Annotated in this window: 212 protein-coding genes, 2 pseudogenes, 4 riboswitches and 1 other annotated feature (2 of these 219 only partly in view); of the genes and pseudogenes, 21 read left to right on the top strand and 193 right to left on the bottom strand. The window is 27.9% G+C overall.

What is annotated here, in order from left to right; all coding sequences use genetic code 11:
• Nucleotides 1-336, top strand: the end of a protein-coding gene (locus tag J2Z25_RS02460) for a S66 family peptidase (protein WP_008678579.1). It extends 528 nt beyond the left edge of the window; only the last 336 of its 864 coding nucleotides appear in the window; its start codon lies off the left edge, out of view; it ends in the stop codon at nucleotides 334-336.
• Nucleotides 337-443: 107 nt separating this feature from the next.
• Nucleotides 444-881, top strand: coding sequence for a GatB/YqeY domain-containing protein (locus J2Z25_RS02455; protein WP_209738068.1), 438 nt, complete (start codon nucleotides 444-446; stop codon nucleotides 879-881).
• A 37-nt stretch (nucleotides 882-918) separates the two neighbouring features.
• On the opposite strand, the gene J2Z25_RS02450 is transcribed toward J2Z25_RS02455, so the two are convergent.
• The 8 genes from J2Z25_RS02450 to J2Z25_RS02415 all read right to left on the bottom strand — a co-directional run bounded on the left by J2Z25_RS02450 (nucleotide 919) and on the right by J2Z25_RS02415 (nucleotide 8,999).
• Nucleotides 919-1,317, bottom strand: a complete 399-nt coding sequence (locus J2Z25_RS02450) for a PTS sugar transporter subunit IIA domain-containing protein (RefSeq protein ID WP_008678575.1) — start codon at nucleotides 1,315-1,317, stop codon at nucleotides 919-921.
• An 82-nt stretch (nucleotides 1,318-1,399) separates the two neighbouring features.
• On the bottom strand, nucleotides 1,400-2,275 hold the full coding sequence (locus tag J2Z25_RS02445; RefSeq protein WP_209738066.1) for a DMT family transporter: 876 nt from the start codon (nucleotides 2,273-2,275) through the stop codon (nucleotides 1,400-1,402).
• Nucleotides 2,276-2,369: 94 nt separating this feature from the next.
• Nucleotides 2,370-2,558, bottom strand: coding sequence for a hypothetical protein (locus J2Z25_RS02440; protein ID WP_008678572.1), 189 nt, complete (start codon nucleotides 2,556-2,558; stop codon nucleotides 2,370-2,372).
• Between the two features lie 151 nt (nucleotides 2,559-2,709).
• On the bottom strand, nucleotides 2,710-4,176 hold the full coding sequence (locus tag J2Z25_RS02435; protein ID WP_209738065.1) for a PH domain-containing protein: 1,467 nt from the start codon (nucleotides 4,174-4,176) through the stop codon (nucleotides 2,710-2,712).
• A complete protein-coding gene (locus tag J2Z25_RS02430) occupies nucleotides 4,160-4,708 on the bottom strand; it encodes a PH domain-containing protein (RefSeq protein WP_209738056.1) in 549 nt (182 codons plus the stop codon). Before J2Z25_RS02430 ends, J2Z25_RS02435 begins: the two co-directional genes overlap by 17 nt.
• A gap of 256 nt (nucleotides 4,709-4,964) precedes the next feature.
• Nucleotides 4,965-6,161: an acetate kinase gene (locus J2Z25_RS02425; protein ID WP_209738048.1), complete on the bottom strand. Its 1,197-nt coding sequence runs from the start codon at nucleotides 6,159-6,161 to the stop codon at nucleotides 4,965-4,967.
• Between the two features lie 139 nt (nucleotides 6,162-6,300).
• Nucleotides 6,301-7,575, bottom strand: coding sequence for a metallopeptidase TldD-related protein (locus J2Z25_RS02420; protein WP_209738046.1), 1,275 nt, complete (start codon nucleotides 7,573-7,575; stop codon nucleotides 6,301-6,303).
• An 11-nt stretch (nucleotides 7,576-7,586) separates the two neighbouring features.
• Nucleotides 7,587-8,999 (bottom strand): TldD/PmbA family protein, encoded by a 1,413-nt coding sequence (locus tag J2Z25_RS02415; RefSeq protein ID WP_209738045.1) that lies wholly within the window; start codon nucleotides 8,997-8,999, stop codon nucleotides 7,587-7,589.
• A gap of 203 nt (nucleotides 9,000-9,202) precedes the next feature.
• On the opposite strand from J2Z25_RS02415, the gene J2Z25_RS02410 reads away from it, so the two are divergent.
• Complete coding sequence (locus J2Z25_RS02410) at nucleotides 9,203-9,919, top strand: HAD family hydrolase (RefSeq protein WP_209738043.1); 717 nt, start codon at nucleotides 9,203-9,205, stop codon at nucleotides 9,917-9,919.
• A gap of 57 nt (nucleotides 9,920-9,976) precedes the next feature.
• Here J2Z25_RS02410 and metH read toward each other — a convergent pair whose 3' ends face one another.
• Nucleotides 9,977-13,627: a methionine synthase gene (metH, locus tag J2Z25_RS02405; protein ID WP_209738041.1), complete on the bottom strand. Its 3,651-nt coding sequence runs from the start codon at nucleotides 13,625-13,627 to the stop codon at nucleotides 9,977-9,979.
• A 101-nt stretch (nucleotides 13,628-13,728) separates the two neighbouring features.
• A riboswitch (SAM riboswitch) is annotated at nucleotides 13,729-13,826 on the bottom strand.
• 192 nt (nucleotides 13,827-14,018) lie between these two features.
• Between metH and aspD the strand changes: the two genes are divergently transcribed.
• A complete protein-coding gene (aspD, locus tag J2Z25_RS02400; RefSeq protein WP_209738039.1) occupies nucleotides 14,019-15,647 on the top strand; it encodes an aspartate 4-decarboxylase in 1,629 nt (542 codons plus the stop codon).
• A 141-nt stretch (nucleotides 15,648-15,788) separates the two neighbouring features.
• Here aspD and J2Z25_RS02395 read toward each other — a convergent pair whose 3' ends face one another.
• From J2Z25_RS02395 to J2Z25_RS02370, 6 genes and pseudogenes are all read right to left on the bottom strand, one after another.
• Nucleotides 15,789-16,454: a hypothetical protein gene (locus J2Z25_RS02395; RefSeq protein WP_209738038.1), complete on the bottom strand. Its 666-nt coding sequence runs from the start codon at nucleotides 16,452-16,454 to the stop codon at nucleotides 15,789-15,791.
• A gap of 191 nt (nucleotides 16,455-16,645) precedes the next feature.
• Nucleotides 16,646-18,442, bottom strand: coding sequence for a WG repeat-containing protein (locus J2Z25_RS02390; protein ID WP_245173031.1), 1,797 nt, complete (start codon nucleotides 18,440-18,442; stop codon nucleotides 16,646-16,648).
• A gap of 773 nt (nucleotides 18,443-19,215) precedes the next feature.
• Nucleotides 19,216-20,091, bottom strand: coding sequence for a PHP domain-containing protein (locus J2Z25_RS02385; protein WP_209738034.1), 876 nt, complete (start codon nucleotides 20,089-20,091; stop codon nucleotides 19,216-19,218).
• Nucleotides 20,092-20,297: 206 nt separating this feature from the next.
• Entirely contained in the window at nucleotides 20,298-20,528 is a 231-nt protein-coding gene (locus J2Z25_RS02380) for a hypothetical protein (protein ID WP_209738031.1), read from the bottom strand.
• A 359-nt stretch (nucleotides 20,529-20,887) separates the two neighbouring features.
• Nucleotides 20,888-21,061 (bottom strand): annotated as a pseudogene (locus J2Z25_RS02375) (AAA family ATPase); the annotation flags it as partial.
• A gap of 37 nt (nucleotides 21,062-21,098) precedes the next feature.
• Entirely contained in the window at nucleotides 21,099-21,836 is a 738-nt protein-coding gene (locus J2Z25_RS02370) for a class I SAM-dependent methyltransferase (protein WP_209738027.1), read from the bottom strand.
• Nucleotides 21,837-22,691: 855 nt separating this feature from the next.
• Between J2Z25_RS02370 and J2Z25_RS02365 the strand changes: the two genes are divergently transcribed.
• The gene (locus J2Z25_RS02365; RefSeq protein ID WP_209738026.1) at nucleotides 22,692-23,006 is read left to right on the top strand and encodes a hypothetical protein; all 315 of its coding nucleotides are present in this window, start codon (nucleotides 22,692-22,694) and stop codon (nucleotides 23,004-23,006) included.
• 82 nt (nucleotides 23,007-23,088) lie between these two features.
• On the opposite strand, the gene J2Z25_RS02360 is transcribed toward J2Z25_RS02365, so the two are convergent.
• The 5 genes from J2Z25_RS02360 to J2Z25_RS02340 form a co-directional block, all read right to left on the bottom strand.
• Nucleotides 23,089-23,238 (bottom strand): hypothetical protein, encoded by a 150-nt coding sequence (locus J2Z25_RS02360; protein ID WP_176494859.1) that lies wholly within the window; start codon nucleotides 23,236-23,238, stop codon nucleotides 23,089-23,091.
• A gap of 88 nt (nucleotides 23,239-23,326) precedes the next feature.
• On the bottom strand, nucleotides 23,327-23,755 hold the full coding sequence (locus J2Z25_RS02355; protein WP_209738024.1) for a GNAT family N-acetyltransferase: 429 nt from the start codon (nucleotides 23,753-23,755) through the stop codon (nucleotides 23,327-23,329).
• A 26-nt stretch (nucleotides 23,756-23,781) separates the two neighbouring features.
• The gene (locus tag J2Z25_RS02350) at nucleotides 23,782-23,979 is read right to left on the bottom strand and encodes a DUF4177 domain-containing protein (RefSeq protein WP_209738021.1); all 198 of its coding nucleotides are present in this window, start codon (nucleotides 23,977-23,979) and stop codon (nucleotides 23,782-23,784) included.
• Between the two features lie 357 nt (nucleotides 23,980-24,336).
• On the bottom strand, nucleotides 24,337-24,780 hold the full coding sequence (locus tag J2Z25_RS02345; RefSeq protein ID WP_097034470.1) for a hypothetical protein: 444 nt from the start codon (nucleotides 24,778-24,780) through the stop codon (nucleotides 24,337-24,339).
• A 531-nt stretch (nucleotides 24,781-25,311) separates the two neighbouring features.
• Entirely contained in the window at nucleotides 25,312-25,503 is a 192-nt protein-coding gene (locus tag J2Z25_RS02340; protein ID WP_209738019.1) for a hypothetical protein, read from the bottom strand.
• A gap of 522 nt (nucleotides 25,504-26,025) precedes the next feature.
• Between J2Z25_RS02340 and pdxS the strand changes: the two genes are divergently transcribed.
• Nucleotides 26,026-26,895, top strand: a complete 870-nt coding sequence (pdxS, locus tag J2Z25_RS02335) for a pyridoxal 5'-phosphate synthase lyase subunit PdxS (RefSeq protein ID WP_209738017.1) — start codon at nucleotides 26,026-26,028, stop codon at nucleotides 26,893-26,895.
• A complete protein-coding gene (pdxT, locus tag J2Z25_RS02330) occupies nucleotides 26,876-27,484 on the top strand; it encodes a pyridoxal 5'-phosphate synthase glutaminase subunit PdxT (RefSeq protein ID WP_195959537.1) in 609 nt (202 codons plus the stop codon). The genes pdxS and pdxT overlap by 20 nt, the downstream gene beginning before the upstream one ends.
• 299 nt (nucleotides 27,485-27,783) lie before the next feature.
• Here the strand turns inward: pdxT and J2Z25_RS18520 are convergent, their stop codons facing one another.
• The 8 genes from J2Z25_RS18520 to J2Z25_RS02295 all read right to left on the bottom strand — a co-directional run bounded on the left by J2Z25_RS18520 (nucleotide 27,784) and on the right by J2Z25_RS02295 (nucleotide 32,895).
• Nucleotides 27,784-28,233, bottom strand: a complete 450-nt coding sequence (locus J2Z25_RS18520; protein ID WP_342451331.1) for a GNAT family N-acetyltransferase — start codon at nucleotides 28,231-28,233, stop codon at nucleotides 27,784-27,786.
• A 452-nt stretch (nucleotides 28,234-28,685) separates the two neighbouring features.
• Nucleotides 28,686-29,156 (bottom strand): S8/S53 family peptidase, encoded by a 471-nt coding sequence (locus tag J2Z25_RS02320; RefSeq protein WP_209738015.1) that lies wholly within the window; start codon nucleotides 29,154-29,156, stop codon nucleotides 28,686-28,688.
• A 179-nt stretch (nucleotides 29,157-29,335) separates the two neighbouring features.
• A complete protein-coding gene (locus tag J2Z25_RS18720; RefSeq protein ID WP_280915419.1) occupies nucleotides 29,336-29,458 on the bottom strand; it encodes a hypothetical protein in 123 nt (40 codons plus the stop codon).
• A gap of 98 nt (nucleotides 29,459-29,556) precedes the next feature.
• Nucleotides 29,557-30,003, bottom strand: a complete 447-nt coding sequence (locus J2Z25_RS02315; protein WP_209738013.1) for a S8 family serine peptidase — start codon at nucleotides 30,001-30,003, stop codon at nucleotides 29,557-29,559.
• A gap of 150 nt (nucleotides 30,004-30,153) precedes the next feature.
• Complete coding sequence (locus J2Z25_RS02310) at nucleotides 30,154-30,828, bottom strand: peptidase MA family metallohydrolase (RefSeq protein ID WP_209738012.1); 675 nt, start codon at nucleotides 30,826-30,828, stop codon at nucleotides 30,154-30,156.
• Between the two features lies 1 nt (nucleotide 30,829).
• Nucleotides 30,830-31,357, bottom strand: coding sequence for a flavodoxin domain-containing protein (locus J2Z25_RS02305; RefSeq protein ID WP_209738010.1), 528 nt, complete (start codon nucleotides 31,355-31,357; stop codon nucleotides 30,830-30,832).
• Between the two features lie 279 nt (nucleotides 31,358-31,636).
• Entirely contained in the window at nucleotides 31,637-31,924 is a 288-nt protein-coding gene (locus J2Z25_RS02300) for a hypothetical protein (protein WP_209738008.1), read from the bottom strand.
• Between the two features lie 173 nt (nucleotides 31,925-32,097).
• Nucleotides 32,098-32,895, bottom strand: a complete 798-nt coding sequence (locus tag J2Z25_RS02295; protein WP_209738007.1) for a DUF368 domain-containing protein — start codon at nucleotides 32,893-32,895, stop codon at nucleotides 32,098-32,100.
• 452 nt (nucleotides 32,896-33,347) lie between these two features.
• Between J2Z25_RS02295 and J2Z25_RS02290 the strand changes: the two genes are divergently transcribed.
• A complete protein-coding gene (locus J2Z25_RS02290; protein WP_209738005.1) occupies nucleotides 33,348-35,069 on the top strand; it encodes an ABC transporter ATP-binding protein in 1,722 nt (573 codons plus the stop codon).
• Nucleotides 35,070-35,085: 16 nt separating this feature from the next.
• A complete protein-coding gene (locus J2Z25_RS02285; protein ID WP_209738003.1) occupies nucleotides 35,086-36,819 on the top strand; it encodes an ABC transporter ATP-binding protein in 1,734 nt (577 codons plus the stop codon).
• Nucleotides 36,820-36,878: 59 nt separating this feature from the next.
• Here the strand turns inward: J2Z25_RS02285 and J2Z25_RS19010 are convergent.
• From J2Z25_RS19010 to J2Z25_RS18715, 3 genes and pseudogenes are all read right to left on the bottom strand, one after another.
• A pseudogene (locus J2Z25_RS19010) lies at nucleotides 36,879-37,886 on the bottom strand (DNA glycosylase AlkZ-like family protein).
• A 46-nt stretch (nucleotides 37,887-37,932) separates the two neighbouring features.
• A complete protein-coding gene (locus J2Z25_RS18515) occupies nucleotides 37,933-38,151 on the bottom strand; it encodes a hypothetical protein (protein WP_245173030.1) in 219 nt (72 codons plus the stop codon).
• A gap of 108 nt (nucleotides 38,152-38,259) precedes the next feature.
• On the bottom strand, nucleotides 38,260-38,382 hold the full coding sequence (locus J2Z25_RS18715; RefSeq protein WP_280915415.1) for a hypothetical protein: 123 nt from the start codon (nucleotides 38,380-38,382) through the stop codon (nucleotides 38,260-38,262).
• Nucleotides 38,383-38,714: 332 nt separating this feature from the next.
• Between J2Z25_RS18715 and J2Z25_RS02275 the strand changes: the two genes are divergently transcribed.
• Nucleotides 38,715-40,061: an MATE family efflux transporter gene (locus J2Z25_RS02275; protein ID WP_209738001.1), complete on the top strand. Its 1,347-nt coding sequence runs from the start codon at nucleotides 38,715-38,717 to the stop codon at nucleotides 40,059-40,061.
• A 145-nt stretch (nucleotides 40,062-40,206) separates the two neighbouring features.
• Here J2Z25_RS02275 and J2Z25_RS02270 read toward each other — a convergent pair whose 3' ends face one another.
• The 4 genes from J2Z25_RS02270 to J2Z25_RS02255 all read right to left on the bottom strand — a co-directional run bounded on the left by J2Z25_RS02270 (nucleotide 40,207) and on the right by J2Z25_RS02255 (nucleotide 43,167).
• A complete protein-coding gene (locus tag J2Z25_RS02270; RefSeq protein WP_097032790.1) occupies nucleotides 40,207-40,653 on the bottom strand; it encodes a GNAT family N-acetyltransferase in 447 nt (148 codons plus the stop codon).
• Between the two features lie 70 nt (nucleotides 40,654-40,723).
• Nucleotides 40,724-41,068, bottom strand: a complete 345-nt coding sequence (locus tag J2Z25_RS02265) for a phenylpyruvate tautomerase MIF-related protein (protein ID WP_209737999.1) — start codon at nucleotides 41,066-41,068, stop codon at nucleotides 40,724-40,726.
• Between the two features lie 626 nt (nucleotides 41,069-41,694).
• Nucleotides 41,695-42,195, bottom strand: a complete 501-nt coding sequence (locus tag J2Z25_RS02260; RefSeq protein WP_008678516.1) for a PTS sugar transporter subunit IIA — start codon at nucleotides 42,193-42,195, stop codon at nucleotides 41,695-41,697.
• A gap of 45 nt (nucleotides 42,196-42,240) precedes the next feature.
• Nucleotides 42,241-43,167 (bottom strand): GNAT family N-acetyltransferase, encoded by a 927-nt coding sequence (locus J2Z25_RS02255; RefSeq protein WP_209737997.1) that lies wholly within the window; start codon nucleotides 43,165-43,167, stop codon nucleotides 42,241-42,243.
• Nucleotides 43,168-43,395: 228 nt separating this feature from the next.
• On the opposite strand from J2Z25_RS02255, the gene J2Z25_RS02250 reads away from it, so the two are divergent.
• Nucleotides 43,396-43,965 carry a protein kinase family protein gene (locus tag J2Z25_RS02250; protein ID WP_008678512.1) on the top strand — a complete coding sequence of 190 codons (570 nt, stop codon included), beginning with the start codon at nucleotides 43,396-43,398 and terminating at the stop codon, nucleotides 43,963-43,965.
• Nucleotides 43,966-44,158: 193 nt separating this feature from the next.
• Here J2Z25_RS02250 and J2Z25_RS02245 read toward each other — a convergent pair whose 3' ends face one another.
• The 3 genes from J2Z25_RS02245 to J2Z25_RS02235 form a co-directional block, all read right to left on the bottom strand.
• Nucleotides 44,159-45,364, bottom strand: coding sequence for a DUF5692 family protein (locus tag J2Z25_RS02245; RefSeq protein ID WP_209737995.1), 1,206 nt, complete (start codon nucleotides 45,362-45,364; stop codon nucleotides 44,159-44,161).
• Nucleotides 45,365-45,720: 356 nt separating this feature from the next.
• Complete coding sequence (locus J2Z25_RS02240) at nucleotides 45,721-45,990, bottom strand: hypothetical protein (RefSeq protein WP_209737993.1); 270 nt, start codon at nucleotides 45,988-45,990, stop codon at nucleotides 45,721-45,723.
• Nucleotide 45,991: 1 nt separating this feature from the next.
• The gene (locus tag J2Z25_RS02235) at nucleotides 45,992-46,198 is read right to left on the bottom strand and encodes a hypothetical protein (protein WP_209737991.1); all 207 of its coding nucleotides are present in this window, start codon (nucleotides 46,196-46,198) and stop codon (nucleotides 45,992-45,994) included.
• Between the two features lie 395 nt (nucleotides 46,199-46,593).
• Nucleotides 46,594-46,694: riboswitch (TPP riboswitch) on the top strand.
• 62 nt (nucleotides 46,695-46,756) lie between these two features.
• Here J2Z25_RS02235 and thiT point away from each other — a divergent pair.
• A complete protein-coding gene (gene thiT, locus J2Z25_RS02230) occupies nucleotides 46,757-47,401 on the top strand; it encodes an energy-coupled thiamine transporter ThiT (protein WP_008678504.1) in 645 nt (214 codons plus the stop codon).
• A gap of 206 nt (nucleotides 47,402-47,607) precedes the next feature.
• On the opposite strand, the gene pulA is transcribed toward thiT, so the two are convergent.
• A complete protein-coding gene (gene pulA, locus J2Z25_RS02225; protein ID WP_245173029.1) occupies nucleotides 47,608-50,559 on the bottom strand; it encodes a type I pullulanase in 2,952 nt (983 codons plus the stop codon).
• 194 nt (nucleotides 50,560-50,753) lie between these two features.
• A riboswitch (Fluoride riboswitch) is annotated at nucleotides 50,754-50,827 on the top strand.
• 48 nt (nucleotides 50,828-50,875) lie between these two features.
• Here pulA and J2Z25_RS02220 point away from each other — a divergent pair.
• On the top strand, nucleotides 50,876-52,066 hold the full coding sequence (locus J2Z25_RS02220) for a cation:proton antiporter domain-containing protein (RefSeq protein WP_209737989.1): 1,191 nt from the start codon (nucleotides 50,876-50,878) through the stop codon (nucleotides 52,064-52,066).
• 85 nt (nucleotides 52,067-52,151) lie between these two features.
• On the opposite strand, the gene J2Z25_RS02215 is transcribed toward J2Z25_RS02220, so the two are convergent.
• The gene (locus tag J2Z25_RS02215) at nucleotides 52,152-54,212 is read right to left on the bottom strand and encodes an ATP-binding protein (protein ID WP_209737987.1); all 2,061 of its coding nucleotides are present in this window, start codon (nucleotides 54,210-54,212) and stop codon (nucleotides 52,152-52,154) included.
• A 14-nt stretch (nucleotides 54,213-54,226) separates the two neighbouring features.
• Complete coding sequence (locus tag J2Z25_RS02210; RefSeq protein WP_209737985.1) at nucleotides 54,227-56,302, bottom strand: tetratricopeptide repeat-containing sensor histidine kinase; 2,076 nt, start codon at nucleotides 56,300-56,302, stop codon at nucleotides 54,227-54,229.
• 358 nt (nucleotides 56,303-56,660) lie between these two features.
• On the opposite strand from J2Z25_RS02210, the gene J2Z25_RS02205 reads away from it, so the two are divergent.
• Nucleotides 56,661-59,045 carry a family 10 glycosylhydrolase gene (locus J2Z25_RS02205; protein ID WP_209737983.1) on the top strand — a complete coding sequence of 795 codons (2,385 nt, stop codon included), beginning with the start codon at nucleotides 56,661-56,663 and terminating at the stop codon, nucleotides 59,043-59,045.
• Nucleotides 59,046-59,210: 165 nt separating this feature from the next.
• On the opposite strand, the gene J2Z25_RS02200 is transcribed toward J2Z25_RS02205, so the two are convergent.
• The 24 genes from J2Z25_RS02200 to J2Z25_RS02085 all read right to left on the bottom strand — a co-directional run bounded on the left by J2Z25_RS02200 (nucleotide 59,211) and on the right by J2Z25_RS02085 (nucleotide 91,381).
• Nucleotides 59,211-60,224: a sensor histidine kinase gene (locus J2Z25_RS02200; RefSeq protein ID WP_209737981.1), complete on the bottom strand. Its 1,014-nt coding sequence runs from the start codon at nucleotides 60,222-60,224 to the stop codon at nucleotides 59,211-59,213.
• On the bottom strand, nucleotides 60,221-60,892 hold the full coding sequence (locus J2Z25_RS02195; protein WP_209737979.1) for a response regulator transcription factor: 672 nt from the start codon (nucleotides 60,890-60,892) through the stop codon (nucleotides 60,221-60,223). Before J2Z25_RS02195 ends, J2Z25_RS02200 begins: the two co-directional genes overlap by 4 nt.
• A 160-nt stretch (nucleotides 60,893-61,052) precedes the next feature.
• Nucleotides 61,053-63,059, bottom strand: coding sequence for an ABC transporter permease (locus J2Z25_RS02190; RefSeq protein WP_209737977.1), 2,007 nt, complete (start codon nucleotides 63,057-63,059; stop codon nucleotides 61,053-61,055).
• Nucleotides 63,049-63,816: an ABC transporter ATP-binding protein gene (locus tag J2Z25_RS02185; RefSeq protein ID WP_209737975.1), complete on the bottom strand. Its 768-nt coding sequence runs from the start codon at nucleotides 63,814-63,816 to the stop codon at nucleotides 63,049-63,051. The genes J2Z25_RS02190 and J2Z25_RS02185 overlap by 11 nt, the downstream gene beginning before the upstream one ends.
• A gap of 192 nt (nucleotides 63,817-64,008) precedes the next feature.
• On the bottom strand, nucleotides 64,009-65,025 hold the full coding sequence (locus tag J2Z25_RS02180) for a flippase-like domain-containing protein (protein ID WP_209737973.1): 1,017 nt from the start codon (nucleotides 65,023-65,025) through the stop codon (nucleotides 64,009-64,011).
• A 461-nt stretch (nucleotides 65,026-65,486) separates the two neighbouring features.
• Nucleotides 65,487-68,045 carry a selenium-dependent xanthine dehydrogenase gene (gene xdh / locus J2Z25_RS02175; protein ID WP_209737971.1) on the bottom strand — a complete coding sequence of 853 codons (2,559 nt, stop codon included), beginning with the start codon at nucleotides 68,043-68,045 and terminating at the stop codon, nucleotides 65,487-65,489.
• A 79-nt stretch (nucleotides 68,046-68,124) separates the two neighbouring features.
• Entirely contained in the window at nucleotides 68,125-69,852 is a 1,728-nt protein-coding gene (locus J2Z25_RS02170) for a 4Fe-4S dicluster domain-containing protein (RefSeq protein ID WP_209737969.1), read from the bottom strand.
• Nucleotides 69,853-70,025: 173 nt separating this feature from the next.
• A complete protein-coding gene (gene ssnA / locus J2Z25_RS02165) occupies nucleotides 70,026-71,354 on the bottom strand; it encodes a putative aminohydrolase SsnA (protein ID WP_209737967.1) in 1,329 nt (442 codons plus the stop codon).
• A gap of 1,029 nt (nucleotides 71,355-72,383) precedes the next feature.
• Nucleotides 72,384-73,037, bottom strand: a complete 654-nt coding sequence (locus J2Z25_RS02160; RefSeq protein ID WP_209737965.1) for an HAD family hydrolase — start codon at nucleotides 73,035-73,037, stop codon at nucleotides 72,384-72,386.
• Between the two features lie 142 nt (nucleotides 73,038-73,179).
• A complete protein-coding gene (locus J2Z25_RS02155; protein ID WP_209737962.1) occupies nucleotides 73,180-74,463 on the bottom strand; it encodes a sigma-54 interaction domain-containing protein in 1,284 nt (427 codons plus the stop codon).
• Nucleotides 74,464-74,627: 164 nt separating this feature from the next.
• Nucleotides 74,628-75,848, bottom strand: coding sequence for a YgeY family selenium metabolism-linked hydrolase (locus J2Z25_RS02150; RefSeq protein ID WP_209737960.1), 1,221 nt, complete (start codon nucleotides 75,846-75,848; stop codon nucleotides 74,628-74,630).
• 196 nt (nucleotides 75,849-76,044) lie between these two features.
• Nucleotides 76,045-76,623, bottom strand: a complete 579-nt coding sequence (gene mocA / locus J2Z25_RS02145; protein ID WP_209737958.1) for a molybdenum cofactor cytidylyltransferase — start codon at nucleotides 76,621-76,623, stop codon at nucleotides 76,045-76,047.
• 85 nt (nucleotides 76,624-76,708) lie between these two features.
• Nucleotides 76,709-78,070 (bottom strand): 8-oxoguanine deaminase, encoded by a 1,362-nt coding sequence (locus J2Z25_RS02140; RefSeq protein ID WP_209737956.1) that lies wholly within the window; start codon nucleotides 78,068-78,070, stop codon nucleotides 76,709-76,711.
• A 54-nt stretch (nucleotides 78,071-78,124) separates the two neighbouring features.
• Nucleotides 78,125-78,598, bottom strand: coding sequence for a xanthine dehydrogenase subunit XdhC (gene xdhC, locus J2Z25_RS02135; protein WP_209737954.1), 474 nt, complete (start codon nucleotides 78,596-78,598; stop codon nucleotides 78,125-78,127).
• Nucleotides 78,591-79,472 carry a xanthine dehydrogenase FAD-binding subunit XdhB gene (gene xdhB, locus J2Z25_RS02130; RefSeq protein WP_209737952.1) on the bottom strand — a complete coding sequence of 294 codons (882 nt, stop codon included), beginning with the start codon at nucleotides 79,470-79,472 and terminating at the stop codon, nucleotides 78,591-78,593. The genes xdhC and xdhB overlap by 8 nt, the downstream gene beginning before the upstream one ends.
• A 12-nt stretch (nucleotides 79,473-79,484) precedes the next feature.
• A complete protein-coding gene (gene xdhA, locus J2Z25_RS02125; protein WP_209737950.1) occupies nucleotides 79,485-81,776 on the bottom strand; it encodes a xanthine dehydrogenase molybdenum-binding subunit XdhA in 2,292 nt (763 codons plus the stop codon).
• A gap of 147 nt (nucleotides 81,777-81,923) precedes the next feature.
• Nucleotides 81,924-83,684, bottom strand: coding sequence for a sigma-54 interaction domain-containing protein (locus J2Z25_RS02120; RefSeq protein ID WP_209737948.1), 1,761 nt, complete (start codon nucleotides 83,682-83,684; stop codon nucleotides 81,924-81,926).
• A gap of 188 nt (nucleotides 83,685-83,872) precedes the next feature.
• Nucleotides 83,873-85,228 (bottom strand): uracil-xanthine permease family protein, encoded by a 1,356-nt coding sequence (locus tag J2Z25_RS02115; protein WP_209737946.1) that lies wholly within the window; start codon nucleotides 85,226-85,228, stop codon nucleotides 83,873-83,875.
• Between the two features lie 311 nt (nucleotides 85,229-85,539).
• A complete protein-coding gene (locus J2Z25_RS02110) occupies nucleotides 85,540-86,895 on the bottom strand; it encodes a uracil-xanthine permease family protein (RefSeq protein WP_209737945.1) in 1,356 nt (451 codons plus the stop codon).
• 427 nt (nucleotides 86,896-87,322) lie between these two features.
• On the bottom strand, nucleotides 87,323-87,667 hold the full coding sequence (locus J2Z25_RS02105; RefSeq protein ID WP_209737943.1) for a hypothetical protein: 345 nt from the start codon (nucleotides 87,665-87,667) through the stop codon (nucleotides 87,323-87,325).
• Nucleotides 87,668-87,695: 28 nt separating this feature from the next.
• Nucleotides 87,696-87,920: a hypothetical protein gene (locus J2Z25_RS18510; protein ID WP_242959478.1), complete on the bottom strand. Its 225-nt coding sequence runs from the start codon at nucleotides 87,918-87,920 to the stop codon at nucleotides 87,696-87,698.
• 394 nt (nucleotides 87,921-88,314) lie between these two features.
• Nucleotides 88,315-90,321 (bottom strand): amylo-alpha-1,6-glucosidase, encoded by a 2,007-nt coding sequence (locus tag J2Z25_RS02095; RefSeq protein ID WP_209737941.1) that lies wholly within the window; start codon nucleotides 90,319-90,321, stop codon nucleotides 88,315-88,317.
• A 280-nt stretch (nucleotides 90,322-90,601) separates the two neighbouring features.
• A complete protein-coding gene (locus J2Z25_RS02090; RefSeq protein ID WP_008678459.1) occupies nucleotides 90,602-91,015 on the bottom strand; it encodes a hypothetical protein in 414 nt (137 codons plus the stop codon).
• 27 nt (nucleotides 91,016-91,042) lie between these two features.
• Entirely contained in the window at nucleotides 91,043-91,381 is a 339-nt protein-coding gene (locus J2Z25_RS02085) for an arsenate reductase family protein (RefSeq protein ID WP_209737939.1), read from the bottom strand.
• Between the two features lie 460 nt (nucleotides 91,382-91,841).
• On the opposite strand from J2Z25_RS02085, the gene J2Z25_RS02080 reads away from it, so the two are divergent.
• Nucleotides 91,842-92,867 carry a site-2 protease family protein gene (locus J2Z25_RS02080; protein ID WP_342451330.1) on the top strand — a complete coding sequence of 342 codons (1,026 nt, stop codon included), beginning with the start codon at nucleotides 91,842-91,844 and terminating at the stop codon, nucleotides 92,865-92,867.
• A 42-nt stretch (nucleotides 92,868-92,909) separates the two neighbouring features.
• Here the strand turns inward: J2Z25_RS02080 and J2Z25_RS02075 are convergent, their stop codons facing one another.
• From J2Z25_RS02075 to J2Z25_RS02065, 3 genes are all read right to left on the bottom strand, one after another.
• On the bottom strand, nucleotides 92,910-93,638 hold the full coding sequence (locus J2Z25_RS02075; RefSeq protein WP_209737935.1) for a flagellar motor protein MotB: 729 nt from the start codon (nucleotides 93,636-93,638) through the stop codon (nucleotides 92,910-92,912).
• On the bottom strand, nucleotides 93,639-94,421 hold the full coding sequence (locus J2Z25_RS02070; RefSeq protein WP_209737933.1) for a flagellar motor protein: 783 nt from the start codon (nucleotides 94,419-94,421) through the stop codon (nucleotides 93,639-93,641).
• A gap of 176 nt (nucleotides 94,422-94,597) precedes the next feature.
• Nucleotides 94,598-95,830, bottom strand: a complete 1,233-nt coding sequence (locus J2Z25_RS02065; RefSeq protein ID WP_209737931.1) for a DUF6398 domain-containing protein — start codon at nucleotides 95,828-95,830, stop codon at nucleotides 94,598-94,600.
• Nucleotides 95,831-96,162: 332 nt separating this feature from the next.
• Between J2Z25_RS02065 and J2Z25_RS02060 the strand changes: the two genes are divergently transcribed.
• Nucleotides 96,163-96,792 carry a GerMN domain-containing protein gene (locus J2Z25_RS02060; RefSeq protein ID WP_008678447.1) on the top strand — a complete coding sequence of 210 codons (630 nt, stop codon included), beginning with the start codon at nucleotides 96,163-96,165 and terminating at the stop codon, nucleotides 96,790-96,792.
• Between the two features lie 104 nt (nucleotides 96,793-96,896).
• On the opposite strand, the gene J2Z25_RS02055 is transcribed toward J2Z25_RS02060, so the two are convergent.
• From J2Z25_RS02055 to purB, 3 genes are all read right to left on the bottom strand, one after another.
• Entirely contained in the window at nucleotides 96,897-98,183 is a 1,287-nt protein-coding gene (locus J2Z25_RS02055; protein WP_209737930.1) for a hypothetical protein, read from the bottom strand.
• Nucleotides 98,184-98,433: 250 nt separating this feature from the next.
• On the bottom strand, nucleotides 98,434-98,601 hold the full coding sequence (locus J2Z25_RS02050; protein ID WP_209737928.1) for a DnaJ-like cysteine-rich domain-containing protein: 168 nt from the start codon (nucleotides 98,599-98,601) through the stop codon (nucleotides 98,434-98,436).
• Nucleotides 98,602-98,740: 139 nt separating this feature from the next.
• Nucleotides 98,741-100,171 carry an adenylosuccinate lyase gene (gene purB, locus J2Z25_RS02045; protein WP_209737925.1) on the bottom strand — a complete coding sequence of 477 codons (1,431 nt, stop codon included), beginning with the start codon at nucleotides 100,169-100,171 and terminating at the stop codon, nucleotides 98,741-98,743.
• A gap of 159 nt (nucleotides 100,172-100,330) precedes the next feature.
• On the opposite strand from purB, the gene J2Z25_RS02040 reads away from it, so the two are divergent.
• Entirely contained in the window at nucleotides 100,331-100,549 is a 219-nt protein-coding gene (locus J2Z25_RS02040) for a DUF378 domain-containing protein (RefSeq protein ID WP_209737923.1), read from the top strand.
• Nucleotides 100,550-100,783: 234 nt separating this feature from the next.
• On the opposite strand, the gene J2Z25_RS02035 is transcribed toward J2Z25_RS02040, so the two are convergent.
• The 37 genes from J2Z25_RS02035 to J2Z25_RS01855 all read right to left on the bottom strand — a co-directional run bounded on the left by J2Z25_RS02035 (nucleotide 100,784) and on the right by J2Z25_RS01855 (nucleotide 143,406).
• On the bottom strand, nucleotides 100,784-101,044 hold the full coding sequence (locus tag J2Z25_RS02035; RefSeq protein ID WP_008678438.1) for an HPr family phosphocarrier protein: 261 nt from the start codon (nucleotides 101,042-101,044) through the stop codon (nucleotides 100,784-100,786).
• A 191-nt stretch (nucleotides 101,045-101,235) separates the two neighbouring features.
• Nucleotides 101,236-101,496, bottom strand: a complete 261-nt coding sequence (locus J2Z25_RS02030; RefSeq protein ID WP_016206312.1) for a stage V sporulation protein S — start codon at nucleotides 101,494-101,496, stop codon at nucleotides 101,236-101,238.
• A gap of 332 nt (nucleotides 101,497-101,828) precedes the next feature.
• Nucleotides 101,829-103,370, bottom strand: a complete 1,542-nt coding sequence (gene rny, locus J2Z25_RS02025) for a ribonuclease Y (RefSeq protein ID WP_008678437.1) — start codon at nucleotides 103,368-103,370, stop codon at nucleotides 101,829-101,831.
• A 316-nt stretch (nucleotides 103,371-103,686) separates the two neighbouring features.
• On the bottom strand, nucleotides 103,687-104,727 hold the full coding sequence (recA, locus tag J2Z25_RS02020; protein WP_008678436.1) for a recombinase RecA: 1,041 nt from the start codon (nucleotides 104,725-104,727) through the stop codon (nucleotides 103,687-103,689).
• Nucleotides 104,728-104,902: 175 nt separating this feature from the next.
• A complete protein-coding gene (gene pgsA / locus J2Z25_RS02015; protein ID WP_008678435.1) occupies nucleotides 104,903-105,493 on the bottom strand; it encodes a CDP-diacylglycerol--glycerol-3-phosphate 3-phosphatidyltransferase in 591 nt (196 codons plus the stop codon).
• The gene (rimO, locus tag J2Z25_RS02010) at nucleotides 105,477-106,814 is read right to left on the bottom strand and encodes a 30S ribosomal protein S12 methylthiotransferase RimO (RefSeq protein ID WP_209737922.1); all 1,338 of its coding nucleotides are present in this window, start codon (nucleotides 106,812-106,814) and stop codon (nucleotides 105,477-105,479) included. Before rimO ends, pgsA begins: the two co-directional genes overlap by 17 nt.
• A gap of 86 nt (nucleotides 106,815-106,900) precedes the next feature.
• On the bottom strand, nucleotides 106,901-109,306 hold the full coding sequence (locus J2Z25_RS02005) for an FtsK/SpoIIIE family DNA translocase (RefSeq protein WP_209737920.1): 2,406 nt from the start codon (nucleotides 109,304-109,306) through the stop codon (nucleotides 106,901-106,903).
• A 173-nt stretch (nucleotides 109,307-109,479) separates the two neighbouring features.
• Entirely contained in the window at nucleotides 109,480-110,220 is a 741-nt protein-coding gene (locus tag J2Z25_RS02000; protein WP_008678431.1) for a ClpP family protease, read from the bottom strand.
• A 46-nt stretch (nucleotides 110,221-110,266) separates the two neighbouring features.
• Nucleotides 110,267-111,469 carry an aspartate kinase gene (gene dapG, locus J2Z25_RS01995; protein ID WP_209737918.1) on the bottom strand — a complete coding sequence of 401 codons (1,203 nt, stop codon included), beginning with the start codon at nucleotides 111,467-111,469 and terminating at the stop codon, nucleotides 110,267-110,269.
• Nucleotides 111,470-111,487: 18 nt separating this feature from the next.
• Nucleotides 111,488-111,814 (bottom strand): YlmC/YmxH family sporulation protein, encoded by a 327-nt coding sequence (locus tag J2Z25_RS01990; RefSeq protein ID WP_008678429.1) that lies wholly within the window; start codon nucleotides 111,812-111,814, stop codon nucleotides 111,488-111,490.
• A 76-nt stretch (nucleotides 111,815-111,890) separates the two neighbouring features.
• On the bottom strand, nucleotides 111,891-113,198 hold the full coding sequence (locus J2Z25_RS01985) for a M16 family metallopeptidase (RefSeq protein WP_209737916.1): 1,308 nt from the start codon (nucleotides 113,196-113,198) through the stop codon (nucleotides 111,891-111,893).
• A gap of 150 nt (nucleotides 113,199-113,348) precedes the next feature.
• A complete protein-coding gene (locus J2Z25_RS01980; RefSeq protein ID WP_209737914.1) occupies nucleotides 113,349-115,463 on the bottom strand; it encodes a polyribonucleotide nucleotidyltransferase in 2,115 nt (704 codons plus the stop codon).
• A gap of 80 nt (nucleotides 115,464-115,543) precedes the next feature.
• Nucleotides 115,544-115,807, bottom strand: coding sequence for a 30S ribosomal protein S15 (rpsO, locus tag J2Z25_RS01975; RefSeq protein ID WP_008678426.1), 264 nt, complete (start codon nucleotides 115,805-115,807; stop codon nucleotides 115,544-115,546).
• Between the two features lie 128 nt (nucleotides 115,808-115,935).
• Nucleotides 115,936-116,859 carry a bifunctional riboflavin kinase/FAD synthetase gene (locus tag J2Z25_RS01970; protein WP_209737912.1) on the bottom strand — a complete coding sequence of 308 codons (924 nt, stop codon included), beginning with the start codon at nucleotides 116,857-116,859 and terminating at the stop codon, nucleotides 115,936-115,938.
• An 11-nt stretch (nucleotides 116,860-116,870) separates the two neighbouring features.
• Nucleotides 116,871-117,749, bottom strand: a complete 879-nt coding sequence (gene truB / locus J2Z25_RS01965) for a tRNA pseudouridine(55) synthase TruB (RefSeq protein ID WP_209737910.1) — start codon at nucleotides 117,747-117,749, stop codon at nucleotides 116,871-116,873.
• Nucleotides 117,749-118,726 carry a DHH family phosphoesterase gene (locus J2Z25_RS01960; protein WP_209737908.1) on the bottom strand — a complete coding sequence of 326 codons (978 nt, stop codon included), beginning with the start codon at nucleotides 118,724-118,726 and terminating at the stop codon, nucleotides 117,749-117,751. Before J2Z25_RS01960 ends, truB begins: the two co-directional genes overlap by 1 nt.
• The gene (rbfA, locus tag J2Z25_RS01955; RefSeq protein WP_008678419.1) at nucleotides 118,726-119,076 is read right to left on the bottom strand and encodes a 30S ribosome-binding factor RbfA; all 351 of its coding nucleotides are present in this window, start codon (nucleotides 119,074-119,076) and stop codon (nucleotides 118,726-118,728) included. Before rbfA ends, J2Z25_RS01960 begins: the two co-directional genes overlap by 1 nt.
• Before the next feature lie 18 nt (nucleotides 119,077-119,094).
• The gene (gene infB, locus J2Z25_RS01950) at nucleotides 119,095-121,140 is read right to left on the bottom strand and encodes a translation initiation factor IF-2 (RefSeq protein WP_209737906.1); all 2,046 of its coding nucleotides are present in this window, start codon (nucleotides 121,138-121,140) and stop codon (nucleotides 119,095-119,097) included.
• A 15-nt stretch (nucleotides 121,141-121,155) separates the two neighbouring features.
• Nucleotides 121,156-121,470, bottom strand: coding sequence for a ribosomal L7Ae/L30e/S12e/Gadd45 family protein (locus J2Z25_RS01945; protein ID WP_097032755.1), 315 nt, complete (start codon nucleotides 121,468-121,470; stop codon nucleotides 121,156-121,158).
• Nucleotides 121,463-121,729: an RNase P modulator RnpM gene (gene rnpM / locus J2Z25_RS01940; RefSeq protein ID WP_008678413.1), complete on the bottom strand. Its 267-nt coding sequence runs from the start codon at nucleotides 121,727-121,729 to the stop codon at nucleotides 121,463-121,465. The genes J2Z25_RS01945 and rnpM overlap by 8 nt, the downstream gene beginning before the upstream one ends.
• A gap of 12 nt (nucleotides 121,730-121,741) precedes the next feature.
• Nucleotides 121,742-122,824 (bottom strand): transcription termination factor NusA, encoded by a 1,083-nt coding sequence (gene nusA, locus J2Z25_RS01935; protein WP_008678411.1) that lies wholly within the window; start codon nucleotides 122,822-122,824, stop codon nucleotides 121,742-121,744.
• A 16-nt stretch (nucleotides 122,825-122,840) separates the two neighbouring features.
• Nucleotides 122,841-123,299 carry a ribosome maturation factor RimP gene (rimP, locus tag J2Z25_RS01930; RefSeq protein WP_097032754.1) on the bottom strand — a complete coding sequence of 153 codons (459 nt, stop codon included), beginning with the start codon at nucleotides 123,297-123,299 and terminating at the stop codon, nucleotides 122,841-122,843.
• 265 nt (nucleotides 123,300-123,564) lie between these two features.
• Nucleotides 123,565-127,893 carry a PolC-type DNA polymerase III gene (locus tag J2Z25_RS01925; protein ID WP_209737904.1) on the bottom strand — a complete coding sequence of 1,443 codons (4,329 nt, stop codon included), beginning with the start codon at nucleotides 127,891-127,893 and terminating at the stop codon, nucleotides 123,565-123,567.
• 197 nt (nucleotides 127,894-128,090) lie between these two features.
• A complete protein-coding gene (gene ispG / locus J2Z25_RS01920) occupies nucleotides 128,091-129,179 on the bottom strand; it encodes a flavodoxin-dependent (E)-4-hydroxy-3-methylbut-2-enyl-diphosphate synthase (RefSeq protein ID WP_342451334.1) in 1,089 nt (362 codons plus the stop codon).
• Nucleotides 129,154-130,173, bottom strand: coding sequence for a M50 family metallopeptidase (locus J2Z25_RS01915; RefSeq protein WP_097032751.1), 1,020 nt, complete (start codon nucleotides 130,171-130,173; stop codon nucleotides 129,154-129,156). Before J2Z25_RS01915 ends, ispG begins: the two co-directional genes overlap by 26 nt.
• 13 nt (nucleotides 130,174-130,186) lie before the next feature.
• Nucleotides 130,187-131,347 (bottom strand): 1-deoxy-D-xylulose-5-phosphate reductoisomerase, encoded by a 1,161-nt coding sequence (gene dxr / locus J2Z25_RS01910; protein WP_008678404.1) that lies wholly within the window; start codon nucleotides 131,345-131,347, stop codon nucleotides 130,187-130,189.
• A gap of 23 nt (nucleotides 131,348-131,370) precedes the next feature.
• Complete coding sequence (locus J2Z25_RS01905; RefSeq protein ID WP_209737900.1) at nucleotides 131,371-132,327, bottom strand: AI-2E family transporter; 957 nt, start codon at nucleotides 132,325-132,327, stop codon at nucleotides 131,371-131,373.
• Nucleotides 132,328-132,704: 377 nt separating this feature from the next.
• Entirely contained in the window at nucleotides 132,705-133,499 is a 795-nt protein-coding gene (locus J2Z25_RS01900; protein ID WP_209737898.1) for a phosphatidate cytidylyltransferase, read from the bottom strand.
• A 17-nt stretch (nucleotides 133,500-133,516) separates the two neighbouring features.
• Entirely contained in the window at nucleotides 133,517-134,278 is a 762-nt protein-coding gene (locus J2Z25_RS01895) for an undecaprenyl pyrophosphate synthase (protein WP_209737895.1), read from the bottom strand.
• A 55-nt stretch (nucleotides 134,279-134,333) separates the two neighbouring features.
• Nucleotides 134,334-134,891 (bottom strand): ribosome recycling factor, encoded by a 558-nt coding sequence (gene frr / locus J2Z25_RS01890; RefSeq protein WP_008678400.1) that lies wholly within the window; start codon nucleotides 134,889-134,891, stop codon nucleotides 134,334-134,336.
• A 9-nt stretch (nucleotides 134,892-134,900) separates the two neighbouring features.
• The gene (gene pyrH / locus J2Z25_RS01885) at nucleotides 134,901-135,617 is read right to left on the bottom strand and encodes a UMP kinase (protein ID WP_008678399.1); all 717 of its coding nucleotides are present in this window, start codon (nucleotides 135,615-135,617) and stop codon (nucleotides 134,901-134,903) included.
• A 69-nt stretch (nucleotides 135,618-135,686) separates the two neighbouring features.
• Nucleotides 135,687-136,598 carry a translation elongation factor Ts gene (gene tsf / locus J2Z25_RS01880; protein ID WP_209737893.1) on the bottom strand — a complete coding sequence of 304 codons (912 nt, stop codon included), beginning with the start codon at nucleotides 136,596-136,598 and terminating at the stop codon, nucleotides 135,687-135,689.
• An 84-nt stretch (nucleotides 136,599-136,682) separates the two neighbouring features.
• Nucleotides 136,683-137,384: a 30S ribosomal protein S2 gene (rpsB, locus tag J2Z25_RS01875; RefSeq protein ID WP_008678397.1), complete on the bottom strand. Its 702-nt coding sequence runs from the start codon at nucleotides 137,382-137,384 to the stop codon at nucleotides 136,683-136,685.
• A 331-nt stretch (nucleotides 137,385-137,715) separates the two neighbouring features.
• On the bottom strand, nucleotides 137,716-138,492 hold the full coding sequence (gene codY, locus J2Z25_RS01870; protein ID WP_008678396.1) for a GTP-sensing pleiotropic transcriptional regulator CodY: 777 nt from the start codon (nucleotides 138,490-138,492) through the stop codon (nucleotides 137,716-137,718).
• A gap of 200 nt (nucleotides 138,493-138,692) precedes the next feature.
• Entirely contained in the window at nucleotides 138,693-140,783 is a 2,091-nt protein-coding gene (gene topA, locus J2Z25_RS01865; RefSeq protein ID WP_209737891.1) for a type I DNA topoisomerase, read from the bottom strand.
• A gap of 46 nt (nucleotides 140,784-140,829) precedes the next feature.
• Nucleotides 140,830-141,867 carry a DNA-processing protein DprA gene (gene dprA, locus J2Z25_RS01860; protein WP_209737889.1) on the bottom strand — a complete coding sequence of 346 codons (1,038 nt, stop codon included), beginning with the start codon at nucleotides 141,865-141,867 and terminating at the stop codon, nucleotides 140,830-140,832.
• Nucleotides 141,868-141,882: 15 nt separating this feature from the next.
• Nucleotides 141,883-143,406: a YifB family Mg chelatase-like AAA ATPase gene (locus tag J2Z25_RS01855; protein WP_209737887.1), complete on the bottom strand. Its 1,524-nt coding sequence runs from the start codon at nucleotides 143,404-143,406 to the stop codon at nucleotides 141,883-141,885.
• 148 nt (nucleotides 143,407-143,554) lie between these two features.
• Between J2Z25_RS01855 and J2Z25_RS01850 the strand changes: the two genes are divergently transcribed.
• On the top strand, nucleotides 143,555-143,926 hold the full coding sequence (locus J2Z25_RS01850; RefSeq protein WP_008678390.1) for a YraN family protein: 372 nt from the start codon (nucleotides 143,555-143,557) through the stop codon (nucleotides 143,924-143,926).
• 338 nt (nucleotides 143,927-144,264) lie between these two features.
• Here the strand turns inward: J2Z25_RS01850 and J2Z25_RS01845 are convergent, their stop codons facing one another.
• The 19 genes from J2Z25_RS01845 to pta all read right to left on the bottom strand — a co-directional run bounded on the left by J2Z25_RS01845 (nucleotide 144,265) and on the right by pta (nucleotide 161,503).
• Nucleotides 144,265-145,077, bottom strand: a complete 813-nt coding sequence (locus J2Z25_RS01845) for a ribonuclease HII (RefSeq protein ID WP_209737885.1) — start codon at nucleotides 145,075-145,077, stop codon at nucleotides 144,265-144,267.
• A gap of 4 nt (nucleotides 145,078-145,081) precedes the next feature.
• Nucleotides 145,082-145,951 carry a ribosome biogenesis GTPase YlqF gene (ylqF, locus tag J2Z25_RS01840; RefSeq protein WP_209737883.1) on the bottom strand — a complete coding sequence of 290 codons (870 nt, stop codon included), beginning with the start codon at nucleotides 145,949-145,951 and terminating at the stop codon, nucleotides 145,082-145,084.
• A gap of 147 nt (nucleotides 145,952-146,098) precedes the next feature.
• On the bottom strand, nucleotides 146,099-146,449 hold the full coding sequence (gene rplS / locus J2Z25_RS01835; protein WP_008678384.1) for a 50S ribosomal protein L19: 351 nt from the start codon (nucleotides 146,447-146,449) through the stop codon (nucleotides 146,099-146,101).
• 113 nt (nucleotides 146,450-146,562) lie between these two features.
• Complete coding sequence (trmD, locus tag J2Z25_RS01830; protein ID WP_008678382.1) at nucleotides 146,563-147,276, bottom strand: tRNA (guanosine(37)-N1)-methyltransferase TrmD; 714 nt, start codon at nucleotides 147,274-147,276, stop codon at nucleotides 146,563-146,565.
• Nucleotides 147,266-147,763: a ribosome maturation factor RimM gene (gene rimM / locus J2Z25_RS01825; RefSeq protein ID WP_008678380.1), complete on the bottom strand. Its 498-nt coding sequence runs from the start codon at nucleotides 147,761-147,763 to the stop codon at nucleotides 147,266-147,268. The genes trmD and rimM overlap by 11 nt, the downstream gene beginning before the upstream one ends.
• 219 nt (nucleotides 147,764-147,982) lie before the next feature.
• On the bottom strand, nucleotides 147,983-148,222 hold the full coding sequence (locus J2Z25_RS01820) for a KH domain-containing protein (RefSeq protein WP_008678378.1): 240 nt from the start codon (nucleotides 148,220-148,222) through the stop codon (nucleotides 147,983-147,985).
• Between the two features lie 44 nt (nucleotides 148,223-148,266).
• Nucleotides 148,267-148,512, bottom strand: a complete 246-nt coding sequence (rpsP, locus tag J2Z25_RS01815) for a 30S ribosomal protein S16 (RefSeq protein WP_008678375.1) — start codon at nucleotides 148,510-148,512, stop codon at nucleotides 148,267-148,269.
• Nucleotides 148,513-148,545: 33 nt separating this feature from the next.
• A complete protein-coding gene (gene ffh, locus J2Z25_RS01810; protein WP_209737881.1) occupies nucleotides 148,546-149,898 on the bottom strand; it encodes a signal recognition particle protein in 1,353 nt (450 codons plus the stop codon).
• 19 nt (nucleotides 149,899-149,917) lie between these two features.
• Entirely contained in the window at nucleotides 149,918-150,247 is a 330-nt protein-coding gene (locus J2Z25_RS01805; protein WP_008678372.1) for a putative DNA-binding protein, read from the bottom strand.
• Between the two features lie 223 nt (nucleotides 150,248-150,470).
• Nucleotides 150,471-151,388 (bottom strand): signal recognition particle-docking protein FtsY, encoded by a 918-nt coding sequence (ftsY, locus tag J2Z25_RS01800; protein WP_035285739.1) that lies wholly within the window; start codon nucleotides 151,386-151,388, stop codon nucleotides 150,471-150,473.
• 16 nt (nucleotides 151,389-151,404) lie between these two features.
• A complete protein-coding gene (gene smc / locus J2Z25_RS01795; RefSeq protein WP_209737880.1) occupies nucleotides 151,405-154,968 on the bottom strand; it encodes a chromosome segregation protein SMC in 3,564 nt (1,187 codons plus the stop codon).
• A 189-nt stretch (nucleotides 154,969-155,157) separates the two neighbouring features.
• The gene (locus J2Z25_RS01790) at nucleotides 155,158-156,192 is read right to left on the bottom strand and encodes an elongator complex protein 3 (protein WP_209737878.1); all 1,035 of its coding nucleotides are present in this window, start codon (nucleotides 156,190-156,192) and stop codon (nucleotides 155,158-155,160) included.
• The gene (gene rnc, locus J2Z25_RS01785) at nucleotides 156,185-156,883 is read right to left on the bottom strand and encodes a ribonuclease III (protein WP_209737876.1); all 699 of its coding nucleotides are present in this window, start codon (nucleotides 156,881-156,883) and stop codon (nucleotides 156,185-156,187) included. Before rnc ends, J2Z25_RS01790 begins: the two co-directional genes overlap by 8 nt.
• A gap of 131 nt (nucleotides 156,884-157,014) precedes the next feature.
• The gene (gene acpP, locus J2Z25_RS01780; RefSeq protein ID WP_008678360.1) at nucleotides 157,015-157,245 is read right to left on the bottom strand and encodes an acyl carrier protein; all 231 of its coding nucleotides are present in this window, start codon (nucleotides 157,243-157,245) and stop codon (nucleotides 157,015-157,017) included.
• 76 nt (nucleotides 157,246-157,321) lie between these two features.
• Entirely contained in the window at nucleotides 157,322-158,323 is a 1,002-nt protein-coding gene (gene plsX / locus J2Z25_RS01775; protein WP_008678358.1) for a phosphate acyltransferase PlsX, read from the bottom strand.
• Nucleotides 158,324-158,380: 57 nt separating this feature from the next.
• On the bottom strand, nucleotides 158,381-158,566 hold the full coding sequence (gene rpmF / locus J2Z25_RS01770; RefSeq protein WP_008678357.1) for a 50S ribosomal protein L32: 186 nt from the start codon (nucleotides 158,564-158,566) through the stop codon (nucleotides 158,381-158,383).
• A 2-nt stretch (nucleotides 158,567-158,568) separates the two neighbouring features.
• Nucleotides 158,569-159,078, bottom strand: coding sequence for a YceD family protein (locus tag J2Z25_RS01765; protein ID WP_008678355.1), 510 nt, complete (start codon nucleotides 159,076-159,078; stop codon nucleotides 158,569-158,571).
• A 200-nt stretch (nucleotides 159,079-159,278) separates the two neighbouring features.
• Complete coding sequence (locus tag J2Z25_RS01760; protein ID WP_008678353.1) at nucleotides 159,279-160,475, bottom strand: acetate kinase; 1,197 nt, start codon at nucleotides 160,473-160,475, stop codon at nucleotides 159,279-159,281.
• A 26-nt stretch (nucleotides 160,476-160,501) separates the two neighbouring features.
• Complete coding sequence (gene pta / locus J2Z25_RS01755; protein ID WP_209737874.1) at nucleotides 160,502-161,503, bottom strand: phosphate acetyltransferase; 1,002 nt, start codon at nucleotides 161,501-161,503, stop codon at nucleotides 160,502-160,504.
• A 209-nt stretch (nucleotides 161,504-161,712) separates the two neighbouring features.
• Here pta and J2Z25_RS01750 point away from each other — a divergent pair, with 209 nt between their 5' ends.
• Both J2Z25_RS01750 and ylbJ read left to right on the top strand, forming a co-directional pair.
• Complete coding sequence (locus tag J2Z25_RS01750; protein ID WP_209737872.1) at nucleotides 161,713-162,918, top strand: nucleotidyltransferase; 1,206 nt, start codon at nucleotides 161,713-161,715, stop codon at nucleotides 162,916-162,918.
• Between the two features lie 47 nt (nucleotides 162,919-162,965).
• On the top strand, nucleotides 162,966-164,156 hold the full coding sequence (ylbJ, locus tag J2Z25_RS01745; protein ID WP_209737870.1) for a sporulation integral membrane protein YlbJ: 1,191 nt from the start codon (nucleotides 162,966-162,968) through the stop codon (nucleotides 164,154-164,156).
• On the opposite strand, the gene J2Z25_RS01740 is transcribed toward ylbJ, so the two are convergent.
• The 6 genes from J2Z25_RS01740 to J2Z25_RS01715 form a co-directional block, all read right to left on the bottom strand.
• On the bottom strand, nucleotides 164,142-164,678 hold the full coding sequence (locus tag J2Z25_RS01740; RefSeq protein ID WP_008678346.1) for a hypothetical protein: 537 nt from the start codon (nucleotides 164,676-164,678) through the stop codon (nucleotides 164,142-164,144). The genes ylbJ and J2Z25_RS01740 overlap by 15 nt on opposite strands.
• Before the next feature lie 25 nt (nucleotides 164,679-164,703).
• Nucleotides 164,704-165,177 carry a pantetheine-phosphate adenylyltransferase gene (coaD, locus tag J2Z25_RS01735; protein ID WP_035285736.1) on the bottom strand — a complete coding sequence of 158 codons (474 nt, stop codon included), beginning with the start codon at nucleotides 165,175-165,177 and terminating at the stop codon, nucleotides 164,704-164,706.
• Nucleotides 165,178-165,194: 17 nt separating this feature from the next.
• Complete coding sequence (gene rsmD, locus J2Z25_RS01730; RefSeq protein ID WP_008678342.1) at nucleotides 165,195-165,749, bottom strand: 16S rRNA (guanine(966)-N(2))-methyltransferase RsmD; 555 nt, start codon at nucleotides 165,747-165,749, stop codon at nucleotides 165,195-165,197.
• Between the two features lie 64 nt (nucleotides 165,750-165,813).
• Nucleotides 165,814-167,844 (bottom strand): ATP-dependent DNA helicase RecG, encoded by a 2,031-nt coding sequence (gene recG / locus J2Z25_RS01725; RefSeq protein WP_209737868.1) that lies wholly within the window; start codon nucleotides 167,842-167,844, stop codon nucleotides 165,814-165,816.
• An 85-nt stretch (nucleotides 167,845-167,929) separates the two neighbouring features.
• Nucleotides 167,930-169,600, bottom strand: a complete 1,671-nt coding sequence (locus J2Z25_RS01720; protein ID WP_209737866.1) for a DAK2 domain-containing protein — start codon at nucleotides 169,598-169,600, stop codon at nucleotides 167,930-167,932.
• Between the two features lie 11 nt (nucleotides 169,601-169,611).
• Complete coding sequence (locus tag J2Z25_RS01715; protein ID WP_008678337.1) at nucleotides 169,612-169,959, bottom strand: Asp23/Gls24 family envelope stress response protein; 348 nt, start codon at nucleotides 169,957-169,959, stop codon at nucleotides 169,612-169,614.
• 238 nt (nucleotides 169,960-170,197) lie between these two features.
• Between J2Z25_RS01715 and rpmB the strand changes: the two genes are divergently transcribed.
• Entirely contained in the window at nucleotides 170,198-170,389 is a 192-nt protein-coding gene (rpmB, locus tag J2Z25_RS01710) for a 50S ribosomal protein L28 (RefSeq protein ID WP_008678335.1), read from the top strand.
• Nucleotides 170,390-170,650: 261 nt separating this feature from the next.
• Here rpmB and J2Z25_RS01705 read toward each other — a convergent pair whose 3' ends face one another.
• From J2Z25_RS01705 to adhE, 60 genes are all read right to left on the bottom strand, one after another.
• Entirely contained in the window at nucleotides 170,651-171,286 is a 636-nt protein-coding gene (locus tag J2Z25_RS01705) for a thiamine diphosphokinase (RefSeq protein ID WP_209737865.1), read from the bottom strand.
• Nucleotide 171,287: 1 nt separating this feature from the next.
• Entirely contained in the window at nucleotides 171,288-171,935 is a 648-nt protein-coding gene (gene rpe, locus J2Z25_RS01700) for a ribulose-phosphate 3-epimerase (protein ID WP_209737863.1), read from the bottom strand.
• Nucleotides 171,929-172,798 (bottom strand): ribosome small subunit-dependent GTPase A, encoded by an 870-nt coding sequence (rsgA, locus tag J2Z25_RS01695; protein WP_209737861.1) that lies wholly within the window; start codon nucleotides 172,796-172,798, stop codon nucleotides 171,929-171,931. The genes rpe and rsgA overlap by 7 nt, the downstream gene beginning before the upstream one ends.
• Before the next feature lie 107 nt (nucleotides 172,799-172,905).
• Complete coding sequence (gene pknB, locus J2Z25_RS01690; protein WP_209737859.1) at nucleotides 172,906-174,897, bottom strand: Stk1 family PASTA domain-containing Ser/Thr kinase; 1,992 nt, start codon at nucleotides 174,895-174,897, stop codon at nucleotides 172,906-172,908.
• Between the two features lies 1 nt (nucleotide 174,898).
• Nucleotides 174,899-175,618: a Stp1/IreP family PP2C-type Ser/Thr phosphatase gene (locus J2Z25_RS01685; protein ID WP_209737858.1), complete on the bottom strand. Its 720-nt coding sequence runs from the start codon at nucleotides 175,616-175,618 to the stop codon at nucleotides 174,899-174,901.
• A gap of 15 nt (nucleotides 175,619-175,633) precedes the next feature.
• On the bottom strand, nucleotides 175,634-176,665 hold the full coding sequence (rlmN, locus tag J2Z25_RS01680) for a dual-specificity RNA methyltransferase RlmN (RefSeq protein WP_111928138.1): 1,032 nt from the start codon (nucleotides 176,663-176,665) through the stop codon (nucleotides 175,634-175,636).
• Between the two features lie 8 nt (nucleotides 176,666-176,673).
• The gene (rsmB, locus tag J2Z25_RS01675; RefSeq protein WP_209737856.1) at nucleotides 176,674-177,993 is read right to left on the bottom strand and encodes a 16S rRNA (cytosine(967)-C(5))-methyltransferase RsmB; all 1,320 of its coding nucleotides are present in this window, start codon (nucleotides 177,991-177,993) and stop codon (nucleotides 176,674-176,676) included.
• 11 nt (nucleotides 177,994-178,004) lie between these two features.
• Nucleotides 178,005-178,703 (bottom strand): zinc metallopeptidase, encoded by a 699-nt coding sequence (locus J2Z25_RS01670; protein ID WP_209737854.1) that lies wholly within the window; start codon nucleotides 178,701-178,703, stop codon nucleotides 178,005-178,007.
• Between the two features lie 43 nt (nucleotides 178,704-178,746).
• Nucleotides 178,747-179,673, bottom strand: coding sequence for a methionyl-tRNA formyltransferase (fmt, locus tag J2Z25_RS01665; protein ID WP_209737852.1), 927 nt, complete (start codon nucleotides 179,671-179,673; stop codon nucleotides 178,747-178,749).
• 15 nt (nucleotides 179,674-179,688) lie between these two features.
• Nucleotides 179,689-180,132: a peptide deformylase gene (gene def / locus J2Z25_RS01660; protein WP_008678323.1), complete on the bottom strand. Its 444-nt coding sequence runs from the start codon at nucleotides 180,130-180,132 to the stop codon at nucleotides 179,689-179,691.
• An 11-nt stretch (nucleotides 180,133-180,143) separates the two neighbouring features.
• Nucleotides 180,144-182,342 (bottom strand): primosomal protein N', encoded by a 2,199-nt coding sequence (priA, locus tag J2Z25_RS01655; RefSeq protein ID WP_209738254.1) that lies wholly within the window; start codon nucleotides 182,340-182,342, stop codon nucleotides 180,144-180,146.
• A 55-nt stretch (nucleotides 182,343-182,397) separates the two neighbouring features.
• Nucleotides 182,398-183,597 carry a bifunctional phosphopantothenoylcysteine decarboxylase/phosphopantothenate--cysteine ligase CoaBC gene (coaBC, locus tag J2Z25_RS01650; protein WP_008678321.1) on the bottom strand — a complete coding sequence of 400 codons (1,200 nt, stop codon included), beginning with the start codon at nucleotides 183,595-183,597 and terminating at the stop codon, nucleotides 182,398-182,400.
• 2 nt (nucleotides 183,598-183,599) lie between these two features.
• Nucleotides 183,600-183,824, bottom strand: coding sequence for a DNA-directed RNA polymerase subunit omega (gene rpoZ / locus J2Z25_RS01645; protein WP_008678319.1), 225 nt, complete (start codon nucleotides 183,822-183,824; stop codon nucleotides 183,600-183,602).
• Nucleotides 183,805-184,443: a guanylate kinase gene (gene gmk / locus J2Z25_RS01640; RefSeq protein WP_008678317.1), complete on the bottom strand. Its 639-nt coding sequence runs from the start codon at nucleotides 184,441-184,443 to the stop codon at nucleotides 183,805-183,807. Before gmk ends, rpoZ begins: the two co-directional genes overlap by 20 nt.
• A complete protein-coding gene (gene remA / locus J2Z25_RS01635) occupies nucleotides 184,443-184,712 on the bottom strand; it encodes an extracellular matrix/biofilm regulator RemA (RefSeq protein ID WP_008678315.1) in 270 nt (89 codons plus the stop codon). Before remA ends, gmk begins: the two co-directional genes overlap by 1 nt.
• Nucleotides 184,713-184,726: 14 nt before the next feature.
• Complete coding sequence (locus J2Z25_RS01630) at nucleotides 184,727-185,608, bottom strand: YicC/YloC family endoribonuclease (protein WP_209737849.1); 882 nt, start codon at nucleotides 185,606-185,608, stop codon at nucleotides 184,727-184,729.
• 292 nt (nucleotides 185,609-185,900) lie between these two features.
• Nucleotides 185,901-187,268 carry an NCS2 family permease gene (locus J2Z25_RS01625; RefSeq protein WP_209737848.1) on the bottom strand — a complete coding sequence of 456 codons (1,368 nt, stop codon included), beginning with the start codon at nucleotides 187,266-187,268 and terminating at the stop codon, nucleotides 185,901-185,903.
• A 108-nt stretch (nucleotides 187,269-187,376) separates the two neighbouring features.
• A riboswitch (purine riboswitch) is annotated at nucleotides 187,377-187,478 on the bottom strand.
• 56 nt (nucleotides 187,479-187,534) lie between these two features.
• Complete coding sequence (locus J2Z25_RS01620; protein ID WP_142418903.1) at nucleotides 187,535-188,521, bottom strand: asparaginase; 987 nt, start codon at nucleotides 188,519-188,521, stop codon at nucleotides 187,535-187,537.
• Between the two features lie 214 nt (nucleotides 188,522-188,735).
• Nucleotides 188,736-189,131 (bottom strand): PBECR3 domain-containing polyvalent protein, encoded by a 396-nt coding sequence (locus J2Z25_RS01615; protein ID WP_008678308.1) that lies wholly within the window; start codon nucleotides 189,129-189,131, stop codon nucleotides 188,736-188,738.
• Nucleotides 189,132-189,285: 154 nt separating this feature from the next.
• On the bottom strand, nucleotides 189,286-190,764 hold the full coding sequence (gene spoIVA / locus J2Z25_RS01610) for a stage IV sporulation protein A (protein ID WP_008678307.1): 1,479 nt from the start codon (nucleotides 190,762-190,764) through the stop codon (nucleotides 189,286-189,288).
• Between the two features lie 176 nt (nucleotides 190,765-190,940).
• The gene (locus J2Z25_RS01605; RefSeq protein WP_209737846.1) at nucleotides 190,941-191,936 is read right to left on the bottom strand and encodes an NAD(P)H-dependent glycerol-3-phosphate dehydrogenase; all 996 of its coding nucleotides are present in this window, start codon (nucleotides 191,934-191,936) and stop codon (nucleotides 190,941-190,943) included.
• Between the two features lie 2 nt (nucleotides 191,937-191,938).
• The gene (der, locus tag J2Z25_RS01600; RefSeq protein WP_008678305.1) at nucleotides 191,939-193,255 is read right to left on the bottom strand and encodes a ribosome biogenesis GTPase Der; all 1,317 of its coding nucleotides are present in this window, start codon (nucleotides 193,253-193,255) and stop codon (nucleotides 191,939-191,941) included.
• Nucleotides 193,255-194,589 carry a DUF512 domain-containing protein gene (locus tag J2Z25_RS01595; protein ID WP_209737844.1) on the bottom strand — a complete coding sequence of 445 codons (1,335 nt, stop codon included), beginning with the start codon at nucleotides 194,587-194,589 and terminating at the stop codon, nucleotides 193,255-193,257. Before J2Z25_RS01595 ends, der begins: the two co-directional genes overlap by 1 nt.
• 243 nt (nucleotides 194,590-194,832) lie before the next feature.
• The gene (gene phoU, locus J2Z25_RS01590) at nucleotides 194,833-195,489 is read right to left on the bottom strand and encodes a phosphate signaling complex protein PhoU (protein WP_008678303.1); all 657 of its coding nucleotides are present in this window, start codon (nucleotides 195,487-195,489) and stop codon (nucleotides 194,833-194,835) included.
• Between the two features lie 23 nt (nucleotides 195,490-195,512).
• A complete protein-coding gene (pstB, locus tag J2Z25_RS01585) occupies nucleotides 195,513-196,262 on the bottom strand; it encodes a phosphate ABC transporter ATP-binding protein PstB (RefSeq protein WP_035285730.1) in 750 nt (249 codons plus the stop codon).
• A 42-nt stretch (nucleotides 196,263-196,304) separates the two neighbouring features.
• Entirely contained in the window at nucleotides 196,305-197,129 is an 825-nt protein-coding gene (pstA, locus tag J2Z25_RS01580) for a phosphate ABC transporter permease PstA (protein ID WP_035285143.1), read from the bottom strand.
• Between the two features lie 2 nt (nucleotides 197,130-197,131).
• On the bottom strand, nucleotides 197,132-198,019 hold the full coding sequence (pstC, locus tag J2Z25_RS01575; protein ID WP_097032729.1) for a phosphate ABC transporter permease subunit PstC: 888 nt from the start codon (nucleotides 198,017-198,019) through the stop codon (nucleotides 197,132-197,134).
• A gap of 60 nt (nucleotides 198,020-198,079) precedes the next feature.
• Nucleotides 198,080-198,928, bottom strand: a complete 849-nt coding sequence (locus J2Z25_RS01570; RefSeq protein WP_209737842.1) for a phosphate ABC transporter substrate-binding protein — start codon at nucleotides 198,926-198,928, stop codon at nucleotides 198,080-198,082.
• A gap of 193 nt (nucleotides 198,929-199,121) precedes the next feature.
• A complete protein-coding gene (locus J2Z25_RS01565) occupies nucleotides 199,122-200,828 on the bottom strand; it encodes a HAMP domain-containing sensor histidine kinase (RefSeq protein WP_209737840.1) in 1,707 nt (568 codons plus the stop codon).
• 3 nt (nucleotides 200,829-200,831) lie between these two features.
• On the bottom strand, nucleotides 200,832-201,530 hold the full coding sequence (locus tag J2Z25_RS01560) for a winged helix-turn-helix domain-containing protein (RefSeq protein ID WP_008678299.1): 699 nt from the start codon (nucleotides 201,528-201,530) through the stop codon (nucleotides 200,832-200,834).
• Nucleotides 201,531-201,541: 11 nt separating this feature from the next.
• The gene (gene pgeF / locus J2Z25_RS01555; protein WP_209737838.1) at nucleotides 201,542-202,279 is read right to left on the bottom strand and encodes a peptidoglycan editing factor PgeF; all 738 of its coding nucleotides are present in this window, start codon (nucleotides 202,277-202,279) and stop codon (nucleotides 201,542-201,544) included.
• Nucleotides 202,280-202,438: 159 nt separating this feature from the next.
• A complete protein-coding gene (gene nrdR / locus J2Z25_RS01550) occupies nucleotides 202,439-202,894 on the bottom strand; it encodes a transcriptional regulator NrdR (RefSeq protein ID WP_008678297.1) in 456 nt (151 codons plus the stop codon).
• Nucleotides 202,895-202,974: 80 nt separating this feature from the next.
• On the bottom strand, nucleotides 202,975-203,292 hold the full coding sequence (locus J2Z25_RS01545) for a YlmC/YmxH family sporulation protein (protein ID WP_008678296.1): 318 nt from the start codon (nucleotides 203,290-203,292) through the stop codon (nucleotides 202,975-202,977).
• Between the two features lie 128 nt (nucleotides 203,293-203,420).
• Complete coding sequence (gene sigG / locus J2Z25_RS01540; protein WP_035285139.1) at nucleotides 203,421-204,194, bottom strand: RNA polymerase sporulation sigma factor SigG; 774 nt, start codon at nucleotides 204,192-204,194, stop codon at nucleotides 203,421-203,423.
• An 81-nt stretch (nucleotides 204,195-204,275) separates the two neighbouring features.
• A complete protein-coding gene (gene sigE, locus J2Z25_RS01535; protein ID WP_008678294.1) occupies nucleotides 204,276-204,983 on the bottom strand; it encodes an RNA polymerase sporulation sigma factor SigE in 708 nt (235 codons plus the stop codon).
• 8 nt (nucleotides 204,984-204,991) lie between these two features.
• A complete protein-coding gene (gene spoIIGA / locus J2Z25_RS01530; RefSeq protein ID WP_209737826.1) occupies nucleotides 204,992-205,789 on the bottom strand; it encodes a sigma-E processing peptidase SpoIIGA in 798 nt (265 codons plus the stop codon).
• Nucleotides 205,790-206,009: 220 nt separating this feature from the next.
• Entirely contained in the window at nucleotides 206,010-207,131 is a 1,122-nt protein-coding gene (ftsZ, locus tag J2Z25_RS01525; protein WP_209737824.1) for a cell division protein FtsZ, read from the bottom strand.
• An 830-nt stretch (nucleotides 207,132-207,961) separates the two neighbouring features.
• A complete protein-coding gene (locus J2Z25_RS01520) occupies nucleotides 207,962-209,017 on the bottom strand; it encodes a type IV pilus twitching motility protein PilT (RefSeq protein WP_008678290.1) in 1,056 nt (351 codons plus the stop codon).
• Nucleotides 209,018-209,134: 117 nt separating this feature from the next.
• Entirely contained in the window at nucleotides 209,135-209,830 is a 696-nt protein-coding gene (sigK, locus tag J2Z25_RS01515; RefSeq protein WP_008678288.1) for an RNA polymerase sporulation sigma factor SigK, read from the bottom strand.
• 264 nt (nucleotides 209,831-210,094) lie between these two features.
• Nucleotides 210,095-211,708, bottom strand: a complete 1,614-nt coding sequence (locus J2Z25_RS01510) for a penicillin-binding transpeptidase domain-containing protein (protein WP_209737822.1) — start codon at nucleotides 211,706-211,708, stop codon at nucleotides 210,095-210,097.
• A gap of 63 nt (nucleotides 211,709-211,771) precedes the next feature.
• Nucleotides 211,772-212,389 (bottom strand): uridine kinase, encoded by a 618-nt coding sequence (udk, locus tag J2Z25_RS01505; RefSeq protein WP_195954175.1) that lies wholly within the window; start codon nucleotides 212,387-212,389, stop codon nucleotides 211,772-211,774.
• 21 nt (nucleotides 212,390-212,410) lie between these two features.
• On the bottom strand, nucleotides 212,411-213,646 hold the full coding sequence (locus tag J2Z25_RS01500) for a peptidase U32 family protein (RefSeq protein WP_209737820.1): 1,236 nt from the start codon (nucleotides 213,644-213,646) through the stop codon (nucleotides 212,411-212,413).
• A 4-nt stretch (nucleotides 213,647-213,650) separates the two neighbouring features.
• On the bottom strand, nucleotides 213,651-214,295 hold the full coding sequence (locus J2Z25_RS01495) for an O-methyltransferase (RefSeq protein WP_008678279.1): 645 nt from the start codon (nucleotides 214,293-214,295) through the stop codon (nucleotides 213,651-213,653).
• A gap of 48 nt (nucleotides 214,296-214,343) precedes the next feature.
• Entirely contained in the window at nucleotides 214,344-215,351 is a 1,008-nt protein-coding gene (mltG, locus tag J2Z25_RS01490) for an endolytic transglycosylase MltG (protein WP_209737818.1), read from the bottom strand.
• A 96-nt stretch (nucleotides 215,352-215,447) separates the two neighbouring features.
• Nucleotides 215,448-217,274, bottom strand: a complete 1,827-nt coding sequence (typA, locus tag J2Z25_RS01485) for a translational GTPase TypA (protein WP_209737816.1) — start codon at nucleotides 217,272-217,274, stop codon at nucleotides 215,448-215,450.
• A 151-nt stretch (nucleotides 217,275-217,425) separates the two neighbouring features.
• A complete protein-coding gene (locus tag J2Z25_RS01480; RefSeq protein ID WP_008678274.1) occupies nucleotides 217,426-219,093 on the bottom strand; it encodes a ribonuclease J in 1,668 nt (555 codons plus the stop codon).
• 84 nt (nucleotides 219,094-219,177) lie between these two features.
• Nucleotides 219,178-219,645 (bottom strand): Fur family transcriptional regulator, encoded by a 468-nt coding sequence (locus J2Z25_RS01475; RefSeq protein ID WP_035285135.1) that lies wholly within the window; start codon nucleotides 219,643-219,645, stop codon nucleotides 219,178-219,180.
• A gap of 51 nt (nucleotides 219,646-219,696) precedes the next feature.
• Entirely contained in the window at nucleotides 219,697-219,972 is a 276-nt protein-coding gene (locus J2Z25_RS01470) for a DUF1292 domain-containing protein (RefSeq protein WP_008678272.1), read from the bottom strand.
• Nucleotides 219,973-220,051: 79 nt separating this feature from the next.
• The gene (ruvX, locus tag J2Z25_RS01465) at nucleotides 220,052-220,468 is read right to left on the bottom strand and encodes a Holliday junction resolvase RuvX (RefSeq protein ID WP_008678271.1); all 417 of its coding nucleotides are present in this window, start codon (nucleotides 220,466-220,468) and stop codon (nucleotides 220,052-220,054) included.
• Nucleotides 220,469-220,515: 47 nt separating this feature from the next.
• On the bottom strand, nucleotides 220,516-220,773 hold the full coding sequence (locus J2Z25_RS01460) for an IreB family regulatory phosphoprotein (protein ID WP_008678270.1): 258 nt from the start codon (nucleotides 220,771-220,773) through the stop codon (nucleotides 220,516-220,518).
• A 159-nt stretch (nucleotides 220,774-220,932) separates the two neighbouring features.
• Nucleotides 220,933-223,572: an alanine--tRNA ligase gene (gene alaS, locus J2Z25_RS01455; RefSeq protein WP_209737804.1), complete on the bottom strand. Its 2,640-nt coding sequence runs from the start codon at nucleotides 223,570-223,572 to the stop codon at nucleotides 220,933-220,935.
• A 64-nt stretch (nucleotides 223,573-223,636) separates the two neighbouring features.
• Nucleotides 223,637-223,809, bottom strand: a binding site (T-box leader).
• Nucleotides 223,810-223,872: 63 nt separating this feature from the next.
• Nucleotides 223,873-224,904 carry an AI-2E family transporter gene (locus J2Z25_RS01450; RefSeq protein ID WP_209737802.1) on the bottom strand — a complete coding sequence of 344 codons (1,032 nt, stop codon included), beginning with the start codon at nucleotides 224,902-224,904 and terminating at the stop codon, nucleotides 223,873-223,875.
• Nucleotides 224,898-225,380 carry a PRC-barrel domain-containing protein gene (locus J2Z25_RS01445; RefSeq protein ID WP_209737800.1) on the bottom strand — a complete coding sequence of 161 codons (483 nt, stop codon included), beginning with the start codon at nucleotides 225,378-225,380 and terminating at the stop codon, nucleotides 224,898-224,900. The genes J2Z25_RS01450 and J2Z25_RS01445 overlap by 7 nt, the downstream gene beginning before the upstream one ends.
• A gap of 86 nt (nucleotides 225,381-225,466) precedes the next feature.
• Nucleotides 225,467-226,549 carry a tRNA 2-thiouridine(34) synthase MnmA gene (mnmA, locus tag J2Z25_RS01440; protein WP_245173026.1) on the bottom strand — a complete coding sequence of 361 codons (1,083 nt, stop codon included), beginning with the start codon at nucleotides 226,547-226,549 and terminating at the stop codon, nucleotides 225,467-225,469.
• 8 nt (nucleotides 226,550-226,557) lie between these two features.
• Nucleotides 226,558-226,989: a Fe-S cluster assembly scaffold protein NifU gene (nifU, locus tag J2Z25_RS01435; protein WP_008678265.1), complete on the bottom strand. Its 432-nt coding sequence runs from the start codon at nucleotides 226,987-226,989 to the stop codon at nucleotides 226,558-226,560.
• Entirely contained in the window at nucleotides 226,973-228,172 is a 1,200-nt protein-coding gene (nifS, locus tag J2Z25_RS01430; RefSeq protein ID WP_209737798.1) for a cysteine desulfurase NifS, read from the bottom strand. The genes nifU and nifS overlap by 17 nt, the downstream gene beginning before the upstream one ends.
• Nucleotides 228,173-228,174: 2 nt before the next feature.
• Nucleotides 228,175-228,627: an RrF2 family transcriptional regulator gene (locus J2Z25_RS01425; protein WP_008678262.1), complete on the bottom strand. Its 453-nt coding sequence runs from the start codon at nucleotides 228,625-228,627 to the stop codon at nucleotides 228,175-228,177.
• 102 nt (nucleotides 228,628-228,729) lie between these two features.
• Nucleotides 228,730-229,971, bottom strand: coding sequence for a replication-associated recombination protein A (locus J2Z25_RS01420; RefSeq protein WP_008678260.1), 1,242 nt, complete (start codon nucleotides 229,969-229,971; stop codon nucleotides 228,730-228,732).
• Nucleotides 229,972-229,998: 27 nt separating this feature from the next.
• Nucleotides 229,999-230,481 carry a hypothetical protein gene (locus J2Z25_RS01415; RefSeq protein ID WP_209737789.1) on the bottom strand — a complete coding sequence of 161 codons (483 nt, stop codon included), beginning with the start codon at nucleotides 230,479-230,481 and terminating at the stop codon, nucleotides 229,999-230,001.
• Between the two features lie 146 nt (nucleotides 230,482-230,627).
• Nucleotides 230,628-230,686: the 3' portion of a bifunctional acetaldehyde-CoA/alcohol dehydrogenase gene (gene adhE, locus J2Z25_RS01410; RefSeq protein ID WP_209737787.1), read on the bottom strand. Its footprint extends 2,566 nt past the window's final position; only the last 59 of its 2,625 coding nucleotides appear in the window; its start codon lies beyond the right edge, outside the window — the gene reads right to left on this strand; the stop codon is at nucleotides 230,628-230,630.

The raw sequence follows: 230,686 nt of genomic DNA, 5'->3' as shown, positions 1-230,686 counted from the left end.
GGAGGCAATATTAGATGCTTCTTAAAGTTAGCTGGGACAAAATTCATGCCAGATTTTAAAAATAAGATACTTTTTCTTGAAGCATTAAGTGGAGATATTAATAAAATAACAACTTTTCTAACTCAATATAAACAAATCGGAGCCTTTGATAATATAAATGGAATTTTATTAGGAACATTTACTGAATTAGAAAAGGATTCATCATCTCCTAAAATTGAAGATATACTTATAAAAATACTTGAAAATCCTATTATTCCTATAGCTAAAACAGATGAATTAGGCCATAGTTCAAATTCTAAATGCATAGGTATAGGAAAAAGTTTATACTTAGACTAGTCTTTGCTTATAATTAGATTTCTTGCAATAATATTCCTTAAAGTATATAATTTTAACAAGGATAAACAATATTGTTTATTATAAGTATTCCAGTGAGGTGAAATTATATGTTAAAAGAAGAATTAAAAAAGAATGAAATAGCTGCTATGAAAGCTAGGGATAAAGCTACTGTTAATGTTTTAAGATTAGTTAATTCAGAAATCAAAGCTTTTGAAGTTAATGAAAGAAAAGATATTTCAGATGAAGATGTTATAAAAATTATAGAAAAACAAATTAAACAACTTAAAGAAGCTCTTCAATATGCTATACAATTAAATGATAATGATAAGATTGAAGAAGGAAACTTTGCAATCAATTTATTAACTCCATATCTTCCAGCACAATTAAGCGAAGAAGAAGTTGAATCTATGCTTAAAGAAATAATTACAAACGGTAATTATGGCCCTAAAGACATTGGAAAAATAATGAAAGAAATAATGCCAAAAGTAAATGGTAAGTTTGATAGATCAAAAATTAATCCTATGGTAAAAAATATATTAGGATAAATAAAAACCTCTCGCTATGAGAGGTTTTTATTTATATTTAATTCAACATATGAACAAATGTATTTGGAAATTCATTTTTCAATGTTTCAACAAGTTTTACTGCATTACATTTATTGTACTGCCCAATCATTATTCCTTCCAAAACTATAGGTAAGTTTACTCCAGATAATATAGTAAATCTATCATAATCATATATAGAATTAATTAAGGATAACCTAAAATTACTTTCTAAAAATATATCACAAAATACTATAATATCTTTATAACAAGTTAACTCCGATAAAGCTAATTTAATTTTATTCTCTAATTCATAATTACTATCTTTATCTAGAAAGTCAATTGCCTTAACATTTGAATAAGTTTTATCAACTAGTTTACAAGCACTATATATGCCTGTTGCAAATTCACCATGCCCAATAATAATAAAACCTATCAATTAGTCACCACCAGTTTTATTAATACTTATATTAATATTATATGCTTTTTCATATAAGAGTTGTTTAAAACTAATAATTATTTTATTTACCTTCTGCCTTATCTAACTTTTGATTATAAATATACATATAATAAGATGAAGCAAAAATAATAAAATATCCAATAAAACTTAGTGTATCCGGTAATACTCCAAATACTAAAAAGCTTATCATGGCCGAAAATAAAATATTTGAGTAATCAAAAATAGATATTTCTTTTGCTGGAGCATATTTATATGCAATAGTTATACCAAATTGTCCTATACTTGCAAATAAGCCCGCCATTAATAAATAAAAAAATTGCTTAATACTCATAGGAGTATATACTGCAATCATAAAAGGAAAAATTACTACTAAAGAAAATAATGAAAAATAAAATACTATTGTATAATGTTTTTCTCTTCCTCCAAGTACTCTGAGACAAGTATAAGCCCCTGCTGCAAAAATTGCACCTAGTATTCCCATAAAAGCAGGAATCATATCTAAATTAAAACTAGGTTTTATTATAAATAATGTTCCGACAAAAGCTATAATAATTGCTATAAATTGTTTGAAATTTATCTTTTCACTTAAAAATAATGCTGAAAAAATAATTACAAAAAATGGGCTTAATTTATTTAACATATTTGCATCTGATAAAACTAGTTTATCAATTGAATAGAAATTCAAAACTATTCCTACTGTTCCTAAAGCTGATCTTAATAATAATACCTTCTGATTTTCCTTTTTTCCAAAAAAACTTTCTTTATTCTTTATTATAAAAAATAAAGCTACTATGCAAGATACTAAATTTCTAAAAAATGTTTTTTGAAATGAAGGTAAATCGCCTGCTAATTTTACAAAAGCAGACATTACTGCAAAACCAAAGGCGGAAAATACTAAGAATAAGATACCTTTAGTTCTATTACTTAAATTATTCATATGATAATCACTCCTTACCTATATAATACCATATTACTATTATATTATAAAAAATTTAACACCTCAGAGCATCATTCTCTAAGGTGTTCTATTACTACTTTATTTCATTAATAAATTCTTCTTCTGTTTCAGTTTCAATATATTTTCCGTTAGCATATCCAATTATAAGGCCATCTCTTCCGCCACATTCACCTATGCATCCTACTTCTACATTATCTTTTCCAAACTTTTCTTCTAACTTTTCTATATCTATTCCTGAACATACTGGACAAACTGATATCATTTTTTATCTCCTTTTAACTTTATTTATTTATTAATATAATTATATTAATAATCATTCTTATTTACAAACTTTAATTATTTAAATTAATTTTATTTATCTAATAAAATCTTTAACTTTCTTAATATTAATCGAATTTTTACAGTTTCCTATTTTATAAAATTAAATTTTCTTCAATAGTATTTAATAAAATCTTTTTCATATTTTTTATAAATACAATATCCCCAATTTTATTACTGTATATATCTAATTTATAATCACATACTGATTTTTTTCTTTGAAAAGGATTTTCTCTAATTTCTACAGATTGTAAATATTCTTGTTTAATTAATGTTGTAACTTTTTCGATGCCTCCACTACTAGCTACTAATAATTCTTTACTAATACCTAAAGATGTATTTTTATAGTTTAGGAATCCTAAAAATATATTAAGTAAAATTAAGATAAAAAATAATATTAATTTAATTATCAAATAAGATTTGGGAATTACAAAAAATAAAGGAATTATAACAAAAATAATTAATATAATAGTTCTTTTTATTATAAACCTACTTAGAACATCTTTAGTAGGCTTGTTAATTTCTCCATCAAATTCAAATGTAGGTAGTATTAAATTTAATGTTGAGTTTATAAACTCCCTATTAGCCACAGGATAAAGTATAGCCTGTTCGTTTTGCTCATCTCCATATCCTACTGTTACAACTTCTATTTGAAATATCTTAAATAATTGTTGTAATAAATTCTGCTTATATCTTATTGCATATATCTTATTTCTTGGAATTGAATATTCCTTTACTGTTAATAATCCATATTTAATTTTAATATCATTCTTATCATTAGTTAAAGTAAAATTGTAAAGTCTAATCATTTCAAATATCATAAATATAATACTTATAAATATATATATAAACATAAATAATAATATTACCATTCCAATAGACTTAACTAATCCAATAGAAAATAACCTTTCGATTTCAACATTTTCTACAATATTATTAGTGATAGAAAATTTAAAGGTTTCTTCTAGATTTTTTAGAAAATCACCTATAAAAAATATTCCACCAACTGCCCATAAAATCTTTGACTTACTTATAGAGTATAAAAATATTTCTTTAAATGATATAGTTTTACTAAATGCTTTATTTGTAAGAGATTCAATTTTCTCTAAGTCCTCATATGCACTTTTGATATTTATTCCATTTATAAAATTTCTAATTTTATAAGCTTCTTCTTTATTTATCTTTATTTTTATTTCTTGTCCAACTTCTTTTACAGCACCAGTATCAACTTTTAAAGTGCATATATTAAACATTCTATCAATAATATTTTTATTTATATCTATGGTATTTATTTTATTAAAAGGTATCTCTAGTTTCTTTTTATTTATTATTCCACTTTTATATATTAACTCATTATTATTAATATAGAACTCTATCATTATCCATTTTAATATAGAATTTATAACACATAGTAATATTAATATGAGAACCCCATATATTCCTCCTTCATCAAGGTTAGCAAAGCATAATACTATAAATACAAATAATCCTTTTATTGATTTAACAACTTCTTCAAAGATAAAACATATATGATTTTTTTTATATTCATTTAATTTCATCATAATTTTCTAAATCCTTATCTAATAAAATATTTACATTAGAATTATTTATTTCTTCACTAATTTTAGTTTTTATAGCCTCCTTTAAATATTCACTTATTTCCTCTGCTATTTTGCAATCAATATTTGGTATTTTATGTTGTCCACCAGCAGTGAAAATACTTATATCATATAGACCTAAAATTTTATTTATTGGCCCTTGGTTTAATTGAATATGTTGAATTCTTATTATTGGAATTATAACTTTTCTTACAAAATATATACCTTCACTAAATTCAATTTTATCATTTGTTATTTTATATCTCCATTGCTTGTATTCAATTGTTGGAGATATAAAAGAATTAATTAAAAGTATAATTATTATAATAAAAATAGACATATTAAAAATAAATCTTATTCTATTAAAATCATTTATTACCTTTGAAAGAAATATTTCACCTGCTATTAAAATTATGCTAATAATAAAAGTAGATATTAATCTTGCTATAATCCATGATTTTATAGCCTTTCTATTCAGCTTTTGATATTCCTGCATTATTGCTTCCCCCATTTATATAATAAAATTTCTCTAATTATTATACCATCTATATAAATTACTTTTAAATAAAATATGTAAATTTAACTATTTTGCAACTATTGTTATCATAAATACAAAACAAAAAACAGATCTTTATATAAACTTCATCACTATAATAAGAGTTTTTATTCCTTCAACTACATATTATAAAATTTTCATTTAAATAAGATCTGCTTTTATAAATTATATTTACTTTTTCAATTAAATTTAGCTACTATTTATTTATTAACTTAACCGTATCTCTAGCAATCATAAGCTCTTCGTTAGTTGGAATTTCATAAACTTTTACTTTTGAATCTTTAGTTGATATTTCTTGAATTTCACCTCTTACGGCATTCTTCTCATCATCGATATTAAATCCTAAGAATTCAAGTCCATTTAAGCATTCTTTTCTAGTTAAAGAGGAGTTTTCTCCTATACCAGCAGTAAATACTATAACATCTACTCCACCCATAATTCCTGCGTATGCTGCAATTTGAGCTCTAACTTTATAATGGAATATATCTAGTGCAAGCTTTGCTCTTTCATTTCCTTTATTAGCTGCCTCAATAACATCTCTAAAGTCTGAAGATACTCCTGAAATACCTAAAACTCCAGATTTTTTATTTAGTAATTCATCTATATCACTAATTTTATATCCATGTTGTTCTGAAAGGAAACTAATAACTGATGGATCTATACTTCCTGATCTAGTTCCCATCATTACGCCTGCTAAAGGTGTAAAGCCCATAGAAGTATCTATTGATTTTCCGCCCTTTACTGCTGCTAATGAACATCCGTTACCTAAGTGACATGTTATAATATTTAAATCCTTTATATCTTTTCCCATTGCATCTGCAACTTTTTGAGATACATATTTATGTGATGTACCATGAAATCCATATTTTCTTATACCATACTTTTCATAAAGTTCATACGGTAGTGGACATATATAAGCTTCCTTTGGCATAGTTTGATGGAATGCTGTATCAAATACTGCTACCATTGGTGTATTTGGCATAAGTTCCATGCAGGCTTCAATACCAATTATATTTGGTGGATTGTGAAGTGGGGCAAGTGATATACAATCTCTAATTGAGTCTAATACAGTATCATCTATTATAACTGAATGAGAATACTTTTCTCCTCCATGAACTACTCTGTGTCCAACAGCAGCAATTTCATCCATTGATTTAATAACACCATGATCTTTGTTAACCAAAGCTTCTAAAACTAATTTAATAGCTGCTTTATGATTTGGCATAGATTCTTTAATAATATATTTATCTTTTCCTTCAACTTTTTGAGTTAATATAGAACCCTCAATTCCTATTCTTTCTACTAATCCTTGTACTAAGGAATTTTCTGTTTCCATATCGATTAATTGATACTTTAAAGATGAGCTTCCGCAATTGATTACTAAAGTCTTCATAATAATTCTCCTTTGCATTCATTTGTTTCACTATTTATATAATACACTAAAAATCTATATATTCAAATTGATAGATTTTTCTATATATCTTAAATATCTTAGATAAATTTGAAAAGGGCTATATATTCAGCCCTTTCCTCTATTTTCCTGAAATTTCTACACTATTTAACTTTATAGCTAATGGCATTTTATAAGAATCTAAATTTTGAACTTCTTTGGATAAAATAAAATCACTTTGAAAATCCCTTATATTAGCAGATAGTGATCCTCCAGTTAAAGGAATTAAATTATCCCCATCTTTTAATAAGGCAAGTCTAATTTCTCCAAAAAAATCTCCTGTTAATGCATCCATCTGGAAATCTGAAAATTTTATAATATGAAGATCTCCATTATTGATCATATCATTAAATGAGATATTTCCTGCTGATATTATTGCACCATCGTATTCTCCAACTGGCTCTAAATTTAAATAGTTCATAAATCTAGAAGATCCATATATACTCTTTAATTCACAATTATCAATTAAAGTTCTATCTATTAATTTAACACCTTCATTACTAAACGGTACGCTAGATGTTAGTTTAATGTTTATTTTATCTCCTTTTATGTCATTTCCTTGAACACTACTATTTATTTTGAAATTTGAGTATCCTTGATAAATCATTGAGGCTTCAGAGTTCTCTAGATAATAACTTAATAATGTTTTTACTTCTTCACCTGATAAAATCACATTATAAGAACCTGTCTTCGGTGGATTTAAACTCTTTTCTCTATAGCCGGTATTTAAAATAGATTCTTTAACTTGTAAAGCTAATTCATCATCTTCTAAATCATTATATCTAAAGCTATTATATAACTCTACATCTTCTTTATCTATCCATTGAGTTACATATTCTCCATTAGTGCTATACTTTATATATTCTATATCAGTTCCGTTAGATCCTACTATTTTCTTCCTTACCTTTTCAACAAAAATTTCTGCTGAATTAATAAATCCTTTATCTATATTATTATTTTTAAAAAGTGCTTTTCTTAACTTAATAGCACTCTCTTCTAAAGTGCTTTCAGAAAGTTTGCTTTTAATTAAAATCTTTTCATTTTTACTTCCTCTAGGTAAATCATAATATTTATTTTTTACTAATGAGGCAATATAATATCCTTCTCCAATAGCTTTATCTATTTCTTCTTTAGTCATTGAAGGATATATAGTTAATGTAGTATCTCCTTTAAAATTTTCTCCATCTTCATTGAAATTATTAAATATTTTTACTGAATAATTCAATAAATGCTTTGATCTCTTCATATCAAGCGAATCTTTTATAAAGTAAAGTTCTACATCTTCAAATTCAGTTTCTGAAATTATATATTCTTCTATCTTATGTTTCTTCAATAATTCTTTAATTAAATCTATCATACAATTCACCTCTATCCTAGTCTAGCCTTACATTTTATATAAGGTCCACCTGCCGAAACTTTAACCCATTCCTTGTATCCTTTTCCACAGTATCCTGTACCACTAGTTCCAAACTCACTAGATATCATTGAAATAGATTTTAATAGATCTGGAACATAGCCTGTAATTATTATAGGCGAAAAGATATTTCCTGTTAATTTGCCATCCTTTATTTCTTTTCCTACATTTGCAATACATTGTATTCCCCAATTTTTCGGATCTTCCATTCCACTTTCTGCTGAATCTATTAAAAATCCATACTTTACTGATTTTATCATTTCTTCTACAGTACTATTCCCGTATTCAATATAAGTATTTGTCATTCTTGAATAAGCTTTTCTATCAAAACTTTGTCTTCTTCCATTACCAGTAGGCTTTTCATTTAAAGATAAAGCTGTTAAGCTATCATTTATTCCTGTTTTTAATACACCATCTTTAATTATTATAGTATCACTAGCCATATTTCCTTCATCATCAAAGAAATAAGATCCAGTTTCTTCTATAGATGCAGCTCCATCATGCATTGTAACTATATCTGATGCAACATATTCTTCCATAAAGTCTTTAGACTTTGCTCTGTCTTTTAAGAACATATCCATTTCTACACCATGTCCAAAAGCTTCATGTACTATTAATCCTGTTATATCTGGAGTGCATATAACATCATATTCTCCTGGAACTATCTTTTTTGCACTTAGTAGTTTCACTGTTTCATCAACAAGTTCATTTGCAACACCATTCATATCATTTAATAATTCTCCACCTTTAGCCCCTGAAAAAATTCTTGTTCCAATTTTATTTCCATTATCATCAGCAGCTATACAAAGGCACATCCCATTTCCCCACATTAAACTTTGTTCTAAGTCTTTCTTGGAAGATAAAAATATCTTATTGACGTTCATATATTCATAAAACACCCTAAAATCTACTACATTTTCACTTAATGATAATCCTTCATCCTTTATTTTTGATAGTGATTCTAATATGTTTTTATCAGTAATATCTTTAGGATGAAGTTTTATTTCTGTTCCTTTAGAGAATTTTACCTCATCTTCATCTATAACTTTATAAATATTTATATTATCATCAAGAGAATTTTTTGAATTCTTTTTTATTTCTTCGATTATGCTATTAAAATTTTCTTTATTAATATAATTAAAAGCATACTCTGAATAATTTACACCATTATAAACTTTTACAACAAAACCTCTTTCTATAAATGCCCCATCATTTATACTTACTGTATTTTTAGATACAATAAACTTCTTACCAAAAGAATCTGTTGCCAAAATTGATACATATTTAAATTCCTTTAGCAATTCTTCTAAAAGTTCATTTAAAATAGGTTTTATATCTTTCAAATATTTACTTATTTCTAATTTCATATTATAGCCTCCTTTTTCATTAAGTTTATCACTAATAAATATATCAGTCCATATTATGGAATAAAAATATTAGTATTAAATATAAATTAAATAAGCACATTTTTGTTTGAAAATACAATTCTTATATAACTTATATATTAATTAAAGGATTTATGAATTATTAAAAGAAGTAAATAATATATAACTTAATATGGGAGGCTTATATGTTTAAAAATTATATATTTGATTTGTATGGAACTTTGGTTAATATAAATACAAATGAAGATTCTCTGATACTTTGGGAAAAATTATCTCTATTCTATTCATATCAAGAGGCAAATTATTCTAGTAATGAATTAAAAGATAAATACATGCAATTAGTAAATACTAAATTAAAGTTAAATACAAATACAAATTATCCTGATTTCAATATAGAAGAAATATTTAAAGAATTATTCAATAAAAAGGGGATTTTCCCAAGTTCTGATACTATTAAAGATACAGCACAAATATTTAGAGTATTATCAGTAAATAAATTATCTCTTTATAATGGTGTTATTGAATTATTAGAGTCACTAAAATCTAAAAATAAAAATGTATATCTGCTATCTAATGCTCAAAAAGTTTTTACTCTTTACGAAATGAAGTTACTAGGCATAGATAAATATTTTGATGGAATACTGTTTTCTTCGGATTTTTGTGTATGCAAACCTGATAAGTTTTTTTATAATTCATTAATAGAAAAATATAATTTAAATCCAATGGAGAGTATAATGATTGGAAATGATTATACTTGTGATATACAAGGTGCAAAAGAAGTAAATTTAAATACCTTATATATTCATTCTAATTTGTCTCCCAATTTAGTTCATGAAATTGATAGTAATTACACAATATTAGATGGAGATTTCAATAAAGTTAAACCCTTAATATTAAAATAAAAAAGAAAACTTATAAAGTTTATTAATTCTTTATAAGTTTTCTTTTTTTGTAAGTAATTATATTAATATATTTGGTAATCTATTTTTTAATTCCTCTAGATCTGAATTATTTCTTTTAGCATAATCTTCTAATTGATTGTAATCTATTTTATAAACATCAAAATATTTAGCTTCACTATTTGCAAAATATAACCCACAAACTGATGATGGGGGATCCATCATATTACTTTCCGTAACTTTTACTCCAGTTGCTTCTTCTCCATTTAATAACTTAAATATCTTTCTTATTTCTTTTTGATCCTTTATTGATGGATAACCTACGGCTGGTCTTATTCCCCTATACTTCCCAGAAAGTAACTCATCATAATTTAAATTCTCATTACTTGAATATCCCCAATAGCTCTTTCTAACATCAAAATGCAATTTTTCTGCAAAAGCTTCTGCTAGCCTATCACATATAAAGCTTAAAAGTATAGAATTATAGTCATCTCCATTTTCTCTTAAGTTATTAGCATACTCTCTAGCCTCAGTTCCACTTGTTACTAAAAATGCACCAATATAATCATCAATTTCTAATCCCTCCGGAGCTATATAGTCGCTTAAAGAAAGGTTTATATTATTTTTATTTTTCTTTTGTTGTCTAAACATATTAAAAGTTTCTATTAAATTATTATCTTTATCAAAAATCCTTATATCATCTTCAGCAGAACTTGCTTTAAATAACCCAAATACTCCTTTTAGTTTCACTATTTTGCTATTTTCTAAATCATCCAATAATTTATTTGCATCATAATATATTTTGTTGGCTTCTTTACCATAGCTATTGTCTTCTAAAATTTGTGGAAATTTCATTTTCATTCCCCAAGCTGAAAAAAAGAAACTCCAATCTATAAAAGGCCTCAAATCTTTTATAGTATAATCATAAATTTCTTTCACACCTAAAAAATTAGGTTTTTTAATAAGAGTATTTTTCCAATCTATTTTTAATTTATTTTTTCTTGCTTCTTCTAATGAAATAAATTCAAGTTTTACTTTTTCATAATTTTCTCTTTGTAACCTGTAATCCTCTTTAGTTTTCTTTATAAATTTATTTTTTTCTTTTGATACTAATATCTTACAAATTTCAACAGTTTTAGATGCATCATATCCATATATTACTGGTCCACTATAATTAGGATCTATTTTTAATGCTGTATGAACTTTAGATGTAGTTGCACCACCAATTATAAGTGGAATATTTAAATTTCTTTTTTCCATTTCCTTTGCTACTGTTATCATTTCACTTAAGGATGGAGTTATCAATCCACTTAACCCAATTATATCAACATTTTCCTTAATTGCTTTATCTATTATTTCTTCGCACGGAACCATGACACCTAAATCTATAACTTCAAAGTTATTACAAGATAAAACAACTCCAACTATATTCTTTCCTATATCATGAACATCACCTTTTACAGTAGCTATTAATATTTTTCCATCCCGAGTAAACTCACCATCTTTTTCACTATTTATATACGGCGTTAGGTATGAAACTCCTTTTTTCATAACTCGTGCTGATTTTACTACTTGAGGCAAAAACATTTTTCCATCTCCAAAAAGTTCTCCTACTTTTTTCATACCATCCATTAAAGGGCCTTCTATTATATCTAAAGTCCTATCATATAAATTTAATGATTCTTTTAAATCTTCTTCTATATAATTAGTAATTCCTTTGACTATAGAGTATTCTAGTTTTTCTTTGCAAGTTAAGTTTCTCCAATCCTCTTTACTTTCTCCGCCTTCTCTTAAATCATTTTTATATAAAGTAGCAGCTTCTAAAAGTTTTTCACTTGCATCTTCAGAACTATTTAAAATAACATCTTCAACTAATTTAAGTAAATCTTTTGGAATATCGTCATATATCTGAATCATACTTGGATTCACAATCCCCATATCCATACCATTTTTTATAGCATGATATAAGAAAACTGAATGCATAGCTTCTCTTATTTTATTATTACCTCTAAAAGAAAATGATAAATTACTAACTCCACCTGAAACCTTAGAATATGGTAGATTTTCTTTTATCCATTTAGTTGCATTTATAAAATCTAAAGCATAGTTATTATGTTCTTCAATCCCTGTTGCTATTGCTAAAATATTCGGATCAAATATTATATCTTCTGGTGGAAAATTAACTTTATTCACTAAAAGATCATAAGCTCTTTTACATATACTTATCTTCTTTTCATAATTATCTGCTTGACCTTTTTCATCAAAAGCCATTACTACTACTGCTGCACCAAAATCTTTAATAATCTTTGCCTTCTTTAGAAAATCTTCTTCTCCATTTTTTAAAGAAATAGAATTCACTATATGCTTCCCTTGAATTACTTTAAGACCTTTTTCTATAACTTCCCATCTTGATGAATCAATCATTATAGGTTTAGCTGAAATATCAGGTTCTGAAGCTAAAAGTTTTAAAAAATAATCCATTTCTTTTTCACTATCTAAAAGCCCATCATCAAAATTTATATCTATTATTTGAGCACCATTTTCAACTTGCTCTTTAGCAATAGAAAGAGCTTCTTCATATTTCTTTTCCCTAATAAGTCGTGCAAATCTTAAAGATCCTGAAACATTCGTTCTTTCTCCAATATTAATAAAATTACTTTCTTTATTCACCTTGGTTATTTCTAATCCACTATATACACTTTCTATTTCAATTCCTTTTACAATTCTTGGTTTATAGTTTTTAGATATATTTGCAATTGCTTTTATATGTTCATAAGTAGTCCCACAGCATCCGCCTACTATATTTAGATATCCTTCTTTTAACATTTCTTCAATACACTTTGATGTTATTTCAGGTGACTCATCATAAAACCCTAATTCATTAGGCAATCCTGCATTTGGGTAAACTGATACAAATAGATCCTGGGTTTCTGATAACTCTTTTATAAATTGATTTAAATCTCTCGCTCCAAAAGAGCAGTTTAGTCCTATTGAAATGATATTTTCGTTTTTCATAGAAGCAGCAAAAGCTAAAAGATTTTGTCCAGATAAAATTCTTCCTGATTTATCTGATATTGTTCCAGATACCATTATAGGAAGGATTTTATTTTTCAACCTGAAAATATCATTTGCAGCCATAATAGCAGCTCTTGCATTTAAGGAATCAAAAATTGTTTCTATTAAAACTAAATCAATACCTCCATCAATTAAAGCACCTATTTGTTCTACATATGCATCTTTTAACTGGTCAAAAGATATATTTCTATATCCTGGGTCTTCAACATTTGGAGATAATGATGCCATTCTATTGGTTGGCCCTATAGATCCTGCTACATATCTTTTTTTACCATCCTTTTTAGAAAAATCATCACAAGCCATTTTAGCTAGCTTTGCACTTTTATAATTTAAATCATAAACTAAATTTTCAAGTCCAAAATCACTTTGTGATATTCTATTTGAATTTAATGTATTAGTTTCTATTATATCTGCACCTACATCTAAAAATCCTCGATGTATTTCATCAATTACTTCTGGCTTTGTTATACTCAATAAATCATTATTTCCCTTTTGATCTATAGGAAATTCTTTTAATAAATCTCCTCTATAATCAGCTTCTTTTAACATAAATGATTGAATATTAGTTCCCATTGCCCCATCTATTACTAAAATTCTTTTTTCTAAGTCTTTTACTATTTCAAAATCTCTCTTCATTATACAGCCCCCCTTTAATAACTCTAAATATTATATACACAACTAATATCAATAAAAAAATCCCTTCTAAAATAAGAAAGGATTATATACAAACTCTATTACTCTTATTTTTCAGAAAAATCTGTAGGATTTAGCACCACACTAGAAAGCAGGTTGCTGGGTTTCAAAGGGCCAGTCCCTCCACCACTCTTAATAAGATATTATTTTATATAATTATATAATCTTTATTATTTATTGTAAATATGTTTCAATAAATAATTACATTTAAGTTTAATTTTTATATAAATTGTTAGTATTAATTTTTTATATTATTAATTCATCTATATTAAAGGAATAATATTTTAATTCATAACAAAAAATAAGATAAAACTTTTATTTAAGGAGAAAAACTATGGACAAAAACTTACAGCGTGAAGAAATCGAAAAAATTTATGGTAAAATAAGTCCATTTGAATTTAAAAATAGGTTAATAGAACTAGCTAATGGTGAAAATGAAAAAACAGCCCGTATTCTTTTAGACGCTGGTAGGGGAAATCCAAATTGGACAGCATCTACTCCTAGAGAAGCTTTTTTTACATTTGGTCTTTTTGCTGTTGATGAAACTAAAAAAGATATTAATAATGGTGATTTAGCTGGAATGCCTAAAAAAAATGGTATTTATAATAGATTCATAGAATTTATAGATAAAAATAATATTTTACCAGGGACAGAATTACTAAAAAAAATAATTGAATATGGAATAAATGAAAAAAGCTTTAATGCTGATGATTACTTATATGAATTAACGGATGCAATTATTGGAGATAACTATCCTGTGCCAGATAGAATGCTGTATCATATTGAAGAAATAGTTCATGATTATTTAGTACAAGAAATGTGTTACAATAAGCCTCCAAGTGGTAAATTTAATATTTTTGCAGTAGAAGGAGCTACTGCAGCAATGTGTTATATATTTGATACTTTACGATCAAATATGCTTCTTAACCCTAAAGATAAAATAGCAATAATGGTACCAATTTTTACTCCTTATCTAGAAATACCTGTTTTACCTAGATATGATTTAGAAATAGTTCCTATAAAAGCTACTGAAACAACAACTGATGGTACACATACTTGGCAATATCCATTATATGAATTAGAGAAACTTAAAGATAATTCTATAAAAGCTTTATTTATAGTGAATCCAAGTAATCCACCTTCTGTTTCATTAAGCACTAAGTGCAGAAAAAACCTAGTTTCTATTATAAATGAATATAATAAAGATATAATGATAATTTCTGATGATGTTTATAGTACGTTCGTTCCTGAGTTTAGATCATTAATGGCCGATTTGCCTTATAACACTATAGGAGTTTATTCCTTTTCTAAATATTTTGGAGTTACAGGATGGAGATTAGGGACTATAGCTATTCATGAAAAAAATATATATGATAAACTTTTGAAAGAATTATCAAAAGATAAAAAGAAAATTTTAAATAGAAGATATGGTGATATGAAATTAAACCCAGAAACTATACCTTTCATTGATAGGATAGTTGCAGATAGCAGACAGGTCGCCTTAAACCATACAGCAGGCCTTTCTACACCCCAACAAGTGCAAATGGCATTTTTTTGTGCATTTGCATTATTAGATGATGAAAATATATATAAAAAACAAACTATAGAAATATGTCATAGACGTCAAAAATTACTATTTGATAGTCTTGGCCTAAGCTTAAGAAAAGATATAAATGATGCAGCTTATTATACGGAATTTGACTTATTAGAGTGGGCAAATTACAATTATGGTTCAGGATTTGCAAATTATCTTGAAAGCAGTTATAAACCAGTTGAGGTATTATATAGATTAGCTCAAGAATCATCCATTGTATTATTAAGTGGATCTGGCTTTCAAGGTCCAGAATGGTCTATAAGAATTTCTTTAGCAAATTTAAGAGATGAAGATTATACTATTATAGGAAAAACTCTACATGAAATTCTTGATGAATTTGTAAGTAGGTGGAAAGAAAGTATTAAGTAAAAAGTAGTAATATAAATAAAGCTAGACTTGAATAAGCCTAGCTTTTATCTCTATTTAGAAGTGGATTTATATTGTTGAAAGATGATAAATTGTAGCACTACCATAAAATATAGTAGTACTACAAAACCAAAATAAAGATAATTAGAAGTTATTATTAAAACAACAATTATTATTAAATTTTTTATTACATTTATTTGCAACTACTGTATTTGATCCTAGATATTTACATCCCTTATAAATAGTTTGAGATGAAAAATGAATAATATTACAATCACATAAATGATCTTTTATATAATTGCAATCATTTATAAAAAAGTGATTATATCTAGTAAAATATCTATTAAAGAAATTTTTATTATTAATAATAAAATTTTTACCATTTATATTACAATGCTGATTATATTTTCTTACTTGTCCTGGTATTTGAATTACCTTGTTTCGATTCTTACATTGAAGTTTTCCTGAACATTGCATAGGACGGTGCATTCCTTGTACTGAGTTCATTTCTTGAGTCACTTCGAAATTTTGGAATCCTTGAAAAGATTGCATCCCTTGTGATTTCATTAATTCTTGATTATATTGATTATTTTGAACACCTTGAAACATATCTATGTTTCTTGAATTATTTGGTTTCATTTGAGATGAATTTTGTAAATCAGGATTTATATTAGGTAATCTTTCTTCTATATTTACTATATATTCTTGATTATCATATTGTTCTTGATTATTACATGAACAATTTTCATTATTCATGCTCATTGTTTTAAAATAATCTTCATAACTGTAATTTGAATTATTATAGTTCATCTTAGTCCCCACTTTCTAAATATCTTTTGTTTATTTGATTATAATATATATTATTCTTTAGGTTTATATTGTTTCCTTAGTTTTTTTTATTTTATTTATCATCATTTACGAGTATATTATTTAAGATATTATCTAATTATAGTAATAAAAAAGCATATAAGAATTCTAAAATTCCAATATGCTTCTTATTCCTATCCATTAAACTTTTTATAAAAATCTCCTTGGCTATTTAAATAAGCCTCTATTTGAGTAAATGGTATTTTAAAAGTAATAACCCCAGCAGAATAAGGCCCTATTTTATATGGAGGATAATAAATATATAAATTATCTTTATCTATATAAAAGTCTTGACTCTCTGATATTCCTTTAAATGAACCAGGAAAAACATATTCATAACTAGGATCATTTTCTATAAATCCACTTATTATCTTATTTAAAATTGCTCTCCAATTTGTATCACTTTTAAATAAATCTTTTAGCTTATAAAATCTTCCTGTTAATAAGTCAATCGCACATGTTTTTCTTATTGGTGTTCCATTAACTGCTCCTAATGAATAATAGTATCCTAATAGATCTATTATTAATGAATTATCTTTGTAAAATAATATTTGAAAATTTCCGTAGTAATTATATGATAATACCTGATCCTCTATAATATTAGGCTCATTATCTATTACTTCTTCTTTTGCTGGTATATAAAATGATATTTTTCGTAATTTTGAATTAACTTCTTTTTCTATATTTTCATCATGTATCCCTTTCACTTGTGGAATATATATGAGATAATTAATATTAGGTTTATACTTATCAATTATTAATGAATATTTTTTGTCTAAAGGAAATTCTTTATTAGGCTGATAAATAAATTTATTATTTTTATCTAAATAATAAGGAGAGTAATCTATATTAGCATGTATAATTCCACCTTTAGCTCTAAGTTCACCACTTCCATAAACCATTGGTAGATTTTTTACTATTCTTCCATACCTATCTAAAAAAAATGTTTTTTTATCATCAGATCCATATGATAACCCATTTATATACATACCAATATTGAGATAAATAAATTTTGTTAAAAGAGTTCCTAGTGAATCTCCTATAGCATAAATACTTCTTGGAAATATACTATTATCTCCTATTGGTAAACCTAAAGCTATCTTCCCCTCACCTAAATGTTTTATATCACTATATATCTCACCATAAATCTGCCTTCCTAATTTGTCAATAACTCCATGTGTACAGATTATGTTGTTGTTACTTCTACTGACTACTGCTACCCCATCATTAAATCCTTTGGCATCACAATAAATCGGACTAATAACTATTTCTCCATCTCTATTTATATATCCATATGGGCCACCTAATAATATTGAAAATACCATTAAGTCTTCTCCATATGACCCAACATATTCAAAATTATAAGTATTACTAATATTACCTTGTGTATCTATTAATGCAAATTCCCTATCTTTGATCTTTATCAATCCAAAGCCATCATTAAAATCATTTGCATGCATATATTTAACTTCAGTAATTTCCTTTCCATCTAAATCAATATATCCATATTTAGAGCTTTTACCATTTATTTTAGTTACAACTGCATATCCATCGTTGTAGTTTCCTATATAATCGTAGACTACCTCCCTTAACTTATTTCCTTTTTCATCCAAAACCCCCATTTTAGATTTTTCAGTATAAATTGCCCTTCCTTCTTTATATGGATTTATATTATCAAATTGAGGATTTACATTGTAATTTCCCTTAATATCAATTATTCCAAACTTGTTATTTTCCTTAATTATTGCTAATCCAAATTCGTTAAAATCATATGCTCTTGTAAACTTAAACGGAATTATTACCTCACCATCTTTATTTATATAACCATACCTATCTCCATCGACAGTATTTTTAAGTGCAGGAAATAAATCAACTTCTCTTTTTTTAGTATTCTTCTTTTTACTTTGTTTATTATTTTTTCCCCTATTCATATAACCCCTCGAAAATTCATTAATAATGTATATTATATTTTTATATTTTTTATTCGATACACTATTATAGGTGTTTAAAATAAATATTTTAACAAAAAAAATTCTTATTAACCGTAAGACTTCCACCAAAAGGCATAAAATATATTAATTTAGTGTATTCTTTAATTTAAATATTTATATAATTTACTCACTTATATTTTTAATGAAATCCAATCTCTTATTTATGAATAAACATAAATTTACTTTTAACTATCTTCATAACTACTTTCTTTTATACTTCTTTTTGTAACCCATTTTTTCCAATAATTATCCAATATTATTCAAATTAATTTTACTTATTATTTATGTAGTACTTTTATCTAATTTAAACTATAAAATCACATAAGAATCTATACAAAACTTTACTAATCTTTTAAGATCAAATATAAAAACATTATATTATCAACGATTCAATGAAATACAATTTGCAAAGGTGTAATATTAAACAAATATTAATTTTAATAAGAGATGCAAAATGAATAAAAAGTCTACATTTATTACCTTCATAATTAATGTTATTTTTAAAAATCGTAAAAAATTTAAATAAGCATTTTACTTCCATTGATGTTTTAATTGATTATAGTTCATAACTAACCTCTTTTCATATCTTTAAATTTCATATGAAAAGAGATGCAGCTAGCTGATATAAATACGATTATTCGATAAAATCTACTATCAAACTATTATAGCTGCATCTAGTAACTACTTCGGATTATCATCATATTCGAAGCCTTCTATTTTAATATTTTATCTATTGAAACATCTTTCGGCTCAAATTTGAATTTTCCAATTTCTATATTAGGTTTTGTCTTTCCATGAAAATCGCTTCCGCAAGTTATTATTATATTATTTTTTAAAGCCTTATCATAAAAGTAATCTATTTGCCCTTTTGTATGATAACTACTAAAAACCTCTATACCATCTATTCCTTCTTTTATTAATTCATCTATTTCATCTAAGTTATCTCTTAAATTGTTACCTGGATGAGCAATTATAGCTTCACCACCATGTTTATGAACTAATTCAATTGACTCTTTTAAACTTATAAATTTTATCGGAACATAAGCTGGTTTTCCTTGTGCAAAATAATCCCAATAAAAATTAACATAAGGCATATCACTTCTGCTTCCACCTTGTAAATATGGCTCTAATATAGCAGAATTTCTATTTTCATTATCTTTTAATAGTATTTCAGCTATTAACTCACCAGTAACAACTCCATTTGATGATTTTTCAAGAACTTCCTCTTCACTTATATTTAAACCTGTATATTCTTTTATTAACCTTATCTTTTCTTTTGAAGCTTTTCTTTCTTGATTTAAAATATCTTCTTCAATATTATAGAAATCCTTTTCTTTATAATTTATATTGTATCCAAGTAAATGTAGGTTTATATCATTAAATGTACAATCTATTTCTATTCCTGGTATAACCTTTATATCTTTATCTCTACTATAATTTAAAGCTCTTTCCACAGCTTTTACTGAATTGTGATCACTTATAGAAATTATTTCAACATTATTTTTCATTGCTCTATCAACAATTTCTTCTGGAGTATATTCTCCATCATCACTAAAACATGAATGAATATGCAAATCTATCTTACTCATATCTGCCTCCCCGTAATTAATTATTATTTAAAAATCATTTTATTTACATTATACAATGATTTTTAAATAATTAGTTTTCAAATATAGATAATTTTATAACAAATTATCTATAAGATGTTATACAGTTAAATTATTATTTTCAGATAAAATGAATAAATCCGATTCATACAAATCGAAAGTAAAAAACTTTCCTTCTACTAAAAACTTTATAATTTCCCTATTTTGTAATTAGTAATTCCTATAAAATCGCTACCTTTTGGTCCAACAGTTCCATCTACATCAATATCCATTGGAATTACTTTTCTTGATCCATCATCATATTCAACTAAAGCAAAGCATACAATTGGTAATGTAAAATCTCCATTTTTTTCACTAATATATTCAGAATAAACTTCTTTCGTATTTGGTATTATTTGAATTATTTTATAATCCCCCATCTTTATCGCCTCTTTCTACTTATAATCCTCTAAAGTTTCATATCTACTATCTGTTACTAGTACAACAACTTTCCGTTGATGCTATACCATAGAATCTACATTATAGACAGTCCATTTATTTTCTCTATCTAAAAATACTTCACTAAATCTCATATTAAGCATAGGCTCAATTATAAATATAAATCCTGAAGCCATCAACTTTTAGGTTTTTATATATACTATTGTAAATGAATATTTTCTATAATTTTACTGCTAACTCTATCACTCCTAATGAAATATTATTATTTATATCCATATAAAACTTGATATAGCTTGTAATAATATCATAAAAAATAAAACCAATTTTACGATGATGAATTTATATTATTTATTACCATCCATTTATTTTCTTCATTAACAACAAACGGATCAATCATCCAACACCAATCTCCATCAAGCCATACAGAATTCTGAAGTTTTTTACTTAACTCTTTACAAGTTGTAGTTTTACCTACACCCATAGCTCCATTAACTATAACTAACTTTTTCTTCACTTTGAAAACCTCTTGTACTAAAAAATACTAAATACTATTAATCTTTTTTTCTAGCAGAAATTATTAACATCATTGGTCTACGAAGTTCATCTTGCATTTCAGTGTTACATAATAGCATTGACTCCTCTGGCATTGGTTCTATAAGATTTGTTATTTCAAACCCATTTATAAGTAATCCATTTATATAAGTTGTCAAAGTTTTATGATATTTCATAACATCCTTACCTAAAAAATTGCTTTTGCGAATTCCTTCTATAAAATAATTATCTACTGGCCAATATAATTTACTTTTCTCTTCATCATAGCACCAATCTTGGTTTCCATGTGCTGTAAATATTGGATGTTCAACTGAAAAGACAAAATCCCCACCTTTAGATAAACACCTATTTACCTTTTTACAAATATCATCAAAAGATTTTATATAATGAAATGCTAAAGAGCTAATTACAACATCAAAACTATTTTCTTGGTAATCTATATCTTCTATAGGTTTTCTGGTATATTCAATTAATGAAGAATTATTTATCCTCTTTGCTTCATTTAACATATTCTCTGATATATCTACCCCAACTACAGCTTTTGCCCCATGTTCAGCTGCATATTTACAGTGCCATCCAAAGCCACATCCTAAATCTAATACTCGTTTATCTGTAAAGCTAGGCAAAACCTTTTTTAACTCATGCCATTCCCCAGCAGATTTTAATCCATTTACTGAGCGTGGCATTTTTTTATATTCTTTGAAAAAACTTATATCATCATATTTATTTTCTTTCATTTTTACTCCTCCTATATGTGATTTTAACTTAAATTTATTTTTCCCCTTATTCTAAAAAAATTTGAAAGTCCATACCCCTGATTTGTATAATAATTAATGACCCCCTCCAACTATTCACAATTAATTCTGTATTTATATCTATAATTAATTCATATATATTCTATTTAATAATATCATTAAATAAATTATTGTTAAAACTTACATTATATCCTTCAATAACTTTTCATAAGGAATTAAATATACATCATTAAATTTAACTTTTATTCTATTTAATAATTCTCTATACATTTAAAATCTTCCTCTATTATTTTATTAAATTAATTATTATTAAAATCATTAGGTTTATTATAGTTCAACTCATCTCTTAGTTATAAGATTTATCTATTTCATTGTGATTAACTTACTTTATTATTATTTAAACATGAAAATATTGCTCTATACTTAGTAACACTTATGTGATATTGAGAATATATTAAATTATATATAGAGAGGTGAATAATATGCCATTTTGGGGATTTAACAGATGTTGTTGTTGCTGCCGTAGATGTTGTAGATTCAATAGATGTTGTGGATTTAATAACTTCTGGGGAGGCTTTTGGTTTTAAGAGTATTATGAATTAATTTCTTACAATTTTTTAATAATAAACTAATATTAAATGGTGGATTTTATAGTCCACCTCTCTATAATATCTGATATAAATTATTTCTATTCTTAAAAGTAATCATATTCAGACTATCAAATATTAATATAGATTTTATATCTTACTTGATCTCTTATTTTTTAACTTTATCTAAATACCATATTGAATATTTATTTTATATTTGATTAAAATAAGTATGAAAGGTGGTTAGATTATGAAAAAATCGATATTTGTATTTATAATTTCATTATCTTTGTTTTTTAGTACTTCTACACAATCTACTTACGCTGTAAATTTATTTGAAGAAGGTGTTTATCAAGCTTCTGACTTAAATTTTTCTCCTCAAAATAAATATACAGTCCAAAATATATCTGAATCTAATAGTGTTTATTTACAAGTGTTTGATGAAAATCAAATTCTTGTTCAATCTATTCGTCTTACTCCTAAATCTGATAAATTTAACTTAACAGCCTTACTTCCAGATTACAGAATTGTTATAATTGGTAAAGGTAATGTTTTCATTTCTTAAAGGACACTATAAAGTGTCTTTTAATTCTTATTATACAACTACTACGCTTATTATTTATTCTTAAAGCTAATTTGATCTATTATTAAAAATGTACAAAAGAGTAAGGTAAAACTATAATAATTGTAGATGCTATTATCATACTATCATCATTAAATTTTAATAAGGAAAATAATATCATAAAACCAAATACAATACAAAATGTTCTTCTCATTACCTTTAAAAAGTTTCTCATTTTATTTCCATCCTATATATTTCTATAATTTATACTTTTTACATTAAATTTTACTCAAATTCATCTATAAAAATATAAGAATACAAATCTAACTAAATAATTTAATAAAATTCTTCTGTTCCTTTCTATAGATATAACCATTTCTTTCATAAAATCTATGTGCATCTTCCCTATCAATTCCTGAAACTAGCCTTATTCCAGAATATTTCTTTTCTATTGCTATTTCTTCTAATTTATCTATTAAGGCTTTTCCTACTCCATTTTTTCTATAAGATTCTTTAACTACAAATCCTAAAATATTTATTAAAGAATCTGAGTATAGTAACTCATATTCACTACCATATATATACCCAATTATATTATTATTTATGTAAGCTACTAAAATAATATCTTTCTTGTTTTCAATTATATATTTAATTTTTTTCCTTACTTTTTCTTCTTCATATAAATAACCTAATTCTTTATTAAGCATATATATCTTTATAATCGCTATAGACACTCTTCTAATACTTACCATTTTATATCAATCCTTTAATTAATTTTTTATATCGAATCATTTATTTGTTTTTCAAATACTAAATCAAATTTCTTGATTTCGCCATTATTATTATAAAATTCTGTAGGTATTGCTGTAACAAATCTCCATCCTTCTTTACTATACTTATCTATAATCTCTCTATGATCTGAAGGTTCTCTAAATAATCCATTAGTTTGAGCTTCTTTATACATATACTTGTACATACTTTCTCCTTCAATTAAGCTTAAATATAATATTTAATATATATATTATACAATATTTTATATTAAATGTAATTGTTATACATATTATTAATTATATTTTCAATTTTCCAACTAAATAAGTTCAATTCTTTATTCCTATCAATAAAGCACTTAAGATATAAGCTTATTATTTTAATTATGAGAAAATGCTAAAAAGCCCAACATACTTCTAAGTTCTATGTTAGGCTAAAATACTTTATTGAATATTTATAATTTCTAGAAACAGATATATTTGTAATAGTACTTCTTTAAGTTTATTTTCTCCTTATAAGTAAAAATTTATAAACTAGTTACTTTCTCTAATAAATTCCTTATAATCTAACCTCTAATCATATACTTTTGAAATAGTTTATCTGCCATTTCAGGATTAGATCCCTTTAAGTCATTTAAATATACAAGAGCACTTCCTTTATATTCTTTTTCTTCACCAAATAAGATAACTTCATAACAGCTTCTTAAAATATTTACAACACAATTCTCAAAATGATTTTCTTTACAACTTTTACAAGTTCTTAGAATATCTGCAACTCCATCCATTATGTACTCTTTATCATATATTCTTGTATCCATAATCGGAATATTCTTACATCCATCAATTACATATGTAACTTTATTAATCATACAATTTTTAATGCATTCTGTTCCATACCCAACTAAACAGGTTTCTCTTTCGCATACTACACATATATTTTCAGAAAGGCAACAGGGGCTAAGCTTGTCTACCAATCTACTAAAATTTACATCTTTAAATGCAACTCCCATATTTTCATCCTCCATTTTAAAACGCTTTATAAGAACATCTTATCCTTTACATTTATACATTCAATACATTAATATTTATTGAAACTTAAAATCATATATTATAAAATTATAATAATAATTAATCTTATTCTATATTATACCATTTTTATTTATTTTAACCAATAATAATACTATTATTATTGGTTAAAATAAATACTCTCCTGATAATCCCCTACTATTTTTTTATTTTTTATTAATAACTAATATTGAGTATTATATTTCAATAATGAAATTCCCAAGAACATTAATTTAATTCTTACTTTTATTTTTAAATAAAGCTATCTAATTGAACTAGATAGAATTATTAGATCTTCAGTAAGTAAATTGTCTATATATACTATTAATTATTCTCTCCTATTAATAATTTAACTAAATTCTTTAAGTTTTATATTATGACTTCTATTTTCTTTTATGATCATTTAATATAAATTTATAAAAAATACTCAACATATAAAATGATGTTGAGTATTTTCATTATATTATTTTTATATACTAGAATATTCTTCTTATTAAAATTATAAATTCTTTTAATAATTTATTTCTTTTATTTTTAGATGATTTATAAACTTCACTTCTAATTTCTATTGAACTTAATCTTTCATCTTTACAATATCTTTCAAAATCTATAGCGTTTTTTTCATTATTAACCATAGTTGGATTAATAGATTCTCCGATAATAAACATATAAAATTCCTCCATTTCTATTTCTGTCACCTATTTCCATTTGGTTTTCTTTAACTTTTCTTAATTTGATCATTTAATAATATCCTCCTTTAAAATATTTTTATATAAAAATGACCCTAGTTTACCCAGGGTCATTAAATATCACTTTATTTAGCAATTAAGTGCATAAAAAAACCATGAGAATAATAACTCATGGTGGCACAATTAACAAATTAATATTCCGTAAAAAATTACAGATTATCTCCACTGGTAGAGCTACTAATAAAATATAGATTATATTCAATTTGATTTTTATTAGATTTTAAATTCATAAACATAACCCTACCTCCTTAATTTTATAAATAAATATTACTCTATTATTATATATCCTTATACAATTTTTGTAAATAGTTAAATGTAAAAAGTTATAATTTTAGGAATTTTTATTAGTCAATTTGTACCGATACATTTGCACAATATTAATTTTAGTATTATTATCTATTTAATGTAATTACAGGTATTAATTGTTTAAAGGAGATTGTTATGAGTAAATATGAATTAAATAAAAATCTTGCACAAATGTTAAAGGGTGGAGTAATTATGGATGTTACTACTCCTGAAGAAGCAATTATAGCTGAAAAGGCTGGAGCTTGTGCTGTAATGGCACTTGAAAGAGTACCTTCAGATATAAGAAAAGAAGGTGGTGTTGCCAGAATGTCTGATCCCAAAATGATTAAGGAAATTCAAGTTGCTGTGTCTATTCCAGTCATGGCAAAGGTTAGAATCGGTCATTTTGTTGAAGCACAAATTCTTGAAAGCCTAGCTATTGATTATATTGATGAAAGTGAAGTATTAACTCCTGCTGATGATTTATATCATATAAATAAGCATGAATTCAATGTACCTTTTGTTTGTGGTGCTAGAAACTTAGGAGAAGCTCTAAGAAGAATTGGTGAAGGTGCTTCAATGATTAGGACTAAAGGTGAAGCTGGCACTGGTAATATTGTTGAAGCAGTTAGACATCAAAGAACTATGATTTCAGATATAAGAAAAGTTCAATCTGCATCTAAAGAAGAACTTATGACTATAGCAAAAGAACTTAATGCTCCTTACAACTTAATTTTATATGTTCATGAAAATGGTAAACTACCTATTGTTAACTTTGCTGCTGGTGGAATTGCAACACCTGCTGATGCTGCTCTTATGATGCAATTAGGTAGCGATGGTGTATTTGTTGGTTCTGGTATTTTTAAATCTGAAAATCCTGAAGTAAGAGCCAAAGCTATAGTACAAGCTGTTACCTATTATAATGATACTAAAGTTCTAGCAGAAATATCTTCTGGTTTAGGTGAGGCTATGAAAGGATTAACAATTGAAAGTCTTGAGGATAGATATGCAAAAAGAGGTTGGTAGTTTAATAGTTGGAGTTTTAGCACTTCAAGGAGGAGTTAATGAACATGTTCATCATATTGAATCCATTGGTTGTAAATCTATTTTAGTTAAAAATGCCTTAGATTTATCATTAATTGATGGTCTCATTATACCAGGAGGAGAAAGCACAACAATATCAAAACTACTTAAACTAACAAATTTAGACTCAGAAATTATACAAAAAGCTAAACAAGGATTACCAATATGGGGAACCTGCGCTGGAATGATACTATTATCCAAAGAAATAGAAAATGATGAAAATGGACATCTTTCTCTAATCAATATAAGAGTAAAAAGAAATGCTTATGGAAGACAAATTGATAGTTTTGTAGCAAAAGATATTATAAATTCAATAGATTCATCTGAAGAATTTCCTATGGTATTTATAAGAGCACCTTATGTATCAAAAATACTATCCTCCCAAGTTGAAATTTTAGCATCTATTGATAATAATATTGTTGCAGTTCGTGAAGGAAATATATTAGCTACTTCATTTCATCCAGAACTTACTTCTGATTTAAGATTTCATAAATACTTTATAGATATTTGCATTAAAAATAAATTTAATTAAAAAGGCTTAGTCTCATAAATCTATTTAATATAAAATTTATTCAATTTTAAGTAAGCTTTATTACCTTAATAAAGCTAATCTCTTATTTTTATAAAGGGGCTCGCGTTTCACGATCCCCTTTTAAACCATTGATTTTACTTACTTAAAGATGTTTTTAAACTTAAATAGAAATTTTTATCTATTATTTATATATGCGAAAAAATGAATCTTTAATTGCTAATATCAAAATTTATTTTAATATAGCTCTTTTAAATTCTATAACATCTCATAATATCTTTTTGTTTATAATATTTAAGATATCACAAATCTAATATTATATGTATATCAAGAGGTTCTAAATCAAATAATTCTCTATTTATATCATTTGTAACTCTTGCTCCTAATGCAAAATTAAAATCTACAGTGTTCTTAAATGGAGTTGCTGATATATATAAGCCTTTTGCTCCCATATTTACAGCATCTTTAGACACTAACTTTACTAATGATTTTCCTACTCCATGTTTCCGATAACTATTACTTATATATAGCATATTTAATTTAACCTTATCTAATTTTTCTCCAATTAGTTTGCTTTCTAAAGCAACAATTCCAACTATCTTATCTTTTTTAAAAACTCCATATATTTTTTCATGTCTTTCATATATATCTTTTAACCTATGAATATATTCATTTAGTTCTATTAGGTTCCAACCTTCTATATTATAAAATTTATTTACTATTTTTAACTTATTACTTTTATAATGATACACCTCATTTACTATCTCTCTTCTATCAATATCTCATAATAAATTTAATTCTGACTTTTTGAGTAACCTATATATCAAAATATCTTCTTTTCAATAATAATTATTTTCAAAATATTATTATATATATTTCTTATTTGCATTTGCATCTCATACCTAATTATTTGTAATTAAAATTCTTCTTATCTAATATATTAATATTATTCATACTAATTTTCTTATGATATCTATTAAATCATGCTTCTAAAAATTTGAAATACATCAAGTATTCCATATCCCCATTGAGGATTAGGATATATATCTCCTTGTCTTTGGTATGTTCCTCTATCTAAATATGATTTTAAAGTTTGTGCAAAAAGATATGGATCATTACCTTTTATTATTCCCCATTCAAATAGTAATACACAAACACCAGCACATATAGCTTTTGCTGCTGAACTTCCTGAAAAAGTACTTACTCATCCTAAAGGTTTTGTTGTTAAAATATTTACTCCTGCAGTTATAACGTCAGGATTTATTAAACCATTATAGTTGAATCCTCTCCCAGATTCAGAAATTCCTACATTTCTTTCGTTATTATAATATGCTACCGTTACAACTTTTCTTGCTGTCGAAGGTATAGTTAACTTTATATTTGGATCTGCTTCTAAAAATACAGTTCCTTCAGGTAAAACTTCTTTAGGCGGCAACCATATATCATATCTTCCATCAACTATATAATCCCCACTCAACTGTATTCTCCATATTCCTGATACTAAATTCCTAAATCCTATTATTATTGCTTGATGCCCTGTAAAATGTTCTGGTATAAAATTATATAAACGCATTATTGTATTACTTAATACGAATTTTATTTCTTCTCCATTTTTTCTTTTAGATGAAATAAAATTAGATTTTTCTCTATCTGTAGATATTATATTTATAGACATTCTGTTGAGTCTTCGAATCCAAATATAAAAAGGCAAGTCAACCATAAACTTAGAAATTTTTAGTTCTATAGTTTTAATTTCTCCTACACTCTTAATATATCCTGATGTATGTCCTTGAGCTGCTCCTTGGTTTCCCGTTCCACAAACAGAAATAATACCTCTATTTCTTCCAACATCAGTTATATATCTAGATGTTGGATATTGCCATCATGACTTCCCTCTGTTGTTCCTACCCCTATACAAATTACCATTGGTTTTTTAACTTTTAATGAATGGTTTTTTAAGTAATCTATTCCAGCCAAAATTTCGAAAGAATTATATAAATTCTTATCTTCAAGACTATTTTCTCTTAATACTTTTTAAAATTAAGAGACTCTAATAACTTTACTACAACAAATTCTCAATCACTCGCTATTCCTTTTACATTATTATTATATCCTCGAGTACCAACTATACTTGCCATTTTGGTTCCGTGCCCAACAGTATCTCTATATGGAACAATACTATATGGATCTCCATTAGCTTTTGATAAACTTATTGCCCTATTTATCTCATCAGATGTAAATACATCTCCAATATAAACGTTTTTATTTCTGCCATTTAATATTGTTTGATCCCATATACTTTGTATTCTAGTTAATCCATCTTCTATAATAAACTCTTCATTTAAATAATCTATACCAGTATCTACTAGTCCAACCAAAACCCCTGTCCCTAAAAGATTTAAATACGGATTACCCTGTATTACATAAATTTCATCAACATCATTTGGAGATATATCTTGAAGAACATAGGTACTTCTAGGTTCTAAAAAAATTATACTTTTAACTTCAGATAATAGCCTCACTAAATATTTAATTTATATATATATTATTCTAAAAAGTTCCTTAATCTTTAATTACTTATAATTTTTTTCTACATAATTAATTCAATTATTTTTTAGTTCCTCAATTGATAAATCTAAAATATTTTCTATATCATTAGGAAATTTTATAACTTAAATTAACTTTTCATATCCAAATTCATTTAAAATGAAATCTGCTATAGATCCTGAATATAAATAACTAAATTGATTATTATAAAAATTATCATTTATATCATCTATAGTAATATCTATATTTTGGGATAGATTTTCTTTTATAGCTTTCTTTTCATAATCTGTTATTTGATTAGCTTCATAAACTGATATACCTTCCATAAACCAAGTAGGTATATTATTTTCTTTTTGATTATTAATATTAAAAGTTACTATATGCACAAACTCATGTACAATAACTTTAAGAAGTGATTCCTTATTATGAATTGATCCTGGATTTAATGGTGATACCATTTTTATTGTATTGTCATATGCAACTCCAACTATCCCATCACTAGCCTCTACTTTACTAATAGACTTATGAAAGTCCTCTATATTCGGATAAATTATTATTTCTATTTTTGTTTCTAATTTAGTATTAAAATGATCTGTTATAGTATTATAATTAGTATTTAATACTTCACTTAAATCTTTGATAGTCTTTGAATCATTTTCATTTGAATAATACTTAAAATATTTGTCTTCTTCTTGCAGTTTTATCTTATCTTCAATAGTTCCTAACTTTCTATAACCAAAAGGAATAATAATTATCATAATTAATATAAATATCCCTATTATTGAAACCTCTTTATTCATACTATACCCCTAGAAAATTTCTAATTTCCTTTAAATTATCTCTGCTCGTCCAATCTGATACATTATCCATTGACTCTACAAGCGCCTTTTCCCAAGGTTCAAATTGAGATGAATCTTTTTTACTTAAAACTCCCTTTAACATCCCAATTAGTAATTTATCCCTAAATGTCATATTATTCAAATCAAACATTCCCCTTAAATAAAAAAGTTTAATATTTTCTAAATCTCCAGATAAATTATTTTCCTTTAGATGATTATAAGCTTTTTCATCATATGGTGATGCTCCAACTGCAAAGATTGTTATATTCTTATCTTTTAACTTACTATAATTTTTTTTAATAAAAGATAATCCAGCTATTCCAGAAGCATAAATTCCTCCACCATAAATAATGGTGTCATAACTATTAAGAATTTCAACTTTACAGTTGTCTTGCAAATATAAATCTGATCCAATATCTTCTGATAACCATTCTGCATATTTTTTTGTTGCCCCATACTTACTTTTATATACAACTGCTATCTTTGACATACAACCTTTCCCCCTTATATTTATATTTATTTTTTTATTTATTGCTTATATAAGTTTATTTATAATTATTATAAAATTATTTTAGCTCTAGCTTCACTTTTTTTAATTATTGATATCTGAATCCTTGTATAGAACCTTTTAATCCATATATCTATTAATTCATAATAAGTAATCATCTATTTTATCCATTCTAAATCTTCCATTCTAACTTTATAGACATCATGCATCTATAAATTCTCTCTTTCAGTTGAGTTAATCTAAATTACTAATGTCATTTTCCTACTTTACTTGTCTAAAAAATATTTGAAATATAGCCATTGAGAAAATTACAATCCCTATGATAATTGAAAATATTCCAACACTTTTATTTCTTCTTCTAACTGCATTTGAATTTGTTCTATTTGATAGTTCCATTTGGCTTATCCCTGAAAACAGTTCACTTAAGCCTAGAGCTATCATTACAAAGTCAAACTTTATATATCCTCCAAAATACATTCCAATTAATAATAATGTCATTACAGAAAAAATAACGGCTGTTATTGACCATATTTTTTTATTTATCTCCATTTGTATTTTCCTTTCTCATCTTTATTAACTTAAAATTTATTAGATATTTTCAATATTAATTATACACAAATATCTAAATTCATTAAACATAATTTACCATTTTAAATTCTTAATATTTCTTAATTTTGCAAAATTAAAAGATTGAGGATTTCCTCAATCTTAACTACTCTTATCTATTCATTTCTACTAATATAATATGTAAATATAAATCCACCAATTCCAAGAATCACACCTATTACACTGCTTAATCCATCAACTCCTGGAAATACTGAAAATACTGATCCTAATATAAATCCAAATATTAGTATATATGTTTGCTGTGGATATTTTAATAACAGCATTTCTATTATTTTAGCAGTTGCTAATGTACCAACTATTCCACCTATTGCAATTGGTATTAAAACTGGAATATTCATTTGTACTACTGCTGTTATAACTGTATTATATAATCCTAATACGTATAGCATAAATGATCCACTTATACCAGGTAAGATAAGAGCTATTGCTACTACTACTCCCCCAATAAATAGCCATAAAAAATTACCTATACTTAATGATGTGATTATTGCTGATGCATCATTATTTGGAGTGCCCATCATCAAAACTATAATTATACCACCAATCAAATATAAAAAGCTGCTTTTCTTAAATCCTTTAACAGTTGCTTTTCTAAACATAAGCGGTGCTCCACCTAATATTACACCGATAAATAAATATCCAACAGGAATAGGGAAATTATCAAATAATGTTTTAACAACATTACTAAATAAAAATATTCCTACAACTGCTCCAATTCCCACTTGCATCAATATCTTATATTGATTTTTAAAATCTTTAATAATATTATTTACTGCATGAAGTAGCTTATCATATATTCCAAGAATCATTGCAATAGTTCCACCACTAACTCCAGGAACAATTTGCGATATACTAATTGCCACTCCTTTTAAAAAGTTTTTTAAAAATTCCATATCTACACCTCTGCTGTAAAATCACATTGTATTATTTTCCATACTAGCATACCCTATACAAAAAAGTCAAAACTCTTAACATATATTTAACATAAGTATTTATTGTTTTATATTTATATAATTTTAATCTTATTTTATATTCTAAAGCATTCTATGCTACCTATCTACACATTTTCCAGTTCATTCATATTACTATTATAAATTATAACATTAATTTTATAATATAATACATTAAAAATTCTAAAGAAAATGAACATTTAAAAAAGTTATTCTAAAGAATTCCTTAAAATAAATTTAAAATTATAAACTCCTAAAAATATACTTTATTTTTATATAATTTATATTTTTATAGACCTATCTCATCTATTACGATATGATAATGTACTTTTATTATCAAGACTTAATGTTATAATAATGTTTAAGTGTAAAATTATAATAAAGGACTGATGATATTGATAAAACTAATACACTTTATGAAGGATTATAAAAAGGAATCTATACTTGGTCCAATATTTAAATTAATAGAAGCAATTTTAGAATTATTTGTTCCTATAGTTATGGCTAAAATCATTGATGTAGGAGTAAGAAATAGTGATATAAGTTATATATTCAAAATGGGTGGAATCCTTATACTTCTTGGAGTTAGCGGACTTGGCTTTGCTTTAATTTGTCAGTACTATGCTTCTATAGCATCTCAAGGTGTTGGTACTTCAATTAGAAGTGCTTTATTTAAGCATATTAATAAGCTTTCTCATACTGAAATTGATAAGATAGGTACTCCAACATTAATAACTCGCTTAACAAATGACGTAAATCAAATCCAAACTGGTGTAGCAATGATAATAAGATTAGGATCCAGGGCCCCATTCATAATAATCGGCTCGACTATAATGGCAATAGCTTTAGATTTAAAACTTTCTATAATCTTTATAGTTACCACTCCTCTTATTGCACTTGTAATTTATTTTGTAATGAGCAAATCACTTCCTTTATATAAAATAATTCAAAATAAACTTGATAATATTTCTTTAATAACTAGAGAAAATCTTGAAGGTACAAGAGTTGTTAAAGCTTTTTCTAAAGAAGAAAGTGAAAAGTTAAGATTTAAAGATGCTAGTAATGATTTAAGTGACACCTCTATTAATGTTGGAAAAATATCTGCTCTCCTTAACCCAATTACATATATAATTATGAATTTATCTATAGTTGCTATATTATGGTTTGGTGGAATCAGAGTAAATTCAGGCTCATTGACTCAAGGTGAAGTAATAGCCTTTGTTAATTATATAACTCAAATTCTTCTTGCATTGATAGTTTTTGCTCAATTAGTAGTTATATTAACTAAAGCTTCTACATCAGCTACTAGAGTAAGTGAAATATTAGAAATAAAATCTACGATAGTAGAAAAGGACAATATAAAAACTCATAGTAGTAAGTCAGAAGCAGCATTTATTGAGTTTAAAAATGTTTTCTTTTCATATGCTGACTCTAATGAATATTCATTAAGCAATATATCACTGACTATTAATAAAAATGAAACTATTGGAATTATAGGAGGTACTGGTTCTGGAAAATCTACTCTTGTAAATTTAATTCCAAGATTTTATGATGCTACAAAAGGACAAGTACTTATAAATGGAACAGATGTTAAAGATTATACTCTTAATAGACTTAGAAGCATGATTGGTATAGTTCCTCAAAAAGCTGTTTTATTTAAAGGAACATTGATGGAAAATCTAAAATGGGGAAAAAAATATGCAACTATCGATGAGATAGAAACTGCTTTAGAAATTTCTCAATCATCATCCTTTGTTCAAGCTTTTCCTGAAAAATATGATACAAATATACTTCAAAGTGGTAAAAATTTATCTGGAGGCCAAAAACAAAGGATTACAATTGCAAGAGCTTTAGTTTCTAATCCGGAAATACTTATATTAGATGATAGCTCAAGTGCATTAGATTTTGCTACAGATGCAAGATTTAGAAAAGCCTTAAAAGAAAAAGTTAAAGATACTACAGTAATAATGGTCTCTCAAAGAGCTAGTAGCATTAAAAATGCTGATAAAATAATAGTTATAGATAATGGCGAAATAGTTGGTATCGGCAAACATGATTATCTAATTAACAATTGTGAAGTATATAAAGAAATTTATTCTTCTCAATTAAAAAATTAGGAGGTGACTTCATATTATGAATATTTCATTAGTAAAAAGAATTTTAAAATATACTAAACCTTATAATAAATATATAATTATTGCTTTTTTTAGCGCAATAATTAATATAACTCTTACCCTTTTAACGCCAATTATTATAGGTGAAGGAGTAGATTTAATAATAGGTCAAGGAAATGTAAACTTTAATCGATTATTTAAAATACTAATTCCACTTTCATTAACAGTTATATTTTCTTCTATTTTTCAGCTTGTTATGACTAGATGTACTAATATTGTAAGCTATAAAACTATTAAAGATATAAGAGTTGATGTATTCAATAAACTAAATGCTTTACCCTTAAAATATATAGATAGCAATTCTCATGGATCTATAATAAATGGAGTAATTAATGATATAGAAATTGTATCCGATGGTCTTTTGCAAGGATTTTCTCAACTTTTTACTGGAGTAATAACTATAGTTGGAACACTAATATTTATGATTTCAATAAATATTAAAATTGCTCTTATAGTAGTTATAATTACTCCACTATCCTTATTTACAGCTTCTACTATAGCTAAACATTGCCATTCTATGTTTAGAAAGCAATCTCAAGTTCGTGGTGAGCTAAGTGGATATGTTGAAGAAATGATAGGAAATCAAAAAGTAGTTAAAGCATTTTCCTTTGAAGAACGCTCACAAGAAACTTTTGAAGAAATAAATAAAAGATTATATAAATATGGACAAAAAGCTCAATTTTATTCTGCATTAACCAATCCTTGTACAAGATTTGTTAATGGAATTGTTTATGCTGCTGTAGGAATAATTGGTGCTATTAGTGCTATTAATGGTGCTATAACAATAGGTCAGCTTTCATCATTCTTAAGTTATGCTAATCAATATACTAAGCCATTTAATGAAATATCAGGTGTTATTACAGAACTTCAAGCTGCCTTTGCATCTGCAAGTAGAGTTTTTAAGATTTTAGATGAAAATGAAGAAATTCCAGATTGTAAAAATTCAATTAACTTAACAGCTTGTGAAGGTTACATAGATATAAATAATGTTTCATTTTCATATAGCAATGATAAAAATCTAATTGAAAATTTTAATTTAAAAGTTAAACCTGGAGATAAAATTGCAATAGTTGGTCCAACTGGCTGTGGAAAAACTACACTTATTAATTTACTTATGAGATTCTATAACATAAATTTTGGAGAAATTAAGATAGATAACATCAACATAGATAGTATCACTAGAAGGAGCACTAGAGGTTTATATGGAATGGTTCTTCAAGATACATGGTTATATTCTGGAACAGTTAGAGAAAATATAGCTTATGGAAAGCCTGATGCTTCTTTTGAAGAAGTAATAGCAGCTGCTAAAAATGCTCATGCTCATAAATTTATAATGAATTTACCTAATGGCTATGATACTATCCTTACTGACTCTAGTTCTTTATCTCAAGGTCAAAAACAGTTACTATGTATTGCTAGAGTTATGTTATCTAAGCCACCAATGCTTATCTTAGATGAAGCAACTAGTAGCATAGATACACGTACAGAAATTTATATACAAAGAGCATTTAATAAATTAATGGAAGGTAGAACAACTTTTATTGTAGCTCATAGACTTTCAACGATCCGTGAAGCCGATTTGATTCTTGTTATGAATAATGGAAAAGTTATAGAACAGGGAAATCATGATGAACTATTAAATAAAGGTGGATTCTATGCTAATTTATATAATAGTCAATTTGCTTTAATATAAGTAAATAGGATGTAATAATATTATTATTGATAGTAAAAATTATTATTACATCCTTTAAATTAACTTTTATTTATTTTTTCTAATGAATCCTTAGATATCCCATCAGCTTTTAAATACCTACAAAATTTATCTAATGATATTTTAACAGCATCTATACAATCATCTGTTATTTTAAAATTATCCTCCCACCACCAATTTTTTATTACTAATGGTTCATTTCCTCTATGAAGTTCTGGTTCAAATCTTGCTACAATTTTATCTCCATATAAGATAGGTAAAACGTAATATCCATATTTTCGTTTATCTACAGGCTTATATACTTCCCAAGTATAATCAAAATTAAAAATATCTCTAGTTAATTTTCTATCCCAAATTATATTATCTAGTGGAGCTAAAATTTTTATATTATTTTCATTTATACGATTAGAGTCATTTAAAATCGATATATCCTCTTTTCTTAAATAAAAGTTTTATTTTAAGTTTTCTACCTTTATAAGAATTAGTTCGCCCTCTTCTGCCAATTCATTTAATATTCTTATTCTTAGATTTTTATGAGAAACATAATTTCCTAGCCAGCCTTCTCCATTCCTATCCCAATATCCCCCTATGCTTCCTATTCTTCTTTTAAAGTACCATTTATAAAACTCATCATCTTTTTTGAAAGGATCTACTTTAGATATTATTTCTTTAGATATTATTTCTTTAGATATTATTTCTTTAGATATTATTTCTTTAGATATTATTTCTTTAGGTAATAACCTTTCAATTAAATCATATATCTTTTGAGTATTTTTCTTTTCCTTTACTCCAAGTACCCCCATTTTCCACATGTAATCCATTGTAGCACTTGAAAGTTTTCCATGCCCCCATTTTCCTTTTTCTACAGACCCTAGATCAATTTTTGATGGATTAGTTGCTCCATTTTTTTCAATATATTCTTTTACAGTACCAACATAATTTATTGCATTAATTGAAGCTCTATTTCTTAGTACACCTTTAACTTCCTTTTTCCTTTCTAATCTTACTCGTCTAAAATATGGCCAATCTTTGGCAGAGTAAATAGCCATCATTTTATCCCATCCATCTATTAATTCCCTTTTACTATAAAGTAAATTATCTAGGATTTATAGGATTATAGTTTTCAATTCTCGACTGCATAACAAGATCAGCATTTCTTCCTACAACATTTAATGGATCATATTGAATACATCCAACCCTCTTTATAAAATCTTTTATCCCTTCTTCTCCAATAAAAGTATTATTCGTGTATAGCCCTTGATATACTACTAGGAATTTTCTTAGCTCTTCCTTTGACATATTAATTACTTTCATATTTTACCTCTCAAAATTTTATATTTATTTAATTTCATGTTACTTCATATAACATGAAATTATTCAGTTTAATCTTTTGTAGGTAAATTTATTTTATAATAATATAATTTAAATTTTATATTTATTTAACACTTCATTATCCTTAGTATTTTCTTCTAAGATTTTTGTGTTATTGCAACTAACCGTAAATACAGATAAGCTATCCAAAATAAGCAAAAATATTTTTCTCATTATAAAAAAACCTCTATGTACTATTTTATTATATATTACATGGAAGTTTTTACATATTTTATTTAAGTTTTTACAAAGTTATTAAATGTAAATATTAATTCTATAATTTTATATAGTTTGACTAAAATTTTATATTTTCTTGTATAATCATTGCTATATTTTTATTGCAATTATATAATAATTATTTGTATGAAAAATTCATATTTATTTTCTAAATTTGAAATAAAGTTGATAATATTTTTTTATAATGTTATTATTGAAAATGTTTGTACAATTTTGAAATTAATAAAATATGTTTAATTTTTATAGGTTTATATAAAGGGGGCTTATTTATGACAAAAGATATGACAACAGGAAATCCTGTAAAACTAATTTTAACATTTTCTATTCCTTTACTTATAGGTAATATATTTCAACAGTTTTATAGTATGGCTGATACTATAATAGTTGGTCGCTTTCTTGGTGTTAAGGCATTAGCCGCAGTTGGATCTACTGGCGCTATGGCTTTTTTAGTTAATGGCTTTGTTATTGGACTAACTAGTGGTTTTGCTGTTTTAGTTTCACAAAAATTTGGTGCTAATGATGAAGAAGGTGTAAAAAAAGCTTATGCTAGTTCTTTAGTTTTATCTGCTATTATGACTATAATAGTTACTATAATTAGTGTTGCTTCTGCTAAACCATTACTTGAGATTATGAATACACCTGCCGATATAATGGATGATTCCTTAGCATATATAATAGTAATTTATGCTGGTAATATAGCAATAATCTTTTATAATATGTTTTCAAGCATTTTAAGAGCTTTAGGTGATAGTAAAACTCCACTATACTTCCTAATTATAGCTTCAATACTAAATATAATTTTAGATATTGTATTTATTGTTAATTTTTCAATGGGAGTAGCTGGTGCTGCTTATGCAACTATTATTTCTCAATCTATATCTGCTATATTATGTGCAATATATATAATTAAAAGATTCCCTATATTGAGACTAAAAATGAGTCATTGGAAAGTAAGAAAAATCTTTGTTAAAAGTCAATTAAGAATTGGTATCCCAATGGCACTTCAATTTTCAATAACAGCTGCTGGAGCTATGGTTCTTCAAGGTGCTTTAAATAATTTCGGGTCTAAAATAATAGCTTCATATACTGCTGCTTCTAAAGTCCAACAACTAGTTATGCAACCTGCTGTTACATTTGGTGTTGCTATGGCTACTTATTCTGGACAAAACCTTGGTGCAGGAAGAATAGATCGTATTAAAGAAGGAGTTAAAAAATGCACAATTATTAGTATTATTGTAAGTATAATATCAACAATTGTAGTAATTTTATTTGGTGGTGCTTTTACAAAGCTATTTATGGATGGAAGTGATTTAGAAGTAATAGAATATGCAAGACATTACTTAAATACAGTTTCCATATTCTATATACCTTTAGGATTAATTTTTATATATAGAAATACTCTTCAAGGAATTGGGGATAGTTTTGTACCTATGATGGCTGGAGTTGCAGAAATGGTAGCTAGAACAGTTGTTGCCTTTACATTGCCAAGCATAATTGGATTTACTGGAATTGCTTTAGCTGATCCCGCTGCTTGGTTTGCTGCTGCCGTTCCACTTGGAATTACTTACTTTAAAAGAATCAATATAATTTTAAAAGAAAAACAATTAGCTGCATAGAACAAAAGGTGTTTAAATTATTAGAAACAATTTAGACACCTTTTTATTTATAATATTAATTTAAATTTATAAACACAGAAAATAATAATTTAAATAAAAAGAAAATTTCTTATGAATTTTACTGTATTCATAAGAAATTTTCTTTTTATTTAATATCTCTTAACATTTCTATATGAGGAATATCATCTTCTAAATATGCGTTAGAAACTTCTATAAATCCCAAACTTCTATAAAAATCCTTTATGTAAACTTGTGCAGATATTCTAATTGGACTTTCACCATAAGTATTATTTATAAATTCTATAGCCTTTTTCATAGCTTTTCTTCCTAAATCTCTACCTCTATATTTTTCATCTACTACAACACGTCCAATAGATATTTCATCATAAGAAACGTCCTTTTCAAGTATTCTTAAATATGCCACTATACTATTATCATCAGTACAGAATAAATGATATGCTGCTAAATCTTTATTATCGCAATCTTGATAAATACATTCTTGTTCTATTACAAAAACTTTATTTCTTAAAGCAAGTATATTATACAGCTCTTTAGTACTTAAATCTTCAAATTTTCTAATCTTCCACTCCATTTTAACCACCTCCTAAACGAATTAATATTAGGAAATTAATTACATTTTTATAATTAATATTACTAATCGCTTAAAAGTTAAAACCATTAAACCCCCAATTCTCTACTTCTTCATATTTAATATATATGGCATCTTTAGGAATATTTAATTCCTTTTCATATAAGTCGCAAATTTCCTTAGTTACTTCTTCCAAATCATTTTTTGAAGTTTTACCGAATATTTTCACCTCAATGAATGCTCCATATCTTAATTCTTCACCTCTAAAATATAAAGAATATTCATCTTGAAATCCTATCATAAGATAGCTTTCGCTTTTACCAGGAATTTTTGTAATTATATTTCCTAATTTAGCTTTTAATAATTCTTTTTTTTCTGCACTTAATTTCACAGTTACTTTTGATTCTATAAAAGGCATTTTTTCCTCCTTAATATGTTATACATATTTCTGACAGTTTAATAATTATTCTACTTATAATTAGAATTATTCTAAAATATAATATTATGTTATAAAAAACTAAAATCTTCATTTACTCTATCTTTTATAATTTTAAGTCTGAAAACTACCTCAAATCCATCTTCCTTTATATTTTCCTAAAACAAATAATGCTCATATAAAATTCCTATCTATTATAGTTATTAATTCTTTAATCATAATATCTTCTTCATATAAAAAAGATTCTTATGTTCGAAGATACTATTTTTCAATTATTTTATTGCTAATTATATATATTATGCTTTTAATTATTTTTCTTATTATTACTAACTAATAATAATTTGTACTTCATAAATTATTATCCTGAATACATAGTTATATTAAAACACATTTTAAATACCTAACAGTATAAATGATCTTTGCTAGTTTTTAATCTTATATATTAATTTTCTATAATATTATTTCTTAATAAACAATTCTTTTTATATTATTCATAAATTTTCCTTACTTTCTATAAAATTGATTATAGCATAATAAATTAATTCATAAAAGAAGAGATTATTACAATTTAATGTATAGTCTCCTCTTAATATGAATTGAAAAATTATTCAACAATGACTATCTAGATACTCTTCTAGCTTTTCAGTTCCATCAATTAATGTATCTTTAAATATATCTTTTATATACCTAATCAATACATCAATATCAGTAAATGTTTCACCTGCCATTATTGCCTCCATTGTAATAGGTAAATTTACTCCTCCAAAAACACAATACTTTTCTTGATTATTAACCAAATTAATCATTACTCTGTTAAATGGTGTTCCTGCAAATAAATCGCACAATACTATAATTTTCTTATATATACTTAGATCTAATAATGATTTATTCAACTTCTTATCATAATCATTTATGCTGTCACTTGGAATAAAATCAACAACTTCAACATTATCGTAATCACCATTTAAACACTTAATAGCACTATATAACCCAGAAGCAAAGGTACCATGTCCAGTTATTAAAAAGCCGATTGATAATTTTTTTCTATTATTAAAATAGAAACCAATATCTACTTTATTATTAGTATTATAAGTTATATTTGTATCCATTTATTCCTCACTTAAAATATTTATAGCTTAATATAGTATATTTTATTAAGTATGTGAAGTTACAGGAAAAAGCATTTCTTCATCTCTAGCCTTCCCCTTGCAGTTTTTTATAAATAAAATATTATCGTCATCTATAATTTCTCTAGTAATAACTTTAAACTTTTTAGATTCTGGTATAAAATTAATCTTAATAATCTTATCATCACTTTCTATGAGCCTAAGTAGTATATTGTCAAAATCGATAGGATTTTTACTTATAATATCATTTATAATAACCTCATCATTTTTTCTCTCTAAAATAGCTACAATATCATAATCTTGAAAATAATAAAGATTGTCATTAAAAATATAGCTGCAATAAACCTTTAAGGGCCATTCATCATTTATTACTCCAAGTTTATTTGATACGGCATACCTATCTTTACATAGTCTTTCTATAATTAATTTGTCATTCATTAAAGATAGATTTAATCTTCTTATACTTGCAATGCTTTTATAGCCAATATTTTTATAATTAACCTTCTTATAATTTTTATTTCTTATATCATTCATGCTTATTTTATATTCAGTTTCATTTTTTCTATTAAACCCAAACTTAGGATAAAAGTCCAAAACAGATTTATTAGCAAATAAATATATATAATCTATTTTATCTTCATAATCTTTAAAAACTTCATTCATAAGTCTTCTTATTAGTCCTTTATTTCTATAATTAATATCTGTCATAACAGTACCTAATTGAATTACTTTTCTTATTTTGCCATCTTGAATTATTGTAAATTTATTTATAGAAACATTTGATATTACTTTTTCATTGTAAATATATGAATATGAAATATAGTTTTCATTGCAATACCCTTCCTCAAACCACATTTCAAAATTTAATCCAAATGTATCAGCTGCTAAATTAATAAAACTTTTTCTATACTCCTTATTTTTACTACAATCTTTAAATAAAACAAATTCATCCATTTTTTATGTCCTTCTTTTTAATAATATCTCAATATAAATTTAAATTTACTATTAAGTATCCTATAAACTAATTTTATTCCTATATACTTAGAAATCCTATACTTATATATATTAAATTATATTTTAAAATCTTAATATAATTTCAATCCAGCAACTTTTACATGATTTAATATCATATTATTTTTATTGGCATATAATATTTAAAAGCAATTAATAAAGTGTGGTTTTATGAATTACTTATTAGAGATTCAAAATTGTAAATTGTTAGGTTCTGGAGCAGAAGGTTCAGTTTACTTAACACCTGAAGGCTTTGCCCTTAAAACATTTAAAAATGCCAAAGCGGCTAAAAGTGAAGAAGAAATACTTAGAAAAACTTTAGATAGTCCTTTCTTTCCTAATCCTATATTAAGAGTAAGTAACATATTAGTAAGAGAATATGTAGGTGGAGAAAACCTTTTTGAATATATCTCAAAACATGGCTTACCTTATAATTTATCTATAGAAATAATAGATTTAATCGAGGATTTGAAAAGACTTAAGTTTAAAAGAATTAACATAAGAAATGCTCATATATTTATAAACTCAAAAGGTAAAATTATGGTTATAGATCCTAGAAAGCCATATACTAAAGTAACACCATACCCTAAAGACATAATAAAAATATTAGTTAAGCTTCATTTATTTGATAAATTTTTAAAAGATGTTTTAGAATATAAGCCAGACCTACTTCCTTACTGGACTGCTGCATATAATTATCTTGCATCTCCAAGAAAAAGAAGAATTTATCGATATGGTTAGTTAAATTAACTATAAAAAATAAATGGTTAGTAAATATCAAGTTTATATTTTGCTAGCCATTTATTTATATAGTTTTTAATCAACAATTCTCATGCTTATATAAGAATAAATAATCTTGATAATTGTAGGAAAAGTCTATCTCTTTTTATTTTATTACCTTATATCTTTTTATTATCTTTTTAAGAAATTTAAGTTAATTATCAGTACTAATCTCTTTTATTCTTATTTTTGTTTCACTTTTATATCTCTTTATATAAACAATAGCATAAGCTAAATTTAATATAATACTAAGTAACGATATTCCAATCATAAATATACTATTCCTTGGGACCAAAAGCTCAACCGATTCTGTAAACCTTGGAAATGTAAAATAATACATAAACCAAGCTGCAAGAGTAAATGCCCTTGCTTGAAGCCAGGTCCCTTTTTTAATAAATATAGCTGGAATTGTAGAAGATAATATAACTATAAATTGAAGTGACGCTGATCCTGGAAAGTTTAAATATACAAAAGTCCAATTCCAAACATCATATGCTATTATCCAAAGGAGCGGCATCTTTTCCCAAATCATATCTTTTTCTTTTGAATTATCTGGCCTAATTTCTTTCCATCCATAAAATAAAGTTACTATTGATAAAACTCCAGCAATACCATTTAATATATTAGGTAAATTGCCCATAGAAAAATCTTGTACTACCGCCTCAATAATATTTGCAGATAATATTAAAGCAACTATCATTTTACTCCATTTCTTGACCCCTATTTTAGTAAATCTAACAAATATAAACCAAACACTTCCAGCAACTGCTGAATAAACCTTAATCCATTTAAACCAATATGTAACTCCATTACTTGACCATAATGGAATCATTATTATTGGTAACACAAAGAAAAATCCTATAGCAGCCAACTTTTTTCTTCTAAATAGTTCATTTAATGTTATTAGTCCAATTAATGCTGAAATCCAATGTATTATTGATAAAGTTCCTTTATGCTCTTTAAATATTGTATTATAAAAACCATTATTATACTCTATAGACTTCTCATCTAATATCTTTAAATTTCCATTATCTAATTCTTTTATTACATCACTTGCTTTACTCTTTATTATTATATTATTATTCTTATTTTCCCATATCTTTTCTTCCTTTATTTCTCCATCTCCAAATTGTTTTATTACTAATACCTTTCCATTAGATTTAAACTTTATCCTATAAAATAATCCACCTTCCCCATGCTTTCCATCAACTATTCCTTGCCAAGTTCCTGTTGGAAATTTTATATCTGTATTTGCTTTTGTAATAATACTACTAGTATTAAATATCACTACAGAAGTTATGATTGTAATAATAAACTTTAATAATTTGTCCCTCGATAATTTTTCAAAATAAATTCTCATACTAATCCCCTTTTTTTCTAATAGTTTAATATTTCTTATAAAATCCCTATTTTTCTCCTTTCATAATATATATACCATATTTTTCATATAAAATAATTATAAATAATTTCTATTTAACCTATAACTTTAAAATAAAAAAGCTATACACTAATTATAAATATAATGTATAACTTTCAATTTAAATAATATGCATAATTTATTAATTAATAACTATAAAGCTCATTATAGCTTAAAGACAGCATTATTTTAGGATTATCTCCTTGCTTTATCCATTGTAAGATTTCCTTCATCTTACTTTCCTCAACTGCTACACATCGCCAAGTAGGAACTCCAACATCTACATGTAGAAATATAGCTTAACTTTTACCAATTACAACAGGGTATCTATTATAATCAATTACTAAAGCATATTTATATGAATTACTATACTCTATTAAATACTCAGCTGAGTTCCATCTTCCATTTGGTTCTCCAAATTGCATTGTATTATAATACGGAGAATTAACATCATCTATCCAATATTCTGATCCATCCAAAACTCTATATGGAACCCCACTTTCTGGGTTTTGTGCTGCTCCAAAAGCTTCTGTTAAACTATATAATCCAGTTGGTGTGCATAAGTCCATCTCATAGACATCCTTTGCAGCCTTTTTCTTTTTTTATTTTTTCTTCTTCAGCATTTTTCTCTTCTTCTTTAACTCTCTTTTCTACTGAAGACTTTAAATCATTTATCTTATTTAAAACATTATTAGCATCACTTAAATTTTTATCACCTATAGATTTATTAAAACTATCTTTTAATTTGTTATAAAATTCTTCTTCATCACTATTCATATTAGGAATTTTCAAAGAACTAAAACTTTTATTTACTTCTTCTATTTATATATTTAAACTTTTTTCCTTGTTAACTTTTACAAGATAAGCTCCAGTCCTTCCTAAAACAATAAGTATCACTATAAGGAAAATACCTATTATTCTTGTCTTTTTAGTTTTATCATCTTCTTCCTCCGTATAAGAAAATATATTTAGTTTCAATGTATTATATTAAACTCATTTATTATACTACATCGTTTTATATTTTAAATAAATAGTTAATTATTACAAAATTATTTCTTTAAAGTCTATTTATAGAAATTCTCTTAAAAGATTCATTTATAAATAAAATATTATAATAATTAAATATTGACTTTTAATACAAATTTATGTAAACTTTACTTATAATTAAATAATTTAAGTGCTAGGGGTGCCTTATGGCTGAGAAATGATAATTCATTAACCCTCTTTACCTGATCTGGATAATACCAGCGTAGGAAAGTCACGATGTACTTTTGTAGAAATGATTATATCAAAGCTATAAGTATACCTCCTAGCAACTTTTAGGAGGTATTTTTTATGGATAATTTTATTAACACATTAAAAGAAGGTTTTACTGAAATTTTTAAAAACCCACTTTCTTTAGCTACTCTTATAGGAGTAGTAATTTTAATATTAGCACTTATTAAATTTAAGAAAATTAATCTAGATGCTAAAATTATGTCTAGAATAGGTATTGCTTTAGCTCTAGCTACAATACTTCACCTTATAAAGATTGTGGACTTGCCTAATGGTGCTGGAAGTATAAACTTAGGAAGTATGGTTCCTATTTTAATTATTGCTTTTATGTACGGCCCTGAAATAGGTATGCTTACTGGATTTTTATTTGGCGTTATCTATTTAATCATAAGTCCTTATATACTCCATCCAATTCAAGTTCTTTTTGATTATCCTCTTCCATTTATGGCTGTAGGACTTGCTGGATATTTTAAAAATAAAAAGCTCTTAGGTACCTTCGTAGGTATGTTTGTTAGATTTATATTTCACTTTATATCAGGCTTTTTATTCTTTGGACAATTTGCTCCTGAAGGCTGGTCTCCTATGATTTATTCCTTAGTTGCTAATGGGTTAGTCGTTGGAGGAAATTTAATTGTAGTCCTAATCATTATAGCGCTACTTCCAATAAATAGAATCATTAAGACCAGTAACAATTTCACATTATAATTTTTGTTAATTATTATAGATTGAAATTTGATAATATTAATTTATTTAATTATATATTATGATTATTTAGTAAAAATTTATTATTAGAAATCATTAAGTATTTAAGGAAAATAAGTGAATAGCAATATAATTAAACATATAATAAGAGCTAAATGTAATTAGCTCTTATTATAATTTATATTATCTATTTCCCTTATATAAATTTATTATGAATATAATATTATAATTGAGTATGACTTCATTTTAGGAACCTCTGATGTTTTAACTGTCTTTATTACTTCTACTCCTGCTTTATTAAAATCAGCAATTATATTCCATTTTCCATTTTTTGAAACTGGCATATATTGATTTATATCATAATCGTCTATTGAAGTTCCATTATATACTACAATTAAATCATTAATATTCTCTTCTATAATATTTAAATTTTTAAAATGCCATTTAATTACTCCAACATTTTCTTCACCATTTAAAAAACTAATTTCAAGATTGTTTAACTCTTCTCTTTTATCTATCCTAAAGGCTTCAAAATTCTTCCTGATTTCTATTAAACCCTTTATATAATTAAATACTTCAATATATTTTGCTTTATATCTCCAAAATATTGCATTTATGTTATCAGGGCTCTTATAACTGTTATGATCACCATTTTTTGTTCTTAATATTTCAGCTCCACCTTGTATAAATGGTATTCCTTGTGCTGTTAAAACTATTGCAAGTGCTAATATATTTCTTCTCACTAAATGATTATCAAATATATTTTCTTCTTTTATTTTCCTATACTCCTTTTCTTCAATATCAGGTGTTAAGCTTTTTTCAATTTGATCCCAAAGGGTATAATTATCATGTGCATCTACATAATTTATACTTTCCCTTGAATTATATGTCAATGTATTTATAGATCCTTTTAATCCCTCTATTATGCTCCATGCTGTGGCTCCATCATGTTGATTTCCATTGACAAATCCATGTGATGGACTATTATTTCCTCTTATAAAATCTCTAAAGGTATCGTTAAATATAGAAAAATCTTCATTTCTTTGACTTCCTTTATAAGTTCCATTTGTAAGAGGTGATTCACCACCCTTCCACGGCTCTCCATAAATTAATATACTCTCATCTATTTCTTTACTTACTTTTACAATTTCCTTCATAGTATCTATATCTATTAATTCCATAAGGTCAAATCTTAATCCATCTATATTATAATCTTTAAGCCAATGTTTTATTGAATCAATTATAAACCTTCTAACCATAGGTCTTTCAGTTGCTATTTCATTTCCACATCCTGACCCATTTGTAAATCTGCCTCTAAAATTAGTTCGAAAATAATATGCTGGAACTATATTATCTAAACTTCTTGTTTCTTGCATATGATTATATACTACATCCATAACTACCCTTATATCATTTTTATGAAGAATTTTAATCATTTCTCTAAGCTCGATTATTCTTGAAATTGGATTATATGGATCACTTGAATAGCTACCTTCCGGGGCATTGTAGTTCTTAGGGTCATATCCCCAGTTTCTATTACCCTTTTTGTTAGATTTTCTTTCATCCACTGAACCAAAATCAAATACAGGCAGTAAGTGTACATGGGTTATCCCGAGCTCTTTTAAATGATCAATTCCTGTTTTTACAGTAATTTTTCTTTTCTTATATTCATAACAAGTCCCCTCTTGAGCCAATCCTAAATATTTACCCCTGATATTTTTATCTATTCCGCTATCATCACTTATAGTAAAGTCCCTTACATGTATTTCATAAATTATAGAATCTTCTTTTCTTAAAAGCTGTGGCCTTTCATCACACAACCATCCAAATGGCATTGATTTAACATTATTTATATCTATTAGAAATCCCTTTTCTCCATTTACTCCCACCGATACTGCATATGGATCTACTGCATAATTTATTTTTATATACTCTAATCCATTTCGATCTATATCTTTAAAATATAGTTTATATAGATAAAATACACATTCATTTTTCTTTCTACTAATCTTAGTATAATGAGTTCCGCTTTTTTCCTCTCTTTTCATCTGATATACTCTTTTTTCATTTCCATTAATATCATACCAATTTTCATATAAACATAAATCTATCTTAAATGCCGTAGGAGCCCAAATTCTCAAGTATATATTTTCTTTATCATATACAACTCCCATATCAGGTCCATCATAATAATAACTATCTAAAAAATTCCTCATAGTTACTTTACAAGGTAAAAATGTATTGCTAGCCCTTATTTCTACTAAATCACTTGGAGATACTTTTACATTTAAATTTTTGAAATCAACCTTTTTAGATAATTTATCAATTTCGTACTCACAATGTTCTTCTTTAATACCATTAATGTAAATATAAAATTTAGTTCCATCTAAAGGTGTTTTAGATAAAAAAGCTGTAATACTATCTTTCTTATCCATTATTGCAATTTCAATTCTAGGCTTCATATATTCAATTACATCTTCTAAATTTGTTATAAGATTATTTTCGCCATAAACTATATAGCAATTTTTAACTCCTTTTGGTATTTCAAACGTTGCAGTTTGCTCAGACCAATCATTTCCCCAGTTATCTCCCCAAGCTTTTCTTCTTGCAATTATATTTTCTTCCCTTACAAATGTACATCTACCAAAGTCGCTTTTATTTTGTAGCTCAACAGCATATGAAACCCCATCATTTGAAAAGCTCCACAAATCCCATTTATATCCATTCCCAAAATAATCACCATCATTTTTTATAAAATGTATTAATGTACCTTCAACTTCATTTAAAATAATAGAAAATTCTCTACAAGCTCTTTCTCCTGTAATTTTATCTACACAGGTTACTTTAAGTGAATTTTTCTTTCTCAATAGCTTACTTATTTTTATTATATTATTTGAAAGCGTAATCTCTTTTCCTGTATAGTCAATTTCCCAATAAACATTTCTTATTTCTTTTATTCCAAATATGGATTCTTTCAATGCTACTAATTGTATTTCCTCATCTAGATGAAACACATTACTAGATGCTTTTATTTCTAATGAATTAATATTATATATTTTAATAGAGTTGTTATTACTTATATCATTATATGTCATATTATCACTATAGCTTATCATTCCTTCAACTCCTAAAATCTTTCTATTATATTTTATGCCTATCAATAATTATTGCCCCTACATGTTTTTTCTTAATCATAAGTAAAACTTATTTAATTCAAAAAACTATATAACCACTCTTTCATTATCTACTTCATCTTTATGTACCTCTTTACTAAATTTTCTTTTAATTCATGACAACTATTATATCAATTCAATATTTTTATTGATTTGTAAATACTTATATGGTATTATTTAAAAGACTTTAAGGGAATGAAGTTCTCCCTTGACTTATGTCTAAACCGCTTGGTAAGCTAATGACTTCTGCAAGTTTTTTGCAGAGCTCATTGGCTTTTTTTAATAAGAAATAAAGGAGGATTTTATGTTAACAAGCATAGCACTTATTATTTTATTAGGTCTATTTATTGGCTCTATTTTTACTAAACTAAAGCTTCCAAGCCTTGTAGGTATGATATTAACAGGCATTATCTTAGGCCCTTACATGCTTAACTTATTAGATTCTAGTATTATAGGCATATCATCTGAACTTAGACAAATAGCACTTGTAATAATTTTAACTCGTGCAGGCCTTGCATTGGATATAAAAGATTTAAAAAAAGTTGGAAGACCAGCAATTTTAATGTGTTTTATACCTGCAACCCTTGAGATATTAGGTTTTATTATTCTCGGTCCAAAATTTTTAAATTTACCTATATTAGATTCTGCAATACTTGGAACAGTCATAGCTGCTGTATCCCCAGCTGTTATAGTTCCTAGAATGCTTAAGCTTATGGAAGAAGGTTACGGTACTAATAAAAGTATTCCTCAATTAATATTAGCTGGAGCTTCTGTCGATGATATTTTTGTTATTGTGCTATTTACTTCATTTACAAGCATTGCAACTACTGGATCAAACTTTTCAATAAGCTCCATAATAGAAATACCTATATCTATTATAATTGGAATCATATTAGGAATTTTAACTGGTATTATTCTAGTATATTTATTTAAAAAAATTCATATAAGAGATTCTATTAAAATTCTTATAATTTTAAGTGTATCTTTTTTATTTATTACAGTTGAAGATTTATTAAAAGGATTCATTCCTATATCTGGATTAATAGCTGTTATGAGCCTTGGTGCAACTATACTTAAGATTTATTCAAAACTTGCCAGACGTATATCTAATAAATATTCAAAACTTTGGGTTGGCGCCGAAGTATTTCTCTTTGTTTTAGTTGGGGCTAGTGTAGACATTAAGTACGTAATGAATTCCGGAATTATTACTATTATTTTAATTTTAGGAGCATTAGTATTTAGAATCTTTGGCGTATTATTATCTTTAATAAAGACTGAAATGAATTTTAAAGAAAGATTATTTTCCGCTATAGGATATATGCCAAAGGCAACAGTTCAAGCTGCTATTGGAGCATTGCCCTTGTCAATGGGATTAGCTTCTGGAGAAATAATATTAACTGTAGCTGTTCTTTCAATAATTATTACTGCTCCTCTTGGAGCAACTTTAATTGATAATACTTACAAAAAATTGCTCTCTATTTCAAAGAATAAATAAAATAAAAGCTATAGATACAATTTGTATACTTATATTACATAACCATATAATTTTCTATAGCCTTTTTTATTGTTCATTCAATATGCTATGATATTAAATCACAAAATTCCATTGCAACATTTATATCATTTATATCATAAGTATCCATAATAGTCTTTTTATTTAAATATTGAAACTTTAACTTTGGAAGTAATATTACCACTTCATTCCCATCATCACATTTATTATTAACATATACTTTACCATTTTGAAGTTCTAATAAAGATTTAGCTATTGATAAATCTTTAGCATAAGTATTGAAAGGACAACTTTTTGTATCATTATTAAAAACATTAAATATAGAATTATTAAAACCATTTCCTCTATATTTAAACACTATGTTTATATAGTGTTTTCTTTCTAAAACACTTATTAATATCTCAGATTTTTCGAATGACACCATTAATATATTAGAAAGAATACTAAGTATTATTTTCTCAATTAAATTGGGATCACACTTTATAATTAACTCCTCTATTTCTGTATCAAATATTAAGTTTTGATTTTTAATATTTGCATATTTAACAGACCTTGATATTATATCTTCAATTAAGTATACAATATTAAAATTTTTAAAATCTACTTTTAATTCATTTGCATCTATTTTTACAGCATCAATTAAATTATTTATAGTTTTTAAAACCTTCAAACAATTTTTAATTATTACATTTTCATATTTTAAGTAGTACTCCTTTAATTCACTACTTCCTATACTTCTCATTGTATCTATTAGTTGCACACTTGAATAAATTGAGTTTATAGGATCTTTTAAATCATATGATAGTCTTGAAAAAAACTGTTCTTTTATTTTATCATAATATTTTAATTCATTATATCTATCATTTATTTTAGTAACCTTTTTTTCATTTTCTAGATTAATATCCTTTAAAATTGAATTCATTCTCTTTGTTATCATTAACGCTTTTTCATAATCACCACTTTTTTTATAAGTTGCTTTAATTCCATGATAACTTCTTAAAGTGTATTTAATGTTAAACCTATAAGATATTTTTAATGCACCATTATAATACTCTAAAGCTTTTTGGTAATTTTCCTCTAATACACAAATATATCCTCTTATTATTTCTATCCAATAATCTATATCAGTAAATTTAAAATCCTTATTATATTTATTATAGTTTTCTTCACATTCACTAATTAAATCTTTAATTATTTCCACCTTTTCACTTCCAGAGATTCCCTCAACCAATTCAAGTGCTATTTTTCTACATATCTGTATGTTTATTCTTATTTTAAATTGCTGTTGTTTGCATTTATCTAATTTTTGTACATTTTTATCAAGATATTTAATTAGATTTTCTATATCTTTACCTAGTTTTTTTTCACTTAAATATATTTCTAATATCTCAATAACTAAAATTAATTTTGTCATCATACTTAGATTATCTTTATATTCTTCTATTGTTTTAATAATCATTTCCTTAGCTTCACCTAATCTATTATCAATGGTAAAAATATCCTTCAAATAACAAATTCCAAATGCTATTTCATCATACTTATTGTTGAGCTTTGCATATTCTATAGCTTGTATAAACATCTCTTTTGCTGAATTATACTCTTTAATAGAAAAATATACTTCTCCAAGACAAACATAAATATTAAATGTTTCTTCCCCTTTTAATAAAGATACCATTTCTCTAGTTTTCTTTAAATATTTTTCTATATATTGGCTTTCTCTTTTTTTTAATGCTTCTATATACATAGCTGATAAATATAGCTGAACTAAATAATAATATGACTTTTCCTCTAGAAAAACCTTTTCTGCTAAGTTGAAATACTTCTTTTGAAGATATTTTTCATCAAGCTCTGAATAACATTTAGTCATATATAAATATATTTTTCCTCTCTCATGTGAATCATTTATTTTATTGCTATTTATAGCTCTTTTAAAAAATCTAACTGCCTTATTTTTGTTCTTTTCTAAATAGTAATAAATACCTTTAGCATATTGTATATTTTCATATTTTTTTTCATTTTCTATGTATTTTTGTATTCTGGCCTTAGTTTCATGTAAGTTTTTATTTCCTAATATATTTAAATATCCATGATCTACTTCATTTATTAATTCTGAAAAAAATTCCTTCATGTCTACTACCTCAACTAACTATATAAATCATAAATATCAGATAATTCCACTGATATTTTTTCAACATTTAGTTTATACACTTCTTTTTTATAATCACTCCACTCTCCTTCAACAATCTTATCTTTAGGTAAATTTAATACAAATTCACTTCCATTTTTATACTCAGTATTTAAATATATTTTTCCATTCAATAGGTCTACTAATGATTTTACTAGAGATAATCCTATTCCGCTTCCTTCTTTACTTCTATTCAATGATTTATCAACTTGAGTAAACTTATTGAAAATTTTATCTTTCATCTCTTTTGGTATTCCTATGCCTGTATCTCTTACCCGTATTTCAACTTCATTTTCTTTATCATTAACACTAACTATAATCTTACCGTTTTTAGGAGTAAATTTTATTGCATTTGATAATAAGTTTAAAATTATTCTTTCAACCATATATACATCACATTTTATTATAAGTTCTTCTATATTTGTATCAAATATTACCATAATATTTTTTATTTCTACATATGGAGTTATTGAATTAGTAATTTTCTCTACTAACTCAACTATATTTATATTATTAAAATTAGCTTCATAATTACCTTTATTTATTCTACTTGCATCTATAATATTATCTATAAGTTTAAAGCTTCTTAAACAATTTTGCTTTATGTTATTTTTGTATTTTAAATAATATCCCATGAACTCCCTGTCATCTTTATTTTTATATAAATTTAATAGTTGCACTGACGAGTATATTACATTTATAGGAGTCTTGAATTCATGAGAAATACTCGCAAAAAATTCACTTTTAGTTTTTTCTGACTCTTGTAGTACTTCAAGATTTTTATATAACTCTGCATACTTATCTCTATATTTACTATTATCATATGAAATCATTATAGAATTAGCTTTTTCTAAATATTCCATAGCTAATTTATAGTTACCACCTCTTTCATATGTTTTAGATAATCTTTCATAGATTTTATCAATAAATCTATACCCATATTTTCTAGAAAGGTTTATTAAATTATTATAATGATATAATGCCCTTTCATATTCATTTAACTTATAATATATATCACCATATAGCATTTCTATATATAAATCAAAATTACTAAATCTAAATGAATCTAAATATTTTTCATAAATAGCTTTAGCTTTATCTAATTCATCTAATATATAATTGGGTTTTTCATTTATCTTTATATAGTATCTACATTTAATAAGAATTAAATTAGCTTCAAATTGTTCCCTAATTCTAATTTGCATTTGTTTTATATTTTCTTCAATTAAATGTATCATAGAATTTATTTTATACATATTTAAATTTAAATCTATATATAACGTAGATAATTCCATATAAACTGTTGTAATATGAAATAAAGACAAGCTCTTTGTATTATTCTTTATAATTTTATTAAATAACTCTATTGCATCTCTTCTTTTTCCAATATAGCTATATACAAAAGCTATATAATACATTAATAATACTTGAATATCCTTTAAATTATATTTTTTTGCTAATTTATATCCTTTATTATATAATTCTAATCCCAGTTCATTATCGTTTAATTCAATAGAAAATATCGCCCCTATTTTAAGGTACTGTTCAGCTACCCAATCCTCCTTACTATTCTCTAATATATATAAAGCCTTCTTTAATAAATTTATTCCTTCGCTCTTTTTTTCATTTCTAGTAAATTTATTTGCCAGATTAATATATAAATCTACTAAGGATTCGTTCTTTTTTTCTGATATTAATGTCTTTTCTGCTAGCATTAAATGTAATTCATATCCATTCATATCATTTTTAGCTAAAAACATTTTTGTCAATTCTGCATATACTTGTCCTAAACATATCTTATTTCCATTGTTGATTATCAATTCTCTCTCTAGATTTTCCATTGCATCGTCTATAATTACTTTATTCATATTAATTAATGCTTTTAAATGATATGTTTGTACTTTCTCTATACTTTTTAATCCATCATCTACTTTTTCCAAAGCATTCACAGCACTTGAGTAAGCCTTATTCATGGTGTCATTATTTCTCTTTATCGCTTCTAAGTCTTTGATCTCTTTTTCTAACGTTTTCATGCTATCCCCTTAAATCTAAACATAAACCTAAAATGTACTTCATTTAATTAATTATAATTATATAATTAATTATACATTTCACACTAAATTTTAACAATATATTATTCATTTTCATTCCATATTTATTCAATATTTATAATAATTTCATTTTACTGCTATCTATTCATTAATTTCCAAGCTCTTATCTAAATTAATACTTGCTTATTGAAAAATTATTTCATTTTTTGAAATTGCATCTTGAAATATTAGATCTTGTAGGTTACAATAATATTAACTTGTAAATGTTTCCATTTAATATACTTTTTAATTTAATTTTATTTAGTTCTAAAATTATCTAAATTCATTTAGGAGGGGTATTATGATTAAGAAAAAAGCTTTGACATTATTTTTACTTGCTAGTATATCCAGCCAAGCAATAACTTGGCAAAATTCATTGGCAATAACAAATGAATCACCATTATTCAATTTTAAATCCTATGATTTTAATACAATGGAGGTAACTTATGATGAAACTAAACCTGTATACATGTATAATAATGGGCCTCAAGTAACTATTCCTTATAAATTTATTAATCCCAAAGAACAATTTAGAACAGCTTGGTTATCAACTGTTGTAAATATTGATATTTCTGATGTTACTAGTAATCCAAACCTTTCTGCCGAAGAAGAATTCAAAAATGATCTTTCATCAATTCTTGATAGATTTGAAGAATTAAACTTAAATGCCGTTACTTTTCAAGTAAGTCCAATGCTTGATGCTTGGTATCCATCAGATATAGCACCATGGTCTCAATATCTTCATAAAGGCGGCAATAACTATACTCTACAAGGAAAAGATCCAGGATTTAATGGTTTTGATCCTCTAGAATGGTTGATTTCCGAAACCCATAATAGAGGTATGGAGTTCCATGCTTGGTTTAATCCTTATAGAGTTACTAATACTGTTGATAAAAGACCTGTATCAGAAAAATTAAATGAACTTGCAGAAAACAATTTTGCAAGAAAAAATCCTCATTTAATATACGAATTTCAAAATAAGTTATTTTTAGACCCTGGTAGACCAGAAGTTATTGATTATGTAGTTCAAAGAGTAGAAGAAGTTGCTAATAAGTATAATGTAGATGCAATTCATTTTGATGATTATTTTTATCCATATAAATATAGTGAAAATAATAAAGATATCTACTTTTATACTCAAGATTTAGATAAGCAGACATTTATTGATTACAATAGAGGTTTTGGGGAATACAATATTGAAAATGCTGCTAAATGGAGGGAAAATAATATTGATATTCTTATAAAAGCAATAAAGGATAAAGTTACTGATATAAATATAACTAATAATAGATCTATCCAATTTGGTGTTTCTCCTTTTGGAATATGGGGACATGCCGAAAACTATCTGGAAGGCTCTAATACACCTACAGGATCAACCTCAAGCCTTAGAGATCAGTTTGCTAATACAAGAAAATGGGTAAAGGAAGGTTTAGTTGATTATTTAACTCCTCAAATTTATTGGTCCTTTAACACCGCTGCTGCCCCATATGGCGAATTACTACAATGGTGGGATTCTCAATTTGAAGGAATAAATAACTCTCATCTTTATATTGGCCATCCTAATTATAAATATATAGATGCATCTTGGGATAATAACTTTAAAAATCCATATGAAATAGCTAACCAATTAAGATTTAATCAAAAATTTGAAAATGTTAAAGGAAGTGCATTCTTCTCTTTTGACAAATTACTACCTAAATCAATTGCTACTTCTGGTGATAAGTTTGATATATTGAATCACTCTAATAATATTCTAGAAAAAGACTACTTAAACTTACCTGCTAATGTTCCTGGAAAACCTTGGCTTGATAAATTAGAAACGCTTCCTGTTACTAATGCTAAATATGAGGTTATAGATAATACGATTAGACTAAATTGGGATGATAATAATTCTGATAGCAAATTCTATTGTATATATAGACAAGAAGGCAATTTAGATACAATAGATATTACTAATCCTCAAAATTTAATTTCTAGGAAAGGTATAGAATCAGGAAAAGAGTTTATCGATAGAAATATTGAACCTAATAAGACTTACACCTATGCTGTCACTGTAATAGACAATGCATCTGTTGAAAATGAAGCTAAAATATTTAATAAAGAAGTTTTAGATAACGAAAATGCTGCCTTACCTATTATAGATGCAATTAATAAAATTCCATCCTTAGATTCATTAACATTAGATTATGAATTACTTGTTGCTTCTGCTAGAGCTTTAGTTTCAGCTTTCAATAATGATTCCTATGTTACTAACTTAGATGTATTAGTTGCTGCTGAAAATAAAATAGCACAACTTAAAGAAGAAAAAGCTAAAGAGGAACAAATAGCAAAAGAAAATGCTGCTATTTCTGCGATAGACAAGCTCCCAGCTTTAGAAAGTATAACTTTAGATGATGAAGCTTCTATTAAAGCTGCTAGAAAATTAGTTACTATTGCAAATAATGATTCAGCAATAACAAACTTAGATAAACTTGTAAAAGCCGAAGCTAAAATAAAAGAATTAAAAGAAAATTCCAATATAAACCCTGGTGAAAATAACAATAACAATAATAATAATAATAATAATAACAACAATAATAAAGGTGGTAAGCTTCCTGATACTGGCGGAAAAAACTCATCTATATTATTAAGCTTTGCATCAATGCTTACTATAATTGGAACTACTTTATTTAAGAAAAATAAATAATAAAAATAAATTAATCCTAGCAAGAAAAGAGCTTGTTAGGATTAATTATATATCAACACTTTATTTATTGTTCTTTAAAATTTATTGAATTTGCAGTTAATATATTAATAATATAAAATTTATTTATAAAATTATAATAATTCTATTTTATATGTTTTATATGATTTATTGAAATAATGTGAATTTTCCTAATGGGAAAATTATTTCTACACTTGTACCAACTTTTTCTTTTGATTTTAATTTAATTCCTAAGTCTAATTTTTCGCATAAGCTATTACATAAATATAAGCCAATTCCAGTTGACTTTCCATATATCCTACCATTTTCCCCTGTGAATCCTTTTTCAAACACTTTATCTATATCTCTTTGATTTATTCCTACTCCATTATCTTCTATTATTAGTGAATTACTGTTTTCATTAGATTTAGTATATATAGTTATTTTTCCTCTTCCCTTTTGTGAATACTTAATTGAATTTCCTATAATTTGATTAATGATAAAAGTTACCCATTTTATATCACTAAATATCATTATATCTATTTCTTTAAGGTCTAAAGTTATTTTTTTATTTATAAAATCTCTTGAATTATTTCTTATTGCTATTTTAACAGCATCTGATAAATTAAATTCTTTTATAATGTAATCCTTACTCACATCTTCACTTTTTGAATAATATAGCACCTGTTCTATAAATCCTTCTATTTTTTTTATTTCATAAGATATTTTTGATACAATTTCACTTTCACTATTATCCAATATTAATTTAGTGGAAGCAATTGGAGTTTTTATTTCATGAACCCAAGTTTCAATGTACTCTCTATACTCTACTTGTTTTTCTTTATAATATTTAACATTTTCATTCATGTTCTTATTTGTTTCTTTTAAAACTTCATAAACTATTTTTCCTTCTAAAAATTCAGGTTCTTCAATTACTTCAGAAAGTAGGTATTTCTTATCTAAATTTTCCAAAATAGAAATCATATTTTTATAAAAGCTATTTTGTTTAAAGTACTCTATAAAGATATTTATAAATAAAGGAACTATCCAAGTTGAAAATATCAATATAATATACCACTTATTCACATGTGCAACGAATAAAGTAATAGATAAAATAATAAACAAAGAAATATTTATTATTATTCTAGCTCTTCTATCCTTTATATATTCTAATATATTCATGGCATTATATATCCTAATCCTCTTCTAGTTTCTATAATGTTCTTTAATCCTATTTCTTCAATCTTTTTTCTTAATCTAGTTACATTTACCGATAGAGTATTGTCATCTAAAAATAAATCCGATTGCCATAAAGTGTCCATTAACGCATCTCTAGAAACAATTTTACCTTTATTTTTTATTAAATACGTCAAAATTTTCAATTCATTTTTAGTTAACTCTATAGTATTTGATTTATATGATATACTTCCATTTGCAAGGTTTAACTTTAAATCTCCATAACAAATTACTTCATCAGTAATACTTTTCCCATAGCTTCTTTTTAATATTGCTGATACTCTAGCAATTAATATCTCAGTATTATACGGCTTTGTTATAAAATCATCAGCACCTAAATTGATACTCATAAGTTCATCAACTTGACTATCTCTACTGGTAACCACTATTATAGGAACATCTGATTTTTTTCTAACTTCTCTACAAATATAATATCCATCATAAAGCGGAAGGTTAATATCAAGTAAAATTAGACTAGCATTACTTTTATCAATATATTCAATTATATTTTCAAAAGAGTCTGGAGCCTCGACTTCATAACCATATCTTTCTAGGTATGTCTTAAGCTCTTCTCTGATAGATTCTGAATCTTCAATTATAATGATTTTATACATTTTTACCCCTATACTATTTTTTATTATTTCATATCTTCTAATACGTTTATTATATACCAAAACTTGCTATTTATTATTTAAATCCTAAATATTTTTATTTTACAAACTAAATATTATATTGCCTTCAAAAAAATAGCAACCTTATTAGGTCGCTATTTTTTTATTTATTTTGTTTAACTATGTTTTTATAGCCTGCATATGTTGCATAGAAATAGCCTCCATAAACTGTTACTAAAGTAAACAATGTAATAAATGATGATAACCCTATACTTGGCTTATTAAATAACATTATAAAATCATTTATAACTCTAATTCCTACTATTGAGTGTATTATAGCTAAAGCTAGAGGAACCATAAAGTATATTAAAGTTTGCTTAAATATAGTTTTATTTATCATTTTTTTAGATGCTCCAATTCGTTTAAGTGAGCTGTATCTTTCTTTGCTATCAGCTGCTTCTGATAATTGTTGTAATGATAATATTGCAGCACTAGAAATTAAAAATACTATTCCTAAGTATATTGCAACAAATAATATTACTGTTGTCATTGTTTTATTTGAAGTATATATTTGATCTCTTGTATAACCAAATATAAAGTCTGTATAATCATTTCTTGTATAGCTTCCACTCATAAAATCAGAAAATAATTTAGCATATTTCTCTTCATATTTACCTTCATCGTAGTTAACATTTAAAATTGATCTTGATGGAGTTAAATTGCCTTCAAAACTATCCGGAATAATAACTGTAAAAACATTTCCTGAAATTAAATCGGTATAAAATGAATCTGTAATTAAGTCTCGATTTGCTATTTTATATTCCTTGCCATTTAAAATTATAGTTTTTTCATTTTTAATAAAATCACTTATTTTTTTAATTTTATTTTCAAAACCTGATGCAATTAAAACTTCATCTTTAGATAGAGTTGTCTCTTTCTCTCCCTTTAGATTCATGATTTTATTATAATCTGATATTTTAATAAATTCAATTTTGTTATCTCCAAATCCCTCTATATCCTCTGGACTTTTCATATAATTTTTAAGAATATCCTTTAGCTTCTCATTTGAAACATATTCAGTATATATGATATATTTCTCATCTTCATCGAATTTAAAATTTAATTTTTCTATATTTTCCTTTATATCCTTTGAATTAGATTTTTCATCAAGATGCATAATTGCAGATGCTGAAAATGGTGTTGAATCTTTCAAACTACTTTCTAAAGCATTTTTAAAACTAAGTCCAGTTGAAAGCGTTGTTATTGTCAAAAATAGCATTAATGAAATTAATGTCATAGATACGAAATTAGTATTAATCTTACTAGCTATTTGCCTTAAAACAAATATATTAAGTTCTTTAAAATAAGTCTTTTTATTCTTTTGCACTAAATATATGCTAAATCCACCTAAGCTTATAAAGAATAATAATGTTCCTAAAATTCCTAATACTAAAGACATAAGAAACTTACTATCTTCAGGTTTTAATCCTGCCTTGATTACTAAGTAATATGCTAGCGATAAAGTTATTATTGATAAAATAAATATTATAATGTTTATAATTGGATTTTCAAGCTTTATCTTTTCACTTTTTTTTGAAGCTGTTAACATATCAATTAACTTATATTTTGATACAACAAAAGTATTAAAAATCATAACTAATAAAAACATTATTCCAAAATAAATAGTGCTTTTAAAAATAGCTTCAGATGATATTATAAATTTATATTCTTTCATTCCAACATCAAATAATTTAGCAGTAAATACTGATAATCCTTGTGAAAAAATCATTCCTAAAACAAGTCCTGCTACTAATGATATTATTCCAATAATTAAAGTTTCGCAAAGTAATATTTTAGAAATTTTATTTTTTCCCATTCCTAATGTCATATAAATTCCAAGTTCTTTTTTACGCTTTTTAATCAAAAAATTATTTGCATATATTATTAAACTTCCAAGAATAACTGATACAAAAATTGAAACTCTTCCTATAATTATACTTAACCCACTTATTATTTCTGACTGACTATTGTTAATTTCGAATATTGCTTTTTGTGATTCTATGGAATTAAAGCTATAAAAAATACAAACTGCAAATGTTAATGTTAAAAAATATATTGCATAATCCTTTATACTCTTTTTCACGTTGTTAAATGCTATTTTAGAATACATCTCCTGCATCACCTCCTAAAAGAGTAACTACTTCTATAATTCTATTGAAAAATTCCTTTCTAGAATCTCCTCCCCTTACAAGTTCATTGAATATCTTTCCATCTTTAATGAATAAAATTCTATGTGCATAACTTGCTGTAAATGCATCATGAGTAACCATTAATATAGTGGCTTTTAACTCATTATTAAGAGTTTCAAATGAATCTAAAAGTAATCTTGATGATTTAGAATCTAACGCTCCTGTTGGCTCATCTGCTAATATTAATGATGGGTTTGTCACAATTGCCCTTGCAGAAGCAACTCTTTGTTTTTGTCCACCTGACATTTGATATGGATATTTGCTTAGCACTTCTGTAATCCCAAGATTTCTTGCAATATCTTTTATAAGCTCATCAATTTTATTATGACTTCTACCTTGTATAGTTAGTGCTAATGCTATATTTTCATACGCAGTTAATGTATCTAAAAGATTAAAATCTTGAAATATAAACCCTAGTTCATCTCTTCTAAATTTTTCTAATTGTTTTGATTTTAGCTTTGTAATATCTTTATCATTAATTACAATATTTCCTGTAGTTACAGTATCTATTGTTGAAATACAATTAAGAAGTGTTGTTTTACCGCTACCTGATGGTCCCATTATTCCAACAAATTCTCCTTTTTCAACTTTAAAGCTTATATTATCTATTGCTTTCGTTACATTTTCTTTATTTCCATAATACTTTTCTATTTTTTCTACACTTAAAATATTCTTCATATTATCCTCCATCTTATTAATTATTTTAATGTTTAAATACCTAATATTTTTCTTACAATCATATTTTATCCTAATATTAATTAATTACATATTTATGTAACTTTCATTTATCTTTCATTTTTGTAAGATACCTATAGAAAAAAACAATCCTTTATATTTTAAAGGATTGTTTAATATTTATATATTAACTTTTTAAACTTCTTTATTATTATCAATTTTATTTACTTTATCTTGTTTTGTAAATTTTACTATATTAATAATTTTTCTTTTGACTAATTTAAAAATATCAATATAGTTTTTATCCATTTTAGTTTTAGCTTCATAAATAAATAAAAATACTCCTACAGTTAGTGGTATAATATAATAACTTATGCGATATAAAACTAAAGCTAGTAATGCTTCCTCTTTATTTATTCCTAATGCACTAACCCCAAGTATAAATGATAAGTCAAATCCACCAATTCCTCCTGGCATCATACTAACGATCCCTATAGCTGAAGATACTACGTAAATTGGGAATACTTTTGATAATGGTAATGTATTTCCTAATAACTTTAAAATACTAAATAATAATAAAGCCATTGCTATCCATTCTAAAATTGAAATTATCATTATTTTTATGGTTTTTATAGCATTTTCACGTTTTTCTTTATTTCTACATCTATATACATTATAAATAAAAATTATTGGAGCATATAGTGAAGCTAATCCAATACCTAGTTTTACTAATTCAATCTTATTTAAGCTTGATATGTTTAAAATGGAGTATATCAAGCAAATTGCAGAAAATCCAGTAAAATTTAATAATACTACTTTTGAAACTTCTTTAACTAATTTTGCCTTGTCCTTAATATAAGGTGAATAAAAATGACTTTTTAATGCTATTGCAGCAGTTCCTCCAAATCCTACTATACTCGAAATAGAACTCGCAATCCAAGAAGATTTATAAAGACTCTTGTTATCTAAAGAAATATCACAGGTATCCTTAATTATAAAATCATATAAAGATAATGGTAAATATGATACTAACCCTAAAATTACAATAATACTTAAACTTATAAAAGAAAGCTTGTCTTTATATATGTAAAATGTATGTGTATCAAAATCTGAAAATAGCTTTTTAAACTGAATAAGTATTATTGTCAATATAGTAAGTACAAAAGCTACTTTCATCCATACCTTTACCTTGTCTTCTACTTTAACAAACATATAAATTCTCCCTACAAAATCAATTTATACTATACATAAAAATTTATTTATCTAATCCTTATTAGTATATCTCAATAATGAGGTAAATTCAAAATATTTTTATTAATTACTATAATTTTTAAATAAATCTGCTTCAAAATTTGAATTAATATTTAATATGTCTACTTTGAATATATTTTACAAATTAAATTTTTCTTCATCATATCCAGCAAATACTACTAAAGCAACAACAGTTAAAACATCTTTTATTTTTCTCATAAAAAATCATCTCCTAATATCAATTTATAAATTTATTATATTTTTCCTTTGTAGTATTTATATATATTACTTATATCTTTCAATTATGTAACCTTTATTATTTTTTATAAAAAAATCATCTTTTGGGTAAATGATAAATTAATTTATCTTATATTACTCAAAAAGATGACTTTATAGTATTAGTATTTAATTATTTTTATAAATTATTTTTTTGCTTTCTTATAAAAAGTATTTTCTAATGGTAATTTAGTCCTAAACTCACCATCTAACTTGTAGTATGCCCCTTGCATTGCTGGAGCAGCTGGAACAACAACAATTTCTCCAACGCCTTTTGCTCCATATGCTAAGCTAGATTTATTCTTTTCAATTAATATGGTTTCTATTTCTGGAACTCCTGTTGATCTAAATAATCCTAAGGTTCCCAATTTAGCTAATGGAACTCCATTCTTTAATGGATAATCTTCTGTTAAAGCATATCCAAGTCCCATAACCACTCCACCTTCAATTTGACCTTCTACAGCTATAGGATTTACAGCTCTTCCAATATCATGAGCTGCAACTACTTTCATTACCTTACCATTATCATCTAAAACTACTACTTGAGTTGCATATCCATAAGCAACGTGACTTACTGGATTAGGCTTTGTACTCCCCATTGGATCTGTATCTGAAACATATTCTCCATAGAATTCTTCACCCTCAAGCTCCCCCAAAACTTTATCCTTTAAAGCATCTTTTAGTTTCAGAGCTGCTGCTCTTGTTGCTTCTCCTGTAAATACAGTTTGTCTTGAAGCTGTTGTTGTTCCTGAGTTTGGTGTAGTAAAAGTATCTGGATTATCTACTGAAACTTCCTTTGGATCTATTCCTGTAGTTTCACAAAGAATTTGTGTTGCTATTGTACCAACACCTTGTCCAATACAAGCTGCTGAAGTTCTTATAACAGCCTTACCATCCTTAATTACTATTCTACATCTACCTGTATCTGGAATGCCTACACCTAAGCCAGCATTTTTAAATGCACAAGATATACCGACATTTTTATTATTTTCAAAAGCATCTTTTACAGCTTCTAAAGTTTCTACTAATGCAGTTCCTTCATCAGCAATTTGTCCATTAGGTAAAACTTGACCTGGTCTAATTGCATTTTTATATCTAAACTCCCATGGTGAAATTCCTACAAGTTCTGCAAGCTTATTTATGTTACATTCATTTGCAAAAGCTGATTGAGTAACTCCAAATCCTCTAAATGCTCCCGCCGGTGGATTATTAGTATATACGGCAATACCTTCTATTTCCACATCTTGATAATTATAAGGTCCAGCAGCATGAGTACAAGCTCTTTGTAATACAGGTCCCCCTAATGATGCATAAGCTCCAGTATCTGAAATTATTCTTGCCTTCATTCCGGTTAAAATTCCATTTTCATCACAAGCTGTAGTAAATTCCATTTCCATTGCATGTCTCTTTGGATGGATTATTATACTTTCTTTTCTGCTTAATACAACTTTTACTGGCTTCTTTGTATAGTAAGTTAAAAGTGCCGCATGATGTTGAACACTCATATCTTCCTTACCTCCAAATCCTCCTCCTACAAGCATGCTTTTGATTCTTAATTCACTTGGATCTAAGTTTAGAAGCTTTCCTATTTCACGAAGTTCATCATAAACCCCTTGTCCACCTGTATATACTGTTAGAATTCCATCTTCATAATTAGCAACTGCACATTCTGGTTCTAAAAAAGCATGTTCAGTTGGTGGAGTGCTATACTTTTCTGTTACAACATATTTTGAATTTTTTATAGCCTCATCAGCATCTCCTCTTTTTAGATATTGCCTACTTAATATATTTCCACTTTCATGAACTTTAGGCGCATCATCTTTCATTCCCATTTCTGGATTTATTACAGGTGAAAGTTCTTCGTAATCTACTTCTATAAGATTTAATGCTTCTTTTAATATCTTTTTATCTCTTGCAGCTACTAAAGCAACAGCATCTCCTAAATATCTAGTTTCTTCCCCAATATCTATCATCGCTGGCCAATCTTGAACTAAATGACCTATAAATCTATCCCCTGGTATATCTTTTGCCGTTAAAACAGCATAAACACCATCTAATGCTTTTGCCTTTGATGTATCTATATTTTTAACTAATGCTCTTGGATATTTTGATCTTAATGCAGATCCATAAAGCATTTCATCAAAATATAAATCATCTGCATATTTACCAATTCCTAAAGTCTTAACTTCAGCATCAATTCTAGGTAAATTTTCTCCTACCAATCCTTTACAATATACTTTAGGTACTTCTTCATTATTTCTTAAAAGTTCTGCAACTAAATTAATAGCTTTTATAATTTTTACATATCCAGTGCATCTACATATATTCCCTTTAAGAGCATTTTTTATCTCTTCTTCAGTAGGATTTAAATTTTTATCAAGTAATCCCTTTGCACTTATAACCATTCCTGGAATACAAAATCCACATTGTACTGCTCCACATTTACCAAAGGCATAAGCAAAAACATCTCTTTCTCTTTCACTAATTCCTTCAACTGTGATTACATCTTTATTTTCTAATCTACTTAACTTTTGAATACATGCTCTTTGTGCTATACCATCAATTAATACCATACAAGCACCACAAGCACCTTCTGCACAACCATTTTTTACGGATGTCAATTGTGCTATATCTCTTAAATAATCAAGTAAACCCATATCTTCATTTACTGATACATTTTTACCATTGAGCTTAAAACTATACATTTAATTTGCTCCTCCCAATTATCAAAATAATAATTTTAGTGTTTTATAAATAAAAAATCTTTTTGATAACTTATTATACTTAGTTTTTTCGTTCTTCTTTTAAAGCATTTCCTTCATCAATATAATAAGAATAATCTTTTAAAATTGTTTCAGCAGTAATTTCTAATTTACTCTTTTCTTCTTTTGAATTAACTACATATATATATTCTTTTCCTTCTTCTCGTAATAAGAATTTATCTTCTTCAATTCTTAATAATCCAGTATTCTTCGAGTTATTAAATTCTTCTAAATTCTTATAAATAGTTACTTTCTTAAGATAAGGGAATCCACCCTTTGGGCAGAACATATGACAGTTCCCGCATTCATTACACATATTTTCAACGTGAGCTATTTGATAATTAGCTGAAAGTCCTTCAACAGGTACTCTCATATTAGCCCTATTTGGACACACATCAACGCAAATTCCACAATTCTTTAAACAATCAAAAGTTTCTAATTTATCTTCTAAAACTTTACCATTACCTTTGTTTTTATAATTAGAATCATTCTTTGCCTTATCTGCTAATTCATTTAAAGCTTCAATATTTAATCCTTTAGGTGCATGTCCTGCTTTTTTCATTTCATTTAATACAGCAATATTATTTATATATCCTTTTGGTTGCAAAAATAGCGTAGCTATAGTAATAGGTGTAATTCCAGTATTAAATACATCTAACACGTTATTTTTATCTATTCCTCCTGATATGGACATATTTATGTCCTTAAACTCACTAGCAATATTTTTAGCTACATTTATTGCTATTGGATAAAGCGGTTTTCCAGACATATACATAGCATTCCCCGGCATAATATTTCTGTTATTAACTACAGGTAATGTATTTGTTAATTTCACTCCAAATGTTACATCATTTTCTTTACCTATTTGCAATAGTTTAGCTATTATTTCTTTAGCCATATCAAATTGTAAATCATGTTCAAAGTCTTCTCTGTTTAACTCGATATCATTGTATCCTAGATCATCTAATATTTTTCTTACAGCATCATATCCTAACAACGTAGAATTACATTTTAATAATGTATTTATCTTTTTATTTGATAATAAGTGAGTTGCTATATCTAAAATTTCACTTGCTTTACATCCATGCATTGTTGAAAGTGTAATTATATTTGTAATCTTTGAACTTATCTTATCTATATCTTCTAATTTAAATTTTTTAAAATTATTTATATTTTTCTTTAATACTTCTATACATTCTTTAAAAGCCTTAGTATCTTTTGATTCTTTAAGATCATCAATAAAGTCAGAAATCTTTTTTGATTGAATTCCTTTAAGATCATATCCTACACTTATATTAAGTATAAAATCTTTTACATCAGATAATCCAAGCTCAATTCCCATTACTTGCAACAATACAGAGGCTTTAATATACTCTTCTTTTGCTTCTTCAACTGTTAATTCTGTAGACCATTCTACATTGTATCCTACATTTTTAACATCAATACAAGGTCTTGCTATCATTTCTTGCATTTCTTTTCCATCTACTATTTGAACAGTCTTAGGTTCAAAATATCTACAACCTGTTAAATAAGCTGCTAAAAAGTTTTGAGTTAATTGTGTATGTGGGCCTGCTGCAGGACCTACTGGGAATCTTAAATACTCACTGCAAAAATTCATTTCTATACTATTATCAATATCTCTATAAAAATCCTTTTCTTCTATTCCAAATATTTTTCCTTTTGTATAATAATCTTTAAGAGTTATCTCAAGAATTTTTTCAAAAGACATTACTTTCATTACATCGCTCATAATTGTTCCACCTTTCTTAAAACAAATTTAATATGACTTCCTATCACTATAATTTTTAATTATTAACAAATTTTGATATAAGTTTACTTACTCTATCACTTCTATTAAAGTTAATACGAACTTTACTATTCCCATATACGTAAAAAACTTATTAAACATATAATTAAGAACTCTTACATTTGATCCCATAACTTTTGAGCTATTTTTCTCGAATCTGCAAATATTTTTTCTTCATCTATATTTACTAACTCTCTATTTTTCATAACAATTTTTCCATTTATAATAGTTGTTATTACAGATCTTCCTGTAAATCCAAAAAGCATATGACCATTTATATTACTTGCATTCATAGGAGTTAGAGGATTGTAATCAACTATAATCACATCTCCATAAGCTCCTTCTTTTAATATCCCAAGATCTTTATTAAAAAATATATTTGTTATATTTCTATTATTTTCAAATAACAGCTTAAATGTTTCATTAAAAGCTACACTTGGATGACATCTATTATGTCGTTGTATTATAGGGAAAACCTTCATTGATTCAAACATATCGCTAGTATATCCATCAGTTCCCATTCCTATATTTATACCTTTATTTATCATTTCTAATACTGGAGAACACCCAACTGCATTTCCCATATTAGACTCTGGATTATTAACTACATTTGTATTAGTATATTTTAACAATTCCATTTCCCTATCATTTATATGGACACAATGAACTGCTAAAGTTTTTTCTCCTAAGATATTAAAATCATGAAGTCTTTCAATGACTCTTTTTCCACTGCTCTTTAAAGACTCATGTAAATCTGATATTCCCTCTGCAGCATGAATATGAAATCCTGAATTTAAGCCTTGAATTTCTTCAGCACATTTTTCTAAAGTTTTATTACTTAATGTAAAAGACGCATGAAGTCCAAATAGGCCTTTTATCATATCACTTGAATCTTTATTAGCATACTTAATAAAGTTTACGTTTTCATTTATTCCTTCATCAGTTATTTTATATCCATCTCTATCTGATACTTCATAACATAATGAAGTTCTAATTCCAAGTTCCTTAGCTACATCCCCTATAGTAAATAAACTACCTGTTATACTCATAGGACTTGCATGATGATCAAAAACTGTAGTAACACCATTTTTAATACAATCAATATATGTTGTGTAAGCACTATATTTTGTATCTTCAAGTGTCAACTTTTTATCTAGTTTCCACCAAAGTCTTTCTAGTATTTGATTAAAATTTTCTGCTGGTTCTTCTTTTGCATCCATACCTCTAGCAAAGGCACTATATATATGATGATGTGTATTTATTAATCCCGGCATTATAACCTTACCTTTAGCATCAATAAATTCATAATCCTTATATTTAGCTTTTAAAATTTTATAATCTCCAACTTCAATAATTAAATTTTCTTTTATAGCAATAGCTCCATTATTTATAATGGGATTATTAATATCCTGGGTTATAACTATACCATTACCAATTAAAATCATTTATTATCCCTCCAGTATAATATAATTAAAATTATATTTAGCATTATCCATGCCAATTTCATAAAATTATTCTTTTACTTAATTTTATTTTAATTATTTTTATTAAAGTACTTTTTCAGTTTTAAACATTATTTAAATTGATATTCTTATATATATTTAAATTGATACTCTAAAAACAAATAAATATATTATATTAAATGTCTAATATGTCTATTGAAAAGAGTAAGCTTGAAATATTATATGATTTTAAAATATAGCAAATCCTTACGACAGTACTTTAATTAAAAACACTCTAATAATTAGAAATTATTAATAAGTTATTTATAGTCTTATTCGAATATAATATTAATTTTATTACTACTAAATTTAGGTTTATTATCAATTTAGTAATTGTAATTATCATTTTAAGAATTAAAGATGATAATATGTAAGTTTTTTTATTCTATTTCTTTATTCCAATACACTAAAAATTTAAATATATATGCTTAAAATTAAAGAAATGAATATATAATAAATATATTTTTGATACATTAGAGTATAAAAAGAATTTGCAATTTACCTACATAAAAAAAAGCTTTTAAAATGTATACCTTAGTAGTATATATTTTAAAAACTAATATATATTGCCATAATTTGAAGCCATTTATTTACATATATATTCATTTTATAATATAATTATAATAAAGAATAATATTTCGAGGTGAACTTATGAAATTATTCCCTTATTGCAGCAATAAGCCCAAAAAGATTGATATAATTTTAATAACTCCTCTAATATAAAATGGTCAAAATATAAGTGATAGCTATTAATTCTTTATAACTACCACTTAATTTTGAAATTTATTTAATCTTTTAATTTATTATAAATGAAATCTATTTTTTCGCTCATTTCTTTATTTTTCAATTTAATACCTCTAAATTTCTTAATCAATTTATATATTAATATTATAATACCAAATAGTAAGAAGAAATTAATAATAGTTGCAGTATTTATCTCGATAAATACTGCTCATATAATTTCTCCCTTCTTTATAGCACTAGCTCGCTTAACTCGCTAACACTTGTTAAATAATAATTTGAATTTTCTTTCATAAATTCAATTATTTCTGGTATTACATGAGACCAACCAGCACTTGCAAAGTCTACCTTACAAGCTTTTGCCATATCTAATCCTGGCTTCAAGTCATCTACTACTAATATATCTTCATTATTTAAATTAAATAACCTCATAGCTTCCTCGATTGGAAAAGGATTTGGCTTTCTCTTACCTTCTTCAATATCCCATCCAAATATTTTATCTGGTACAACTCCACAATTAATCTTATAATCTCTTTCAATTTGTTTGCTTTCTGAATGGGAAGCAACACAAATAATTCCCCCTAAATTCTTAAATTCCTTTATCAATTTTGCAAAACCAGGATAAAAATCTGGAATTTTAGATTTTGTATAGCTAGTCCATACTTTATATTGATATTCTTGCTCTTCTTTACTAAACTTTAATACATCCTTACATAATTCAGAAAATCCAGGACTAAAACAATTATGGACAAACTCTTCTAAAGTCAATAATTTTGTATTAGGTCTTAGTACTTTAAGTGCTTCAACAAATGATGGATAATGTATATTGGGGGTACTCATAGTAACTGTATCATCGTGATCTAAAATTAAACATTTATATCTCATTAACAAGATCCTTCCTTAAGTGTTATTCATTTGATATATATTAAATAAAAAACTATTTATAAAATACTATAATTATTTTATATAGAATAACGTATTTTCTTTATAATTAAAAATATAATAAACAGTATACTATGAAATATTTTCAACTTTTTCTATATAAAGTAGCTAAACCTATTCCAAGTTTTTTAGCAGCCTTAGATTTTCCTTTAGTATCATGACCGTATTTTTCTAAAGCATAATTTATATATCTTTTTTCTAACTCCTCTAAAGTTATAAAATCTCCATCTACAATTTTGTCTAAATCGGTTTCATTATGTCTATTATAATAATCTACTATATTATCAGGAAGTATGCTGCATGTTATCACATTATCTTCATCTACTAAATTTATCATAAATTCCACAGCATTTTGTAACTCTCTTATATTTCCTTCCCATGGATAGTTTTTTAATTTTTCTATAACATCGTCTTCTATATAAATTTTTTCTAAGCTATAGGTAGCACAATATTTATCTATAAAATTTAGTACTAACTGCTTTATATCTTCTTTTCTTTCTGAAAGATTTGGTATTTCTATTGGTATTACGTTTATTCTATAATAAAGATCCTCTCTAAACTTTTTTTCTTTTATCATTTCTTTAATATCTTTGTTAGTTGCAGCTATTACTCTTATATCCAAATTTATCATTTTATTGGAACCTATTTTGACAAACTTTCTTTCTTGAAGAACTCTAAGAAGCTTTACTTGTAGTGATAAAGGCATATCTCCTATTTCATCTAGAAATATTATTCCTCCATTGGCAAGTTCAAACTTACCTATTCTACCACTATTACTTGCTCCACTAAATGCTCCTTTTGCATAACCAAATAATTCACTTTCAAGTAGTGCCTCTGGTATAGCTGCACAATTTATAGCTATAAACGGCTTATTCCTTCTATTGCTTTGTGAATGTATAGCTCTTGCTATAACTTCCTTACCAGTACCACTTTCTCCTGTTATAAGCACTGATGAAGTTGAATTTGCTATCTTTATAATTTTCCTTTTAATATTTTGCATAGCCTCTGATTCGCCAATTATAGATTCTAATTTTATTTCTCCCCATACATTATTTTTAATTATATTATTACATTTATCTTTTTTACAAATCTTATTTAATATAATAATATTTTTATAGTTGTATGAATCAAAATCAACTTCTAATAATTCTCCTATACCGTCATAATCAATCCCTTTAGCTTTTATCCCAATTTTATTAACTTCTGGATCTTTCCCTATAGATATTTCTACTTTTTCTAAATCAATACTTTGGATATTTAAGGCTTTTCTTACGTAATTGTTTGCATAAATTACTTTGTCGTTAGAATTTAAAATTATAATTCCATCGCTTATTTTATTAGCTATGTCTTCAATAAACTTTTCTTCCATGCTATCACCTTTTGTATTATATTATTGATTGTCATATCCTCTCACACTATTATGTTACCATTTTTCCCTTGGTCTTACAATTATTATAATCATAAAAAAAGAAGCTTAGACTTATAAAATAACCTTATTATAAGCTTATTTTATATCTAATGCTTCATTTTAATTTATTTATTAATTATTCTATTCATATAAATTGTCGGAATCAATGCATACATAGCTGCTGCCTTTACCATTTCACTCTTCCAGGTTCTTTCATTTGGTGCATGAGCTTGATCCTCATGACCTGGGCCAAAACCTATACATGGAATACCATATCGCCCCATTATAGAAACACCATTAGTTGAAAATATCCATTTATCTACAATAGGTTCTACCTTAAATAAGCTTCTATATGTTTCCATAAGTGTCTGACATACTTCATGTTCTTCAGGTATAACCCATGTTGGAAAATATGCTTGTGTTTCATAAGAAAGCCCTGTATAGGATTCTCTATTATAATTATACATAGATACTTGTGCTTCTGCCTTTTTTACTGAAGGTAACTCTTTAATTTGATTTATTGCAAATTGATAGGTTTCTCCATCTGTTAATCTTCTATCTATAGAAATACTACATCCATCTGCAACAGCACATCTTGAAGGTGATGAGTAAAATATTTCAGATACAGTTAATGTACCTTTACCAAGAAAATCATTGTCCATAAGATCATTATCTAAATTTTTTAATTCATTCAATATTGGGGCCATCTTAAATATTGCATTTTCTCCTCTTTCTGGAGCTGATCCATGGCAACTTATTCCATTAGTACTAACCTTTATTTCAACTCTCCCTCTATGTCCCCTATTTATATTACATGAAGTAGGCTCTGTTATTACTACAAATTCTGGCCTTATATTATCCTCATTAATTATATATTGCCAACAAAGCCCATCACAATCTTCTTCTTGAATCGTACATGTTATAAGTAAAGTATAGTCGTTTTCTAAATTTAAATCCTTAATTATTTTTCCTGCATAAACCATGGCTACTAATCCACCGCCTTGATCACTTGCTCCTCTTCCTAAAATTATCTCTGCATCTTCATCACCTTCGTATGGGTTATAATTCCAAAGGCTTGGATCTCCAACACCTACAGTATCAACATGTCCATCCATAGCTATTAAATGATTTCCTGTTCCAATATAAGCTAGAATATTACCCATTGGATCTATTTCCACTCTATCAAAACCAACCTTTTCCATTTCTTCTTTTATTCTCATTATCTTAAGCTCTTCATTACAACTTTCGCAAGGTATGGCTATTATCTCTCTTAAAAAGTCACTCATATCTTCTTTGTATTTCTCAGCACATTTCATGACCTCTTCAGATATAAACCTATAATCCATCTTGGTTCCCTCCACCTTAATCTCTAAAGATATATATATTTATGTATGAAGCATATTTTATGCCAAATATTTCATTAAAATAATAATAACTTATTATAAAATTTCATTATAATAAGTAACCCTTCATATATAAACTCAATAATATTATTTAAGCAGTTATCAAAATAATAATTTCTATCATTTTGATAACTGCTTATTATTCCTCTATATTTGTAATGAATTTTTTATAGTCATCCATAGTATCAATATCTTGAAGAAATAAATCATTATTTATATCTACATATATAACTTTACTATTATTACTTTTTATTACTTCTCGACCTCCAACATCCCCTTTTAATGCCTCTAATTCATCTTTTAAAAATTTAGGAAAAATGACAGGACTCCCTGTTTTACCTTTTACCCTAGGTATTATTATATTATCTTTAAGTCTTATAGATGCAGTTATTAATTTATTTATAGAACTACTATCTATAAATGGCTGATCTCCACAAAAAAACATAAAGTTTTGACTTGCATTTACCTTTGTTAATCCAGCCTTTATAGACTGGCTTTGTCCATAAGTAGCAGATTCATTTTTTATTACCTGTATTTCTTCTCTAATTCCAATCTCAATAACGTTGTCTTCTCTTGCAACTAGAATTATATTGGAAATATCACTTTTCTTTATTTCTCTTATAATCTTTTGGAGGATTACTTCTTCTCCAATATTCATTAACAATTTATTTTTCCCCATTCTTCTACTAAATCCAGATGCTAAAATTATTCCATTCATACATCCCCACACCTTTATTCTTAAGTAAGCGCTTCCATATAATAAATTTATTTAATTTACTTTATAAAGAAATTTTATATATTCATTATATTTTAGCAAATAAATTTTCCACTGCTTTTCTAGCTTTAAAAACAGTTTTTTCTTCATCTATTGTAGTAAGCTTACCATCTTTCACAACTACTTTCCCAGCTATTATAGTATAATCCACAGGTGCTTTGCATCCTACTGTACCTAGTATTGATTTCGGATCATATTCTGCACCTATAAATTCTATCCTATTAGAATTTATCATAAATAAGTCAGCAGCCTTTCCAACTGAAAGTTCTCCTAAATCTTTTCTTCCGAGAACCCTAGCACTTCCCTTTGTCGCTAATTTTAATATATCATAACCTGTTGGTGCTTTATTACTCCAATTCAATCTATGAAGTAAATAGCAAACTCTAAGTTCTTCTAAAAGGTTTGATCCATCATTACTTGCACTTCCATCAACAGCTAACCCTACTGGGACATCTAAATTTATCATTTCTGGAATTCTTGCTATTCCTGATGATAATTTCATATTAGAAATCGGGCAATGTGCTACACCAGTTTGAGTCTTTGCTAAAACTTTAAGTTCATCTGTATTAAAATGAATTCCATGAGCATACCATACATCATTTCCGATCCAATTAAGAGTTTCCATATATTCAAGAGGTCTCATATTAAATCTTTCAAGAGTATACTTTTCTTCATCCTTTGTTTCTGCTAAATGTGTATGAAGCCTTACATTATATTTTCTAGCTAAAGCTGCACTTTCTTTCATAAGTTCAGCTGTAACATTAAATGGAGCGCATGGTGCTAAAGCAACTTGTCTCATAGAAAATTCATTTGCATCATGATATTTTTTTATTATTCTTTCAGAATCATATAAAATCTTATCCATTTTTTGAACAACTGAATCTGGTGGAAGTCCTCCATCTTTCTTGCTTAAATTCATGCTTCCCCTTGAAGCGTGAAACCTAATTCCAAGCTCTTTAGCTGAATTAAATTGTTCATCAATAAGAGTTTCTTCAGCTTTTTCTGGAAAAAGATAATGATGATCAAAACAGGTTGTACAACCGTACTTCATTAATTCTCCCATGCCAACTAAAGAACTGTACCTTACTGATTCAGAAACTACACCTTTCCATATTTCATATAAGGTAGTTAACCAATCAAAAAGCTCCATATTTTGAACTTGTGGTAAATTTCTAGTAAAGGTTTGGAAAAGATGATGATGACTGTTTACAAGTCCTGGATAAACATACATATCCTTTGCATCAATTACCTCATTTGCCTCATATACATCATTTCCTATATATTTTATAACTCCATCTTCAATATATAAATTTACATTTTCAAATAAATTATCTTTCTCGTCACATGTCACTAAAGCTTTTATATTTTTTATAAATAAGGTATTTTTCATAATAACCCCTCCAGGCTTTATAAATTAATTAGCTTTAATTTACTTTAATTTTATTTATTCTTCTAAAGATTTTTTTGTTGCGTTAAATATCTTTTGATATCCTGTACAACGACATAAATGTCCTGAAATTTCTCTCTTTATTTCTTCATCAGTAAATTTCTTACCACTATTTACAAGGGAAGTAGTTGTAAGGACTAACCCAGGAGTACAAAAACCACATTGTACTGCACCCTCTTCTATATATGCTTTTTGCACCTTTGAAAGTTCTCCATTTTTCTCTACTCCTTCTACTGTTAAAACCTCTTTCCCATCTGCCCAAACAGCCATATATATACATGAGTCTATTGGTACTCCATCTACCAATACTGTGCAAGCACCACATTCTCCAACAGAACAACCTCTTTTTACTCCTGTATAATGTAATCTTTCTCTTAATACATCTAATAAAGTTTCTCTTATATCCACTTCTAGACTATGCTTTTTTTCATTAATTGTAAGAGTTATTTTCTTCATAAATTCATTACTCATTAACTACACCTCCAGCCCTTTTAATTACCTCTAAGATTCCTCTCTTAGTTAATTCTTTTATCAAATGTTCTCTAAAATCCTTAGAACCTCTCCACGAATTTCTTGGTTTAGCATCTAGTAATGCTTTTTCTGATATTTCTATAATATTTTTCATATTTATTTCAATGCCCCTTGCAAAATCTTCTGCTTTTAAGCATCTTACTGGAGTTGGTGCTGCTACCCCCAAGGATATTCTTAAATCATTAAATTTATTATTTTCAATAGCTCCAACTACAGATACACCTAACATTGCTATATCCATAGCCTTTCTATTACTAAATTTTATATAATTTCCTTTATATCCCTTATAATCTTCTTTTCTTATTATTATCTTTATTAATATTTCATCTGGAAAAATACTAACCTTACCTGGTCCCAAATAAAATTCTCTTATCGGCACTATTCTTTCTTCATTTTTTCTTCTTAACAAAAGCTGTGCATTTAAAGCAAATAATGTTGTTGCACTATCTGCTGAAACTGCCCCGTTACACACGTTTCCACCAATAGTTGCCATATTTCTCACTTGTGGTCCACCCATAGATACTGCTGCTTCTGATAATACATATATATTTTCGTTTATTATTTCATTTCTAAATATATCTGTAAAAGAACACATAGCTCCTATTTCTATATCCTCATTCTCATTTAATTGTATTGCTTTTAACTCTTCTATATTTCTTATACTTAAAAGCTCGATTCCAAGCATATCACCATGGTGTAATTTTATTAACACATCTGTTCCACCAGCAATAATTTTTATATTTTCTTTATTATCTAAAATATCTAAAGCTTCTTCCATAGTTTTAGGTTCATAAATATTACTTATATCAAACATGTCTCTTCCTCCTTATATTAGTCCAAGTTCTTTAAATTTCTCAAAAACTGACTGAGGATTCATTGGAATTTTATTAAAGGCAACTCCTGTTGCATCTAATACAGCATTACGTATTGCTGGTGCTGGTGATATTGTTGTATTTTCACCAAGAGATTTTTGACCAAACCCAGCTGCTGGTTCAAATTTTTCTACAAATGCAGAGCCTATATTAGGAGTATCCATTATTGTCTGTAATTTATAATCCAATAAATTATTATTTAATGTTTTTCCTGTTTTTTCATCAAATAACATTTGTTCTGAAAGTGCATATCCTAATGACATGCTAACTCCACCATGCACTTGTCCTTCTGCTAATTTATGATTCATTATTATGCCTGAATCATGCACATTATAAATTTCTAATACTTCTATTTGTCCAGTTTTCATATCTACTTCTACTTCTACAAAAGTTGTACCATATGCTATTGCATTACTTCTAACGTTTACAGATGTATCACTTGTTATAGGTGCAGATTTTATTCTGTCATAAAATGATTCCATAGCTATTTCTTCTAATGAACAAACAACCCTTCCCAATTCCTTTTCAATAATATTACAATTTTCCATATCTAATGCTTCTTTATCTAATCCACATTTATCGCTTGCAAATTGTAAAACCTTATCCTTAACCTCTAAAGCGGCCTTTTTAACAGCTGCACCTGATACAAATGTTTGTCTTGATGCGTAAGATCCAGTATCGAAAGGTGTTATATCAGTATCTTGATTACTTATAACATGTACCATATCCAAAGGAAGCCCTAACACTTCTGATACCATTTGTCCAAATACAGTATCACTGCCTTGTCCTATTTCAGTAGCTCCAATTTGTAGTTGAACTGATCCATCTTGGTTCATAACTATTCTTGCTCCAGCAGCTTCTAATGAAACCGGATGTGTACCACTAAAATAACTAAAGCACGCCATTCCTAGACCTCTTCTTTTATCACCAGTTTGATTCTTATATAAATCTTTCTTTTTATCCCAATTTATTAACTCTTTTCCTTTTTGAATACATTCCCGAAGTGCAAAAGCTCTAGCAATATTTTTGCTAACTGGCTCTACATATCCTTCAGTAATTAAATTATTTAATCTAAATTCTATTGGATCAATATTTAATTCTCTTGCTATATCTTCAACATGACTTTCAAGAGCAAAAAACATTTGTGGTGCTCCATATCCTCTCATTGCACCTGCTACTGGTAAGTTTGTGTAAACTGTTTTCGGACTATATTTAATTGAATTAAAGTTATATAATGGTCTAAATTTTCCACCTGAACTCATAGTTACTGAATGTCCATGTGAAGCATAGGCTCCATTATTAACTAAATTTTCTACAGATGTTCCAAGTAGCTTACCATCTTTTGATACTGCAGTTTTAAATTTAAATTTCATAGCATGTCTAGTTCTACTGTCTATAAAACTTTCCTCTCTGCTTAAAGTATATCTAACTGGTCTACCATTTGCAGCTAAGCTCATTGCTACTGTTAGCGGTTCCAAAACTACATCTTGTTTATTCCCAAAACCGCCTCCAATATAAGGCTTTATTACTCTTATCTTTCCCCAAGGTATTCCAAATGCTTGTCCTACCACTCTTCTTACTATATGAGGTATTTGTGTAGATGAAACAACTATAATTCTTCCTTCACCATCAACATATGCATATGCACTATGATTTTCCATTTGACAATGCTGTACTATACTAGTTTCATAAATACCTTCAAAAAATTTATCTGCATTTTTAAAATCTTCATCTACATTTCCTGATTCTGACCCCATTTGACTTAAAATATTATTAGGTCTTTCTTCATGTATAACTGGTGCGCCTTCTTTTATTGCATCTTCAGGATTTATAATATGAGGTAAAACTTCATATTCAACCTTAATAAGTTTTAATGCCCTTTCTGCAATGACTTCATCTTTTGCTACAACTGCTGCCACAGCATCTCCAACAAATCTTGCCTTATCTGTTAGTATAAGTCTATCTTCGATATCTCTATGGCTAGCTTCTAAGGACCAGGGATGGCCAGCTGTAGAAAACTTTATATTTGGCAAATCTTTATATGTTATTATGGCTTCTACTCCATCCATTTTTTTTGCTTCGCTCACATCTATATCTTTTATTTTTGCATGCGCATAGGGACTTCTCAGAACCTTTCCAATAAGCATATCCCTTTCAAAAAAATCATCAACATACTTTGCCTTTCCCGTAACTTTAGCAACTGCATCAATTCTATTTACATTGCTTCCTATTACTTTATAAGTCATTTTACACCTCCAAAAATACTTTTTGTAACTGTTTACAGAAGTAGATTATTTAATAATATTACTTTTGTAATATGCTGTCAATAATTACTTTTTATGTTTTTATTATAAGAGTAAAAAATTTTCAAATTAATTTTTTACTCTTACTTACTATTTTAATAATCTGTACTCGTCAATCTTTCTATATAATGTTGCTATCCCAATTCCTAATTTTTTAGCAATCATCTTCTTATCTTCTGTTGTTGTACCATAAATATCTAATGCTTTTTTTATTTCCATTTCTTCTAATTCTTTAAGAGGAACAATTTCACTGCTATCTAATCTTCTTTCAACTTTTTCGCATAATAAAATATTCTTAGGTATAACTTCTTTATCTATTATTCCATCTACTCCTATCATATTAACTATAAATTCTATAGTATTTTCTAACTCTCTAACATTTCCTGGCCAAGAATATCTATAAAAAGCCTTCTTTACTTCTTCTGTCATCACTATATTTTCAAAACTCTTATCCAATAAATTTGTATATTTATTAATAAAAAATTCTATTAATATCTCAATATCATCTATTCTTTCTCTTAATGGAGGAATTTCAAAAGGTATTACATTTAATCTATAATATAAATCTTCTCTAAACTTATTTTCCTTTATTAATTCCTTTAAATTTTTATTTGTTGCTGCAATAACTCTTACATCTATATCAATTTCTTTATTTGAACCAACCCTTGTTATTTTTCTCTCTTGTAGTACTCTTAGTAGCTTTGTTTGAAGATATATTGGCATATCACCAATTTCATCTAAAAAAATAGTTCCCTTATTGGCAAGTTCAAATTTTCCAATTTTACCCATAGGGTCTGCACCAGTAAATGCACCTTTAACGTATCCAAATAATTCACTTTCCAATAAAGTATCTGGAATAGCACCACAATTTATTGCAACGAATGCCTTCGCTTTTCTATTTCCTTCATTATGTATAGATCTTGCAAACACCTCTTTACCAGTACCACTTTCCCCAGTTACTAATACCGTTGAAGTTGATAAAGCTATTTTTTTTACTTTTCTTTTCAAGTCCTGCATTATCTTAGTTTGTCCTAAAATATTTTCTGTCTTTATTACATTTTTTATATTAGTATATTCTGATATATTATCCCTAAATCCTTTATAGTCCCTAAACATGAAAATTTTATCAAACTGATTATCATTTAGTCCCATTGGAAAAATATTACCTATAAATTGAAAGGATTGACTTCCAATATATACTTTATATATTTCCATCTGAAATAAGCTATCTCCTGTAGGCTCAATAGACACCTTTGATATAAAAAAATTATCAACATGTTTAATTAATTCTACACCTTTAGAATTTATATGTGTTACTTTATCATTTTTGTTTAAAACCATTACTCCTTGATCCATTTTATCTATAATTAAATTTAATGATTTTACTACTACATCTTCCCTTTTTCTTTGAAAATCTTCATATGCTGCTGTACTTATAAATTCAGCTATTTGTTCCATAAAAGCTTTATAATTTTCAAATCTAGCAAGTATCTGATCTTTTTGCTCTTTACTAAAACAAACCAAGCCTATAACACCAATAATTCTTCCTTGAAACTTTATTGGTGTACTCATTTCAAATAGTTCTTCACATTTTCCTCTTTTTATACAACTACTACAAATAATATCTTTTCCTGGTTCAGTTATAGCTTTAAATTCTCCAGATTTTAAAACTTCTCTATATGCATATCCTTGCTTTGATATATCTTTATCTATTCTATTTCTATAAGCTCCTGTTGCTGCAATTCTTATTAAATTTTCATCAACCACTTCTACATCAACCATTAATATTTTTTCAACTATATTAATATATTTCATTACAGCACCTTGAATTTCTTTCAATATAGACGACATACCATAACACCTCTTTTATCTTTTATATAACCATGTATTTTACTTATATTATATTATTCATAGCAATTCTTATGCCATTATTTTACTAATTATATAATTATAATATTTTACTATGTTATTGCCTTAAAATATATTAAAGGCTATGCATAAAAATTCTACTTTTTTATGCATAGGCCTTATTAATCAAATTATCCTTCTATTTTATTTCTTTCATTCTCTTCATCTTCTATAGTTTGCTTTGGCAAAATAGAATTTAACAGTATTACTACTATAGTTGTTATTACAACTGGTGAACTTCCAAAAACCATACCCACTCCACTTGGAAATGCATCTAAAACTCCTGGAACTTGTGTTACTCCCATTCCAAGAGCAACAGAAAGACCAACAATACTCACATTTCTGCTTGATAATTCATCTTTAATTATTATCTTAATACCAGTCATTGTAATCATTGCAAATACAATAACAGTTGCTCCACCTAAAACACTTTGAGGTATTGTTGTAATTAAAGCTCCAAATTTAGGTATAAATCCTGCAATTAACATAAATAAAGCTGCTATAGCTACTACAAACTTACTAATAACCTTTGTCATAGCAACTATGCCAACATTTTGACTATAAGTTGCAGTTGGAAGCCCTCCGAAGAAAACCCCTATTACACTTGCTATTCCACTTGCTATTATACCGCCAGAAATCTCTGTATCTTTCGCATCTCTACCCAGTCCACCTTCTGTTATTGCCGAAAGATCTCCTACAGCCTCAACAGAATTAACTATATATATTACGCTAATAGATATTATTGCAGAAGGTACAAATTTAATTCCAAAATGCATTGGAGTTGGCATTTGTATCCAAGAAGCTTCCATTATCGGTGTAAAGTCAACTCTTCCTAATGCTACTGAAAAGACATATCCTACAACAATTCCAATTAAAATTGAAGCTAATTTAGCATACCCCTTAGTAAAGTGATTACAAAATATCACTACTATTAATGTAAGTATTGCTATCCCCCAATTAATTGGAGAACCAAAATCACTTACACCAGAGCCTCCAGCCATATATCTTATAGCTGTTGGATATAAAGATAATCCTATTGAAAACACAACAGTTCCTGCGACTAATGGTGGAAATAACTTTCTCATTGGCTTTAAAAAAGCTCCAAATAATATAGCTACAAATCCACCAACTAATTGAGCTCCAAAAATAGCTTCTATACCATAAGCCATCCCTATTGCAGTTAAAGTTGGTACATAAGTAAAACTAACCCCAATTACCATTGGTAATCCCGATCCTATTTTCCAAAAAGGATATAATTGTATCAACGTTGCAATTCCTGCCAAAAAGAATGATGCTTGCACTAAGAGAGTTGTATCGCTTACTCCAAGACCCGTAGCTCCAGCAACTATAAGTGCTGGAGTTACATTCCCAACTATCATAGCAAGTAAGTGCTGTAAAGACAACGGCATTGTTTTCTTTAATGAAGGTACCCCATCTAAATCAAAAATCGAAGTGCTTCCAGCCCTATTTTTTCCCAATTGTAACATAATAATATATTCCCCCTCATGTAAATTTATTAATTTAAACTCAATACATCACTCGAGAATATATGATAATTATCAACTTAAAAATTTCTTCTCATATTGATAATAACCCTATTCTTATATATCTTTAGTAATAATTTCTATTACTTGCAATATTCATTACTATATAAGTATTTAAAAATTTGTAACTACAATAGAAACTTTAATTTCCTGGTATTAAAAATAAAATAAACTCATAAACTCATTTAAATTATAATAATTTTTAAAAATTAAAGACTATATATAAGGTTAGATTTTATATATAGTCTTTTACTTTAGCTTTCTATTTTACTTCTTTCATTATCTTCGTCTTCAATTGTTTGCTTTGGTAATATTAAATTAAGTAATATTACAGTAATTGTTGTAATTACTACTGGTGAGCTACCAAACACCATATTTACCCAACTAGGAAAAGCATCTAAAGCTCCAGGAACTTGTGTTATCCCCATTCCAAGAGCAACCGAAAGTCCAACCACACTTACATTTCTACTTGAAAGTTCATCTTTGATAATCACTTTTATTCCTGTCATCGTTATCATTGCAAATACAATAATAGTTGCTCCACCTAAAACACTTTGAGGTATTGTCGTAATTAGAGCTCCAAACTTTGGTATAAAACCCGCAACTAACATAAATACAGCTGCTATCATAATTATATACTTACTTACAACCTTAGTCATTGCAACAATTCCAACATTTTGACTATAAGTAGCTGTTGGTAAACCACCGAAAAATGCTCCAATTATACTAGATACTCCATTTGCCATTATTCCACCTGATAGTTCTGTATCCTTTGGTTCTCTACCTAATCCACCTTCTGTTGTAGCTGAATAATCTCCAACAGCTTGCACAGAATTAACTATATAGATTATTACCATAGATATTATAGCTGAAGGTATAAACTTAATTCCAAAATGCATTGGTGTTGGAACTTGAATCCATCCTGCATTGGTAATTGCTGTAAAATCTACTCTTCCAATTATTATAGAAAAAATATATCCTACAATTATTCCAATTAAAATAGACGCCAATTTTGTATATCCCTTAGTAAAATGATTACAAAATAAGACTACAACTAAAGTAACAATAGCTATAGACCAATTTATAGGAGATCCAAAATCCTGTGCTGAAGCTCCACCAGCCATATATTTTATTGCTGTAGGATATAATGATAACCCTATTGTAAATACCACAGTTCCTGCTACTAATGGTGGAAATAGTTTTCTTAAAGGCTTTATAAATGCACCTACTAATATAGCTGCTATACCACCTATTAATTGGGCGCCAAATATAGCCTCTATTCCATAAGCTGATCCTATAGCTGTTAAAGTTGGTACATACGCAAAACTTATCCCCATAACAACTGGTAGTCCTGAGCCCAACTTCCAAATAGGATATAATTGCATTAATGTTGCAATACCAGCCATAAACAATGAACATTGAACTAGTAAAGTCTTATCACTTAAATCCATCCCTGTAATACCTGCAACTATAATAGCTGGAGTTACATTTCCTACTATCATGGCAAGTAAGTGTTGTAAAGACAATGGCATGGCTTTCTTTAATGATGGTACCCCTTCTACATCAAATATTGAAGTGCTCTTCTTATTTCTTTTACCCATCTCTAACATATGATATATTCCCCCTCATGTAAATTTTAAATTTAAACTAAATACATCACTCGAGAATATATAGCTATTATCATATTGAAAAAGCATTCTCATTTTGATAATAGTTCTATTCTTTTATATCACTTAAGTAATCGTTTAAATTTTTCATATTATTTTCACATAGCTATATGTTTAATTATTTGTAACTTAAAAGAGCCTTTAAAGTTTCACTTACTTTTAAAGCAATAAGTGTGCCAAACTTTAATAGGCTCTTAATTTACTATATTCTTCTTTTTCCCCTTATTTTTACTATATAAATAATTTCTTATCCATTATTATTACATATAAATATTAAAATGATAATCCTAATTTCTTATAAATGGTATATTTACTATTATAGATTTATCAATTCGAGTATATCAATTTAATAATTTTTATCATAATGATATTACCAAATTACCTCATGTTCTATATTAAACTTTATTAACAATCTATATATTAAACTTACCATATTCCACATATTCTCTGTTTCGTCTTCACAATCAATTATTAAATATGCATTTTTACCTTCAGTATAACACTCAACTATTATATCGTATCCTTCATCAATAAAATAATTTTCTAATATTTCAGCAAGATTGTCCCCTTTTTCATATAGATAACTTTCCCCTAATTTCAGCTCTACAACATAATTTAATTTTACAATGTTATAAAGATGTAAAAGTTTCTTATATGTAGTATTAATAGTACTTAATTTTTTCTTTTTGAAATTCCCCTTAATTCGCTGTCTCACTTCTTTTCCCTCACCATATAATTAATATTTAATTATTAATTTGCTTTTCAATCTTTTTATCTTCTATATAAGATACTATTATAGAAGATATCATGAAGAAAATTCCTAAATACAAAATAGGTCTATTATCTTCAATAGGACATGCTCCCACAGGTAAATCCTTTCTTACTTCATATATTTTATAAAAACCATATAAGCTTACAACCATAGCTATAGCAAATAGTATATTTGATACTTTAATTATTTTTTTCACTATTATTTTCACCTTTCGTAAAGACTTTATAAAAATATAATTATATTGTAACATATTTATGTAATTTCGTGAATTTTTTTGTATCATTTTCAAATATCTTATATGCATCACTATTAAAAAATAATATTACTACCTAAAAGATATAATTATTCTCATTCCTCCCAAATTTAAAAACAAAAAGTAGACATGTATAAGTTTACTTCTCCATGCCTTTTGCAAAAGCCACTTCAAACTTATCTATGTCCACTTAATAACTTAAAGAAGAAACATATAAAATAAATATAATTTCTAATCCCTAAAGTTCTAAATATATTATATAACTCTTTTTAAAGTTTTATATCTCCTAAACATTATGATTTAGCTAATAAAATCTTCTTTAAGCTAATATAAAATATTATTCCTTAGTAATATCACAATATATTCTTAGCACTTCTCCAACACTCCAAGCTTGTGAATAGCATCCTCTGCTTGTAGATGAAAATTCTCCATCAAATATTTCTGCTATTCCATTTATACATCCATCTTTCATATGATCTTCAAATACAGATATCATTTCTTTTGCTTTTTTTATAGCTTTTTCATTATAATCATTTACTTTACAATAAGCTGTAATAAATGGTCCAATTAAGAATCCCCAGGTTGTTCCCATATGATAAGCTAAATCTCTTTTAAATAACTTCCCTATATATTTATTCTTGAACTCTTCATCCATAAATGAAAGAGATCTTAAACCATAAGTTGAATATAAATGCTTATATGCAACTTCAACAATACTTTTTTCTTTTTCTCTATCTAATATTGAAAATGGTAATGAAACTGCCCATAACTGATTTGGACGAATCTTATCATCATTTTCATCTACTACATCAAAAAGACATTTTTTATCTTCATTCCAAAACTTTTTATTAAATGAGTTTTTTACTTTCAATGAAAGTTTTCTATAATTTAAATCTTCTTTATTAAACTTACTTCTAAGTTCCTCCATTATACATAAAGCATTGTACCATAAAGCATTTATCTCTACAGGCTTACCATGCCTTGGGGTTACAACAAAATCTCCAACTCTTACATCCATCCAAGTTACTTGATCTACGCCTGAACCTGCAAAAATTAATCCATCTTCATCCATTCTTATTGAAAAATCTGTTTTAGTAGAATATGCTTTAAAGATCTCAACTAGTTTATCATATATTTTTTTCTCTATAAACTTGTAATCTTCATCAGTATCCGTATATTTTAAATATTTATAAACGGCTTGAAAATACCAAAGTGATGCATCTACTGTATTATATAAAGGTTCAGTATTAGCATCTGGAAATAAATTAGGTACTAGTCCATTCCTCACATATTTAGAAAATGACTCTAATATTTCTCTTGCATCCTTAAATCTTTTAGTACATAAAACTAATCCCTCAAAGGCAATCATAGTATCTCTTCCCCAATCAGTAAACCATGGATATCCTGCTAATATAGTTTTAAGTCCTGTACTATTTCTATTAACTATAAAATGATCAGAAGCTTTAACAAGATTACTAGCAAAATCATCTTTATAGCCTGCTTTTTTTACCAAATCTTCTGCTCTCTTTTTATATTCTTCTTCTATTTCAAATCCAGTTTTATTTATTTCTTCTTCTAAAGTACATATTACATAAAATCTTTTTGTTTCTTTAGCCTTTATTTTTATATTAATTTCGTATGGAGTATAATGATTATCTATGCCTAAAAATCCTGTTCTATTATCTATCATATAATATTGATTTTCTTCAAATAGATAATTAGGAGTTGCTATTGTAGTAGGTATTAAACTTCTGTCATAGTATTCTCCTTCTGATGCACAAAAGGTAATTTTTACATCTTTATTTTCTTCTGGTGTTAAAATAAGTTTATTACCTTCAACTTCTTTAATGAATTTTAAATTTGATTTTTCAATAGAATCTCCTGATAATCTATAATTAAATAATGGTATCATTTTGAAAGTCAAATCTTCAGTTCCATTTTCTATTTCATAACAAACTGCAGTTGTGTTGTATCCATACTCCATTGAAATGCTTTTTTTAATTATCACATCTTCTACTCTATAAATATACTCCGGAATCGTATCAAAATTAAACCTATCTAAGTGCTCTTGTCCATTTTTTGATGCATTAATATATTGTTGAGATGTTAAATCATAAGTCCTACCATTTATACTTACTTCCTCTTGAGTTCTTGTAAATATTAAATATCTATTAACTGGTGGATTTAATGCTGCTATTAGATATCCATGATGCATCATAGCACTTCCCCCAGAAACTGTACAATTAGCATATCCACCTATTCCATTTCCAATCATCCAAGATAACTCATTTCCTTCTTCAATTGTTTTAAAAGAACTTCTTCCGTAACTGTATATTTTTTCCATAAACATCCCTCCAAAACTTATTTAGCTTTTGCTTTTCATATTAATTATATAATTAATCGTATATTTCTTTAATTGTATAGAAGTACAAAAAGAAGATCATTAATTCATATATTCTACAATCTTTTATTGTTAAAAATCATTAATTTATTATTTTATGTGTAACATTTATACATTTATATTCATATTATTATAATAGCTATTAGCTTTATGGCTAATCCATATAAATTCATCTCCTTCATTAATTATAAAAAAGAATCAAGGCAAAAGCCTTGATTCTTTTTTATAATTCTCCAAATTTTATACTTATTTTCTTAAATGCTACTTCCTTTGTCAACGTAAGATTTTCTGGATCTATTTTAATTTTAAATATATTAGGGCACTTTTCTGATCTCCATAATCTCATAAACTTAGGGGTTGCATTTAAACTAGCATAGTATTTTTCTTCAAAATCATCAAAAAACTCTAAAAATTCTAACTTACTAAGTTTATCAATTGCTAAATTATCTTTTTTTATATTTTTTACTATTGGCACAAAATATCTTAATGGAACCTCATAATTATATCTTCCCGTTATCTTTTTCCCCTCTAATATTGCTCTCTTTAAAAAAGGAAATTTTACTATATCATCATCTTTTAAATTAATTTTAAAAATAGGTTCTTCGTTTTTACCCTTTTGTATTTTTATTTTAATCATTTGCTTCACCTTTAGTTTTTATTTACCTTATTCCCATGAATCCCAAATTTCTTTCTTATACCCAAGAGTTGCTGTATTTCCATTTCTAACTATAGGCGAGTTAAATAACTTAGGATTTTTCAATAAAATTTCTTCTTTCATATCATTACTTCTAATTTTATCTAGATTTAAATTTTTATATTCTTTACTTGATTGGTTTATTAGTTCATTTATTGAAATATTCCTTTTAACGGAATTAAGTTCTCCTTTACTAAGCCCTTTAATATCTATATCTATAAATTGAAAGTTTATTTTTCTTTCTTTAAAATATCTTTCTGCTTTTTTTGTATCAAAGCATTTCTTTCTTCCAAATACTTGTATGTTCATATAATTGCCACCTCCTAATTTTTCTTCATTATAACATAAATTTATATTATATATAAAAAACAGATTATTTACTCATTATATAAAAAATAAATTAATATGAATGCTAATATTATTTTATAGTTTTATCTTTTTATTTATAGAATATTTTTTATTCATTTGTACAAGCTAATATTAACAATAAATTATAAAGGCATAATTTAAATTTTTCATTATAATGAATTATTAATAAAAGTTAGTTTAATAACGAATATCTATCTTCTCAGCAGATTTTAAAACCTTATTAAAAGAATTAATTAATGCTTTATGATAATTAAGGATAGGCTGAGAATAGATTTTCTATACATCATCAAAAAAGCTATTACATATTTTATTTAGCTTTTTTGATGCTGATTTATTTCGCTTAAATATGAACTTTTTTACTATATTATTCTATATTAATAATTAAGATGAATTTTTAAGGATGATGATTTTGCAGTATCTTATTTTAATTTTAAAAGTTTTTATTATAGAATATATAATTATATTTTTGCATGAACTTTCCCATTACGTTGTGTCTTTATTTTTAGGATTTAAATGTTCATTTTATCATGTAATTCCCTTCACTCTCTATAAAGATGGTACTAAATTTAAATTCAAATTTAAACCTTTGATACAAGGTGATATGACAAGTAGATTACATTTTAACTCAATAAAAATATCCTCCAAAATAGAATACAATATACTTTTAAAAAAGCTTAAAATATTTCTTTGGATTGGCCCTGTATTTGATTTTACAGTATTTATATTATTCTTTTGTATCGGAGTCAGCAATGTTAAATACTCATATTTAGCTTTAATTTCACTTATTCATTTATCTATTACTACTCTTAACTTCTTTAACAGTGATGGTAAATATGCAATAGGTGCAAAAGAAGACTCTAGAATTGCTTTTGAATTAGTTAGAAGCTTTACTATTTGTGGAAATGGAGAAATTCCATATGAAAGCAAAAGGATTCTTACTGATACACATATGGAAATTGCAGATGGGATAACTTTAGAAAAGTTTGACGTAAATGATCTTTGGAACTTTTTAAATAATATTTATTTTTTCACTAATTCTCTTTTAAGTTTTTTAAATAAAGATCTCTTAATTATACATCCATCAACGCTCAATTTTTTTGAAAATTTAATTAATGATTTCGATGATATAAAGAAATATGACTATAGGCAAGTAGAAAAAACTTCTATTGCTATAATCTATTATTTTATATCTAAAAAACTTAAAGAAAAAACTTTTTATCCAGATGATGATATTATAAATAAAGTTTATGCTGGTTGTAATTCAATTTATTTTAGAAAGTTATTTGATTTATATTTCAATTCTAATAATGATAATATTGAATATTTAATTGATAAAAAAAACATGCCAAATTATATATCTCACTGTGAAGGTTATAATAAACTTCTCATAAATATTATTAATTTATATGAAAATACACTAATATAGTTAAAGGACTGTAACTAAAAATTACAGTCCTTTAACTATATCCTAATTCATTTCTATATTATCAAATTTATTATTTAAAATTAATATATCAACTCTTCTATTTTTAGCTCTTCCTTCTTCTGCAGTATTATCTGCAACTGGTCTATACTCACCATAACCTACAGCTGATAATCTACTTGGAGATATGGATCCATAGCTTATTAAAAATTCAACTACATTAGAAGCTCTAACAGATGAAAGTTGCCAATTTGAATGGTAATCCGAAGTACTTATAGGTAAATTATCAGTATGTCCTTCTACTCTTACATAATTATCAATTTTATTTAAAATATTTGATACCGAAATAAGTTTAGGTTTTAACTCCTCTTTTATATCCGCCTTTGCACTATCAAAAAAAACATTATCAGTAAAACTTATAATAAGACCTCTTTCTTCTATACTTGTAGTTACACTTCCTTCTAACTCTAAATCCTTTACTATATCATTTACTTGAGATTCTATACCTTGTAATTTTTCCTCTTCTGTTTGAACTAATGGTTTTAACTCTCCTTGCTCATCACTTGAACTACCTGAATTTTCAGCACTTCCTAGAACTGAATATCTACCTGTAAATACATCTCCCATAGAAGTAGCCAACTGCTTATACTTTGACTCATTCACACTAGAAGCAGAATATAGTACAACAAAAAATATCATAAGTAAAGTTATAAGATCTGAATATGTAAGCAACCATCTTTCATGATTTTCTGGTTTTTCCACTCTTTTTTTCATCTATTTACCCTCGCTTGATTCAAGCTTTTTTATGTCCTCTTCAGTTAAAAACCCTTCTATTTTACTTATTATAGAGCTTGGACTAGCACCAGCTTGTACTAAGAGTAAAGCTTCAATACACATTTCTTTTTCGATTATTTCTTCAGTATTTAAAATTTTTAGCTTATTTGCTATAGGTAACCAAATTAAATTAGCAGTTCCTATTCCATAAAGAGTAGCAATAAATGCTACTGCTATCTTTGGTCCTAATGTACTTGGATCATCTAAATTACTTAAAACTTGAACTAGCCCCATAACAGTTCCTATAATCCCCATTGTTGGCGCATACCCACCTGCAGCTTCAAAAATAGAAATTCCTTGATGATGCCTTTCTGAAATTTGTTCTAATCTTGTCTCTAATGATCCTTTCATAATCTCTGGATCCACTCCATCTACAATCATTTGTAGACCTTTTTTGATAAAAGTATCTGTTTCTGGATTATTTAAATTTGCTTCTAAACTTAATAATCCATTTTTTCTTGTTTTCACTGTAATTTCCTTAAAAAATTCTACATTTTCTATAAGGTTGCTATTTCTCTTCTTAAATGCTATGCTAAAAACCTTTGGAAACCTTTTTAAAGTCTTTCCTGGAAATGCAACACCAACTGCTCCTATTGTTCCTCCAACAACTATCAATAATGCTGTGAATTGATATAAAGCTCCTAATACCCCTCCTTCTAAAAGAAAACCTACTATAATACAAGCGAAAGAAAATATAATACTAATTATTATTGTTATGTCCATATTTCACCATCCATATAATTTATTTCTAAATTATATATTTTTTATATTTACATATCAATTTCATTATTTTGTTGTTTTTTATCCAAATTCGTCGATTCTTTCTTATAAAAAAAAACTATTGTGTAATGACTAACATTATCGCCGAAATACACAATAGTCTATTTTATAATCTATTTCTATAGTCTATTTTTCAATTCCTTTACCCAGCTTCTTGCCCCATTTACTGAATTCCAAGCTGTTTCTGCATTTTTCATATAGTATACTGCATCTTCTTCTGTACCTAAACTTTTAAGTTCAGGTGGATTTGTAGGGATTCTTTTTTGCTTTATTATATAATCTATAACAAATGGATTAGAAGCATTTGCAATTCTTAAAGCTCTTTCTGCTTCCTCTAATTTTCCTATCTTAAATAAATAAAGCGCTTTTGAAAATTTTGTAGATGGTAAGTAATCATTTTTATATTTATTTAACACATTTAAAACTTCTTCATCTAAATTTTCTGTAATTAGCCATGAAAGTAATACTCCTCTTATTAATAATCTATCTTCTGGATCTAGATTTATTAAATCAGTAAACTCTTTTATAGCCTCTAATTTTTCATTTATATTCCATAATAAATTTCCAAGTCTATATTTAGCACTATAGTAAGGTCTTGTAACCTCTAAGTCTAAGAATTTTCCTATATATTTATTTATATTTTCTTCACCTATAACATTTTTAGCAGCTTCTACTGCTTTTAGTACTAAGATCTTTTGTTCATTTATACTTAATGAATTGTCATATGATAATATTATATAAGCTTCCGCACAATTTTCGCTTATTTTTAATGCTTCTTTGGCTAATTTTGCTTTTTTCTTGTAATTTTTTTGATTCCATGCCTCATTAGCTATCTTATTAGCTTTTTTTAAATCCTCATCTTCTATGATCTCAGCTTCTACTTTTGAAACGCAAACCTCATCTAATGTTTCTTCCTTAATTTTTTCTTTTTGTTTTTCTTCACACTTTATCTCATTATCTACTGTTTTTGAATTATCTATATAATCACTTTTATTACAAGTTATCAACCATTTATCCTCTTCTAAATCTATTAACGTCCTCACTTCTTTTGATTTTGAAAGACCCGTACTACTACTTACATCAAATAATTTATATAAATCTCCAGCCTTAATAGTTATACCTATCTTATTTGTAAATAACCCGTTTTTTAATCCCAAGGCATGTACAATTCCGCATGCCCATGAATTTGCTTTTCCTTTATTTAAATTGCCTTCTTTTAATTCAAATATTTCTTTACATAAGCTCTCTGCAAGAAACAAATATTCTTCATTTAAGTTGTTTTTACAAACCTCTTCAATAAAACCCATTACTTCTAAATATCTTTCATTACTTACTTCAGATGTTTTTTGCATTACTTATTTTCTCCTTTTTCTATTATGTTATTTGGAATATTATAAAACTTATCATACTTAAATAATATATTCCAATTGACGATTTAAGCCGATGTTTTATATTATATGATATTTAATTACTTTTTTCAAATATTAGTATATTTTAAGAGCAAATAAGTAGATTTATGTAAATTTGTAACAATCTTTTAATTATGATATACTATAATTAATTAAATTATTATATAATATATGCCTTCAATTTTGCTTAAATAAGCGTATTAACTACTTAATATCCTATTAATTATAATTATATAAATTGCAATTGAAACATATATTTTTAAGGAGGTTAATAAATGAAAAAAAGAATTTTAGCAATATTAATATCATTGTCCATACCTTTTTCAATAATTTCTTGTGGGGCAGAAGCAAATAATAACAAAAATAATACAGCATCTAATATTAGTAATAATGAATCTACTATAACTGACGAAGAAGATAAGAACAAGGATAGTAACCAAAGTGATAAATATGATACTAATAATTCTAATGAAATAACAACCGATGATGCAAATATTTATTATTACGATGTTGTTACTGACAAAATAGTTTACATAAATAAAACTATTGAAATTAAAGATAAGGCTGTAGCAACTGCTTTAGTTAATGAATTAAAGAAAAATCCAAGCGAAGAAATTGCATCTGCTTTAAATAGTGATATTTCTTTAAACTCAGCAAAAGTTGATAGTGAAAATGATACTATAAAGCTAGATTTTTCATCTAATTTTGTTGAAGCTCAAAACTTAGGTTCTGGTCCTGAGTCTAGTACTTTAACTGCTATTTGCAATACATTTGGTGATTATTTTAATGTATCTAAAGTTATCATAACTTTAGATGGAAAACCTTATACTTCTGGACACATTTCAATGAAAGATGGAGATACATTTAAAGTTGACTTAAATAATACACTTGAATTAACTAAATAAAACTTATGATTTTAAATAATTTAAAATAAATTTCTTATAATTTTTTGACTATAAGTGTACCCTATAGAGTGATAAAATCAATTCTCTATAGGGATTTTTTTATACTACTTATATTCAATTCCTCTTGTATAAAATAAGTCATCAGAAATTGCTGCTATTCCTTTAATTTTACTACCTCTCTTTAACCTTTCTTCTTTAATTGGATCTAAAGGATATGCATTTCCATTAAATTTTAATAACCTAAAATCATCCTTATCACTATCTATCATTTTCACTATTAAATCTCTATACCCATTTGTTTTATTTTCAGATATTATAATGGGATTTGTAGCATTACTTATCTTTGATATAACATTATATTCATTATTTTTTTCCTCTAATATAGCTAAAGTACCACCTCTTTCAGTACAAAATCTAGGTCCTTCTAAATAAACTAATATTTGATAACTATCATCATCTTTTAATTTGACTTTATTATATAAGTAATTAACCTTATCCTCATCAGGATTTAGTAAAAATTCTTTTTCAATTATCCTTTCTATAGCTTCGTCCTTAGATACTTCAGATTCTATAAATTCAACCTTTGAGAAATCTAAGTAATCTTTACTTAACTTATTTTCTACCCTAACTAGCATATTAGATGTTTTTTCACCTAATATGCCTACAAAAGAATCTACTTTAGTGAAACCAACACCTTCAAAACTTAAAATATTACTCATTACCCCTAAGATATCTTTTTCATTTATACCTATTATCTTTTGTGTAACTAAAAGATCTAATATATCACTTCTTATTAAATTTATTGGACTTAATCCAGATACAAATAGAACCTTTCCCGCTATTCTCTTCCTTAAAATCCCATTATTGTTGTATAAGCTATTTAAATAATCCTTATCTTTTCCACTTATATCTATAGAATAAGTCATTCCCCTATTTACATCTATTACATCCACTTTATACTTATCTTGATATATAACTTGATAGGAATCGAGTTGATTATAATAATCTGTATCAAAAATTTTTATAGCTTTATATCCATCTAAATAATACATATGAGCCGTTAAATATCCATTATTTCCTATATCTTCTACGCTAAATAATATTTCATTATCACTTGTAATTTTTTTAAAATTTTCTAATTCTATTCTAGGATTATATCCCTCTATCCCTCTTAGATCTATAGTTACAGTCTTTCCATTTTCTCCATCAGAAATGATTATTTGCATATTATAATAAACTTTATTTTTTCCAGTTCCTCTCTCATTACCAACTAAGTAAATAACATCTAAATCGCTACTTCCCTTTACATCACCAATTCTAGTCATAATAATTTCTCTTTGTTTTTGTACATTTACTTCACTTCTCATTAAGTTCTTTACATATCTTGCCATAAAACCCTCTTTTATAATATTATTACATTATATAATATTATTATATTTTAATTTGTGTTATTTAAATTACAATATTACTTATGATGCAAAATCTAAGGATATTTATTTTGAATAATTAAATTTTAGTTATTTAATTATTCAAAATGGGCAAAAAAATAAGATAGGATACTCCTATCTATATAATATAATTTTTAAATAAATTTTTATAATTAAATATCTTGCAACTAATTATTAGATAATTTCTTTATTATTAAAACTTTCCTTCTCCATCGCAAACAGGGCATATAAAACTTCCATCACCGTTACAAGTTATACATCTAGAATTAGGTAATTCTTCTGTTCCACAATCACATTTTATTCTTCCTGTTCCACTACAACTAATACATTCACTCATATATTCTTCTTTGTTAATATTCATTTATATTCCTCCTTTGCTAGTTCTATCTATTAATTATTGTCTTATATAATATTTTTATTCAAATTTAAAAAATATTTAAAATAAATATAGAAGTCATAGTATATTATTAAATATACTATGACTTCTATAACTAATTATGTTAAACAGTAATTTCACTCTTTACTTCTAATGAATCTTTATTTGCTTCTATAATTGGATTTATATAATTTTCTATAAATTCTACAACTTGATTTGGAGCTCTTCCTACAAATTTGATTGGATTAATAATACTTCTTATTTCTTCTTCACTTAACATAAATCCATCATCTTTTATAATTCTCTCAAGTAAATCATTATCTAATCCTTCACCTTTTACTCTTTGTGCAGCTGCCATTGAATGAATTCTAATTTTTTCATGAAGCTCTTGTCTATCTCCACCTCTTTTAACTGCTTCCATCATTATATTTTCTGTAGCCATAAAAGGTAATTCATTATTTACATGTGCACTTATTACTTTTTCATATACAACCATATTTTCTGCAATATTTATATATAAGTTTAAAACTCCATCTAAGGCCAAGAAAGCTTCTGCTACTGCAATTCTTTTATTTGCTGAATCATCTAAAGTTCTTTCAAACCATTGAGTTGCAGCTGTTATTGCTGGATTTAATGAATTCACTATCACATATCTTGCTAAAGATCCCATCCTCTCACTTCTCATAGGATTTCTCTTATATGCCATAGCAGATGAGCCTATTTGATTTTTTTCAAATGGTTCTTCAATTTCTTTCATGCTTTGCAATAATCTTAAATCATTACTAAATTTATAAGCACTTTGAGCAATTTCTGATAATCTATTTAATACTATAGAATCTAATTTTCTAGGATATGTTTGCCCAGTAACGCCATAACTTTTTTCAAAGCCCATTTTCTTTGCTACTATACTATCTAATTCTTTAACTTTTTCTTCATCATTATTAAACAAAGTCATAAAACTTGCTTGAGTACCTGTAGTTCCTTTAACTCCTCTTAACTTTAATGTTGATAATAAAAATTCTATATTCTCTATATCTAATACTAAATCTTGCATCCAAAGAGTTGCTCTTTTTCCTACAGTAGTCAATTGTGCAGGCTGAAAATGTGTAAATCCAAGAGTTGGCATATCTTTATATTTTATCGCAAAATTTGATAAATGATTTAATACTGTTACTACCTTCTTTTTAATTAATAATAAAGCATCTCTCATAATAATTATGTCTGTATTATCACCTACATAACAACTAGTTGCTCCTAAATGAATAATTCCTTTGGCACTAGGGCATTGCAATCCATATGCATATACATGGCTCATAACATCATGTCTAACTTCTTTTTCTCTTTTTATTGCTTCATCGTAATTTATATTATATATATTAGATTTCAGTTCATCTATTTGCTCTTCAGTTATATTTAAACCTAATTCTTTTTCTCCTTCTGCTAATGCAACCCATAACTTTCTCCATGTTGAAAATTTCATATCATCTGAAAATATGAAACTCATTTCCTTTGATGCATACCTTGAGTTTAATGGTGAATTATATAAATCTTTCATCCTTAGATAACCTCCGAATAAATTTTTATTTTTTTATGTAATAATTCGTATTATAACATAACCTAATTATTTTTTCAGTATTTTTAAAATAATTTTCAGTTATATTTTTGTTATTTTTTAATATATATATACTGTATTAATTCATAAGGAGGGAAAATTATGTGTAAAATAAATATAGTTGACAAAATATCTTTTTTATTGGTGTTAATTGGAGCAATTAATTGGGGATTTATTGGTTTGTTAAGTGTAAACTTAGTTACTTTCTTAGTTGGTGGATCAGTCTTATTACAAAGAATAATATATATATCAGTATTTGCTGGAGCTATCGACTTGATTTCTTTAATATTTAGATGCAGATCCTTGAAATTATTCAGTTAACTACATACTATTATAACTATTAACTATATAAAAAAGTGAGCATATATAAGTTTACTTATACTACCACTTATTTCAATATTAACTTAAACTTATATATACCCACTTAAAAACTTAAAAAAGAAAAAATCAAATAAATATATTTTTCAATTTAAAAGTGATAAATATTTTATATAACCTCATTTTAAACCCTAAACTTTCTTATACATAAAAAAAGTGCCTATTGGCACTTTTTTATTAGTCTTCTAAACTAGCTATTAAGTTAGATATTTCTTCTACTGCTAAAGCTTCGTCATCTCCGCTTGCTAAAACAGTAATAGCAGCTCCTTTAGTTACTCCTAAAGAAAGAACTCCTATTAAACTCTTAACGTTTGCTTTCTTGCCGTTAAATTCTATGCTTACATCTGACTTGAAAGATGAAGCTTTCTTTACTAATAAAGTTGCTGGTCTAGCATGTAAACCAGTTCCGTTGTTTACTACAACTTCTTTAGATACCATTAAACACACCTCTTTACATTAAATTTAAAATAGTTATCTATTTAACTATTTCATTATATATGTAAATAAAAAAAATTTCAAGGCTTATAACATCTATTTTCCTTAATATGAAAAAGAACTACCATTAATGTAGTCCTTTTCTTTATCTCCCCTAAAATAAATTCTCTCCCCAAATTAAATTTCAGAACTTACTATCTTGGTTGAACGATTAGTTTTATTGCTGTTCTTTCTTCACCATCTATTTCAATATCAGTGAATGCTGGAACACAAACAATATCTTTTCCGCTAGGGGCAACGAAGCCTCTTGCTATAGCAATTGCTTTTACGGCTTGATTTATAGCACCTGCTCCTACTGCTTGGATTTCTACTATATTTTTTTCTTTAATTATGGCAGCTAATGCACCTGCCACTGAATTTGGATTTGATTTTGTTGAAACTTTTAATACTTCCACTTGTCTTTACCTCCTAGATAAAAATCGTTTACAATATATTGCAAGAGTTTTACTCTTGCAATATATATATTCTATAAGTTATAAAAAAATCCTCCTTTATTTTGAAATTTTTTTTATCTTTTTTATTTTTATTTCTACTTTCATATTTGTTTATTATATTCATAGCAACAATTACCACATATAATTATTCTAAATAAGACTACAAATTCAACTACTAGATTTTTACTAAATGGTCACATTATGTTATTATGCACAAAAAAGGAAGTTCGAATTTGAACTTCCTTTTCTATTTCGAGTAATATCAAAATTTATTTCGATATAATCCCTTTATTTTATTTAGCATAATCTACTGCTCTTGTTTCTCTTATAACATTAATTTTAATTTGACCTGGATATTCTAATTGTTCCTCTATACTTTTAGCTAAGCTTCTAGCTAATTCTACAGATCCAGCGTCATCTAAATGATCTGGTTTAACCATAATTCTAATCTCTCTACCAGCTTGAATTGCATATGACTTTTCTACACCTTCGTAAGAATTTGCAATTTCTTCAAGTTTCTCTAAACGCTTAATATAAGCTTCTAGAGTTTCTCTTCTAGCACCTGGTCTTGCTGCTGATATTGCATCAGCTGCTTGAACTAAAACAGCTTCTAGTGTTAACATTTCAACATCTCCATGATGTGCAGCTATAGCATTTGCTACAACTTGTGATTCTCCATATTTTTTAGCCAGATCTCCACCTATTACAGCATGACGACCTTCTTCTTCTTGTGTTGCTACTTTACCTATATCATGTAATAAACCTGCTCTCTTCGCTAAATTTACATCCAGACCTAATTCTGCAGCCATTACACCAGCCAAATATGAAACTTCAATAGAATGCTTTAACACATTTTGTCCATAACTAGTTCTATACTTCAGTCTACCAAGTAATTTAATTATTTCAGGATGAACACCGTGAACACCAGTTTCTAATGTTGCTTGTTCTCCTTCTTCTTTAATATCATTTTCTACATCTTTGGTAGCTCTTTCTACCATTTCCTCGATTCTAGCTGGATGAATTCTACCATCCACAATTAACTTTTCCAAAGCTATTTTAGCAATTTCTCTTCTAACTGGATCGAAACTTGATAAAATAACTGCTTCTGGAGTATCATCTATTATTAAATCTACCCCTGTTAATGTTTCAAGAGTTCTGATATTTCTACCTTCTCTACCTATAATTCTACCCTTCATTTCATCATTAGGAAGGGCAACAACATGTACTGTTGATTCTGATACATGATCTGCTGCGCATCTTTGAATAGCAGTTGTTATAATTTCTCTCGCTTTTTTATCTGCTTCTTCCTTAGCTCTAGCTTCTATATCTTTGATCATTATAGCAGTTTCATGAGTTATTTCTCTTCTAACTTCTTCTAAAAGGATTTCTCTAGCTTCATCGCTAGATAAAGTTGCTATTCTTTCAAGCTCTTCTCTTCTCTTAGAGTATAGTTCCTGTACATTTGCTTCCATTTCATCGATTTCTTGTAACCTTTTATTTTGTGCTTCTTCTTTCTTTTCTAAAAGATCACTCTTTTTGTCTAGGGATTCTTCTCTTTGAATTATTCTTCTTTCAAGTCTTTGAATTTCATTTCTTCTTTCTCTTGAATCCCTCTCTAGATCATTTCTAAGTCTATGAACCTCTTCCTTTGCTTCTAAAATCGACTCTTTCTTAGTAGCTTCAGCTTCTCTTTTAGCATTTTCTAAAAGAGTTTCTGCTTCTTTTTCTAAGCCTTCTATTTTCTTTTTAGAAGCACTTTGTATACCTTTATAAAGTAATAAGCCTGATATGACTAATACTACAACATAAATTACTATACCAAGAATATTATCCATAACAACACCTCCTCCATTCATATAAACTTATGTTTAATAGAAAATGTAGTAGGTATCATACTTAATCTAACTGATATTTGAAATATGATAAAACCAGTATTTGTTATTATTTTATCTTAAAATTAAAATTATGTCAAGTTTAGTTGTATAATTCACAAAGTAAATTTAATTGTTTACATTCCCATTGTTACGTAAATTTTACTTGCTTTATCTTACTATTAAACAATAAAGTCGATAATAATAATATAAAAATATTATTATTATCGACTTTTATTATTAACATATTTATCTAATTATATTCAAGTTGCTATGAGTTTTATTTTTCTTTTACATTTTTATCAATAGCTACTTCTTTCATAATAGGTAATTCATATTTTTCTCTTATTTTATTTTCTATTTCTAATGCAATTTCAGGATTGTCCTTTAAGTATTGCTTTGCATTTTCTCTACCTTGGCCTAATCTCACATCACCATAAGAGAACCATGCTCCACTCTTTTGAACCATACCTTCTTTTACACCTACATCAACTATATTACCTGTTCTTGATATACCTTCATTATACATTATATCAAATTCAGCTTGTTTAAATGGAGGCGCTACCTTATTCTTAATTACCTTAACTCTTGTTCTGTTTCCTACAACGCTTTCACCTTGTTTTATTGAATCTATTCTTCTAACATCAAGTCTAACTGAAGAATAGAACTTTAATGCTCTTCCTCCTGTTGTAGTTTCAGGATTTCCAAACATAACACCAACTTTTTCTCTTAATTGGTTTATAAATATAGCTATACAACCTGTTTTTTGTATAGTTCCTGTTAACTTTCTTAAAGCTTGTGACATAAGTCTTGCTTGAAGACCAACGTGAGAATCTCCCATTTCACCTTCTATTTCAGCTCTTGGAACTAAAGCCGCAACTGAATCAACTACTATTACATCTATAGCACCTGAACGAACTAATGCTTCAGCAATTTCAAGCCCTTGCTCTCCTGTGTCTGGTTGTGAAACTATAAGATTTTCTGTATCAACACCTAATCTTCTAGCATAACTTGGATCTAAAGCATGTTCTGCATCTATAAATGCAACTGCTCCTCCAAGCTTTTGTGCTTCAGCAGCAACATGTAATGCAACTGTTGTTTTACCTGAACTTTCAGGTCCATATATTTCTATTATTCTTCCTTTAGGTAATCCCCCTACACCTAAAGCTATATCTAAGTCAAGACATCCAGTTGAAATAGTTTCAATATTTAATGCACTATTTTCTCCAAGCTTCATTATAGATCCTTTACCAAATTGTTTTTCAATTTGACCCATTGCATTTTCTATAGCTTTTAACTTATCCATATCTATATTTCCCATATAGCACCTTCCTCTCTAAAACGAACATTTGTTCTATAAACAAATTATATATTATATGTTAACCTTAGTCAACATATAATATATAATTTCGTATTAATATCTTGCATATTAAAAGTTCCAACTATCTAAGATGGAACTTTTATTTTTAATTATATCCTATTTATTATATAATAAACTATTTATTAGTATTTATTATTTTTTTATTTTTATTAAAATAGTCAATCCCAGATACTATTGTCATTACAACAGCTAAAAATAATAGAAACCTTGGCCCATATGTAATAATAACTCTAAACATATTACTTTCTGAAACTAATGCTGTTAAATATTTTGAAGTGCCTACATTAACTTGAATTAATAAAGATATTATAGCTGCTATTTGAGTAACAGTTTTAGCTTTACCCCAAGTGCTTGCTGCAATTATTTTTCCTTCAGCAGCTGCAATTGTTCTAAGACCTGAAACTGCAAATTCTCTTGCTATTATAACAACAGTTGCCCAAGCTGGTATAACTTGAAGCTCAACTAATGATATTAAAGCTGCTGTTACTAAAAGCTTATCTGCAAGAGGATCCATAAATTTACCAAAATTGGTTATTTGATTTCTACTTCTTGCAATATATCCATCTAATTGATCAGTTAAAGATGCAATTATAAATATAAAAGTAGCTATGAAAGTTCCATATGGAATGTTTTTTATAGCAATAAATATTAAAAATAAAGGTACCAAAAATATTCTTAGCATTGTTAGCTTATTTGCTAAATTCATCGCATATCTCTCCTACTAAATCATACTCTAACGCTTCCTTAATTTTGATTTTTACAATATCACCTTTTTCAAGATTTCTAGTTGTGTTAACTAAAATATTTCCATCAATTTCAGGTGCCATTTCTGAACTTCTTCCAATGAAATATTTACCTTTTCTTCCTTCTATAATAGTATCATAAACTTTTGATATTTTCAATTTGTTTAATTCTTCTACTACTTTTTTTTGAACTAGCATTAGTTTTTCTTGTCTTTTTTCTTTTGTTTCTTCTTCAACTTGGTTTTCCATATCAGCTGCTGGAGTACCTTCTTCTTTTGAATATTTAAATACTCCAACGTTATCAAGTTTGTACTCTTCTAAAAACTCACATAATTCATTAAAATCTTCTTCTGTTTCTCCTGGAAAACCAACTATAAGAGATGTCCTAAGTGCTATTCCAGGAATCCTTTCTCTTAATTTATCAATTATATTAGTTATTGTTTCTTTATTTGTTCTTCTTGCCATACGCTTTAAAATATTATTACTTATATGTTGTATAGGTAAATCTAAGTATTTTACAACCTTTGGATTCATCGCCATTTCTTCAATTAAATCTTCTGTTATTTCCTCTGGATAGCAATAAAGCAATCTTATCCATTCAACTCCCGTAACATTAGAAATTTCTCTAACTAATTCATGAAGTTTATTTTCTTTATATATGTCCATTCCATAGTAAGTCAAATCTTGTGCTATTAATATAATTTCTTTTACTCCATTTTTTACAAGCGTCTCTACTTCTTCTAATATTGCTTCTTTAGATCTACTTCTAAATTTCCCTCTTATTTTAGGTATTATGCAGTAAGTACAGTAATTATCGCATCCTTCTGCTATTCTAACATAAGCAGTATGTTTATCCGTTGTTAGTAGTCTTATTCCTTCATTTATATTTTCATCGCTATAATTTGTTGCAAGTAGCTTTCTTTCTCCTCTTATAAAATCTAAGATAAGCTTATGTAACTTCATATAGTCGTTAACACCCATAAGAATATCAATTTCTGGCATAAGTTCTAATAGTTCTTCACCATATCTTTGAGCTAAACATCCTGTAGCTATAAGCATCTTACATTTATATTTATTCTTATATTCAGCCATCTCTAGTATTGTATCTATAGATTCTTGTTTAGCACTTTCTATAAATCCACATGTATTAACGATTATTATTTCAGCTTCCTTAGGATCATTAGTTATTTCATAAAATTTATTTATAGTTCCAAGTATAAGTTCAGAGTCAACTCTATTCTTATCACATCCTAAACTTACCATCCCAACTTTATATTTTTCCAAAGCTACTTCCTCCTACGTTTTATAAATTATTGCTCATTTTGCCTAAATATTATTTTAATGTAGAAAAATAATATTTACAAGTTTTTTTAATCTTCCATATTTAATTCTTCTTTCGAAACTAAAACTTGTCTTGGCCTACTTCCATCTTTTTCTGATATAATACCACGTTCTTCAAGTTCATCCATTATTCTTGAAGCTCTATTAAATCCTATTCTAAGTTTTCTCTGTAAGAATGATGTAGATGCTTGATTGTATTCTATAACAACCTTTATTGCTTCATCTAAAAGTTCATCACCACTCTCGTTATCTCCTAAATTACCAGCATCCTTTGTTCCATTTTCTATATGTTCAATTATAGATTCTTCATAATCTACATTTGATTCTTCATCTTTTATAAAACTTACAACCTTTTCCACTTCTTCTTCTGATATAAATGCTCCTTGGACTCTAATAGGTTTATTTTCCCCAATTGGACAATATAACATATCTCCTCTTCCAAGTAACTTTTCAGCACCTGTTGAATCTAATATAGTTCTAGAATCTATCCCTGAAGAAACAGCAAAAGAAATTCTAGATGGTATATTAGCTTTAATTACACCTGTAATTACATCTACAGAAGGTCTTTGAGTTGCAATTATCAAATGCATTCCTGCTGCTCTGGCCATTTGTGCTAATCTACATATATAATCTTCTACATCATTAGGGCAAGCCATCATTAAATCAGCAAGCTCATCTACTATCATAACTATATATGGTAACTTTTCTTCAATTATTCCCTTTTCATAAAGAGCATTATAACTTTCAATGTTTCTTACAGATGCATCTGCAAATAATTTATATCTCTTATTCATTTCATTAACTGCCCAGTTTAATGCAGCAGCTGCTTTTTTAGGATCTGTAACTACAGGAATTAAAAGGTGTGGTATTCCATTATAGACACTAAGTTCTACAACTTTAGGATCAACCATTAATAATTTCACTTCATTTGGACTATATTTATATAACAAACTAACTATAAGGGTATTAATACATACCGATTTACCAGATCCAGTTGCCCCTGCAATTAGCATATGAGGCATTGTAGATAAATCTCCTACTACACATTTTCCTGCTATATCTTTTCCTAATGCAAAAGCCAATTTTTTATTTGATGTCTTAAATTCATTAGAGTCTAAAACTTCTCTTAGAAATACTGCTGTTTGCTTATTATTTGGAACTTCTATGCCAATTGCTGCCTTTCCTGGTATAGGAGCTTCCATTCTTACACCACTAGCTGCAAGTCCTAGGGCTATATCATCTTGTAGATTTACTATTTTTGAAACTTTTACCCCCGGGCTTGGTTGAATTTCAAATCTAGTTACTGAAGGTCCTTTAGTTACTTGAACAACCTTTGCATCCACTCCAAAATCATTAAGAATACCTTCGAGCTTACCTGCGTTTTCTATTAACTCTTTCTTATCCTCACTTTTAAGCTTCATCTTGCTATTTATATTTAAAAGCTCTACTGATGGATGTTGATAAATTTTTTCTTCCTTCTTTTCATCCGTTAAGCTTTCTTCTATTTCCTTACTTACTACATCCTTAACTGTATTATCTAATTTTTCTTTTTTCTTAGCCTTTTCTTCTTTAATTTCTTTATTTACTGCTTCTTCTTGCTTTTCTTCATCAAAAACCTCTATATTAAAAGGATTACTTTTTTTATTTTCTTTAAACTCTTCAACAGAACTTTCTAGTGCTCCTTCATCTAATGAAGAATTCTTCATAAAATCAAGAATTTTTATTTTATTATTTATTCCATTTATAAACTCTTCTCTTTCTCTTTCCTTTACCTTAGGAACTGCATCTATTAATGGAGTTTTTTCTTTTTCTATTTCTTTTTCTACATTGACTTTAGTTTTTATTTCTTTCTTTTTTGGTTTTATCTTTTGACTTTCTTCTTTAAAAAACATTATTATATCATATAAAGTTATATCAAATATTAATATTGTTCCTATTGCCCACAATGCAACATATAATATATATGAACCTATATAACCAATAAGCTTACCTAATGGATAAGAAATTAAATGTCCTATAAGTCCTCCATGTATTCCAGAAACTTTAACTACTTCTTGCCAAGTTTCATAAAATCCTTCTTTTGATTGCAATACATGAATACTGCCAGTTGCACAACCTAACGTTATTGATATTATAATAAGAGTAATACCAAAAAACCTTCTTGTTACTTTAATACTTCCCTTTGAAACTATATTATGATACCCAAAATAAATTAAATATAATGGAAGTACAAAAGCACTTACTCCTATTAACTTATATATCACTTGCCTTGATATAATAGATAATGCTCCTGCCCAAGTTGTGTAAATTGCTATAGCTAATAAAATACCTACTGCTATATAAACTATACCTTTAATATCTCCATTTTCTTTTACATCATTTTTTTTATTTGTGTCCTTTTTTTTATTAGTATTTTTTGCTTTGACTCTAGACACACAATCACCTCGCAACTCTCCCATTTATTGTAAGTCAATTATTTACATAATAATATTATAAACTTTAATAAAAAAAAAGCAATTTAAATAACTATCTATTATTTAAACTGCTTAAATTAATATAATATATTCCAAAGAAAACTTCTTTTTTTCATAAATTTATATAATTATTCCTATACTCCTTTTTTACTTTCTTTTTCTCCAATTAGCTCTTTCAATTTATTTAGAGCATCTTTAATTCCACCCTCTTCATCTATTAATCCACATTCTACTGCTTGTTTTCCAATTAAAATTGTACCCATATCATTTAATAGTTCATCTGATTTTAACATCATTTGTCTTAATTCATCTTTTTTTATTTTAGATGTTCTTACAATGAAGTTATCTATACGTTCTTGCATCTTTTGAAAATAATTAAATGTTTGAGCTACCCCTATAACAAATCCATTCATTCTTATAGGATGAACTATCATTGTAGCTGATGGAGTTATAAAAGAATAACTTGATGAAGTTGCAAGTGGTACTCCAATTGAATGTCCACCACCTATAACTATTGAAACTGTAGGTTTTGATAAAGAATTTATCATTTCTGCAATAGCTAATCCAGCTTCTACATCTCCACCAACTGTATTTAGTATTATTAATACTCCCTTTACATTATCATTACGCTCCATAGCTATAAGTTGAGGAATCACGTGTTCATACTTTGTTGACTTCGACTGAGCTGGCAAAACTTGATGACCTTCTATTTGACCAATTATAGGTAGTATCTGAATGCTTTCATCTTGCGCTACACCATTATCAGTCCCAAATTCTTTTATTTCTTCTCTCTTTTCCTTAGCTTCTTTTAGGTTTTCTTCTTCATTTTCTATATCCTTATTTTCATCTTTTGATGAGTCAAAAAAATTATTCATAATAAAATCCTCCTATACAATATTATTTTGTACAAGAGGATTTATTTTATTCACCTAAATTAAATGCTTTATGAAGTAGATTAAGAGCATTCTTAACATGTTCAGATTTAATTAAGCACCATATTGTCATATTAGAATCAGCTGTTTGAAGGATTTCTATTGAGCCTTTTGATAGTGTATTTATTATTTTTGCCATTATCCCAGGTACACCAGTCATTCCTACTCCAACTATAGCTATAGTGCTACAATTTTCTATTAAATTATATTTTATATCTGCTTCTTTAAGGACTCTATCTAATTTTTCTTTTTCGCATGAATCTATAGTGAAAATTTGTTCTGTTGGAAATATATTTATTAAATCTAGACTTATATTCTTTTTTGCTAAAATTTCTAATAAATATCTATAATTTGCTTTATCTTTGTTTTCATTCAATCTTACTGTTACTTGTGCTCTATTATTTAAATGTGTTATTCCTGAAATAGTTCTCTCATGATTACTTGTTCCATAACTATTAACTAAAGTACCTTTACAGTTACTCATAGTATTCTTAATAACTATTGGAATATTAGCTTTTCTTGCGCATTCAACAGCTCTTGGATGGATAACTTTTGCTCCTTGGTCTGCAAGTTGGAAAACTTCATTATAAGTTATTGTATCTATTAATGATGCATCATCAACTATTTTGGGATCAGCTGTCATTATTCCATCTACATCTGTATATATCTCTATTTCCTCTGCATTTAGGGCTTCTCCTATAATACAGGCTGATGTATCGCTTCCCCCTCTTCCTAGGGTTGTTAAATATCCCTTTTCAGTTACACCTTGAAATCCAGTAACTACTGGAACTTTTCCATTTTCTAAAATACCTTTAATATTTTCTGTTCTTGTATAAAGCAAATCTGCTTCAGAAAAACTATCATTTGTTATAATACCTGCTTGGCCACCAGTAAGTGGAACTGCTTGGATACCTTCATTTATTAAAACATTACTCATTACTACACTGCTTATAATTTCTCCACAGCACATAAGCATATCAGTTGCTTGTAGGTTATTCCTCTTAAAATTATTATCTAATAAAGATAATAAAGTATCTGTAGCATAAGGTTCTCCTTTTCGTCCCATTGCAGATACAACTACTACAGGTGAAAATCCTTCATTTATTGCATTTTTAACCTTAGCTACTACTTGATTTCTTCTCTCTTCAGTAGATACAGATGTACCTCCAAATTTTTGTATAATTATTTTCAAGTAATAACCTCCCTAAAATTATGCTCTTGCCCTTTTTATCTTATCCTTATCAGCTGAAACAACTATAACATTTGCTCCAATTTTAGTAACATAACTCCAAGGGACTTCTACATACTCCCTACTACTGAATAGGCCTAGCTTACTTCCGGCAACAGCAGCAACTATAAATTGTAAATTCCCATCTTCATCAATTATAAAATCTAAAGCTTGCTGAGTATCATATTTTTCTGCTTCTTCTGTATTAAATATTTCATATCTTTCTAAGTCACTAAGAAGTCTATATTTAGATTCTCTTTTTGACTCTTCTTCATAATATTCACCTTTTCGTTTATCTCCTCTTAACATAAGATTCACCTCCACATTATCTTATGTAAATCTTATGCTAATTAGAGATTATTTAGTACAAATTATTATGATTAAATTATATTCTTCTTAGTCCATCTTTATTTAAATTATCATAAGCCTTTATACTTGGCTCTATTATATTGTTTAATTTCTCCCACTCTATATCTTGACCTACATATGCTGAGCTTATTATGCCTGGTTTAAAGCAAGTATCTAATACATAATTTATGTCATCAGCATTTATATTGTTAATTCTTTTTATTACTTCTTCTTGGGTCTTTATCTTATTTTGAAGTAACATACTTTTTGCATTTGAAAACATTCTAGATGATGTACTTTCTAAGCCTAATATATAACTTGCTTTTATTTTTTCCTTATTAATTTCTAACACTTCATTAGAAATTCCTTCTTTAGCAAATTTTTTAAGTTCCTGATTAATAACATCTAATGCCTTATCTGCAGATTGTTTACTTACTCCTGTATATATGTTATTTATTCCAACTCCTAAATATGGCTGACCATATGAATAAATAGTATAACAAAGACCTAACTCTTCTCTTACATTTTGGAATAATATAGATGATGCGCCTCCTCCAAATACATTGTTTAAAAGCACAAGAGAATAAGCCTTTTCATGTGCATATGGTAACCCTTTAAATGATAAGTTTATATGAAGTTGTTCTATAGGTTTATTTGTATATTTACTTTGTGAAAGTAAAATTGGAGTTTTATATTCTGGTTTATAATCTCCTTCTCCTTCCCAAGAGCCAAAATTTTCTTCTAGCATTTTCATTAATTCTTTTTCATCAAATTTTCCACATACAGAAACTACTGAATTATGAGGTGCGTAATGTGATTTTACAAATTTCTTTATCTTCTTACTATTAAATGATTTTATATTATCTATAGTACCAAGTATAGGATAAGACAATGAATTATCGCCAAAAATAGCCTTTGATGAATCATTATCTAAAACATCTTCTGGGGTATCTTCACTCATATTTATTTCTTCAATAACTACGCCTTTTTCTTTTTCTATTTCTTCATCATCAAATTTAGAATTTAATAACATATCAGCTAAAATTTCTATTGATAAATCTAAATGTGTATTTAGAGCTTTTATATAATAACAAGTAGCTTCTTTGCTTGTATAAGCATTTATTTGGCCACCTACATTTTCTATTTGTTGAACAATTTCTTTTGAAGTTCTTTTTTCTGTCCCTTTAAAAAACATATGCTCTATAAAATGTGATATACCATTTAACTCTAAATCCTCATTTCTTGAACCATTTTGAACCATAACACCAACGCTAATTGAATTCACATGATCTATATATTCTGTTACAACTCTTAAACCATTTTTTAATGTATATATATTGTACATAGTTCCTCCTCTTTATTTATCTTATATTTATTCTATATTACTATTATTCTATATTATTTTAGAGTTATGTAATACTTAATTATTTATATTTAATTTAATTTTTATTATATAAAGAAAAAAAGGCAATAAATTGCCCTTTACTTACTTTTTCTATTCGCTTTTTTCTTTATTTTCTTCTGAGTCATCAGTTAAAGCATCTTTTCTTGAAAGATTAACTCTTCCTTGATTATCTATTTCAGTTACCTTAACTAATATTTCATCGCCTACAGATACTACATCTTCAACTTTATTTACTCTTGCTTTATCTAATTTTGATATATGGCATAATCCTTCTTTATTAGGAAGAATTTCAACAAAAGCACCAAAAGTAGCTATTTTAGTTACTTTTCCTAAATAAACTTCTCCAACTTTAACTTCTTTTGTTAAACCTTCGATAATAGATATTGCTTTGTTTACTCCATCATGATCTGCTGAAGATACAAATACTGTACCATCTTCTTTAATATCAATTTTAACTCCAGTTTCTTCGATAATCTTGTTTATAACTTTTCCACCTGCACCTATAACATCTCTTATCTTTTCTGGATCTATACTTATTATTGAAGTTTTAGGAGCATATGTTGAAACTTCTCCTCTTGGTCCTGGAATACATTCACTTATTTTATCTAAGATATGAAGTCTAGCCTTTCTAGCTCCCATTATAGCATCTTCTATAACTTTAAAACTTAATCCTTTTATCTTAGTATCAACTTGTATTGACGTAATTCCTTCTACAGTTCCTGCAACTTTGAAGTCCATATCTGCAAAGAAGTCTTCTATTCCTTGAATATCAGTTAAAACCTCTTCTCTTGTAAGATCTTCTGAAGTTATAAGTCCCATTGCTATACCTGCTGCTGGTCTCTTAAGAGGAACTCCTGCATCTAATAATGCTAAAGTACTACCACAAACTGAAGCTTGTGATGTTGAACCATTAGAGCTTAATACTTCTGATACTAATCTAATAGTATATGGGAATTCTTCTTCTGAAGGTATTAATGGTTCTAATGCTCTTTCTGCTAAAGCTCCATGACCTATTTCTCTTCTTCCTGGTCCTCTTAAAGGCTTTACTTCACCCACTGAATATCCGGGGAAGTTATAGTGGTGCATGTATCTTTTTGATTCTTCTTCACCTATACCATCGATTATTTGAATATCTCCTACTGCTCCTAATGTAGCAACAGTCATTACTTGAGTTAATCCTCTTGTAAATAATCCTGTACCATGAGTTCTTGGTAAAATTCCTACTTCACATGATATTGGTCTAACTTGATCAAATGCTCTTTCATCTGGTCTTCTATGGTGATTTAAAAGCATATCTCTTACAACTTCTTTTTGTAAGTTATAGATTATTTCCTTTATATCTCCTACGTTTTCTGGATACTTTTCTTCAAATTCTGCATAAACCTTTTCATTCACTTCATCCATTGCAGCATTTCTTTCATCTTTGTCAGTTATCCACATGGCTTCTTTAATCATTGCGCCAGCAAATTCTTTAATTTCATTTTCTAATTCTTTACTTGGCTTGTATAATTCAGGAACCATTTTTTCTTTTCCAAATCTTTGCATTGCTTCTTCTTGGAATTTAATAATATCTTGGCAACTATCAAATCCAAATTTAATAGCAGCAAGCATAACATCCTCTGGAATTTCTTGACCGCCAGCTTCAATCATCATAACTCTTTCACTTGTTGCACAAACAGTTAATTGAAGTTCACTTTCTTCTCTTTCTTTAGATGTTGGATTTAAAATGAAGTTTCCATTGATTAGACCTACTTGCACAGCTGCAACAGGAGTTGTAAAAGGAATGCTTGATAAGCATAATGATAATGAAGCTGCATTAATTGCTAGAATTTCTGGTAGGTTATCCTTCTCAACTGATACTACTGTACAAACGACTTGCACATCATTTCTATATCCCTTTGGAAATAAAGGTCTTAATGGTCTATCAACCGCTCTTCCAAATAATATAGCATTTTCTGAAGGTCTACCTTCTCTTTTAATAAATCCACCCGGTATTTTTCCTACTGAGTATAATCTTTCTTCATATTCTACACTTAGAGGAAAGAAATCTATACCCTCTCTTGGTTTTTCTGAAGCATTAACATTAGTTAAAATTACTGTGTCCCCATAGCTAATAAATGCTGCTAAATTTGATAACATACCAATCTTTCCAAATTCTAACTTAAGTTCTCTACCAGCTATAGTTGTTTTCATTACATTGTTCATTTTGTAACCTCCCTTCAGGCTTATATCTTATCATTCAAAATTGTTAAAATAATAGAGCGGCTTAAAAACCGCTCTAAAAACTATCTTCTTAAGCCTAATTTTTTGATTATAGCTCTGTATCTTTCGATATCTTGATCAGCTAAGTAATTTAAAAGACCTCTTCTTTGTCCAACCATCATTAAAAGACCTCTTCTTGAGTGGTGGTCTTTCTTGTGCATCTTTAAGTGACCAGTTAAAGAATTAATTCTTTCTGTTAATAAAGCGATTTGCACTTCTGGTGAACCAGTATCTCCTTCATGTCTTCCGTGTTCTTTGATTATTTCTTGCTTTCTTATTGCGTCCATTGTTCGCACCTCCGTAAAATTATCCCCTATATCCAGGAAATGAGCTAGCACCCTCATATCTTAGAATTAGGTTCTTCTTTGCTATTATAACAAATGATATAGATATTGTAAATTATAAATTTACATAATTATATTACTATCTCTCTATCTTTAGCAAAATTTTCGTCTTTTTTTATTTGTTCAACAAGCTCATCTAATGAATTAAAGTTTATTTCTTCTCTTATTCTTTCAATGAAATAAACTTTAAGCTCTTGTCCATAGATAGTATCATCAAAATCTAGTATATATGTTTCTATAGTTAATTGTTGCCCATTTACTGTAGGATTATACCCAACAGATGTAATTCCTTTATAAGTTTTATTATTATATTCTACATTAGTATAATATACTCCCTTATCTGGAATTATAATTTTACTATCAAACTCTAAATTTGCAGTTGGAAATCCTATAGTTCTTCCTAACTTTTTGCCATGAATAACTTTTCCTTTAATTAAATATGGCTTAGATAACATTTTAGAAGCTTCCTTCACGTCTCCTTCTAAAATACTCTTTCTAATTCTAGTACTACTTATTACATTACTATTATAAGTATATGGCTCCATTACATATAATTTATATCCATATTTACCTTGAAGATCTTCTAATAGTTTTACATCCCCTAAATTTTTATATCCAAATCTAAAGTTAAATCCAACTATAATTCCTTTTACATTATAATCTACACAAAGTAATTTTATAAAATCTTCTGCAGAAACTGACATAAATTCTTTAGTAAAACTTCTAAGTACTACTATATCTACATTTTCTTCTTCTAAATACTTAAGCTTAGTTTCTAAATCCATAATTAATTTAGGTGCACTTTCCGGCTTTACTAATGTTTTAGGATGATTTTTATATGTAAAAACCATACTTTTTCCATTCTTCTCTTTAGCAACTTGGACAGTCTTTTTTACAAGGGATAAGTGGCCAGAATGAAGTCCGTCAAAACTTCCTAATGCTACATAGTTTTCACTGTCCTTATTATCCATAATAATATCATCTATTACTATCATATCCTGCTCCCCTAATTAATTAATAATTTTTCTATTTTAAAGCCTTGATGATCACTTTTACCAAGTCCTATAAAAATCCCACTATCATCATAAACTCTATATAGTTTTCCTACTTCAATATTTTCTTTAGTAAGCCTCTTATCAAAAACTTTAACACCATTAATTAAAAGTTTTGAAAATCTACTTAAAACTATTAACTTTTCATAGGAATCTAAAGCATCTTCTATACTTATAATGTAATCTTTTATATTTTCAGAATTTATATCTTCTATATTAATAGACTCATCCTCAGTAAATTTAGATGTTTTACTTCTTTTTAGCTTTGTCATAGTAGCTCCAATATTTAAAGCTTCCCCTATATCATAACAAAGGCTTCTCATATATGTCCCCTTTGAACATGTAACTTTCATACTAATATATGGATTATTTATCCTTACATCTTCTATCTTATGTATACTTATAAGTCTACCTTCTCTTTCTACTTCTATGCCTTTTCTTGCTAATTCATAAAGTCTTACACCATTTTGTTTTAAAGCAGAATACATAGGTGGAACTTGAGAATATTCTTTTTCAAAAGAATAAATAGCTTTCAATATATCTTCATTTCCAATATTAGATGGATCTTTTTCTTCTATTATATCTCCCTCTAAATCATATGTAGTAGTTTTTATACCAAGCTTAAACTCTACTTCATAGACCTTGTCACTATTCATTATATAATCAATAATTTTTGTTCCTTTACCTATACATATAGGTAAAACACCACTTGCTTCTGGATCTAGTGTGCCAGTATGTCCAACCTTTCCAGTTCCTGCTGCTTTTTTTATTATTCTTACAGCATCAAAAGAAGTCATACCAGTATTCTTAAAAATATTAATTACGCCGTTCATTATAACAACTCTTTCTCTATTTCCTCTAGAATTTTGTTCTTTGCCTCGTCTAATTTTATCCCCTTTAAAGTTATCCCTGCCGCTTTTACGTGACCACCGCCACCTAGCTTTTCAGCTATATTTCTAACATCAAATTTATCTTTTGATCTTAAACTTGCCTTAGAACCATTTTCTATTTCCTTTATTAATAGTGCAACTTCTACACCTTTTATTTGTAATCCAAAAGCTATTATATCTGATGTGTCCCCTATTTCTATTCCAAGCTCATCCCCATAAGCCATAGGAATTTTAATTAACGCTACTTTTCGATCAAATAAAAGTTCCATATCATTTAATGCTTTACCTATTAATCTAATCTTTTCAAAACTCTTGTTATCAAAAAGATTTTGATGTATATAAGTGTTATTAACACCAATTTTCTTTAATCTGGCTGCAATATTATGAGTTCTAAAAGTTACATTAGAATGTCTAAAAGCACCTGTATCTGTAACTAATGATGTATAGAGACACGTTCCTATATCTCTTATATCATCATTTTCATCATTAAAATCAATTCCTAATAATTCTAACAATTCAAAAACTACTTCTGCTGTAGCTGCAGCTTCTATATCTACATAATTTAATTCTCCATATTTATCATTTGTAATATGATGATCTAAATTTACTATACTTCCTTTAAAATTATCTAAGTCTGCAGATATTCTTTCATAATTTCCACAATCCAATACTACAACTATTGAAGTATTATCAACTGGAGTTATTAAATTTCCTGTAGCTTCATTTGCACCTTTAAGAAATTGAAGATTTTCTGATATTATATCTTTTGAAATTAAATAAGCATCTTTTTTTAAGGTTCTTAATCCATTTAATAGTGCAAGTGCACTACCTACTGCATCACCATCAGGTGATACATGGTAGGTAATGCCAATTTTTTTACTATCTAAAATTACTTTAGATATGTCTTGTAATGTATTCATTACTTTTCCTTAGCCTTTTCTATAAGCTCTTCTATTTTCATACTATAGCTTATAGAATCATCAAGTTCAAATAATATTTGAGGTGTATTTCTCAAATTTATTCTTTGGCCTATTTCTTTTCTTATATATCCGCTTGCACTTTTTAATGCTGCAAAGGTTTCATTTTTTTCGTCTTCATTTTTACCAAAAATACTTACAAATACCTTTGCATATCTTAAATCCTTAGTTACTTTAACTGCTGTAATTGAAACCATAGCAGTCATCCTAGGATCTTTAATTTCATCTCTTATTATAACACTTATTTCTCTTCTAACTTCTTCGTTTATTCTGCCGCCTCTGTAATTAGCCATTTAAAATCACCTCTTTAATTAAAGCTGCTTTCTTTCAATTGCTTGCATACTAAATGACTCTATTACGTCACCTTCTTTAAGATCATTAAATTTTTCAACGCTTAAACCACATTCATAGCCAGTGTTAACTTCTTTAGCATCATCTTTAAATCTCTTAAGTGAAGCTAAAGTTGATTCAAATATTACTATTCCATCTCTTATAACTCTAACTTCTGAGTTTCTTATTATTTTACCATCTGTAACGTAACATCCAGCAATTGTTCCTATATTTGAAATCTTATAAACCATTCTTACTTCTGCTTTTCCATTTACTACTTCTTTATATTCTGGATCAAGCATTCCAATCATAGCTGATTTAACATCTTCTATTGCATCATAAATTATTCTATATGTTTTAATTTCAACGCCTTCTTTATCTGCTATAACTGTAGCATTTGAATCTGGTCTTACATTAAATCCTATAAGTAATGCATTTGAAGCTGTAGCAAGGGTAACATCTGTTTCAGTTATAGCACCAACTCCACCGTGAATTACTCTTACTTTAACATCTTCAGTTGAAAGTTTTTCTAATGATTGCTTTATAGCTTGAACTGATCCTTGAACATCAGCCTTAACTATAATTCCAAGCTCTTTAACTGTGCCTTCTTGAATTTGGCTATATAAATCTTCAAGAGATACTCTATTTGCTGAATGAAAGCTTTCATCTTTAATTTTTTGCTTTCTTGTTTCAGCCATATTTCTTGCTGTCTTTTCATCTTTAACAACAGTAAATCTATCTCCTGCTGATGGAACTTCTGAAAGTCCTAAAATTTCTACTGGAATAGAAGGACCTGCTGCTTTTATACTCTTTCCTTTATCATCAAACATAGCTCTTATTCTACCATATGTAGAACCAACTAAAATTGAATCTCCTACATGTAATGTACCATTTTGAATAAGTAATGTTGCAACTGCACCTCTACCCTTGTCAAGTTTAGCTTCTATAACAGTACCCTTAGCTTTTCTCTTTGGATCTGCTTTAAGCTCTCCCATTTCTGATGTTAATAAAACCATTTCTAATAATTGTTCTAAATTTTCACCTGTTTTTGCTGATACAGGAACACATATAGTATCTCCACCCCAGTCTTCAGCTACTAATTCATATTCAGTTAATTCTTGTTTAACTCTATCTATATTAGCTCCTGGTCTATCTATTTTATTTATAGCTACTATCATAGGAACTTCTGCTGCCTTACAGTGGCTAATAGCTTCTTTAGTTTGTGGCATTATACCATCATCTGCTGCAACAACTAATATAACTACATCTGTAACTTGAGCTCCTCTTGCTCTCATTGCTGTAAAGGCTTCATGTCCTGGTGTATCTAAAAATGTTAATTTTTCACCATTTAAATTTACAGTATAAGCTCCAATATGTTGAGTTATACCACCAGCTTCATGAGCTGTAACATTTGCTTTTCTTATAGCATCTAATAATGAAGTCTTACCATGGTCAACGTGACCCATAACTGTAACTATAGGAGGTCTCTTAACTAGGTTTTCTTCTACAACTTCTTCTTCTTCAACTACTTCTAACTCTTCTTTTTCTTCTTTTTTAACAACTAAGCACTCATATTTTTCACATACTTTTTCAGCTGTTGCAAAATCTATTTCTTGATTTATTGCAGCCATTACCCCTGTAAAAATAAGTGTTTTTATAACATCTGCTGTTGGTTTTCCAAGCTTTTCTGCAAGCTCTTTAACAGTTATAGTTTCACCAATTTCAACTACTCCTGATCCACCTTCACCAACTGCTTCAACTGCTTCTTCTGATTTCTTTTTCTTTCTCTTTTTAGCTTGATTATTAACTTCTTCAGCTAATATTTCTTCATATTCATCAACTATCGTTTTATCTGATGCTGATCCAGTTTCTCCAATTAATTCTTTAATTAATTCTGCATCTTCATCTTCTATAACGCTCATATGATTTTTCACATCAACACTAAATTCATTCATTAATAATTCTATAAGTTCTTTTGAACTGATTTGCAGTTCTTTTGCCAATTCATATACTCTGATTTTTGACAATAAAATCACCCCCGGTTAAATTTTAACTTTTTCCTCTTCGTAAAGGGTATAAAGTTTTTTAGCCATATTTTCGTCTGTTATAGCTAGTATTTTTACTTCTTCTCTTCCAATTGAAGTTCCTAACTCTTCTTTCGAAAAGTCTTCTATAAATTTTATATCTTTTGCTATGCAATGATTTATAAACTTCTTTTTTGTACTACTTGAAGCATCATTAGACATTATGAATAAAAAAATAGATTTTCTATTTCTTTGTTCATCACATTTACTATACCCTTCAACTAAATTTCCTGATCTTTTAGCTAGGCCTAGAAAATTAAAAAATTTATTCATTTTCAATCTCTTCCCTTAATCTATTATATATAACTTCATCTATAGCTATATCTAAGTTTCTTGAAAGTCTTTTTGCTTTGAAAGCTTTTTCTAAGCATTCTTTATCTTTACAAATATATGCACCTCTACCTGATTTTTTACCAGTTAAGTCAACAGAAACTTCACCTTCTGGGCTTTTAACAACCCTTATAAGTTCTTTTTTGGGTTTCATCTCCATACATCCTGTGCACATTCTTAAAGGAATTTTCTTTACTTTCATAAAAATCCTCCCTTATTCTATAGTTTCTTCAACTGTTTCTTCTTTTAATGCATCTGATTGGGATTTGCTTTTTATATCTATTTTCCAATTTGTTAACTTTGCTGCAAGTCTAACATTTTGCCCTTCTTTTCCTATTGCAAGTGATAATTGATTATCATCTACAACTACTTTTGCAGATTTTGTTTCTTCACAAGCAACAACTTCTAAAACTTTTGCAGGGCTTAATGATGCAGCTATAAATTCTTCTGGATTTTTGCTCCATTTTATTATATCTATTTTTTCACCTTTAAGTTCGTTAACTATATTTTGAACTCTTGTGCCTTTTGGTCCAACACAAGCTCCCATTGGATCTACATTTTCATCATTTGAGTAAACAGCAATTTTACTTCTTGAACCAGCTTCTCTTGAAATACTCTTTATTTCAACAACACCTTCATATATTTCAGGTACTTCTAATTCAAATAGTCTTTTCACTAATCCTGGATGAGTTCTTGAAACTAAAATTTGAGCTCCCTTTGATCCATTTTTAACTTCTACAACATATAGTTTTACTTTTTCATTAAATTTATATTCTTCTCTCGGAATTTGTTCATTTGGTCCAATAGATGTTTCGATTCTTCCAAGGTTTACAAATACATTACCTTTATCTTTTCTTAAAACAGTTCCTGTTATTATGTCATATTCTAATTCTTTGTATTCTGAATATACTATGTTTCTTTCAGCTTCTCTTATTCTTTGAGTTACTACACCTTTAGCAAGCTGAGCTGCTACTCTTCCAAAATTCTTTGGAGTAACTTCTAAATCAACTATATCATCAAGATCATATCTTGGACTAACTTCTTTAGCTTCTTCTAAACTTATCTCAGTTACATCATCATATACATCTTCAACTACTACTTTTTGAGCATATACATGGATTTCTCCTGTTTCTCTATTTATGCTTACTTTAACATTTTGTGCTGATGTTGTTGGACTAGCATAATTCTTTTTGTATGCTGCAACTAAAGCATCCTCTATAGTACTAAAAATTAAATCCTCGCTAATCCCCTTATCTTTAACTATTTCTTTAAGAGCACCTATAAACTCTTGGTTCATTTTAATATCCTCCTTATTATATTTCCCCTTCTAAATTGGCTGATTTTATTTTATCTTTTGGAATTGTAATTAAATCATCAGTTTCAACTATAACTGAGTCGTCATTTACTTCCTTTAATATGCCTTTTATATTTTTTCTTCCATTTAATGATTTAGTGAATCTAACCATTATTTCTTTTCCTATTTGCTTTTTAAAGTGATCATCTGTAAATAATGTTCTATTTAATCCTGGTGATGAAACTTCTAAAAAGTATGCTTCTTTAATTGGATCCTTTTCATCCATAACATCGCTTACTCTTCTAGATAAAGCTTCACAATCAGATAAAGCTATACCACCATCTTTATCAATATATATTCTTAAATAATACTCTCCATTTTCTTTTACATACTCAATGTGATAAATTTCATAATTCAGCTCTTCAGCTATAGGTCTTACTAATTGATCAATAGTTTCTAATAATGCATCAACTTTCATATTAACCCTCCTTTACTATATTCAGTTTTTAACTTTTAAAGCTTTACTAAATCTTAACTACTCTATAAAAAAAGCAACTATTTGTAGTTGCAATTAAATAGAAAGAGCGGGCATTTATAACTCCCACTCATACTTTCTAGCTATTAGTAAATTACTTCTTTAATTATCCTATCATAATTTCCTAATTAATACAAGGGGTAGTAATTAAATTGTTACGCTTCTTATATTAATTACTTGCCCCATATATATTGTTTTTATACTTAATTTAAAATAAAGATAACTGATTTGTCTCTGACATTCCTTCAAGACATCCATGATTACTTAAAGTTTCTATTACAGTTTTTGAAACTTTTGATCTTACCCTTAAATCTTCCTTAGATATAAACTCTCCTTCTTTTCTTGCCTCCACTATACTTTTTGCTGCATTATCTCCAACACCTTGAAGTGCGCTTATAGGAGGTCTTATACCATCTTCTTCAATTGTAAACCTTGTTGCTTCTGAGATATATAAATCTACTTTTAAGAATTTAAGTCCTCTTGCATAAAGTTCATAAGAAAGTTCCAAGACAGTAATTAATCCCTTATCCTTTGCTGTAACTTTATTTCCAAGTTCATAAAGCTCATCTAACTTTGCTTTTATTGCTCCTGGTCCCTTACAAATAAGATCTGCATCAAAATCATCTGCTCTTACAGTAAAATATGTTGCATAATAAGCTTCTGGATAATACACCTTAAAATATGCTATCCTTACAGCCATCATTACGTAAGCAACAGCATGCCCCTTAGGGAACATGTATTTTATTCTTTTACATGACTCTATATACCAATCTGGAACATTGTTTTCCTTCATAGTTTTTTCAAATTCCTCTGTTAATCCCTTACCCTTTCTAACACTTTCCATTATAGTAAATGCCATTTTAGGAGGTACTCCAGCATACATTAAATACACCATAATGTCATCTCTTGTAGATATACAATCTTTTAGTGTAGTATATCCTTCTTTTATAAAGTACTGTGCATTATTAAGCCATACATCTGTACCATGTGAAAGACCAGATATTCTTACTAAATCAGCGAAGCTTTTCGGCTGAGTATCTACAAGCATTCCTCTAACAAATTTTGTACCAAATTCAGGAAGTCCATAACTTCCAACTTCACATCCTAGTTCATCCTTAGTTACTCCTAATGCTTCTGGTGAAGTAAATAATGAAATAACCTTTTTATCATTTAAAGGTATAGTTTTTGGATCAACTCCTGTTAAATCTTGAAGCATTCTAATCATGGTAGGATCATCGTGCCCAAGTATATCAAGCTTAAGTAATCTTCCTGATATAGAGTGATAATCAAAATGGGTTGTAGTTACATCTGATGTTGGATCATCTGCTGGACGTTGTATTGGTGTGAAATTATAAATTTCATTATCACTTGGAACAACCATAATACCACCAGGATGCTGTCCTGTTGTTCTTTTTATCCCTGTACAACCAATAGTTAACCTTTCAATTTCAGCACTCGAAGCTCTAAGTCCTCTTTCATCTAAATATTTTCTTACATATCCATATGCTGTTTTTTCAGCAACAGTACCTATTGTTCCTGCTTTAAATACATATCCTTTACCAAACAGAACTTCTGTATACTTATGAATTTCTCCTTGGTTGTCACCTGAAAAGTTAAGATCTATATCTGGTTCCTTATCCCCTTCAAATCCCAAAAAAGTTTCAAACGGTATATCATGACCATCTTTTATATATTTAGCTCCACATTTCGGACAATCCTTATCTTCTAAATCTGCTCCTGAGCTTACAGAACCATCTAAGAAAAATTCAGAATTTTTACAATTAGGGCAAACATAGTGTGGTGGTAACCCATTAACTTCAGTTATATTTGACATTGTTGCAACAAAAGATGATCCAACAGATCCTCTCGATCCAACTAAGTATCCGTCTGCTAAGGATTTTGCAACTAGTTTTTGTGCAATTAGATAAAGAACAGCATAACCATTGTTTATAATTGAATTTAATTCCTTATCTAATCTTTTTTGAACTATTTCAGGTAGTGGATCTCCATAAATTGAGTGCACCTTTTCCATAGTCATTTCCCTTATTTCATCATCTGCACCTTCTATTTTAGGTGGATATGTTTCATCTGGTATTGGTTTTAAAACATCTATTGAATCTGCTATTTCTCCCGGATTAATTATTACAACTTCTTTAGCCCCATCTTGACCTAAATAAGAAAACTCTCTTAACATTTCTTCTGTAGTTTTTAAATATAGTGGTGGTTGATTTTCCGAATCTGAAAAACCTTGCCCTGCCATTATTATTTTTCTAAAAACTTCATCTTGAGGATCTAAAAAGTGAACATCTCCTGTTGCTACTACTGGTTTGTTAAGCTCTTTACCTAAATTATATATCTTAGTATTCAAACTTCTAAGCTCATCTTCATCTTTTACATTTCCCTTATTTATAAGATACTCATTATTCCCTATAGGCTGAATTTCTAAATAATCATAAAATCCCATAATTTCTTTTAGTTCTTCATCTGATTTTCCATCTAAAACAGCTCTATATACCTCTCCCGCTTCACAAGCAGAACCAATAATAAGACCATCTCTCATTTCCATAAGCTTACTTTTTCTAACTCTTGGACTCTTATGAAAATTATCTATATGCGCTTCTGATACTAATTTATATAAATTCTTCATTCCAGCTTGAGTCTTTGCAAAAATTATTATATGATATGTCTTTTCCTTTTTAATATCCATTTTTTCAAGGAATTCTTTATTTAAATCATTAAGACTATTCATATTTAATTCTTCAATCATCTTCTTAATAGATATCAAGAAAATTTCTGCTGTTGCTTTTGCATCATCAACTGCTCTATGATGATTTTCAAGTGAAACTCCAAGATGCTTAGCTACCAAGTTTAATTTAACTCTTTTTAATTCAGGATATAAAAATCTTGCAAGAGGAACCGTATCTACTATAGTTGAATTGAATTCAAGACCTAAGTCATTACAATTCTTTTTTATAAATCCAGTATCAAAAGCTGCATTATGTGCTACTACTGCACAACCATCTATAAACTCGATAAATTTAGGTAAAACAACTTCTATAGGGTCTGCATCTTGAACCATCTCATCTGTTATTCCTGTCAGTTCTGTTATCTTATAAGGAATTCTACATTTAGGATATACAAATTCACTAAATGTATCTATTACTTCTCTTCCCTTAATTTTCACAGCTCCTATTTCTATTATCTTATCATTTTTAGCTGAAAATCCTGTAGTTTCTATATCAAATACTATAAAAGTATCATCAAAACTTTGCCCCATATCATTTAATGCTATTGGTATTCCATCATTAACTAAATATCCTTCTACTCCATATAGCACTTTAATTTTATTTTTTTTAGCTGCAATTTGTGCATCTGGAAAAGCTTGAACAACACCATGATCTGTTATTGCAATAGCTTTATGTCCCCATTTTGCTGCTCTTTCTATTATCTTAGTGGCTGATACAACACCATCCATAGCACTCATAGTAGTATGACAATGAAGCTCAACTCTTTTTTCTTCCGATCCATCCATTCTTTCTATCTTACTCATTTTTAATATATCTCGGCCCATTATTACTACTTCTCTAGCATATGTATCATAGATAGCTTCTCCTCTTACTTTACAGTATAGGCCTTTCTTAACATTATCCAATACTTCTTCAGTTTCTTGTGGCTTTAAAAAGCATTTTACAGTTATTGAACTTGTATAATCTGTAATAAAGAAAGTTAATATGGTCTTACCTGTTTTAGTTTCAACTATATCTGTTTTGAAGACTTCTCCTATAACAGCAACAACTCCTGAAGTCTCATCTATTTCCTTAATAGAAATAGCTTCTTGACTTATACCTCTACCTAAGATGCTATTTTCACTTTTAGGTTCTCTTTTAAATTCTCTTTTTTCATATGGCTTCTTAGGCTTAGAACTTTGCTTTTCTTCGCTAGGCTTAGTTGTAGACTGTGCCGAAATATTTCTACCACTGAAAATTTCTTTTAAAACTTCTTTTTCTTTTTCAAGCTTTTCAGTATAGTCATTTTCTACTTCTAGACTACTATCATACTCCAAAGTTATCTTAGATTTTATTCCAAATATACTTTCTATCTTTAATGCTATTTGTTTTGGAATATCTTTTGTATTTAGATGCTCATTTATTTTATCATATCCACTAGCTATATTTATAGTATTACCATTAACAGTCTTTTTTCCTTTAGTCAATACAGATTTAGATAAAGGAGCTTTTTTCATTACATCTTCTGTAACCTCAATCCAATGCTTTTCTACTATTTCATTTAGTGTTAAATTTGATATATCTCTATAAAATAAAACTTCTATATTTATATCAATTCCTAATGTTTTCTTAATTGCTCTTTTAACTTCATCTTCTTCTTGATTATTTAAGCCATCTTTTCCACGTAATACTACTTTTAGAAGATTACTTTTCTTTAAAAACTGAAACTTTATTATATTTATTCCTTTATCTTCTAATGATTCATTTTTATTTATTTCTTTCTTTATAAGTTTTAAAGCATCTTCACTCAAATAAATAACACCTCCTAAACAATTTATAATGCATAGTTGATACTAAGTGATTTAATTTTTTAATGTTTTTTGAAGTGTTTAGTAAAATATTTATTAATATTTGCCAAATAAAATTTAACGAAATAATTGACAATGTAAAATGTCAATTAAGCAGTTTTTCAACTTAATTTTTCATTATTCATTGTCAATTATTCTAATTACATATTTTCTATTTCTTTCATTAACTCTTCAATTAAATCTTCTTCTTTTACTTTTTTCACTATTATACCTTTTTTAAAGATTAAGCCTTCTCCTCTGCCACCAGCAATTCCAATATCTGCTTCTCTTGCTTCCCCTGGTCCATTAACAGCACATCCCATTACAGCAACCTTAATATTTTTATTTATACTTTCTAATTTTTTTTCAACTTCTTGTGCTATTTTTATAAGATTTATTTGAGTTCTACCACAAGTAGGACAAGATATAAATTGTAAACCACTTTCTCTTAATTTTAAAGCTTTTAAAATTTCTTTTGCAACCTTTATTTCTTCAATTGGATCACTAGTTAGAGATACTCTAACAGTATCACCTATACCTTCTGCTAAAAGCGTACCAAGACCAATACTTGATTTTATTGTTCCTCTAAAAGGTGTTCCAGATTCCGTTACTCCTAGATGAAGAGGATAATTACAACTTTCACTCATTAATCTATAAGCTTCTATCATCATTACAACATCAGATGATTTTATTGATATAACTATATCATAAAAATCTAATTCTTCTAGTATTTTAACATGTCTTAAAGCTGATTCTACTAAACCCTTAGCTGTTGGCTTTCCATCTCTTTCTAAAATATCCTTTTCTAAAGATCCTGAATTTACACCAATTCTAATTGGTAAGTTTTTAGCCTTTGCTGCTTCTGCAACTATTTTAACTTTTTCTATACTTCCAATATTACCTGGATTTATTCTTAGCGCCGATACACCATTTTCGATAGCTGCTAAAGCTAATTTATAATCAAAATGTATATCTGCAACTACAGGAATTGGTGAATCTTTGCATATTTCCTTTAAAGCTTCTGCTGCCTTAATATCAGGAACTGCACATCTTATTATTTCACAACCTGCTTTATATAAAGTATTTATTTGTTCTAATGTAGCTTCTACATCTCTAGTATCTGTATTTGTCATTGATTGAATAGATACAGGAGCATCTCCTCCTATATAACAACTTCCAACCTTAACTTTTCTTGTTTGCTTTCTTTCCATTTTCTTTTCTCTCCTAAATTTGTATAGGGAATAATATATCTTTTATTGTAACTATAATCATAAGCCCAAAAAGTAGCATTATTCCAACGTAGTTCATTGCCCCAACTACTTTATCTGGAACTTTTCTTCTTGTAATAAGCTCTATTAATAATATTACAGTCCATCCACCATCTAGTGCTGGGAATGGTAACATATTAAACACAGCTAAATTTATACTTATGAAAGCTATAAAGTACATAAGATTCCATATACCATTTTTTGCGGCTTCACTAGACATTCTAATAATAGATACCGGTCCCCCTACATCTGTTTTAAAATTAACTTCTCCCATAATCATCATTTTTAAACTTTTATAAGTTTGACTAATTACTGATAGTGTTTCCTTGAAGCTTTGTTTAAAACTTTGCACAATACCTGGATTATCTATTCTTTCAAATCCAAAGCCTATCATGTATCTTTCCCTTCCATTTTCCTCTGTCAACTTAGGAGTAACAGTAACTTCCTTCTTCTCCCCATTTCTTTCAACTAAAAAGTTAATTGGATTATCTTTTGCAAGACTTATCCCTATAGTTAAATCATCTGCTGAAAATACTCTACTTCCATTAACCTTTAAAAATTTATCGCCTTCTTGTAACCCAGCTTCCACTGCTGGCATATTTTCAATTAAGCTATTTACCTTAGGTAAACTATATCCAAACTTATTTAAAAATACTGTAAATATAATTATAGCAAATAAGAAATTCATAGTTGCTCCTGCTATAATAACACTTATTCTTCTAAGAGGCGATTTCGAAGAAAAGCTTCTTTCATCTTGAACCTCTTCTTCTTCTCCCATCATTTTAACATATCCTCCAATAGGAAACAAACCTATTGAATATTTTGTTTCTTTTCCTTGAGTAGAAAGTATTTTAGGTCCCATTCCAATAGCAAATTCTTCAACCTTTATTCCATTAACCTTTGCCATAACAAAATGACCAAGTTCATGAACTATTATAAGTAAACTAAATCCTAATAACGCATAGATTATATACAATATATTTCTCCTCCTAATTCCATCTTGCCCTTATATATTCTCTTACTTTCTTATCTAATTCAATTACATTTTCTAAAGTAACTTCCTTTGATTTTTCTTCTTTAAAGTATTCTAAAGCTTCTTCTATTATTTCTGCAACTTGTAAAAATTTTATCTTTTCTTCTAATAGTAACGCTACTGCTTCTTCATTAGCACCATTTAAAATACATGGAGCTAACCCACCTTCTCTTCCAACTTTATAAGCTAACTTTAAACACTTAAAAGTTTCTAAGTCAGGTTTTTCAAAAGTTAGAGCTCCAATTTCATAAAAATTAAGTCTTTCTGCTATAGCATGCTTTCTTTCTTTTTTATTAATTGCATATTGTATAGGTAGCTTCATATCGGTTGATCCTAACTGAGCAATAACGCTTGCATCATTATACTCTACCATGGAATGAATTATACTTTGAGGATGAACCACTACTTCTATGTTTTCATATGAACAATTAAATAAGAAATGTGCTTCAATAACTTCAAGTCCTTTATTCATAAGTGTTGCTGAATCTATAGATATTTTTTGACCCATATTCCATTTTGGATGTTTTAACGCATCCTTTACAGTAACATTTTTTAAATATTCATTATCCTTTCCTCTAAAAGGTCCTCCTGATGCTGTTAAAATAATTTTATTTACATCTTTTTCAGTATACCCATTTAAAGCTTGGAATATAGCACTATGTTCTGAATCTACCGGTAGTATATCTACTCCCATTTCTTTTGCTTTTTTCATTACTAATTCGCCAGCTACAACTAAAGTTTCTTTGTTAGCTAATGCTATATCTTTTTTTGCTTCAATGGCTTTTATAGTTGGTCTTAGTCCAATCATACCTACTACTGATGTTAAAACCATATCTATTTCTTCTAAAGTAGCAATTTTTTCAAGACCTTCTATTCCTGAATATACTTCTATGTTTAAATTCTTATCTAAGCAATAATCTTTAATAGCTTTTGAACTTTTTTCATCCATCATAGCTACATACTTAGGATTAAATTCATTTATTATTTCTTTAATCTTTTCAACAGATGAATTAGCACTTACACCTATAAGCTTAATTTCATTATTTGAATTTCTTATTACATCTAAAGTTTGAGTACCTATTGAGCCTGTAGCCCCTAAAATTGAAATGTTTTTCATACTTACCTCCTAGCATTCAGTATTTAACTACTGTAAATCATATCTTTTGCAATTATACTGTAAATTGGACCTGCAATTATACCTACAAATCCAAACATTTTTACCCCTACATAAATCGACACTATCACTATTAATGGATGAATTTCTAGCTTGCTACTTAGAAATTTAGCCTCTAATATTTCTCTAACAAAGCGTTCTAACAAATATAATGAAATTAATCCAATTACTAATAAGTACCTCTTCATTATAATATTGTATATTATAATTGGCATAAAAACAATTGTTGTTCCAACAAAAGGAAGTATATCTAAAATAGCACATAAACTTCCTAAAAAAATACTATTATGTATTCCAAGTATCTTAAATCCTAAAGTTATTATAAAAGCACTTAATATTATTAATCTTACCTCTATTTTAAAAACTTCTTTTAAATTTTTTATTTTCTCCATGAAGTTACTTATAATTTCTTGAGGAAATAAGTTTTTTAGTAAATCATAAATTTTATTCTTATCAACTAATATAAAGTAATCTATTATATTAGCTAAAAAATAAGAAACAAGACTATCACCCGTCACAATTGCACCTTGCATTATCATATTACTACTAAAGAATCCACTTAATGTTTGTAACATTTTGTTTAAATCAAAATTTAAAAGTATTTTCATATTTTTTATAAATGCATCTACCTCTGACATATTATTTCTATAAAATTTATAAAATAAACTTAAAATTGTATTTCCAAAATAAAATATTATAACAAATATAAAAATATTTATTATAAGTAAACTTAAAATTGCACATATAGATTTCGGTAAATTAGTTTTTATAAAAAATTTATATACTGGCTGAGTTATTAAAATCATTATAACAACAATAATAAATGGTTGAAAATAGTTTTTTATTAATATTGTAATTAATGAAATAATAATAAATGTAATTACTAAATTTATTATTTTATTGTAAGTATCGTATAATTTCATAATAATACTCCTTATTATCTCATATATAAGTTGTACTAGAAATTATAGTTAACCAAAATATGTCACTAATTGAAAGAATCAAGGTAAATCTAGTATTTAGTAACTTATATAAAAATTTAAATAATATATGTTTTTAATCCTCATATTTTACTTAGCTTAATATACTAGCTATTTAATATATTAGTAGATTTAAATTTGTAGAACACTAATTGAAACATACATACTATGATTATATTAATCTTAATGCTAATACATACCTTACTCTTTAGTAATATAAATTTATTTTAAACATAAAAAAGGTAGGGATAACAATTCCCTACCTTTTTAAATTGATAAATCATACATATTTCAAATATTTACTCTTATATTATTTTCGCCTAAATTCCTACGATAAAAGTTAGATAATAAAAAACTACAGCTGCATTAAATAATATCGAGTCAAATCTGTCTAAAATACCACCATGACCTGGTATTAAATTACTATAATCTTTAATTCCTACATATCTTTTTACAGATGATGCAACTAAATCACCAAATTGACCCATTATTCCGCATAATGCACCTATTAAAAAGAAATGAATTATTGAAGCTTCTGGAATATATTTACCAATTATTAATCCATATATTCCACATCCAATAGTGCTTCCTAAGAATCCACCTACTGAACCAGCAACAGTCTTTTTCGGACTAACCTCCGGACAAATCTTTCTTTTTCCTAAATACTTACCTGAATAATATGCAGTTGTATCAGCAATCCAAGACCCCAAGAAAATTAACCAAACTAAATACTCGCCACCAATTTTACTATTTACTATAGGTATAAAGCTAAATAGTACGCCTACATATAAAAAACCTAATAAAGTTATTGAAACATCAATAAATGTATATTTCAAATTTATAATAGGTATAATTAGTAAAATTATAGCTGCAAGAACTATAATATACATAATTTCTTCAAAGTTATTTCCTCTTAAATAAAAAATTGCTAAAAGTGCATATCCTACTATAGACACTGGCTTGAACTTTTTTTCTTTTAATGCCTTATAAAACTCATATAAACCGCATACTGAAATAACTATTGTAAAAGCCTTAAGCCAAATTCCACCTAGTAAAATAAAGAGTATAAATGGAGCTATCATAGCTGCTCCTAAATATCTACTATTTAACTTCATTTTTCCACCTCAACTTATTATACTCCGCCATATCTCCTGTCTCTATGCTGATAGTCATATATAGCTTTATGTAAATGTTCTTCTTTAAAATCTGGCCAACATACATTGGAGTACCAAAATTCTGAATAAGCACATTGCCATAATAAAAAATTACTAATTCTTTGTTCACCTGAAGGTCTTATAATTAAATCTGGATCTGGTGTATTATTAGTATATAAATACTTTTCAAATATTTCTTCATTAATATCATTTATATTTATATTTCCCTTTTTAGCATCTTCTGATACCATTTTAACTGCTCTTATTATCTCATCTCTACCACCATAATTGAAAGCTATATTTAGTACTATTCCTTTATTATTTTTAGTTATATTTATTGCTTCATTGACTTCCTTTTGAGCATCAATAGGTAACTTGTTAATATCACCCAAAACTTTAATCACAACGCCATTTCTATTTAATTCTGCTAATTCACTTCTTAAATATTCAACTAACAATTTCATAAGTGCAGAAACTTCATCATCTGGCCTTTTCCAATTTTCAGTTGAAAATGCATATAAAGTTAAGTATTTTATTCCTAATATATGAGCTTCTTTTATTACTCTTCTTATAGTTTCAACACCAGCTTTATGCCCCATAGTTCTTGGAAGCTTTCTTTGCTTAGCCCATCTTCCATTACCATCCATGATTATAGCTATATGTTTAGGTATATTTTCTTTATCTAAAACTATTTCTTCTTTATTTATTTTATTTTTATTAGTTTTAAAAATATCTAACATATTTATGTTCCCTCCACCATTACTAATATGGAAAAAAACCTGCTAAAGGCAGGTTTTAAATTGACATAATCTCTTTTTCTTTTGCCACAATTATTGTATCTACTTCTTTAACGAAAGAATCTATTATCTTTTGAACTTTTTCTTCTGAATTTTTAAGTTCATCTTCAGTTATTTCTCCATCTTTCTTTAACGCTTTAATCTTATCATTAGCTTCTCTTCTTATAGATCTTAAAGCAACTTTTGCTTCTTCACCTGTTTTCTTAACATTTTTAACAAGATTTCTTCTTGTTTCTTCTGTTAATTCCGGAACCACTAATCTGATTACGCTACCATCATTTGATGGGTTTATTCCTAAATCTGAAGTAAGTATAGCTTTTTCAATTTCTTTCATTAAACTTTTTTCCCAAGGTGAAATTACTAAAACTCTTGGTTCTGGTGCTGAAATATTAGCTACTTGATTTAATGGACATGGACTACCATAATAATCAACTTGTATTCTGTCAAGCATTGTTGGGTTAGCTCTACCAGCTCTCATAGTTGAAAGATCAGATTTTAATACAGAAATAGTTTTTTTCATTTTTTCTTCTGCTTTTTGAATAATATCCTTAATCATAAAAACCTCCTATTTTTTAGATGAAACTAATGTTCCTATTTTTTCACCAGAAATAGCTTTCTTTATATTTCCTGGCTCCTCTAATCCAAATACTAAGATTGGAATATTGTTATCCATACATAATGAAGTTGCAGTTGAATCCATTACTTGTAAGCCTTTTTCAAGTACTTCTATATAAGTAAGTGTATCATATTTTTTAGCATCTGAATACTTATATGGATCTTTATCATATACTCCATCAACTTTTTTAGCTAAAAGTATAACATCTGCCTCAATTTCTGCTGCTCTTAAAGCTGCTGTAGTATCAGTTGAAAAATATGGATTTCCTGTTCCTGCTGCAAATATAACTACTCTACCTTTTTCTAAATGTCTCACTGCTCTTCTTCTTATAAATGGTTCAGCAATTTCTTTCATTTCTATAGCAGTTTGAACTCTTGTCATTACTCCATTTTGTTCAAGTGAATCTTGAAGCGCTAAAGCATTTATACATGTAGCAAGCATTCCCATATGATCTGCTTGTGATCTATCCATTCCTTCTCCGCTTCTTCCTCTCCAGATGTTTCCTCCACCTACTACTAATCCTACTTCTATTCCCATGTCTACTAAATCTTTAACTTCTAATGTAATTCTTTTTATTATATCAAAATCAAATCCAAATCCATTTACCCCTGCTAAAGCTTCTCCTGAAACCTTAAGAATTACTCTCTTATATTGACATTTATCCATTCTTAGTACCTCCATATATTATTTGGTTACTTCCTAAAAAAAGAGAACACATATGTGTCCTCCTTTGTATTACTTAGTCATCTTAGCTACTTCTTCTGCGAAGTTATCTTCTGCTTTTTCGATACCTTCTCCTCTTTCGAATCTTACGAACTTATTGATAGTTATAGGAGAACCAACTTCCTTTGATTTTTCTTGAAGGTATTTGCTTATGCTCTTATCGCCATCTTTAACCCATGCTTGATCTAAAAGACAAACTTCTTTATAGTATTTTTGAATTCTTCCCATTACCATTTTTTCAACTATGTTTTCTGGTTTTCCTTCATTTAAAGCTTGAACTCTGTAGATTTCTTTTTCTTTTTCTAAAGATTCTTGATCTACATCTTCTCTGCTTAAGAATGTTGGGTTAGCAGCAGCAACTTGCATACAAACGTCTTTTGCTACTTCTGTTAAAACAGCAGTATTATCAGCATCGCATCCTAATTCAACAACAACACCGATTCTTCCACCACCGTGGATGTAACTTTCAACTACACCATTTACTACAGCAAACTTGTTGAATCTTCTTACAGTCATGTTTTCACCTAACTTAGCTATTAAAGCAGTAAGTGCTTCTGAAACTGTATTTTCAGCATCATATTTTTCAGCAACAAACTCTTCTACAGTTGCAGCAGAAGTTGTAGATGCCATTTGAGCTAATCTATCTGCAAAAGTTACAAATTCTTCATTAGCAGCAACGAAGTCTGTTTCACAGTTTAATTCAACTATACCTGCTGATTTCTTATCTTCAGATATGTAAGTTTTTACTATACCTTCAGCAGCAACTCTTCCTGCTTTCTTAGCAGCAGCAGCAAGACCCTTTTCTCTTAATATTTCAATAGCTTTTTCCATATCTCCTTGAGCCTCTGTTAAAGCTTTTTTGCAGTCCATCATTCCTGCACCAGTTTTTTCTCTTAATTCTTTAACTGATTGAGCAGTTATCATAATGTAAATTCCTCCTAACTTAATGTAAACCTTATTATTTAGGTCAAAAGGTAAATGAGTTAACTCACCTACCCTTTAATTTTATTACTCAGCTAATTGTTCGCCTTGTCTTCCTTCGATTATACCATCAGCAATTTTAGCAGTTATTAATTTAACAGCTCTGATTGCATCATCATTTCCTGGAATTACGTAATCAACTTCTTCTGGATCACAGTTAGTATCAACTATACCTACTACTGGTATTCCTAATATCTTAGCTTCTGAAATAGCGTTCTTTTCTTTTCTTGGATCAACTACAAATATAGCACCTATGTTAGTAGAATCTAAGTTCTTAATTCCACCTAAGTTCTTTTCTAGCTTTTCCATTTCGCCTTTTAACTTTATAACTTCTTTCTTTGGTAAAACTTCAAATGTACCATCTTCTTCCATAGTCTTTAAAGTCTCTAATCTGTTAATTCTTGTTTTGATAGTTTTGAAGTTTGTTAACATACCACCTAACCATCTGTTATTAACGAAGTGCATGTTTGATCTTATTGCTTCTTCTTCGATAGCTTCTTGAGCTTGTTTCTTAGTTCCTACAAATAAGATATCTTTTCCTTCTGCTGCAACTTCTTTTATGAAGTTATAAGCTTCATCTACTTTTTTAACTGTCTTTTGAAGATCTATTATATATATTCCATTTCTTTCTGTGAATATATAAGGAGCCATCTTAGGGTTCCATCTTCTTGTTTGGTGTCCAAAGTGTACACCTGCTTCTAATAATTGTTTCATTGATATAACTGACATTCTGTTACCTCCTGGTTTTTTCCTCCATCACCTTCTTATAAAGTTTCCTTAAATAAGGCACCATCTTTATAAATCTGATAATGTGTGTATTTATTTACCTTAGTTAGTATAACATAAGCTAAATGTTGTAGCAACATTTTTTTCATCTAAAAATCAATAAATGTAAAATTAAATATCTTTTACATTATAAGAAAATTCAATTTATTTTTCTATTTTTTATTTTATGATTTTTCTTTCATTATTAAATATTTTTATATAAACTATTATGACTTTTCTTATAAATTCTAAAAGCGCCAAATTACAGCAAGTAACTTGACGCTTTTAGTTTATGTTAATTTATCTTTTTTAATTCATCTAATAGCTTTTCATTTAATATTTTTATATGCGTTCCCTTCATTCCAAGAGATCTTGACTCTATTACCCCTGCACTTTCAAACTTTCTAAGTGCATTAACTATAACACTTCTTGTTATACCAACTTTATCAGCTATTTTTGATGCAACTAGTAATCCTTCGTTTCCTTCTAACTCACCAAAAATATGTTCCACAGCTTCAAGCTCTGAGTATGATAAAGTTCCTATGGCTAATTGTACAACTGCTTTCTTTCTTGCTTCATCTTCTATTTCTAATTGCTTTGATCTTAGTATTTCCATACCTACTATAGTTGCACTATATTCAGCTAAAACTAAATCTTCGTCTGTAAATTCTTCACCAAATCTTGCAAGAATTAAAGTACCAAGCCTTTCTCTATTTCCAATTATAGGAACTATTGTACTAATCTTATCTTCCATAATACAATTTCCTTGATTTTCAAAAACACATAAACCTTTATTAGCTAAATTAGCAATACTCTCATGAACATTTAATAAATTATCATTATAATCTTTTGGAAATCTCTTTTCATCTATAACCTGATTTTTCATAACATCACATTCAAAACTTTTTGAAAATGAATATCCAAGAATCTTACCTTTTCTGCTTGCCACATAGACATTACATAATAGTACTTCACTTAATAAAGAACATATGTCTTCAAATGCTACAGGATCTGTACCGGATTTTTGCAGTATCTTATTCAACATTCTTGTCTTATTTAATAATGATGACATCCCATCTTCCTCCTATAAATAAAGCCTGTTAAATTTTTTGAAAATTTAAAATTGATTAAATTTTCTCAAAACATCTTAATTACTTATTTATACTAACATAGGAAGTACTTATTTTCAACAAATTTTTTACGCTTTTCGACATTACACTTGAAAAATTGCTTATTTTAATACTTTATCAAACTGTAATTGATTTCTATTTATTAATTCTCATTATTTTCTTTATTTAAGTTAACAGTCTTGTTACAATTCGAATCAGAACATTGTGCGTAACTTCCTTTTGTTTTGCTATATTTTAGAACCATATAAGCTCCACAATCTGGGCACTTCTCCTTTAACGGCTCGTTCCAACTAACAAAATCACATTGCGGATAATTAGCACAACCAAAGAACTTCTTACCTTTTTTACTTTTCTTAGCTAATAACTTTCCTCCACATTTTGGACAAGGAGCTTCTATTTCTTCAACAATAGGTTTTGCATTTTTACATTCAGGATATCCTGGGCAAGCTAAGAAATCTCCATATCTACCATGCTTTATTACCATCATGCGACCACATTTATCACATGGAACATCACTTACCTTATCTTCTATAACAACCTTTGATACTTCTTTCTCAGCCTTATCTATTGCAATTTTTAATGGCTCAAAGAATTCTCCAACTACTTTTCTCCACTCTTCTTGACCTTCTTCTATATGATCGAGATTTCTTTCCATTTCAGCTGTAAAATCAACATCTACTATTTGCTTAAAATATTCGCTAAGCATATTATTAACTATAAAGCCAAGTTCTGTTGGAAATAATGTTTTCTTTTCTCGCTTTATATAATCCCTACTTAATATTGTAGTTATTGTAGGAACATAAGTACTCGGTCTTCCAATCCCTTTTTCTTCTAGTAATTTTACAAATGATGCTTCGCTATAACGTGCTGGTGGCTGTGTGAAGTGTTGCTTTCCTTCTATATCGACTTTATTTAATTCATCATTTTCTTCTAACTTAGGTAATGAAACCTCTTCACTATCTTCTTCAGTTAAATACTCATAAAGTTTCATAAATCCTTCGAACTTTATAGTAGATCCACTTGCCCTAAACTTATAATCTCCATTTTTAATTTCTATGTTATTAGTATTCAATTCACACGAAGCCATTTGACTTGCCATAAATCTATTCCAAATCAATGAATATAATTTATATTGCTCTGAAGTTAAAGAGTTCTTTGCAATTTCAGGAGTAATATCAATTATAGATGGTCTTATAGCCTCATGAGCATCTTGAATATTTTTCTTTCCCTTATATATTCTTGGAGAGTTTGGTGCATAATCTTCTCCAAAGTTCGAATTAATAAACTCTAAAGCCTTTCCTTGTGCTTCATCTGAAATTCTAACTGAATCAGTTCTCATATAAGTTATTAATCCAACTGTACCATATCCTTTAACTTCTACACCTTCATATAGTACTTGAGCTATAGACATAGTTCTTTTAGTCATAAAATTTAATTTTTTTGATGCTTCTTGTTGAAGTGTACTAGTTGTAAAAGGTGGCAATGGATTTTTTACCTTTGTTCCTTTTTTAACCTTAGTAACTATAAACTTATCTTTTTTTAAGTCCTTTATTATTTCATCACTTTCTTCTTTAGTATTTATTTCAATCTTCTTACCTTTATACTGTGATAATTTTATTGGAAACTTTTTTCTATCTTTAGTTGCTATGCAATCAACACTCCAATACTCTTTAGGCTCAAAGCGATTAATTTCTTCTTCTCTATCGCATATAAGTTTTAAGGCTGCTGATTGAACTCTTCCAGCACTTAATCCCCATTTTATATTTTTCCATAATATAGGGCTAATTTCGTAACCAACTAACCTATCTAATATTCTTCGCGCTTGTTGTGCATCCACTAAATTTATATTTATTTTTCTTGCTTCCTTTATAGATGATTTTACAGCAGTTTTAGTAATTTCGTTAAATACTATTCTACATTTTTCATCTTCTGAAATATTTAAAATATTAGCTAAATGCCATGATATCGCTTCACCTTCACGGTCAGGGTCAGTTGCAAGATATATTTTATCTGCTTTCTTAGCTGCCTTCTTAAGCTTACTTAAAAGTTCACCTTTTCCTCTTATAGTTATATATTTTGGATTAAAATTATCTTCTATATCAACGCCTAATTTACTTTTTGGCAAATCTCTTACATGTCCCATAGATGCTTCTACTATATAATTCTTACCAAGATACTTTCCTATAGTCTTAGCCTTTGCAGGTGATTCTACTATTACAAGATTTTGTCCCATACATAAAAACTCCAGTAATTTTTATGGAGTTTACACCCCCTTAAATTTATAATGATTTTGCATAATAATTGCCTGGAAGACAAATAATTTCATTTCTATTTTGCATTTCAAATAATAACTCAAATAATACCTTTCTGTCAACATTTACAGATTCTATTATATCATCTAAGTGCTTTGGTTCATTATCTATAACCTTTAAAAGATACTCCTTATATCCATTATTTTCATTTTTTTCTTTAATATCTTTTTTTATATTAAAAAAATCATATAAATCTTCCATTCCAGTAAATGGCTTCGCTCCATCTCTTATTAATTTATTACATCCTTCGCTATTACCATTTATCACCGGTCCCGGAACTGCCATTATTTCTTTACCTATACTTAAAGCATAATCTACAGTAATAAGAGTACCACTTTTTTTAGTTGCCTCTACTACTATTACTTTATCACTTATTCCACTTATTATTCTGTTTCTTCTTGGAAAATTATATGACATAGGTGGAGTTTTAGGTAAAAATTCTGAAATTAATAAACCTTCTCTTATAACTTTCTCATATAAGAATTTATTACATTTTGGATATACTATATCTATTCCACATCCCAATATTCCTATAGTCTTACCACTATATTCTAAGGCAACATTTTGTGCTACCGAATCTATTCCAGCTGCTAATCCACTTACAACAGTTATATTATTTTCACTTAATTCTCTTCCCATAATTTTAGCTATTTCTATTCCATATTGAGTACATTTTCTAGCTCCTATTACAGCTGCTAAACTTCCCATTAGTAATTCTAAATTCCCCTTATAAAATAGTACGTAAGGTGGTTCTTCAATATGCTTTAAAGTTTCTGGATACTCCTTTGATTTAATTGTAATGTATCCTATTCCATTACTATTTATGTAATTATTAAAATTACTAATTTTCTCTTCAGAAATATCTTTATCCTTTATCTTTTGAAATTCTCTTATTTCATTTTTCTGATTCCTTATATTGCTTTCATTTTCATATTTTTCTAATAGTAATAATTTCTTCTCGTTAGATATACTAGTTAAAATAAACCATAATTCGTCATTTTTCATAATAACCACCTTTATTTAAATTATTTCTCCATCCACATTTTTTCTATATCCCAAAGCCTCAAAGACGTGATGTTCATATATCTTATCTGAAGCTTCTAAATCTGCAATCGTCCTAGAAACTTTTATTATTTTATCATATCCTCTCATAGTTAAATTATATCTTTCATAGCATATCTTCAATAAATTTTTTGCACCTTCTGAAATTTTAAATAAATACTCAAAATCTCTTCCTCTCACCTCTGAATTATAGCTATATTCACTATTTTTATATCTATTTTTTTGTATTTCCCTCGCTTCTAATACCTTTATTTTCATCTTATCAGAACTTAAATTATCATTTTTTCTTGATATATCCTCATACTTTAATCTAGGTACGTAATTTAATAAATCAATTCTATCTAGAAGCGCTCTTGATAATCTATTTAAATATTTTCTTCTTTCATTTTCAGAGCATACACATCTATTTTCATCTACTCCTCCTAAGTAAAGTCCACATGGACAAGGATTAAAAGCTCCAACAAGCAAGAAATTAGAAGGTAATTTATATGTTCCATTAACTCTATTAATATTAATAACTTTTTCTTCTAATGGTTCTCTTAAGACTTCTAATACATCTCTTTTAAATTCTAATATTTCATCTAAAAAAAGTACTCCATTGTGTGCTAGAGTTATTTCCCCTGCCTTCACTTCTTTTCCACCACCAACCAAAGCTATTTTAGTTATTGTGTGATGCGGATTTCTAAAAGGTCTAATTATCCCATCTTCACCTGAAAATATACCAGATGCACTATATATCTTTGCAATTTCCATTTCTTCCTTATAAGTAAGAGGTGGTAGTATCGATGGTAATGCCTTTGCAAGCATTGTCTTTCCTGAACCTGGAGATCCATAAAGCAATATATTATGTTTACCCGCAGCTGCTATCTCCATTGCTCTTTTAGATGTTTTTTGCCCAATTATATCTGAAAAATCTAAATATATTTTCTTAGACTTTTTAACTTTATCTACAAAACTAAATGGTAATAAATCTTCATTATTAATAAATGAAATAACTTCTTTCAAGTTTCTAAAAGGATAAAAATTACCTATATTAAAGGATCTCAATTCATTTAAATTATTTAAAGGAAAAATAAAATTATTTTTCTTATTATTTTCACCTTCAAATATTATCGGAAGTATTCCCTTTATCTCTTTTAGATCTCCTCCTAAAGAAAGTTCACCAAAAACTATAAAGTCTTTTAAATTTTTGTTAATTATTTGATTTGATTTCATAAGTATGCCAAGAGCTATAGGTAAATCAAGTAATGAACCTATCTTTTTGATATCTGCTGGTGCTAAATTTATAGTAATTCTTCCTAGTGGAAACTCAAAACCACTATTAACTATAGCAGACCTTACTCTTTCCTTTGATTCTTTTATGGAAGCATCAGGAAGACCTACTATAGTAAAACTTGGCATTCCTTTATTAATATCTACTTCAACATTTATAAGTATTCCATCAAGTCCATTATGTGTTGCACTTATTATTTCAATTGACATAATTATCACCTCTTAAACATTATTGACATTATAATTTAATTATTAAACATTAATTTTTTATGATTTAATATATTATTTTTGTCAATATTATAAGGTGATAATAATTTTCTATAATTATTAACTTTATTTAAATTAATGGTGGTATTTTATGAGTAAATTTAATAAATGTATTGGCTTTTATGGTGAGGATTTAGCTTCATCTTATTTAAAATCAAAGGGATATTACATATTAAATAAGAATTTTAAAAATAAATATGGTGAAATAGATTTGATATGTAGACATGATGGTTTAATAATATTCGTGGAAGTAAAAAGTAGGTACAACTATAACTATGGCTTACCATGTGAAGCTGTTACCTACTCAAAACAAAGACAAATAATTAATTTATGTAAATTTTATTTACTTACAAGAAAGCTATTTGATTACAATTGTAGATTTGATGTTGTTGAAATTTACTTTAATAAAAATAATGAATCTTATATACTAAAACACACCAAAGATGCTTTTCGAGGCTATTAATAAAATAATTATATAAGGTTCTGCATCAAAATGAATTTTGATACTAACCAATAATGAGATATTAATTTATGTGATTTTCCATAGGAGAAATTTTATTAAAACATTAAAATATTTATTTTTATACATATATAACTAATAGATAAAAATTTCTATTTAAATCTAAAGACTCCTTTTACTAAGTAAAATTAACAGTTTAAAATCAAAGCATAAAAGAAGGTCGTGAAACGCGACCCCCTTTATAGAAAAGAAATTAACTTTTTCAAGGCAATAAAATTTACTGAAATTAAATTTTACATTAAATAGATTTCTAAGACTGCCCTCTATATTATAAATTTGACTTAAAGTATATTTTTTAAAAATGATCTTCTATGTATTTTACATGCTCCAAATTCTTTTAAACCTTCAATATGTTTACTAGTACCATACCCTGCATTTTCCTCAAAAGCATAATGTGGATATTCCTTTGAATAATCCTTCATTAAATTATCTCTATATACCTTTGCTAATATTGATGCAGCAGCTATTGATGCTGATTTTGCATCACCTTTTATTACTGATTTATTTGGAATATTAATTCCCTTAATTAAATATCCATCTGATAAAACAAGCTCTGGTTTAATCTTCATAGATGTACAAGCTTCTAAGAATATATTATTATTACAATAAGCTATACCTTTTTCATCTATTTCATCATTTGAGCTTTCTGAAATAAAGTATGCTAAAGCTTTTTCTTTTATTATTTCTGCTAAAGCTTCTCTTTTCTTTTCTGATAATTTCTTGGAGTCATTTAACCAAAGTATAAGTTCATCTTCTATTACATTTAAATCCAATATAACTGCACAAGCTACAATAGGGCCTGCAAGTGGTCCTCTTCCAACTTCATCTACTCCAGCTATATATGTATGTTTTCCAAATCCTTTATCAAAATTATACATTGATTTTACTCTTTGAACTTCTTTTTCTATCTTTTTCTTTTCTTTAAGTAATTTTCCACCTAGTGCTTTAACATTTTTCCGTTCATCTAAAGCTAGTTTATCAATTAAATATACAAGCTCTGCGTTATATCTTTCTTCAAGTATATTTATCTCATCTACATAATGTTTTATTTCTTTATAACTTAAAGATTTTATATCCTTATTTAATAAATCCATTAAATTACTCCTCTAGCTCTTCTATATCATTTGGACGCTCAAGTGAAATATTACCTATTTTCCCACCTCTAAACTCATCTAAAAGAATTACAGCTATTCTATTATAATCTATTTCTCCACCCTTAACTAAGCATCCTCTTTTTCTTGCTATGCTATTTAGTGTTTCTAATGGATCTCCATTCATTTCTTCAATTTTATATCTTTCCTTTAATTTGTCACCATAAAAACTTTGAAGTCTTTTTACTAAATTAAATGAAAGTTCTTCTATATCCATGATTTCATCTTTAATAGCACCTGTAAAAGCTAAATTAAGAGCTGTTTTTTCATCTTCAAACTTAGGCCATAAAACTCCAGGTGTATCTAGCATTTCTATATCCATCTTAGTTTTAATCCATTGTTTACTCTTTGTAACTCCAGGTCTATCCCCTGTCTTTGCTATATTATTTTTAGCCATCTTATTTATAAATGTAGATTTACCTACATTAGGTATCCCTACTACCATAACTCTCATTTGTATTTTTACTAAACCTTTAGCCTTTAATCTATCATGCTTTTCTTTTAATAATAAATCTAAAGTTGGTTTAATTTGATTTAATCCTTTTCCTATTAAACAATTTACCTCTATAACTTTTACATTTTCTGAAGATAAATGGTTCATCCACATTTTTGTTACTTTTGATTCTGATAAATCACTTTTATTTAAAAGTATAACCCTTGGTTTTCCTTCACAAAGCTTATCTATATCAGGATTTGCTGAACTTCTTGGTATTCTAGCATCTCTAATTTCAATAACTGCATCTACCAGTTTTAAGTTTTCCTTTATTTCTCTTTGAGTTTTTTTCATATGTCCAGGAAACCAGTTAATTGTAGGCATATTAAAATTCCTCCTTATCTACTTACTATTTTGTATTATATCCATTTATATTTTCTTGTATATCAATAATGAAAAGTTTACTTTTTTTATAAATAAAAAGTAAAGAAAAAGGGACTTATAAAAGTCCCTTACTTAATCATTAGATAATTATCTAACGTTTAATTCTTTAACTTTAGCAGCCTTACCTACTCTATCTCTTAAGTAGAATAACTTAGCTCTTCTAACTTTACCTTTTCTTACAACTTCCATTTTATCAATGCTTGGAGAGTTAATTGGGAAAGTTCTTTCTACTCCAGTTCCGTAAGCAACTCTTCTTACAGTGAAAGTTTCTCTTAATCCACCGTTTTGCTTCTTAATAACTGTTCCTTCAAACATTTGTACTCTTTCTCTTGTACCTTCTTTAATTTTAACGTAAACTTTAACAGTATCCCCTACGTTGAAATTTGGAAGATCAGTTCTCATTTGTTCTGCTTCAATAGCTCTTATTATTTCGTTCATTGTGTAGTCCCTCCTTAAATTTATATTAGACGTTCTTAACAAACACTTGACAGAGGACCGCCCGTACTAACACAAAGCTTATTTTAACATAAGTTATGTTATATTTCAACAATTTATTTATACTTTTCTAGTATTTTTTTATCCTCTTTAGTGAGAGTTATTTTATTATATAAATCCACTCTTTTTCTTTTAGTTATTATTAGAGACTGAGCCCTTCTCCATTTCCTTATATTTTCATGATGTCCTGAAAGCAACACATCTGGAACTTTATCTCCCTCAAAGTCTTCTGGTCTTGTATATTGTGGATATTCTAATAATCCATCTGAAAAAGATTCATCTATATAACTTTCTTCTTTTCCTAAGACTCCGGTTTTTAATCTTAATATGGAATCAATCACTGGAATTGCTGCCATTTCACCACCAGTTAATATGAAATCTCCTAATGATATTTCTAAATCTATATATTTATAAACTCTTTCATCAATTCCCTCATAATGACCACATATAAATATAAGCTCATCTTCTTCTGCTAATTTCTGTGCCATCCCTTGATTAAAAGTTTTTCCTCTTGGTCCAAGAAAAATAACTTTTCCTTTATTATTTTTTTTACAATGCCTTATAGAATCCACTAATGGTTGAGGGGTCATTACCATTCCTGCCCCTCCACCATAAGGATAATCATCTACTTTTTTATGCTTATTCAATGTAAAATCTCTTATATTTATTGCATCTATTTCTACAAGATTTTTTTCTTTAGCCTTTCCTATTATACTGTGATTAAATATATCAAACATTTCAGGAAATAATGTAAGAATATTAATCTTCATCTTGCCATTCTCCTACTGGTTTTATTGTAATTTTTCTATTTTCTACATCTATATCTGTAACTATATCTAAAAGAACAGGTATTAATAACTCTTTAGGTTTTCTTATCCAATAAACATCATTATTTTTTGTTTGTATTACATCATAAACCTCCCCTAAAGATTTACCTTCTGTATCATAAACATTACATCCTATTATATCTGCAATATAATATGTATCTTCTTCTAATGGAACTGCATATTCTCTTGGAATTTCCATATATTTATTTTTATATTTTTCTGCTTCTTCTATAGAATCAATTCCTTCTATTTTAACTATCACTCTATCTTTTTGAAATTTACAACCTTGAATTTTTCTTTCTACTCCATCTATTAATACAAAGTCTAAATCATTATATCTTTTAGGATCATCAGTCAAAGCTATAACTTTTACTTCTCCCTTTAATCCATGAGTGTTTACTATTTTCCCAACTCTTAAAATATCCCTCATTTTAGCACCTCTTTTTATTAAATTATTTATTTTAATTTATCTATTTAGCTTAGTATTGTCCATATATACTAAAGTTAAAACACTAATTTAAATTTAGTATTTCTAATATTTCTAATATTTCTATAATCTTTAATAGATACATTAGAAATATTACAATAAATCTATAAACCTAAGTATTTAAATATAGTAATTGCATGTTTAAAAAGAGTTAGGATTACCCTAACTCTTTACATCAATAATTTCAACTACTACTTTTTTGTCTTCTTTCATTGCTGCTGCTTTTACAACAGTTCTAATAGCTTTTGCTATTCTTCCCTGTTTACCAATTACTTTTCCCATATCTGCAGGAGCAACCTTTAGTTCCAGAATAATTGATTGCTCTCCTTCGATTTCATTTACATGAACTTCATTTGGATTATCCACAAGGGATTTAGCTATAATTTCAATTAATTCCTTCATAAACACCTGTAATTATAGTAATTACAGAGTTCACCTCCTAAAAATTACTTATTTAATCCTGCTTGAGCAAAAAGTCTCTTAACTACATCTGTAGGTTGAGCTCCATTTTGTACCCATTTAGTAGCTTTTTCTTCATTGATTTTAACTTCAGCTGGTTCAGTTAAAGGATTGTAGTATCCTATTTCTTCGATGAATCTACCATCTCTTGGTGCTCTTGAATCAGCAACTACTATTCTATAGAAAGGAGCTTTCTTAGCACCCATTCTTCTTAATCTGATTTTTACTGCCATGTTGTTTCACCTCCTTTAAAAGTTTAGTTTATATTAACTCATAAAAGGTAATTTACCAAGGAATCCTTTTTTAGATTTCTTTTGAAATGACTTCATTTGTTTCATTTGCTTTCTCATCATATCAAAGCCCTTAATGAGTTTGTTTACTTCTTGTAATGATGTACCTGAACCTTTAGCAATTCTTTTCTTTCTTGAAGATGATCCAGCTATAAGCTTTGGATTTCTTCTTTCCTTTGGTGTCATTGAGTGAATTATAGCTTTTACTCTGCCTAATTGTTTTTCACCAGCATCAAAGTCTATATCTTTCACTTCCTTTGGAATACCAGGCACCATTTCCATTATCTTGCTTAAAGATCCTAGTTTTTTCATTTGCTCCATTGCTGTTAAATAATCTTCATAAGTAAAATCATTTTCTAGCATTTTTGAGCTTAATTCTTGTGCTTCCTTATCGTCAAAGGCTTGCTGAGCTTTTTCTATTAATGAAAGGACATCTCCCATTCCTAATATTCTTGAAGACATTCTATCTGGATAGAAAACTTCAAAATCGCTCATTTTTTCACCCACACCAATAAACTTAATTGGTTTTTCTGTAACACTTCTAATTGATAAAGCTGCTCCACCTCTTGTGTCACCATCAAGCTTAGTTAATATAACACCAGACACATCTAATGAATTATTAAAGCTTTCAGCAACATTAACGGCATCTTGACCTGTCATTGAATCTACTACAAGTAATATTTCTTGAGGATTTACTTCTTCTTTAATAGATTTCAATTCTTCCATAAGATTTTCATCTATGTGTAGTCTACCTGCTGTATCTATTATTATTACATTATTTCCATTTTCCCTTGCATGAGCTATACCTGCTTTTGCAATATCAACAGGATTTACTTTATCACCCATTTGAAAAACTGGAATATCTATTTGCTTTCCAACTACCTCTAATTGTTTAATAGCTGCTGGTCTATATATATCACAAGCTACTAAAAGAGGTTTCTTATTTTGCTTTCTAAGTTGTAGTGCAAGTTTTCCACTCATTGTGGTTTTACCTGCCCCTTGTAAACCAACCATCATTATAACTGTTGGCCCTACGGAGTTAAAGTTTAATTTACTTTCACTACCTCCCATAAGATTAGTAAGTTCTTCGTTAACAATTTTTATAACTTGTTGAGCTGGAGTTAAGCTTTCTAAAACTTCATTTCCAACACACTTTTCACTGACGCTTGAAATAAACTTCTTAACTACTTTAAAGTTAACATCAGCTTCAAGTAACGCAAGTTTCACTTCTCTCATGGCTTCTTTTATATCTTTTTCAGTTAGCTTTCCTTTGCTCTTAAGCTTCTTAAAAGCTTCCTGCAACTTATCGGATAAACCTTCAAAAGCCACGTTAATCCCTCCTATGATCTTATAAATCTTCTAATATACTTTTATATTTATTATAATCATCTTCAGATATTGAGTATTTATTTTTTAAATCCTCTAGAAGACTTATAATTATTTTTTCTTGATTAAAACTTTTTTTAAGTAAATTAAGTTTACTTTCATAGGATAGAAATTGTTTATAGCATCTCTTTATTAAATCATGGATAGCCTGACGACTCGTGTTATTCAATTCAGCAATTTCAGCTAAGGATAAATCCTCATTATAGTAAAGCTCCATAATTTTATACTGTTTCTCTGTTAATAATGGACCATATAAATCCATTAATAATGAAATCTCAACCCTATCTTCCATTTCATCACCTTACCCACAAAAGAGATTTTAACAAAACAATTCTACACTGTCAAGTATTTTTACTTAACACCCAATAAAAATTTTGTTCAAAATTTTTAAATGTACAATTAATAATCATCAATTGACAATTATTGAAATAATTCAGCAAAGCTGAATTATAAAATTTATTTTATAGAAATTCAGATTCAAATGAATTTCTACATTAATTATCCATTATCAATTGTTAAAACAGTGCTTCTGCAAATCCTTCTGCATCGAATTCTTGAAGATCATCTATTCCTTCTCCTACACCTATATATCTAACTGGTATGTTTAAAGTGTTTTTAATAGAAATTACAACTCCACCTTTTGCTGTTCCATCTAGCTTAGTTAAGATAATTCCATCTATAGGACAAGCCTCCATAAATTGTTTTGCTTGAATCACTGCATTTTGACCTGTGGTTGCATCTAAAACTAAAAGTGTTTCTTTTGAAGCATCACTAAATTCTCTATCTATTATCCTACCTATTTTAGATAATTCGTCCATAAGATTTTTCTTATTGTGAAGTCTTCCAGCAGTATCACATATTAACAAATCTATATTTCTTGATTTAGCTGCACTTACAGCATCAAATACTACTGCTGCTGGATCAGAGCCTTCCATATGCTTTACTATGTCTACTCCTGCTCTTTCACTCCACACTTCTAATTGGTCTATAGCAGCTGCTCTAAATGTATCTGCTGCTGCAAGTAATACTTTTTTCCCTTCTTCTTTATTCTTTGCAGCAAGCTTTCCTATAGAAGTAGTCTTACCAACTCCATTAACACCTATTACAAGCAACACCTTCTTTTCAGAACTTAAATTCTCTTCTCTTTCCTCTGTTCCTTCAAGTAGTATATCTTTTATTACAGCTTTTAAAGCTGGATAAACTTCACTTGGATCATTAATTTTTTCTTTTCTAATTTTAGCTTTTAGTCTATCTATAATTTCTAATGTTGTGTCCATTCCTATATCAGACATAATTAGAATTTCTTCTAATTCCTCATATAAATCCTCATCTATAGTAATAGCTAGTTTTAATGTTTCATTAATTTTATCTGTTAGTGCATCCTTAGTCTTTGAAAGTCCTGATTTTAAATTATCAAATATTTTTCCAAATATGGCCATAGTTTACCTCCTAATTATCTTTACTTAAGTCAACAGAAACTACTTTTGAAACTCCTTTCTCTTCCATAGTTACTCCATACATAACATCACTTGCTTCCATAGTACCTTTTCTATGCGTAATAACTATAAATTGTATATTCTCAGAAAATTCCTTTAAAAACTCTGCATATCTATATACATTTGCATCATCTAAGGCAGCCTCAATTTCATCTAATATACAAAATGGTGTTGGCTTCATCTTTAAAATTGCAAATAAAAGTGCTATAGCAGAAAGAACTTTTTCTCCACCTGACATTAAATTTATATTTTGAAGCTTTTTGCCTGGTGGTTGAACATTTATTTCAATATTAGCTGTAAGTTCATCACCTTCACCTAAAATAAGCTCTGCATTTCCACCTTTAAATAAATCTTTGAATGTTTCATTAAAGTTTTTATTTAATATTTTGAAGTTTTCTCTAAATAATTCTTGCATCTTTGAAGTCATTTCATTAATAACAGTCATTAACTCATCTTTTGCTTTATTCAAATCCTCTTCTTGAGCAGACATAAACTCATACTTTTCGCAGACTTCTTCATATTCTGCAATTGCTGCTAAATTCACTGTTCCAAGTGCAGTAATTTTAGCTTTTAACTTAAATATATCATCCTTAACATTTGAAAGATTTTCTATATCTAACGCAATTTCAACAGCTTCTGCTAAAGTTAAATTTAATTCCTCATTCAATCTTTTATAATGATTTTCTCTTTCACTTTCTATTTTAGCATATACTATTTCTCTTTTGCTTAATTCACCTTCTAGATTTCTTAATGTTTCTATTAATTCATTAGTTTCCCCATCTTTTATTTTTAACTTATCTTTTAAAGTTATTCTTCTTACTTCATCAGACTTAAATATCTCTTCAAGCTCATTTAATCTCTTATTGATTTCATCTATTAAATTCACTTTTTCATCTATTTGATTTTTTAAATAGTTTATGTTTTTTTCCTTTTCAGTATTTTCGGCTTTAAGCTTTAATATTTTTTCTTCTTTTTCTTTTTCTTCTTTTTCTTTTCTTTTTATTTCTGATTCTTTTCCATAAACTACTTCGTCTAATGTTGCTTTATTTATTTTTATTTGTATAACTTCATCTTTTATTTTATCAAAGTTTTCCTTCTTTTCAATCAATAAAGTTTGTAAGCTTTGTGACTCATTTTTATTGCTTGAATTATTTTCTTTTAATTTATCTAATAACTCTTCTTTTATCTTTATTTCTTCTCTTAATCTATTTAAAGTTTCTTTATTTAAAGATAATTCTTTCTTTGAAACCTCAAAAGAATTTTTAAGCTTTAAGCCTTCATTTTCTAATGCTTTAATTTCACTTTCAAATCTTGTTATGTCAATTGTCTTTTCATGAACTTCATCACTTTTATTTAGATTTTCTTCATCTATCACTTTTATTTCTTCTTTTATTTTATTTAAAGATTCCTGCTCTGAAGAATATCTTTCTTTGCTTTTTGATATATTTTCTTCTAGCTCTTGAAGTTCTCTTCTTCTTCCTAAAATACTTGAATTATTTTTCTTATATATGCTACCTCCAGTAAGAGCTCCTCCTGGACTGATCACTTCTCCATCTAAAGTAACTATTTTTAGTTTATGATTTCCAAGTTTAGATATTTTTAAGGCACTCTCCATATCCCTAGCTATTATTGTTTTACCTAAAGAATAATCCATTATTTCCCTAAATTTGCTATCAAACTTAATTAAATCAGATGCTAATCCTAAGAATCCATGAACATTTTTTATATTCTCAGAAACCATTAATCTATTACCTTTAATAATATTTAAAGGTAAAAATGTAGCTCTTCCTAAAGAATTTTTCTTTAGATAATCTATTAATAGCTTTGCAACATTTTCATCTTTTGTTATTATGTTTGAAATAGATCCACCTAACGCTATTTCTATAGCAGTCTCATACTCTTTATTAACAGTAAATATCTCACCTAAGACCTTAGTACCTTTTCCGTAAGAAACCTGTCCATTTTCTATTCTTTCCATCAATCTCTTTACAGATAATTGATACCCTTCATAACTTTTTTCTAAGTCTTTTAATGTAGTTAACTTACCTTCTAAAATGCTAATATTTCTAGATACTTCTCTTATAAGACTTTCTTTTCTTGTTGCTGAACTGCTCAAACTAGAAAGTTTTTTCTTATTTTCTAGTATACTATTTTTTATTTTTTCTCTTACTTTTCTTGTTTCTTCAATATTTTTATTAAGCCCTAAAATAGTGGCTAAGTTAATACTTATATTTCCTTCAATAGTCTTTAAAGTATTTTCTCCATTTGCTCCTAATTCTTCTTTATTTAAGATTTCTTTATTTAATAGAGATATATTATTATTTATTTCTGATGTCTTTCTTAAAAGCTCAAATTCTTCATCCTTAAAATGTTGAATCTTATTCTCTAATTCCTTAATTTCTCTATTTAAATCTTGTACTTCTTTTTCTAGTCTCTTAATATCATTTTCTCTTTGTAATTGTTCTTTTATCTTTTCTTCTAATTCCTTACCTAAAAGATTCTTTTCCTCTATAGAAATCTTCAAACTATTTTCTAAAGCTTCTACTTCTGATGAATCCCTCTTTATTACTTCCTCTAAATTTTTTATTCTTTCTTTAAATATTTCTATATTTTTTAGACTTTGATTTAATTCTTCTTTTTTAGTATAATATTCACTTTTTTCTGTGTTATTTTTACTTTCTAATTCTTCTATCTTATTTTCTAATAGTAGAAGTTCTTCTTTGTCTTTATGTAATTTATTTCTTTTATCTTCTATATCAATTTTTCTATCACTTATATCTTCACTTATTCCATTAATTTCTTCATCAATTCTTTTTATGTTATTAACTAAAACAGAAACTTCTTTAACTTTAAGCTCTTCTGCCAAAGTTTTATACATTAAAGCCTTTTCTCTCTCTATTTTTAATGGTTCTATTCTCTCTTCATAAGTTGATATTATGTCTCTTATTCTAACCAAATTATTTTCAGTATTAGATAGCTTTCTTTCTGCTTCTTCTTTTCTTGATTTAAATTTAACTATACCTGCAGCTTCTTCTAATAAAGCTCTCCTATCCTCTGCTTTACCACTTAATATAGCTTCTATTTTACCTTGTCCAATAAGTGAATATCCCTCTTTACCTATACCTGTATCCATAAACAAATTATTAATGTCTTTTAACCTACATTTTTGATTGTTTATTAAATACTCCGTTTCACCCGATCTAAATATTCTTCTTGTAACAGTTACCTCTGAATAATCCGTATCCAATGAATTGTCTGAGTTATCTAGTGTAAGTGAGACTTGAGCTAGTCCAACTGGTTTTCTATACTGAGTTCCTGCAAAGATTACATCCTCCATCTTTCCACCTCTAAGTGTTTTTACACTTTGTTCACCTAGAACCCATCTTACAGAATCAGATATATTACTTTTCCCACTACCATTTGGACCTACTACTGCTGTTACTCCTTTTTTAAACTTTAATTGGGTTTTATCTGCAAAAGATTTAAAACCTCTTATTTCTAGGGATTTTAAAAACATAGATACACTCCTTACCTATATCAATGATACTAATAAACTCATTGAAAACATGATAGCTAAAATTATAGTAATTACATATATCATTTTTTGTCTTGTTTGCTTCTTCATAATTACCACTCCTATTCTTATTTAAGTTTATAGTAAAGATAGTAAAATATCAATAATAAGGTAGGCAAAATCTTGCCTACCTTATATACTAACCTTTTCTATTCTTTTTAGTACGATAACATTAACATTTCCTCTGTCTATTTTATCTTTGGTAGCTACTAGTATTTTTCCTTTATGATTGTTTTTTAAGTTATTAAAATATACTTTCTTATTTGCATACAGCTTACTTAAATCCTTTGAGTTTATTTCAATAATTATATCTTCATTTTCATTTATAGCAGATCTTATTTTATCACAAATTAAACTTCCTTCTACCAATTCTCTAAATGATGGATGGAATGGTCCATCTATTATATCTTTTCCCCAAGTTATACTTTCAGTTGGCTGAAGTCCTATTCTAATTATATTAACATTTGCATCTTTATATAGCTTATATAACTCTTTAGATATGTCAACTGCTTCCTCTAAGGAATAAGGCTTGTATTGACCTCTTTCATACATATCAGCCATAGGTGTGTCTTTAATTACTAATGAAGGATATATCCTGCATATATCCGGTTTCATTTTTATAGACTTCTTCACCGTTTCTATATCTTTTTCAAAAGTATCTCCTGGAAGTCCTGGCATTATTTGATGTCCTAATGTAATACCATATTCTTTTATAAGTTTAGAAGCTTTTTCTACCTCTTCTGCACTATGACCTCTTCCTGATAATCTTAGCACTTCATCATCTAAAGATTGTACTCCAAGCTCAATTATATCTACCTTATAATCTTTCAAATAATCTAATATGTATTTATTTATTGCATCAGGTCTTGTAGACATTCTAATTTTATCTATATACCCTTTTTCTTTATATTCTTTTGCAACCGCTAGCAATTCTTTTTGTTTATTTACATTTATCGCTGTAAAAGTTCCTCCAAAAAATGATATTTCAACAGTTGAATTTTTATGATCTATAGTCTTAAGGTATTCATCTACAGTTTCTCTTACATCTTTTTCCGTAACTTCTTCATGAACAACTTTTGCTATTCTATCTTGATTACAAAATACACATTGATGTGGACAACCTTGATGAGATATAAATATTGGTATTATATAATGTCTTTTACTCATTTAATTCCTCCAAATTTCTTAAGGCCTCTTTAGCTGCATTTTGCTCTGATTCTTTTTTACTATATCCTTCACCTTTTCCAAGCTCTCTATCTTCTATTAAAACTGATGTAAAGAACTTTCTTCTGTGTGGAGGACCTTCATACTTAAGTAATTCATATATTATTGATACTTCACCCGATTTTTGCATTTCTTCTTGAAGCTTAGTTTTATAATCTAAAACAATATCATTATTTATTGCTTTATCTATTATTTCTTTGAAATAACCTATTATATAATCCTTAACAAATTCAAGCCCTTTATCCAGGTAAATTCCTGCAAGTAAAGCCTCTACTGCGTCAGCTATTATAGAAACCCTTTCTCTTCCTCCTGTTAACTCCTCACCCCTACTTATTCTAATGAAATATCCTAAATTTAATTTTTTACCAATTTCATAAAGTGAGTTTTCACAAACTATAAGACTCCTTATCTTTGTTAATTCACCTTCACTCTTGTTTTTATAATTTAAGAAAAGATATTCAGTGATACATAACTGTAATATAGAATCTCCTAAAAATTCAAATCTTTCGTTATACTCTTGATCCTTGTGTTGATTTGCATAAGAGCTATGAGTTAATGCAGTTTTTAAAAGCTTAGGCTCATTAAACGTTAATCCTATACTATCCTCAACTTCTTTTATATTAAACTTCGCCATTTTGTACACCCCTTGAAGTTTATTCTTCAATTTGCTTTTTAATATACTCTTTTTAATAGAGCAAATTCAAGAATAAACCAAATTCTACCGTAAATTTTAAATATAAAATCCCGCATTAAAGCGGGATTATATTATTCTTCAACATGATTCTTTAAATACTTAACTACATCTCCAACAGTTTTAAAGTTTTCTGCTTCTTCATCTGGGATTTCAGTATCTAACTCATCTTCTAAAGCCATCATAAGTTCAACTAAATCTAATGAATCTGCATTTAAATCGTCAACGAATGAAGAATCCATTGTTATATCATCTTCGTTAATGCTTAATTTTTCAGCTATTATTTCTTTAACTTTCTCAAACATTTAATTCACCTCCTACATATATCATTTAGATAATATTATATATTATTTATCTAGTCAATATACATATTGGAATAAATTATATATTATTTTGAAGTTCTTCTTTTATTTTTTCTAATACACCATTGTCATAAAAAGTTTTGGTTTGTCTTATAGCATTTTTAAATGCCTTGCCATCTGAACTTCCATGAGCTTTAATACAAATACCTTCCACGCCTAAAAATGGTGCTCCACCATATTCCTTATAGTCAAACTTCACTTTTAATGCTTTAAATACAGGACTTAAAAGTCCAGCACCTATTTTACTAATTATACTACCTGATAAAATTTCTTCTTTTATCATTTTTAATAATGTCGATGCCACTCCTTCATACATTTTTAATAATGTATTTCCTACAAAGCCATCACAAACTAAAACATTTACATCTCCTTTGGATGTATCTCTTGGTTCTACATTCCCAATAAAATTCAAGCTATTTTCTTCTTTCAATAGCTTATGAACAGTTTTAGTTAATTCATTACCTTTTTCTTCTTCTGCCCCTATATTAACTAGACCAATTGAAGGGTTATTACTTCCTAGTACCCCTTGATAATATACTTTACCCATCTTAGCAAACTGAACTAAGTAATTAGGCTTACAATCTACATTTGCTCCAGCATCTACTATCATGAAGCTACCATTTTTCCCTGGCATAATTGGAGCAAGTGCTGGTCTTTCTACACCTTTTATTCTTCCAACTATAAGTGTACACCCTGCTAAAAATGCACCTGTACTACCTGCTGATATAATAGCATCGCATTCCTTTTCTTTAACAAGTCTTAATGCTTTGCATATGCTTGAATCCTTTTTCTTTTTTAAAGCCATTACAGGATGCTCATTTGTAGAAATAACTTCTCTTGCATCAACTATATTGATTAGCTTTTCATCATATTGGTATTTCTTTAGCTCTTCTTCTATTTGCTCTTTAGGACCTGTTATGTAGTATTCTATTCCTTCGTATTCCTTTAAAGCTTGAATAACGCCTTCTATTACAGCTTTAGGTGCATTATCTCCACCCATACCATCTATAGCTATTTTCATAATACCATTTCGCCCCTTTTCTTTATATATAAAGAAAAGAAAGTCATTAGACTTTCTTTATTCTTCTACTGAAGCAACTACTTCTTTACCTTTATAGAATCCACAGTTCTTGCAAACTCTGTGAGCTAACTTCATTTCGTGACATTGTGGACACTCAACTATTCCAGGTAAGCTCGCCTTGAAAGTTTGAGCTCTTCTTGAATTTCTCTTTGCTCTATATGTTTTTCTAGCTGGATTTCCCATTACTACACCTCCTTATTTCCAAACAACTCTTGTAACTTTGCCAGTCTTAAGTCTACATCATTTGTCTCACATTGACAAGAACCTTCATTAAGATTTTTACCGCATTGGTAGCAAAGTCCCTTACAGTCATCTGTGCAAAGTCTCTTAATAGGTAAGGTTGAAATAATAACATTTTCAACTATTTTAGCAATATCTAAAGTATCGCTATCTACAAAAATAATTTCTTCATTATCTTGAAGTTCCTTATTATTTGTAAACCTTTCTTCTATATCAATATCTATTGGATAGATAAAGGCCTCTAGGCACCTTGAACAATTTAATTTCAATTTTGTTTTTATTGAAGCTTTTAAAGTCAAAACATCTTCAACAGAGATTATATTTCCAACTAAATTTACAGCTTCTGCAGCTTCTATTTTTTCTCCATCAAAATAAAGTGGAGCTAATTCATATGTTACATTGATTTCTTTTTTTCTTTTCTTTGTTGAAATTAAGTCTGAAAATTGTATAATCATATGTATTTGCTCTAGACAATGTCCTCATATCCTTTAGGATACATTATACACATTATGTGTATAGCTTGAGCAAAGCTTCATTTCACTCCTTAGATAAATATTTGCCGAATAAACACAATTTATTATATAAAGTGCATGATTAAAAGTCAAGCAATTTATTCTAAATAACCCAACTAATAATTATGCACTCTAAAAATTAACTACTTAATTAGTTCAACAGTATCTCTTGCTATAACTAATTCTTCGTTAGTTGGTATAACAAAAGCTTTTACCTTACAACCATCTTTTGATATTTCTCTTACTTTACCTCTAACATTATTTCTCTCAGTATCTACTTCTACTCCTAAAAATTCTAATCCTTTTAGAATTGATTCTCTAGTCTCTGGTCCATTTTCTCCAACACCAGCTGTAAATACTATAGCATCAACGCCACCCATTATAGCAGCATATGATCCAATTGTAGCTCTTACTTTATATTCAAATATAGCAAGTGCTAGTTTAGCTCTATGAACGCCTTCTTTGAATGCAGCATCTTCAATATCTCTAAAGTCTGAACTAATTCCTGATATTCCAAGAACACCTGATTTCTTATTTAATAAATCATTAACTTCATCAATCGATAAACCTTCTTCTTTCATTAAGAAAGTAACTATAGCTGGATCTATATTTCCACTTCTTGTTCCCATAGCTACGCCTTCAAGTGGAGTGAATCCCATTGAAGTATCTATAGATACACCATTTTTAACAGCGCATAAACTTGCACCATTTCCTAAATGACATGTAACTATCTTTAAATCCTTTATATCTTTTCCCATAACTTCTGCTACTTTTTGAGAAACATATTTATGAGAAGTACCATGGAATCCATATTTTCTTATTCCATGTTTCTTATATAAATCATATGGAAGTGCATATAAATATGCTTCTTCTGGCATTGTACCATGGAAAGCAGTATCAAATACAGCTACCATTGGTGTATTTGGCATTAATTCTTCGCAAGCTTCTATACCTATCATATTAGCTGGATTATGAAGAGGAGCTAATTTGAAGCAATCCTTAATATAATTCTTGACTTCTTCATTTATAACCACTGAATTTTTATATTTTTCTCCTCCATGAACAACTCTATGTCCAACTGCTGTTATTTCATCCATTGATGAAATAACTCCATGCTCGCTATCTATTAAAGCATCTAAAACTAATTTTATAGCTATCTTATGATCATTCATAGGTTGTTTTACTATATATTTGTCTCTTCCTTCAACCTTTTGAGTTAAAACTGATCCTTCAATTCCTATTCTTTCTACTAAACCTTGAGCTAATGATTCTTCAGTAGCCATATCTATTAATTGATATTTTAGCGATGAACTACCACAATTGATTACTAATACTTTCATTTGTTTTACTCCTTCCTAATGGATAATTATTTTTGAGCTTGTGCTTGAACAGCAGTTAATGCAACAACATTAACTATATCGTCAGAGCTACATCCTCTTGATAAATCATTTATTGGTTTTGCAAAACCTTGACACATAGGTCCAATAGCTTCTGCATTAGCAAATCTTTGAACTAATTTATATCCTATATTTCCACTTTGTAAGTCTGGGAATATTAATACATTAGCTTTACCAGCAACATTACTATTTGGAGCCTTTTGTGCTGCTACTTTACCAACTATAGCTGCATCTAATTGTAATTCTCCATCTATTAAAAGATCTGGTCTTAATTCCTTTGCAAGTTCTGTAGCTTTTCTAACTTTATCAACCATTTCATGATCTGCACTTCCCATTGTTGAGAATGAAAGCATTGCCACTCTTGGTTCTATCTTACAAAGATTTCTAGCTGTATCAGCTGTAGCTATTGCTATTGCTGCTAATTGTTCGTAATTTGGATTTGGATTAACTGCGCAATCAGAGAATAAAAGCATACCTTCTTCTCCATATGTTGATCCTGGCACCATCATTATAAAGAAACTTGAAACAACTGATACACCTGGAGCAGTTTTGATTATTTGTAACCCTGGTCTAAGTAAATCTCCTGTTGTATGTACGGCACCTGATACCATTCCATCAGCATCATCTAACTTAACCATCATAGTTCCAAAATATAATGGATCTTTTACTATTTTCTCTGCTTTTTCCAAAGTCATACCTTTGTTTTTTCTTAATTCATAAAACTCATTAATATAAGTTTGTAATCTCTCCGAATTATTCGGATCAACTATTTCTATTCCTTCTAAGTTTACTCCTAATTCTTTAGCTTTTTCATTAATTCTACTATTGTCTCCAACTAAAACTGGATAAGCTAAACCAAGTTCTTGTATTCTTTGAGCTGCTACTAAAGTTCTATCCTCATCACCTTCTGGAAGAACGATTCTTCTTTTATCAGCTTTAGCTGCATCCCATAATTTATTCATAAGTTCCATAATATTTACTCCTTTCAAAAAGACACGGACTCATCTTCACATACTAATATACTCCTAAATAACTATAATTTTCAACATAAAAATGTACGAAAGATTTAATTCTTTATATTGTAAATATTCAGAATATTGTCTTTATATATAATCCATCTCTTTTAATATAAAATTATTATGTTATAATAATTTTATATTTCCCAATAAGGAGTGTATTTATGAATATAACAGGAATAATAACAGAATATAATCCCTTTCATAACGGTCATCTTTATCACTTAAATTCTGCTAAAAAAGAAACTAATTGTGATGGTGTCGTTTGTGTAATGAGTGGAAATTTTGTTCAAAGAGGTGAGCCTGCATTAATTGATAAATGGAAAAGAGCCGAAATGGCAATTTTAAATGGTGTTGACTTAGTTATTGAATTACCTACTTTTTACGCTTTATCTTCTGCTGAATTTTTTGCAAAGGGCTCTATATCTATTCTTGACTCAATTAGTGTAATTGATAATATTTTTTTTGGAAGTGAATGTGGCAATATAAGTTACTTAGAAAAAATTGCCAAAACATTAACACTTGAATCTTTTGATTTACAATCTAAAATTAAGGAAAATTTAAAATCTGGAATGACCTTTGCTAAAGCAAGGGAACTATCTTTAAAAGACATATTAAAAGATGATTCACTTGAAGAAGTCTTATCTAGTTCAAATAATATTTTAGGAATTGAATACATAAAATCTCTAATAAATTTAAATAGTTCAATTTTGCCAATTACCTTAAAAAGAGAAGGATCAAGATATAACGATAAATCATTAACTAGTACTTTTGCTTCTGCAACTAGCATTAGAGAAAACTTAAAAAAAGATTTATCTTTAGGCGAATTAGAAAAATATTTACCTAGCGCATCTTTAGATATTCTTTATTCATTAAAAGAAATTAATTATCCCTTTATATTTGAAAAAGAAATGTATCCATACATTAAGTGCAAATTGCTAACTAATTGTATAGATTTTAACAATCTTTTTGAAATAAAAGAAGGATTAGATAATAAATTCTTAAAGGAAATTTGTAATAGTGATTCCTATGAAGACTTAATCTTTAAAGTAAAAAGTAAAAGATATACCTATACAAAAATTTCTAGATTAATGGCTCAAATATACTTATCTTTAGATAAATATTCTCATGAAGAACTAATAAAACCAACAAACTTATATGCTAGAGTTCTTGGTTTTAATAATACAGGAAGAGCTATTTTAAAAGAAATGAAGAAAAAATCAAAAATACCAATTATAACAAAAGTCCCTAAAAATATAAATAATCCATTATTAGATTTAGATATTCAAGCAACAAAGGCATATTCAATCTTAAATAACAAATTAAATCCCTTAAGTGATTATTTTCAATCACCTATAATAAAAGATTAATATTAAGAAGTCATAGGCATATAAATACTATATAGGAGGTTAATTTTATGTTTAGTATTTTTGTTTTATGGCTTTTTGTCTTTTTACTTGTAGCATTATTATTAAAGCTTTTAAATGTAAGAAAAAATTACGTAATCTGTTTTGCAATTACCATCTTTATTATTGTATTTGTGGTAAATTTAGAAGCCAGTATGTCTGCAGCTATAAGTGGCGCAAAACTTGTTGTAACTGCAATATTACCAACGATTTTTCCCTTTAGCGTAATATGTAATTTACTAATTTATTATGATGGTATCGGACTTTATTCAAAAATACTAGGTCCATTACTTTGCAAACCATTAGGTCTTTCAAAAACTTGTTCTTTCCCATTAGCCGCAAGCTTTATATGCGGTTATCCTTTAGGAGCAAAATATTCTTTAGATATTTATGAACTTGGATATATACATAAAAGCGAGTATGAAAGGCTATTAAATATAGCTTCTAATGCAGGCCCTATTTTCATATTAGGATCAGTAGCATCTTCTATGCTTTATAATGTAAAACTTGGATATATCTTATTAATTGCTAATTATCTTTCTATAATAATTGTAGGTTTTTTAACAAGAAAAAAATCTATAAATATCAGTTCATCTAATACTATAAATAGTTCTTATAAAGAAAATCCTTTTGGAACTAATTTAAAAAATTCCATAGAAGGAGCAATTACTACAACTATAAATGTAGGTGCTTTTGTAATAATATTTTCTGTAGTTATAAGCATAATAAAAAGCAACACTTATATAAGTACTGCTTTTGAAATCTTGGAAAACTTAGTTAAATTACCATCCGGAACTTTATACAACTTATTTTTAGGTAGTATTGAATTTACAAACGGATGTAAATTAATTTCTGCATCTAGTATATCCATGAGCCTAAAATTAAGCATGATGAGTTTTATTTTATCATTTTCAAGCTTATCAGTTATAGCTCAAGTAAGCTCCATAGTAAGCAAAAGTAATCCAAATATTAAAAAATACATTTTTTATAAATTTATTCAAGGAGTACTAAGTTTTATAATAACCTTTGTAGCAAGCAATATAATTTTGACTTCAATACCTACTTCAAATATAACTCCAAGTAAAAATTATACTATTTATACATTTTATAGACTTTTTATTCCTATATTAATATTGCTTAGTATAACACTATTAATATCAATGGTAGTAAAAAACTTTAAAAGAAGATTACATTCCTCTTAATTCAGAAATGTTTTCTTTAATTTTATCTCCTGTGCTACTTAATTTTTCATCTATATCTTTTGCTGCCATTTCAAAAGATTTTTGCATATTTTCAATTAGCATATTTCTTTTTTCTTCAATTTCTCTATCTAATTGAGCTAAAATTTCCGTTGAATATTCTCTTGAACCAATCCTAATTGCCTTAGCATCTCTTTGAGCTAGGGCAATTATTTCATTAGCTCTTATTTTTGATTCTTTAACTATATCATGATTTTCAACTTTCTGTTTCATCATTTCCATAATTTCACTTTTAGTCGATTCATATTGCTTTTGCGCATCCCCTAGTATTCTGTCTTTTTCAGTCATTACCCATTGTGCTTTTTTTAATTGATCTGGAAGATAATTTATTACTTGATCAATTACTTCTAAGAATTCCTTTTTATCTATTACACTTTTACCTGTTATAGGCACTTTGGGAGCTGTTTCTATTAACTCCTCTAAATACTCTAAAAGCTCTATAATATTAACTTCAATCTTATCCATCCCTCTTCCCCCTCGATAAAAATCTTTAAAATCTATCCATAACTTCTGTAATTAGTTCTTCTGGTACAAGACCTTTGATATTTCCACCAAACTTTGCTACTTGCTTTACTGAAGATGAACTTACATAAGAATATGCTGAAGAAGTCATCATGAATACCGTCTCTATATCTGGATCAAGTTTAGAATTCATAAGTGCCATTTGAAATTCATATTCAAAATCAGATACTGTTCTAAGACCTTTTAGTATAACTTTTGAATTATGAATTCTTGCAAAATCTACTAATAATCCTTCAAAACTTAAGACTTCTACATTATCTAAATCCTTAGTAACTTTTTTAATTAATTCCACTCTTTCTTCAATATCAAATAAACATTTTTTATCCATATTTACTAGCACAGCAACTATAAGCTTATCATAAATTTTAGCTCCCCTAGAGATTATATCTAAGTGGCCATTAGTAATAGGATCAAAACTTCCTGGATAAACTGCTATATTCATATCTCTCACCTTTTAAATTACTCCTCATATTTATAAAAGCATACTGTTGTATTACCGTACTTTCTGCTTTGCAATAACTTTATATCCTTATATCCATCGTATATTTCTTCTATAGAATCTATTTTAGTGACTATTATTCCATTTTCTTTTAGCATATTATTTTCTTTTATTATTTTAATTGCTTCTGGAATCATTTCCTTACAATAAGGCGGGTCTATAAATATAATATCAAAAATTTTTCCCTTTTTATTTAACATTTTCAAAGCATCATATGAATCCATATTTAATGGAGTACAAAAATCTTGAAATTTTAAATTCTCTATATTTTGTTTTAATAAAGGAAATGTTGTGTTGCTTTTATCAATTAAATAAACCTCTTTAGCTCCTCTACTTGCTGCTTCTAAACCAAGACTTCCTGTCCCTGCAAAAACATCTACAGCAACTGCATCTGGTATGTATCCTTGAATTATACTAAACATAGCTTCTTTTACTCTATCTAAAGTTGGTCTAGTTTCCATAGTTGCAGGAGGTATTAATTTTCTTCCTCTTGCTTTCCCTGCTATTATTCTCATTTAGTTTCCTCCTTAGGTACTATCATTTCAATTTTAACATAATATTTCTCTATATACAATTTTTTTAATTAAAACAAATATATCGACTATATCTTTCAATTGAATTAGATATTTCATTACATAATTTTACATGTTCTATTTGCTCAGAGTTAATTAAATTATTAGCTTCGTATCTTGCACATTTCAGTATATCAATATCTTCATAAATATCCGCAAGCACAAGACCTATATCTCCACTTTGCCTAAGACCAAACATTTCTCCTGCACCTCTTAACTTAAGGTCTTGTTCTGATATATAAAAACCATCAGTTGATTCTGTCATTATTTCCATTCTCTTTCTTGTTTTTTCATTCTTAGCTTTTCCAATTAAAATACAATAAGATTCATATTGTCCTCTTCCAACTCTTCCTCTTAACTGATGAAGCTGTGCTAATCCAAATCTTTCTGAATTCTCTATAATCATCATGGATGCATTAGGAACATTTACTCCTACCTCAATAACAGTAGTTGAAATAATAACTTTAATTTTATCATCTTTAAATAAATTTATAAGCTCATCTTTTTCTTTAGGCTTCATTTTACCATGAAGTATTTCTACGCTTATATTTTTAAATACACCATCTTTTAATTCTTCATAAAGCTTTTCTACTGAATTTAATTCCATTTTTTCATTTTCTTCAATTAAAGGACAAACTATATAAACTTGCCTTCCTTTTCTTATTTCATCTAAGGCTAAATCATAAGCTAACATCCTATCATTTTCCGAATAAAATCTTGTATCTATTTTCTTTCTTCCTGGAGGTAGCTTATCGATTATTGAAACATCTAAATCAGAATACATATATAAAGCTAAAGTTCTAGGAATAGGTGTTGCCGTCATAACTAAAACATCCGGTCTTCTTCCCTTATTTATAAGCTTACTTCTTTGTTCAACACCAAACCTATGTTGTTCATCGGTAATAACAAGACCTAAATTAGTAAAATCTACATCTTCTTGTATTAATGCATGTGTTCCTATAACAATTAATGGCTCTCCAGTTGATATCCTTTCTTTTATCCTTCTTTTTTCTTTTAAACTAGTACTTCCAGTTAGTAATTCAACTTCTACGTTAAAATTTTTCAAAATCTTTAACGTCTCTTCATAATGTTGATTAGCAAGTATTTCTGTAGGAACCATTAAAGAAGCTTGAAATCCATTTTTTATAACATTAAACATAGCTATTATAGCAACTATGGTTTTTCCGCTACCAACATCCCCTTGAACTAGCCTATTCATAGAATACTTACTTTTTTGATCTCTTAAAATTTCTCTAACAACTTTTGTTTGTGCATCTGTCAAATTAAAAGGTAATGATTCTTTTAATGTAGTTAACTCTTCATGCCAATAAAATGAAATTCCATCATTGCTTCTCAATTTATTTTTAAGTAATAAAAGTTTCATCGAGTAAGTAAATAGTTCTTGGAATTTCAATCTTATAATTGCTTGATCTAAATCACCTTTTCCTTTTGGAAAATGTATTTCTCTAATAGCTTTATCAAGACCTATCATCTTATATTTATCTAAAATTTCCTTCGGTAAATTATCTGTTATTATTACTTCATCTAGTATTTGATTTATAAGTTTAGTAATTATCCTATCACTTAAATCGCCCTTTAATGGATATTTAGGTATAATTTCACTTTGTTTTGCATCTCTACATCCAACCATAGGATTTATTACTTCTAATAAATTTCCTACTCTTTTAAACTTACCAACTAAATCATAAAACTCATTTAATCTATAAGAATTTTTTATGTATCTTTGATTAAACCATTTTGCAATGACTATATGTCCTTTATAATCAAACTTTATTACAGATATTATCTTCCCAGTTTTAGTTTTAACATCTCTATCGTATCCTATTACCCTGCAAGTTAGAATTTGTTTTTCTTCACCATCTATTTCATTAAAGGCAACATCACCTTTAATAAATTCATAATCTCTTGGAAAATATAAAAGTAAATCATAAATAGTAAATATCCCACATTTATTAAGCTTTTCAGTAAGCTTTGGTCCTACTCCTTTTAGAGAAGAAATCTCCATAAATATATTCATTTGCTCACCTCAAAATTTTAATTCACTAAATATTAAAGCACAAGTTTCCACTTATGTAAATAAAGTAGTAACTTGTGCTTTGTAATTATTCTACTGACATTAAGAAGTAATAAAGAGGCTGTGCTCCTCTATAGCATTGAACATCTAAATCTTCATATTTTTCTTCTATTTTTTCTGCAAACTTTTCTGCTTCCGCTTCAGTAACATCTGAACCATATAATATTGTTATAAGTTCACTTTCTTCATCTATCATCTCTGAAAGCACTTCTTCTGCAACATCGCAATATGATGAACCAACTTTCTTTATCTTACCTTCAATTAGACCAAGCATATTTCCTTCTTTTATTTCTATTCCATCCATTTCTGTATCTCTTACTGCATAAGTCACAGAACCTGTCTTAACCATTCCCATTGCTTCTTTAAGACTTTCTATATTTTCCTCAACTTCAGCTTCTGGATTAAACATAGTTATACATGTTATTCCTTGAGGAATTGTAGTTGTTGGAATAACTTTAACATCTTTATCAGATATTTCAGCAGCTTGATTTGCTGACATTATTATATTTTTATTATTTGGTAAAACAAATATATGATCAGCATTTAATTTAGATATACATTCCATTATATCTTGAGTTGAAGGATTCATTGTTTGGCCACCTTCTATAACATAATCAACACCTAAATCTTTGAAAATATTTGTTATACCTTCTCCCATAGCAACTGCTACAAAAGCATACTTTTTCTTTTCTTGTTCTACTTCTTCAATAGCTGCTTCACCTTCAAAGTGATTTGAATCATTAACATTAGCTTCTTTATACTCTTCTTTACTTAAAAGTACTTCTCTATGTTCTTCTCTCATATTATCTATTTTTATTTTAGATAATTCTCCTAATTTAACAGCCTTTGCTAAAACAGCACCAGGGTCATTTGTATGAATATGTACTTTTATTACATCTTCATATCCAACTACAACTTGTGAGTCTCCCATTGGTATTATTTCATCTCTAAATTTATCAGCTTTACTAGCATCTGCAAGAATTATAAACTCAGTACAATATCCAAATTTTATATCTATATCTTCTGTACCTTGAGCTCCTTGCATTTTAGCTGAAGCTGGCTTTATATCTTTTATTTCTGCTTTTATATCATCTTTTAAAGCATCATACATACCTTTAAGAATAATGTATAATCCCATTCCACCTGAATCTACAACCTTTGCCTTCTTTAAAGCTGGTAATAAATCTGGAGTTTTATCTAACATTATTTTTGCTTCTGTTACTATAACTTCCATAAGATCTACTACATCTTTAACATCTGTATCAATAGCTGCTTCTGCAGCTGCTCTAATTACAGAAAGTATAGTTCCTTCTGTTGGTCTCATAACTGCTTTATAAGCAGCATTGCTACCTTCTTTAAATGCTATTGCAAGTTCTACAGTGTCTACTTCAGTCTTTCCTTCTAAGCCCTTAGAAATACCTCTTAATATTTGTGAAAGAATTACTCCTGAATTTCCTCTTGCACCCATTAAAGCTCCTTTAGCAAGCTTTTTTGAAGTTTCTGCAATTGATTCAGAATTTAATCCCTCTATTTCTTTAACCGCAGCTTTAAATGTAGCTGACATGTTTGTTCCTGTATCTCCATCTGGAACAGGGAATACATTTAAAGCATTAACGTATTCACTTTCCTCTAACAATCTATTGCTAGCATTAACAACCATGTTATAAAAGTCATGGCCATTTATTTTCTGATATTTCATCTTTTTACCTCCTAGACTCTAACTGCTTGAACATTTACTGTAACAGATGAAACTTTTAATCCAGTAAAGTTTTCCACACTATAACGTACCTTTTGTATTATGTTATTTGCTATTACAGAAATCTTTGTTCCATACTCAACCATAACATATAATTCTATTACTAATTTATCTTCATTAAACTTTAGCTTAACACCCTTGCTTAAATTTTCTATTCTCATTAATTCCCATAAGCCTTCAGTGGCATTCTTAGAAACCATACCAACAACTCCATAGCACTCCATAGTTGAAAGACCAACAATTTTTGCAAGTACCTCTTCAGAGTAATGTATATTTCCAAGTTCGTTTGAATATCCTACCATATAGAATCCTCCTTATAAATATCCTTATACTATATTTTATATTACTTACATTTATTATTCAAGTAAATATTACATAGCTTAGTATATGGAGATATCCTTAGATATATAATTTTTTTTTAATTTAAAAGTTTTTTCATTTTTTTCTCAATTTCTCTTGCTTTTTTGACACCTACTATGTTAAAATTTAATCTGTCCTATTGAAGAGAAATTATCTTCACAAATAAGGAGGTGTTTTCAAGTGGCAAGAAGATGCGAAGTTTGTAATAAAGGGGTTGTATCTGGAACTCAATACTCCCACTCACATCGTCAATCAAAGAGAACTTGGGCTCCTAACATAAAGAGAGTAAAGGCTTTAGTTAACGGAACACCAAAGACAGTTCATGTATGTACAAGATGCCTTAGATCTGGTAAGGTTCAAAGAGCAATATAAGTTCAAATAGAAAATGCAATTGAATTAACAATTGCATTTTTTATTTATTTTTTTTAATTTTTAAAGAATCTCTTCCTTAATAGTCATACACTCTTCATATGTATTTTATTTTTTTCTTTTAAAAAATCTTATAAAATTTGAAATAAACCTTGGTAATTTTATAGCTATTATCTTCATAAATTCTCCCTCCAATAAAAAATCACTCATCTCTTTATATACATTGTATGCAAATAAATAAAATGAGTGATTACTTTTTTAAATTTAATCTTTTGTATAGAGAACCATTAAAATTCCACTATCAAATGTTATTTTTATATCATTACCTATAAATTCATTAGACGTTGTTAATCCATCGCCCAAATATAAATCATAATTTATAAGATCATATTTTGATCCACATATATTAAGATTTTTTACACATTCGCAATAAGCATGAAAAGATATTGTGTCACCTTTATTTCCTTTTAATATCATACTTTTATCAGTTAAAAAAATTATATTATTATCATCGATTATTTTTAAAATTATAGACATTTTTAGAGCTTTTAACATAAGACCTAAATTACTTAAGGAGTGATCGTACCTTGTCCCTGTCCCTCCTAGTAATACTATTTCTTTTGCTCCCTTTTCAACTGCTAAATTAAAAGCAATTTCCGTATCAGTAAAGTCTTTTTCCTTTTTATATTTAATTTTTTCACATCCTGAAACTTCCATAGCTTTTATTATATATTTATCAGCTGAATCAAAATCACCTAATATGTAATTAGGAGATATATTATAATTGTATAGCACCTCACACCCTTTATCTGCACCTATTATTAAATTTGAATTTTTTATTTCATTTAACAATAGCTGTTTTGACGGTGCTTTCCCTCCTGATACTATTATGGCTTTCATTTTATTCTCCTCTTATTGCTTCAATATTTTCTTTAAGATTTCCATCTCCGAAAACAGCAGAACCAGCAACTAAAACATTAGCTCCAGCTTCAATTATAGCTTTAGCATTTGTTTTATCTACTCCTCCATCTACTTCTATTAATAAATCCTTATTTGAATTTAAGCTCATTCCCTTAACTTCTTTAATTTTATCCAAAGCATAAGGTATAAACTTTTGTCCTCCAAATCCAGGGTTAACTGACATAATTAGAACTAAATCTAATTTATTTATTATATTCTTCAAAACAAAAGTTGGAGTTCCAGGGTTTAGTGATACCCCCGCCTTTATGCCTTTTGATTTTATATATTCTATAGCTCTATCTATATGCTTTTCTGCTTCATAATGTATAGTTATTATATCCGCGCCAGCATTAACAAAATCATCTATATACCTTGATGGATTTTCTATCATTAAATGAACATCAAAAATCTTAGATGTTTTATTTCTTATTGATTTTATTACTGGTAATCCTATACTTATATTAGGCACAAAATTTCCATCCATAACATCTATATGGATAAAATCCGCTCCTGCTTTATCTACATTAATAATTTCTTCACCTAATTTTGAAAAGTCTGCTGATAATATTGATGGTGATATTTTTACCATTTATGTTTTTCCCCCTCTAACAATTCTTCTAGTATTCTTATATAAAAATTATATCTAGTTTCGTTAATTTTATTTTCTTGTAATGCATTTTTCACTGCACATTCAGGCTCTTTATTATGAAGACATCCTCTAAACTTACAATTATGATTGTACTCCTCAAATTCAGGGAAACAATATCTAAGTTCTTCTTTGTTCATAAAGCTAATATCTATATTTGAAAAACCTGGGCTATCTACTAAATACCCATTTTCTATTTCAATAAGCTCACTATGTCTTGTAGTATGCTTTCCTCTACCTATTTTTTCTGATACAACTCCTGTTTCCATATGCGTTCTATTTATAAGAGTGTTTATAAGAGTTGATTTTCCTGCACCTGAAGGTCCACATAGTACTGTTTCATTATCACTCAATCTTTCTTTAAGCAATTCTATACCTAAACCTTTTTTAGCATTTATAAATAATACATCATAACCAATATCATTAATTTTTTTCTTAACTTCTTCTTTTTCTTCTTCACTTGCTAAATCTACTTTATTTAAACAAACTATTGCTTTAATGTTGTTATATTCACATAAAATTAAAAATCTATTTAAAAGATCAAAGTTAATGTCTGGATTCTTTATTGCAAATACTACAAAAGCTTGTGTAACATTTGCTACAGTAGGTCTTATCAATTCAGAAGATCTATCATGTATATCTTCTATTACTCCTTTTCCATTAGAAACATTTATATCTACATTATCTCCAACCATAAGCTTCATATCCTTATGCCTAAACTTTCCTCTTGCCTTACATTCTATAACTCCTTCTTTAGTTTTAACATAGTAAAACCCACCAATTCCTTTTATTATTTTTCCTTCCATAATTCCTCCGAATAATTTAATCTTCATATTTATAATAAACAGATTTCACCAAAAAATGCAAATAAATTTTAAATAAAATAAAAATCAGCTAAAAGCTGATTTTTATTTTATTGATTATTTTCATTATTATTAGCATTATTGCTACTATTATTAGTTTCTGGATTTTGTGGCTTTTCAGAGTTCTTTGCTTTAATTTTTACAGTTTCACCTTTTTTTATTTCTTTAGTAAAACTTTCAACAATATCTCCAACCCCATCAATTTCATATGATAAGTCGTGTGAAAGAAGTATAGCTATTGCTTCATCTACTTTCATTCCTGACTTAAGTCCCAATCCAGCAATATTTATAACTTCATTCTCAGCTTTTTTCTCTTCATACTTTCCTACTGTTAAAGTAATTGGTGTTCCTTCTTGAACTTTAGTAATAGGCAAACTTTGTTCTAATACTATTCCATCTTGTTTTTTATCTTTAATAGTCTCTTCCTTAACAGTAATATCAAGCCCCTTTAATAACTCTTTGGCTTCATTTAATGATTTGCCTTTTACATCTTTTACATCTACAAGTTTTACTTCCTGCCCTTTACTTACTGTAATTTCTATTTTAGTCTTTTTACCAATTTTAGTTCCTGCTACTGGATTTTGTTTTATAAAATACCCTTTTTCGACCTTATCATTATACTCTTCAATAATAGTATAATTAGTAAGTCCTTGATTCTTTAAAATTTGTTCTATATTTGTTACTTCATAATCTCTAAAATCAGGCATATCAACTTGTTCTTCTCCAGATGAAACTACAACTTTTATTGCCGAATCTTTTTTTACTTTTGTTCCTGCTTTTGGATCAGTTTCTAATATAGTATTTTCAGGTTTCTCACTATTTTGTGTAGATTTAATTTCTATTTTTAAGCCTAATTTTTCAACTTCTTCTTTAACTTCATCTATAGTCTTTCCAACAATATTTGGAACTTCAACTTCCTTGCTAGATTTATTTCCTCCAGCTAAGAAGAAACCTACAGAACCTAAAATTATAACACCAATTATAACACCAATTGTAACTATAGCTTTTTTAACTCCGTTTTTGCTTTTCTTCTTCTTAGGTAGTTCATCCTCATCTTCATCATAATCATCATCAAAATCTTCGTCTTCATCATAATCATCTTCTTCATCATAATCATCTTCTAATTTAGAAATATGATTTGTTTTTTGATTTTGAGTATTAATTGGTGTCATAATTATAGTATGATCACTATTATCAATAACTGAAGCTCCAATAACTACGTCTGGATTTTCTTGTATTTTTTGTAAATCTTGAATAATTTCTTTCGCATTTTGGTATCTCTTTATTGGCTCTTTCTCAACCGCCTTAAGTATTAATTTATTTAAACTATCTGGAATTGCAGAATTTATATTTTTAGGTGGAATAGGTTCTTCTTGTAAATGCTTTAATGCAACTGTAACTGGTGAATCACCTTCAAAAGGTAATTTTCCTGTTACCATTTCATATAAAACTATTCCAAAAGAATAAATATCTGATCTAAAATCAATATAAGTTCCTTTTGCCTGTTCCGGTGAAAGATAATGTGCTGATCCAATAATACTTGTAGTATTAGTAATAGTTTGAGAATCTGTAGATTTTGCTATACCAAAATCAGTAACCTTTACTTCTCCAGATTCTGTAACTAATATATTTTGTGGTTTTATATCTCTATGAATAATATTGTTTCTATGTGCACAATCTAAAGCTTTAGCTATTTGAAGTGCTATCTTTATAGCTGTATTATAACTAAGTTTTCCACTATAATAAATTAATTCTTTTAAAGTTTTTCCACTTATATATTCCATTACTATATAATCTATATCCTCTTGTGTACCTACATCTAAAACATTAACTATATTAGTATCAGATAAATTTGCAATGGCAGTTGCTTCTCTTTTGAATTTCTGAGAAATTTCTTTATTGTCTGCAAATTGCTTTTTTAATATTTTTACTGCAACAAATCTATTAAGCTTATTACATTTAGCTTTATAAACTTCAGACATTCCTCCTTCCCCTACTTTTTCAAGAAGCTCATATCTACCACCTAGTATAATTCCATTCATATTACACCTCTCCTCCAAATAACATTACAGTTATATTGTCTCTTCCACCATTAATTTTAGCTTTATCAACAAGCTTTTCACAAATATTCTGTAAGTATTTTTCTTCTATTTCAAATGATAAAACCTCTTCTATGTCTATCTCATTACTTAATCCATCACTACACATAAGAAAAAATTCAAATTTACCTTTTTCTATATCAAATACATCTATATCTACCATTTCTTCTGTTCCAATTGCTCTAGTTATCACATTTTTTTGAGGATGATTTATAGCTTGTTCTTTAGAAATGCTACCACAATCTAATAATTCTTGAACCAAAGAATGATCCTTTGTTATTTTAATAACTTTATTAAACTTAATTCCATAACAAGAACTATCTCCAACATTAGCTACTTGAATTATATCTTTAGTTATTAAACATGCAACTAAAGTAGTTCCCATACCATTATAAGTTTCATTACAATGTGCTAAGTTAAACACTTTTAAATTTGCATGTTTAATAGCCTTTCTTAATATTTCTGTATTATTAATATCTTTAAAGTTATCTCTTATGTATTTTATTAAAGATTTTGAAGCTGTTTTGCTAGCAATCTCCCCAGCATTATGTCCACCCATTCCATCTGCCACTACATAAATTTTAAAATCTTCATTCTCATAAAATTCTGTATAATCCTCATTTAAGTTTCTTAAGTTACCTACATCACTTTTTATACCAATCATTAACACCCACTCCCTCTAATTCTGAGACTTTAAGAAATTTCTCCTTAATTGGCCGCAAGCTGCATTTATGTCATTACCCATTTCTCTTCTTACCGTAACTTCAATCCCATTTTCATTTACTATCTTTTCAAATTCTTCTATAGTCTTTTTTGAAGGTCTTTTTAGAGTATTTTCTTTTATTTCATTAACAGGTATAAGATTAACATGACACTGTCTTCCTTTTAATAGTTTTGAAAGAGATTTCGCATCTTCTTTACCATCATTTATACCGGATACTAAGGAATATTCAAAAGTTATACGTCTACCTGTTTTCTCAAAGTAGTAATCACAAGCCTCTAGTATTTCCTTTATTGAATATTTATTGGCAATTGGCATTATTTCTCTTCTTTTTTCATCACTAAATGCATGTAATGATATAGCTAGTGTTATGCTATATCCTTTATCCGCTAGTTCATAAATCTTAGGCACTAACCCACAAGTAGATAACGTTATATGTCTTTGCCCTATATTTAAACCATAATCTGCATTTACTAAATCCAAAAATTTAGTAACATTTTCATAGTTATCTAATGGCTCTCCACTCCCCATTAGTACTATATTAGATATTCTTTCTCCTATTACCTTTTGTGCTATAATAACTTCTGATAAAATCTCTCCAGCTGTTAAATTTCTTACTCTTCCCTCTAAAGTTGATGCACAGAACTTACATCCCATTCTACATCCAATTTGTGTAGAAATACATATTGAGTTACCATGTTTATACTTCATTATTACACTTTCAATGATGTTACCATCATCGAAAGCTAATAATAATTTTTGTGTACCATCTAATGTTGACTCATACTTTTCTACAACTTCTGGGATTCCTATATAAAAATTTCCTTTAAGTTTCTCTACTAAACTCTTAGGTAAATTTTTCATATCATCAAAATTCCAAATATTCTTGTATATCCAAGAAAAAACTTGTTTTGCTCTAAAAGCACTTTCTCCATTTTCCTTCATCCATAAGGAAATTTCATCTAAACTGTAATTTAAAATATTATTCATTATATCACCTATTTTATCTTCTTTATTTTGCCTATAAAGAAACCATCCATAGAATCATTTGGTAATATAGTCAAACTTCCATCTCCATTGTATATAAAGTTATTGTTGTTTCCTATATATATTTTTTCTATTTCTGCATCATTATGTTTTGATAAGAACCATTTTAAGTTTTCTTCATTTTCTTCTTTATTTAATGTGCATGTAGAATAAACAAGAGTTCCACCTGGTTTTAAATATTGCCATGCATTTTCCATTATTTCTCTTTGTATTGGAACTAAATCTTTTAATTGTTGTCTTGTTTTATTCCATTTTATTTCTGGTTTCTTTCTTATTATACCAAGTCCTGAACAAGGTACGTCTATTAATACTTTATCTCCATAGCTTATATAATCACTATTTAATTTAGTTGCATCCATAGCCTTACATACTATATTATTTAATCCTAATCTTTTTGCATTTTCTTCTATAAGAGAAAGCTTATTTCCATGTAAATCAAAAGCTAAAACTTCCCCACTATTTGCTAGTAATTCAGCAATGTGAGTTGTTTTACCACCTGGAGCAGCACAAAGATCTAGTACTTTATCTCCTTCTTTTAAATCTAATAAAGGCGCTACAAGCATTGCACTTTCATCTTGAACTGTGATAAGACCTTCTTTAAATAATTGGTTATCCTCAATGCCTTTTCCACCTTTAATAGCTATCGCTTCTGGACAAGCATATCCATCTTCAATATTATATCCAATTTCCTCAAGTTTTTCATAAACTTCATCATACTCTGCTTTAAATTCATTTACTCTTACAGTAACTTTTGGTGTTTCATTTAATCCAGCCATTAATTTCATAGTTCTTTCTTCACCATATTGTTTTATAAACAATCTTATCATCCAAGGTTGGAAAGAAAATTTATAAGCAAGCTCATCTATTCTATTTCCTGGAACTACAATTTCCTTTTCATCTTTAATATAATTTCTTAAAATACCATTTACAAGCTTTGATGCTTCTAAAGAAACTTCTTTTGCTTCTTCTACTGCTTCATTACAAGCTGCATATTCAGGTATTTTATCTAAAAAGTACATTTGATAAATAGCTACTCTTAATATATTTAATACAGTTGTATCAATTAAATTAATATCTTTAACGAAGTTTCCTATTAATACATCTAAAGTTCTCTTTCTTCTTAAAGTCCCATAAACAATTTCTGTTATAAGTCCCTTATCTTTATCTTCAATATCTATGTTGTTAAGTTCATTTGAAAGAACTAAGTTTGAATATGCCCCTTCCTCTAGAACTCTTTGTATTATTTGTCTTGCAAGTTTTCTACTCTTCATCCTTCTACCTCTTAATTATCATTATATCTATTATTTATAGCTATTAGTCTTATCAACTGAGAAATAGCCATAAGAGTTGCTGCCACATATGTCATTGCAGCTGCATCTAAAACTTTTTGTGCTCCTTTTAATTCATCTCCGTATAGGAATGTTCTTGTTTTCAATATATTTAGGGCTCTTGTTGATGCATTAAATTCTACTGGAAGAGTTACTAATTGATAAATAACTGCTCCTCCAAAGAATATTATACCAACTTTAGCAAATAGGGGATTACCTAAGAATATCCCTATAATAAATAAATATATTGATAATGTGCTCCCTACATTAACAACTGGTGCTATTCTAGTTCTTAAAACTAAAGGTGCATAGTGAGTTTGATGCTGAATTGCATGCCCGCATTCATGGGCAGCTATACCAGCTGCTGCTACAGTTGCTCCGTCATATACTTCGGGTGAAAGCCTTATTACTTTTGATGATGGATCATAATGATCTCCAAGATGCTTTCCATATCTTTCAACTCTTACATCAAAAAGTCCTGCTCCATCTAATATGCTTCTTGCAACTTCGCTTCCGGTAACACCACTTAAAGTTCTAACAGTTTTATACTTTTTATAAGCATTATCTATTTTAAACTGTGCCCAAAAAGCTATTATCATAGCTGGTATTAAAATTAAATATGTTGGGTCAAATAAAAATCCTGGGTAAAACATAAACCCATCTCCTTTTATATAGTTTAATTAATTATTATGGCTCTTAAATAACTTTTTTATTTATCTCTAGTTCATTACCATTTATATATTGTTCTATAGTTAAAGGCTTCCCATTTGGAAATTGAATCTTTTTAATTAATAATACTCCTGAACCTGTTGAAACTTTCATACCTTCTTTTGATACATTTATTATAGTACCAGGTTCTTTATTACTATTTTCGCATAATACTTCACTCTCATATATTTTCATTGATTTATCATCATAAGTAGTATGCGCAATAGGCCATGGATTAAGCCCTCTAATTAAATTATGAATATCCTTAGCAGAATTATTCCAATTTATTCTTCCAAGTTCTTTATTTAACATTTTAGCATAAAAAGTTTCTTCACTTTGCTTTTCTGGAATAATACTTCCATTATACAGTCCATCTATAGTATTAATTAGAAGTTCTGCACCCCTATCCATTAATACATCATGTAATTCTCCAGCAGTCATATTATCAGTTATTTCAACTTCATCCTTAAGAAGCATATCTCCAGTATCTAGCCCTACATCCATTAACATCGTAGTATTTCCAGATTTCTTTTCACCTTTTATTACAGCCCAATTTAAAGGTGCTGCTCCCCTATACATTGGTAATAATGATGCATGTAGGTTTATGCATCCATACTTCGGAATGTCTAGTACTTCTTTAGTTAATATTTGACCAAAAGCTACTACAATTATAAAATCTGGCTTTAACTCTTTGAGATATTCTAAAGCTTCCGTATCTTCTTTTAACTTAACAGGTTGAAAAACCTTTATATTATTTTCTAAAGATACTTCCTTAACTGGAGAGTAGGCCATTTTCTTTCCTCTTCCCTTTGGTTTATCTGGTTGAGTAAATACACTTTCAACTCCATAAGTTTCTATTATCTTTTTTAATGATGGTACTGCAAATTCTGGAGTTCCCATAAATACTATTTTCATGTTAATCCTCCTTTGCTACTTTAAATAATCTATAAATAGAGTTCCATTTAAGTGGTCATTTTCATGAAGTATAGCTCTCGCTAAAAGTTCTGTTGCTTCTAAAACAAACTCTTCTCCTTTTTCATTTAAAGCTTTTACCTTTACATAATTTGGACGTTCAACATCTGCAACTTCTCCAGGCACACTTAAACATCCTTCTTCACCTAATTGACTTCCTGAAACTTCTAAAATTTCTGGATTTATAAATACTCTTAAACCATAATCATCATAAATATCTATAACAAATATTCTTTGAAGTATTCCAACTTGTGGTGCTGCTAAACCAACTCCATCAGCTTCATACATAGTGTCTGCCATATCTTCTATTAATTTAAGTGTTCTTGGTGTTATTTCAGTAACAACCTTACATTTCTTTCTTAATGCTTCATCGCCATTTTGTCTTATATTTCTAATTGCCATTTCTTTACCTCCTAAGTCAAATTATTGGGATTAATATCAATAGTTACTTTTACTTCATTATATACATTCTTATTTAATTGATAAAGTTTATCTTTTATTTTTTTACAAAAATCTTGAGATAAATCACCTTTAAATAATATTTGCCATCTATAATTGTCTTTTATTTTAGAAATTACACATGGAACTGGTCCTAGCATTTCTATATTTGAATATTCATCTTTAATTTTTTCCATCTCACCTTTAATTGATTTCATAAAGTTTTTAAGTGAGTTTTCATTTTTAGAAGAAGCATTCACTAATAGTATTCTACCAAAAGGAGGATAATACATCAAACCCCTTGTAGTAAATTCTTCATCATAAAACCCTTCATAATTATAGTTTTTTGCATAAATTAGACTATAATGCTCTGGATTATATGTTTGAACAATTACTTTTCCTTCTTTACTTCCTCTACCTGCCCTTCCCGCAACTTGAGTTACTATTTGAAAAGTTCTTTCTGAAGATCTATAATCTGGTATATTTATAGACATATCAGCAGCAAGTATTCCTACTAATGTTACATTTTCAAAATCTAGACCTTTTGATATCATTTGAGTTCCAATGAGAATATCTCCTTCTCCATTTTTAAATGCTTTGTATATTTCTTCATGAGAATTTTTATTTCTTGTAGTATCTACATCCATTCTTAAAACTCTAGCATCACTAAAATACTTTCTAACTTCTTCTTCAACACGTTCTGTACCTGCCCCAAAATGTTTTACATACTTACTTTTACATTTTGGACAAATCTTTTGTTGCTTTTGAGCATAGCCGCAATAATGACATACTAAATATCCATTTTTATGGAATGTCATTGATATGTCACACTTAGGACATTTAAAAACATATCCACAGCTTCTACAGGATACAAAGGTAGAAAATCCTCTTCTATTTAAAAACAAAATAATTTGCTCTTTTTTATTTAATGCTTCTTTAATTTCAGTAAAAAGTTTTCTGCTAAACATGGAGACATTACCACTATTTAATTCTTCCCTCATATCTACTATATCCATTATAGGCATTGGCTTATTATCTATTCTATTATTCAATTCTACTAACTCTATTTCTCCAGTTATAGCCCTATAATATGTCTCTATAGAAGGTGTTGCTGAGCCTAATATAACTTTACAATCCTTTATTTCACTTAAAAATTCAGCAACTTCTCTTGTTGCATATTTAGGATTTTGCTCTGATTTATAGGTACCTTCATGTTCTTCATCTATTATAATTATACCTAGCTTAGGAGCTGGTAAAAACAATGCGCTTCTTGCTCCTATTATAAGTTTAGCTTTTCCTTCTTTTACTCTAAACCATTCATCATAGCGCTCTCCATCAGATAATTTACTATGGAAAACTGCAACTTCTCTTCCAAATCTCCCTTTAAATCTTTCTATCATTTGTGGTGTTAAAGAAATTTCAGGAACTAAAACTATTGCACATTTTCCTTCTGCGATAGTATCACTTACAAGCTTCATATACACTTCTGTTTTCCCTGATCCAGTAACCCCTTTCAGCAAAAACATGTTCTTATCAGATTTCTCAATCTTTTCTAAAGCTTTAATTTGATCCATTGTAAGCTTTCTTTCTTTATAATCAATATACTCCTTATCATTATATCTATATACTATTTCTTCATCTACTTTTAAATATTCCTCTTTAATTAGCTTATTTATTTTATATAATGAAAGCGAATGTAAATTTACAAGCTCATTTTTATTAAATTTCCCATTATGTTCTCTTATAAAGTTTAATATATCTCCATATTTCACTTCAACTTCTTTATCATAAGTCTTATCTCCAAGTGCTATTACCATCTTATATTTATTTTTAGCACCCTTTAAGACACCTTGTGGAATAAGCAGTCTTATTGCATCTATATATTTACATAAATAATTTTCTCTTATAAAATAAATAAGTTTTAAGTCATCATGATTTAAAAGTGGTTCTATTGAACCTATTGCTTTTATCTTCTTAATTCTAATCCCTGTTATTTCTTCTTCTTTTATAGATAATATAAATCCATCTATAATGGAATTCTTCATCCCAAAAGGTACCTTTACCCATTGACCTACCTTTATATCACCTTTGAGCTCTTCAGGTATTTCATAAGTAAAGGGTTTATCTATATCTAAAGCATCACTATTTATAATAATTTGTGCATATATTTTCAAATTCATCACCCTTTTATTAGGTTCTATTTCCCCTTATACAAGAAGAAAGCGCATTTTAGCGCTTTCTTAATATAGTTTCAAATATTTTAGATGCAACTTCTTTTTTACTCATCTTATCTAAATATATTTCTTCTCCATCTTTTGAAATGATAATAACTTTATTATCTTCACTTCCAAATCCGGTGTCAGCACTTGTAATATCATTAGCTACTATATAATCTAAATTCTTATTTTCTAGTTTCCTTTTTGCATTTTCTAATACATTATTACTTTCTGCAGCAAATCCAACAAGAATTTGATTACTTTTCTTTTCGCCTAAGATTTTTAAGATATCATTATCTCTTACAAAGGTTAAGACCAAATCTCCCTCACCTTTTTTTATCTTTTCATTACTATAATTTTTTGCTTTATAATCTGCAACTGCTGCAGATTTAATAACTATGTCACTTTTTTCAAAATTATCTAAAATTGCATTTTTCATTTCTTCATTTGTTGTTATATTTATTACATTTATTCCATTAGGAGGATTAATATTAGTAGGTCCTGATACTAATGTAACATTAGCACCTCTACGTTTAGCTTCTTCTGCTATATAATAACCCATCTTTCCTGTAGACCTATTTGTAATAAATCTTACTGGATCTATTTTAGAATGAGTTGGCCCTGCACTAACTAAAACATTTTTACCTCTTAAATCATTAGTAAATTCTTTTTCATTTAATGCTTCCAATACTTTTTCTACAATTGTGTTTACATCTGCAAGCTTCCCTTTACCTAAGTCACCACAAGCAAGTCTTCCTGAAGCTGGTTCAATAAACTCATACCCATATTTCTTTAATTTTTCAATATTATCTTGAACTATTGGATTTTCATACATATTAGTATTCATAGCTGGAGCAAAAATAACCTTTGCTCTTGTCGCCATAATAGTCGTAGATAACATATCATCAGATATTCCATTTGCAACTTTTCCAATTATATTTGCAGTAGCTGGTGCTACTAAAAAAACATCTGCTCTTTTTGCTAGTGATATATGCTGTATTTCAAAAGCCTTAGGTTCTGCAAACATATCAGTTACAACCATATTTTGACTTAATGATTGAAATGATAAAGGAGTTACAAATTTAGTTGCAGATTCAGTCATAATAACTCTTACATCAATGTCTTTCTTTTTTAAAGCACTTATGATGTCCAAAGCTTTATAAACTGCAATTCCTCCACTTACTCCTATACATACACACTTTTTTTCATTCATAATTATTTAAATCCTTCTTTTACAGGAGTAGGTTCATATCCTACTTCACCTTCATTAACTTCATTAATGGCAATTGTTAATGGCTTCTTTGATTTTGTTGCAACCATTGGATCACTTCCATCTATTATTTGTCTTGCTCTTTTTGAAGTTACTATTACTAAAGAATATCTGTCATCCACCTTTTTAAGTAAATCCATTATTGATGGATTAATCATAGAGTTGTTCATGAATTAAGCCCTCCTTAGAATCTAAAATTGTATTTTCTTTTATTCTATCAACCCTGCATTTTTCAGCAGCTATAATTGACTCTACTTTTGAAACTGCTAAGTCCAAAGTATCATTAACTACAGCATAATTATATTTTGATACATAATTTATTTCTTTATATGCATTTTTAAATCTTGTCATTAATGATTCTTCTGTTTCGCTACCTCTTTTTATAATTCTTTGTTTTAATTCTTCCATTGATGGCGGAAGAATAAATATAAATACACCTTCACTGAAATTTTCTTTTACTTGTAATGCTCCTTGAATATCAATTTCCAATATAACATCTTTTCCTTCTTCAAGCATTTTTTCCACGTTAACTTTTGGAGTACCATAAAAGTTCCCATGTACATTAGCATATTCCAAGAACCCATTTTGAGATACCTTTTCTTCAAAAGATTCTTTTGTTAAAAAGTAATAATTTATTCCATCTACTTCTCCAGCTCTTGGTGACCTTGTGGTTGCTGAAACTGAAATATATATATTGTTGTGTTTGTCTAATAACTCCTTACAAATAGTACCCTTTCCTGCTCCTGACGGACCCGAAATAACTATCAAAACACCCCTATTATTCTGCATTATTCATCAACCTCATCTACAGCTTCATCTTTTGCTACAAGTCTGTGAGCTACTGTTTCTGGTTGAACAGCTGATAAAATAACATGATCACTATCTGTTATTATTACAGCTCTTGTTCTTCTACCATAAGTTGCATCTATAAGCATTCCTCTATCCCTAGCTTCTTGTATTATTCTTTTTATAGGCGCTGATTCTGGACTTACAATAGCAACAAGTCTATTAGCAGAAACTATATTACCAAATCCAATATTAATTAACTTTATACCCATTACTTTCCTCCTAGTTATTCTATATTTTGCGATTGTTCTCTTATTTTTTCAATTAAGTTTTTTATGTTAATGACATAATTTGTCATATTCATATCACTAGATTTAGAAGCAATAGTATTAGCTTCTCTGTTCATTTCTTGAATTATAAAATCAAGTTTTCTTCCAATTTGCCCACCTTCTTCAAAGGCTTTTCTCATTTGACTTAAATGACTTTTTAGTCTAATGATTTCTTCATCTACTGCTGACTTATCTGCTATTATAGCTATTTCTTGTGATATTCTCGCCTCATCTATTTCTATACCATCAAGTAAATCTTTCAGTTTTAACTCTAGCTTCTTTTTATATGTACTTGGTACTGTATCTGCTATTTTATCTATTTCATAAACTAAAGATTCTATATCATTTAATTTTTGTAGAATATCTTCTTTAAGCTTCTCACCCTCAATTATTCTCATTTCATCCATCATTGATAAAGATGAATTTATAAGAGGCTTAATAGCTTCCCAAATCTCTTCTATTGAATCTTCTTCTTCAACAATTGTTATAACATCTGAAAATCTTGCTATTTGAGTAACTGTAATATCATTTTTCAAATTAAGATTTTCTTCTATTTCTTTTAAACAATTATAATAACTTTCTGCAAGTCTCAAATTCAATTTAGCTATTCCTTCTCCTCCAGAATAACTTTTTTGGTTAATAAAAACATCTACCTTTCCTCTAAAAAGCTTTGAGTTTATTAATTTTCTAATTTCTTCTTCTAAAGAAACTATGCTTTTAGGTAGCCTTACATTAACGTCCAAATATCTACTATTTACACTTTTCATTTCGACCGAAAATAAATATTTATTTCCTTCTTCACTACTAGCTCTACCAAAACTAGTCATACTTTTAACCATATATGCCTCCATAGCCTATTTTAGTATAAATTTTATGAATATATTTTTATATATAATTATAGGTTAATATAAACTTTTTTAACCTTATATTATTTTAGCTTCCTAAGAATATATTAATATTAATTTATATTTTACTTAACTGTCAATAATATGTTCACAAATTGTTAACATATTATTTTATATAACTCAAAAAAAGAAGTAGAATTAAATCTACTTCTTTTCCGGGATTTACTAATACAAAAGAGTTACCTCTTTATAATTTATATAAATTTAAATATAAATTATCTTTATTTTATAGAAAAGCTAACTTAATTATGAATAGTAATGCAAGTACTATCATAACTGCTGATACCTTAGTTCTATCTTCTTTATCTTTACATAATAAGTTATAAATTAAATTAATAATTACATATGATAATATTCCTATAGTTAAGCCATCACCAATGCTATACGTTAAAGCCATAGTTGTTACTGTTAAGAAAGCTGGTACACCTTCAGTTATGTTATCAAACTCAATATTCTTCACAGCTCCAAGCATTAAATATCCTACATAAATTAACGCTGGTGCAGTAGCACATGATGGTATAGCTATAAATACTGGTGAAAAGAACATTGCAAGTAAAAATAATATACCAGTAGTTATTGATGTATATCCTGTTCTTCCACCTGCTGCAACTCCTGTTGAGCTTTCTACATATGTTGTAACAGTTGATACTCCCATTGCTGCTCCTATCGTTGTTGAAACAGCATCTACCAATAAAGCTCTACCCGCATTAGGAACATTTCCATTTTCATCTAGCATATTTGCTCTTGATGATACACCTACTAAAGTACCAACTGTATCAAAGAAATCAACGAATAAGAAAGTGCATATTACAACTATAAATCCACCTATTGTTTCTGTATTTGTTAAATGTGAAAAATCTAATTTACCTGCTATTGGTGCTATACTTTCAAATTTAAATAATCCTTCTGGAAGATATATTCCAAGATTTGCTGCTACTTCTGGATTTATTAATGCATATCCCCATGCCAATAATGTACTTGTCAGTATTCCAAATAATATAGATCCTTTTATTTTCTTTTTATCTAAAACTGCGATTATAACAACACCAATTAAAGCAATTACAACTGTCGGTGAAAAATGACCCATTTTAACTAGTGTGGAGTCATCATTTATTACTAACCCTGCTCCAACCATTCCTATAAATGCTATAAAAATCCCTATTCCCGCAGTAACTGCATGTTTCATTGTCATTGGTATTGCATTTACAACTGCTTCTCTAATCTTAAATAAAGATAATAATATAAATATAATTCCTTCTATAAACACTGCTGTTAAAGCCATTTCCCAAGATATTCCCATTCCTATTACAACTGAAAAAGCAAAAAATGCGTTAAGTCCCATTCCAGATGCCAGTGCAAAAGGTAAGTTTGCAAATACACCCATTAATATACACCCAATAGCTGCTGTTAAGCAAGTTGCAGTAACTAAAGCTCCTGCCGGCATTCCTGTTGCTGATAATATATTAGGATTTACCGCTATTATATAAGCCATTGTTAAGAAAGTAGTAATACCTGCCACTATTTCTCTTTTAAAATTCACATTTTGATTTGCTAATATAGGCAATAATCCTTGTGTTTTTGATGAATTTTTCATTGCTAATCCCCCTAATATTTTTATACAACAAAAGCCGCTATGAATTTATCGAATAGATAACTCATAGCGGCTTCCGCTAAATGCTAACATAATTATATATCTAATATAATTATGTTAGCATTTACTCATAGTCAAGATATTTACGGCATCTCGGTAGAAACTTTTGACCCTTATCGTCAATATTATATGAGTTATCTTCTTTACGAATATTATTATAATTTTTAATCCAAACTTTGTCAACATATACGCACAAATTTATTTTAAATTTAATTAAAATTCGTGTTATTTTTAAATGATTCTCTTATATCAATTGATTTTTTACTGGAAAGAGCTACTATAAGCTTAATTCTTGCCTTTTGTCCTGGCATACTTTCTTCAAAGAACACTCCTAAATCCTTAAGCATCTTTCCACCACCTTCATATCCATATGATTCATAAACTCTTCCTTCAAAGCATCTCGACACAATAACTACGGGTATATTTTTATCTAAAGCTCTTTTTATTCCGTCAACCATAGTAGGTGGAACATTTCCTCTTCCTAAAGCCTCAATTACTATCCCCTTATATTCATTATCTATAAAATAATTTATATAATCTGATCCCATTCCAGCAACGCATTTTATCAGTGCAACTTTATCAATCATATTTTCTACGTGATAAACTCTATGTTTTTTTGTATTTCTATAAAATAAAACTTTATTATTATCTACTATACCTATTGGTCCGAAATTAGGTGTCTTAAAAGCATTAAGTGCCATAGAATTTGCCTTAGTTACTTCAGCTGCTGAATTTAACTCTCCATTAAAACAAACTAATACGCCCCTACCTTTAGCATCCTCTGAAATTGCTGTACAAATAGAAGTTGCTAGATTAAAAGGTCCATCATAGCCAAGCTCTGAACCACTTCTCATTGCTCCAGTAACAACTATAACCTTTTCTGTATCTATAGTTAAATCTAAAAAATACGCTGTTTCTTCTAAAGTATCAGTCCCGTGAGTTAAAACTACACCATCTATATCTTCTCTATCTATTAATCCTTTTATAAATTTGCTAAGCTCTAACATATTTTGTATAGTCATATGTGGAGAAGGCTTGCTAGAAAAGCTATGAGATTCCACTTCTGCGAATTCCTCTATTCCAGTTACCATTGACATTATTTCTTCACCTGTCAAGCTTGGAACAGCGGCCTTAATTCTTTCATCAACCTTCATAGATATGGTTCCACCATTAAAAACTACTGCTACTTTTTTCATAATTTCCTCCTAAAGTTAATTATAAAATAAAAACTCTTGGTATACCCAAAAGTTTAAAAATTGTAAAAGTTGATTATTGGTAGGTCGGCGTATCCTACATCTCTTATTACTGAAATTCAGCGCATGAGGAGCCATTTCTCACCTCAATAACCATTTTATTTTAAGCCAATATACATATTATAACTTTTATATTAAAATGTTTCAACTTTTATTTCTATCTCCACCTTATTAGCTTTCCACTATATAATTTATTATTTATCTTTCCTTCGCTTATAGGATACATAGTAGACACATATATATAATCTCTCTCGTTATCTATATCTATACCTATTAGTATATTCAAATCTACTTTTTTAATTAGTTCAATATGAGTTCCATTTTCAGTTAGCTTATATAGCCCTATATAGTCTGGCTCCTCAATTATTTCTCTCATATATTCTATTAAATTACCAGCTATCTTTTTACTCAAATGTTTTCCATGTCTTTTTTTAATATGCTTTATTACCCCTGGGGATGCATAAATGGTGCCTGTAAATTTTACCCCTAAGTTTTTTGCCATTCTTTCTTTAAAATATCCAACTCTCTTATAGGTACAAAATCTGTCTTCCATATTTATCCCTCAATTCTGTTTAGTGTATATGAGCTTAAATTTTAAAACATCTCTTAATAATATATTATTCATTAAGATCGTATAAATTTACTAATATTAAAAATTGAGGGCTAAAAAGGAAGAGACTAGTCTAAAAAAGACTAGTCTTCATCCATTATAGTATTATGCAGATTAATCCGCCACTACCTTCATTTATTATCTTTTGAAGAGTTTTTTGAATCTTTACTTGAACATCATCAGGCATCTTATATAGTTTGTTTTGTAATCCTTCTTTAATTAGTACTTCTAATGGCTTACCAAACATATTACTTTGCCATAATGATGCCGGATCCTTTTCAAATTGTTCCATTAAAGATTTTACAAGCTCTTCACTTTCTTTTTCTGAGCCCATTATAGGACTTATCTCAGTTTTTATATTAGCTTTAATAAAATGTAACGATGGTGCAGATGCTTTTAATTTAACCCCAAACTTTGTTCCTTGTTTAACCATTTCAGGTTCTTCAAACTTCATTTCTGATAATTGAGGTGCAACTAAACCATATCCTGTTTCACGCACATCAATTAATGCATCTTTTACCTTATCATATTCTTTTTTAGCAAAGTTAAGATCTTTTATTAATGATAATAAATCACTTTCTGACTTAACATCTAAATCACAAATTTCACTTAATATGTTATAGAATATTCCATCTTTAGGCTTCATAGTAATTGTTGCCTTACCTTCACCCAAATTAACTGAACTCATTTCTGTCGGAGCTAGATTTTCTTCTTCCTTTAATAAATCTAATGTAGTCCTTATATCTCTAACTCTACTTATGTTTTCACACATTCCTTTAACTATACTAAAGAAATTCTTTTTTAGCCAATTCTCTGGCTCTAACCTTTCAACCCAGCTTGGCATTTCAATATTAATTTCTTTAACTGGAAATTCTTTAAGTACATGTTTAAATACATCTTCTACATCATTTTCGTTCATATTAGCTACATCCATAACTTGAACTGGAACATCATATTTTTCTTCTAAGTCTTTCTTCATTGCTCTTGTTTCTGGAGCATTAACATATTTCGTATTAAGTACAACTATAAAAGGCTTATTTATTGCCTTTAATTCTTCTATTACTCTTTCCTCTGCTTCTAAGTACTCATCTCTTTCTATCCCTGTAATACTTCCATCAGTGGTTACTACAAGGCCTATTGTAGAATGATCTGTTATTACTTTTCTAGTACCTATTTCTGCTGCATCTTCAAAAGGAATTTCGTATTCATACCATGGAGTATTTACCATTTTAGCTTGGTCCCCATCCATATATCCTACTGCACCTTTTACTATATAACCAACGCAATCAACCATTCTAACCTTAAATTTTATGTCTTCATCAATAGTAATTTCTACAGCCTCATTTGGAATAAATTTTGGTTCTGTTGTATGAATGCCTTTCCCTGATCCACTTTGAGGCAGTTCATCTTTTGCTCTTTCCTTCTTATAATTATTATCAATCTTTGGTATTACCATAAGGTCCATAAATTTTTTTATAAATGTTGACTTACCTGTTCTAACCGGACCAACAACACCTACATATATGTCTCCTTGTGTTCTTTCAGCTATATCCTTGTATATATTAAAGCTGTCCACGGTGTAACCTCCTATTTATTTTTAACACTATATATATATTCGAGAGAGTAAAAAAGTATACAACTTTTTTAAAAATTTTACACGTCTTCTCAACTACATATATAATAATATATTATCTATAGCTAGAAATTATTACTAATACAAAAGGAGAAGTAAAGTTTACTTCTCCTTTTGTATTAGTATATTTCGCTTTTTCTTTCTCTTTCCATTAAATCTATAACGGCATCCTTAGGATTTTTATTTTTAAATAAAATTCTATATAAAATATCTGTTATAGGCATTTCAACATTTAGACTTTCTTTTAATTCATAAAAAGCCTTACATGCTTTAATACCCTCAACAACCATTCCAACTTCTTCAATAGCTTCCTCAGTTGTTTTTCCCTTACCTATTAAATATCCTGCCTTCCTATTTCTAGAGTGAAGACTAGTACAAGTTACTATAAGGTCTCCCATACCCGTTAGTCCAAGGAACGTCTCAGGCTTTCCTCCAAGTTTCATTCCAACTCTAACTATTTCAGCCATTCCCCTTGTCATAAGAGCTGCTTTTGAGTTATCTCCATATCCAATACCATCACAAACTCCTGCTGCCAATGCAATTATATTTTTAACTGCACCACCTATTTCAACACCTACTAAATCTTCATTAGTATATACTCTGAAATTTTTATTAATAAATAAATCTTGAACTTTTTTAGCAGCCTCTAAATTTTTAGAAGAAACAACTACAGTTGTTGGAATATTGAAAGCAACCTCTTCAGCATGACTAGGTCCAGATAATATTACAACTTTATTGTTTGGTAATTCCTCTTCAATAACTTGAGATAATCTTAAATTACTTCCTTCTTCAATTCCCTTAGCTATGCTTACAATAATTACATCATCATTTATTTTACCCTTTAATGATTTTGTAATTGATCTTATCACATGTGAAGGAACAGATAATACTATATAATTTGCCCCTCTTATAGCTTCATCTAGATTAATATAAGCAGTGACATTTTCAGGTATATGTAGGTCTTTAATATATTTATCATTTTTTCTATTTATATTTATATCATCAACTACATTTTTATCTCTATCGTATATGCTAACCTTATTTTCCTTTTTAGCTAACAATATTCCTAAGGCGGTACCAAAACTACCTCCTCCTAAAAAAGTCACATTACTCATGCTTATTCCTTCCTTTCCCTATATTCTATTTGAATACCTGTTCCACTGAAGTCAAAGCTTTCTCTTAATTGATTTTCAAGATATCTTTGATACGAAAAATGAGATGCACTTGAATCATTAACGAAGAATATAAACTTTGGTGGCTTTGCTGCAACTTGAGTTGCATAGTATATTTTCATTCTCTTAAGTCCTACTATTGGAGGTTCCTTCATAAGAACTGCTTTGTTTATAACTTCATTTAGTATTCCTGTAGGAATTCTCTTAGAGTAATTATCATAGCATTCCTTAGCTGTTTCTAGAACCTTATGTGTTCTTTGTCCTGTCTTAGCTGATATAAATAAGTATTTTGCATACTTTAAGAACTTAAGATTCATTTGTAGTTCTTCTTTATATCTTTGCATTGTTTTATCATCTTTTTCGATTAAATCCCACTTATTTACTATAACCATAATAGCTTTATTCATTTCATGCGCATAACCTATTATTTTTTCATCTTGTTCAGTAACACCTTCAGTGGCATCTATCATTAAAATACATACATCAGCTCTTTCAATAGCTGCATATGTTCTAATTACTGAATATCTTTCTATTTCTTCTTTAACTTTGCTCTTTCTTCTAAGGCCAGCTGTATCAACTAGGATAAACTTTCCTTGTTCAGTTTCTAACGCACTATCTATAGAATCTCTTGTTGTACCAGGAATATCAGAAACTATTAATCTTTCTTCTCCAAGTAATCTATTTATTAAAGATGATTTTCCTACATTAGGTTTTCCTATCATAGCTATTCTTATAAATTCATCTTCTTCATCTTCTTCATTGAATTTATCAAAGTTTTCAACAACTCTATCTAGCATATCTCCAAGACCTAATGCTTGAGAAGCTGAAATAGTTACTGGGTCTCCAATACCTAAGTTATAAAATTCCCATGCATTTTCTTCTTCTTTTAAAGAATCTACTTTGTTTACTACTAAAACAACTTCTTTTTTACTTTTTCTAAGCATATTTGCTACTTCATGATCGGCAGGAGTTAGACCTTCCTTACCATCAACAACAAATATTATTACATCGGCAGTTTCTATAGCTATATTAGCTTGCCTTCTCATTTGTTTAACTATTATATCTTCTCTTTCTGGTTCTATACCACCAGTATCTATCATTGTAAAATTATAGTTAAGCCATTCAGCTTGAGCATATACTCTATCTCTAGTTACCCCTGGTGTATCTTGAACTATAGATATTCTTTGCCCAGCTAATTTATTAAATAGAGTAGATTTACCTACATTTGGTCTTCCAACTATTGCAACTATTGGTTTAGCCATTATTTTTCCTCCTCACAATTTGCATTTATTATGTCAATAAGGTCATCTCCTGTATAATCACAAACTATCACCTTAACGCCTAACGCTTTTTCTACATCCTCACTTCTTAAATCATCTAACATAATCATGTCTGCAGGTGCAAGCTCATATCCTTTTCTAAACATATTACTTGGCATAATTAAATAATCTGTTTTTATCTTTCCTTTTAATTGATCTATTATATCAGTTCCTGTTAAAAGCCCTGCTACCGTTATAGTATTACCAAAGAAGTTATTAGTAATCTTATATACATCTATTTGAATATTAGGATTATGTTTCATTATAAGCTCTGCAGATCTTTTTATTTCGTCGTAAGCTAACTCACCAGTTACCATTGAAAAACTTCCTTTTGAATTTTCATCTAAAAATTCTATAGATCTTTGTACTACTTCTCTATAGTATCTTATCATTCCTACACCATCTTCTAGCTGCTCATACTCTGAATAAAACTCTTCATTTGGAACATCTAAGCCAGCTACTATATAAAACTCATCTGATAATCTAACAAATGGTGCTCCTGTTTCTTCAATAAATCTTTTTTGAAGATCTTGAATCATCATTATTTCATTTTTTGATGTTTCTTTTGTGAATGTATCTACATAAGGTAGGTTTTCTCTAAACTTAGTAACTCCTATTGGTACAACAGCTACGTTTTTCACAAATGGATGTAATTCATATAAATCAAGAACAGTTTTTCTTAATTCTTCGCCATTATTTACATTTGGAATACACACTATTTGTGCATGCATTTCAATTTCTGCATCTCTAAGCTTTTTAAGTCTATCCATTATAGCTCCTGCAAATCTGTTTTTCAACATCTTTACTCTAAGCTCTGGATTTGTTGTATGTACTGAAATATTTATAGGACTTATTTTATATCTTATTATCCTATCTATATCTTCATCTTTCATATTTGTTAAAGTAACAAAGTTACCTTGTAAAAATGATAATCTTGAATCATCATCTTTAAAATATAAAGAATTTCTCATTCCCTTAGGAAGTTGATCTATAAAACAAAACATACATTTGTTAGAGCAACTTTTAGCTTTATCCATTATTCCGCCTTCAAATTCAAGGCCTAAATTTTCTCCGTATTCCTTTTCGATTTCATATTCCCAGACTTCACCATCAGGTTTTTCAATTTCTAGTAGTACTTCTTCGTCCGCAGCTAAAAATTTATAATCTATAATATCATCTATAGGAGTACCATTAATTGATAATAATACGTCATTAACTTCTATTCCAACCTCTTCTGCAATACTTCCAAGGTCTACTTTTTTAATTATATTTTTCATATTTCACCTCAATATCTTAAAATATTGTCTTTTAATTATCTTATAGTTTATCTAAATTAACATTATATTTATTAAAAATCAACCTAAATACCCATAACTAGTTAATTTATTCCTAAAATGGAGAGCTTCATTCCTCTTAAGCATACTCCACCTAAGTATAATAATCACTTGATGTTATATTACATTAATAATAAATTCAAGTCAACAGAAAACATCCCCATTATAGGGGATGTTTTTCTTTATCTATTCATTTAAATCAACATAATTGCCTTTCTTAGAGAATATTATCCATTCACATATATTAGTTACATGATCACCAATTCTCTCTAAATACTTAGATGCAAATAATATTTGTGTGCCTTGATTTATCATGGATTCATCTTTTCCCATTTTCTTTAATACAATTTCAAACATTCCTTGATAAATTTCATCTACTCTATCATCCATATCACAAATTTCATATGCAGCTTTTTCGTCTCCCTTTACATAGGCTTCAATTGCAAGTTTTATCATGCTTATAATTATATCAACTATTTGCCAAATTGGTGCTATTTCATTTGAAAAATTTACTCCTTTAACTCTTGGAACTATCTTACAGATATCTACTGCATAATCAGCCATTCTTTCAAGGTCAGTTACTATTTTAGATGTAGTATATATACTTCTTAAATCTCTTGCAACTGGTGATTCAGTAGCCATAAATTTTACGCATTTTTCTTCTATTTCTTTTTGAAGATCATCAACCTTATCATCATTTTTCATAACCTTCTTTGCTAAGTCTAAATCTTGATCTTTGAGTGCAGTCATACTGTCATATATTTGTTTTTCTACCAAGCTAGCCATTTCTATAAGCTCTGAGTTTAACAATTTTATCTTGTTACTCATTACTTCTCTCATCATTTCAAATCACCTCTTATATATTTTTAGCCGAATCTTCCTGTAATATAATCTTCTGTCCTTTTATCCTTAGGTTTATAGAATATATCCTCTGTATCAGCATATTCTATTATTTCACCATTTAAGAAAAATGCAGTTTTATCAGCAATTCTTCCTGCTTGTTGCATGTTATGAGTTACTATAATTACTGTATACTTCTTCTTTAATTCCTCCATCAATTCTTCCATTTTATTAGTTGAAATAGGATCTAATGCAGAAGTTGGCTCATCCATTAATATAATTTCTGGTGAAACTGCTATAGTTCTAGCAATACAAAGCCTTTGTTGCTGTCCTCCTGATAAACCTAAAGCACTTTTTTTGAGTCTATCTTTTACTTCATCCCAAAGCGCTGCGCCTTTTAAACTTTTCTCAACTATTTCATCTAAAGTTTTTTTATCTTTTACTCCATGTAACCTGGGGCCATATGCTATATTATCATAAATTGACATAGGGAAAGGATTTGGTTTTTGGAAAACCATTCCTACCTTTGTTCTTAACGCTATGACATCTTTACTTTTATAAATATCTTCTCCATCAACTAGTATTTCACCATCTATTTTAACATTATCTATTAAATCATTCATTCTATTTAATGTTCTTAAAAATGTTGATTTCCCACATCCAGAAGGTCCTATAAATGCTGTTACTTTGTTTTCTTCTAAATCTATGTTTATGTTTTTTAATGCTTGATTATCACCATAATATAAATTCAAATTTCTTACTTTAATTTTAGGCATTAATTCCTTTGACATACTTACACCTCTTAGCTTTTATTCTTATTAGTAATTTGCCTTACTAAATTTCTTCGTTATTAACTTTGCTATAATATTTAAAGCTAATATTATCCCTATTAACACTATACCAACAGCAGTAGCTTGCTCTATATTTCCAGCTTCCTGAGTTACTAAATATGATTGAACTGTTAGCGTTCTTGCACTAGACAGTATTCCCTTAGGCATTTTAGCAACAGTACCAGCAGTTAAAAGTATTGCAGCTGATTCTCCAACTACACGTCCAACTGATAATATTACTCCAACTAAAATCCCCGGAATAGCACTAGGCACTATAACCTTATAAAGAGTTTGGAACCTTGTTGCTCCTAGTCCTAATGATGCTTCCTTATATGATGGCGGAACTGATTTTAAAGCTTCTTCTGTTGTTCTTATTATTACTGGCAATATAATTATTGCCACTGTTAATGATCCAGCTAATAATGAATATCCTAGTTTTAAAGTTACAACAAAAAATATTGATCCAAATAGTCCATATACTATTGATGGAATTCCTGATAAACTTTCCGTTGCAAATCTTATTATCTTTACTATTTTTCCTTGCTTTGCATATTCTGTTAAATAAATAGCTGCAAGTATTCCTATTGGTGTTGCTACTATTATAGATATAAAAACTGTATATAAAGTTGCTACTATCATAGGCAAAATACCACCATTACCTGATGCCGAATAATTTTCAGTCAGAAAATCTATACTTATATGCTTATAGCCTTTTAAAAATATAAATCCTAATATGAATACTAATACTCCAACTGTAAGTCCAGCAGAAATCCATACTAATGCTTTCAATAAATTTTCTTTAAATTTTCTCATATCTATTTACCTTCCTTATTAGAAAGTTTACTTAATACTAAGTTTAATAATAATATAAATAAGAATAATATAATTCCCGTTGCAAATAGCATTTCTTGATGAGTTCCAAATGCATAACCCATTTCTAATGCAATATTAGTAGTTAAAGGTCTTACAGAGTCCATTATTGAACTTGGAATTATAGCTGAGTTTCCTGCTACTAATATTATTGCCATAGTTTCTCCAATTGCCCTACCTATTCCAAGGACAACAGCAGCTAAAATACCTGATTTTGCAGCAGGTACAACAACCTTAAAAGTTGTTTCTATATGTGAAGCACCAAGTGCTAGTGAACCTTCCTTATATGATTTAGGAACTGCTCTAATTGCAGTTTCTGAAACTGTTACTATTGTTGGCAGCATCATAACTGATAAAACTATTATAATTGCTAAAAGACTTTGCCCTTTTGGTAAATTGAATGTATCCATAATCCATGGTACTATTACTGCCAATCCAAACACCCCATATAAAACTGATGGAATTCCAGCTAAAAGCTCAACAGCTCCTGATATTATTTTTCCAATCCTTTTGGGAGCAATTTCCGCTATAAAGATAGCTGTAAGTATTCCAATCGGTACTCCTATTATTAAAGATCCCATAGTACCAAATATAGATGCTAGTACCATCGGCAATATTCCAAATTTATCTGAAGATGGAATCCATTTTGTCCCAAATAAGAAATCTTTAAAAGAGTATCCTTTGCTAATAAAAGGAGTTAGCCCTTTGTAGAATACAAAACATATAATTAACAATAAACTTATTACTGCAATTAGAGCACTTGCTAAAAATACGCATTTTGATATATTTTCTATTAAGTATTTACTATCGTTGTTTTTTTTTACATTTAACATGCTTACCCTCTCCTATGAAAGTAAGAATGCCCAATAATGAGCATTCTTAATAACTCAAAGTTATTTAACTGGAATTAATTTATTTTCTTTGACTATTGTTTGACCTTCATCACTTAAGATAAAATCAATTAATTTTTGACCATTTCCACTTAAGTTTCCTTCCTTAGTTGCCAATAAGAATGGTCTTGAAATCTTATATTCTCCTGATTTTACTAAATCAGCTTTTGGTTCTACATTTTCAACATTCACAATATTTACTTTATCATCTAAGTATTCAAAAGATACAAAACCTATTGCATTTTCATTTCCTATAACTGTTTCTTTTAACCCACCATTGCCATTAGAAATCATTGCGTCAGTTTTTAATTCTTCTGATTTATATCCAACTATTTCTTGGAAAGCATCTCTTGTTCCTGAGCCTTCTTCTCTTGAAGCAACAACTATAGGTGCATCTTTTCCGCCCTCAATTTCTTTCCAATTAGTTATCTTTCCTGTGTATATTCCCTTTATTTGTTCTAATGTTATATTTTTAATTTGATTATTTTTATTAGTTATTATTGCTATACCATCATATGCTATAACTGTTGGCTTAACTTCCTTTTCTTCTTCAGTCTTTAGTTCTCTTGAAGACATTCCTATTTCAGATACCCCATTTATAGCATCTTTTATTCCTGCTGAAGATCCTACTTGATTTATTTCTATTGAAACATTACTATTATCGCTTTCATACTTTTCTGCAATTTTCTCCATTAATGGTCCAACTGATGTTGATCCAGAAATTGATATTGTTGTAGATTTTTCTCCAGTACTTTCATCGCTTGCTTTGTCATTACCACAACCAACAAAAGCACCTCCTACCACTGTAACTAATAAAGCTGTACATATAAGTTTTAAGCTCTTTCTTTTCATAAAATTCTCCTCCAATTAATAATTTAATTTAATCATCTATATTTATTAATTTTCTCTACATACTTATATTAATCCCTAAAAGTTAAGTAAATATTAGTTCAAAGTTAAAAAAAGTTATGAGATTGTTAAAAAAAATTAACAGTACTACGCACCTATACGCAAAAAAAGAAAAGGCTTGCAAAGCCTTTTCTTCTTAATAAATAAAATCATCTATTTTTATATTTTTTCTTAGCTTTATAGTGAATTTAGTTCCTTTATTTAAAGTTGACTTAACAAAAATTTCTCCGTTGAACATTCTTGCTATATGTTTTACTATGGCTAATCCTAATCCAGTACCACCCTTAGCTCTTGATTTATCAACCCTATAAAATCTTTCAAATATTCTTGGTAAGTCTTCTTTAGGTATCCCAATCCCATTATCCTCCACTTCTATATAAGTATAATCATTAATATCATAAGTTCTAATACTTATTAAAGTTTTATCATTTGAGTATTTTATAGCATTTTCAACTAAATTCAATATCATTTGAAAGAACTTATCTCTATCTCCATTTAATTCATTTGTACCATTACTTGAAAAATTTATTTCTATTTGTTTACTATTCATCTGTGGAGTAACCATATTTATAACATCTTCTATTACCTTCGCTGGATTAAATTCTTCCTCTTTCATTTTATAGTTATTTTCGATATTAGAAAGAATTAATATATCATTTATTAAATTTGTTAATCTCTCTGCTTCTTTATCAATTATATCCAAAAATTTATTTCTAGTAGGTAAATCTTCTACAAATTTAAGTGTTTCTGCAAAACCTTTTATTGATGTTAAAGGTGTTTTTAATTCATGTGATACATTTGCAACAAACTGACTTCTTATATTTTCAAGTCTTTTTATATCTGTTATATCTAAAACAGTAATCACTACACCTATTGGTATTTTTTTATCATTTATTATAGGGGCTTTCTTAATTCTAAGTTCTCTCAATATTGGATGAATAAGTTTTATTTCCTTCATTTCTATTGCTGGAATATTCCTCATAAAGCTTAATATATCATAATCAATTATATACTCTGAAATATTTTCTCCTATAATATCTTCTTTTATTCCAAACAAATTTTTAGCATATGGATTAATAAGCATTACCTTTTGCTTATTATCTACTGCAATTACTCCACTTTCCATACTTTCTAATATAGCTTCTAACTTATTTTGTTTATCTAATGAATCACTAATTCTAGATTGCAACTGATCTGCCATATTATTAAAAGTATTTGCTAATGAACCAATTTCATCATTTGTATATATACTTACTCTTCTACTATAGTCACCATTTGCAATTTTATTAGTAGCAATTTCAAGTTCCTTAACAGGATAAATTATAGCTCTAATTAGTTTTAAAGAAAGCCCTAAGGATAATAGAATTACAAATACTATAACTATAAAATAATATTTAATATAACTTTCAGAAAATACCTTTATTGTATACAAAGGTACAGAAGATCTTACTAATGTATTATCATCTATCTTAGTTGCATAGTAAATCACATTTGTAGCTTGAGTCTCGCTATATCTAGTTGAAGAAGCCTCTCCATTTTTTAAAGCTTCAACTATTTCATCCCTATTTAAATGATTTTCAAGATTTTCATTACTAGTATCTTTTAATACATTTCCATCTCTATCTACAAAAGTAAACCTTACTTTTGCATTACTTATTTTAAAATCATCTAAATTACCATCTTTAAAGCTATTTGATTTTATTACTAAATTATTATAAACAGATAGAATTTCTTTAGTTTTATCTATTTCTTTAATATTAACTAATGCTATAAAGGAGCATGTTACAATTAGTAATGCAAAAATTACAGTTATTAATGACGATGCTAATATTCTCTTCTTCATAATTTAGTTATTAGGATTAAACCTATATCCTACTCCTCTTATAGTTTCTATAAATTTTGGATTTTTATCATCTACTTCTATCTTTTTTCTTAAATATCTAATATGAACATCTACAGTTCTTGTTTCTCCAACATATTCATATCCCCATATTTTATCTAGAAGAGTTTCTCTAGTTAATATTTTCCCTCTATTTTTAACTAATATTTCTAACAATTCAAATTCCTTTAATGTTAAATCTATTTTTTTATCAGATATAAGCACTTCTCTCCTTTCAAAATTTATTAGGATTCCATTTGTCTTAAATATTTCCTCGCTTCCCCCTAATGACTTTGTTCTTCTTAAAACTGCTTTTATTCTTGCTAATAATTCTCTTATTGAAAATGGTTTTGTCATATAATCATCAGCTCCAAGTTCAAGGCCTAATATTTTATCTAGTTCTTCTCCTTTTGCTGTTAACATTATAACTGATATATCTTTAGTATCATTATCGCTTCTTATAGCTTTACAAACATCATAACCATCTAATCCAGGAATCATTAAGTCTAATAACATAAGCCTTGGATTTTCTTCTTTTGCTAATTTAACAGCATCTATTCCGTTATTAGCAGTTATAACTTTATAGCCTGAATTTATTAAATTATAACTTATAAGTTCTACTATATGATCCTCATCATCAACTACTAGTATTTTTTCTTCTGCCATTAATATCCCCCCTATTTTATAAATGCAAATGAAAATAGTCTTCCGTAAGTACCTACTGATTTTCTATATGAATATAACTTTACATTTTCCTCACAATGTGTACATAAATTTAATGAATATATATTATTTTCATTAATTCCAAATTCTCTTAAATCTTTTAGAATACATTCTTGCATACTTAGATATCTTCCATCGAATAATTTATCTTCATCTATCTTTGTCTTTTCTATAAATTTTTCTTTTAATTCTTCTGAAACTTCATAACAACATTTTCTTATATGTGGCCCTATGAAAACCTTAGTTTCATTTGTATCTATATTAAATTCGTTCTTCATTTTTAATAAAGTCTTTGAAGCTATTGAATTAAATGTTCCCCTCCAACCGCTATGAATGGTTGCTACTATATTACTTTTCTCATTCACTATAATTATAGGTACACAATCTGCTGTAAATACTCCTATTGCTATATTTTTTTCTTTTGTAATTAAAGCATCTCCTTCTTCATCTTTTATATTTATATAATCCTTATTATAAGTGTAAATTTTATTACTATGGATTTGATTTAAATAAATAACATCACTTAAATTAAAATCTTTTATTATACTGCTCAAATTATTAATTCCATACTCTGTATTTCTATTAAAGCTTCTATCTTCTTCTGCTGTTGAAAAAACTAATTCTATTTTTCCTAAATCATAAACTAAAAAATCTTTTTTCAACTTAAAATCCCTTACAGATAAGTTTATCATGTAGTCACCTCTTTAATTTGTTTTAATACATTTTACCATTTATTAAACATATTTTCTATTTTTTTTGCTTTATTGATTATGTTTTAACTTACTTTTAACCTTATTTTTAACATAAAAAAGTTAACTTAAAATAGAAGTATTCTATTTTAAGTTAACTTTTTATTCATTAGATACTAAATTTTTAATTTCTTCTAAGAAAGTATTTATATCCTTAAACTGTCTATAAACAGACGCAAATCTAACATATGATATTTCATCTAAATTTTTAAGTCTATCCATTACCATTTCTCCAATGATTTTAGAGTTAACTTCTGTTATCATCTTATTTGAAATAGCCTTTTCTATGTCTTCTGCTAACTCTTCTATTTGCTTTCTTGATATAGGTCTTTTTTGACAAGCTATAATTAGACCATTTATTATCTTTTCCTTATTAAAATTTTCTCTTGTTAAATCTCTCTTAACAACTAATATCGGAATATCTTCAACCTTTTCATATGTAGTATATCTTTTATTACAGTTCAAACATTCTCTTCTTCTTCTAATAGTAGTATTATCATCTGTAGATCTGGAATCAACTACCTTACTTTCTTCAAAAGAGCAAAAAGGACATCTCATTTTATTCACGCCTTTCCTAATTATTGTCTTAAGTATATATAGATTATACAGATTTTTTTAGAATTTTACTAGATATTATTTTACAAATTAAATTCTTCTATATCAGCACTATCAACTAATATAACTTCTACACCTGCTTTTTTCACCTTACTCCATGGTATTTCTAAATCTTCTTCTTTACTAAACCAACCCTTAGCTGTTCCTGGTAGTATTATTGATATAACCTTACTTTCTTCTATATTAATAACAAAATCTTTTATATATCCCATCTTTGATCCTGTTTTAATATCTATTACTTCCATAGTTCTTAATGCATTTAAAGAATGTAATAATAAATCGTCATCTTCTACTTCAGAATACATTTCATTTTCAGTTTTTATATTATCAAATAACCCCATTAAAAATCCTCCTTAAATAATCTTCATACTAATAAATATTTTTATGTCTTTAAGATTTAATTTATTCAATATAAATTTAATAGCCTGTACACATTTTATTATTTTTAAAGAGCTCTCTTAAAAGAGCTCTATACATATTTCCTCATATGCTTTAATGCAGTTTTCTCTAATCTAGAAACTTGAGCTTGAGATATTCCAATTTCATCAGCAACTTCCATTTGAGTTCTTCCATTAAAGAACCTTAATGTTAATATAAGTTTTTCCCTATCATTTAACTTTTTCATTGCTTCTTTTATAGATATATTTTCAAGCCAACTTTCATCACTATTTTTTGAGTCACTTATTTGATCCATAACATAAATGGCATCTCCACCATCGTGATATATCGGCTCAAATAGAGATACCGGATCCTGAATAGCATCTAACGCAAATACTACTTCTTCCCTAGGTAAATTAAGTTCTTTAGCTATTTGTGAAACTGTAGGTTCTTTGTTATTTTCTTTTATTAATCTATCTCTTACTAATAGAGCTTTATAAGCTATATCTCTTAGAGATCTACTTACTCTTATTGAATTATTGTCCCTTAAATATCTCCTTATTTCCCCTATTATCATTGGTACTGCATAAGTTGAAAACTTAACATTTTGACCTAAATCAAAGTTATCTATTGCCTTCATTAATCCTATGCATCCAACTTGGAATAAGTCATCAACATTTTCTCCTCTATTATTAAATCTTTGTATAACACTTAAAACCAATCTTAAATTACCTTTAATAAAAGTTTCTCTAGCACCTTTATCTCCGTCTCTCATTTTTAAAAGTAACTCTCTTTTTTCTTTTTCTTTTAATATAGGTAGTTTTGAAGTATTCACTCCACATATTTCTACTTTATTAATAATCAAGCTCATCAACCCCTTCGGAAGTAATAACATACTGCATTAAAAAGTATCCCCGAGAGTGATTAGTTTTATACTAAAGACAACCTAAATCATTTTATTGATTTCTTTTTTCAATCTATTTATTATTTTCTTTTCTAACCTTGAAATATATGATTGCGATATTCCAAGCATATCTGCAACTTCTTTTTGAGTCTTTTCTCTAGTACCGTTTAAACCAAATCTTAGCTTAACTATTTCTTTTTCCCTATCATTTAAATGCTTTAATGCTAGGAATAATAACTGTCTATCAACTTCATCTTCAATCAAATTATAAACAATATCATTTTCAGTTCCTAAAATATCTGATAATAAAAGCTCGTTACCATCCCAATCAATATTTAATGGTTCATAAAAAGATATCTCTGCTTTTACTTTACTATTTCTTCTTAAATACATTAATATTTCATTTTCTATACATCTAGAAGCATATGTAGCTAATTTTATTTTTTTCTCTGGATTAAAAGTGTTAACTGCCTTTATTAATCCAATAGTTCCTACAGAAATTAAATCTTCTACGCATACTCCTGTATTTTCAAATTTTCTTGCTATATACACTACTAATCTTAAGTTTCTTTCAATTAATATATCTCTTATAGATTCATCACCATGTATAAGTTTCTCTACAAGTTCTTCTTCCTCCTCTTTTTTTAAAGGTGGTGGAAGAGCGTCATTTCCTCCCACATAATGGACTTCATTTTTAAAAACTTTTAATTTTTGTAAAATTCTATTTATTAATACTCTTAAACTCATCATATTCTCACCTATATTACTCCTCTTGATAATAATGCATTAAATTCATTTTCTTTACTTAATTTATTTTTACAGCTACAAATTATAGCTTCTATAGTTCTCCACTCTTTATCTTCTCCACGAATTCTTACTTTTTCACTTTTGAATCCCTTTAAATTTCCTTCTTCTCCAATAGTACTATAAGGAATATAAAATTCTTCATGCTTTTGTATATTAAATCCATTCAAAAAATCATTTTCTATTATAATGCAAGGTAAATTAGTAACAGGTTCCCTTAAGGCATTTCCAGTATCTAATAATCCTTTAATAAATAATGTATTTTTTTCATCTGATATTTCAATTTCATATATAAAATTATTAATTACAGCTCTTTCTCTTAAGTGATCTACTACCCTAACTATAGCTATGTATAGTATCATTATTGATATTATTAAATATTTCATAGAATAATTACTTATTTCAAAAGAATCGAAAACACTGTATTGGTTGTCCATCAATGAAAAACTAAAACAAAATCCAGCTAACGTAAATGACATAATTAAAAATGTTATTGAAGCTTTTATAATCTTAAGTATTTTAAAACTTTTACTTGTGATTGAAATCATTATTAATACTACAAAAAGTTTAAATGGTAAAGATGTTAAAATACTATTTTCAAAGAATAATACTATAGTATAAAATGCTCCAATTGCAGCTGAAAAATAAATAGTTTTATTGTATTTATATCTAGACACCTTCATAGTAATTAACAGTAAGAATAAATTTACAATAAAGTTTTCTATTATAAGTATATCTATGTAAACTACCATACAAATCTCCCCCCTTGTATTTAAATTATAAACTGTTACTCTTCAAAATTTTGTCATAAAAACTCTTCGTAACATATATTTTAATCTCTTATTTACTACATATAATTACAGTTAATTGATTATTATAATAAAAAATAACAAAGAAGTACTATTATTATTAATTTACATTAATAATAAAAAAAGACTAAGAAAGCATGACTTTCCTAGTCTTTTTAATTAATTATTTTCTTGATCTTAAAAAGCTTGGTATATTTACACTATCAGTTTCAATATCTAAAAGAGGATCTACTCTTTTTGTTGGTTCTGGCATTTCAACTTCCTGTTTAACCGGTTGCTCTTTAACTACTCTCTTTTCAAATACAGGCTCATGATTCAATATTTTATTATTATCCTCTTCAAAGCCTGTAGCTATAACTGTTATTCTGATTTCATCAGATAATGTTTCATCTATAACAGCCCCGAATATTATATTTGCATCTGGATCAGCTGCTTCTCTAACAATATCAGCTGCTTCATATACCTCTATAGCTCCTAAATCTACTCCACCTGTAAAGTTAATAATAACTCCTGTTGCACCATCTATTGATGTTTCAAGTAATGGAGATGAAATAGCTTGTCTTACAGCATCTTGTGCCTTATTATCTCCAGTTCCATGACCTACTCCCATATGAGCAAGTCCTTTATTTAACATAACAGTTTCTATGTCTGCAAAGTCAGCATTAACTACCCCTGGAATAGTTATAAGATCTGATATAGCTTGTACCCCTTGTCTTAATACTTCATCCGCTAATTTAAATGAATCTAATAGAGTTGTTTTCTTATCTGCCATACTTAGTAATTTTTCATTTGGTATTATAACTAAAGTATCAACTGCTTTCATAAGGTTTTCAATCCCCATTTCTGCATGTCTCATTCTTCTTTTACCTTCAAATGGGAATGGCTTTGTAACTACACCTACAGTTAATATACTCATAGATTTAGCTATTTCTGCAACTACAGGGGCTGCACCAGTACCTGTTCCACCGCCCATACCAGCAGTTATAAATACCATGTTTGCTCCCTTTATAGCTTCTGCTATTTCTTCTCTACTTTCTTCCGCTGCCTTTTTTCCTATTTCAGGATTAGCTCCAGCTCCTAGTCCCTTTGTTAACTTTTCTCCGATTTGGATTTTAACATTAGCATGAGATAGCATTAAAGCTTGTTTATCAGTATTAACGGCAATAAACTCAACGTTTTTTAGCCCTTCAGCAATCATTCTATTAACGGCATTTCCTCCGCCGCCTCCGCAACCAATTACCTTAATATTGGTTAACTCTTGCATATCTACTTCGAAATCTAACAAAATAATTCCTCCTTTAGAAAATATATACTAGTAATTTTTCTACTTTGTTTCTTCTCTTAATTCATTTACTAATCTCAAATTCAATAATAATATATCTTCATATATTAATTTTACATCATACTGTACCTTTTTAACAATACTTTAATATCCTAAACAAGAAAAATTTTGTTACTTAAAGGCAATAAATGTATATTTTTGGGCTTTGACTTGTATTTCTTTACTTATATTCTTTTTAATTACTATTAAAATTTAGAAACTAATGTAAATTTTATTTAGCTTTATAATTATAACCATAATTTTTATAATTAAATTTAATAAAATTCAATTATATTTTATCATCTACAATGAAATAACTCAACCTTTTAGTCAATATTATGATTATTTTAAAAAAAATCATACGTACTTTTTTTTAATAACACTCCCTTTATCTATGTATAATAAGATTTTCTTATTATCTATTGTTAAATACATTTAAAATATATAAAAAAACATTTATAATCTTATATTCAACAAAGATTCTAAATTTCCTCTAATAAGTTGTGTTATTTTATAAATTTATAAAAGGTGCGGTCTTATAAATCCATTTAATATAAAATTTAATTTATTCAATTTCAAGTAAACTTTATTTCCTTAAAAAAGTTAATCTCTTATTTTTCTAAAGGATCTCGCGTTTCGTTAGCCCATTTTAAACCATTGATTTTACTTACTTAAAGACGTTTTAAACCTAAATAGAGATTTTTATCTATTATTTATATATGCTAAAAAGGGAAGCTCCAATTAGAACTTCCCTTTTTATTTGCTAATATCAAAATTTATTTTGATACAGCTTCTTATAACATCATTATTCTTTTTATAGTCTCCCTATCAACTGAATATGTTAATGCAGTTTCTCCACTTATGATACCTTTTTTATATAATTCTGCTAATGCCATATCCATAGTTTTCATTCCATATTTTCCACCTGTTTGAATTGCTGATTCTATTTGATGTGTCTTACCTTCTCTAATTAGATTTTGAATGCCTGGTGTTGTAGTCATTATTTCTAAAGCAGCAACTCTCCCTTTATTATCTTCAACTGGTACTAATTGCTGAGATACAACACCTTGTAATACAGCTGCTAATTGTACTCTTATTTGTTGTTGCTGATGCGGTGGAAAAACATCTATAATTCTATCGATAGTTTTAGCAGCCCCTATTGTATGTAGCGTGGAGAATACTAAATGACCTGTTTCAGCTGCAGTTATTGCAATTGAAATAGTTTCTAGGTCTCTCATCTCCCCTACAAGTATAACATCTGGATCTTCTCTTAAAATAGCTCTTAGTGCACTTTGATAACTCTTGCTATCTTTTCCTATTTCTCTTTGATTTATTATGCAATTATTATGCTTGTGAAGGTATTCTATTGGATCTTCTAATGTTATAATATGAGCCTCTCTTGTATTATTTATTTCATTTATCATGGCCGCTAATGTTGTACTTTTACCACTTCCTGTTGGTCCAGTAACTAATACTAATCCTCTTTGCTTTTGAATTATATCCTTTATTACTTTAGGATGCTTTAATTCATCTAAACTCGGTATTTTTAATGCAATTACTCTAATAGCAATAGCATCGCTATTTCTTTGTTTAAATATATTTACTCTAAACCTTCCCGTCCCGGAAATAGAATATGATGTATCCATTTCACCTGTTTTATTATATAATTCAAAATTTTCTCCCAATATTTCTTTTGAAAAATCCCTTAATGCACTTGGCATTAGTTTTTCAGTTCCTAATTTAATCAAACTTCCATTAACTCTTATAGTTGGAGGTAATCCAACTGTCAAATGTAAATCTGATGCCCCTTTTTCTATTGTCTCATTTAATAAATCATTCAACACATACATTATTCTATATCCTCCATGTTGCTAGATTATGTCTATCTTATTTTATTCGATAAAACTTTCTATATTCCTTCTTTATATTACATAATATTTCAATGTAGGATATATATGTTTATAATGTTATTTTGTTGATAACTCTTTTTTCAGCTTTTTTAAAGCTTTCTTTTCAATTCTTGAAACATATGATCTTGAAATACCTAATAATGCTGCTATTTCCCTTTGGGTCCTGCACCTACCATCAATAAGTCCATACCTCATCTTTACAATTTCTCCTTCTCTTTCGCTTAATGAAACACATATTTTATTATATAATTGCTTAATTTGAAGATTACTTTCAACTTTTTCTAAAACAGAATCTTTTTCGCTACTTAATACATCAATTAAGCAAATTTCATTTCCTTCTTTATCAACTCCAATAGGATCCTGTAAATATACTTCATTTTTTTGTTTTTTGTTATTTCTAAAAAGCATTAATATCTCATTTTCTATACATCTTGATGCATAAGTAGCTAACCTAGTTCCTTTTGATGCATCAAATGAATCTATTGCTTTTATAAGTCCAACAGTTCCTATAGATATTAGTTCATCAATATCTTTATTTGGAAAATTATATTTCTTTACTATATGTGCTACTAATCTAAGATTCCTTTCTATTAATATGCTTTTTGCTTCTTTGTCCCCATTTTTTAAAAGTTTTAAATATTGCTCTTCTTCTTCTTCATCAAGTGGTTTTGGAAATGTATTATTGCCTGAAATATAACCTGTTAAAAATACAGAATTACATAACAGCTCTATAATATTAGATAAAAAAAACACAGAACTTCCTCCTCGTAGTGCTTATTATATAATATGATGAAATCCGAAAATATTGCTTGTGTTTCTTAAAATAAAGTTGGAATATTTTTTTAGTAATTTTATATTAGATATATTATTATTATTAAGTTTTTATAACTAGCTATAATTAATCATAAAATTCATACTATGTCACAAAATAAAAACTGTCATAACATCAATACAGATTTTATGACAGTTTTTATTATTTATAATAATTTTATATTTTCTTTTTAAAATTAAGTATTCTTATTTCTTAGTTAATGATGTAACTATATCTCTAAAGATAGGAGCTCCAGTATTTCCTCCACCAAGTTCTCTTCCATCAGGATGTTTTTCTCCAATATTAGGTGCAATAACTACTATAGTATACTTTTTGCCATCCATTTCAAAATATCCAGCAAACCACCCATGGTTAGTACCCCCATTTCCTGTTGATGTACCAGTTTTTCCTCCAATATTAACGCCTTCTACTTTAGCTTCAAACCCTGAACCCTCCCAAATTACTTTTGACATTGTTTCCTGAGCTAGTCTTGCAGCTGTTTGACTAAATACCCTTACCTGCTCTTCTTTAAATTCCTTTACAATATTATCATTATCATCAACTATTGACTCAACTATAGTAGGCTTTATATAAACGCCATCATTGACCACCGTATTATATAATCCAGCCATTTGTACTGGAGTAACCATTATAGTTTGACCTATTGAAATATTATTCATACTATTTTCCACAGTAGGTTTTACTCCTGAAGCTTCATTTCTATTTTCACCTTTTATATTAAAGACCGGCTTAAATAACCCCATTTTTTCTAAGTAAGTCATCATTTCATTATAACCGACTTTTGCTCCCACTTTTGCAAAAACATCATTACATGATATTTTCAATGCATCTTCTACTGATAAATCCCCATGACCATAAGGTTTACCATCCTTGCTACAGATCTCACCAGTACAAGAAAAAACATCAGTTGGACTAATAATGCCTTTATCTAATGCAACTGTTTCTGTTATTACCTTAAATATTGACCCTGGCTCATAGCCTAATTGCTCTATTCCTAAATTTACATTTGCTTGAGTTTCATCCTTTTGAACCATAGCTTTTATTTTCCCTGTTTCTACCTCAGATACCACTACACCAATATTTTTTAAAAACGCATAATTTTCTTTTTTAAGCACCTCTCTAACCTTATCCTCCCAGGTTTCATCTACAGTTAATTTAATATTATTATTATTTTCTAAAGTAAGCTTTCCATCTCCATAAACAGCTTTTTCATCCAAATAAAATTTAGCTTCTGGATAAGTATTATTTTTTATATAAGAATTCAAATCATATTCTAGTGAATTTTCAATAACATTTTCATCAGCTATATTTGCTAAAAAGTTACTTGTCTTCCAAGCTTCCTTAGTATCAACTTCATCGTATGTATAGGTATATATCCCTTTTATATTTTTTAATTTATTTACTTTATTAAAAGTTTCTTCACTAACAGTATAGTATATTTTACCATCATTTTTCATAACATCTGAATAATTAAAATCAGGTTCTTCAGATTTCATGATAAAATTTAAGGCCATTAAATCTTCCAGTGTCTCTTCGTAATTATTAAGCATAAAAGGCTTAGTATCCAATATAACTATGTATTTTTTATTATAGTCCATCATATCTTTCCCATTAGTATCAAAAATTCTATATTTCATCTGAGATAGATTTTCAGATTGATAATTTTTCATTTGCCCCGAAACATTTGACGATGGATGCACCTGAAGAAAATATAATCTAACAACCAATAAAGATATAATTATTAAGTAACTCCCCGTTATTATTACAATTCTCTTTAAATCAGCTCTATTTTTATTCATTATAAAAAAACACCTCCCTAGGCTTAATTCTAGCCTTTGGAGGTGTCTTTTATACATTTTTTTCTATTTTATAATATCTTTTATTTTAGTTACAAGTATATCAATTGCAACTTTATTCTGTCCACCTTCTGGAACTATAATATCTGCGTATCTTTTTGTTGGCTCCGTAAATTGCATATGCATAGGTCTAACAACATCTAAATACTGACTAACAACTGAATCTACAGTTCTTCCTCTTTCATTAATATCTCTAATTAATCTTCTAAGGATTCTTATATCAGCATCAGTATCAACATATACCTTTATATCTAACAACTCTCTAAGTCTTTCATCTTCTAATACTAATATACCTTCAACGATTATAATATCTTTAGGATCTATTCTTACTGTTTCTTTAGCTCTATTATGATTTGAAAAATCATAAATAGGCTTGTTGATAGCAATTCCATTAATTAAATCGCTTAAATGTTTGATTAGCAAATCATTATCAAACGCTCTTGGATGATCATAATTTGTTTTAACCCTTTCCTCCATAGATAAATGACTTTGATCTTTATAATACATATCTTGCTGTATCATTGCTATACATTCATTAGAAAAACTTGAATATATGGCGTCTGCAATGCTACTTTTACCCGATCCTGTTCCACCAGTTATTCCAATTAAGATTGGCTTTTTCATTATAGTTCCTCCTTCTTATGTCTACAGCTCTAAAACTTTCTTTCCTTTAATTAACATATCTTTTTCTTTTAATGGAGTTTCCACTTTAGCTTTAAATACCATATGCGCTCTATTAGCAACATTAGTTTTAACTTTTTTCTCCACATCAAACATTTCATCAAGTTTTACATTGAAATTAGGTGTATGAGATCTTAAAACTTCAACTACATCACCTTCAAAAACTCTATTTTTTTGAAGAATAGTTGCTTCTTTTGTTTCAGGATCATAACTTTGAACAATACCTACTATATCATAATCTCTAACATAAGATGACACATCATAATTTTGTTCTCCAGTTTTTCCAAAGAAGAAACCTGTATGATATTGTCTATGACTTATTCTTAATAATGTATCCATCCATTCTTGTTTAAACTCATATCCCTCAGGATTTGCTATATATGAATCAACAGCTTCTCTATAAGCTTTAACTACTGAAGCTACATAAAATTCACTCTTCATTCTACCTTCTATTTTTAATGAATGAATACCACTCTTAATAAGCTCAGGTATATGTTTTATCATACATAAATCTTTTGAATTCATTATATATGTGCCATTATCATCTTCTACAACTGGATAATATTCACCTGGTCTAGTTTCTTCAACTAAATAATACTTATATCTACAAGCATTTGAGCATATTCCCTTGTTAGCATCTCTTCCTAACATATAATTTGAAATAAGACATCTTCCAGAATATGCAATACACATTGATCCATGTATAAATACTTCTAACTCACAATCTTCTGGAATATTTTCTTTTATAACATTAATTTCATTTAGAGTTAATTCTCTAGCTAAAACTACTCTCTTAACGCCTTGTTCATACCAAAACTTAGTCGCCATCCAGTTAACTGTATTTGCTTGAGTACTTAAATGTATTTCTAAATCTGGTGCTGCTATTTTTGCTGCCATTACTATTGATGGATCAGCAGCTATAATTGCATCTATTCCTAAATCGTATAATCCCTTGATATACTCTTCTACACCCTTTAAGTCATGATTTCTTGGAAATACATTCATTGTTACATATAATTTTTTCCCTCTATCATGACAGTACTTTACTCCTTCTGCCATTTCTTCATTAGTGAAGTTATCTGAAAAAGCTCTTAAATTAAGTCTTCCTCCACCTATATATACTGCATCGGCTCCAAAGTCTATTGCAATTTTTAATTTTTCTAGGCTCCCTGCTGGTGCTAAAATTTCTGGTTTAATCATATTTTTACCTCCTTTTAGTCACTGCAATTCCATCCCCCATTGGTATTACAGAAGTAATTAAATCTTTATCATTAGATACTAATTCTAAATATTCTCTCATTCTTTTTACTATTGTTATTTTTCGTCTTTTTACTAATTCATTAGATGCAACCATCCCTCTAAACAAAACATTATCTGCTACTATAACTCCATCATCTTTTAACAACCTTAAACAATGTGGTAAAAAATGATTGTAATGACCCTTCCCAGCATCCATAAATATTAAATCATATGGTTCATTTAAATCTTCTAAAATTTCTAGGCAATCTCCTTCTTTAATCTCTATTTTTTCTTGAAGGTTATATTTTTCGAAATTTTCCCTAGCATATTTTATCATATTTTCATCACGTTCTATAGTTGTAATAGTTGGTTTTGTTCCTGATGCTTCATACATCAAAATCGCTGAATATCCTATAGCTGTTCCAAGTTCTAAAATTCTTAAAGGTCTTTTCATACTAACCATAAACTCTAAAAATTTAGCTGTTTCTTTTTGTGCTATTGGAACCTTATTTTCTCTAGCAAAGTCCTCTAATTCTTTATATTTATCACAAGCTTTAGGTATTAAGCTTCTTATATATTCTTCCATATAATCATGGGTTATTCCACTCATGTTACTCCTCCGAATAGGCACTGTAAATTATAGCCTTAAGTTTTTATCTTAATATCCAAGATCATTTTGTTTTTTTATAAAATCTTCATAATTATTAGTAAAGTAATGTGTTTTATCATTTTGTAAAACATAAAATAAGTAATCTGTTTGCTCAGGTTTAAGTGCTGCTTTTATAGATTCTAAGCCTGGATTAGATATTGGTCCAACAGGCAATCCATAATTTTTATATGTATTGTATGGAGAATTTGTTTCTAAATGACTGTATAACACCGTATCAACATGTTCACCTAATGCATATATCACGGTTGCATCTATTTGTAACATCATGTCAATATTTAGTCTATTAACTATGACAGATGCAATAACAGGTCTTTCTGAATCAATCCTAGCTTCTTTTTCTATCATAGATGCTATAGTAACAACAGTTTCTATATCTTCATTTTTAACAGTAGTATTTACTTCTTTGATTGCTTCATTAAGCATTTCTTTAAATCTTGCAACCATTTTTGTAATTATTTCTTTAGGTGTTTCTCCAACTTTTATTAAATATGTATCTGGAAATAAATATCCCTCTAAATTATATCTTTTTTCACTATTTATGTTTACAAACGATGGCAACTCATACTCTTTTATAGCTTTAATAAAATCTTCTTTACTACAGATTCCTTCTTTTTCTAATTTTTCACTTATATCATCTATTGTATATCCTTCAGGAACTGTAAACTTCACAATATTCAATGATGACTCACTTGTTAATGTATTTATTAATTCATTAACATTTAAATCTTTCTGTAAAACATATTCACCTGGTTTTACATCTATATTTTTCCTTGAGATCTTAACAAATAATTTTATAAGTGGTAAATTTTTTATTTTATTTTCTTTTGATAAAGTATTTATTATGCTATAAAAACTATCCCCTTCTTGTACATTGATAACTATGTCTTCTGAAGTGTTTAATGGTTTATTTAATACTCTTTTAAATAAAACGAAACAACTTATAATTAGTATTAAAATTATTATTATAGGAATTGTTTTGGATTTCGATTTTCTCATAAAAACCCCCTACATACAAAGTAAATAGCCTATTATGGCTATTTACTTTATTATAATACTTTTTTTTATACTTATAAAGATATTTTATTTCATTTATTATTTTTTACTTCTACTTGTTATTCTTCTTCTTTCAGCTGCATCTAATACGCTTTTTCTCATTCTTATATTTTCAGGCGTAACTTCAACTAATTCGTCAGCATTAATAAATTCAAGACATTGTTCTAATGTCATTTGTCTTGGAGGAGTTAACTTAAGTGAGTCATCTGATCCTGAAGCTCTAGTATTAGTTAACTTCTTACCTTTACATATATTTATATCAATATCTTCTGCTCTTGAACATTCCCCAACTATCATACCTTGATATACAGGTACTCCAGCTCCTATGAATAATGTTCCTCTTTCTTGTGCATTGAATAGTCCATAAGTTATTGCATCCCCATCTTCAAATGAACATATTGATCCTCTGCTTCTTCCTGGAATTTCGCCTTTATATTTATCATATCCATGGAATACATGGTTCATTATACCATTACCTTTTGTATCAGTCATAAATTCGTTTCTAAATCCAATTAATCCTCTTGCAGGCACAATGAATTCTAATCTTGTATAACCATTAACTGCTGAAGTCATATTAACCATTTCAGCCTTTCTTGGTCCTAACTTTTCCATAACAGGTCCCATAAATTCTTCTGGAACATCTATAGTTAAGTACTCCATAGGTTCTAGCTTCTTACCATTTTCTTCTTTAAAAATAACATTTGCTTTTGAAACTTGGAACTCATATCCTTCTCTTCTCATAGTTTCAATAAGAATAGATAAGTGTAGTTCTCCTCTTCCTGAAACTTCAAAGCAATCTGAAGATATTTCATTAACTCTTAAACTTACGTTTGTTTCTAATTCCTTTAATAATCTATCTCTTAAATGTCTTGATGTAACAAATTCACCTTCTCTACCAGCAAAAGGAGAATCATTAACCATAAAGTTCATGCTTAATGTTGGTTCATCTATTTCAACAAATGGTAGAGCTTCTGGCTCTTGTGCATCTGCTATAGTTTCACCTATATTACAATCTGGAATACCACTTAAAGCAATTATATCTCCAAGAGAAGCTTCTTGTGCATCTTCTCTATTTAATCCATTGTATGTAAATATACTTGAAACTCTATAGTTTGATGTGCTTCCATCTCTTCTTACTAAAGCAACTTGTTGGTTCTTTTTAACAGAACCTCTATGTATTTTACCAATAGCTATTCTTCCTACATATTCATTTGTATCTAGTGTAGTTACAAGCATTTGGAATGGTCCATCTATATATCCCTTTGGAGCTTCTACATTTTCTAATATAGTTTCAAATAATGGAACCATATCAGTATTTGTATCTTCAACATTATATCTTGCAAATCCTTCTCTTGCAGATGCATAAATAATTTGGAAATCTAATTGTTCATCATCAGCACCAAGCTCTAAGAATAATTCAAATACTTCATCAATTACTTCTTCTGGTCTTGCATTTGGTTTGTCTATTTTATTTATAACAACAATTGGTTGTAATCCAAGCTCTAATGCCTTCTTTAAAACAAATTTAGTTTGAGGCATTGGACCTTCATAGGAATCAACTACTAATAAAACAGAGTCAACCATTTTAAGTACACGTTCAACTTCTCCACCGAAGTCAGCATGCCCTGGAGTATCTACTACATTTATTTTAACTCCATTGTACATAATAGCTGTATTCTTAGAAAGAATTGTAATTCCTCTTTCTTTTTCTAAATCATTTGAGTCCATGACTCTTTCTTCTATTTTTTCATTATTTCTAAAAACGTGACTTTCTTTTAATAAGGCATCTACAAGTGTAGTCTTACCATGGTCAACGTGAGCTATTATAGCTATATTTCTTATATCATCTCTACTTATTAAATTCATTTAATTTCCTCCAGTATATTTCATAATGTAAACCTATAACTTATTTTTCCCAAAATAAAATTGGATACACCTGTATCCAATTTTTTTAAAATTTATATCTTAGACTATATTCCATTCTAAGATTATTATTGCAAAATGTCAACCTTACAGATTATATTTCCATTATTATTGGTAATATCATAGGTTTTCTTTTTGTTTTTTCATATAGATAGCCTCTTAGTTCATCTCTTACTTTAGACTTTAAGCTTGCCCAATCAGTTATATTATTTTCTTCACACTGTCTTAGAGCATCTTTAACTATTTCCTTAGCCTCGTCCATTAATCCTTCTGACTCTCTTACATAAACAAATCCTCTAGATATTATATCTGGCCCTGCAATAACTGAGTTGTTTTCTTTTGATAAAGTTACTACAACAGTTAGAATACCATCTTGAGATAAATGCTTTCTATCTCTTAAAACAATATTTCCAACGTCTCCAACTCCTAATCCATCAACAAACACTTGACCTGAATTTACAGAACCATTTCTTTTAATAGTACTTCTATTAACTTCTATGACACCGCCATTTTCAGGAATTATAACATTTTCTTCTGGCATACCTAAAGATATTGCTAGCTCTCCATGTTGCTTTAAATGTCTATATTCACCATGAACTGGTATAAAGAACTTAGGTTTCACTAAACATTGCATTAACTTCAATTCTTCTTGACATGCATGCCCAGATACATGAATTTCAGCTAATGATTTATATATTACCTCAGCTCCCTTTTGGAATAATTGATTTATAACCTTAGAAACCAATTTTTCATTTCCAGGGATTGGTGTTGCAGAAATTATTACAGTATCGCCTTCTACAATGTTAACTTTTCTATGCTCTGAACTTGCCATTCTTGCAAGTGCTGACATAGGTTCACCTTGACTACCTGTAGTTATAATTACTACCTTGTCATTTGTATATTTATTGATTTGATCTATGCTTACTAAAATATCTTTTTCAAATTCTAAATATCCAAGTTCTGCAGCAACAGCTACTATATTTTCCATACTTCTTCCTGATACTGCAACTTTTCTTCCATGCATACTTGCTGCATCAATTATTTGTTGTATCCTGTGTACATTTGATGCAAATGTCGCAACAATTATTCTTCCCTTTGCTTTTGAGAATAACCTTGCAAAACTTTCACCTACTACTTTTTCAGACATAGTGTATCCCGGCTTTTCAACATTTGTTGAATCAGCCATCATTGCCAATACACCTCTTTTACCAATTTCAGCAAATCTTGCAAAGTCCATTGGTTCTCCATCTATAGGAGTGTAGTCGATTTTAAAATCTCCTGTGTGTAAAACTACTCCTAGTGGAGTGTGTATTGCTATTGCAACTGAATCTGCAATAGAATGGTTTGTTTTTATAAACTCTACTGAAACTGAGTTTAATTTAATTACATCTCTTGGCTTAACTCTTATTAATTCTGTTGAACTTAACAATCCGTGCTCCTTAAGCTTAGTTTCAACAATTCCAAGAGTTAACTTTGTTCCATATACAGGTACATCTAATTGTCTTAAAACATAAGGTAATGCACCTATATGATCCTCATGCCCATGAGTTAAAAATATTCCTCTTATCTTATCTTTATTTTTTAATAAATAACTAATATCTGGTATTACTAAATCAATACCGAACATATCTTCATCTGGAAATTTTAAGCCGCAATCTATAACCACTATATCATTTTTATATTCTATTGCAGTTATATTTTTACCTATTTCATTTATCCCACCTAAAGGAATAATCTTAACTTTTGCCTTCTCGTTTTTCAATATGTCCCCTCCTTCTTCCTAAAATATGTATTACAAAGGTTGTCGTCTCAATAGAGAGGAGTTCCCTTATTTATCTTATTTATCTTATTTATTGTTATCCATCTTACTTTGGCATTTTCTACAAAGCCCAAAGAATTTAACACTATGGTCTAAAATTTTAAATCCATATGATCTTTCAACTTCTTCTTCAAGTTCGTCTAATAAATCATCTTGAACTTCAATAACACTTTTACATTCGTTACAAACTAAGTGATGGTGTCTATGCCCCTCATCTTTACGAACTAATTCATATCTGCTACAACCATCATTTAAATCTAGCTTACATATTACACCTAATTCTTCTAATAAAATTATAGTTCTATATACTGTAGCTAAACCAATTTCAGGACAACTTTTTTTAACTTCATCATAAATTTCTTCTGCAGTTAAATGTTCTCCTTCTTTATCTATAATAGTGTCAACTATAGCTCTTCTTTGAGGCGTCAATTTATACCCTTTTTGTTTTAAATCTTCTTTTAAAACATTAAAATCTATACTATTTGATTGTTCCACAAACAACACCCCTTTCCTTTATTCTTAGTTAGATTTTATTCTTAGTTAATCTTATTCTTCATCAGCGAAAATAGTGTCATAAGCTTCTTGAACCGCTGCTAATTCTACTTCATCATCTATAGGTATTAATAGATCATCTCCGTCTTCATCTATCCCTACCTTTAAAGCAAATATATCATCTTCAGTATAATCATCATCGTAAACTATAACATATTCACTTTTTTCTTCTGTATCTGGGTTTACCATATCAAAAAATGCAACAACATTTAACTTTACTAATTTTCCATCTTCATCATATAATTCTAATTGTTTTAAATCCTTATCCATAATTTTTTCTCCTTTTTTTATAATTGTAATTTTTACCTTAACGGTTGTCAATAATAATTTTCAATTGGAAATGAATTAATTATTTCATACTAAGCCTATCTAAATATCCTTGCAGTATATATGTAGCGGCTATTTTATCAACTATTTTCTTTCTTTTTCCCCTTGATAGATCTGCTTCAAGCATAGCTTTATGAGCTGCTACCGTAGTAAGTCTCTCATCCCACATCTCAACTTTTATACCTGTAGCTTCTTTTATAATTTCCGAAAGTTCTAGTACTCTTTCTCCTGATTCACCTATAGTTCCATTCATATTTTTAGGTAATCCTATAACTATAGTTTCAACAGAATATTCTTTACATAACTTCTTTATTTCTTCTATATCTTGCTCTTTTTTGCTTCTTCTTATCGTAGTAATTCCCTGCGCAGTCCATCCTAATGGATCACTTATGGCAACACCTATAGTTTTAGATCCTACATCTAAACCTAGAATTCTCATATTTATCTCCTTAAACATTAAAGAGTGCCCGATTAAACGGGCACTCTTTATTTTATTTCTAAATAAGATTTTATAACTTCCTCAAGAATTTCATCTCTTTCAAGTTTTCTTAGTAAAGCTCTTGCTCCGTTGTAGCTTGTGATGTAAGAAGGGTCCCCTGAAATAAGATATCCAACTAATTGGTTGATCGGATTATAACCTTTCTCCTGTAACGCATTGTAAACATCTGTTAATATTGACTTTGTCAAATCCTCTTTGTTGATGTTTAAATTAAATTGCATTGTTTGATCTAAGTTATTATTCATACAACTGCTGCTATTCGCAGCTCACCCCCTTACTTATATTTAGTTTAACAGTATCCCTAATAATATTATCTCATATATTTAAAATTCTATACATGGGTTTACTTAATTTAATTATATTATAAACCATATAATTATAAAAGTACACTATTTTGCTAAAGATTATTTTATTAAAGATTCTACTACTAAGTACGTTTTTTCTATTGCAGACTTTATATTTTCTGGATTCTTACCACCAGCTTGAGCCATGTCCGGTCTTCCACCGCCACCTCCGCCAACTACTGCTGCAACTTCTTTAATTATCTTTCCACAATGGATACCTTTTTCTAAAACATCCTTAGTAGCCATAGAAACCACATTAACTTTTCCACCTACATTACTTAATAAGACAACAACTCCGCTTGAAAGTTTACTTCTCATTTTATCACCTAAGTCTCTTAATGCATTTCCATCTATTCCTTCTAAACCATAAGCTACTACTTTTATGCCATTTACTTCTTTAGCAGAAGATAGAATATCATCTTCAACACCGCATGTTAATTTACTCTTAAGCTCTGAAATTTCCTTTTCTTTTTCTTTAATTTCAACACCTTGTGAAGCTATCTTCTTTAATACATCTTTTTCACTACATTTTAAAGCACTACATGCTTCTTTTAAAAGTCTTTGTTTTTCTTCCATATATTTTATTGCATTTAGTCCTGATACAGCCTCTATTCTTCTTATACCTGCAGCAACACCTGCTTCATTTATTATTTTAAACAATCCAATTTCTCCTGAGTTATTAACGTGAGTACCTCCACAAAGTTCCTTTGAGAATTCTCCAACACTTACAACCCTAACCTTATCGCCGTATTTATCATCAAATAAAGCCATTGCACCTGATTCTTTTGCTTCATCTAAAGTCATAAGATTTGTATCAACATTAAATACTTCCATTATCTTTTTGTTAACTAACTCTTCTATCTTTTCTATTTCTTCTTCTGTTAACCCTTTGAAGTGAGCAAAGTCAAATCTTAATCTTTCATCATCAACATATGAACCTGCTTGATTTACATGCTTACCTACAACTTGTTTTAACGCTTCATGTAACATGTGTGTTGCAGTATGATTCTTCGCTATATTATTTCTTCTTAAAACATCTATTTTTAGATTTGCCTCTTCATTTATTTTTATTGTACCTTCTACAACTTTAACATAGTGAATAGTTTTTCCACCAACATTTTTCTTTGTATCATAAACATATGCTTCTCCAGAAGCTGTTTTTATAATTCCTCTATCTCCTACTTGGCCACCCATTTCAGCATAAAATGGTGTTTTGTCAGTTACTATATAACCTTTTTCATCTTTTGATAATTCATCTACAAAATTATTATCATTAGCTAAAACTAATATTTTTGAATTTACTTCAATATTATCATATCCAATAAATTCAGTATTTATTGATGCATCTATCTTATTAATTGGATTTTCATCACTTCCCATATATGATGATTCTCCTCTTGCACTTCTAGCTCTTTGTCTTTGCTCATCCATTTCTTTTCTAAATGCTTCATGGTCAACATTCATACCTTTTTCTTCTAAAATTTCTTCTGTTAACTCAATTGGGAATCCATAAGTATCATACAGCTTAAATGCTTTTTCACCTTTTAACGTTTTTTCATTAGAAGCTTCCATTTCTTCAATATAATCATTTAAGATATTCATTCCTGAATCTATTGTTTCATTAAATCTTTCTTCTTCTAATGAAACAATTCTTTCAATATATTCTTTACTTTCTATAAGCATTGGATAAGCCCCGCTATAGTTTTCAACTACTGATTCAACTATATCAGTTAAGAATAATCCTTTAATTCCAAGTAATCTTCCATGTCTTGCAGCTCTTCTTAAAAGTCTTCTTAATACATATCCCCTACCTTCATTACTTGGCTGAACTCCATCCGAAATAAGCATAGTAACTGATTTAACGTGATCTGTAATTATTCTTAAAGAAATATCCTTAAGCTTATCTTCTCCATATTTTACACCTGAAAGTTCTGATGCTTTTTGTAGTATATTTTTAACTGTATCTATTTCAAATATATTATCTACACCTTGCATTATAGTAGCAATTCTTTCAAGCCCCATACCTGTATCTATATTAGGGTTTGCTAATCTATTGTAATTTCCTTCTTCATCCTTATCAAATTGTGTAAATACAAGATTCCAAAATTCAACTACTCTATCTTCATCACTTGCTTTTACGAAATCCTCTACATTTGTGATTACTCCTTCGCCTCTATCATAATGAATTTCTGTACATGGTCCACATGGTCCAACACCTATTTCCCAGAAGTTATCATCTTTTCCAAGTCTAAATATTCTCTTTGGATCTACATCTGTCTTTTTACACCAAATATCATAAGCTTCATCATCTTCTAAATATATTGTTACATACAATTTATCTTTTGGAATTTGAAGAGTTTTAGTTATGAATTCCCAAGCCCAAGGAATAATTTCTTCTTTAAAATAATCTCCAAACGAGAAATTCCCAAGCATTTCAAAGAAGGTACCATGTCTTGATGTTTTACCTACGTTTTCTATATCCCCTGTTCTTATACACTTTTGGCAAGTAGTTATTCTTTTTCTTGGCGGCTCCTGTAATCCAGTAAAATATGGTTTAAGAGGTGCCATACCTGCATTTATTAATAATAATGATTTATCATTTTTAGGGACTAGAGGAAAACTCTCTAATCTTAAGTGATCTTTTGATTCAAAAAACTTCAAATAAGCTTCTCTAAGCTCGTTTGTTCCCATGAACTTCATATCTATTACCTCCATTTGTTTACTGTATAGTTTTTTATAATAAAAAAAGTTTCCATCCCTATAAAAAAGGGACGAAAACATAAATTCCGCGGTACCACCCTAATTATGTATTAAAAATACATCACTTAGATAATATAGCTCCAAGATAGCTTCAATATATAATGTAAGAAGTTTTCACCATCCACTTCCTCTCTGAATACATACTCTATATTTACTCATTCTTATCAACGCTAAATATTAAATTTTCTTATATTTCAATGAAATTATAGTTTATTTATTAAAATATGTCAATTATTTTATTTAAAACAAATAATCATTGATATCATCATATATTACTTTAACTATAACTCCTATAGGAACTGCAACTATCATTCCTATAAGTCCACCTAACTTTTCTCCTACTAATAATAAAATTATAATTATAATCGGGTGCATATTAGTGCTATCCCCTGTTATTTTAGGTGACAATATATTTCCCTCTATTTGTTGTATTAAAAATATTGCTATAAGCGTCCATAATGCTTTATTAGGTGATTCCATAAAAGCTACAAATATAGCTGGTACTCCACCTATTATAGGACCAAAATAAGGTACTATATTTAATACGCCATTAAATATGCCAAGTATTAAAGCAAATTTTACATCTATTATTACAAGAACTATAAAAGTTAATGCTCCTATAATTAATGATAATAACAATTGACTTATTATGTATCTTGATAAAACTTTATCTATATGGCTAATAACCCTTTTAGCAATTATTCTTTTTTCTGTCGGTAATATTAATAAAAGCTTATTATAAATTAAATCTCCATCAACCAAGAAATAATATGTTACTATCGGTACAATAGCAAGAGACACTAAACTTTCAAAACAAACCATCAAGTTTTCTAATAAATTATCAGTAACTTTACTAAAAAATATATTTACTTCTTCACTTATTTGATTATATATAGCTTCAAAAAAAGATATATCATTCAAATTCAATTTATATACGATACTCTTAACATACTCATCTATATTATCTAATATATATCCAATACTATAGCTTTCCCTTATTATAGACGGAATAACTATATAGGAAAGTAATATCAAACCTAAAAAGATAGTTAATATTATTGAAATTGATGATATTTTTTTACTTAGTTTAAACTTCTCGCTTATAGTATCCCTAAGAGGCTTTAATGCATAAGCAAGTATAAATCCTATAAAAACAATGTTTACTATGCTACTTATCGTCTTGATTTTTATATACAAAATTAGAATTAATAAAATTGATAGGATTACTAAGATTGAATTTATAATCTTTTTATACTTTTTATATATCAACATGTTTTCCTCTTACGAGGTAAACTTTGAAGTCTAACCTCATCACTTCCATAATATAAAATAAAATCTTCCCCTAATAAACAGTCCTTTAATAATAGTATTTCTTTTCCTTTTATCATCCTATCAAATATCCCTGAACTCATAACTAACCCTTTTATTGATAAATCTTTTTTTTCAATTATCACATCTTCTAATACACCTCTCATTATGTTATTTTTATCTTTTATATCCATGTCTTTTATGCTTTTAAAAGATAATCCCTCTTTTTCGTTTAATACTTTTACAATCATTACCTCTTCTAAAGAAATAATATCACTGCTTCTAACAAAATTTTTCTTACTAAATAGAAGATAATTAGAAACAAAAAAGCCTACTACTTTACCTTTATGAAAATCAATATATATATCATCTACAACACCTAGGTACTTCCCCCTTACGTCATAAACTTTTAGTAGATAGAAATCCTTACTCTTTAACATAAGTTTCTCCCTTCTATATAGAATAACTATATTATCTCCTAAAGACAAAAAAAAATTCTCATATCTACATATGAGAATTTTTTTATTTATATAATTTCTTCTATTATTCCGCCACCAACAACGACGTTTCCATCATAAAATACAACTGATTGACCTTTAGTTATAGCTCTTTGCTTTTCCTTAAAAGAAACTTTAACTCTTCCATCTGCAAGTGGTGATATTATTGCTTCAGAAGGTTTTGCTTGATATCTAACTTTAGCAAATACAGTTATTTCTTCACTAAGAGAATTAAAAGGAATAAAGTTAACATCCTTTGCAACTAAATCAGTTTTAAAGACATCTTCTTCTGGTCCTATAACAACTTCATTAGTTCTTGGATTTATATCAGTAACAAAAATAGGAGTACCTAGTGCTAAGCCTAAGCCTTTTCTTTGACCTATTGTATAATAAACTATACCTTTATGTTTACCTAATATATTACCATTCTTATCAACAAAGTTTCCTTCTCTCACTTGATTTGGTCTAGCATTTAAAATGTATTTACCATGATTATTATCAGGTATAAAGCATATTTCTTCACTGTCTTTTTTATTGTGAACTGCAAGACCAATTTCTTTAGCTATTTCTCTTATTTTATCCTTAGTATAATCCCCACAAGGCATTAATGTTTGACTCAATTGTTCTTGCGTAAAATTATATAAAGCATATGTTTGATCTTTCTTATCATCATCTGCTTTTATTAAAAAATATCTACCATCTTCATTTTTTTCTATTTTAGCATAATGTCCTGTAGCTACATAATCAGCTCCAATTCCTTTTGCTCTTCTTAGAAATTCATCAAACTTTATATGTTTATTGCACGCAATACATGGATTAGGTGTTTTTCCTTCCATATACTCTTGTACAAAATAATCTATTACCTTTTCTTTAAAGGAATCCTTAAAATTAAGAACATAAAAAGGTATTCCTAGTTTATCGGCAACTCTTCTTGCATCTTCTACTGATGAAAGAGAACAACATCCACCTTCTCTTTCAATATAGTCTTCATCTTCATCATCAAAATGTTTCATTGTTACGCCTATTACTTCGTAACCTTGTTCTTTTAAAAGGTATGCAGCAACAGAGCTGTCAACTCCACCACTCATACCTACTACTACTTTTTTCTTCATATTAATTCCTATTCATGACCATGAACATGATCGTGTATATCATCATGCTCTTCAAAATCCCAAAGCTCTAAACCTGTATTTTTTCTATAGTCATTAATTGCTTTATGTATAGCTTCTTCTGCTAAAACAGAACAGTGCATTTTTACAGGTGGAAGTCCATCTAAAGCTTCTGCAACTGCTTTATTGGATAACTCCCAAGCTTCTTCTACAGTCTTTCCTTTGATTAATTCTGTTGCCATTGATGATGAAGCAATAGCAGATCCACATCCAAATGTCTTAAATTTAACATCCTTGACAATATTATCTTCAATTTTTAAATAAACCTTCATTATATCTCCGCATTTAGCGTTTCCTACTTCACCTACGCCATTTGCATCTTCAATTTCCCCTACATTTCTTGGATTTCTAAAATGATCCATAACCTTATCGCTGTACATCATAATATTTTTCTCCCTTCTTTAAAAAGTCTTCCCATAATGGAGACATATTTCTTAGTCTTTCTATAATAGGTGGAACAACCTCTAAAACATAATCTACATCTTCATCTGTTGATCCATCACCTAATGTCAATCTTAAAGATCCATGAGCTAACTCATGAGGTAATCCTATTGCTAACAATACGTGAGATGGGTCAAGTGATCCTGAGGTACATGCACTACCACTTGATGCGCATACACCTTCAAAATCTAAAGATAGAAGTATTGATTCACCCTCTATAAATTCAAAAGTAATATTAGCATTACCTGGTAATCTTTTTTCCCCTCTTGGTCCATTTAATCTTGTATGTGGTACCTTTAGTAAGCCATCTATTAATCTATCTCTAAGCTTAGTGATTTTTTTATTATGCTCTTCTAAACTTTCAGTAGCTAGTTCAATTGCTTTTCCAAGACCCACTATAGATGCTGTATTTTCAGTACCTGCTCTTCTAGCCCTTTCTTGGCCACCACCATGAATTAAGTTATCAATTCTAACACCTTTTCTTATATAAAGTGCTCCTATTCCCTTAGGTCCATATACTTTATGTCCAGCTAAAGATAATAAATCAATATTCATTTCTTTAACATCTACTGGAATATTTCCTATTGCTTGAACCGCGTCAGTATGGAATAAAACTTTTCTTTCTCTACAAATTTCACCTATTTCTTTAACAGGTTGAATAGTTCCTATTTCATTATTAGCAAACATAATTGAAACTAATATAGTTTTATCTGTTATAGCATTTTTAAGTTCTTCTAAGTTGATAAAACCTTCTTTATCAACATTTAAATACGTTACTTCAAATCCATTTTTTTCTAAGTATTCGCAAGTGTGAAGTACTGCATGGTGCTCAATCTTTGTTGTTATAATATGATTTCCTTTTTTTCTATGAGCTGATGCTATTCCTTTAATAGCCCAGTTGTCTGCTTCTGATCCACCGCCAGTAAAATAAATCTCATTTGGATCACAATTTAATGCTTTTGAAACCCTACTTCTAGCCTTATCAATAGCCATTTTAGTTTCCCTAGAAATTCCATAAAAAGATGATGGATTTCCATACTTTTCAGTAAAAAATGGCATCATTTCTTCTAAAACTTCCGGTTTAACATATGTAGTTGCTGCATAATCCATATATACATTTCTCATGTCTATTCGCTCCTTTTAACAATCTTAACGGATTGATTTTCATCCTTCATTCTTACATAATCATCTACTATATCTTGAAGCGTAATGTTCTTCATTACTTCATCAATACTATTTTTTATTTTTTCCCATAACAATCTAGTAGCACAAAAATCTATGTTATCACACTCAGTTCCTTCAATGCATTCAGCAATTTCAACAGGACCTTCAAGCACATTCATAACATCTGCTACTGTAATATCCTTTGGAGCATAATTTAACACATATCCACCTTGAGCACCTCTTATACTTTTAATAAGTTTTGCTTTTCTAAGTGGTGAAAACAACTGCTCTAAATAATATTCTGATATATTTTGTCTTTGGGAGATTGTTTTTATTGAAACGGGGGCATCTCCATAGTGCATTGCAAGGTCTACCATAGCCTTAACCCCGTATCTACCTTTAGTAGAAAGCTTCATTATACTTCCCCCTTTTAATGTTGACTATTTTACTAGTATTTACTTTTATATCTTATCAAAACACTCTGCTATTGTCAATAATCATAATACTATCCCAACGCCTTATTTTATCTTGCTCCAGTACATGTTTATACTTTCTTCATATTTATTTTTTTGAGGAAAATAATATTTAGAATTTTTTATTTTTTCAGGCATATATGATTGCCTTACATAATTATTTTCATAATCATGAGGATATTTATATCCCGAAACGCCTAAATTTTCTGCTCCCGCATAGTGTGCATCCTTTAAGTGATTAGGAACATCTCCTATATTCTTGTTTTCTAAATCCTTCATAGCATTAGCTATAGCTAAATATGCGCTATTAGATTTAGGTAATGTTGCTAAATATATAACAAGTTCTGCTAGTATTATCTGTGCTTCTGGAAATCCTACCTTTAAAGCTAATTCTATACCTGAATTTACTACACTTAGTGCATTAGGATGTGAAAGCCCTATATCTTCTGCAACTATTACAGATATTCTTCTTATTATTGCTGTTAAATTTCCTGATTTAATAAGTCTTGCTAAATAATGTATAGCTGCATCAGGATCACTACCTCTTATGCTCTTTTGTAATGCACTTAATAAATTATAATACTCATCACCGCTTGCATCCGCTCTCATATGTGATTGATTTAAGCTTTCTATATATTCTACAGATACTTCTTTTATATGTTTAAGTTGCGAATTTATAGTTAGTTCTAATATATTATAAGCTTTTCTATAATCCCCTTGAGAAATTTCACCAATATATTTCAAAGCTTCTAAAGAATACTCTACATGAATACCTTCATTTATTAACTTTTTTATTGCTTTCTCCAATCCTATAGTTATATCATTTATATTTAATGCTTCAAACTTAAATATATTACATCTACTTAATATTGCCTTATGAATTGCAAAATAAGGATTTTCTGTGGTACTAGCTATTAATGTAACTCTTCCATTTTCAATAAACTCTAAAAGTGCCTGCTGTTGCTTTTTACTAAAATGCTGTAATTCATCAATATATATAACTACTCCATTATAGTTAAGTAAACTATCTAAACTCTCAGTAATTTCTTGTATATCTTTTACAGAAGCTGTAGTAGCATTTAATTTATAAAATTTTCTATCAACATAGTTTGCCATTATATTTGCTAAAGTTGTTTTTCCTGTTCCTGGTGGCCCATATAATATGCAATTAGGAATCATCTTATTTGTAATTAAGTTATATAACGGCTTTCCTTTAGCTAATATATCCTTTTGACCAACAAAATCTTCTAGTGTTTTTGGTCTCATTATTTCTGCTAATGGTTTCATTATTTTCACTCTTTCCTTTTGTTATTTTTACTTAAATCCATCATTTAATTCTTTAGCCTTTTCAAGATCTTCATATTCAGTAAATCCTTCTATATAAAATTCTCCATCCTTTTCTTTTACAACTACTTCAACTGGAACATCTTCACCTACCGCTTCATCACTTGCCTTTTCATCTCCATGCTTTTCTAATGCTTTTGCTACCATATCAAGAGTCATATAAACTTTATACTTTCCATTTTCCTCTTTAATACTTACTATATTACTTTCATATTTTTCAATATTTAATTCACCTATATATAATGAATAAAACTCTACATAATTACAAATATAAAAATTCTCCTCACTTATATGTTTCTTCATAGTATCATCATATCCATCTTTATATGATAAAACTAAATCAATTGTTTCTTTTATCTTTTTTTCATCTTGTCTACTTACATCCTTTGAACATCCAAACATAAGTATTTGTGCAAATAATAATAAAGTTATTATTAATATTTTCTTTTTCATATATTTCCTCCATGCTATAATATAATCTTTGTAACATCTTAACAAATTCTCTCTATAAATAATATCACAATTTCTTCTCATATATGAGTAATATGTAAATAAAAATAGAGGTTACATAAAGTAACCTCTATTTTTATTCTAAAACACTATTTTTTCTTTGTTTCCTTTTTAACTTCTTTAGTCTTTGGACCTTCGTAAGCTGTAA

It is taken from the genome of Clostridium tertium, from assembly GCF_017873245.1.
Taxonomy (GTDB): Bacteria; Bacillota; Clostridia; order Clostridiales; family Clostridiaceae; genus Clostridium; species Clostridium tertium.
This window is presented reverse-complemented; position numbering and strand designations above follow the sequence as displayed.

Bases quoted from the DNA above. Each gene is read 5' to 3' on its own strand.
- J2Z25_RS02455 (WP_209738068.1), top strand. From the start codon at position 444: ATGTTAAAAGAAGAATTAAAAAAGAATGAAATAGCTGCTATGAAAGCT.
- J2Z25_RS02445 (WP_209738066.1), bottom strand. From the start codon at position 2,275: ATGAATAATTTAAGTAATAGAACTAAAGGTATCTTATTCTTAGTATTT.
- J2Z25_RS02440 (WP_008678572.1), bottom strand. From the start codon at position 2,558: ATGATATCAGTTTGTCCAGTATGTTCAGGAATAGATATAGAAAAGTTA.
- J2Z25_RS02435 (WP_209738065.1), bottom strand. From the start codon at position 4,176: ATGATGAAATTAAATGAATATAAAAAAAATCATATATGTTTTATCTTT.
- J2Z25_RS02430 (WP_209738056.1), bottom strand. From the start codon at position 4,708: ATGCAGGAATATCAAAAGCTGAATAGAAAGGCTATAAAATCATGGATT.
- J2Z25_RS02425 (WP_209738048.1), bottom strand. From the start codon at position 6,161: ATGAAGACTTTAGTAATCAATTGCGGAAGCTCATCTTTAAAGTATCAA.
- J2Z25_RS02420 (WP_209738046.1), bottom strand. From the start codon at position 7,575: ATGATAGATTTAATTAAAGAATTATTGAAGAAACATAAGATAGAAGAA.
- J2Z25_RS02415 (WP_209738045.1), bottom strand. From the start codon at position 8,999: ATGAAATTAGAAATAAGTAAATATTTGAAAGATATAAAACCTATTTTA.
- J2Z25_RS02410 (WP_209738043.1), top strand. From the start codon at position 9,203: ATGTTTAAAAATTATATATTTGATTTGTATGGAACTTTGGTTAATATA.
- metH (WP_209738041.1), bottom strand. From the start codon at position 13,627: ATGAAGAGAGATTTTGAAATAGTAAAAGACTTAGAAAAAAGAATTTTA.
- aspD (WP_209738039.1), top strand. From the start codon at position 14,019: ATGGACAAAAACTTACAGCGTGAAGAAATCGAAAAAATTTATGGTAAA.
- J2Z25_RS02395 (WP_209738038.1), bottom strand. From the start codon at position 16,454: ATGAACTATAATAATTCAAATTACAGTTATGAAGATTATTTTAAAACA.
- J2Z25_RS02390 (WP_245173031.1), bottom strand. From the start codon at position 18,442: ATGAATAGGGGAAAAAATAATAAACAAAGTAAAAAGAAGAATACTAAA.
- J2Z25_RS02385 (WP_209738034.1), bottom strand. From the start codon at position 20,091: ATGAGTAAGATAGATTTGCATATTCATTCATGTTTTAGTGATGATGGA.
- J2Z25_RS02380 (WP_209738031.1), bottom strand. From the start codon at position 20,528: ATGGGGGATTATAAAATAATTCAAATAATACCAAATACGAAAGAAGTT.
- J2Z25_RS02370 (WP_209738027.1), bottom strand. From the start codon at position 21,836: ATGAAAGAAAATAAATATGATGATATAAGTTTTTTCAAAGAATATAAA.
- J2Z25_RS02365 (WP_209738026.1), top strand. From the start codon at position 22,692: ATGAAAAAATCGATATTTGTATTTATAATTTCATTATCTTTGTTTTTT.
- J2Z25_RS02360 (WP_176494859.1), bottom strand. From the start codon at position 23,238: ATGAGAAACTTTTTAAAGGTAATGAGAAGAACATTTTGTATTGTATTT.
- J2Z25_RS02355 (WP_209738024.1), bottom strand. From the start codon at position 23,755: ATGGTAAGTATTAGAAGAGTGTCTATAGCGATTATAAAGATATATATG.
- J2Z25_RS02350 (WP_209738021.1), bottom strand. From the start codon at position 23,979: ATGTACAAGTATATGTATAAAGAAGCTCAAACTAATGGATTATTTAGA.
- J2Z25_RS02345 (WP_097034470.1), bottom strand. From the start codon at position 24,780: ATGGGAGTTGCATTTAAAGATGTAAATTTTAGTAGATTGGTAGACAAG.
- J2Z25_RS02340 (WP_209738019.1), bottom strand. From the start codon at position 25,503: ATGTTTATTATCGGAGAATCTATTAATCCAACTATGGTTAATAATGAA.
- pdxS (WP_209738017.1), top strand. From the start codon at position 26,026: ATGAGTAAATATGAATTAAATAAAAATCTTGCACAAATGTTAAAGGGT.
- pdxT (WP_195959537.1), top strand. From the start codon at position 26,876: ATGCAAAAAGAGGTTGGTAGTTTAATAGTTGGAGTTTTAGCACTTCAA.
- J2Z25_RS02320 (WP_209738015.1), bottom strand. From the start codon at position 29,156: ATGTCTATAAATATAATATCTACAGATAGAGAAAAATCTAATTTTATT.
- J2Z25_RS02310 (WP_209738012.1), bottom strand. From the start codon at position 30,828: ATGAATAAAGAGGTTTCAATAATAGGGATATTTATATTAATTATGATA.
- J2Z25_RS02305 (WP_209738010.1), bottom strand. From the start codon at position 31,357: ATGTCAAAGATAGCAGTTGTATATAAAAGTAAGTATGGGGCAACAAAA.
- J2Z25_RS02300 (WP_209738008.1), bottom strand. From the start codon at position 31,924: ATGGAGATAAATAAAAAAATATGGTCAATAACAGCCGTTATTTTTTCT.
- J2Z25_RS02295 (WP_209738007.1), bottom strand. From the start codon at position 32,895: ATGGAATTTTTAAAAAACTTTTTAAAAGGAGTGGCAATTAGTATATCG.
- J2Z25_RS02285 (WP_209738003.1), top strand. From the start codon at position 35,086: ATGAATATTTCATTAGTAAAAAGAATTTTAAAATATACTAAACCTTAT.
- J2Z25_RS18515 (WP_245173030.1), bottom strand. From the start codon at position 38,151: ATGAAAGTAATTAATATGTCAAAGGAAGAGCTAAGAAAATTCCTAGTA.
- J2Z25_RS18715 (WP_280915415.1), bottom strand. From the start codon at position 38,382: ATGAGAAAAATATTTTTGCTTATTTTGGATAGCTTATCTGTATTTACG.
- J2Z25_RS02275 (WP_209738001.1), top strand. From the start codon at position 38,715: ATGACAAAAGATATGACAACAGGAAATCCTGTAAAACTAATTTTAACA.
- J2Z25_RS02270 (WP_097032790.1), bottom strand. From the start codon at position 40,653: ATGGAGTGGAAGATTAGAAAATTTGAAGATTTAAGTACTAAAGAGCTG.
- J2Z25_RS02265 (WP_209737999.1), bottom strand. From the start codon at position 41,068: ATGCCTTTTATAGAATCAAAAGTAACTGTGAAATTAAGTGCAGAAAAA.
- J2Z25_RS02260 (WP_008678516.1), bottom strand. From the start codon at position 42,195: ATGGATACAAATATAACTTATAATACTAATAATAAAGTAGATATTGGT.
- J2Z25_RS02255 (WP_209737997.1), bottom strand. From the start codon at position 43,167: ATGGATGAATTTGTTTTATTTAAAGATTGTAGTAAAAATAAGGAGTAT.
- J2Z25_RS02250 (WP_008678512.1), top strand. From the start codon at position 43,396: ATGAATTACTTATTAGAGATTCAAAATTGTAAATTGTTAGGTTCTGGA.
- J2Z25_RS02245 (WP_209737995.1), bottom strand. From the start codon at position 45,364: ATGAGAATTTATTTTGAAAAATTATCGAGGGACAAATTATTAAAGTTT.
- J2Z25_RS02240 (WP_209737993.1), bottom strand. From the start codon at position 45,990: ATGGACTTATGCACACCAACTGGATTATATAGTTTAACAGAAGCTTTT.
- J2Z25_RS02235 (WP_209737991.1), bottom strand. From the start codon at position 46,198: ATGAATAGTGATGAAGAAGAATTTTATAACAAATTAAAAGATAGTTTT.
- thiT (WP_008678504.1), top strand. From the start codon at position 46,757: ATGGATAATTTTATTAACACATTAAAAGAAGGTTTTACTGAAATTTTT.
- J2Z25_RS02220 (WP_209737989.1), top strand. From the start codon at position 50,876: ATGTTAACAAGCATAGCACTTATTATTTTATTAGGTCTATTTATTGGC.
- J2Z25_RS02215 (WP_209737987.1), bottom strand. From the start codon at position 54,212: ATGAAGGAATTTTTTTCAGAATTAATAAATGAAGTAGATCATGGATAT.
- J2Z25_RS02210 (WP_209737985.1), bottom strand. From the start codon at position 56,302: ATGAAAACGTTAGAAAAAGAGATCAAAGACTTAGAAGCGATAAAGAGA.
- J2Z25_RS02205 (WP_209737983.1), top strand. From the start codon at position 56,661: ATGATTAAGAAAAAAGCTTTGACATTATTTTTACTTGCTAGTATATCC.
- J2Z25_RS02200 (WP_209737981.1), bottom strand. From the start codon at position 60,224: ATGAATATATTAGAATATATAAAGGATAGAAGAGCTAGAATAATAATA.
- J2Z25_RS02195 (WP_209737979.1), bottom strand. From the start codon at position 60,892: ATGTATAAAATCATTATAATTGAAGATTCAGAATCTATCAGAGAAGAG.
- J2Z25_RS02190 (WP_209737977.1), bottom strand. From the start codon at position 63,059: ATGTATTCTAAAATAGCATTTAACAACGTGAAAAAGAGTATAAAGGAT.
- J2Z25_RS02185 (WP_209737975.1), bottom strand. From the start codon at position 63,816: ATGAAGAATATTTTAAGTGTAGAAAAAATAGAAAAGTATTATGGAAAT.
- J2Z25_RS02180 (WP_209737973.1), bottom strand. From the start codon at position 65,025: ATGTTTGTTAAAGTAGAAGACAAGGTAAAGGTATGGATGAAAGTAGCT.
- xdh (WP_209737971.1), bottom strand. From the start codon at position 68,045: ATGTATAGTTTTAAGCTCAATGGTAAAAATGTATCAGTAAATGAAGAT.
- J2Z25_RS02170 (WP_209737969.1), bottom strand. From the start codon at position 69,852: ATGAGCGATGTAATGAAAGTAATGTCTTTTGAAAAAATTCTTGAGATA.
- ssnA (WP_209737967.1), bottom strand. From the start codon at position 71,354: ATGATTTTAATTGGTAATGGTATAGTTATAACCCAGGATATTAATAAT.
- J2Z25_RS02160 (WP_209737965.1), bottom strand. From the start codon at position 73,037: ATGAGATATAAATGTTTAATTTTAGATCACGATGATACAGTTACTATG.
- J2Z25_RS02155 (WP_209737962.1), bottom strand. From the start codon at position 74,463: ATGGAAGAAAAGTTTATTGAAGACATAGCTAATAAAATAAGCGATGGA.
- J2Z25_RS02150 (WP_209737960.1), bottom strand. From the start codon at position 75,848: ATGGATTATAGGTTTATATCTGAAGAGGTCATGAAATGTGCTGAGAAA.
- mocA (WP_209737958.1), bottom strand. From the start codon at position 76,623: ATGAATGGAATAATTTTAGCATCTGGATTTAGTAGAAGAATGGGGAAA.
- J2Z25_RS02140 (WP_209737956.1), bottom strand. From the start codon at position 78,070: ATGAAAAATACCTTATTTATAAAAAATATAAAAGCTTTAGTGACATGT.
- xdhC (WP_209737954.1), bottom strand. From the start codon at position 78,598: ATGAGTAATGAATTTATGAAGAAAATAACTCTTACAATTAATGAAAAA.
- xdhB (WP_209737952.1), bottom strand. From the start codon at position 79,472: ATGTTTGATATAAGTAATATTTATGAACCTAAAACTATGGAAGAAGCT.
- xdhA (WP_209737950.1), bottom strand. From the start codon at position 81,776: ATGACTTATAAAGTAATAGGAAGCAATGTAAATAGAATTGATGCAGTT.
- J2Z25_RS02120 (WP_209737948.1), bottom strand. From the start codon at position 83,684: ATGTCGTCTATATTGAAAGAAATTCAAGGTGCTGTAATGAAATATATT.
- J2Z25_RS02115 (WP_209737946.1), bottom strand. From the start codon at position 85,228: ATGTTACAATTGGGAAAAAATAGGGCTGGAAGCACTTCGATTTTTGAT.
- J2Z25_RS02110 (WP_209737945.1), bottom strand. From the start codon at position 86,895: ATGTTAGAGATGGGTAAAAGAAATAAGAAGAGCACTTCAATATTTGAT.
- J2Z25_RS02095 (WP_209737941.1), bottom strand. From the start codon at position 90,321: ATGGAAAAAATATACAGTTACGGAAGAAGTTCTTTTAAAACAATTGAA.
- J2Z25_RS02090 (WP_008678459.1), bottom strand. From the start codon at position 91,015: ATGATTAAAATAAAAATACAAAAGGGTAAAAACGAAGAACCTATTTTT.
- J2Z25_RS02085 (WP_209737939.1), bottom strand. From the start codon at position 91,381: ATGAACATACAAGTATTTGGAAGAAAGAAATGCTTTGATACAAAAAAA.
- J2Z25_RS02080 (WP_342451330.1), top strand. From the start codon at position 91,842: ATGATGATTTTGCAGTATCTTATTTTAATTTTAAAAGTTTTTATTATA.
- J2Z25_RS02075 (WP_209737935.1), bottom strand. From the start codon at position 93,638: ATGAAAAAAAGAGTGGAAAAACCAGAAAATCATGAAAGATGGTTGCTT.
- J2Z25_RS02070 (WP_209737933.1), bottom strand. From the start codon at position 94,421: ATGGACATAACAATAATAATTAGTATTATATTTTCTTTCGCTTGTATT.
- J2Z25_RS02065 (WP_209737931.1), bottom strand. From the start codon at position 95,830: ATGCAAAAAACATCTGAAGTAAGTAATGAAAGATATTTAGAAGTAATG.
- J2Z25_RS02060 (WP_008678447.1), top strand. From the start codon at position 96,163: ATGAAAAAAAGAATTTTAGCAATATTAATATCATTGTCCATACCTTTT.
- J2Z25_RS02055 (WP_209737930.1), bottom strand. From the start codon at position 98,183: ATGGCAAGATATGTAAAGAACTTAATGAGAAGTGAAGTAAATGTACAA.
- J2Z25_RS02050 (WP_209737928.1), bottom strand. From the start codon at position 98,601: ATGAATATTAACAAAGAAGAATATATGAGTGAATGTATTAGTTGTAGT.
- purB (WP_209737925.1), bottom strand. From the start codon at position 100,171: ATGAAAGATTTATATAATTCACCATTAAACTCAAGGTATGCATCAAAG.
- J2Z25_RS02040 (WP_209737923.1), top strand. From the start codon at position 100,331: ATGTGTAAAATAAATATAGTTGACAAAATATCTTTTTTATTGGTGTTA.
- J2Z25_RS02035 (WP_008678438.1), bottom strand. From the start codon at position 101,044: ATGGTATCTAAAGAAGTTGTAGTAAACAACGGAACTGGTTTACATGCT.
- rny (WP_008678437.1), bottom strand. From the start codon at position 103,370: ATGGATAATATTCTTGGTATAGTAATTTATGTTGTAGTATTAGTCATA.
- recA (WP_008678436.1), bottom strand. From the start codon at position 104,727: ATGGGAAATATAGATATGGATAAGTTAAAAGCTATAGAAAATGCAATG.
- pgsA (WP_008678435.1), bottom strand. From the start codon at position 105,493: ATGAATTTAGCAAATAAGCTAACAATGCTAAGAATATTTTTGGTACCT.
- J2Z25_RS02000 (WP_008678431.1), bottom strand. From the start codon at position 110,220: ATGAATAATTTTTTTGACTCATCAAAAGATGAAAATAAGGATATAGAA.
- J2Z25_RS01990 (WP_008678429.1), bottom strand. From the start codon at position 111,814: ATGTTAAGAGGAGATAAACGAAAAGGTGAATATTATGAAGAAGAGTCA.
- J2Z25_RS01985 (WP_209737916.1), bottom strand. From the start codon at position 113,198: ATGTACAATATATATACATTAAAAAATGGTTTAAGAGTTGTAACAGAA.
- J2Z25_RS01980 (WP_209737914.1), bottom strand. From the start codon at position 115,463: ATGAACAATGTAATGAAAACAACTATAGCTGGTAGAGAACTTAAGTTA.
- rpsO (WP_008678426.1), bottom strand. From the start codon at position 115,807: ATGGACGCAATAAGAAAGCAAGAAATAATCAAAGAACACGGAAGACAT.
- J2Z25_RS01970 (WP_209737912.1), bottom strand. From the start codon at position 116,859: ATGATAGTAATAGATGATATTATTATGGATAATAAGGACAGTGAAAAC.
- truB (WP_209737910.1), bottom strand. From the start codon at position 117,749: ATGAACGGCGTAATTAATATTTTTAAGAATACTGGTATGACTTCTTTT.
- J2Z25_RS01960 (WP_209737908.1), bottom strand. From the start codon at position 118,726: ATGAATACATTACAAGACATATCTAAAGTAATTTTAGATAGTAAAAAA.
- rbfA (WP_008678419.1), bottom strand. From the start codon at position 119,076: ATGGCTAATTACAGAGGCGGCAGAATAAACGAAGAAGTTAGAAGAGAA.
- J2Z25_RS01945 (WP_097032755.1), bottom strand. From the start codon at position 121,470: ATGAATAAATTTTTTAATTTTCTAGGCCTAGCTAAAAGATCAGGAAAT.
- rnpM (WP_008678413.1), bottom strand. From the start codon at position 121,729: ATGAAAGTAAAGAAAATTCCTTTAAGAATGTGCACAGGATGTATGGAG.
- nusA (WP_008678411.1), bottom strand. From the start codon at position 122,824: ATGAACCAAGAGTTTATAGGTGCTCTTAAAGAAATAGTTAAAGATAAG.
- rimP (WP_097032754.1), bottom strand. From the start codon at position 123,299: ATGAAAGTTGATGCATTATTAGAAACTATTGATCAATTAGTAAGACCT.
- dxr (WP_008678404.1), bottom strand. From the start codon at position 131,347: ATGAAAAACATTTCAATTTTAGGGGCTACAGGCTCAATAGGTACTCAA.
- J2Z25_RS01905 (WP_209737900.1), bottom strand. From the start codon at position 132,327: ATGAAATTATACGATACTTACAATAAAATAATAAATTTAGTAATTACA.
- J2Z25_RS01900 (WP_209737898.1), bottom strand. From the start codon at position 133,499: ATGAAGTTAAATAGTAGATATTTAGGAGCAGCTATGATAGCTCCATTT.
- J2Z25_RS01895 (WP_209737895.1), bottom strand. From the start codon at position 134,278: ATGTTAGATATTTTTAAAACTAATAAAAATAAAATAAATAAAGAAGAA.
- frr (WP_008678400.1), bottom strand. From the start codon at position 134,891: ATGATTAAGGATATTATTCAAAAAGCAGAAGAAAAAATGAAAAAAACT.
- pyrH (WP_008678399.1), bottom strand. From the start codon at position 135,617: ATGGATAAATGTCAATATAAGAGAGTAATTCTTAAGGTTTCAGGAGAA.
- tsf (WP_209737893.1), bottom strand. From the start codon at position 136,598: ATGATAACTGCTCAATCAGTTAAAGAATTAAGAGAAAAAACTGGTGCA.
- rpsB (WP_008678397.1), bottom strand. From the start codon at position 137,384: ATGTCAGTTATATCAATGAAACAATTATTAGAAGCAGGTGTACACTTT.
- codY (WP_008678396.1), bottom strand. From the start codon at position 138,492: ATGTCATCATTATTAAATAAGACAAGAATGTTGAATAAGATACTGCAA.
- topA (WP_209737891.1), bottom strand. From the start codon at position 140,783: ATGGGACAAAATCTTGTAATAGTAGAATCACCTGCAAAGGCTAAGACT.
- dprA (WP_209737889.1), bottom strand. From the start codon at position 141,867: ATGAAAAATGACGAATTATGGTTTATTTTAACTAGTATATCTAACGAG.
- J2Z25_RS01855 (WP_209737887.1), bottom strand. From the start codon at position 143,406: ATGTCAATTGAAATAATAAGTGCAACACATAATGGACTTGATGGAATA.
- J2Z25_RS01850 (WP_008678390.1), top strand. From the start codon at position 143,555: ATGAGTAAATTTAATAAATGTATTGGCTTTTATGGTGAGGATTTAGCT.
- J2Z25_RS01845 (WP_209737885.1), bottom strand. From the start codon at position 145,077: ATGGATTTATTAAATAAGGATATAAAATCTTTAAGTTATAAAGAAATA.
- ylqF (WP_209737883.1), bottom strand. From the start codon at position 145,951: ATGCCTACAATTAACTGGTTTCCTGGACATATGAAAAAAACTCAAAGA.
- rplS (WP_008678384.1), bottom strand. From the start codon at position 146,449: ATGAACGAAATAATAAGAGCTATTGAAGCAGAACAAATGAGAACTGAT.
- trmD (WP_008678382.1), bottom strand. From the start codon at position 147,276: ATGAAGATTAATATTCTTACATTATTTCCTGAAATGTTTGATATATTT.
- rimM (WP_008678380.1), bottom strand. From the start codon at position 147,763: ATGAGGGATATTTTAAGAGTTGGGAAAATAGTAAACACTCATGGATTA.
- J2Z25_RS01820 (WP_008678378.1), bottom strand. From the start codon at position 148,222: ATGAAGGAATTAATTGAAATTATAGCTAAATCCCTTGTGGATAATCCA.
- rpsP (WP_008678375.1), bottom strand. From the start codon at position 148,512: ATGGCAGTAAAAATCAGATTAAGAAGAATGGGTGCTAAGAAAGCTCCT.
- J2Z25_RS01805 (WP_008678372.1), bottom strand. From the start codon at position 150,247: ATGGAAGATAGGGTTGAGATTTCATTATTAATGGATTTATATGGTCCA.
- smc (WP_209737880.1), bottom strand. From the start codon at position 154,968: ATGTTTTTAAAATCCCTAGAAATAAGAGGTTTTAAATCTTTTGCAGAT.
- J2Z25_RS01790 (WP_209737878.1), bottom strand. From the start codon at position 156,192: ATGAGTAAAAGACATTATATAATACCAATATTTATATCTCATCAAGGT.
- rnc (WP_209737876.1), bottom strand. From the start codon at position 156,883: ATGGCGAAGTTTAATATAAAAGAAGTTGAGGATAGTATAGGATTAACG.
- acpP (WP_008678360.1), bottom strand. From the start codon at position 157,245: ATGTTTGAGAAAGTTAAAGAAATAATAGCTGAAAAATTAAGCATTAAC.
- plsX (WP_008678358.1), bottom strand. From the start codon at position 158,323: ATGAAAATAGCTATAGATGGTATGGGTGGAGATAATGCACCTAAAGCT.
- rpmF (WP_008678357.1), bottom strand. From the start codon at position 158,566: ATGGGAAATCCAGCTAGAAAAACATATAGAGCAAAGAGAAATTCAAGA.
- J2Z25_RS01765 (WP_008678355.1), bottom strand. From the start codon at position 159,078: ATGATTATACAATTTTCAGACTTAATTTCAACAAAGAAAAGAAAAAAA.
- J2Z25_RS01760 (WP_008678353.1), bottom strand. From the start codon at position 160,475: ATGAAAGTATTAGTAATCAATTGTGGTAGTTCATCGCTAAAATATCAA.
- pta (WP_209737874.1), bottom strand. From the start codon at position 161,503: ATGGAACTTATGAATAAATTATGGGATGCAGCTAAAGCTGATAAAAGA.
- J2Z25_RS01750 (WP_209737872.1), top strand. From the start codon at position 161,713: ATGAATATAACAGGAATAATAACAGAATATAATCCCTTTCATAACGGT.
- ylbJ (WP_209737870.1), top strand. From the start codon at position 162,966: ATGTTTAGTATTTTTGTTTTATGGCTTTTTGTCTTTTTACTTGTAGCA.
- J2Z25_RS01740 (WP_008678346.1), bottom strand. From the start codon at position 164,678: ATGGATAAGATTGAAGTTAATATTATAGAGCTTTTAGAGTATTTAGAG.
- coaD (WP_035285736.1), bottom strand. From the start codon at position 165,177: ATGAATATAGCAGTTTATCCAGGAAGTTTTGATCCTATTACTAATGGC.
- rsmD (WP_008678342.1), bottom strand. From the start codon at position 165,749: ATGAGAATAATAGCAGGGAAAGCAAGAGGAAGAAAATTAATACCTCCT.
- recG (WP_209737868.1), bottom strand. From the start codon at position 167,844: ATGAATATATTTATGGAGATTTCTTCTCTAAAAGGAGTAGGACCAAAG.
- J2Z25_RS01720 (WP_209737866.1), bottom strand. From the start codon at position 169,600: ATGAAATATCAGAAAATAAATGGCCATGACTTTTATAACATGGTTGTT.
- J2Z25_RS01715 (WP_008678337.1), bottom strand. From the start codon at position 169,959: ATGGTAGGATATTCAAACGAACTTGGAAATATACATTACTCTGAAGAG.
- J2Z25_RS01705 (WP_209737865.1), bottom strand. From the start codon at position 171,286: ATGAAAGCCATAATAGTATCAGGAGGGAAAGCACCGTCAAAACAGCTA.
- rpe (WP_209737863.1), bottom strand. From the start codon at position 171,935: ATGGTAAAAATATCACCATCAATATTATCAGCAGACTTTTCAAAATTA.
- rsgA (WP_209737861.1), bottom strand. From the start codon at position 172,798: ATGGAAGGAAAAATAATAAAAGGAATTGGTGGGTTTTACTATGTTAAA.
- pknB (WP_209737859.1), bottom strand. From the start codon at position 174,897: ATGAATGGAATTATACTAGGTGGTAGATATGAGCTTCTTGAAAAAGTA.
- J2Z25_RS01685 (WP_209737858.1), bottom strand. From the start codon at position 175,618: ATGATTGGTATAAAAAGTGATGTAGGTAACTTAAGAAACTTAAATGAG.
- rlmN (WP_111928138.1), bottom strand. From the start codon at position 176,665: ATGAATAATATTTTAAATTACAGTTTAGATGAAATTTCCTTATGGATG.
- rsmB (WP_209737856.1), bottom strand. From the start codon at position 177,993: ATGAAGAGTAGAAAACTTGCAAGACAAATAATACAAAGAGTTCTAGAG.
- J2Z25_RS01670 (WP_209737854.1), bottom strand. From the start codon at position 178,703: ATGTTTTACCCAGGATTTTTATTTGACCCAACATATTTAATTTTAATA.
- fmt (WP_209737852.1), bottom strand. From the start codon at position 179,673: ATGAAAATAGTATTTATGGGAACTCCAGAATTTGCAGTACCATCATTA.
- def (WP_008678323.1), bottom strand. From the start codon at position 180,132: ATGGCAATTAGAAATATAAGACAAAATGGCGATGAAGCATTAAGAAAG.
- coaBC (WP_008678321.1), bottom strand. From the start codon at position 183,597: ATGAATGAAAAAAAGTGTGTATGTATAGGAGTAAGTGGAGGAATTGCA.
- rpoZ (WP_008678319.1), bottom strand. From the start codon at position 183,824: ATGAACAACTCTATGATTAATCCATCAATAATGGATTTACTTAAAAAG.
- gmk (WP_008678317.1), bottom strand. From the start codon at position 184,443: ATGCAGAATAATAGGGGTGTTTTGATAGTTATTTCGGGTCCGTCAGGA.
- remA (WP_008678315.1), bottom strand. From the start codon at position 184,712: ATGGGTATAAAGTTAATTAATATTGGATTTGGTAATATAGTTTCTGCT.
- J2Z25_RS01630 (WP_209737849.1), bottom strand. From the start codon at position 185,608: ATGGTTAAAAGTATGACTAGTTTTGGTAGAGCTAGTAGTGAAGAAGGA.
- J2Z25_RS01625 (WP_209737848.1), bottom strand. From the start codon at position 187,268: ATGAAAAATTCATCAAAAACACAAGGATTATTGCCTATATTAGCAAAT.
- J2Z25_RS01620 (WP_142418903.1), bottom strand. From the start codon at position 188,521: ATGAAAAAAGTAGCAGTAGTTTTTAATGGTGGAACCATATCTATGAAG.
- J2Z25_RS01615 (WP_008678308.1), bottom strand. From the start codon at position 189,131: ATGGAAGACAGATTTTGTACCTATAAGAGAGTTGGATATTTTAAAGAA.
- J2Z25_RS01605 (WP_209737846.1), bottom strand. From the start codon at position 191,936: ATGAGTAATGTGACTTTTTTAGGAGGAGGTAGTTTTGGTACCGCCTTA.
- der (WP_008678305.1), bottom strand. From the start codon at position 193,255: ATGGCTAAACCAATAGTTGCAATAGTTGGAAGACCAAATGTAGGTAAA.
- J2Z25_RS01595 (WP_209737844.1), bottom strand. From the start codon at position 194,589: ATGAAAAATATAATTAAAAAAGTAGACCTTGGAAGTATTGCAGAAGAG.
- phoU (WP_008678303.1), bottom strand. From the start codon at position 195,489: ATGATGAGAGAAGTAATGAGTAACAAGATAAAATTGTTAAACTCAGAG.
- pstB (WP_035285730.1), bottom strand. From the start codon at position 196,262: ATGCCTAAAATTAAAGTAAGAAATTTGAATTTATATTATGGTGATAAT.
- pstA (WP_035285143.1), bottom strand. From the start codon at position 197,129: ATGAGAAAATTTAAAGAAAATTTATTGAAAGCATTAGTATGGATTTCT.
- pstC (WP_097032729.1), bottom strand. From the start codon at position 198,019: ATGTTAAATGTAAAAAAAAACAACGATAGTAAATACTTAATAGAAAAT.
- J2Z25_RS01570 (WP_209737842.1), bottom strand. From the start codon at position 198,928: ATGAAAAGAAAGAGCTTAAAACTTATATGTACAGCTTTATTAGTTACA.
- J2Z25_RS01565 (WP_209737840.1), bottom strand. From the start codon at position 200,828: ATGAAGAAGAGAATATTAGCATCGTCATTAATAACTGTAATTTTTGCA.
- J2Z25_RS01560 (WP_008678299.1), bottom strand. From the start codon at position 201,530: ATGGCAGAAGAAAAAATACTAGTAGTTGATGATGAGGATCATATAGTA.
- pgeF (WP_209737838.1), bottom strand. From the start codon at position 202,279: ATGATAAACTTATCTGTAAGGGATTTTAAGTTGAAAAAAGATTTTTTA.
- nrdR (WP_008678297.1), bottom strand. From the start codon at position 202,894: ATGAGATGTCCTTTTTGCTCTTTTGAAGAAAGTAAGGTAGTTGATTCC.
- J2Z25_RS01545 (WP_008678296.1), bottom strand. From the start codon at position 203,292: ATGGGGTTATTTGATAATATAAAAACTGAAAATGAAATGTATTCTGAA.
- sigE (WP_008678294.1), bottom strand. From the start codon at position 204,983: ATGATGAGTTTAAGAGTATTAATAAATAGAATTTTACAAAAATTAAAA.
- spoIIGA (WP_209737826.1), bottom strand. From the start codon at position 205,789: ATGGTAGTTTACATAGATATACTTATAATAGAAAACTTTATTGTAAAT.
- J2Z25_RS01520 (WP_008678290.1), bottom strand. From the start codon at position 209,017: ATGTATGTGTTGAATGATTTATTAAATGAGACAATAGAAAAAGGGGCA.
- J2Z25_RS01510 (WP_209737822.1), bottom strand. From the start codon at position 211,708: ATGAATAAAAATAGAGCTGATTTAAAGAGAATTGTAATAATAACGGGG.
- udk (WP_195954175.1), bottom strand. From the start codon at position 212,389: ATGAAAAAGCCAATCTTAATTGGAATAACTGGTGGAACAGGATCGGGT.
- J2Z25_RS01500 (WP_209737820.1), bottom strand. From the start codon at position 213,646: ATGATTAAACCAGAAATTTTAGCACCAGCAGGGAGCCTAGAAAAATTA.
- J2Z25_RS01495 (WP_008678279.1), bottom strand. From the start codon at position 214,295: ATGAGTGGAATAACCCATGATTATATGGAAGAATATATAAGAAGCTTA.
- mltG (WP_209737818.1), bottom strand. From the start codon at position 215,351: ATGAGAAAATCGAAATCCAAAACAATTCCTATAATAATAATTTTAATA.
- typA (WP_209737816.1), bottom strand. From the start codon at position 217,274: ATGAATTTAATAAGTAGAGATGATATAAGAAATATAGCTATAATAGCT.
- J2Z25_RS01470 (WP_008678272.1), bottom strand. From the start codon at position 219,972: ATGGATAAGGATTTAAAACAATTAGAATTATATGATGAAGATGGAAAA.
- ruvX (WP_008678271.1), bottom strand. From the start codon at position 220,468: ATGAGAATTCTAGGTTTAGATGTAGGATCTAAAACTATAGGTGTTGCC.
- J2Z25_RS01460 (WP_008678270.1), bottom strand. From the start codon at position 220,773: ATGAATAATAACTTAGATCAAACAATGCAATTTAATTTAAACATCAAC.
- alaS (WP_209737804.1), bottom strand. From the start codon at position 223,572: ATGAAGTTCATGGGAACAAACGAGCTTAGAGAAGCTTATTTGAAGTTT.
- J2Z25_RS01450 (WP_209737802.1), bottom strand. From the start codon at position 224,904: ATGTTGATATATAAAAAGTATAAAAAGATTATAAATTCAATCTTAGTA.
- J2Z25_RS01445 (WP_209737800.1), bottom strand. From the start codon at position 225,380: ATGTTAAAGAGTAAGGATTTCTATCTACTAAAAGTTTATGACGTAAGG.
- mnmA (WP_245173026.1), bottom strand. From the start codon at position 226,549: ATGAAGAAAAAAGTAGTAGTAGGTATGAGTGGTGGAGTTGACAGCTCT.
- nifU (WP_008678265.1), bottom strand. From the start codon at position 226,989: ATGATGTACAGCGATAAGGTTATGGATCATTTTAGAAATCCAAGAAAT.
- nifS (WP_209737798.1), bottom strand. From the start codon at position 228,172: ATGAGAAATGTATATATGGATTATGCAGCAACTACATATGTTAAACCG.
- J2Z25_RS01425 (WP_008678262.1), bottom strand. From the start codon at position 228,627: ATGAAGCTTTCTACTAAAGGTAGATACGGGGTTAAGGCTATGGTAGAC.
- J2Z25_RS01420 (WP_008678260.1), bottom strand. From the start codon at position 229,971: ATGAAACCATTAGCAGAAATAATGAGACCAAAAACACTAGAAGATTTT.
- J2Z25_RS01415 (WP_209737789.1), bottom strand. From the start codon at position 230,481: ATGAAAAAGAAAATATTAATAATAACTTTATTATTATTTGCACAAATA.